We start from the raw sequence: 230686 nt of genomic DNA, 5'->3' as shown, positions 1-230686 counted from the left end.
GGTGACGGAATATCCTACGGTGGCCTACGAGTTGGCCGACAGCGGGGAACTTCAAGCCATACTGGCCAGCGGCACCTCGGTTCCGGTTACAGCGAGCGGTATTGCCGTTGAGAAGCCTATTTTGACCAATTGGGATCCGGGCGACCCCAACAAGGCAGAACTTAGCGAATTGCTTGCGGAGATTTCGGGCAGCCTGACCTCCGATATCTCGGAAATCATGCCGTCACCGACGCTATCTTTTCCGGATCGGATCAAGATGTATACACGTTCCAAATTCGAAGTCATCACTTCGGTATCCTTGCTCCGTGACAAAGTAGAATATCTGAATCAGGTTACCGAAATGGAGCGGCCGGGTGTGATTACGATGCTGGAAGCAGATTCTTACGTGCCGTTTGTAGAAGAAGTTAAAGAAGACGCGGAAGAAGGGCAATAAGCCCCCTACTCAGAGATTGGAATAAATGGTACAATTGAAAGTATTGACAACTTGTTTCGGCTCTTCTTTTTTGAATGACTTTTACGGCCTGTTATAGCAAATGTTGGCAGTAAAAAAAATGTTGAAAAAAGAGGGAAAGACCAGTGAGTGTTGAATAAGTAGAAATGTATTCTTTATAATCAAATTAATTTGCTGAAAACAGGAGGTGCCAGGGCTTGAGCAACAATGACATCATTGTTAGTTTGGACATCGGTACATCCAAAGTTCGTGCTATTATTGGGGAAGTTAATAATGGAACCTTTAATATTATTGGAGTTGGATCTGCCGACTCGGAGGGAATTCGCAAAGGTGCAATTGTAGATATCGACCAGACCGTACAATCCATTCGCAGCGCTGTTGATCATGCGGAGCGTATGGTCGGTATTCAAATATCCGAAGTATATGTCGGCATTTCCGGAAATCATATCGGACTTCAATCCAGCCATGGAGTTGTGGCAGTATCGAACGAGGATCGCGAAATTGGTGAAGAGGACATCGACCGCGTGCTGAAAGCAGCGGAAGTCGTGGCGCTTCCTCCGGACCGTGAAATTATCGATGTGGTTGCTAAACAGTTTGTAGTTGACGGTTTGGAAGGAATCTCTGATCCGCGAGGAATGATCGGCGTAAGACTAGAAGTTGAAGCGACGATTATTACTGGCGCCAAAACGGCAATACATAATCTGTTACGTTGTGTGGAGAAATCAGGTCTGAAAGTGAAGGATCTGGTGTTGATTCCGCTTGGTGCCGGACAGTTGGCCTTGTCCAAGGATGAGAAGACGATGGGGTCGGTGCTGGTTGACGTCGGGGCGGGCTCAACCACGTTGGCTGTGTTCGAGGGAGGCAGCATTGCCGCAACTTCGACGCTTCCGGTTGGTGGAGATTTCGTTACGAATGATATTGCGTATGGTCTGCGAACGCTGACGGATCAGGCAGAGAAGGTTAAACTGAAATACGGATGCGCGCTGATCGAGAGTGCCGCACATGAAGTAACGTTTAAAGTGACAAGAATTGGAAGCAATGTGGACAAGGAGTTCACTCAGGAAGATCTGGCAGCTATCATTGAACCACGCGTTCAGGAAATTTTCCAATTGGTGAGCCAAGAAATTAAACGCTTGGGTTACAGTGAGCTTCCTGGTGGTTATATACTTACTGGGGGCACTATGTCCATGCCTGGTGTGCTGCAGGTGGCACAAAATGAGCTGGCGACTTCCGTACGGATTGCGGTTCCCGATTTCATCGGTGTTCGTGATCCGGGATACTGCAGCGGAGTCGGCATCCTCCATAATGCAATCCGGAACGTACGTGTACGCAATACAGGAGGAAGCAACAACAGCAGCGGAAACAGCAAGAAACCGGTGAACCGCGCTAAACAGCAAAATCCTGTCGCAGCAACTCAGGAGACCAGCCAGAAGCCGGGATTAATTGAACGTCTGAAAAAGATGTTCAGCGAGTTTATATAGCGGATTCATTCGACTGTGGACGTGCCATCCACGCACATTGAGGGGGAGATGGATTAGATGTTGGAATTTGATTTTGAAATGGACAGCTTAGCTCAAATAAAAGTAATCGGAGTAGGTGGCGGCGGAAGCAACGCTGTTAACCGAATGATAGAAAATGGTGTGCAGGGTGTTGAATTCATTACGGTCAATACGGATGCTCAGGCACTCCACCTTGCAAAATCCGAGCATAAACTGCAAATCGGGGACAAGCTCACTCGCGGTCTTGGAGCCGGCGCCAATCCTGACGTAGGCAAGAAGGCTGCGGAAGAATCCCGCGATTTGATCATGAACACGCTGAAGGGTGCCGATATGGTATTCGTTACGGCCGGTATGGGTGGCGGAACCGGAACGGGTGCTGCTCCTGTCATTGCTGAAATCGCCAAGGAATGCGGCGCACTGACCGTAGGCGTGGTGACTCGGCCATTTACCTTTGAGGGACGCAAGCGCTCTTCTCAGGCAGAGCTGGGCATTGAAGCACTGAAAGAGAAGGTTGATACGCTGATCGTCATCCCGAATGATCGACTTCTCGAGATTGTCGACAAGAAGACACCGATGCTTGAAGCGTTCCGTGAAGCGGACAACGTTCTCCGCCAAGCGGTTCAAGGTATTTCCGACTTGATCAAGGTACCGGGTCTGATCAACCTCGACTTTGCCGACGTGAAGACAATTATGACGGAACGAGGATCGGCGCTGATGGGCATCGGTATGGCGACCGGCGAGAACCGTGCATCCGAGGCGGCCCGCAAGGCCATCATGAGCCCGCTGCTGGAAACGTCCATCGAGGGCGCGCGCGGCGTCATTATGAATATTACCGGCGGAACCAACCTCTCCTTGTACGAGGTGAATGAAGCGGCTGAGATCGTAATCTCCGCTTCGGATCCGGAAGTGAACATGATCTTCGGTGCCATCATCGATGAAAGCATGAAGGATGAAATCAAGGTTACGGTTATCGCTACCGGCTTTGAGAGCAAGCCTTCACCAATCCCGCCGGGACGTCGTCCTGCAATGCCGCAAGGGGAACAACAGCAACAACAGCAGTCGGCAGCGGACAAGAGTAATGTAAATCTGAAGCCGTTTGGCAATCAGAACAGCAATGATCAGCTTGATATTCCTACTTTCCTTCGCAATCGTTCCCGCAATAATGATTAATAGCGGTAAGCCTGTGCTTCGTCATCATGATGAAGACAGGCTTATTTTTGTGTCTCAAGCTCGCCCTCTTCCTGTTATTTCATTTACAAGGCCAACAGCTGATGCTGTCACACTTTCACGAATAAAAGCCCAATGAGCAATTAGAGTGGATATTAAGGATATTCCCCGAACTTTCCTGCCAAGTAGAGATCCCGCCGACAGCGCTAAGAGGCTGCTCTGGGTACAGGTCTCTAAAAACTGCCCTTCATCGACAAAAAAAGTCTGTAATCCGCCCACAGGTTTAGACAGACTTTGAATTCTATTCTTCTTATACTAGTAACATCTCCCGTTGCCCAGAAAACAACAGAAGGATAACCGAAGTGATACTTCGACTAGGCAGGTGAACAACCTGGTTGTTTATATTGATCTCATATTTTTGGCAAACCTCGTCATTGACGGCATGTTGCTGGCTTTGACCGCGTGGATGCGCAGGATCAAGCCAAGGTGGTGGAGACTTGTATTATCCTCTGTGGTAGGCGCACTGTATGTCGTCATGATGTTTGTCCCGCAACTCTCATTTTTGTTTACTTTTCTCATCAAATTTGGACTTTCGTTGATCATGTTATGGATTGCTTTCGGCTTTGCAAGCTTACAGAGTTATCTGCGAAATTTGGGAGCATTTTATATGGTGAATTTTGCGGCGGCCGGAGGCATTATCGGTGTTCATTACTTGGTCCAAAATTCGGGAGAACTGTTTAGCGGGATATGGTATACGACATCGGGAGGGCTATCGTTTGAACTGAAGGTGGGATTCTGGTTTGCGTGCATTACCTTTTTTGTAGTTGTATTCGCATTTAAAGCCGTTCAGACCACGAAACGTAAAACCGAGACCCGGGAGGCCTTATTAGGAGAGGTGTCTGTATGGATCGGCAGCGCCAAAATATCCTGTGTGGGGCTGCTCGATACAGGTAACCAATTGAGTGATCCCTTAACCCGCACGCCGGTTATGGTGATGGAAGCAGCACTCTGGGAAGCCCACCTGCCTCAGGGATGGAGCAATCAGTTGATGGAGGGGGAACCGGACAAATTAATCATGGGGCTGGCGGCAGAGGAATTTGAATGGCAAGACCGTCTGCGGCTTGTTCCCTATCGCGGTGTCAACCGGGGGGCTGCTTTCATGCTTGCGTTAAAGCCCGACATGGTACGGATCGAGCTGGGAGGATTTGAATATTCGGCATCCAAGGTGTTAATTGGTCTTGATGGCGGGACGCTCTCGGGTGACAGGGCATACCGGGCCATTATCCATCCGGCATTGACGGAAGGAGAAGGCACGCCGAAAACGAATGCCGATTCAAACAAGCCGGTGTCCGATGGAAGCTGCAAATCCGAGGTGGACGCTTCACCGCTCAATGGGGGAACCGGTACGGAATCGGGTGCAGCCGCAGCCAAGAACGCAGGATGATAACCATGAAGCCATTTTCATAGTGTTCGAGTTTGCCATCCTTACGGCGGACTCATGAATAAGTCTTTGAAAACCTTTATGACTTTTTCCAGAGCATGCCGGACTAGAAGAATTGAAAATTACGTTATGAAGCCAGTTATCCCTACGGGAAAACGTTTAGGAGGATAAGAGATGCCCGTTAAATGGAGATTAGCATTGCAGCTGCAGTATTATCGCGTACTTTTTTTGCTAGGCCTGAAGAGTCAGGAAATCTACTATATCGGAGGAAGCGAGGCGCTCCCGCCGCCGCTTACGAAAGAGGAAGAGGAGTTCTTGCTCAAGAAGCTGCCTACCGGGGATGCAGCCACCCGTGCCATGCTTATCGAACGTAACCTGCGTCTGGTTGTTTACATTGCCCGCAAATTCGAGAACACCGGCATTAACATCGAGGATTTGGTATCGATTGGTGCCATCGGTTTGATTAAGGCGGTGAATACGTTTGACCCGGAGAAAAAAATCAAGCTGGCTACATACGCCTCGCGCTGTATTGAGAACGAAATTTTAATGTATTTGCGCCGGAATAACAAAACCCGCAGCGAGGTTTCTTTTGACGAACCGCTGAATATCGATTGGGACGGCAATGAATTGCTCCTATCCGACGTATTAGGTACTGAGAATGACACCATTTACCGTAATATCGAGGAGCAGGTCGACCGGAAGCTGCTGCAAAAAGCACTCGATAAATTAAGCGACCGGGAACGCATGATTATGGAGCTCCGTTTTGGTCTTCAGGACGGTGAGGAAAAGACGCAAAAAGACGTGGCAGATCTGCTTGGAATCTCACAATCCTACATTTCCCGATTGGAGAAGAGAATTATAAAGAGGCTCCGCAAAGAATTCAACAAGATGGTGTAACTGGAAATCGTAAGGAATAAAATAGCCCCCCTCGGAGATAATGTACAGTAATGTTTCTCCTTGGGAGGTTAGTCATCATGACGCGAAACAAAGTTGAAATTTGTGGTGTGGATACGTCAAAACTGCCTGTTCTGACGAATGTGGAAATGAGGGAACTGTTTCATAATCTGCAGCAGAACAATGAACGATCGGCTCGAGAAAAACTGGTGAACGGCAACCTGAGACTGGTGCTCAGCGTCATCCAAAGGTTTAACAATCGGGGAGAGTTTGTTGATGATCTGTTTCAGGTGGGCTGCATCGGATTGATGAAAGCCATCGACAATTTTGATTTATCGCAAAATGTTAAATTTTCCACTTATGCCGTACCGATGATTATCGGAGAAATACGTCGATACTTAAGGGACAATAACCCGATTCGCGTCTCCCGATCCCTGCGTGATATTGCTTACAAAGCACTTCAGGTCAGGGATCAGCTGACAAATGCGAACTCGCGTGAACCGACGATTTTTGAAATTTCCGAAGCGCTGAACGTGCCCAAGGAAGACGTTGTTTTTGCATTAGATGCTATTCAAGATCCCGTTTCGCTGTTTGAGCCGATTTATCATGACGGTGGCGATCCGATTTATGTGATGGATCAAATCAGTGATGATAAGAACAAGGATGTGTCCTGGATTGAGGAAATTGCGCTCCGGGAAGCGATGCACAAGCTCGGACAACGCGAGAAAATGATTTTATCCATGCGGTTTTATGAAGGCAAGACCCAGATGGAAGTTGCCGATGAAATCGGCATCTCCCAAGCTCAAGTGTCCCGCCTGGAGAAGTCAGCGATCAAGCAGATGCAGAAGCACGTCAAAACGTAAGAAGACCCAGCAATCAATCGAACAGATAACGATCCCGTTTATGGGATCGTTTTTTTAATTTTAGATAAGCTATTTTGCCTAAGCGGCTCATATATTGAACAGAGGGATACGGATTGAAGATGGATGGACGGACGGAAAACCTTCAAATACATCTAAGGTGTGATACTCATGATACCTGATAATCAAATGGTGGGGAAAAAGATGAAAATTTCCGATTTTCAAACGAAGGACGTTATTAACATCATTGATGGCAAGCGGCTCGGACAGATCAGCGATCTGGAGCTGGACTTGCGGCAGGGCCGGATCGAAGCGATTGTGGTGCCAAGTTACGGTAAATTTATGGGGCTGTTCGGCGGCGGGAGCGATTTGATCATTCCGTGGCGGAATATCGTCAAGATTGGCTCGGATGTCGTTCTTGTCAAAATGGAGGAATTGCGAAGAACGCCCGATGATCAGGAATCGGTGGAGTACCTGGATCGGCCGGACCGGCGATCCTTCTAAACAGACGGGTCCGGTTAATGTGTCTCCGGCGTGGGTTTTCTGTTACACTGGTCATAGAGGTGGGATGCGCATGGAACCGTTTGTTAGGCAAGATCAGCAGGCACCGAGTCTGTTTGTGCTCGAAAAATGGAGTGGGGGATCAGGAAGCGCCGGACTCACGGCCGGCTTCACAGGCAGGCATGGCGGCGTAAGCCGAGCCCCCTATGATAGTTTGAATTTAGCCTTTCATGTCGGAGACGAGCCGCGTGACATTGTAGAGAACCGGAAACGTACCGCTGCGGCATTGGGCTTTTCTCTGGAAGATTGGACCTGCGGTGAACAGGTCCATGATGTTCAGATTGGCGTGGTTCATGATAAGGACAGAGGCAGAGGGAGTTTGGACCGAGCCTCGGCTTTTCAAAATACGGATGGACTTGTAACCAATGTCCCCGGCGTTTTATTGACGTCTTTCTACGCGGACTGCGTGCCGCTTTATTTTTGGGATCCGGTTACGGGTGCTGTCGGTTTGGCACACGCTGGCTGGAAGGGGACCGTGGGAAGCATCGCCGAGAAAATGGTTGACAGGATGGTTGTGGAATACGGAAGCTTGCCTCAACACATTCACGCTGCGATTGGTCCATCCATAAGCGAGTGCTGCTACGAGGTGGATGATCGGGTCATGGATCGTGTCCGCAATATCGGAATCGAGGGATTCACATCCGAGAAAGTTACAAATTCAGCTTTTTATATCGACAAGGGACATGGGAAATACATGCTGAACTTGAAAGAAATAAACAGACACATTATGATTAAAGCAGGAATATTGGCGGAACATATCGAATGTACATCATGGTGTACAAGCTGCAATCATGATCTGTTCTTCTCTTATCGTAAAGATGGGGGGACAACGGGTCGTATGGCAAGTTGGATCGGGATGAGAAAGAGGTGAGTCGTCCCTTGAATTTGAAGGAACGTATCGATCAAGTGGAACAGCGAATCACGGAGGCTTGCGCAAGAAGCGGCAGGAACCGGAATGATGTAAATATCATTGCGGTTACTAAATATGTCTCCTTGGATATGACAGCTTCGGTACTGGATCGGGGACTGCAGCATATTGGCGAGAACCGCTGGCAGGATGCCCAGGCGAAATGGAACGCTTTTGGAAACCGCGGCACATGGCATTTCATCGGCCATCTTCAGACCAATAAGGTTCGGGATGTCATTGATAAATTTCAATATATTCATTCGCTCGACCGCTTGTCTCTGGCCCATGAGCTGGAGAAGAGGGCTGCTGCGCTGAACCTGCAGGTATCCGCCTTTATGCAGGTGAATATCTCGGGCGAGGAATCCAAGTATGGTTTACCTCCTGAGAAAGCAGCCGAGTTTTTGAAGGAAATCAACAGTCTTTCACACGTAAAGGTGACCGGACTCATGACCATGGCTCCATACGAATCGTCGGCGGAGCAGACCCGTCCTGTATTTCGTGGTTTAAGACAACTAAGAGATGAGCTGAACAAGCAGGCGCTTACGGCGGAGCCATTGACTGAATTGTCCATGGGCATGTCCAATGACTTTGAAGTAGCCATCGAGGAAGGGGCGACCTGGGTCCGTCTCGGCTCGATTTTAGTAGGGAAAGAGGAGGATTGACGATGGGCGTGATGAACCGGTTTATGAATTTCTTGGGACTGCAAGAGGAAGAAGAAGTTGTGGAACGCGAGGTCCTGTCCTCGCAGGAAGAGCCGGTGGAGGCAACGCCGTTTGATCATCGGAAGAACCAAAAAAGCGGCAATATCGTTAGCATTCATTCACAGAAGAACGTGAAGGTTGTATTAGTGGAGCCTCGTTCATATGATGAAGCACAGGAGATTGCAGATCATCTGCGGTCATTCCGAACGGTTGTGGTCAATCTGCAGCGTGTGAGGAATGATCAGGCGCTGCGCATTATCGATTTTCTCAGCGGAACCGTATATGCGCTTAGCGGCGGAATCTCGAAGGTGGGCGGAAACATTTTCCTATGCACGCCGGATACCGTGGAGATCCAAGGTTCGATCTCGGAGATTCTAGCAGACGAGCATGAATATAACAGAATGAGGTGATTTAGGCTTTGACCTACGAAATTTACAGTATCGTTGGAACGCTGTTCCAAATTTATTTTTACATGATCTTGGTCTATGTTTTAATGTCATGGCTTCCGAATGTACGAGAAAGCTTTGTGGGCGAGCTGCTCGGCAAGCTGGTAGAGCCCTATCTGGCGCCTTTCCGCCGGTTCATCCCGCCGATTATGGGCATGATCGACATTTCACCAATTGTTGCATTGTTTGTGCTGCAACTGGCACAGCGTGGCGTGTACGCAATTCTCGGATATTTCCTATAGCAGGTGAATGTGCGATGAAACTGGACATCTACGATCATTTTCACAAGGATGAACGGGAGTTTGTGGACCGGGCTGGGGAGTGGGTTGTCAATGCCGGACAATATCATGAAGCGAAGCTGACGGATTTTCTGGATCCTCGCCAGCGGTTCATTCTGGAATCGCTCGTGAATCGTCATCCGGATGTGCATGCCATGTTTGATGGTGGACATGCTGATGCAGAACGCGTCCGGGCGTGGATTGCTCCGGATTACCGAGCGCTTGAAGGCGAGGATTTCAAGATGAAGGTGCTCAGCATTTCTTCCGGAGATCAGAAGTTTCTGGAGCTGGAGCATGGCGACTACATGGGTTCGATTTTGGGTCTTGGCATTAAGAGATCGAAGATTGGTGACATCCATGTGCTCGCGGACGGCTGCCATGCGGTCGTTGCCGACGATATCAGCGCTTATCTCCATCTGAATCTCAGCCAGGTCCACCGGGTGCATGTGATGACGGAACTGCTGCCGCTGGACAAGCTGGAGGTTGCCCGCACAAATTTCGAAACGATGGATATTACGGTATCCTCCATGAGACTGGACGGAATCGCCAGCGATGCATACCGAATCAGCCGTACGAAAATCGTGGTGCCGATCAAGGCTGGCCGATGCCGCGTGAACTGGAAAGTGGAAGAGGACCCCTCAACGAATTTAAAAGAAGGCGATGTCGTTTCCATCCAAGGCTTTGGACGGTTTAAAGTTTTGGAGACAGGAAGCCTGACGAAAAAAGGGCGGTACCGTATCAAGGTTGGGAAATATGCCTGACCTTTGAAGGAATTGCCGTTTTTTTGTCGAATGAGTACAAGGTGTCATTCAAAATAACAATGGATTTACCGATAAATCGTAAATGACCGCTATTGTCTTCACGGACGGTTGGTTTGGCTAACACAGCGGATGAACCGTCCTGTAAGGCCCATATATTTAGGAGGTGCACACTATGCCATTGACGCCGCTTGATATACATAACAAGGAATTTGCTCGTCGAATTCGGGGTTATGATGAGGACGAGGTCAACGAGTTTTTGGATCAGATTATTAAAGATTATGAAAGTGTGATCCGGGAGAACAAAGAGTTGGGCAACCAGCTTATTGCGATGCAAGAAAGACTGGATCATTTTTCGAATATTGAGGAAACCTTGTCTAAGACCATCATTGTCGCTCAGGAGGCGGCGGATGAGCTGAAGAACAACGCGAAGAAGGAAGCTCAGCTGATCATTAAGGAATCCGAGAAGAATGCGGACCGGATCATTAACGATGCGCTCGGTAAATCCCGCAAGATCGCGCTTGAGGTTGAAGAACTGAAGAAGCAGGCTTCCATCTACCGAACCCGTTTCCGTTCCCTGGTTGAGGCGCAGCTGGAGCTGTTGAAACAAGAAGGCTGGGAGACGCTCGAAAACCGGGAACCGAGTCTTGAACCAAAAGAGGTATACTAGGCGGGTATCCGGTTGACTTTTTCCGTGAAAGAGTCTATAACTAATAACATATTGTTGATTCATACAACCATTCGTTGATGGGAATAGTACGCGAAGGATCTGTCCCTCAGAGAGCCGGCAATTGCTGAAAGCCCGGCGTTCAGACCAAGCAGAAGATCATCCCGGAGAAGTGAAGCTGAAGCGTTTAACCGCGTGCGTAAGCTGAACCGTCAGCCGAACGTTATATCGGACCTTGCCTATTATGAACAGGCATGGACATTGAGGTGTCGCTGGGGCAGACTTCCATATTTGAAGTCGGTCGTGCGAAATTAGGGTGGTATCGCGAGAACAGGTTCTCGTCCCTTGGGGGATGAGGCCTTTTTTTATTTTCACAGAACATTTACGAAGTGAAAGGAAGATCTGTATGAACAGAGTAGACGTCAAGGAGAAGGCGCGGGCAAGAGAGCTGCGCATCTTGAACAAATGGAACGAGGAGAACACGTTCAAGAAATCAATCGAGCTGCGGGCCGGCAAGCCGAATTATGTATTCTACGAAGGTCCGCCGACCGCTAACGGTGCGCCGCACATCGGTCACGTGCTTGGCCGCGTCATCAAGGATTTTGTGGGCCGTTATCAGACGATGAAGGGCTACCATGTCGTTCGGAAAGCGGGCTGGGATACGCACGGGCTTCCGGTTGAGCTTGGCGTAGAGAAGCAGCTTGGCATCTCCGGCAAGCAGGAGATCGAGAATTATGGCGTTGAAGCTTTTATCAAAAAATGCAAAGCCAGCGTATTTGAATATGAGCACAAGTGGCGCGAGCTGACCGAGGCGATTGCTTATTGGACCGATTTGGATCACCCGTACATCACGCTTGAGAACAACTATATCGAGAGTGTATGGAACATTTTGGCGACGATTCATGATAAAGGCCTTCTGTACCGCGGTCATCGCGTGAGCCCATACTGTCCTTGCTGTCAGACCACGCTCAGCTCCCACGAGGTGGCACAAGGATATGAGGATGTTAAAGACCTTAGCGCAACGGCAAAATTTAAGCTGCATGACAGCGGAGAGTATGTACTGGCATGGACAACGACGCCTTGGACGCTTCCATCCCACGTGGCACTGGCTGTAAATCCGGATATGGATTACGCCCGCGTCGAGCAGGAGGACGGCATCTATATCGTGGCGAAGAATCTGGTAGAGGATGTCATGAAGGGCGACTTTACCGTTCTGTCCACGCTGAAAGGTTCCGAGCTGGTCGGCAAGACTTACGATCCTCCGTTCCCGTATGTAAAAGCGGAAAAAGCGAATCTCATCGTCGGCGCATCCTTTGTTACCGATGCAAGCGGTACGGGGATTGTGCATATGGCTCCTGCGCACGGTGAAGACGACTACCGCGTATGCCGCGAGAATGGCATCAGCTTCGTGAGTGTCGTGAACGGCCAAGGCCGTTATACCGATGAAGTGACGGATTTTGCCGGACGCTTCGTGAAGGATTGCGATCTGGACATCGTGAAGGCATTGTCTGAAAAAGGACTTCTGTACAGCAAGGAGAAATACGAGCACAGCTATCCATTCTGCTGGCGCTGTAAATCCCCGCTGCTCTATTATGCGATGGAGAGCTGGTTTATCGAGACGACAGCGGTTAAGGATCAGTTGATCGCGAACAACAATGAGGTCACCTGGTATCCGGGCCATGTGCGCGAAGGCCGCTTCGGCAAGTTCCTTGAAGATCTGGTCGATTGGAATATTAGCCGAAACCGTTATTGGGGAACACCGCTTAACGTATGGGTCTGCGATTCTTGTGAAGGGCAATTCTCGCCGCACAGCATTGCGGAGCTTCGGTCTAACGCGGTAGGCGAGGTAGCGGAGGATCTGGAGCTGCATAAGCCTTACGTGGATGAAGTGAAAGTGAAATGCCCTCACTGTGAAGGCGGGGTCATGGAGCGGACCTCGGAAGTCATCGACGTATGGTTTGACAGCGGATCGATGCCGTATGCGCAATACCATTATCCATTCGAAGACAAGGAGAAATTCGAACAGCAGTATCCTGCCGACATGATCTGCGAAGGGATCGACCAGACCCGCGGATGGTTCTACAGCTTGCTTGCCGTATCGACTCTCTTCACGGGTAAAGCGCCTTATAAGGCGGTTATGGCCACAGGTCATATTCTTGATGAAAACGGGCAGAAGATGTCCAAATCCAAGGGCAACGTCATCGATCCTTGGGAAATCATCGAAGAGTACGGCACGGATGCGTTCCGTTGGGCACTGCTCGCTGACAGTGCACCATGGAACAGCAAGCGCTTTTCGAAAGGAATCGTCGGCGAAGCTAAATCCAAGGTTGTCGATACGCTGGTGAACACCCATGCGTTCCTGACATTGTATGCCGGCATCGATGGTTATGATCCGAAGGAGCATCACTTCCAGGGATCGAACCACAAGCTGGACCGCTGGATCCTGTCCCGACTGAACAGCTTGATTCAAGTGGTTGACAAGGGACTGGCCGTGAATGATTTCCTGAACGCGGCCAAAGCAATCGAAGCTTATGTGGATGAGCTGAGCAACTGGTATATCCGCCGTTCGCGCGACCGTTTCTGGGGCAGCGGACTCGGGGAAGATAAGCTGGCCGCATACGGGACGCTTACGCACGTGCTGCTGACTCTCTCCAAGCTGATGGCACCATTCACGCCGATGCTGTCCGAAGATATCTTCGTCAACTTGGGCGGCGGTGAGAGCGTGCATCTGGCCGACTTCCCGCAAGCCGACGAAGCGTTGATCGACAAGGCGCTCGAGCAGGACATGGAGACGGCTAGACAGATCGTAGAGCTTGCGCGCAACGTGCGCAACGAGACCGGGATTAAAACGCGCCAGCCGCTGTCCGAGCTCATCGTATCGATGGATCGCGAGTTTGATCTCGCGGGATATGAAGACATCATCAAGGATGAGATCAACGTCAAAGCGATTGAAGTGGAGACCAGCGACAGTGGTTTCGTTGATTTCATGCTGAAAATGAACCTAAAGGTTGCAGGCAAGAAATACGGTAAAAATATCGGCTTCCTGCAAGGGTTCTTGAAAGGCATGAGCAGCGACGAGACCCGCAAGGTGGTCCAAACGGGCGGCGTGAACGTGACATCGCCGGAAGGTGAAGAATTACAGATCACGTCCGAAGAGCTGCTGGTGGAGAAGAAGGCGAAGGAAGGCTTCGCGTCTGCTTCAGGTTATGGTTTAACCGTTGCGCTTAATACGGACATCACGCGGGAGCTCGAGCAGGAAGGCTGGGTTCGCGAAGTGGTGCGTGCCGTACAGGATACGCGGAAGAAGCTGGACCTGCCGATCGAGAAGCGGGTGAACTTGATTCTCGATACGGATGAAGAGCTTAAAGTTGCCATCACCGCATTTGAAGATGTGCTGCGCGAGAATGTCCTTGTGAACGATTTGCAATTTGGACAAAGCGAAGACATGGAGCGAGTTGAGCTTGGCGGCAAAACCATTGGCATCCACATCGCCTAAATTATAAATTGGTTTATAAAACACTGCCCTTATCTACAGGGGCAGTGTTTTTTTGTATTCATAAAACATATCGAATTTTTAAGGGCGTTCTCACAAACGAATGAGATGTTTCCAAGAGATGCATAATAATCAGCGAATGGATATGTAATGTTAAGCAGATTACGAGCATACAGGGTAATGTAGCTGCTCTGGGTCTATAATTTGAAGTCGATTAGTTTAGGCAAAGGGGGCGGTAGAAATGGCGGAGAAGCCGGATGCTGGGGTGCCAACGGAACAAAAAAAATCACTCGAGGAAGAGCGGGACCAATTGAGCGCCATACACCGCATGACCACGGACATAGCACAGCAGCTGGAGAAGGCTAGAATCGCGGAGTATACCCAGCTGCTGAACCGCCCCTGGAAGTTGATTTGGACTAATTTGCTGGCAGGGTCGGCCCGCGGTGTGGGAATCGCGATTGGCTTTACCTTTTTTGCGGCGACCATTATCTATGTCCTTCAGGCGCTCGGTGCGTTGAATTTGCCTATTATCGGCGACTACATTGCAGATATTGTCCGGATCGTGCAGCGTCAGCTTGAACTGACGTGAGTTATTTATATGAATATGTAATGCCCGGCAGCCGTTGAGATTTCATAATACGCTGCCGGTCTTAAACGCTTATTTAGCTGAAGGATTCATTATCATCATCAGGATCGCCATGGGGATCAAGCAGGTAACTTCCTTCGCCCCGGTTTAGGTAATCGACATATTGCGGGCTTCGTACGATAAACACCTCGGAGCCATCGATATTGGTTGCAACGAAATTTTCATACACTTCAACAAATCCTCCTTGATCATCGCCATTCTCGATATCCATCTCGTTATAGCTGTCAATTTCGTTGCCTTCCGCCAGCGCAGGGGAGTTGGAATTCCCCCAGCTTTCCACGATCTGCCAGGCGTCCTCGCCGTCAAACCCAGCATAATCGTGCTCATCCATACTGGATTTTCCAAAAGCGGGAGCAAGGACTTCCTCCTCAATCGGACGATCGCGGGAGACCCGTTCACGAGGCGTGTCGTTTACACAATATTGCGCATCCGGTAGAACCTCCAACCGCTCGTACGGAATCGGCTGGCCGCAGGTAAGACACACGCCGTAACGGCCATGATGAATCGCTTCAAGTGAAAAAATAACCCGCTGCAGCTCCTGATCCACCCTATCCTGAAGGGCAAGATCCTTTTCTCGTTCAAACATCTCACTTGCCAAGTCCCCGGGATGATTATCAATATGAGACAGCTCGCCGGTCATATCTCGCTCTGATTCCCCCAGCCCATGCTGGTCGTTATAAACCATGCGCCGTTCAAGCTCAACCTTTCGATCCATCAGCTTCTGTTGTAAATTATTGAGTTGCTCCTGAGTTAGATGCGACATGTCAGGCTCCTTTCATGGTCCGAAGTTGACCTTCTGGTTCATGTGTATAGAGTGCACCCATTGAGATGGTTTTACTGACGGAAAATGTTCTCGCCACTGGACAGGAATGGACGATTTCTGAGCCGCTGTGCTACAATAAGACGAGTTACGGACCGATCAGCGAGATGATCGCCTGATTGGAGAAGACAAGAACGGAGTGACATAAACAAGTGGTATATTATTTGATTGCATTTGTTTTATTTCTTATCGATCAGGGAACCAAATACTTGATTGCCACGAAGCTTGAGATGTATGAACAGATTCCTGTGATTGGAAACTTCTTCCTGATTACATCCAGTCGAAACCGTGGAGCCGCGTTTGGCATACTGCAGGATCAATTATGGTTCTTCATTATTGTGACGTTAATCGTTGTAGGCGGGATTGTCTGGTACCTGCGGAAGGTAACGAAGGAAGGACGTAAGCTGCTGCCTACCGCTCTTGCGCTTGTGCTTGGCGGGGCACTCGGAAACTTCATCGATCGCTTGTTGATGGGGGAGGTTGTCGATTTCCTGCAATTTAATTTTGGCAGCTACACATTCCCGATTTTTAATATTGCCGATTCTTGTATCGTCATCGGTGTGGGATTGATCATATTGGACACGCTTCTGGAAGGAAGACGGGAGAAGATAAAGACAACAAGTGAAGTTTCTGGCACAGAAGGGAATGAATAATGTTGCAAGACGGTATGGATACAGGTTCGGAATGGACAGGTGAAACGGGGCACGAATCGGAAGCTATCGAATGGTTGGTGGATGCCGAATCTGCCAAAACCCGTATAGATAAATACATAACGGAGAGCCTCGGTGAGGATGTCTCGCGCTCCCAGGTGCAGTTATGGATTACGGAGGGGCATGTTTTTGTGAATGAAGGTCCGGTTAAGTCCAATTATAAGGTGGGTCAGGGTGATCGTATCCTGCTGAAAATTCCCGAGCCATCGGCAGTTGAGATAATTCCGGAGGATATCCCGCTTGAGATCGCTTATGAAGATGCGGATGTCATTGTTGTGAATAAACCTCGAGGGATGGTGGTCCATCCGGCTCCGGGACATTCGTCAGGGACGCTTGTGAATGCGTTGATGTTTCACTGCAAAGACTTGTCGGGCATTAATGGAGAGCTTCGCCCCGGCATCGTCCATCGGATTGACAAGGATACGACCGGTTTGATCATGGCAGCGAAGAATGATAAAGCGCATGCTTCGCTTGCCGCCCAGCTGAAGGATCACAGCGTGAACCGCCGTTACTTGGCCTTGGTGCACGGCAACATCAATCATGATCAAGGCACCATTGACGCTCCTATCGGCCGTGACGCGCAGGATCGCAAACTGTACACCGTCACGGATCGGAACAGCAAACATGCGGTGACTCATTTTACCGTTGTGGAACGGTTCGGGGATTACAGTCTTCTCGAGCTGAAGCTGGAGACGGGACGTACGCATCAAATCCGCGTGCATATGAAGTATATCGGCCATCCTCTCGTAGGTGATCCTGTGTACGGCAAGAGCAAGGGGATCAAATTAAACGGTCAGGCGCTTCACGCCGCCATTTTGGGTTTTGTCCATCCCTCTACGGGTGAGTATATGGAGTTTTCGGCACCGATGCCGGATGATATGGAAGAGCTGTTGACGATTTTAAGGGGCCGCTAGCGGTCCCTTTTCGCATCTATATGTCTAGGGGTCTTCCGCAAATATTGGCGTAAGTATCGAAGCATAGGCTCCACTTTGTGGGGCTATTTCTCTTGCCATCCAAAGCAGGGATATGTTATAGTGACGATAACTTTAATGAAGGAGGTGAGCAGGATGAATATCGAGATGGTTAACAACCGTATTAGCCAGCTGCCTATAGCTATGGCTGGCATTGTTCATGCATTTCCTTACAACGGGAGAGGTCTGTCCAATTTTAATGATACGATTTGTACCATCGCGAGAAGTCACCTGCCTGCCTACACGGATTAAGCCTATTAAGGCTTACTATTCTTAAGGGTCTGCGGAGCTTGCTCTGTGGGCCCTTTTTGCGTTTGCAGTCCGGGTCTTCTCCTTAATTTATACGTTCTTCGAACAAGTTGACTTGTTCGCAGCATACAGGAGGAAACCTAGAATGAATATGATCAATGTACAGAAACTGACACAATACCACGGTGCTCATCTGGTACTGGACCAGATATCGTTTGAAATACAGGAAGGCGAGAAAGTCGCGCTTATCGGAAGGAACGGCAGCGGAAAGTCGACGCTGATGCGCCTGCTTGCGGGTCTGGAACAACCCAACGAAGGGCTGCTGGCCATCAAGAAGGGGGCGAAAATCGGATATTTGGAGCAAATCCCGAGCCATATGAATACCTGGACGGTGCAGGACGTACTGGCACAGGGGTTGCGTCACTTGAAGGATTACCGAGCGGAAATGACGGAGCTTGAGGGAAAAATGAGTGACCCGGACATCGCCGGAAATACAGAGCTGCTCGATCGAGTGCTGCGGAAATACTCAGCGCTTCAGGAACGGTTTGAAGCAGAGGGCGGCTATGAGCTTGAAGCGAGCATCGATAAAATCGCTACCGGGCTGCAAATACCCAAGAGTGAGTACGGATTGGCTTTTGGTTCGTTGTCGGGTGGAGAACAGACACGTGTCGTGCTGGCATCACAGCTGATTGTACAGCCGGATTTGCTGCTGCTGGATGAACCAACCAACCATCTGGATTTGGCTCGCACGGAATGGCTGGAGGAATTCTTGCGCGAATATCCGGGAACTTGTGTCATTATCTCTCACGACCGATATTTTCTGGACCGGGTTGTGTCCAAAACGATAGAGATTGAAGATGGCGAGGTGTTCACTGCTCATGGCGGCTATACCGCGTTCATGAAAGATAAAGAAGAGCGGATGCTGCAGCAGTTCGCCGAATATCAAGAGCAGCAAAAAGTAATCAAGAAGATGAAGGAATCCATCAAGCAGCTTGAAGAGTTCGGCCGGATTGGCGGCAATGAGAAGTTTTTCAAGCGCGCGGCCTCCATGAGACGGGCATTGGAGCGGATGGAGCGGGTCAAGCGACCCGTGCTGGAACGAAGACAGGCTGATTTTGAACTGAATCCTCAGGATCGTTCCGGCCGCCGCGTGGCATACTTTGAGCAGGTTGAGGTTTCCTTTGGGAATCAGGCGGTGCTGAGGGGGGCATCCGGCCTAATCGAATTCGGCGAGAAAATTGCGCTCATGGGCTCGAACGGCAGCGGGAAAACCACGCTTTTTAAAGTACTGCTGGGCGAGCTGACGCCCGATTCCGGTTCGCTAGAATGGGGGTCGCGGGTCGATGTCGGTTACTTGGCCCAGCAGGAGGAACCGGACAATCCGAAGGCAGCGGTGCTCCAATATTTCCGGGAGAAAGCCGGAGTTGAAGAGGGAGAAGCTCGAGGGATATTGGCAAGGTATCTGTTCTATGGCGCGGCCGTTTTCAGATCGGTGGGGCAGCTGTCCGGAGGGGAATGGACACGATTGAGACTTGCGCTGCTTATCCATCAGAAGCCGAACCTGCTGCTGCTGGATGAACCCACGAACCATCTGGATATTGCCTCCCGTGAAGCGTTGGAGGATGCATTGCAGGGTTACACGGGGACCGTTCTTGCCATTTCCCATGACCGTTATTTCGTGAATCAAGTGTCTCGCAAAGTATGGGATTTGAATCAAGGGAAGCTGACTGTCTATCATGGGAATTATGATGATTTCCGGGATAAGAAAAAACGGCTTGAAGCTGAATTACTGGCAATGGAGCTATCCGCGGGGAGAGAGGCTGTCCCCAAACAGAAAGCGGGGCAGCAGCCCCAAGCGAAGGATAGCCCTGCTCTGCTCGCCAAGAACGTAAATGCGGGTCGTTCTTCCGCCGGAAGGGCCAAATGGTTGGAGGAGGAAATTGCCCGTATTGAGACCCGCATTCGGCAGCTTGACGGCTGGCTTGAGTGTGAAGGGGGCGATTTACACAAGGATACGGATCTGTCGCTGCTCGAGCAGCGCTGGAACGACCGTGAGCTGTTATCCGCGAGTCGTGACGAGCTGCTTGCGGAATGGCTGGAGCTGACTTGAAGTACATTTCGTATATGAACATCATATGATTTACCAGCACCGACCAGCCGAAAAAGTACAAATCATTTGATATATAATGCATGGCTCAAGTTGTGATTTTCCTGCATATTTAGGATAAGTATGAAAGCTAGAGTAGGAGATGAATACAAATCATGAGCATGGATAAATATCAGGAAACGTACATTCAACAGAGCTTTGCCAACCGGATTGGCGGTGCTAATTATGGCAAAGATACAGCCATTTATAAATTCGAGAAGATCAAAAGAGCCAAGGCAGCGGCGAAGCAGGAGCATCCTGGCACGGAGCTGATCGATATGGGGGTTGGCGAGCCGGATGAGATGGCGGATGCAGGCATCGTGGCGAAGCTGGCAGAAGAAGCAGGGAAGCGGGAAAACCGCGGCTATGCGGATAACGGAATTCCGGAGTTCAAGGAAGCAGCTGTTCGCTACTTGAAGAATGTATTTGGCGTAGAAGGCATTGATGCCTCTACAGAAGTTCTGCACTCCATCGGTTCCAAGCCTGCATTGGCGATGCTGCCGTCCTGCTTCATTAATCCTGGGGACATCACCATCATGACGGTTCCCGGATATCCTGTACTCGGTACGCATACCAAGTATTTGGGCGGCGAAGTTTACAATGTGGAACTGAAAAAAGAAAACGGATTTCTGCCGGATCTCAGCTCCATCCCTGAGGACATTGCCCGCCGTGCCAAACTGCTATACCTGAACTATCCGAACAATCCGACGGGTGCAAGCGCAACGGTCGAGTTTTTCGCCGAGGTCGTTGAGTGGGCCCGCAAGTATGGCGTTGTTGTTGTCCATGACGCTCCCTATGCGGCACTGACTTACGATGGCTTGAAGCCGCTTAGCTTTCTCTCCGTTCCCGGCGCGAAGGATGTTGGCGTAGAGCTCCATTCTCTGTCCAAATCTTACAACATGACCGGATGGCGCATTGGTTTCATCGCCGGTAACCCGCTAGTGGTTAAAGCGTTTGGCGATGTGAAGGACAACAACGATTCAGGACAATTCATCGCCATTCAAAAGGCTGCCGCATACGGTCTGGACAACCCGCAAATTACGGAGAAGATCGCGGAGAAGTATTCCCGCCGCCACAATATGCTGGTGGACGTGTTGAACGAGCTTGGTTTTACAGCCGAGAAGCCGAAGGGCTCCTTCTTCCTCTACGTTGAAGCTCCAAAAGGCGTTAAAGGCGGGCGCCGTTTTGAATCGGGTGAGGATTTCTCCCAGTATCTGATTCGCGAGAAATTGATCTCCACCGTACCTTGGGATGATGCGGGACATTTCGTACGCTTCTCCGTTACCTTCATTGCTGACGGTGAAGAAGAAGAGAAACGCGTCATTTCCGAAATTCGCAGAAGACTTAGCGATGTTGAATTTGAATTTTAGTGACATGTTATAACTCCGCTTGGTTCACGACATCATTCGACTTGATTACGGTTGACATCTCCTGTAGGGTCTGTCATAATGAATTCAATCGAATAGCACCTTTAAATCAGTCCCGTGAGGCTGGCAAGGTAACGTGAACCGAGGTTCATTAAGAGAAGGCATAGTTCTGTCTGCGGATAGAAACTGCGCTTTCCACACTATCTCTATGAGATCAACTCCTTGTCCAGCCGGGCAAGGAGTTTTTTTGTGTGTAATGAACTCACGGATCGTCTGAACTACAAAGGGCTAATCAAACGTTTAGAAGGAGGACTTAAGGATGAGCAACGAACAGCATGTGATTATGGACGAGACGGCCATCCGCCGCGCCCTAACGAGAATTGCCCATGAAATATTGGAAAAGAATAAAGGGATTGAGGACTGCGTCTTAGTCGGCATCCGCACACGAGGCGTGTTCCTGGCTCAGAGAATCGCTGAGCGAATGAATGAGATTGAAGGCACGCCGATTCCATGGGGAGAGATCGATGTGACTTCCTACCGCGATGACCGAGACAGCAAAGAAGCCGCTGCAGAACGGGGAGCAGGAGCGAAGCTCAGCCTGGAACATCTGAACATTCATGACAAGAAGGTTATTTTGTTCGATGACGTGCTGTACACCGGACGGACGATTCGGGCTGCGATGGATGCCCTGATGGACTGTGGACGGCCTAGAATGATACAGCTGGCGGTTCTGGCAGACCGCGGACATCGCGAACTGCCGATCCGGCCGGATTATATCGGCAAGAACGTTCCTACCTCCAAACATGAGGAAATTACGGTTGCACTAACCGAAATCGACGGCAAGGATGAAGTGACCATTAGCCAAAGAGAGGAACGATAACCATGACGACAGCCATTTCATTGAAAGAACGTAGCCTCTTAGGTTTGAAGGATATTAGCAGAGAAGAGATTGGATCGATCCTGAGTCGGGCGTCCTATTGGGAAGCACAGTCCGAGAAAGTGGTCCCGGTACTTAAATCGAAATTTGCGGTTAATATGTTCTTCGAGAACAGCACCAGAACGAGATTTTCGTTTGAAATGGCTGAGAAAAGACTCGGCGCCGAGGTGATGAACTTTGCAGCGGCAGCCTCCAGCGTCGAGAAGGGCGAGTCCATCTACGATACCGTGAGGACACTGGAATCCATGGGGATCGATGCGGGCGTCATCCGGCTGAAACCTTCCGGAGTGCTGCAGGAGCTTGCCGAGCGGATCTCGATCCCGCTGGTCAATGCGGGGGACGGCAACAACGAACATCCTACCCAGGCGCTGCTGGATCTGTATACGATGAAAAAATGCTTCGGAGAGCTTAAAGGATTGACGGTATCCATTATCGGGGACATCAAGCATAGTCGGGTTGCACGATCAGACCTGTGGGCACTTCAGAAGTTCGGGGCTCACGTGCAATTCTGCGCACCGGAATCGATGCAGGCACCAGAGCTAGCCCAGCATGCACCCTATGTCTCGATGGAGAAGGCACTGAAGGCAGATGTGGTAATGATGCTGAGGGTTCAGCTGGAACGCCATAACGAAGGTGTATTCAAATCCAGCGCGGAATACCGGCAGCAGTATGGTTTGACGGAAGAACGGGCGGCCAAGCTGCCCGGGCATACGATGATTATGCACCCGGCACCGGTGAACCGGAACGTTGAAATCGATGATGCGGTCGTGGAAAGTTCCAAATCGATGATATTCAAGCAGATGGCAAACGGTGTGCCGATTCGCATGGCGGTTATGGAACGGGCGATGGGCTGATTCGGAATGCGAGATATGGTGTACAGGATAATGAATATTAATAATTATACACAAATATGAATTTTTATTATACAATATACAAAGAAGCGAACGGTGCTTCTACTGCGGAGGGGACCAAGATGCAAATGCAAGTGATAAAGAATGCCAAAGTGATCAATGAACAAGGACAGCTCGAAGATAAACATATCGTCATTGCAGACGGATTGATTCAGTTGGTTACGAGCGATCTCGCAGCTTTGCCGGAACTTGGCGATAACGTTCAGGACATCGATGCCGAGGGCAAACTGGTCACACCGGGATTCATTGATATGCATGTGCACTTGAGAGAGCCGGGTTATGAGCACAAGGAAACGATCGAGAGCGGCAGCCGCTCGGCAGTGAAAGGCGGATTTACAACCATCGCCTGCATGCCGAACACAAGACCGGTGACCGATTCGCCGGAAACCGTGAAGCTTGTGCTGGATAAGGCTAGGGAAGCGGGGCTGGCCAAGGTGCTGCCTTACGCAGCCATTACGAGAAACGAGCTGGGCCGCGAACTGACGGATTTTGAGGCCTTGAAGGCAGCAGGTGCGATCGGGTTTACGGATGACGGCGTTGGTGTGCAGAACGCACAGATGATGAAAGATGCCATGAACCAAGCAAAAGCGCTGGGCATGCCGGTCATTGCACACTGTGAGGATGACTCGCTGGTCAAAGGGGCCTGCGTGACTGAAGGCAAGTTCGCTCAGAAGCACGGTCTGAAAGGCATACCCAACGAGTCGGAAGCAATCCATGTCGGACGGGACATACTGCTCACAGAAGCCACCGGCGTACATTACCATGTATGCCATGTGAGCACAGAGCAGTCCGTGCGCTTGATCCGCCAGGCAAAAGCGATTGGCATCTCGGTAACGGCCGAGGTATGTCCGCACCATCTGGTTCTCTCTGACGAGGATATTCCCGGCCTGGATGCCAACTGGAAAATGAACCCGCCGCTGCGCACCCCGCGTGATGTGGAGGCTTGTATAGAAGGTCTGCTGGATGGAACGCTCGATATGATCGTAACGGATCATGCGCCGCACAGCGCGGAAGAGAAGGCGAAAGGCATGGAGCTAGCACCATTCGGTATTGTGGGATTCGAAACAGCATTCCCGCTGCTCTATACCAAGTTTGTTGCCACAGGAAAATGGGATCTAAGCTTGCTGGTGAAGCGAATGACAAGCGATCCGGCAAGAGTATTCGGTCTTGAATCTGGCGTGCTGGAAGCCGGTAGAGCCGCGGACCTGACGATGATTGATCTCGAAGCCGAGAAAGAAGTAAACCCGGAAGAGTTCGCAACGAAAGGCCGCAACACGCCGTTTACTGGCTGGAAGCTGAAAGGCTGGCCGGTGATGACTTGGGTGGATGGCGAAGTGAAATGGTCAGAAAAGAGCGGGTTCTAAGTAACACTTAGGCAATTGACTAATAAAATAAATTACACATAGATGACAGGAGTGATCGGGATGCAGGCAAGATTGTTACTGGAGGACGGAACGCTGTTCAGCGGAAAATCCTTCGGCGCGGATGCTGAAATGACCGGAGAGGTTGTTTTCAATACAGGGATTACAGGATATCAAGAGGTGCTGAGCGACCCGTCCTATTGTGGACAGATCGTGACCATGACGTACCCTTTGATCGGGAACTACGGCATCACGCGGGATGACTTTGAATCCATTCGGCCATTTGTCCACGGATTCGTTGTTCGTCGTCATGAGCCTGTTCCTAGTAACTGGCGTGCAGAGTATAGTGTTGACAGTTTATTAAAGGAATACGGTATTCCAGGGATCAGCGAGATCGATACGCGGATGCTGACCCGGATTATTCGTCACTACGGTACGATGAAAGGGATTCTAACCACTTCAAACAAACCGGTGGAAGAGCTCAAGGAAATGCTCGGCGATACAACGATCGCTGAACTCCGCAACCAGGTGGCAAAAACCTCCACGCCGCAAATGTTTACAAGTCCGGGCTCCAAAGAGCGGATCGTTCTGGTTGACTTCGGTGCAAAAAGCGGAATCCTGCGCGAACTGACTTCCCGCGGCTGCGATGTGATGGTCGTTCCGCATGACACGACGGCTGATGAAATCCGCAGACTTCACCCGGACGGCATTCAGTTGTCCAACGGCCCTGGGGACCCAAAAGACGTTCCGTACGCGGTCGACATGGTTAAAGGACTGCTTGGCGAATATCCGATCTTCGGTATCTGCCTTGGTCACCAATTGTTTGCTCTGGCAGCGGGCGCCGATACCGAGAAGCTGAAATTCGGCCACCGCGGCGGGAATCATCCGGTAAAAGAGCTTGCCAGCGGACGCTGCTACATCACTTCCCAAAATCATGGATATACCGTAAACGAAGAATCCGTCAAAGGGACGGATCTGGAAGTTACGCATATTAACAATAACGATAAAACGATCGAAGGCTTGAAGCACTCGAAATTCCCGGCCTTCTCCGTGCAATATCATCCTGAAGCTGCCCCTGGTCCGCACGACAGCAGCTATCTGTTCGATCAATTCCTTGAGATGATAAGAGACCATAAACAGAATGAAATCCGGAAACCGCGCCAGGCGGTTCTGGCCGCAGCCGTGAAAGGAGCTCATTAATATGCCTAAAAATGATACATTGAAAAAAATTCTCGTCATCGGCTCCGGTCCGATTGTTATCGGGCAAGCAGCGGAATTCGACTACGCTGGAACACAGGCTTGCCAAGCATTGAAAGAAGAAGGTATCGAGGTTGTGCTGATCAACAGCAACCCGGCGACCATCATGACCGACACAAACATGGCGGATAAAGTATATATTGAGCCGATTACGCTCGATTTCGTTACACAGATCATCCGTCAAGAGCGTCCGGACGGATTGCTCCCGACGCTTGGAGGGCAAACGGGCCTGAACATGGCAGTTGAGCTTGCACGCGCCGGCATTCTGGAGCAGGAGAATGTGAAGCTGCTCGGAACGCAGCTGGAGTCCATCGAGAAAGCCGAAGACCGCGATCTGTTCCGTGATTTGATGCGCGAACTCAATCAGCCCGTGCCGGAAAGCACGATCGTAACGACTCTGGAAGAAGCGCTTGATTTCGCGAATGAGATTGGTTATCCGGTGATTGTACGTCCGGCATACACGCTGGGAGGCACTGGCGGCGGTATTTGCGCAACCGAAGAGGAACTGCGTGAAACGGTCAGCTCCGGACTTCGCTATAGCCCGATCACGCAATGTTTGATCGAGAAGAGTATCGCGGGAATGAAGGAAGTCGAGTACGAGGTTATGCGCGACGCGAACGATAACTGCATCGTGGTATGTAACATGGAGAACTTTGATCCGGTCGGCGTTCATACCGGCGACAGTATCGTCGTGGCACCAAGCCAAACGCTGTCCGATCGCGAGTATCAAATGCTCAGATCCGCATCGCTGAAAATCATTCGTGCCCTGAACATCGAGGGCGGATGTAACGTGCAATTCGCGCTGGATCCAAACAGCTATCAATATTATGTCATCGAGGTAAATCCTCGCGTCAGCCGCTCTTCTGCCCTTGCTTCCAAGGCAACGGGTTACCCGATCGCGAAGATGGCAGCAAAAATCGCGATGGGTTACACCTTGGACGAGATCGTCAACCCGGTAACGGGACAGACCTATGCTTGCTTTGAGCCTACGCTGGACTATATCGTCAGCAAAATTCCACGCTGGCCATTCGACAAGTTCATCCATGCAAACCGGAAGCTGGGAACCCAGATGAAGGCAACCGGCGAAGTAATGGCGATTGGCCGTACTTTCGAAGAATCGATCCATAAAGCGGTTCGCTCTCTGGAGATCGGCGTACACCGCCTCTACTTGAAAGGCGCGAACGAGCTGAGTGATGAAGTGCTCCAGCAGCGTCTGATCAAAGCCGATGATGAGCGGATGTTCCTGATCGCGGAAGCGTTCCGCCGGGGGTATGGACTTCAACAGATTCAGGATCTGACGAAGATCGACTGGTGGTTCCTGGACAAAATCGAACGTCTGATTAAGTATGAAGATCACATTCGCAGCGAAGCGGCGCTGACCTACGAAACGCTGTACGAAGCGAAGCGACTCGGTTTTACGGATCGTGCCATAGCGGAGCTGCGCACGGAAGGCAATGCGAGCACGCACACAACCGAGGAGTCGATCGGTTTCCTGCGTCGCGAGCATGGATTGCGACCGGTTTACAAAATGGTCGATACTTGCGCCGCGGAGTTTGAAGCAACGACACCGTACTATTACTCGACGTACGAAACCGAGAATGAAGTGATCGAATCCGCCAAGGAGAAGGTCATCGTTCTGGGCTCAGGACCGATCCGGATCGGTCAAGGGATCGAGTTCGACTACTCCACGGTGCACGCTGTATGGGCGATCCAGAAGGCGGGATACGAGGCAGTTATCATTAACAACAACCCGGAGACGGTCTCCACTGACTTTAATACGTCGGACCGACTCTACTTCGAACCGCTCTTCCTAGAAGATGTCATGAACGTCATCGAGCAGGAGAAACCGATCGGTGTCATCGTACAGTTTGGCGGGCAGACAGCTATTAACCTCGCTGCGCCGCTCAGCAAGGCGGGTGTGAAGATTCTGGGTACCAGCTTGGAAAGCATTGACGAAGCCGAGGACCGTAAAAAATTCGAAGCGCTTCTATCCAGACTGGAGATTGCTCAACCGAAAGGAAAAACGGTGACTTCGGTTGATGATGCTGTAGAAACCGCGCAATCGCTGGGATATCCTGTTCTGGTAAGACCATCTTATGTACTCGGTGGACGTGCGATGGAGATTGTATACTCCGACAGCGAACTGCTGAGCTACATGAAAGAGGCGGTTAAGATCAACCCGGATCATCCGGTTCTGATCGACCGTTACATGATGGGTAAAGAAGTGGAAGTAGACGCGATCTGTGATGGCGAGACGGTGCTGATACCAGGCATCATGGAGCATGTTGAACGCGCAGGCGTTCACTCCGGTGACTCAATTGCGGTATATCCTCCTCAGTACTTGTCCCAGGATCTGAAAGACAAGATTGCGGAAATTACGATCAAGATTGCCAAAGAGCTGAATACACGCGGACTTGTTAATATCCAGTTCGTTATCTATAAAAATGAAGTGTACGTAATCGAAGTGAATCCGCGTTCTTCCCGAACGGTTCCGTTCCTGAGCAAGGTTACAGGCATCCCGATGGCCAACCTGGCAACACAGGCGATCATGGGCGGCAAGCTGAAGGATCTTGGGTATCAGGAAGGCATGTGGCCGGAAAGCGAACATGTATCCGTTAAAGTACCAGTGTTCTCCTTTGCTAAACTTCGCCGCGTTGAGCCTACCCTTGGACCGGAAATGAAGTCTACCGGTGAGGTTATGGGCCGAGACGTGAAGTATGCCAAAGCGTTGTACAAAGGTCTGATCGGTGCAGGCATGAAAATTCCTTCAACGGGAGCGATCATCGCTACCATCGCGGATAAAGATAAAGCCGAGGCTGCAGCACTGCTGAAAGGCTTCCATAAGCTTGGCTATAAAATCATCGCAACAGGCGGCACGGCAGCAGCATTGAAGGAAGCGGGCCTTGATGTGACCACCATTCATAAGCTGTCCGAGGGAACGCCGAACATTCTCGATATGATCCGCACAGGTGATGCGAACTTCGTCTTTAACACATTGACCAAAGGTAAAACGCCGCAGCGTGACGGATTCCGAATTCGCCGTGAAGCGGTAGAAAACGGTGTGGTTTGTATGACCTCGCTCGATACGGTTCGTGAGCTTCTGACGATGCTGGAGACCATCAACTTCTCCTCTGAAGCAATGCCGGTTATTTAATCGAGAAGGAGGAGTATAGATGAGCGCCAGCTACAATGAGATGGCGGGCCGCCTAATGGTGGCCCTGGATTACCCGGATGCCAAGCGGGCAAAAGCATTGGTGCAGCAGCTGGAGGGGATCCCGTGTTATATGAAGGTCGGCATGCAGCTGTTCTACGCGGCCGGTCCTGATTTTGTCAAGGAATTGAAAGCGCAAGGTTATTCCGTGTTTCTGGATGTGAAGATGCATGATATTCCGAACACGGTAAAAGGCGGAGCGGACAGCGTAACGCGGCTGGGTGTGGACATGTTTAATGTCCATGCCGGCGGCGGCGCACTCATGATGCAGGCGGCAAAAGCCGGGGCGGAGGCTGCAGTGGCGGACACCCCGGGTCTTGCCATGCCTACCATCATTGCGGTAACCCAGTTGACTAGTACTAGTCAGGATGTCATGAATAACGAAATCGGTATCCCGGGTTCGGTAGAAGATGCGGTCGTACGTTATGCGAAGCTGGCTCAGCAAGCGGGGCTGCATGGCGTCGTCGCTTCATCGCTTGAAGTGGGGGCCATAACATCCGCATGCGGACAAGCGTTTAAGACCGTTATACCAGGTATTCGTCCGGCCGGTGCGGATATCGGAGACCAGGCACGGGTCCTTACACCTGGGGAAGCCATCCGCAAGGGCAGTCATTATCTGGTTGTCGGCCGCCCGATTACGGAATCCCCGAACCCGAGACAAGCAGCAGAACAGATTATTGAGGAGATGATTCAAGCATGAGTACACTCGCGAAGATTCCACATCAGATCGCATCTTATTTGCTGAAGATTGAGGCCGTTTCCCTTAGGCCCCATCAGCCGTTTACATGGACGTCGGGAATGAAGTCCCCGATCTACTGTGATAATCGCCTGACGATGTCTTTTCCCGAGATTCGCGACTACATTGCTGAATCGTTCGCAGCCGTCATCCGGGAGCAATATCCGGAGGCCGAGGCCATAGCCGGAACGGCCACAGCCGGGATTCCGCATGCGTCCTTTGTATCCCAGAAGATGAATCTGCCAATGTCCTATATTCGGGACAAGGCAAAGGGTCATGGCAAGGAAAACCTGATCGAAGGCTTGATCAAGCCCGGTCAAAAGGTGGTTGTTATCGAGGATCTGATCTCCACGGGCGGCAGCTCTCTAAAAGCGGCGCAAGCGGTCAAGGATGCTGGAGCGGAGCCGCTGGCGGTATTGGCTATCTTCAGCTACCAGCTGGATAAAGCAGTGCAAGCCTTCGCCCAAGCTGGGATTCCGCTGCAGAGCTTGTCCAACTACGGAGCGCTGATTGAAGTTGCGCTATCCGAGAATCGGATTCAGGAACAGGATGTGGAGCTTCTTCAATCCTGGAGATCGAATCCTGCTTCCTTTGGGGTGTAAATAACTTATATAAGCTAGGATAATTTGGCTGTCGCCTTTGCGAGTTATCGCAGAGCGGCAGCTTTTTTATATTCTGGCCAAAGCTAATCCGCGGAGGGTGCCGGGTTGACAGCGGATGGCTGGATCGTTACATTAGGACTTGTACGCGGCTGCAGCCAGCTATCGGTGTCCTTATGCTGATATAGAAGGGATTTAGTCTAACAGATGAATGCAAAGAAAGAAGCAGTGCTTGAAGCCGGGAAGCGGTTGTTCATGGAGCAGGGGATTTTGCAGACGAGCATGGAGCAGATTGCCGAAGCGGTCCCCGTTTCCAAGATGACGATTTATAACTACTATCAGAGCAAAGAGGGCTTACTGGACCATGTGGTGGACCGGATGGTCGAGGAGCTCATGGCGCTGTACCGTGATATTATGGATCAGGCAAAAGATCCGCTTGAGGCGTTAACGGTCTTCTACAGGGATCAGGACAAATTTTCGGCGTTGGTATCCCAGAAATTTGTGGCAGATCTGGCCAAATTCCCGGAGCAGATGGACAAGCTGCTTCAATTCAACCAGAAATTCGTTGTTCCGGAATTCGAAATGCTGATCTTTAAAGGCCAGCAGCTTGGACAGATACGGAAAGACATATCTCCCCAGGTACTGGTTGCATTCCTGACTTTCATCAAGGAATTTACGGCACGGACCGAATGGTACCATGGTTTGGGAAGCCTGAATGCGGTCAGTGAACAGCTGATGACGATTCTATATCACGGAATTATCCAGAAGGAAGATCCGTCTAATCTAATATGAGTATAAGGACATTCCAGGGTATTTTGGCCCGGGAATGTTTTTTTATGAAATTTTACTGCTAAATCGTTTGAAGATGGGCTGATTTGGGTATATGTTCCTATAAATTTAGGGCCAGGACTTGGTAGAGGGGAAGGAGACGTCTCACCTATAATAGTAATGATAACCTCAGATATAAACACAAAACAGGCGGGACTGACCGTAAGGAGGAGAGATCTTTGGAAGTTACATCCAGGATCAAACTGACCGGCAAACAATTCTTTGTACTAACCGGCATCGTCGGTGCGCGGGCTGTCATTGGGTTAGAGGACCCTTTCCGCGGAACGCTGGCCGAAGAGATGCCTGTAGAAGTGGCCAAGATTGAGCAGGAGCTGCAGGAGAAAGGCTTGATCGATACGACGGATACTGAGCCGGTTCTTGTGCAGGAACTGCTGGAATACATAGAAGTATGCAGCCGTACCCTGTTAACGATACATATGAGGGTGTCCGGTTCCGACGAGGGCCTGAAGGAATGTTTCATTTATTACAGTTCAAGCCTGGTTGTAAAGGCCAATATTGAAAGCGGGCCTGACGGTGCGAGAGTCTATGTGCTGGAAGCGCTGGGAACCCCTTCGGAGGCTTGGCTTAAAATTATCAGTCACCTGCAGTTGGAGGATAGGAAGAACCGGGATACAGCTCCATTGGCTATGCCTAAAGGCTGGTTCCAGCAATGGATGAGTGCCGAACAAGGGGAGCAGGAGCCTCGGAAGTATTTGCTTGCACAAGGCTACCCGGAATCTGTCGTTTCCGCCTTGGCCGATAGCGTCAGCCATCCGGAGAGATATGCAACCTTCACAGCGTACTATTGTCCTGATCTGAACTGCAGAATACAGGGAATCGAACTGTTGAGAGGACAGCATTCCAACTGGTTGATTCGCAATGAAGGCGAACAGGATCAAATTTGGGGCGCTACAGTAACGGAAATTATTCGGGAGCTTGGCGCGGTAATAGAGCGAATTAAATGAGATAAGGGCAGCAGCTTGCACTCTCAAGTTATTACCATCTCGATCAACGACATGGAGGATTGTTAGATATGACTAAAATACGTGTGGTACCTGACATGCTGAACCAGCAAGGCGCAGCGGTATCTGATATTGCACGGGAAGTCCAGCAGCTTCAGGAGCGCATGCAGCAGCGTATCCAGAGTTTGTCCTGGGAGTCGCGTCATCGTGCCCAGGTCGAACAGCGCCTGGCCCAATGCAGGGCCGCCTGCCAGTCGGTGGTTAGCCGTCTGGAACAAAATCGAGGGCAGCTGGTGAAAAAGGCGGGTGATTTTTCGCAGACGGATCAATCGCTTGGCAGCAATCTCAACTTCGGCAAACAATCGGTTGCCCAGGTCAGTCCGCATCTGCTGCTTCAGGCGAGTCTGGCACAGAACGGAAACAAGAACACGCAGCCGCCCGTGACAGCAGCGGGGGTTGAATTCAATGCACTTGCGCCTTTTGGCGGAACGGCGGATCAATGGAAGAGTAATCCGCTAGCGGCCGCAGGGGTATTGTTCGGAACGGCAACGGCATCGGGTACGATGTATAAATACTGGGATATGTACCGGAACGGCTTTGGCGTGTGGCTTGAGAAAGACAAGCGCGGCAATATGCGAGCCAATGTGACGAACGGGATGCTGGCCAATATTCGCAAAAAATCCTATGCCGAATACAACTGGCGGAATCACCCCCGAATCCCGAAATACGTCCTACCCGGCGCGGCTGTTAAAGACTCGCTAAGCTGGAAGGGCGGTAAGCTTGGTTACGCAGGCATCGCCATGCAAACGGTGGGAAATCTGGTGACCAATATCAACGAGAACAAGAGCGGGGCAAAAATAGCCGGAGATGCTGTGGTTGATGTGGGGGTCGGTGTGGGTACAGTCGTAGCATCCGCTGCGGCTGGCGCTAAGGCAGGCGCGCTGATCGGGACAGCAGTGGGCGGTCCGATTGGCACCCTTGCGGGTGCGGCCATCGGCTTCGGCGTATCGGTGGGTGCTTCCTATGTTATGGACGGCATTAAGTTTACGGATTTTGACGAGGACGGGAAGAAAGATACCGTAACCGAAGGATTGAAAATGGGGGCGGAGAAGATAGGTTCAACGATTGCCGGATGGTTCAAATAAAGGGAGTGTCATTGATGAGCGCAAAGATTTCAGAGGAAGAACAGTTTCATTTTCGGCTCATCCCCGCCGAGCAGATACGGGGCGGCATCGTATGCTTTTTATTCATTATGCTGATCCCTGCGCTGGTCACGCTGGCAGCGCCGATGATGTCGGTATATATGTATGTGGCTGCGGCGGTGTGGGTGGTTATGCTGCTGTGGGGAATTGGCCTGAGTGCAAATCCATACCGCTCTGAGGTTGGTTTTGTGCTGTATTTGGGAATATACGGACTGGCTCTGGCGGTCACTTGTCAGATCGCTATCCTCAAAATGATGTATGACATGGCCGGAGTTGAATCGATTCTATATGGGCTTAGCTCGGCAGCGGTGATGCTTCTGCTTCTCCTTGTGTTTTATGTGCTGCATTTTAGAGCGCTGCAGCAAGGGACCTACCAGTCTATGGAGCGCAGTGGCAGCGTCGGTAAAGCGGGCAAAACGGCCTTACTGTTTGCTGCTATAGGTTATGCGGCATATTACGTCGTAGTGGCGATAACCGGCGATCTCGGCGGATTTGTAATGGGCATGGCGGCTTTTTCCGTGTTGTTGATTCTCGGTCTCTACATGGCCGTTGTTTTCATTCATCGGTATATGTTCATCCAGAACAACATGGATAAGCTAAAAGCTCATTATCCCGTACTGGGATTGCCGAAGGAGCAGCGAAACGCAGCGTTTCTGAATAAAATGAATCAGGGCCGTACGCCTGCGGCACCGCACCGGAAGAGCAAGAAAAGGAGAGGGTAGTTATGGCGCAGCAGCTGCTGCCGAACGGATCGATTGTCATTTTGAAAGAAGGCGAGAAGAAACTTGTGATCTATGGTCGAAAGCAAATTCTGGCGCTTGATCAGCCGCAAATGTTCGACTATTTGGCGTGTCTATATCCGGAAGGTTATGTCAGCCCGGAGTTTGCCTACGTCTTTAATCATGAGGATATCCAGGAGATTATATTTACCGGTTACCAGGACGAAGAGGAAGAACAGTTTCAGGCCGTACTGGCCGAGACGAAGCCTACATAACATGCGAGAAGATATCCATAAAGGGAGGAGTGAGGTAGAACCATGCCAGGACGCATAGAGGTATCCCTCGAGGAGCTGCGCCGCGCTGCGGCAGATATTCGAAGCGGGAGTGATTATGGCGGGGAATTGGTCGCCCGATTGTCCCAGGTCATTGAAACGTTGAATGCCGAATGGGAGGGCGTTTCCCAGCAGCGGTTTCGTACGGAGGCCGAGGAGACGAAGGCACAGCTGATGAATTTCATCCAGATGATGAATTCGATGGAGCAGGAGCTTATGAGCATTGCCGCCCGGTTTGCGGAGGCTGACGGCCAATAGGCGCAATTAACAAGGTGGGAATCAGTTGTATCCGTATCACGATGTGGTAAGGGTATGGCTGATTGTTTTTTATCGGGAGATCGTGAAGAAGTTTATTGATCTGTGTTTTTTTTGTGGAAGAATGGACATAATATGACAGCATTACATTATCATTCGGGTAAGGAGTCGCATAGGATGAATTGGGTATATTACGGAAAGCTGTATACAAGCAAATTTCAGGCAGGGTGCTTTGCTAAACGTTTGGAGCAGGATGGCTGGCTGTTCGGGTACCATGATCCGCGGATGGTGGAGGTTTACCGTTCCAAAAAGGGCCGCTACGGCGTGCGGTTTATGCCTTGAGGAAAATTCCATTAAAACAGTACTTGACTTGATGCAGGGTTATGGTGTATATTTATTCTTGTCGCTGTTTGATACAGCATTGACGCGGGGTGGAGCAGTTCGGTAGCTCGTCGGGCTCATAACCCGAAGGCCGCAGGTTCAAATCCTGCCCCCGCAACCAATTTTTAAACGATGTATGTATGACGTCCTTATGTTTATGTGTACATGTATGTTCAGGGCCCTTAGCTCAGTTGGTTAGAGCGGTCGGCTCATAACCGACTGGTCGGGGGTTCGAGTCCCTCAGGGCCCACTTTATCGAAAATCCTTGCGATGCAAGGGTTTTTTGCTGTTTATAGGGCTGTTTGGTTGCATGAAAAACTATGGTGAAGAAGGTGAAAAGCGGCAAACTAAGGTGTAAAAAAAAGCCTTAGACTGCTGCTTTTTTATTATACTAACGTTCTCCGTTAGGCTGCCGCGGTGGTTTTATTCTGCTAAAGTTCCTCGTTTGTTTAATCATTCAAACTTTCGTCGAGCCTTAGATGTCGTAATTCAATTTGCTCGGTTTAACTGTATTTATTAGCTACTAACGAATGAGCTGATTCCTAATGTGGACATTTGATTAAGGTATCATAAATTGACTGTGAAATAATATTGTGGAATCATAAAGTAGGGTGATGAAATGAAGAAGCTAATAAGTATAGAAAATACGGAATGCTCAACTGCTAATAGAGGAGGTAAGCGAGTAGGGGCAGGTCGCAAGCCAATAGGCACAACTCGAAAAATTTCATTAACTTTACCACAGGAATGCTGGGAAGAAATAGACCGTTATTGTCGCAAAGGGGATTATTCTGTTTCCGAAGTACTAAGATCCATTATAGAGGATAACCTTCATAATGCCGATCTCTTATGAATAAGTAGGTTGGAGGCTCATGTTATGATAGATAGCTATATAAACTTAGTTGATGGACGGCTTTATTACACAGTTTCAGGAAAAGGCGATCCTGTTGTTCTGATACATGGGAACTTTAATGATCATCAAATCTGGAATGAACAAGTTGACTCATTTTCTGCGCAGTATAAATTAATTCGATATGATCTACGGGGATATGGTTTTTCCAGCACACCAAACTCCCCCTTTTCCAATGTAAATGATTTAAAAGCGCTGATTGATTCCTTGAAACTTCAAAACGTTACTTTAGTGGGTTCTTCCATGGGTGGCGGCGTTGCTACAGACTTTACTCTCACTTATCCTCATCTAGTCAAAGCTCTTATATTAGTTTCACCCTCCATAAACGGTAATACTTATCCTTTGAAAATGATGTGGCAAGGAACAAAAAATTATATTAACCTTCGTTTGAAAGGCCGTAAGAAAGCTATTGACTCATTCATAACGAATCGTTTCTGGCAGTACTTCTTCCCTTCCATTAGAAAAGAAGAAGCTCGAACAAAAGTGATCAATAATGTCAGGAACCCTAACAACTTCTGTAGATTCTCTCCGAGCCTCTCAGTTGCTGTTAAACCTTATGCTTTCATTCGATTACATGAGATAAACATACCGACCCTTATTGTAATTTCTGATAATGATCATTCATTTAACACAGAGACTGCGGAAACTTTACATAAAATTATAGGACTATCATCAAAAATTATCATTAAAGACGGTGGCCATCTTCCATTTATCGAGATGCCATATGAATTCAATCAAGTAGTTCTTGATTTCCTGTCAAAAAGAACATGATTTTTTAAAGATGAAGGGTTAGATCTCTACTAGAGTTGACGAATCAGAAGTGCTGCAGTTACAGTGAGCGATGAGGTAAATGTGTCATCGTAAACGGCATGTTTTTGAAAAATGTATAAATCACCATTTAGAGGCAATACTCAAAATGAGTGATGCTTCTCCCTGTTGAACATTACTCGTCTCCACTTACTTATGAGAGTTAACGTGGGAAAGAACCCTGCTGGCTTTAGGCTGAGGGGGTTCTATTTTGCGTTCTGGTTTATAGTGGGGCCTGATAGGTCCACGACAGAGCCAGCGTCATGCCTGACAGGCTTTTTATTACTTCTTTTCTAATTTCTCGAATTTCTTTTTCACCTCATCTTTTTTATCGATATCTATTAAATTAATAATTTCAAAGATATCCTCTTTGTTTTTAATCTCATAATGCTCAGCATTTAATCTTAAATTTTTGGCGAGTTTCCTTGCAGAATCAAGATCATAATCCGCCGAAATGTATTCATCAATCGATCTTGTAATGTAATCGTGCGCAGTCTCCTTCTTATCACACGCTACCGTTAGAACCGATAGTAAGACCAATATAATCAAAAATATCCTCACAATGATTGCCGCCCTTTAATGTATTATTTTCCAGTCTATCAGACCCAGATGTTTATTTCTACATTCATTTCTTTAGGTCCTCATGACAAAAAGTCATCTGATATGACATCATATCGATTCTTTCTCAATGCAGAAGTGACGTTTGATTTCGACCCAAATGGAACATTCGACAAAACTAAAATCAAATTTACATAATTATACCCAATTAAGGTTCCTGAATACTATATACTCCAATAATATCCAAGTGTTACAATTGAAACAAAGTTAATGTGAATTAACTTTATAAATATCGGGAGGTGTTAGTATGGTTAAGATGGGGAAAAAATTTGTAATATTCTCTTCGATCATTGCAGCTGTTATGACTGTAGCAACACCAATATCTGCAAGTCCTATACAGACAGAATCTAAGATAACGCCTCAATATTGTAATCCATGTAAAGTAAAAGCAGGTTATTTGTACCCAAAAAGCCAGTATAGCAGAGACTATTTTACACCATTACATTACATTACTGTGGATGGGGTTGAGTACTTTTTTTGGTACATAGATGATGATAAATCTACAGCCACACACTGGTATACTGTTTGGAAAGAAGAATAAAATCGAAAACCCTTGCGATGCAAGGGTTTTTTGCTGTTTATAGGGCTGTTTAGCTGCATGAAAAACTATGGTGAAGAGGGACCGTTTCTATAAATCTTGGCGCCCAATTGAATTCAAGACTTGCGCTAGGACTAAAGAACAAGCGCCAATTATCAGCAAAATAAGTACCATGATAATAACAAACTTCTTTCCGTTCATCATTTTCACCTCGGAAGGATTATACCAAATATTCAACTCCCAGTGAAACAAGATCCAGGACTACCACACCTTTATTTCTACAGACGGGTGCAAGATACAGCAAGCAGGAGATTTACCTCTCCACTGTATCGGACAACTGATTTATTAGTAGCTGACATGCCGTTCCTCCTCTTATTCGTTTGTCTTGATTGGCATCGGTTTTAGATTTGCTGCTTCACAATTCCGGGAGATCGATGATTCGGTCAAGCGCGATTTGTAATCGGGGGCGACTTACGGTACATTTTAATGGAGTCGTAGGGGGACGCGCTTATTCATACGGCTGCTGCTGGTTTGGATGCAGCTCATTTTAGCATATAGGATGGGGGATGAAGGTGTCAGAGTGGGTATTAGATCAGTCCTGGGGACTTCCGGTGTTGCTCGCCTTCTTGGTAATCGTATTTGTATTTGAATCAAGGAAAGCCTTCAAGGCATATAAAGAAAAAAGACGGTTTGAATTGGGTTGGTCTCTGTTGTTTGCCCTGGTGGCTTTGCTGGCGATGATTGTCCTGGTGGCCTATTAAAAATACATAATCAAAAACAAGACCCCGCCAGAAGCTTCCGGCGGGGTCTTGTTTTTGATTAGCTGTTAAAGTTGTTACCTTTCGTCACCGTTCATTCATGACGGCCTCTGTAGCGGCCCAGGCTCTGCCTGCACGCATGGCCAGGAAGAAGCAGAGGATGAGAACGATGGACGCGGAGATATAAGGAAAGTTGATGTCCAAATCAAACAGATATCCTGCCACCAGCGGTCCCGCAATGTTTCCCAGACTGGTGTACGCCGAGTTCAGGCCGGCCACGTAGCCTTGCTGATCCTTCGCCAGCTTAGACATTTGCGTACCGATAGCGGGACGCAAGATGTCGATCGACAGGAATACCAAGAAGGTTACAAAGAATATGAGCCAGTATTTATGCACAAACAGGGTTAACAGGATACAGATTCCCGCGGTAAGCAAACTGAGCGTAATGACTCTTTTCTCACCGAAGCGGTTTAGGATCCAACCGAATATCGTCGCTTGGACGACGGCACCCGCAATCGACCCAAATGTGATGATCATGGCAATATCTTTAGGGGTGAAACCGAATTTATGATCCACAAACAGGCCGAACACCGTTTCATAATTGGCAAGCCCGAACGAGAGCACAAATACAATGATCAAACTTAGGAAGTAAGGCTCCTTGAAAGAACGCACCAGCTGAACGGCCAGGCTCTCCTTCTTCCGTCCCAGCACGGTCGGTGCTTCCTGCTTGGTTGACGATTCCGGGAGCAGCAGCAGCGTTACCAGCGCGGCAATACCACCCGCAACGGCAGCGGCGTAGAAAGGAACGCGAATGCCAAACTCTGCGATAAATCCTCCGATGCCCGGTCCGATGATGAAGCCTGTCGTAATCGCCGCATTAATGAATCCCATGCCTCTGGCGCGTTCCTCATTCGAAGTCACGTCGGCCGTGTAGGCCATAACTGCGGGCATTATGAGTGCAGCGCCGATACCGCCCAGCATTCTTGAGGCAAACAGGAGCAGCGGTGTGCTGGCAGCTCCGAACAACCATTCCGATATGGCAAACACCATCATGCCGGTGATGATGATTTTTTTACGGCCCATGGTGTCGGACAATCTTCCTGCAAGTGGGGAGAATAACAGCTGTGTTAATGAAAAGGCGGCAACGAGCATGCCTACCGTGCTTCCGCTAATATGCAGTTCCGTCATATAGGTTGGCATAATAGGTATGACGAGTCCAATCCCGGTGAAGACTAGAAATATATTGAACATGAGGAGCAGAATGGCTCCATTGTTTCGCATCAGTAATGACATGATGATTCCTCCAAAATAAACAACGATTTAATAAACATGATGAAATGATTGTAATACGGTATACAATATACTGAACGTTCGGTTTGTGATAGTCTATGAAAAAAAGTTGATATTTTTCATGATTTCTTTTCAATGCCATGCAGAAATACTTTGATGGCGGCATGATAAAGGGCAAGCGCATTTTCCACCTTCGTTATACGCGACATCTGGCTTAAGCCAACAATGAGGCTCTCAAAGATAACGGACAGCTGCTCCACATTATGATTCTCAAACTCCCCGCGATCCATCCCTTGCTGCAGCAATTTCTGGTTGAATTCCAAATGGCTCCTAATAATCTGAACGATTCTTTGTTCTACTTCTTCGCTGACATCGCCATTGTTGTTTATAAATTCATCAAGCGCCTTAGAGAAGGGGTGGTTCAGATCATCAAACACCAGTTGATCGGCTATTCCGTACAGCTTGTCAACGGTGGTGGTGTAATGCTGCTCTTTGCTGTTCCATTTCTGTTCCCACTCGAGGTCCCATTCCTCAACCAGATACAGAAACAGCCCTTCCTTGCTCTTGAAATGATAATAGATATTCCCTTTACTGCTGCCCGTGGCCTCAACGATTTCCTCAATTGACGTTGATTTGTAACCCTTCTGCATAAAAAGCGCCTTGGCGGCTTCAGCTATTCGTCGCTTGGTATCTTCGGTTTGTTGTTGTTTTTTATTCACGCATGCACCCCCTTATAAACCCTTGAAAGCTGTTCAAAATTTATATACTGAACGTTCGTTCTGTATCTTATCAAATGGACTTGATATATTCAAGAGGAAATTGACTCTGTATTTTTTCGGTCCAAGCGTCTTCCAAAAAGTAACCGTTACCATCAGAAGGCAGTCGGTTATTCTAGAACACTTGAGCGTAATTCAACCCGTTAATGGTTTACTTCAATGAATTTACGCGTTTTCTCATGATAGGAGAGCAGCTCCGAAACGGTCACGAACTCGTAGCCTCTCTTTTGCAGCTCCGGTAAAATCACTTTGAGAGCCTCTACCGTCTGTGTACTGCTTGGCACAAAGTCGTGCATCAGTACGATGTCTCCATTATGAGCATTATCCAGCACTTTTTTAACGATTCGGTTAACACCGGGTTTTCGCCAGTCGAGCGTATCTTGATGCCATGACCATAATACGGTCAGCATACCGAAATCCTTGCTCGTGCGGACAATTGCTTCATTATAGCTGCCTCCCGGTGGACGAAACAGAACGGTTCGAATGCCGGTTGCCTGGAAGATCGCATCTTGCGCCTGGTTTAACTCGCTCGTTAACTTGCTGACATTAATATTGTGAAAAGGAGGATGGGAGTAAGAGTGATTGCCGATCTCATGTCCTTCCTGCAGCTCACGCGCTACGATCTCGGGGTGTTTCTCCACCCGGCTGCCAACAACGAAGAAGGTGGCTTTTGCGTCATATTGCTTCAGCAGATCCAGAATTTGAACGGTGTTCCGCGCGTCCGGACCATCGTCAAAGGTAAGAGCAATTACTCTGTTGTGAGTGGGGACTTCCCATACAATCTCGCCGCGTTCCTCATAATAGCCCCTTCCTTTGGAAGCGGATGGCGCATGGTTGGCGTTGACAACATGATGATGGCAAAGGGAGATGGAGAGAGCGATCCATATGACGGTTGAGAGTTTTTTCATGGTGAGCGGTATCCTTTTCTCTGTTGTTCTAGTCTTCGCGTATGACAGTGGTAGCATATTTATCATTTGGTGATAACGGTAAAATTATTCTTTACGGAAAACGGAAGGATTCGAACGGATGAGTTAGAGGGAGGCTCGAAGCTCTCGGGAATAAGGCTTTGGATAGGGTGATGCGAAAAATTATGAGTTTCATATATTGACATCATATGGTTGGACATGGTATTATCAATTTTGTCGCTAAGACGATATGTGCACACCTAGATATCGGAATAAGATCGCAAAATATTGCGAATTCCACGCGTACCTTCGGTTATGTAAGTGAACGTGAACGACGCTAGGAACATGCGCGGATAAATATGCCGGGGTGGCGGAATTGGCAGACGCACAGGACTTAAAATCCTGCGGTAGGTGACTACCGTACGGGTTCGACCCCCGTCCTCGGCATTATAACAGCGTCTGGTAAGATGCAAAATAAGTCGGCCCCCGTATGGGTGCCGGCTTATTTTTTAAATCGACACAAGGTCAACTCATGATGCGTGTTGTTATTTGATTCAAATTGAACGGAAGATGTTGGTGTTCCGAAAATAGAAATCGCATTCTTTTATGATTCCATGCTGGCCTGTGTGAGGAGGAGAGAGGAGACATGCGGATGTTTAACAATGATTGGGACCTTATTCTGCAGGGAGAAATGGATAAACCTTATTTTCAAGCGTTGATGGAACGGGTGGACGAGGAGTACCGGCGCTGCACGGTGTATCCCCCTAAGGAAGATATATTTCGGGCTCTTCAGCAAACATCGTACCAATCGACGAAAGTCGTAATTTTGGGACAAGACCCTTATCACGGTCGTAGGCAGGCGCAGGGGCTGAGCTTTTCCGTCTCGCCCGGGGTTGCGGTTCCTCCATCTTTACGAAATATACATAAGGAGCTTGCTTCGGATCTGGGAATCTCGATTCCCAATCACGGTTCCTTGCAATCGTGGGCGGATCAAGGGGTACTGCTGCTTAACGCAGTGCTTACGGTTCGCGAAGGCGAGCCGAACTCACACAAAGGGATCGGGTGGGAGAAATTCACCGACACGGTCATTACGAAACTGAATGAACGCGATCAACCAATGGTTTTTATATTATGGGGAAGTTACGCACAGAAGAAAGGCTCCTTCATAGACCGAAGCCGGCATAAGGTGCTTGAGTCCAGTCATCCGAGTCCGTTTGCAGCGCATAAAGGATTCCTAGGTAGTCGTCCATTTTCAACATCTAATGCTTTTTTAATGCAAAAGGGTCTGGAACCCGTGAATTGGGACATCCCGAGCACGTTAGGCGATGGAGATGAATAATCCGCGAGAGGTGACCTTCATGAAACATTGGATTGGTCGTCATGTTGTCATTCAGCGTTTAGACGGGGCAAAAAGCACGGTTGAAGGTGTGTTGAAAGGATGGGATCCCGTTCAGGAAAAAGTGATTCTTGGCCCGGGTGAGCTTGTTATACCGTTTCGCGCCATTCACAGAATTATGCCGAGAAACGCATACCCGGCCTTGAACTCCATCGGTTATGTCGTGAACCATACCATTCAATTTGATAATGCCGTCTATTTTGGATCTTCCGTCATGATATGGAGGGGCAATCGACTGGTGTCATCACAGGCCATCCTGACTTCTCACGATGAGGATACCGTTACCCTGTCAAATGGCATGGTATTGCGTAAGGACGAGCATTATTTTGTGGTTCGGTCCCTGCGCGGCAATGCGTGATTCTTTAAATAAAGGATGTCCCCAGCAGCGATCGTGAAGTTGGCGGGGACATCCTTTTTTGTGCAGATGGAAATGTATGTCTTTCAGTAAGCCGAGTTCATTATGCGTCTTCTACTTTTTCGGCAAGGAACAGTTCGTAAATCCGTACCACGATAATTTTGATGATCATGTAAGCCGGAATGGCGAGCAGGATGCCCAGCAGCCCGAAGAAATCGCCGCCTACAAGGATGAGGACTATCGTGGTCAACGGGTGAATATCAAGCTGCTTCCCGTAGATGACCGGTGTCAGAATATTATCTTGGATCTGCTGAGCGATGACAATAACGACAACGGACCATATCGCAATGGAAGGAGATTCGATAAATCCGATAATGACGGCGGGAATGGTCGCCAGCAGCGCTCCGATATACGGGATGAAATTCAAGAAGAAGGAAATCACTGTCAAGAGCAAGGAATAGGGCAGCCCGATGATCAGAAATCCGATATAAATCATAATGCTAAGGATAAGATTCAGGATCACTTTGCCGATAATAAAATTGCTGAGTGCCGTATCGATCTCACCCAGCACCTCCTGGCCATCGCGGCGATATCGTCTTGGCAGAACACTGAGCAGCCTGGGCGGAAGCTTGCCGCCTTCCTTCAGCATGTAGTACAGAATGATCGGAATCGTAGCAATAATAACGACAACGCTCGATACAACGGTAATCAGGTTGTTGATGGAGTTGCTGATCCAGGTAATGATCCGATTCATATACTCCGTCAGTGAGGTGGACAGCTCGGATTCCGTTGGTATATAGCGTGACCAGAATCGATTCTGCTGCAGCTGGTCAATCTGTTCCTGCACGCCCTCTACCAGAAATGGGGTATTGCTGATAAAGTTTTCGATCTGTTCGCGCAGAGTCGGCCACACCACAATGCCGAAGATGGCGCAGAGACCGGCAAATACGAAATACAGCATCAGGACGCCAATGGATCGTTTGATTTTGCGACGCTCCAGGTAGTCCACGATCGGCCTGAGCAAATAATAGAAGAAGCCGGCCATCGCGACGGGAACGATCAGCATATTGAACATGGAGACGATTGGCCGGAACAAAAAGCTGATTTCGGAACCGAGATAAATGATCAAGAGCAGTGCGATTATGCCAAAGCATGTCCTGAAATATTTGCTCTGCATCATGGGCAATCCCTCCATACAACGATTAGTAAATACATAGGTACTATGTAACATTTGTATTTAACCAATTGGAGGGATTTGAAATCACCAGTTTATGTTATCAGTTTCGTATGGTGACCCGGGTATGGATGGGCACGAGGGAAGCCAGCTCCGTCACATCCTCGTTGTACATCCGAATACATCCAAGGGAAACGGGGCGGCCGATGGATGAAGGGTCGTTCGTGCCATGGATGCCGTAATGGGGTTTGGACAACCCTAACCAATAGGCTCCGAACGGTCCCCCGGGATTCGGCTGCTTGTTGATGATGGTGTAATTGCCTGGCGGCGTCTGCGTAGCCATTTTGCCGATGGCAACCGGGAACGTACGTACCACGATGTTGCCATCCAGCAGGTGCAGCTGATAATCGGATAAATCGACAATAATGCGGTATTGGGGCATTGTAAACCCTCTCCTTCCTGATTCATGCTATGAACCAGGGGGAATGCAGGACCCTAAATTAACCTAAAATAGGCAAATTACACCTTCATAACTTGGTAGAAATTTCATCCAATGATGACGGTCGGCCGATGTTATATTTAATATGCTACGCAGTAACAACGTTTGCATCAGGAAGGGGAAACCGATGTCTCCTGCTAGGTTTTATCACAAATATATCAAAAATAATATGTTTACCAAGATGCTGCTGTTAATCTCCCTGATTGCGGTGGTTACCATTGTCACCTTATCTTTTCTTATGTATTATTTCTTGTTTCAATCAGCCGTTCGCAGTGAATTGGACATTCAGCGAAGCGCGGTTGAGCGGGTGGAACGGCACGTGAATCAAAAATATGAGAATGCGCAGTCTTATGTGAATGAACTGTATCGCAACACCTCTCTAGGCATTGACACTTCCTATTTCCTCATGAACTCGTTTAATGAGTACATGGCCAAGCGAATGAACCGGATTGCGGGCGGCGGGCAGTCCAATTCAGACAGCGTGGTCGCTTACTTTAAGCAGAGGCTGGACGATGATCCGGATATCGAGAATATTATGCTGTACAGTGCCGAAAAGCAGTATGTGTATGTTTACAAGCAGGGCAGCATGACGAGGCTCTATCAGGCGAATGCCACGCACTCTTACATCCCCGACGTGATGGCGCTTGAAAGCCAGAGTGTCACATTGCCGAATCTATGGGTGCGTAAGCTGGCCGGAGACGTGACCCTACCGTTATTTTCGATTCGGAGCCCGATTAATGATATGGCCACCTACAAGAATCTGGGGCAGCTGGTTATTTTATATCGAACGGAAGCACTGGATGTCGTCCTGAACAGTGGCAAAGATCATTTGAAGGGATCCGTAATGGTTTTATCCGGCGATGGCCGCGTGATGTTTGATTCCTCTGGCAAATATTACGGCGAGAAATATCCTTATGCCGACCGGCTGCTGAATTCCAAAGAAACCGTGAACCTCGACGAAGAATCGTATATTACAACGGCAGCGCACAATCAGGCAGGTTATACGGTGGTTGGCATTACGCCTAAACGTGAGATTGCTGAATCTTTCCATGGCGTGCAGAGCACCATCATGATTGCTGCCCTGCTGTGCATCGTGATTGCTGTGTCCATTCCTTCGCTGATGATCGTGAATTACTCCAAGCGGACAGATAACATTATCCGTTTTATGCGTAAGGTTGAGAAGGGAGAGTTCGTGGCGCGGATGCAGGATACCAAGGATGATCAGCTGGGGCAAATTGCGGGCAGCTTTAATGAAATGCTGGACGAGCTTTCCCGGTATATCGACAAGGTGTACAAGGCGGAAATTAACCAGAAGAACGCGGAGCTGTCTGCATTGCAAGCCAGAATTAATCCGCATTTCCTTTATAATACGCTCGAAGTGATTCGAATGAGAGCTCTCTCGCAAGGGGCGCAGGATGTTGGCGATATGATCTACAGCTTATCGATGCTGTTCAAGAATATCGTTCAGCACAAGTCCCACTATACGCTGAAGGATGAGCTGGAGGCGTGCAGGCTCTATCTGGAACTGTTTCGCATTCGCTATAAGGACAAGTATATTTACAAAATGAACTGTGAGGAACAAATCAAGCATGTGCCGATGATGAAAATGTCACTGCAGCCACTGATTGAGAATTACATCGTTCATGGGCTGCGCAGCGACCAGGATGATAACTGGCTGACGATAAACGCGGCACAGCAGGATGGTGATGTCATTATCGAGATCAAGGATAACGGGAAAGGGATCGAGCCGGAGCAGCTTGAGGAGATCAAATCCCGGCTGGAGATGGCCGAGTCGAGTGAAGAATCGTTTGGTTTGCGGAGTGTGAATGAGCGGTTAAAGCTGACGTTTGGAAGTTCGTACGGAATGGACATCCAGAGTGAGCCGGGTAACGGTACGACGGTGACAGTCAAATTTCCGGTGGCAGAAGGGAAGCTGAATAACGATGTATAAAGTGTTTATCGTGGACGATGAGCCGTTCATTATAGAGGGATTATATGACGTCGTGGATTGGTCGAAGTATGGCATCGAGGTGGTCGGTCATGCGGAGAATGGGCGCAAGGCGCTGGAGAAGATGGCGGTCATTCCGGTTGATATTCTCATTACGGATATATCGATGCCTGTCATGACGGGACTTGAATTGATTGAGGGCGCGCGTAAATTAAACCGTAATCTGAAGGTGATCATCCTGAGCGGTTTCGACGATTTTGCTTATTTGAAGGAAGGCATGCGTCTGGGGATCGAGAACTATTTGCTCAAGCCGATCAATCTGAAAGAGCTGGAAGAAACGATTGCCAGCACAACGGATAAAATGAACAAATCCAGAAGGGAAATGAGACTGGACGAGTACGACATTAACATTTTGCGGAGCAATATCCTGTATCGCTGGATCACGGACCGGATTGAGCCGGAGGAGCTGGAGGAGCGGGCGACCCTTCTGGGGCTGAATCTGAATTTGCCTTACGTCATGGCGTCTATCCTGAGAGCGGATTTCACGCCGCTGGAGAGCTGTCTGTATCAATTAATGGACCAGGAGCCGGGTGTGCTGTATTTCCGGGATAACGACGGCGATCACGTGGTGATTTTTATGATGAAAGATCCGGACACGGAAAAAGCGAGAGCCATCCGGCTCCTGCAGCAGGTGCGCGAGTATTGCTATGAAGAAGAGTTGTCCATCTCGCTTGGCAGCGTGGAAAGCCTTGGCGGTAATTATAAGGACAGTTATCTTCACGCCAAGGAGGCACAGGAATACTATCTCGTTCTGGAGCAGCCCTCCTATGTGGATTATGTGGATGTTCAAGCCAAGAAGGGAGAAGCGGCGGAATCCTATTCCGTACAGTGGCCCGAATATGCCAAAGGCATCGCCGGAAGGGACAAACAGGTGCTGTTTGACTTGATTGACAGTGATTTTGATCGGCTTCGCCATTCGCAGGGGATGATCCCAACGACTCTCAAGAGCATCGCGGTCGAGATGGTCATTCGACTGAAGCTGGAGCTGAACGATATCCAATACACGGCTGCCCCTGATTTTGTGAAAAATACAATGACCGATATTATGGATTCCGTATCGATCGACGATCTGATTACGGCCGTGAAGGAAGGGGTTGGCGGACTGGTCGATTCGCTCAACAATGACGTGAAGAGCCCTGTCATCCAGCAGATTCTGCATCATATCCAGCATCATTATAACGAGGATTTGTCACTGAAGGCGTTAGGCGCCCAATATCATATTCATCCCGTCTACCTGGGGCATCTGTTCCATAAAGAGACAGGTGAGAACTTTACGGAGTATATTAACCGATACCGGATTGAACGAGCCAAGGAACTGCTCCGAAACACTTCGACGAAAGTGCAGGATATCGCAAAAAATGTAGGTTATTGGGAAACCGGTTATTTCTATAAACAGTTCAAAAAATTCGTCGGCGTATCGCCGAGGGATTTTCGAGGAATGCTCTGATTAATTTAATCAGAGTTTTTTTCTTTATTTTCACCATAATACCTTTAATTTTTCGCCTATGTGAAACTGCTTTCATGGGATAACCTTATAAGTGTAGAGACACAAAGGATTCAAAAGGGAGGATAAACATGAGTAAATCGAAAAAGAAATGGCTCCTGCCGCTAACGCTGCTATTGTCTGCATCCATGCTGTTGTCGGCATGCGGAGGCAACAAAGAAGAGAGTGCAGGAAACGGTGGGGGAACTGCCGAGAAACCGGTTGAGCTGATCTGGTACACCATCGGAACACCTCAAAAGGATGTTGACAAGGTAGAGGAAGAAATCAATAAATACACTGCTGAGAAGATTGGTGTAACCGTTGACATGAAAATGATCGACTTCGGTGATTACAACCAGAAGATGCAAGTCATGGCAGCATCCGGCGAACCGATGGATATCCTGTTCACCAGCTCCTGGGCGTTTGACTATGTGCAAAATGCACGTAAAGGCGCATTCATGGAATTGGACGAGCTGATCGAAAGCCATGGAAAAGGCATTAAAGACGCCATTGACCCTGCGTTCCTGGAAGGTTCCAAGGTTGATGGTCACAACTATGCAATTCCGGCAAACAAAGAGCTTCCTGCTCAAGAAGCATGGCGCTTTAACAAAACGCTGCTTGATAAATACAACCTCGATATTTCGAACGTGAGATCGATGGAAAGCTTGGAGCCACTGCTGAAAACGATTAAGGAAAAAGAACCGAATGTCGTTCCTTTGGCTATCAGCAAAGACTTCGGACCATTGCTTCCGTTTGACTACATCATCGAAAAAATGCCAATGGCCGTTTACCTGGATGACAAGGAAGAGTTGAAAGTTGTGAACTTCCTCGAAATGCCGGAAACGATGGACATGCTTAAATTGATGAACAAGTACTACAAAGCGGGATACATTTCCCCGGAAGCAGCGACAACAACTTCGACGCAGGATTTGATGACATCCGGCAACTGGTTCGCGGATCGTGCGGCAACGCAGCCGTTCGCAGACAATCTGTGGAGCCAAAGCTACGGCTATCCGGTTGTATCCACTCCGGCTGGCGACGCAACGATCTTCAACTGGTCGGTAATGGGTTCGATGCAAGCAATTTCCGCTAACTCGAAATACCCTGAGAAAGCTATGGAGTTCTTGAATCTCCTGAACACTGACGTATATCTTCGCAACCTGGTTGACTCCGGTATCGAAGGCGTGCACTACAAAAAGCTTAGCGAGAACGTAATGGAAAACTTGCCAGAATCGAAAAACTACGACATGCCTACCTTCGCGCTTGGTAATGTCATGCTGACCTACTTGAACCCTGAGGATCCTGAGAACAAATGGGAAGAGTTCAAGAAGTTTAACGAGTCTGGCCAGCCTGCTCCGCTTCTCGGTTTCAACTTCGATCCAACCAAAGTATCCACAGAGCTCGCAGCAGTCAATAACGTAAAAGAAGAGTTCTGGGCGCCGCTGATGACAGGTACCGTGAATCCTGAGGAATTCCTGCCAAAAGCGAATGAAAAGCTGAAAGCTGCTGGTCTGGACAAGATCATCGCTGAAGCACAAAGCCAAATTGATGCTTGGAAAGCAAGCAAGTAATAACAATGCATGAAGCGGCCTGCCTGTCCTAAGGGACAGCAGTACCGCTGCGGCATGAACAAGGACGGGGCGGCGGATGTTCACCCGCCCTTCTTTTGTTCATTTCATGCACATCACGAGGAGGGGTAAGCGTGAGAGCGATCGGACAGTTTTTCAAAAATATTATGACGAATAAGGCCATGCTGTTCATGGTTTTGCCGGGGACCTTATGGTTTCTTTTATTCTCATATTTGCCCATGTTCGGGACCATTATTGCATTTAAGGAATACCGCTTTAGCCGTGACGGGTTCTGGGCAAGTATCGTTAATAGTGAATGGGTAGGATTCCAGAACTTTAAGTTCCTGTTCAGTACCAACGATGCTTACATCATTACGCGCAACACCGTTCTATATAATTTCGTGTTCATTATTCTAGGTCTCATTCTATCCGTAGCACTGGCTATCGTTTTGTCTGAAATCGTGAACAAGAAATTGGCGAAAGTCTATCAAACCGGTATGTTCCTGCCGTATTTCCTGTCCTGGGTTATCGTAGGTTACTTCGCATTCAGTTTCCTGAGCATGGATAAAGGGATGCTGAATCAGATTCTGGGCTGGTTCGGCATGGAGCCGGTTCAATGGTATTCCGAGGCCAAGTATTGGCCGATATTCCTGACGTTAATCAGTTTGTGGAAATCCGTTGGTTATAACAGCGTCGTTTATCTGGCGGCGATTATGGGGATCGACAAATCCTTGTATGAAGCAGCCATGATTGACGGAGCAAACAAGTGGCAGCAGATTAAAGCCATTACGCTTCCGATGCTGAAACCGCTGATGACCATTTTGACTCTTCTTGCGATCGGTAAAATCTTCTACGCTGACTTTGGTCTCTTCTATCAAGTGCCAAGGGATTCGGGAACCTTGTATTCCGTAACGAACGTCATTGATACCTATGTATACCGTGGTTTGAAGACAACGGGCGAGATCGGAATGAGTACCGCTGCGGGTCTGTACCAGTCGGTAGTCGGATTTATTCTGGTTATGGTATCGAACTATATCGTTCGTAAATATGACAAGGATAATGCATTGTTCTAATCGATCAATCTACCAAGAAGGGGGTATGTGATGTGTTCAAATCTAAAAGCAAGATGAAAGATTTCCATCAGCTTTCATCCGGGTGGAATGTCGTATTCAACCTGATTGCCGGTATTTTCTCGTTCTTATGTGTATTTCCGTTCCTGTTCGTCATGATCATTTCATTTACAGATGAAGGATCACTGGCCCGCAACGGTTACCAAATTTGGCCGGAGAAGTGGAGTCTTGAAGCTTACAAATATGTATTCCAGACAGGCGATACGCTTCTTCGGTCCTATGGCGTTACGATCTTTGTAACGGTAGTGGGGACGTTGATCAGCTTGTTCATTATCTCCTTGTATGCCTATGCAATCTCTCGCAAGGGTTTCAGATATCGGAACTTCTTCGCGTTCTTTGCATTTTTCACGATGCTGTTTAACGGGGGACTTGTACCGACTTATATCGTTGCAACGCAATTGCTCGGGCTGAAAGATTCCATCTGGGCTTTGATCCTGCCATTGGCGCTCAACGCCTTTTATATCATGATTCTTCGTACGTTCTACAGCACCAGCGTTCCGGATGCTATCATTGAATCCGGCAAAATTGACGGTGCAAGCGAGTTTAAAATCTTCTACAAGCTGGTATTGCCGCTATCCCTGCCGGGTCTGGCAACCATCGGGTTGTTCAGCACCTTGGGTTACTGGAATGACTGGTTCAACGCATTGCTCTACATTGATGATCCGAACCTCGTTCCGCTGCAATCCATGCTCATGCGGATTGAGACCAGCATGCAGTTCATCCTGCAGAACTCTCAGAATTCATCCCTAAGCATGGCCGCTCTGCAGAGCATGCCGCAGGATACGTCGCGGATGGCGATGGTCGTTCTGGCAACCGGGCCGATTATTCTGGCTTATCCGTTCTTCCAGCGCTATTTCATTCAAGGTCTGACCATCGGCGCGGTTAAAGAATAAATTCTTCATGTACCGGAGGGTATGAGATGACTTATAAAGATTCCAGTAAACCCATTACGGAAAGAGTTGAACATCTTCTTGGCCTGATGAACCTGAAGGAAAAGGTTGGGCAGCTGATCCAGCCGTTCGGCTGGAAGACCTATGAAGTAAATGAAGGCCGGATTTCATTAACGGATTCATTTAAAGAGCAAGTGAAAAATGGCGGCGTCGGATCCCTTTACGGGACCCTTCGCGCCGATCCATGGACCGGTGTAACACTTGAGACCGGTCTTTCTCCGCGTGAAGGAGCAGAAGCCGTCAACTACATCCAGCGCTACGCCATTGAGGAATCGCGTCTGGGCATTCCGATTCTGATCGGGGAGGAATGCTCGCATGGGCATATGGCCATCGGCGGCACGGTCTTTCCGGTGCCGCTGTCCATCGGGAGCACATGGAACGTGGATTTATACCGGGATATGTGCCGTGCCGTGGCGCTCGAAACGCGCAGCCAAGGCGGTGCCGTCACGTATTCCCCGGTTCTCGACGTCGTGCGCGACCCAAGATGGGGTCGTACCGAGGAATGCTTTGGCGAAGATCCATACCTGATCAGCGAATATGCGGTTGCATCGGTGGAAGGCCTTCAAGGTGATTCATTGGACAGCCCGAGCAGTGTTGCGGCGACGTTGAAGCATTTTGTGGGTTATGGCAGCTCAGAAGGCGGGAGAAATGCGGGACCCGTGCATATGGGAACACGTGAATTGATGGAAGTGGATATGCTTCCGTTCAAGAAGGCGGTGGAGGCAGGAGCTGCATCCGTTATGCCGGCTTATAACGAGATAGACGGCGTGCCGTGCACCGTCAACACCGAGCTGCTTGACGGCATTCTCCGCAAGGAGTGGGGCTTTGACGGCATGGTCATCACCGACTGCGGTGCGATTGATATGCTGGCCAGCGGCCATGACACCGCTGAAGACGGAATGGATGCCGCTGTTCAGGCACTTCGTGCCGGCATCGATATGGAGATGTCAGGCGAGATGTTTGGCAAGCATCTCCTGAACGCGATCGAGTTAAACAAGCTTGAAGTTGCCGTATTGGATGAGGCCGTGCGCCGCGTATTGACCTTGAAATTCAAGCTCGGACTATTCGAGAATCCGTACGTGGATCCTCAGGTAGCCGAGGAGGTTATTGGCAGCCAGCATCATGTGGATCTTGCCAGACAGCTTGCTGCGGAAGGCATCGTTCTGCTCAAGAATGAAAGCAAGGCGCTGCCGTTATCCAAAGAAAGCGGCGTGATTGCCGTCATTGGACCTAACGCCGATCAGGGCTACAATCAGCTTGGCGATTATACGTCTCCTCAGCCGCCTGCAAGCGTGACCACCGTCCTTGATGGAATGCGCGCGAAACTGGGTGATGAGGCGAATCGTGTATTGTATGCACCGGGCTGTCGCATTAAGGATGACTCCAGGGAAGGTTTTGAATTCGCGTTAGCTTGCGCGGATCAGGCCGATACCGTGGTCATGGTGCTGGGCGGTTCCAGTGCCCGCGATTTCGGCGAAGGCACGATCGATTTGCGGACAGGGGCTTCGAAGGTCACGGACGATGCTTTAAGCGACATGGATTGCGGCGAAGGCATTGACCGGATGACGCTGCAGCTATCCGGCGTTCAATTGGAATTGGCCCAGGAGATCTATAAGCTAGGCAAGCGGATGATCGTTGTGTATATCAACGGCCGGCCGATCGCGGAGCCGTGGATCGACGAGCATGCCGATGCGATTCTGGAAGCATGGTATCCTGGGCAGGAAGGCGGACATGCGGTAGCGGACATTTTGTTCGGGGACGTGAATCCGTCCGGCAAGCTGACGATGTCGATACCGAAGCATGTCGGTCAGCTGCCGGTTTATTATAACGGCAAGCGGTCGCGCGGTAAGCGTTACCTCGAAGAGAATTCCCAGCCGCGTTATCCGTTTGGATACGGGCTTAGCTATACCGAATTCCGTTATTCGGATATTCAAGTTACACCAGAAGTGATCGGAACAGGCGAATCCGCCGTTGTCTCTGTGAATGTTACAAATAGTGGAGACCGGGAAGGGTCCGAGGTTGTACAATTGTATGTGAGCGATGCGGCCAGCAAATATACGAGACCGGCCCGTGAGCTGAAGGGCTTCCGCAAAATCTCTCTGCAGCCCGGAGAGCGGCGGAAGGTGGAATTCACGATCGGTCCGGAACAGCTTCAATATATCGGTCAAGATTACCGGCAGGTGGTTGAATCCGGGCTGTTCCGTGTTATGCTAGGCAGGCATGTGAACGATACGCTTAGTGCAGATCTGACCGTACAGGAGGATTAATCAATGGAACGTATTCGACGCTTTATACGCGAACTGTCGGAGCGGCAGTGGCTGGAGTCGACGGAGCTTAGAGAGTGGGACATAACCCGAACGACTTACATGGTTCCGGGCGTGTATGAGGATACGGCTCCTTATACAGAGGGGCATGACTTCAACAGGTTTCCGAGCACGCAGGGAACAACCTATTTCTTTCGGAGGAACCTTGAATTGCCCACCCACTGGGTGGACGGAGCGATCGGACTTGTGTTTCACTCCGGGGGCGAGGGATTGCTGCGCATAAACGGAGTATCTTATCAGGGCTTGGACCGCAATCATACTTTCGTCAAGCTTGATCCGAAACGCACCGGCATGAACATGGAGCTTGAGATCGAGTTGTACGATCCGATTCCGGAGCCGGTAGACCCGCTGAATCAGCAGGCTGTCATTCAGCCTCCGATTACTAGGGTGCAAAGCTTGCTAGTCAACGTGAACGTGTCCGTTCAGAGTCTGATGTACACCGCGACCGTGATCCGCGATTCGCTTATCCTGTTGCCGGATAGCGATATGCGGCGAATTCGCTTAATGGAGGCGCTGTATCGGGCGATGGACCGCTTTGTCAGCTTGGATGACGCAGCCATCCGGGATGGCGCTCACGTAACCGGGATTGAGGGTGATCTGAAACAGGCGGTAACTGCCATTGGCGGCCATGCCGAAGGCACCGAGCATATGGTAGGCCAATCGCATATCGACATCGCCTGGCTGTGGCCCGTCCGGGAAACCGTGCGAAAAACAAGCCGGACCTTCTCTACCATGGATGCTCTAATGAATGAATATCCCGAATTTAAATATGCGCAAAGCCAGCCTTTGCTGTACCAGTTCCTGAAGGATCACGATCCTGAGCTGTACGAGAGAGTGAAGGCCAGAATCAAGGAAGGACGCTGGGAGCTGGTCGGCGGGATGTGGGTCGAACCGGACCTGAACATTCCGAGCGGGGAGTCCCTCATGCGTCAAATGCTGTACGGGCAGCGCTTCTATCAAGAAGAGTTTGGTCTGACGTCTCATATAGAGTGGCTGCCGGATACGTTTGGTTATTGTGCATCGCTGCCTCAGATCCTGAAGCATGGCGGCATTCGTTATTTCATGACAACAAAACTTGGCTGGAACGATACGAATGTGTTCCCTTACGATCTGTTCCATTGGGTCGGGATCGATGGAACCCCGATGTTATCCTATCTCAATCATGGCGTGAACGAGAACACGCTGCCAAAAGATGTTCACGAGCATTGGCAGTCATATCGCCAAAGATCCGTTCATCCGGAGCAGATGCTGCTGTATGGACACGGTGACGGCGGAGGCGGCGTAACCCGCGAAATGTTGGAGTATATCGACCGTGCCGGGCTTATGGTGGGGCAACCGGCCAGCAAGTACAGTACGGCTGCCGAGTTTTTCGGCGGGATCGAGGAAACACAGCCGAAGCTGCCGAAATGGCGCGGGGATTTGTATCTTGAGCTTCATCGCGGCACTTATACAACGCATGCGCGGAACAAGCGTCATAACCGGAAGGCGGAAATTCTGTACCGCGAGGCGGAGCTCTGGAATTCGATGGCCTTTTCGTCGATGAACAACGAGAAGCGGCAGGCGATTATGAGCGAGCTGCATGACGGATGGAAGTTGATTTTGCTGAATCAATTTCATGACATTATCCCGGGCTCTGCCATTACGGAGTCTTACGTCACCTCCGAGAAGGAATACGCAGAGGTATTCGAAAAAGGAAATCATAGTCTCCGTCTTGGACTTCAGGTATTGGCGGATCAGGCCGATACAGAAGGGGAAGGCATTCCGTATGTCATCTTCAACGGACTTGGATGGAGCCGAGATGCGGTCATTTCGATTGAAGGAGCGCAGGACCTCGCGCCGTATGATTCGGATGGAGTGCTGCTGCATTACGATGCTCAAACCGAAGAGAACGGTAAAACCACTCACCGTTTGAATGTTCATGTTCAAGGCATCCCAGCATTGGGATACAAGACCATTTGGTTGAAGCCGTCAGCAGGAAACCAGGCGGTGGCGGAGAATTCTACTACAATGTTCGCAGATTCCTGGGAAACGGATCATTATAAGGTCAGCTTTAATGAGCGCGGCGAAATCACGAGCCTGTGGGATAAAGAGGCTCATCGGGAAGTGGTCAAGCCGGGCGAAGCCGCGAACCGCTTCCACTTCTTCCATGACCGTCCGACGCTGTGGGACGCATGGGATATCGACACCCGTTACGAGGAGCAATTAGCCGGAGAGGCGGAGCTGATCGAGAAGAAGCTGGTGCATGCGGGTGAGGTACAGGATGTGCTGCGTTTCCGCTGGCGCATCCATAACTCGGAGATCGTGCAGGACATGATTTTTTATCATCATGACCGGCGGATCGACTTCAAGACGATTGTCAGTTGGAATGAATCACATAAACTGCTGAAAGTCGGCTTCCCGATCGGAGTCGTTGCCGATAAGGCTACTTATGAGATTCCATTCGGAACCATCGAGAGACCGACCCATCGCAATACAAGCTGGGAGCAGGCGCAATATGAAGTCTGCGGCCACCGTTTCGCCGATGTGTCGGAGCATGGATACGGCGTCAGCCTCATCAACGACTGCAAGTACGGGTATGACATTCAGGATAGCACCATCCGGTTGTCCCTGCTGCGCGCGCCGAAGTGGCCCGATGTCACGGCAGACTTGGGTGAGCATGAGTTCACGTATTCCTTGTACCCGCATGAAGGAGACTGGAGAAGTGCCGGGATCGTCCGTAAAGCTGCCGAGCTCAATCATGAGCTTCCATACGTAAGAACAAGCTCGAACAAGGGGCTTCGGGCTTCTGTTCATTCGTTTATTCCGTTTGAGAGCGATCATGTGATCCTGGATACCGTTAAACCAGCAGAAGACGGTTCAGGGTATATCCTTCGGATGTATGAATCGGCGGGGGGCCGAGACGAAGCAGTACTGAGCTGGCCTTATCCTTATGAAAGCGTCCATGTATCCAACGCCTTGGAAGAAGAACTCGAACTACTGGATCCTGCGGAAGGAAGGTTAACCCTTCAATTCTTGCCGTATGAGATCAAAACCATCAAATTGACTACACATCATACTTAATCAAAGGAGCCAGAACAACCATGGAACAATTCAGACTCCCCAAAATACCAATGCCGGAGCTTGAGCTGCCGCAATCGATTCAGGCGGTTCTGCAAGAGGCTGAAGAAAAGCTTGCGCACCGTCCAAAGCTGCTTCAGCTGTTCAAAAACACGTTCCCGAACACACTGGAGACAACAACCAAACTGATGGAGGATGGCACGACATTTGTAATTACCGGTGATATTCCGGCCATGTGGCTGCGTGATTCGGTAGAACAGGTGATCCATTACATTCCGTTTGCGAAGAATGATCCGCAGCTGCAGCGGATTTTAAGCGGATTGATCAAACGCCATTTTCAATATATTCATATCGATCCTTATGCCAACGCCTTTAATGAATCGGCGAATGACTGGCATTGGAACACAACCGACGAAACCGAGATGTCCCCATGGGTATGGGAGCGCAAGTTTGAGATTGATTCGCTATGCTTCTCCGTTCGCTTGGGCTACCTGTATTGGAAGGAAACCGGACTTACGGATGTGTTCGACGCCAACTTCAAGTCGGCTATGATCAAGATCATCGAGCTGTTCAAAACCGAGCAGCATCATTTCGAGAAATCGCCTTACCGTTTCACGCGGGATAACGGCATTCCAACGGATTCCTTGCGCAATCACGGGCTCGGCATGCCGGTGAATTATACGGGCATGATCTGGTCCGGCTTCCGTTCAAGCGATGACGCTTGCGACTTCCACTACAATATTCCGGGCAACATGTTCGCCGTTGTCGCCCTGCGTCAAATGCAGGAATTCGCGGAATGGGTATTCCGGGATATGAAGCTGCTCGATGAGCTGAAACGACTCGAAGCTGATGTGGATCACGGGATTCAGTTGTACGGCATCTACCGCCATCCGGAGTTTGGACCGATCTACGCCTATGAAACAGACGGTTACGGGAATTACTGCTTGATGGATGATGCGGGAACCCCTGGACTCATGTCCATCCCTTATCTGGGATATTGCTCAGCAGATGATCCGATCTATCAAAACACCAGACGTTTTGCGCTCAGTAAAGAGAACCCTTTCTACTACGAGGGCGCCGTTGCCAAAGGAATCGGCAGTCCGCATACACCGCCAGATTACATCTGGCATATGGCCTTGTCCATGCAGGGAATTACGGCACAGACGGCCGAAGAGAAGCTGGAGATGATTGCGCTGCTGGAAGCGACCGATGCCGATACCGGCTTTATGCATGAAGGCTTCCATGCCGACGATCCAAAAGTCTTTACTAGATCTTGGTTTGCTTGGTCCAACAGCCTCTTCTCGCAATTGGTGTATCAGGCGATGAAAGCAGGGATTCTATGAGCGGGCGTCTGATTGTATTCTACGATCCGTCCTTTCCGGCAGCAGAAGCTGCCGGTTTGCCGGCTAGCGCGGCGGCCCTGCATGCATTCGACGTCGTGTGCCGTGCTGAGGATTTGGCTGAAGCGCTGGAATCTGCAGGTGGACAGGGCTCAAGCATTGTCAATTTGCATGCGCCTTACTTCCCGAAAAGCGCCTGGAGAGCGATCCTGGACTTTCTGAGAAATGGCGGCGGTCTCGTCAGCGTAGGCGGTGCCCCCTTCAAACGCCCTGTCCGGATGGAGGATGGAGATTGGGTGGTAGAGCATGAACAAACGGCATACCACCAGCAGCTCCATATTCATGAAGTGCTGCCAGTGGACAGCGGGCGCGTCGACCATTTGACTGCAAGTGACGTTATTCCGGTTATGGAAAGCTGCCGTGAGCGGTTATCCGTCCGCGATACGTGGAACCTGGTTCCGCATGTCACCAAAAGCAGTGACCTGCCGCATCAGATGGGATCGGCCGGGCCGATGGATACACGGATATATCCGCTCCTTAAGGGGACCACGGCGAAGGGAAGAGAAGTCGCGGCTCCTGCGGTTCTGTGGGAAAACGTCGGCGGACCTTTCTTGGGCGGACGCTGGATGTTTGTGAATCAGCCTCTCACAGCCTCTTTCTGGGAACAGGATGGAGGAGATGAGGTACGGCGCTGGGCGGCATTCTGCGCAAAGGGCATCACCGAGCTGTGGATCAAGCCGAATTATGCGGCCTACGAGTCCGGCGAACGCGCGATTCTGACCCTGCAGGCACAACGTCTTGGCCGGGGCTTACCCGTACAAGAGCCGCAGAGCTGGACATTCCGCATCTCCGTCAAGCACGACCAAGATGAATCCTTATCATGGCATCATTCCGAGACGGTGGATGTGACTGGACAATTTCATGTGCAGCGTATTCCGGTTATGCTGAATATCAAGCCGGGATCCTATCGGGTCGTATGTGAAGCTGAAGGACCGGATGGAGAAATCCGCCGGCTGAGACAAGGGTTCTGGGGAACAGATTCCGAGCTTTTGCAGGCGGGAACGCCTGTAACCTGCAATCGGGATTACTTCATCAAGGATGGCCGCCCGCTGCCTGTTGTCGGGATGACTTACATGACCTCCGATGTAGCGCGTAAGTTTCTGTTCCTTCCGAACACGGATGTATGGGACCGCGATATGGCACAGATGCGTAATGCGGGCATCAACTGGATTCGTACCGGGATCTGGACCGCATACCGCAATATTATGCAGGTGGACGGTCATGCATCTGAAGAGGTTTTGCGTTCGATTGACGCCTTCCTGTTAACGGCGAAGAAGCATGATTTGCAGGTGACATTCACGTTCTTCTCCTTCACACCGGAGACTTGGGAAGGTCAAAATCCTTACCTCGATCCGCGAAGTGTGGAGGCGCAGAAGCGTTTCATACGTTCCATCATTAGCAGACATAAAAATACGAAGAATGTGGACTGGGATCTGATTAACGAGCCTTCCATGTTCGATCCGCCGCAGATTTTCTCGGACGGACCGCGTTCCGCGAGGGATCCATTCGAGAAACAAGCTTATATCGACTGGCTGAAGAAGCGCCATGGTTCGATTGAGCGTCTGCAGGAACGCTGGAATATGACAGCCGATCAGCTGCCTGGTTTTGACTCCGTGGTTCCGCCGGAGCCACAAGTCATCAATTTTGACGTTCAAGATATGCATCAAGGGAAAAAAGGCACACAATGGCTTGATTACGTACTGTTCTCCATGGACATGCATAACCGCTGGGCCAAGGAATTATATAACGATATTAAAGAAGTATGCCCAGATCATATGGTAACCGTTGGACAGGACGAGGCGCTTGGCGCACAGCGTCCATCTCCGTTCTTCTATGCCGAAGCCGTAGACTATACGACGGTCCACTCCTGGTGGTTCAACGACTATTTGATCTGGGACGGCATCTTTGCCAAAACGCCGGATAAACCGAACCTGATTCAGGAAACGGGCATCATGTACGTGGAGACACCGGATGGCCGGGCGAAGCGAACCGAAGCCGAGCTGCGGAATCTGCTGGAGCGCAAGTATGCTTACGCCTTCTCCACGGGAGGCGCCGGAGCCATTCATTGGATCTGGAACACGAATTTCTACATGGACAATGCCAATGAATCGCATATCGGAGCTGTCCGCGCTGACGGCACGGAGAAACCGGAAGCGGATGTGTCGTATGATTTCGGTGCTTTCATGGAAGGCATCCGGGATATGTTTAAAGGCCGGAAGCTGGAAGAGACTGCCGTTATCTTCCCTTATTCGAACGATTTCTCGAACCGTAAGCTCGCTTTTGAAGCAACGACCAAGGCGACGCGCGCGCTTGCTTACGAGCTGAACGTGCCATTCCGCGCTGTCGGGGAGTATGATTTAAGCTCGCTGCGCAACCATCCGGTGAAGTTCATCATTCTGCCGAGCGCGCACAATGTAGATGATCAGGCGTTTGCCGAGTTGATGGATATCGTGAAGGAAACAGGAGCTACGCTGCTTCTGACAGGTCCTATCGGTCTGGATGCATATTGGCATCAGGTCGATCGAATGACAAAGGAGCTGGGCGAGCGGAAGCTGGCGAATGTGCGCCGGGAAGAGAGCTTGCGCATTGGGGATCGTACATGGTCTGCATCGTATGGCCATCGGAAGATTGCCGAGCTGAGCAAAGAAATTCCGGCAGGCAGCGGGGCGAAACCGGCCGATGTGGCCGGCGACTCTATTGTAGACGTGAAGCTTGGAGCAGGGCGTCTTCTCTGGAGCCCGCTTCCCGTAGAATTGAATGATCGAATCGACACCATTTCGGCTTTATATCGGTATGCATTGGAGCTGTCCGCTGCCGACACTGGACTGATCTGGAATCAAGGCGGAGAACATTCCGGCGTATACGGACGCAAGGTAACGTTTGAAGAAGGAGCTCTCTTCGTATTCGGCTCGGAGCAATCGTGGGACACGAACGTTGAGGTAAAGGATCCTTCCACAGGCCTCAATTATTCATTCGTGCTGGAAGCGGATCGTTCGGTCTTGTTTGCAGTAGATGCGAGCGGTGACCTGTTATCGGTGTACCGTCCGGATGAGGTCGAAATCACGGTATCGAAGGGCTAACATAAGGGGGACTAAGCAACGATGGATCAATCCAGAAAAGCACATATAATTTCGCATACTCACTGGGACCGCGAGTGGTATTTACCGTATGAAAAGCACCATGTGCGGTTGATCGAGCTCATGGACAGCTTGCTTGAGACGATGGAGAAGGACTCGGAGTACCGCAGCTTTTTCCTTGATGGCCAGACGATTATTATCGAGGACTATTTGCAGGTGAGACCCGAGAAGAAAGAGCAGCTTGAGAAGCTGATCGCGGATGGTCGCATTATGATCGGTCCATGGTACATTCTGCAGGATGCCTACCTGACAAGCAGTGAAGCTAACGTGAGAAATATGCAGATCGGACACCAGGATGCCGAGCGATACGGTACAGTTTCCAAAATCGGATATTTCCCCGATACATTTGGACTTACAGGCCAAATACCGCAGTTGATGCTGCAGTCCGGCATCGATAATGCCTTCTTCGGCAGGGGCGTGAAGCCAACGGGCTTTAACAATACCGTCTCCGACAGCGGTTATGAGTCTTCATTCTCAGAGCTGATGTGGGAAGGTCCGGACGGCTCCAAGGTGCTGGGCATCCTGTTTGCCAACTGGTACAGTAACGGTAACGAGGTTCCCGTTGATGAAGCGGAAGCGAAGGCATTCTGGGACCGCAAGCTGGCGGATGCCGAGAAGTTTGCTTCCACGCCTGAGCTGCTTTACATGAACGGGTGTGACCATCAGCCGATACAGACTGATCTTCCGGAAGGCATCCGTACAGCGAAGAAGCTGTATCCGGATACGGAGTTTATTCATTCCAATTTTGACGATTACCTGAAAGCCGTTCGGGAGAAGCTGCCACGGGATCTTTCCTCCGTCAAAGGAGAGCTGCGCAGTCAGCGTACCGATGGATGGGGAACGCTCGTGAATACCGCTTCGGCACGCGTGTACCTGAAGCAGATGAACCAGCGCGGCCAGACCTTACTCGAAAAAGTGGCCGAACCGCTTGCTTCCTACGCCAGCCTGCTGGGCAAGGAGTATCCGCATCATCTGTTCACCTACGCATGGAAGACGCTGATGCAGAACCATCCGCATGACAGCATTTGCGGCTGCAGCGTGGACGAAGTTCACCGTGAAATGGTTACCCGCTTTGAGAAAAGCGCACATGTGGCTGAAAATATCGTGGACGACAGTGTTCGCGTCATTGCAGATGCCGTTGACACGAGCGCCTTCGAGCAGTGGGGATCCGATCCGCTGCCGCTTGTTGTATTCAATACGACGGGTTGGAGCCGCAGCGGTACGGTCAGCATCGAGCTGGACGCGAAACGGCTCTATTTCCGGGAAGGTTACTCTTTGGAGGAAACCAGCCGCCGGATGAAGGAAATCGACTTGTCCGGCCGCGTGCTGGTTAACGCTCAAGGACAAGCTGTACCTTGTACCGTTGAGGATCTGGGTCTTCAGTTCGGATACGATCTGCCGGACGACCGTTTCCGCCAGCCGTATATGTGCCGTCGTGTGAGACTCACCTTCGAGGCAAGCGCAATTCCTGCAATGGGATTGACTGCTTATGCTTGGGTGAAGAGTGAAGTGAAGCCTGCCGAGGTTGAATCCTTAATCAGCAATGCCAATGTAATGGAGAATGAGCTGATCAAGGTTGAGATCCAAGGGGACGGTTCCTTCGCCTTGACGGATAAAAAGAACGGACAAGTCTACCGCGATCTGGCCGTTTATGAAAATACCGGAGATATCGGTAACGAATATATGTACAAACAGCCGGATGGCGAAGCGGCATTGACCACGAAAGGCCAAACCGCCCAAATTTCGGTTCTGGAAGATACGCCTTACCGCGCATCCATTGAAATCGTTCATAACTGGTCCATTCCGGCTATGGCCGACAGCAAGCTGGATGAAGAGCAGCATGAACTTGTATATTATCCAAACCGCAAAGCGCAAAGATCGAGCGAGATGGTGCCCATGCGCATTCGTACCGTGGTCAGTCTGAACCGCAGCGGCAAAGGCGTGGAGATTGAAGCGACGATGGATAATCAGGCGAAGGATCATCGGGTGCGTGCATTGTTCCCAACGGATCTGCAGGCATCGTCCCATAACGTGGATTCCATGTTTGAAGTGGCAACCCGGGATAACGAACCTGCTGCCGAATGGGAGAACCCAAGCTATACGGCTCACCAACAGGCTTTCGTTGACGTTACGACGGCCACCGCAGGGTTGACGGTAGCTAACCAGGGATTGAATGAATATGAAGTCCTGCGTGACGGCCGGAATACCATCGCCGTTACATTGCTTCGTTCCGTAGGCGAGCTCGGTGATTGGGGGTACTTCCCAACACCTGAGGCTCAGTGCATCGGCGTTCATACCGTACGTATGGAGGTCATTCCGCATCAGGGAGACGGCATGAAATCAGCATACGCTGAGGCTTACCAGTTCCAAATCCCATGGACGGTTGCACAGACTGGAGTCCATGCTGGTTCCGTCGCATCGACTTCCGCACCGCTTGAATGGAGCCATGAAGAACTGGCGTTCTCTTCCCTGAAAGTGAATCCGAAGACCGGGGATCTGATGCTGCGCTGGTTCAATATGGCGGGCACGGATACAGAGCTGAAGCTGAAATCTTCTCTACCTTCCCAGGGCGTTTATAAGAGCTCTATTCTGGAAGTAGAGGGAGCGGTTCAAAGCTTTGATGATCAAGCAAGCTTCACGCTGCCGGTTAAGCCTCACGAAATCGTAACACTCGGCGTTAAAGTTTCGGTCAAGTAAGCATTTATTAGATACCGCTGGGAATATGACATCCCGGTCCGGCAAAGCCCGATCCCGAGTTACAGGGATCGGGCCTTGCTGTCTTGCATAATGAAATGAAAAAGCTGCTCTCCCTAGGCCTCAATGGACGGTTGGAGGGCAGCTCTTTATTTTACTCGGCTTGATTATTGATTCTTCTCTTGGGTTTGGTCTTTCTCGTAAGCAATCAGGGTGATATCTTTGCCAGTTAGCTCGGCAATTTTGGTCTCAGCGTCTTCAATCGCTTTCAAGGTACCTTCATTCCCGTTGAGTGAGGCAATTTTATATTCCTCCGAATGGATGTCCATGGTTAACTCCCCCTTTAGATGGTTGATTCAAATATAATGTATAAGTTATCCTATACAAGATGGTTACATACCTTTATTCAAAGAATTGGAAGGAGAGTCTTGAAATGAAATACTTTATGATGATTGTCACTGCAATGGTCGTTTCGATGACTTTGAATTCCACAGCAGCCGTGGAGAAGAGTGAGGCTCATGTAACTACTGGCTCTTCGGAACAAATACAATCTGAGGAAAAAGCAGCAAATAGTAAGCCTGTGCAATGGAGCGAGGGATTTGTTGTATGGAATGGTGGAAGCTCTTACAAAGTATTGAAGCATGCCGTGCTTCCTTCTTTTAAAGCCGGAACCAAGCTGGGAGAAGTGAGCCGCGAAATCGATCATGCGGACGTTGCGGATCATCGTGCTCCAGAGGGAGTACGGTTGGAAGATGGGGATAGCAGTTTACCTATTGGAACGGCCATCCATCAGTTGGCTGGGGCCCCTGCTGACAAGGTGATCTTGGTTGAAATGGATGGGCAATATTATAAAGCTGTCAGACAATATGAATGATGATGGATTCCGTATATGAGTGGGTGTGAATCATGATTCAATTTGAAAGACTGCACCATGTCAGCTTGGCCGTACGAAATTTGGAGACAGCGAAGGTGTTTTACTCGGAGGTGCTGAGGTTTCACGAGCTGCCGCGACCGCCGTTTGCCTCCAAGGGTGTCTGGTATGCTTCGGAGACCAGCAGCTTCATCTGCTGGAGCATCCCGTCAGTGATACGCTGCGGGAGCGCGGAATCGATACGACGGACGGGCATTTCTCCATCTGGGTGAAAAGCTACCGCGAGACGAAGGAATGGCTGGACCGAATGAACGTCGAGTATGTGGATAATCCCGACAGCGTTGCCGGCTTTGCCCAGATTTTCGTGCTGGATCCAGACCGCAATATTATTGAATTCGGAGCGGAGTATGGATCGTAAACGCCAAATTTTAAAAAAGCCAGACACATGAATGTGTTTGGCTTTTTTGCGCTTTTATTTTTGGATGAGGACGGGGGTATTCATTTTCACTTTGTCGTAGAGCCAGCGCACGTCTTTATTATGCATCCGGATACAACCTGCCGACACGTACTTTCCGATTGAGTTGGCGTTGTTGTTTCCGTGAATGGCGTACGCGTAGCTGACTCTGCCGTTTACTTTCACATTAATGCCGAGCCAGCGGTCCCCTAGCGGATTGCGCGGGTCTCCTCCCTTGATGCCTTCCTTGTAGTAAGGTCTGTTTTTCACTTTTTCGTGGATTTTGAACAGGCCTTCTGGGGTATAGGAGGGCTTCTTGCCTGTAGCGACGGGAAACGATTTAATGACCTTGCCTTTTTCATAATACGTCAGATTGTTGGTGGATTTATCAATCACGATAAACTGCACGTACTTGCTGTACTTACTGTCCAGCTTCTGTCCGGAAGCGCCATGGGATACGACGGGGAAAAAGAAAACCAGCAGTAAGGTGAAGATCAGTATGCGGCTGATGCCCTTAATGATGTCCGATCACCTCTTTTCGTTCTCCCCCATATATATGCAGCTATTCGCGAATGTTGACGGAAATGTGCATAAGCGGAAAAATAGAACAAGTTGTTTTCAAAGAGGAATATTAAGGAGAGGAGGGGATTTCTTCAAGAGGCTTATATCCGATATGGAATCAGTTGATGGACTGGGTTCAGAAACAGCAGGGCGATTTATCGCTAATTCAGCATTCGCTTGTATTGGCCAGGGCGGAATTTTTCCTGTCTTCCTCTTATGTTCATGCCAGAAAGGATTATCCTTATATAACCGAACGATATCAACTGACTGTTGAGGCCGTGGGACGGGTCATTCGGAAAGGTCAGGAGCAAGGGGAGTTTCGGCCCCGATTGGAACCGGAATCCATCGCGCGGTATATGATCTCGTTTCTGAATGGACTCATGCTGGATACCTTCCAGCTCGGACCGACGGCGACCTGCGTGCCAGAGCAGCTGGAAACGTTCATCCAATCTCTTAGCGCAATGTTAGATCCGATATCAATAGAAACATAATTATGGAAAGGGTGCTTTTTGATGCTATTTAATTCTGCTAGATTAACCTGTCGAAAAATGACGATGAATGACGCGGAGCTTTATCATACCTGGCGTAATGATCTTGAAGTGATGCAATCCACCAGTCCTTGCCTGGATTCTTACCAACTGGAGGAAACAAAGGACTTCGTCCAGCATGTGATCCTGGGATCTTCCTCCTCGAAGAGCTATCTGATCCTGTTGAAGGATACCGGCAGACCGATCGGCATCATGTCATTGATTCATATCGATCCCAAGAACCGGAATGCGGAGTGCATCATCGACATTGGCGAAAAGACTTCTTGGGGCAAAGGGTACGGCTTTGAAGCGATGACGCTTTTGCTCGATTATGCTTTTTTGGAACTGAATCTGCACAGGGTAAGCTTGCGAGTATTTTCCTTCAACCATAAAGCGATCAAGCTGTATGAACAAATCGGATTTGTCCACGAAGGCAGCTCTAGGCAGAGCTTGTACCGGAATGGCGTTTGGCATGACATTGTGCATATGGGGATATTGCAGAGCGAGTATGCGTCAAAAGGTTGATTTTCCCCTACTTCCATAATAAGGTAGGTATGTGAAGTCAATGAGGGAATGGAGAATCATATCATGTCCGAAAATGAAGTGTTATGGATTCAAGACCTGCGCATGAAATATGATAATCGTTATGTGCTGAACGGTACGACTTGGAGGTACGCCGCGGCGAGATGATTGGATATATCGGTCCGAACGGAGCGGGGAAGAGCACGACGGTCAAGATCATGCTCGGGCTGGTTGAGGGGTACACGGGGACAGTCCGCATATTCGGTCAGGATATTTCCGATGGGAATATCGATTATAAACGGAGAATCGGATATGTCCCCGAGGTGGCCGAATTGTACGATCAGTTAACGGCTGCCGAGTATTTGACTTTTATAGGCGAGTTGTACGGACTTACATATGATGCAGCGGATTATAAAGCGAAGCAATTGATGGAATGTTTTAACATGGAAAAGGCCTATCACTCCCGGATCGCTACGTTTTCAAAAGGAATGCGGCAAAAGGTGCTGCTGATCTCGAGCCTGCTGCATGACCCTGATCTATTGTTTCTGGATGAGCCCTTAAGCGGGCTGGATGCGAACAGCGTGATGGTGGTAAAGGAAGTATTGGCCCAACTCTCGGCCCAGGGCAAGACGATTTTTTATTCCTCACATATTATGGACGTCGTTGAGAAAATCAGCAGCCGGATCATCCTGCTTGCTGACAGCCGGGTAGTGGCGGACGGAACGTTCAAAGAATTACAACAGCATACTCATGAGGGTTCCCTGGAAGAAGTGTTTAATCAGCTGACGGGGTTCCATGACCATGCCCGTATTGCGGAACGGTTCGTATCGATCGTTCGGGAGGGAAGTTGATATGGGGGGATCGGAATCATCGTTTCGTATGCTGAAGATACTGGATCGATTTCAGGGAATTATTTCGAGAATGGGTGTCGACTATGCAACCCTGCGCAGGATCCTCCATGTCAAATTGCTGATGGATTCGAGGCGTGCACCTGTCATATTATCTTCAAGGAACAGGAGGAAAGAAGAAGAGCAGGACAAGAACCTGTTTGTCAGCTCCCTCTGGCTGTACGGCTTAATCGGCCTTGTCCTGACGCCGTTTGTGTTCTGGAGCAATCCGGAATATTTAATGCCGATGAGCATCCTGTCTGGGATCCTAATGTTCTTGATCATGAGCTCCATGATTTCAGATTTCTCTTCCGTGCTGCTTGATGTGCGCGACCGCAGCATTTTGATGACGAAGCCGATCGACGGTCGTACGGTCGGGTTGGCGAGATCGATTCATGCAGGAATTTACTTGCTGATGCTGACCGGGGCGCTCTCAACAGGATCACTGGTCGTGGGATTGTTTAAGCATGGCGTGCTGTTCTTTCTGATAAATATCCTGGAGTTAATTCTGATGAATATGCTCATTCTGGTGAGCACCTCCTTGGTTTATCTGTTGCTGCTTAAGTATTGGGATGGAGAGAAACTGAAGGATCTGATCAATTATGTACAGATTGGACTTTCCGCCGCGCTGGCCATCGGCTATCAGTTTGTGATCCGTTCCTTTGATCTGATTGATTTCAATTTGGTATTTACGCCGGCCTGGTGGCAGATTCTGCTTCCGCCGGTGTGGTTTGCGGCTCCGTATGAGTGGATGTTTGGCGAGGGAAGCGGTTGGCTGACCGTTCTCTCGTTGCTGGCTGTATTGGTACCGATTGTGCTTATGATCGTTTATGTCCGTTATATTCCTTCTTTTGAGCGGCATCTGGAGAAGCTGGCTCAGAGCGAAGCGGGAAAAGGGCGGGAGCGCGGGCGATTGGACAGATTCCTGTCCAAATTGGTTTGCCGGTCGCGCACGGAGCAGGCTTGTTTCCGATTATCTGCCAGCATGCTGAAGAATGAGAGAGAATTTAAGCTTAAAGTGTATCCAACACTCGGATTGTCCGTGTTACTGCCTTATTTATTTTTTGTCTCCACAATCCGCAACTCCTCATTGGCCGAAATCAGCCAGGGATCGTCGTACTATGTACTGCACACGATGCTCATTATGATTGTTACGGTCGTTATGATGCTGAGATTCTCCGGCAAGCCCAAAGCCTTCTGGTTGTTTGGCGCAGCCCCGATGCCAGGCATGAATCCATTATACCAAGGGGCGTTAAAGGCTTTTGCGGTCAAAATGTTCCTGCCGCTTTTCACTGTGAATGCGGTCATATTCCTGATTCTGTTCGGAAGCCGGATTATTCCGGATGTTCTCATCGTATTCCTTACCGGCTTGGTGCTGATTCCTTTATCAGCCAAGGCAATTCTGCGCACTCCGCCGTTCTCACAGGCGTTTAATATGGCGCAGCAGAAAGACGGCTGGTGGGTGCTGCTATTCTTTATTGTAGTTGGCGGATTATGGGGTTTGCATTTCGCAAGCAGCACGATTCCCTATGGCAGGTTAGCATATATCCTCACGCTGCTCGTTGCGAATGGTTTGGCATGGACCAAGCTGTATAAGTGAATCGGGGTATAACAGGAGGAGCAGGGGAAGATGAAGCGAATTACGCTAAGAGGATAAAATATGAACCAGCTGCCGTGTAAAGAACCATAGCGGGTGCACAGTTATGTGAATTAGGTCGGGCAGAGAGGAAGGGTCAAGGCTAATTCCCCAGTCTCCTTCGCTCCACCCGGATAGCATGGATGGAGGCCCGGGTGCTTCCAAATTATAGGTTTCCCGTAAGTCTTGTTTCGAAATGGTTATTCTCCTTATAAGGCGGTTATTCAGTTACAATATACACAAAAACATATACGGTTGAATAGGAACGTAAGTTCGTATATAATAGAAATATAGCAAGTTAACTTCCTATTTCACTCTTCACTTCATAGATCCATGATGGTTCCCCCCACTTATGTATTTAATTACCTGTTGTTATGCCTTCCAGGCCTTATATAATCAACTTAGATGATGTCAGGATGTTAATATAGTAGGAACCGAGTTTATTCTGGCTTGGTCATTTTCGTAAGTCGTGGATTCTTGATAACTAATGCTTGATTTTCGTTTGGTATATGGATTGAACGTTGCAGCGATTTAATTCGTTTTGGCGTATAAGAAGTTCTAAGCTGCTCTTTTTTTAGAATTCTTGGGCCAAGCCGGAGACATAAACGACTAATGTTTTTGCATTTTCCATCACAGTTTCCAGACATATAAGAAGTGGCAGGCGCCATCGGAATTGACCTCAAGAACATGCATCATTTAAGACGACTCGATAGAAACTGAGGGTCTGTCGGTATATCGTTTGTTTATAGACGTTATAACCATCAGTGTAATCAGGATAAATCGGGAAGTGGCGTAGTACACATTTTAACCATTTCTTATGGTGTAGGGAGGAAATCTTTGAATGGAAATTATTTGGTTTATGGTGTTTTCAACATTTGAAACACTGGCTATTTATTCACTAATCATGACATTGCTTAGATTCAAGACGACAGAGTACATATGGCAGGCGTTGATGGTCATGATCCTTGCCAACTTACAAAGTTTCATCATGCGCAACGAACTTCAATTGGATTTTCTAGCTCCTCTCATTACCGTGCTAATCTTCGTTTTCTTATTCTCAGCCATTATTAAGATCCCGGTTATCTGGTCGGCGATCTGCACCATTCTGGGGTATATGTTTTATGCGTTAATTCAAACGGCATATCTGACAACGATATTCGGATCGATCGACTCCGTTCAGACCGATCATGCCAACGGTTATATTCTTCAAATCCTCTCAGGTGCGACAGGACTATTGATATCCTGGATTATGTACAGGTTTGGTATCGGGTTTAAGTACAATCTGGAAAATCTGCGCATTAAATTTGAACATGTTCTATTGATCACTTTGATTATCGTGGTGTTGATATTAATTGCGATTCTATTTTACCTTAATCGTTTATGGCTGCACCTTCTCTTCTTTGGAATAACATTTGGAATCTTCTTGTATTATGCCATCAATACAGAGGAGCGGGAATCTTATGATCATAGAAGGATTATCAAAACGGATAGCGGAGAGGATCAAACGCCAGGTACCCGACCATAAGTCCTCAATTGCTGTTTTGAAACATGCGATTGCCATCATTTTAAATGTATTGTTGATTGTTGTCTTCACGCTGCTTATCTCTATATTTACGGGTAACATGAAGCAGGCGGTTATTGCCTTGACAGGTTTTGCGGTACTACGGCAATTTTCAGGAGGGTATCACCTTAAGACGGGGGCCGGCTGTATTGCATTCACTACAGCATTATTCACCCTGATATCTTTTGTGGATATTGATGCCATAGGTGTGCTCATTATCAATGTACTCAGCCTGTTGCTCGTGATGATGTTCGCTCCCAGCCGAATTGAGAAGCAGTCCCGTATACCGAGGAAGCATTACATAAAACTCCGCTTGCTTAGCTGTTTCATCGTTATGTTTAATTTTGGACTTCAGTCCCCAACATTGGCTGTCATATTTTTGGTCCAAGCTATCAGTTTACTACGCTGGAAAGGAGGACGAGCTCATGTTATGGATCCATAGGATTAGACATCGGTTGTTTTCGTTTATCGCATCTGCTTTGACGTTGGTAGCTGTTTTCGTAGTTAATACTGCAAGTCCCGTTTTTGTTTATAGCGGGGAGACGCCGGAAGAACTGTTAAAGTAAGTCTTGATCCTTCGTAAGGGGACTGGGTACTTAAAGATTATGGTATAAATAAAGATGAATATGTAGGTTATGGTTTTCGGTACCTTTCTGGGTACCGATTTTTTTATATGGATAAGTGGAACCAAGCCTGGAATGGTGTCGTTGATCTTCGAAACTTGTGTTTTGCGAGTTATATGAAGTGCAGCCAGGGTAAAATTGACATTGATAAAAGAACGAATGTTCGCATATAATACAAACAAACGTTCTTGTCAGAGGTGATTGCATCATGTTTGAGAAATACCTGGAGCAAATTATAGAAATCATTTATGAAGACCGGAAAGGGAACATCACCCAGCGCAAAATACAGATTCACAGTATTCGGGATCAGCGGATCCGCGCAACGTGCCTGGAGACGGGGAAACCCCGAGTATTCAATGAGAACAATATCCTGTCTTGGAGGCTCGAGAGAGGAAGGGGAACGCAAGTTTCCTGATCGGGGACGGAAATCCCAGAGAATCTCGATCAACGATCAGGCGCTTCAGGATCCATGGCCTGGCTTTGTCCCCCCAATTCGTCCCCGAAGGATGAAATTCTGAAAGCTAAACTAAAGAAGAAATTGAAAAGAGCCCTTGCTACACAAGGGCTCTCGGTTATGATCTGTAGTGGGCTCGAACCACTGACCCCTACCCTGTCAAGATAGTGCTCTCCCAGCTGAGCTAACAGATCATGAAATATTTAAAAAGGTAATTCATATATTACCAGCAGACAATGCGACTGTCAATGGTTTTCTCGTTATAAAAAATCACATTCCGGTTCAGACTAATTACAGCATGATTATGCCAGTGAGGAGCGTGAATGTCATGGCCGGTGGGAAAACCCATCATTTCAAGCAAGCCGGGCTGGTGCTCTCGTTGCTGGGGGTAACTGTACTGGGCAGCGGTTGCAGTATCCCGGAGAGAACGTCGGTGCAGCTGGGGCCGCTCCATGGATCAGCAGCGCCCGTAATGCTCGATGTTTACGGCCGTTCTGTAGATCAGGACGTGTATTCCAAGCAGGGAAGCGGGGCACTGGAGCCGGAATCGCCGATGGATTCGGTGGACACATTACGTGATCTCCAACCATAAAGGGGTCCAGCAACGATCCGTAACAGATATGTCGTAAGAATTGTCTGTATTCATTGCTCGAACAACGAGCGGAGCAAACCGTCGGCTGGCAGGCTGGCGGTTTGCTGTAAACGGCCGATGCTATTCTTCATCCCATTTGCGGGAATAACCTTTTTTAATCGCCCAAAAGATAGGGTAGATGATAACGGCTGAGATGATAACAGCCCAAAATATCGTGGCTCCCATGCCCATAAAGGCCATGCTCCTTTCAAGAAAACGTTAGCTTATACTATACAGGAAAACGATTATTTTGTATAATATCTCGATCTGCGATATCACTAGAATTGATTCTACATAAAGAGGTGTTGAAATGGCAGCAGAAATCATAAATGTATCAACCGAAGAGCAATTGCAGCAGGCGCTGGATATCCGGAAAGATGTCTTTGTGCTTGAACAGAAAGTGCCGATTGACCTGGAGATTGATGAGTACGATCGACTGGAATCCGATGCGTTTCATGTCCTGATCAAATCGGAGGGACAGTACGCGGCAACCGGACGTATCACCTATTACAATAAAGATTCAGCTAAAATGCAGCGAATTGCGGTTCGTAAGCCCTTCCGTTCCAAAGGGATTGGCCGCGTGCTGATGATGGCATTGGAAGCGCAGGCACGTGAATTGAAACTGCAGTATTCCGTGCTGGATGCGCAGGTACAAGCGGAGGCATTTTATCGCAAGCTGGGGTATGAGACGATCTCGGACGAGCCGTTTGATGATGCTGGCATTCCCCATGTTCGCATGAAAAAGGAACTGTAGTCTTCTTATCATATATGGTGCCAATGATCCGCACTGTTTAAAAAGAAAAGACCCCGAGTCGATAGTCGATACTCGAGGTCTTTTTAATCTTGAATTTAAAAGTTTGGCAAATTGTCCAGGTTGTTGCTGGGATCGCCATCCGCATTGGAGCGAAGATGTTCGTCACCGTCACGGCCGCGGAACACGTTCAGGTTTTTGATTTCTTTATTCTTGGCCATTTGTTGTGCTGTCTTGTAGTCAACGACACTGCCGTTATCCAGCTTAAGTTCGATGATGTCGCCATCTCCGTTTTTACGGACGCCTACGACTTCTTGTTGTGTATTATCCATATGAATCGCCTCCCGGCATTAGTGTTCCCGGGAAACCTCATAAACTATTCATCTATACTGAACTACAATTCGTATACCCGCTGCTGCTCCACAAATTCCATGATGCCGGTCTTGCCAATGAAAGCTTCGACCTCGTCGCTGTAATGCATGAGATAGGTGCGCTCCTGAATTTCTTGTGGCAGGCTAAGCAGCTCATCCAGCGTCGTATGAACCTCGCCGGGGCCTTGCAGCTGACACTCATGCAGAATCACTTCACAATCCCGCTCGTTCACCAATTGGTTGAGTAGTATAGGATCGAATACCATGTCAGCACTGTAAAATATCCGATCATTCAAATAAAGCGAATAGCTGTCCTTGCCGGGAATATGCTGCGTATGAATCAGTTCTACCGAGATGCCGGATGAAATACTGGTCTTCACTCCCGGTTTCAGAGGGTGTACGTCAAATACATCATGCAGGGAGGAGATATGTCCCTGTTGATATAAACCGCCTTTGAGGGTGTGCTCCCATATCGGTTCCACCAGCGTCTCGGCAATATAGAGTGGAAGCTTACGGTTGTATTTCATTTTCATAATAAAAGCCAGTTCCTCAAGCCCGCCTACATGGTCGGCATGAATGTGAGTGATAAGCACGGCATCCATATCGTTAAAGGTCTTATTCAGCTGATGAAGCGCCAGAGGAGCCGTGATGCCGCAGTCGATGAGAAGTGTGAAATTTCCGTCGTGGATCAGTGCGTTATTGTTATAGTAGTTCTTGGCAAACGCACTGCCGGTGCCAAGCATTTGCAATGTCAGTGTCAATGGATGAAACCTCCTGATGATATGATGTGTAGTCCCCGTATGCTAATGTATATTTTAACGAATTTCACGTTGATTTACACGGATTATATGATCGAATCGGGGCCGAAATGCAGTATAATTCGGGATAGGACCTAACCTTAACGCATGAGGAAAAAAATTTTACCACAAAGTGCAAAATTGTCCGCAACTTGTTTTTTGACATGTAGTATACACATATAACAACAAGATGAGCCAATGGAGGGAATTGATTATTATGAAGTGGAAAAAAGTGATGGCATGTATGCTAGTGCTCTCTTTAATGGGTGGCAGCACCCTTTTGTTCGCTGATTCCGTGAATGAGCGTGTCCGTGTCTGGCTGAACGGTCATGAATTGAAGGATGGCGGATATTTAATTGATGGCAAAACCTATGTGCCGGTTCGGGAGTTTGACGGGGCTGTGGATTGGAACCCCGCAAATGGACAAGTTCAAATCATTAAACCGAACGTGCATATTTTTCTGTTTAAAGGAGATACTGTATTCGGCAACGTGAACAAGGGGAAGCTGAAATTCAATGTTTTTAGCCAGGTTGACAGCTTAAGCAACGATATCCATTCCGTGAAAGTAGCGATTGAGGATCCTTCGGGCAATATCAAGGACATCCAATCCCAGGAAGTGAAGGACCGCAAGGATAACTTCTGGTTCCGAACCTATGATTTCACCTATGATTTCAAAACGGCGGGAAAATACTCGGTGGGCTTTTATGTAAAAGTCAAATCGGATGACGGTTTTGTGAAAGTTGCGGAGAAAGTGATTACTGCCCTAAATTGAAGGATCCTTAGGCACTTGGCAGAAATTGACCTGAAGAAGCTATCCGTGATACGATACGAAAGTATGATAATTTAACCGAAGTGAGGTTTTTTCAATGAGTGAACACAAACATGAACACGGAGATGCTTGCGGCTGCGGTCACGATCATGACCACGACCACGAACATGAAGAGTTTGTGCTGACATTGACGGATGAAGAAGGAAAAGAAGTAGAGATGGTTCTTGTGGAGACATTTGATGTCGGCGAGAAACTTTACGCGCTTTTGCTTGAACGCGAAAATCCGGAAGCGGACGGCGTCATTCTACGTATGGAAGAAGAGAACGAGGAAATGGTTCTTTACAATATTGAAGACGAAGAAGAATGGAATGAAGTAGAGGCGGTTTACAACGAACTGGTCGCTGCTGCAAACCAGGAATAAGAATCCAATACAATAAACCCGGTGCGAACCATTCGCACCGGGTTTATTGTATTTACAGCAGTCACTTTAGAATATAGGATCCGTTTCCACGATGACTTTAACATTTTGGATGCTGCGGTCCTCGGGGCCTTTAACCGGAAGGCCCACTTCGACATGATCGATAATGTAATCGATGTTTTCCTGGGAAATGACTTCGCCCGGAAGCAGGATCGGAATCCCTGGCGGGTAGACATAGATGAATTCGGCAATAATGCGTCCTGCCGATTCCTTGAAAGGCACAACCTCCGTATCTCCGTAAAACGCATCGCGGGGAATCAGCGACAACTGCGGAATTTCCGGAGTTTTCACAACCAGCTCGTTAATCTCATTTACATGCATGTATTGATTCGAAAGCTCGCGGAGCGCCGTCAGCAAAATATCGATGGTTTCCCGATTGTCCCCCGGTGTGATGAGGCACAGAATATTGTACATATCACTGAGCTCCACCTCAATATTGTAGTGATCCCGCAGCCAATTCTCGGTTTCATATCCCGTAATGCCGAGGTGGCGCACATGAATCGTCAATTTGGTTGGATCATAGGAGTACGTCGCTTCCCCGCCTAATATTTCTTTACCGAAGCTGTACAAACCTTCGATTTTATTGACTTCATGACGTGCATACTGCGCCAACTCAATCGTCCTTGCAGCCATTTCGCGTCCATGCAGCGCCAAACTGCGGCGTGAAGTATCAAGCGATGCCAGCAGGATGTAAGAGGTTGAGGTGGTGGTCAGCATGCTGATAATCGTCTGCACGCGATAAGGATTGATGTATCCATTCTTGGTATTCACGTTCAGTACGGAACTCTGCGTCATCGAGCCGCCGAGTTTGTGGACGCTGGTCGCAGCCATATCGGCTCCGGCTTCCATGGCCGACATCGGGAGCTCTTCATGAAAATGGATCAATACACCGTGCGCCTCATCCACGAGAACGGGCACATTGTAGCTGTGAGCCAAATCCACGATTTCCTTCAGATTGGCGCTTACTCCGAAGTATGTCGGATTAATGACCAGTACGGCTTTGGCGTCAGGGTGGCGTTTTAACGCTTTTCGTACCGAGCTGATGGTGATTCCGTGATCGATTCCCACGTTGGAATCCTGGGCAGGCGATACGAATACAGGCTTGGCCCCGGTGAAAATGATGGCGGAAAGCACGGATTTATGGACGTTGCGCGGTACGATGATTTTATCGCCAGGCGAACATACCGACATGATCATGGTCATGATCGCTCCGCTTGTTCCTTGAACACTGAAGTAGGTGTGATCGGCACCGAATGCGTCGGCGGCCAGCTTTTGGGCTTCCTCGATGACGCCTGTAGGCTGATGCAAATCATCCAGCGGCGCAATATTAATCAAATCTATAGAAAAGGCGTTATCCCCTATAAATTCCCGAAATTCGGCGTCGGTGCCGAGGCCCTTCTTATGTCCCGGAATGTGAAATTGCACGGGGTTTTTGGCCGCATGTTCTTTAAGTGCGGTGAAGAGCGGTGTACGACTGTGGTCCATGGACGTTGTCACAACCTTTCCTTATGTTTATTTTGTTATGATTTGTTGATTTCTGTTTTTATATAAACAAAATTGAGTATAGCAAAATAGGGGGGGAATGCAAGGAGATTAAACGGCTTTTTTTGCTTTGTCCCGCAGCGCTTCAAACTTTAGACATATTAAGAAGGAGCAACGAAGATTTTCATCGTTCCTTCATTAAAATATCATCCATAAAAAAACGTCTATCGACGTACTTTCTCAGAAGACAGACCGCGGTTAAAGGAAGTTTTTCTTGCGATTATAGAATTGTTCAGCTTCGCTGAAAATTCATAAATTCTATAATCTTAAAAAAAGAGCTGCAACAGCAGCCCTTTACATCCATATATCATGCTCATTAAAACGCCATTTTATAAAGCGGCAGCAGCGTCTCAAACGTCTCCTGCACTTTTTGCACCAGCTTGTCCCCTTCAAGCTTGACGGCTTCCTCGCGCGGGATGCGCAGTCCGCACATGACCTCAGCCTTTTTCACCTGCTTCAGCTTCTCAATCAGGCGCGTGAAATCCTCCTCGCTCATATCCTGGTGAGGGGTGCCCGACGGGTTCATGTGATCCATGGACCAGTAAAAGTTTTTAGGCAGTGCCTTCGCTGTTTTCTTCAGCTTGGCTTCCAGGTTGCCGGCAAACACGGTCTTGTTGGGACTTTCGTAAATAATCGCGAAAATGATAAACAGATGGGTTCCGAACATGCCCACCTCAAAATGAGGCAGTGCTTTGTAGCCGCGTTTGCTGGCAGCCCAAGCGACCCAGGTGTCAATGGGAGGATTGACAGTGCGTCTTGCATGCTTCGCCACATGCACAAACATTTCTTCCCCAGCCAATGCCGATACATAAGGTGCCAACTCAGCCCCTAACGCCTCCAGCTTGGGTCTTACCCGTTCAATGAGAACCTCCATACGGGCTTCAAGCCCGGGAACGGAGAATACGTCGAAATCTTGATCTGTAAATCCGGTAACCGTCATGGATGTGATGGCCTCCCTGTTGTTGATGATATCGTTACTAAACTCGGTTTTTGGATAACTTATTATACCATAAGGCGAATGGACATCACGCATTGCCCAGAAAAGCTTCACCGTATGTTCATGTGGGTTAAAAATAGTCAATAAACCAAGTTACCGTTACATAAGATGGAGTATAAGATATAGATAAGACAACATCAAAAGCAGCTATGGGGGAAATCTTCACCGCCGTTTAATGATCGGTAGTAAACCGGAGGAGGGAGTGCCGTGAATAAGAGCGAGGAAGTGGAGTATTGCAACCTGGAGCTCCGGTTTGATCGCCGGCATATCCAGGACCTAATCAAGGAATTGATCCAGGAAGGATATTCGCTTTATTGGAGCGAGAATGATACGCAGTTTGTCATTTCAATCCGAACAGGTCGCAAGCTGGTAAAGCTGCGGTTTCAACGAACAGGAAGCGGTTTTAAACTGGTAGGCGATTATATGATTCGTGATCCCAAACTCGCGGAGTGGATGGAGAAATTGATCGAGAATACCCGTGGCCATGCTGTCGTCAAACGTTTCAAGGACAGGCAAATTTTGATCGAGAATATTTTGTTCGGAGAGGTCATAAGGCTCGTGGAAATATCCGGTTACCGGCAGCGGGTGCTGTTTCAGAAGGGGACGCCGATGACGGAGCAGGAAATGCTGCGGCTGTTTGAATCGGATGTAGGGGAACAGCGATTGCTGCTGTCGAGGCTGGAAACCGATGATGAGCTTGAGAAGCTCCATGCGGCGCTGCAAGAGGGGGACGAAGACAAAATTTCGGCTTGCAAGCAAAGACTCCGTGAGCTTTCCTTGGAGCTGATGAGGCTGGAGTGGTAATGACTTCAACCCGGATACAAGTTTAAAGCACGAACAACACTCCGAAACAGAAGGGGTGTTTTCGCGCGTGTTCTGATTTTGTGACAGGGGTTCACTTGTCAAATGAAAAACGTTAATATAAGATTATTGCAAATCATCTCGGATAGGGATGGGTTGTTTAAAAATATATTGGAGCAAAGGATGGAGAACCAGATGTCAAAACAACAAATCGGTGTGATTGGCCTTGCTGTAATGGGAAAAAACCTGGCCCTGAACATCGAAAGCAAAGGCTTCACCGTTTCCGTATATAACCGCTCTCCGCAAAAAACGGAAGATATGCTGAAGGAAACCGAAGGCAAGCAAGTGAAGGGGACGTTCTCGATCGAAGAATTCGTGGATTCCCTTGAAACTCCTCGTAAAATCCTGATCATGGTACAAGCGGGACAAGCTACGGATGCTACGATTGAACAGCTGATTCCACATTTGGACAAAGGCGATATCATCATCGACGGCGGTAACGCTTATTTCCCTGATACACAGCGCCGCAGCAAAGAACTGGCTGAAAAAGGCTTTAACTTTATCGGTGCTGGGGTTTCCGGCGGCGAAGAAGGCGCATTGAAAGGTCCATCGATCATGCCTGGCGGACAAGAAAGTGCCTACAAGCTGGTTGAGCCTATTTTGACGGCTATTTCCGCTAAAGTTAACGAAGAGCCTTGCTGTACATATATCGGACCAGACGGTGCCGGCCATTATGTAAAAATGGTTCACAACGGTATCGAGTATGGCGATATGCAGCTTATTTGCGAAGCTTACCAATTGCTGAAGGACGTACTCGGCCTTGATGCGAAGGATCTGCATGGAATTTTCACAGAGTGGAACCAAGGTGAACTTGATAGCTACCTGATCGAGATTACGGCTGACATTTTCTCCAAATATGACGAAGAAACCGGCAAGCCGATGGTTGATGTAATTCTGGATACGGCGGGTCAAAAAGGAACAGGTAAATGGACAAGCCAAAGCTCCCTGGATCTGGGCGTGCCGCTGTCCATGATCACCGAATCCGTATTCTCCCGTTTCTTGTCCGCAATGAAAGAAGAGCGTGTGGCAGCAAGCAAAATCCTGAATGGTCCAAAAGCAGCTGCATTTGACGGCGACAAGGCCGAATTCATTGAAAATGTGCGCAAAGCGCTGTTTGCAAGCAAAATCGTATCTTATGCTCAAGGCTTTGCCCAGCTTCGCGTGGCATCCGATGAGTACGGCTGGAACCTGCAATACGGCAACCTCGCTAAAATTTGGCGCGGCGGCTGCATTATCCGTTCCCGTTTCCTACAGAACATCACGGATGCTTATGAGAACAATCCTGAGCTGAAGAACCTGCTGCTGGATCCATTCTTTACCGATATTATTGAATCCTATCAAGATGCATGGCGTAAGGTTGTTGCTTCCGCGGTATCCTTGGGCATCCCGGTTCCTGGGTTCTCCAGCGCACTTGCATACTACGATAGCTATCGCACCGCAAACCTGCCGGCGAACCTGCTGCAGGCTCAGCGTGACTACTTTGGGGCTCACACGTTTAAACGCGTGGACAAAGAAGGAACCTTCCACTATAACTGGATGGATTAAATCTGCTTTTTCTAGCAGTATGAATACCATCCTCCCTGGATGGATTAATTCTGCTTTCGAGAGATCAGAGATTCAACCGTGCGGGCTTGAGAAGGGGAGTGCGCCTCCGCCAGCTCAGGAAGTCCGTGCATGGCTTCTAAGAGACAGGTGCGGATGTCGTGGTTCTTTGTATGGATGTGGTTTCCGCTTCCGAGCAAGAGCAGCGCGGCTTCGCAGTAACTGTTGAAATTTTGCAGCAAACGTGGCTTTGAAAGATCCAGCAGTGCAGGATCCTTCAGAGCCACTTTTTTTTGGACAAAATGAAGCACCCAGATCACATCTTCGCGGCATAGCGGGTAGGCTGGGTCGAGAATCCGGCGGATGCGCTTGGCAGCGGATGAGAGACCGGTTGGATTAAAAGACATAACTATATTCACTCCTTCCTTCTAATCTTGTATTCTTGTAATTAGTATATGACAATAGCGAACCAGATAGACTCGATAATATTGGAGCTTTACTTTGGGGGGGCTCTAAGAACAATTTAGAGAGTCAGGTCCATTGTCGAAAGATTTGGGGCTGTGGTATGATATGAGCAACCTTTACAGTGAAGCAGCAAATGGGGTGTCAAATTGGATAAGTTAGGTAGGAACATCATTCTGATCGGGATGATGGGTACGGGCAAGTCAACCGTAGGGCGTCTCCTGGCAGACACGCTCGGCTACACCCTGATCGATCTGGATGCGGAAATTGAGAGGATGGAAGGCAGAACGATTTCCGAGATGTTTGAAGCGGATGGAGAGCCGTATTTTCGTGAGGCAGAATCTGTTGCACTGCGCAGCGTTTTACAACGGAAAGGCATAGTCGTAGCGTCCGGCGGAGGAGCCGTGCTTCGTTCCGAGAATTGTGAAGAAATGAAACGTGGTGGCTGGGTCGTTGCTCTTACAGCGGATGCTTCCAGCATTGTTGACCGGGTACGAGGGGATGCCAATCGTCCGCTGCTAGCGGGGGATGTCGAAGATCGAGTTCGGCGTATCCTGGATGAACGAAAGGACAAATACCTGTTTGCGGATGTCGTAGTGGATACGGTTGGCCGATCCGCAGGGGAAGTAGCGACTGACATTTTAACGCATTACCGCGGCTAAGATGGTCAGCGAACGGCCTTGAGGCAATGATCATAAATCAGTTTCTAAGGTGCGTCTGTAGATTGTACTTGGGTCGGATCATGCAAAAAAGGCGGGATCACGATCATCCCGCACCTTCTTCATGGCTTGTCTATTCTTCATCGTCATGCCACTGAAGCATGCCGCCCTTCATGTTGATTACATTAGTCAAGCCCTGGTGATTCAAAAATTCGCATACATGTTGACTGCGACCACCGCTGCGGCAGATGAAGACGACCTCCTGATCGCGCGGAATTTCGTCCAGACGATTCGGAATCTCGCCCATAGGAATATGCTTGGCACCGCTGATCATGCCGGCTGCAACTTCCTCGTCCTCGCGGACATCAATCATGTACACATTTTCGCCGTTTTGAAGCCGGCTTCTAAGCTCCGATGTTTCCATTTGAGGGATCGGTTTCATCATATAGACCTCTTTTCTGAAAATAAATGATTAAGATCGTAACGATCTGAATTTCAGTTCATATGCACTATGATAACCAAGCGGTTCTTTCCCTGTCAATTTATACTAAGGGAGATTTCAAGGTTGGTTTATCATAACCTAATATATACAAGGAGAGATACATACGATGGATGTAATCGTCAAGCCTACGCCTATATTAAACGGAGAGATTGGAGCTTTATCCTCCAAGAACTATACAACACGTTACTTGCTGGTAGCTGCACTTGCCGAAGGAACGAGCACGATCTATTACCCAGCTCATAGCGAGGATAGCGACGCCATGAGACGCTGTATCCGGGATCTCGGGGCCGTGATCGAGGAGGACGAGGAGAAGGCGGTAATTACGGGCTTTGGCAAATCGCCGCGGGATGTGAAGGAACTGAACGTTGGTAACGCCGGCGCCGTTTTGCGCTTCCTGATGGGCGTCACGGCGTTGTCCAAAGAGGTTACCTTCGTCAATACCTATCCGGAATCACTGGGCAAACGTCCTCATGATGATCTCATTGAGACGCTTGGTCAATTGGGCGTGGAAGTGGAGCATAACGAAGGCAAACTGCCGATCACGATTCGTGGCGGTCAGCCGAAAGGCGGAAAGCTCACCGTATCTGGGGAAGTGAGCTCGCAGTACTTAAGCGCATTGTTGTTCTTAACGCCACTGCTTGCCGAGGACAGCGAGATTACCGTTACCGGAGATTTAAAATCCAAGGTCGTTATCGGTCAGACCCTGGAAGTGCTGGAGCAAGCGGGCATTACGATTCACGCGGCGGACGATTATACATTCTTCCGGGTTCCTGGCGGTCAATCCTACGAAGCGAAGACCTATACGGTTCAAGGCGATTATCCGGGCTCAGCTGCCGTCCTGGCGGCGGCTGCGGTCACGCAGTCGGATGTAACCATCCGCAATTTGTCAGAGGACAGCAAGCAGGGCGAACGGGCTATTATTGATGTCCTTCGGATGATGGAGGTTCCCCTCACGCACAAGGACGGAAATGTCCATGTCCAGGGCAACCGAACCCTGAAGGCTTTGGAATTTGACGGAGATGCAGCGACGGATGCGGTGCTTGCGATGGTAGCGGCAGCTGTGTTTGCGGAAGGAACCTCCCGATTCTACAATGTGGAGAATCTCCGCTATAAGGAATGCGACCGGATTACAGACTATTTGAACGAATTGCGCAAAGCCGGAGCCAACGTTGAAGAACGCCAAGCCGAGATCATCGTTCACGGGCGTCCGGAAGGCGTCGAGGGCGGTGTGGAGATCAATGCCCATTATGATCATCGGGTCATTATGGCCCTGACCGTGGTCGGACTTCGCGCACATCAGCCGATCCGGATTAAGGATGCGCATCATGTGGCCAAGTCGTACCCGCAATATTTTGATCACATGAAGGCGCTTGGAGCCCATGTAGAATGGGTAAAATAAAGGAATAGCCAAGCGGCTGGTCTATTACGAATGGAAAGGTGGTCATGAAGCATGGCATTCGAGAATCCTACCCGCGAAGAAATCGCGGATATACTGCGTAACGCAGGTAATATCGCCGTTGTCGGTCTGTCCGACCGGCCGGATCGTACTTCCCATATGGTTTCTGCTGCGATGCAAATGCGCGGATATCGGATTATCCCGGTTAACCCTGGTGCAACAGAAATACTGGGGGAGAAGAGTTATCCATCCCTGAAGGACATTCCGGAGCCGATCCATATCGTCAATGTGTTCAGACGCAGTGAATATTGTGCCGATGTGGCGCGGGAAGCTGCCGAGATTGGAGCCAAGGTTCTCTGGCTTCAGCAGGGAATTATCAGTGAAGAAGCGGCGGCCATCGCGGAGAAGAGCGGCATGATTGCCATCATGGACCGATGCATTAAGGTGGAGGATTCCATCGCTTTGGGCGGGCGTTAAGATTTGAGTTGGTGAATTGGAATTAGGAGCAAGCCTTATGTTGAAACGGCTGCTGGCAGACTGGACACGATCCGGGCCTGCCGGGGCACTGCTCATGAGGCTTGCTTTTCTATGTGGCATTTACCCTGATTTCTTTTTGACAAAAACAGGCGCAGCGCTTACCATCAAGGATAGAAAGGAGGGCTCGCCTTGAATTGGTTGGGATCATTACAACAGCTGGGCAGAGCAGTTATGCTCCCTACAATGGCGCTTCCGGCGGCAGCTCTCCTGCTTAGCGTGGGGAGTCTGCCATGGTCGGCGTGGGGCTTCGGAACCTTGGGCGAGATTGCCCAGGCAGCGGGGCACGGCGTGTTTTATTACATGCCGTATTTATTTGCCATCGGTGTCGCATGGGGGCTCTCGAACCAGGGAGGACCCGCAGGGCTTGCCGCTCTGGCTGGCATGTTCATTTACGATCAGGTTATATCCCGTCTCGGGGACGGGAGTGTACAGCCTTCGACCTTGATTGGTATTATTTTTGGGGTAATGTCCGGTTATGTTTATAACCGATTCAAACATATTAAGCTTCCTGAAGCTATACAGTTTTTTGGGGGCTCCCGATTCGTGCTTTTGTTTATGGGACTGTTTTCCACGATATTTGCATGGATCATGCTGGGAACGGCTCCCATGGTACAGCGCGGCTTAGATGCATTTTATGACCTGACCGTACATATGGGGGCATTCGGATTATTTCTCTACGGAATTTTGTACAGGGTATTGACGGCATTTGGTTTGCATCACTTGTTGAATAACGTCTATTGGTTTCAGCTGGGCTCGTACGAGACGGAAGACGGTACCGTCGTTCAGGGAGATCTGCCCCGATTCTTCGCGGGTGATCCGACAGCGGGCGACTTCATGGCCGGGTTATTCCCGATTATGATGTTTGCCCTGCCGGCGATTGCATTTGCCATTATTCAAGAGGCACGGGAAGATTTGAAGCCGAAGGTGAAAAAAACGTTTATGCGGTCCGCGCTTGTCTGTTTTTTGACAGGGGTATCGGAGCAGATTGAATTCGCATTCTTATTCGCGTCTCCTTATCTGTATGTGCTCCACGCCCTGATGGCCGGGTTCGCGATGGTGCTTACCTATGCGTTTGATATCCATCACGGGTTTTCATATTCGGCCGGATTTATTGATTATGTCCTTAATTTTCACTTGTCGCAGAACGCCTGGATCATCATACCGATCGGGGCCGTATACGGCATCGTATACTATTTTCTGTTCCGCTGGGCCATTCGCACCTTCGAAATCCCTACACCCGGGCGTGAAGAAGGTTCGGCGCTGGAAGGCCGGGCAGGAGACATCCCCTATCAGGCACCGCTTATACTGGAGGCGCTTGGTGGGAAAGACAACATCGTTCAGGTCCAATCCTGCATGACGCGTCTTCGACTGACCGTATACAATGAGCGCCAGATTGATTCAGACGCACTGAAATTGCTCGGTTCTGCCGGTATCATCAAGCTGGGCGGCGGTAATGTCCAGGTGGTATTCGGGACGTATTCTGAGCTCATCCGCGAAGAGATAAATAAGCTGATGCAGCAAGATTTACCGCGCGTACTGTTCAGTGCGCCCGTACAGGGACGCATGCTTCCGATCGACGAAGTGCCGGATGATATTTTTGCCGCCAAGCTTGTCGGCAACGGCGTGGCGTTCATTCCGGAAAAAGGGGAACTTGTATCCCCGGTATACGGAACCGTGATGCATGTCTATCCGACGATGCATGCCATTGGCATTTCAACGCCGGATGGACTCGAAGTGTTGATTCATATCGGGATCGATACCTCTCAACTGAAAGGACCGTTTTCAGCTGTGGTAAGCGAAGGGGATACCGTTGAGCCGGGGCAACTGCTGGTCAAGTTCGATCTGGCGTATTTAAAGACACATGCCGCATCACTGGCCACACCGATGGTGATCACCAATCCTGATAAAGTAAGATCTTGGAGCTTTGCTCCATTCAAGTCCGTTAAGAGAGGACAGTCATCTGTCATGTCCGTCGTATTAAATGAGAGTAATGCTGGGGGTAGAGAATCATGATACAAGGCATTGGCGCAGCAACAGGCATAGCGATCGGTAAGGCTTTCGTACTGCCGCATTGGGAGCTGGACCTTCCGGATTCCGAAATGGATGCTGTCGATTTAGCCAAAGAGTTCGAGCGCTTATATGAAGGCATACGAACCTCCAAGAATGAAATTGAATATATCAAGAACGAATTCAAGGAAATGGTGGGGCACGAGGAGTCTCAGATCTTTGATGCGCATCTGGCTATACTGGAGGATCCCGTATTCATGAACGAAATTCAAGGGATCATCGAGCGCCAGTACAAGGCTGCCGAAGTGGCGGTTAAAGAGGCAATCGATCATTTCGTATCCATGTTCGATTTGCTGGACGACGAGTATATGAAGGAGCGGGCGCTGGATATTAAGGATGTTGGCAATCGGCTGCTCAAGCATCTTCTAGGTGCTCCGGAAGTCAAGCTTCCGGCTGACACGCAGCCTTATATTTTGGTTGCGAAGGAACTTTCTCCGTCTCAGCTTGTGCACCTTAACCCTTCCCACGTTCTTGGCATCGTGACGATGACGGGTGGCAAGACCTCTCACTCGGCGATTATGGCCCGCGCTCTTGGCATACCGCTTGTATCCGGGATTGAGAACAAGCTGGATCATCCGATCCAGACCGGACAGCATCTGGTTGTGGATGGGGATGAAGGCTTGCTGTATTTAGAGCCCGACACGCTGGTTGTAGAGCGTTACGAAGGGATCCGCGAGCAGCAACGGAAAAAGAAAGAGCAGCTCCAGCTCCTGGCAACCGTTGACGCGGTGACGAAGGATGGAACATATTTTAATCTGGCCGCGAATATGAACTCCGTTAAAGAAATGGAGATTGCGCTGAAGAACGGCGCGCAGGGAGTCGGATTGTTCCGGACGGAATTTTTATATATGGATCGCCACAACTTTCCTTCGGAAGAAGAGCAGTTTGAAGTGTATAAACTGGTTGCCGAGAACGCAGGTGAGTCTTCAGTGGTGATCCGTACGCTGGACATCGGCGGTGATAAACAGCTGGATTATTTCGGGCTGCCGGAAGAAGAGAACCCTTTCCTGGGTTATCGCGCCATCCGTATCAGCCTGGATCGCACAGAGCCGTTCCAGACCCAATTGTCCGCCATTCTGAGGGCCAGCGCTTTTGGCAACGTCAAAATCATGTATCCGATGATATCCTCGATAGAGGAAGTCAAGCAGGCTAATGCCGTCCTGCGGCGCGCGATGGCCGATTTGGACCAACGCGGCATCGCCTACGACCCCAACATTAAGGTCGGCATCATGATTGAGGTGCCCGCGGCAGTTACCATCTCGGATATGTTGGCAGAGGAAGCCGATTTCTTCAGCATCGGGACGAACGATCTGGTTCAGTATGTGCTGGCAGTAGATCGGATGAACGAGCAGATCGCGCATATGTACCATCCATTTCATCCTGCGGTCTTGCGCATGCTTCGGACGACGGTGGAGGCTGCGCATGCGGCAGGCATACCGGTCAGCGTGTGCGGAGAAATGGCCGGGGACGAGCGGGCGATTCCGATATGGCTGGAGCTTGGCGTTAAGGATCTAAGCATGTCGCCGCAATCCTTGCTTCGCGTGAAGCATCGCATCTTGAATACCAATGCGGCAGAAGCGAAGGGGGAGGCAGCGGCTTGCTTCAAATTGCGTACCAGCTCCGCTGTCGAAGAGCGTCTCAGCGCGTTTGCCGAACGCAGCAGTTATCTGAACGGAACTAACGGTACGGACAGCACGGCCTCTTAAAAAACCAACTCCAAGAAGAAGGATGACGCAACAATTTTCATGTTTCTTTTTTGAGTGGACAAGCTAATCTATGCCCATATCAAAAACAGCTGCCTATCTCACCAGGAGTCCTGCTTGGTGAAACGAGCAGCTGTTTTTGTGTGGTGCAGGGGAGCTTTTAGCCTTGCTGTGCCAGAGCATCGCAAAAGGCTTGGCCGTACGGCGGCAGATCCGGTGGACGGCGGGCGGAAATAATATGACCGTCGGTCACGACCGGTTCATCCTTCCAGATTGCACCGGCATTTTCCATATCGTCCCGGATTCCCGGTGTGGAGGTAACCGTAATTCCATCCAGGATTTTGGCGGAGATAAGTACCCATCCGGCGTGGCAGATTTGTCCGATCGGTTTTTTGTCCGCATTCATTTCTTGGACCAGTTGCAGCACTTTATCATAACGCCGCAGCTTGTCCGGCGCCCAGCCGCCCGGAACGAGAATTCCATCATAATCCTTGCTGTTCAGCTCTTCAAATGAATACTCGGCTTGAGCGGGAACCCCATATTTGCCCATGTAAGTTTTTCCTTTTTCCAACCCGGCAAGATGGACTTCCGCCCCTTCCTCACGGACCCGGTAAACGGGATACCAAAGTTCCAGATCCTCAAATTCTTCGTCTACAAGCGCTATTACTTTTTTTCCAGCCAATCTCATGATTGTTATAACCCCTTTCTCGCAGATTTCCTCATGTATCCGTATGACTGTACTTATTGTAACAAATATGGGGGGCAGTTTCATAGGAACGACTCAAAGAACAAACATTTGGAAACATATCTGGTAAATAAAGCATTATCACAAATTAGCAGGATTCTTTGGTATGATAGTCGAATAGAACTAGTTTAGGTGACAGATTTGTGACATAGGCTGTTGGGATTAGATTACGCGATAGGATTTGGGGTGGGCATTATGTTCAAAACCTGCAACTGTGGACAATGGATGAAGTTGGAATTAAGAAAGCTGATTCATGAAAGAAGGACTCGAATATATCATGTTCCTGTTTATGCCTGTCAGGCTTGCAAGAAGTATGAGCTTCTGCCTCTTATTAAACCGGATTTACTTCGCTATCTCGCATCGATTAGCAATGGGACCGAACGAATACACGTTTCGTTCGCAGATGTTAATGAGTCTGCATACGTACTTCGAGAAGTGTTCCGTACATACGACGATGATTCGTCGGTAGAATGGCAGACACGCTGCATGGAAGTTTTTGACGAGCGGATCAACATGCTGTTGGATCTATTTCGTTATGCCCAGAACCTGGGCGATGGTGACTGGATGAGACAAATTGAGGGACGGCTCGAGCAGTTAAGCACGATTAAATCCCTCGTTCCTGAAAATTCGGGAAATTATGCAAGATAATTTTCAGAAAATTTTCGCGGTTGTTGGATTTTTCACGCACTTTTTGTTAGGATAGAGGATAGGAACTTCAATACAATGAAGGGAATGTATATCCTATGGCGGCGTTGACGAAAATGACTACTATAGAAGAGTTGCGCAGCACCCTTGAATTTTCGGAGCAGAGGCCCTTGCTGTTGTTCAAACATAGTACCAGATGCCCAATTAGTGCCGGAGCCTATAAGGAAGTGCAAGCTTACCTGGAGGACCAGCCGAACGAGCGGATCGACTATGTATGGATCGATGTCATTGCCGACCGTCCGGTATCGAGTCAAGCTGCGGAAACTCTAAGCATAGAGCACGAATCGCCACAAGTTATTCTTGTAAAAGAAGGAGCGCCAGTCTGGCATACATCCCATTCCCATATTACGGCTGAAGCGCTGAAGGCTCAATTGGACGGCATCTAATGCCGTGTCGTTGCACAAAGCAGTAATTTGTCGTATCATAAATTCAATTGGTATTGAACGAATGAAAATCTATTGGCAATGGAGAGAAGGAATTTGACGGTAACCATTTACGATGTTGCGCGCGAAGCAGGCGTTTCCATGGCGACGGTATCACGGGTTGTAAACAATAACCCGAACGTTAAGCCTCAGACCCGGAAAAAAGTATACGAAGCGATTGAACGTTTAGGGTATCGTCCGAATGCGGTAGCCAGAGGTCTGGCCAGCAAGAAGACCACAACCGTCGGCGTTGTGATCCCTGACATTTCGAACTCGATCTTTGCGGAGATTGCCCGTGGTATTGAGGATATTGCTAACATGTACCACTATAATATAATTTTGTGTAATGCCGACAAACGTAAGGAAAAAGAAATCCGTGTCATCAACACATTGCTTGAGAAGCAAGTCGACGGTTTGTTGTTTATGGGTGGAACGGTGACGGACGAGCATATCCAGGCGTTCCAGACATCGGCTGTGCCGATTGTTCTTTGTGCGACAAGTGACGAGAGAGGTTCTTATCCTTCCGTTGACATTGATCATGAACAGGCTGCGTTTGATGCGGTAAACACGCTGATCCGGCACGGACACCGTGAAATTGCCATGATCAGCGGCACGCTTCAGGATCCGGCGAACGGTTATGCACGTTTCCAAGGATACAAGAAGGCGCTGGAAACTGCCGGCATCGAGTATCAAGAGGATCTGGTGCGTATTGGTAACTATCGCTATGAGTCCGGCGTCGAAGCGATGAAATACTTCCTGGGGCTTAAGAAGAAACCGACAGCTATTTTTGCTGCTACCGATGAGATGGCAATTGGCGCTATTCATAGCATTCAGGACGAAGGCTACAAAGTGCCGGATGATTTCTCCATTATCAGCGTAGATAATATTCGGATGGCTTCGATGGTTCGTCCACAGCTGACAACGGTAGCTCAACCAATGTATGATTTGGGAGCCGTAGCTATGCGCTTGCTTACCAAGCTGATGAAGAAGGAGAATGTGGAGAATCCTCGCGTGATTTTGCCGCATGAAACGATTCTTCGTCTTTCGGTTAGTCATGTGAACGAGTAAGAAGTGTGAATAAAAGCAATTTAGACATCGATTGATCTGAAGAAAGCTCCTGGTTTTAAGGGGCTTTTTTCTGGTGGGATTATTTGTGTTTTTGAATTCAGGAGGGATATCAGTATGACAACACAAGTTATCGGCCTAATCGGGGCCATGGACGAAGAAGTGGAAATGCTGCTCAGTCAACTGGAGAATAAAGAAACGGCAGTCCGTTCAGGGGTTACATATGCTTCAGGAACGATTCATGGCAAGAGCGTCGTTGTATGCAAGAGCGGAGTGGGTAAGGTGAATGCGGCGGTTACCACGCAAATCTTGATTGATACCTATGGCGTTTCCAAAATATTGTTTACCGGCGTGGCGGGCGCGCTGCATCCGGAGCTGAACATTGGCGATATCGTCATTTCTTCCTCCTGCATGCAGCACGATATGGACGTGACTCCGCTTGGCTTTGCGCGCGGCGTGATTCCGTATCAGGCAGTGTCTGATTTTCCTGCTGATCCCTCGTTGATCGAGCTGGCAGAGGAAGCGTGCAAAGAGCAGGCGGCGAATCATTACGTCATCGGAAAGGTTCTGTCGGGCGACCAGTTCATTGCCAACCGTGATACAGTACGGACGCTTTATGAGGATCTGAACGGGGTTTGCGCGGAAATGGAAGGTTCTGCCGTTGCCCAGGTATGTTATATGAACCGTGTGCCTTATGTGGTGATCAGATCCATGTCGGATAAGGCTGACGGTTCTGCCCATGTCAATTTTCCTGAGTTTACCGTGAAAGCTTCCAAGCGTTCACACGAAATTGTGAACTACATGCTGGGCAAACTCTAGTAAAAAAGACTTTGTGTAAGCGGTAGGCATACATTCCAGTATGCACCTCTACAGATGAACAAACTCCCCGAGGATAAGCCCTTGGGGAGCTTGTTGTTTATTTATTGGGTATCAACTTAATACATAAACCGCTGTCTGAAACGGATACGATCGAATTGTTCTTGTGATGAAAGCGGTACGTGCCGCCCGATTCTGACCATGAGACAGTTCGCAGGATGGGAGCAGATTTCCGGATCGTCGGTTGCGTACCACTCCATATCTACGATTTTCATTAACCGTTCCATCATTTTGCGGTAATCCCATACGTTAAGGCCGCTACCTTTAAGATCCCAATGCCAATAGTACTCGGTCGTAAACACGATGTAACGCTCCATCTGTTCTTCTTCAAATGCAGTCTTTATCATCTGCTGCCCAAGTCCCAGAGAACGGTAATCTTTCGCTACTTCGATGGCACCAAGTTCAATCAAATCTTCCATATTGCCCTCAGACCAGCGTTCCTGCTCATCCGGGTGATGAAACGTTACATATCCAACGATCATATCTTGGTCTCTCGTGATGATGATTCTGCCTTCGGGCAGGCCTGCAATTTCCACCAATGCCTCATGCTGCTCCGCAGGACGACGAAAAGCCTTGAGATCAGGGTGCATGGTTAGCTCGGATAGTTGCTCGGGAGGTACAGGTCCTTCGATGATCAGGCGGCGGTCTTCAGGGAACAAAACATGAGACTGGTATACCTTGCAGTGTTCCATCCGTTGCGCTCCTTTCAATTCCATACCCTACTTATAGCAAAAAAATAAAAAAATGAAAAGCAATGACAGGTAAACGAGAGCTATGATATAATCTTTTCGACATAAAATCTTCACATTTATGTCGTACTTAACGATATGTTTCCTTGCGAATTCAGGGGTTAATGACTCGATGACTGCGACAACGTGACGACCCACCGCAATGTGTAAAATGTATGTTTCATTCAATCATTTTGTAAGCGCTGTCCACTATGAGGTGACCGATTTGAGAATGAGGAGGATGTAATCATGAATCAAACGCATAGCGAAATATTGCCAAGTGAAGTTTCACATTCCAATATGAAGAGTTACGAGCAGGCACGCTCCGAGTTTTCATGGGACGAAATCGAGAGACATTTTACTTGGTATGAGACGGGCAAAGTGAATATGGCCTATGAAGCTATAGATCGTCATGTGGCAGAGGGACGCGGAGATAAGGTAGCTCTCTTGTATAGTGACGCCAATCGTGAGGAATCTATTACTTACGCGCAGTTGAAAGAAAAATCCGACAAGTTCGGTAACGTGCTCCGTAAATATGGCGTTGGCAAAGGTGATCGGGTATTTATCTTTATGCCGCGCGGCCCAGAGCTCTACGCCGGTTTGCTGGGCATTCTGAAGGTAGGCGCCGTGGTCGGCCCATTGTTCGAGGCGTTTATGGAGACGGCTGTAAAGGACCGTCTGGAGGACAGTGGAGCGGTTGCTCTGATTACGACGCCTGCACTGTTGTCACGCGTGAAGCGTGACGAGTTGCCTGAACTGAAGCATATTTTTGTCGTGGGCGAGATGGAAGAAGAGGACCCGAGACTAGTAAGCTACCACGAGGAAGTTGAAGCTGCATCAAGTGAGCTGGAGATTGAATGGCTTGAACGGGAAGATGGTTTGATCATGCACTATACGTCAGGCTCTACCGGGAAACCGAAGGGCGTGTATCACGTGCAGAATGCCATGATTCAGCATTATTATACGGGTAAGGTTGTTTTGGATTTAAGGGAAGATGATATATATTGGTGCACGGCGGACCCGGGCTGGGTTACCGGTACGTCCTACGGTATTTTTGCACCGTGGTTGAACGGGGTTACCAATGTCATTCGCGGAGGCCGGTTCAGCCCGCAGGATTGGTACAGCACTTTGGTGAACAATAAGGTAACGGTATGGTACAGCGCTCCAACCGCCTTCCGCATGTTAATGGGTGCCGGCTCCGAGCTTATCGACCAATATGATTTGAGCCATGTGCGGCATATTTTATCCGTTGGCGAGCCTCTTAATCCCGAGGTGGTGCGTTGGGGACACAAGGCTTACAAGCAGCGTATCCATGATACGTGGTGGATGACAGAGACTGGCGGACAGTTGATCTGTAATTACCCGGGCATGGCGATCAAGCCAGGATCCATGGGGCGCCCGGTGCCGGGTATTACAGCGGCTATCCTGGACGATCAGGGGAAAGAAGTGGCTCCGTACACGATGGGGAATTTGGCAATCAAGACACCTTGGCCGTCCATGATGAGAAAAATTTGGAATAACGAGGCGAAGTACGAAGAATACTTCCGAATTCCGGGCTGGTATATTTCTGGTGATTCGGCATACATGGATGAAGAAGGGTACTTCTGGTTCCAGGGCAGAATCGACGATGTGATTAATTCGTCCGGTGAGCGAATCGGACCGTTCGAAGTTGAGAGCAAGCTGGTTGAGCATCCGGCTGTTGCTGAAGCAGGCGTGATCGGTAAGCCTGATGTAACCCGTGGCGAGATTATTAAAGCCTTTATCTCCTTACGTGAGGGATATACACCTACTCAGGAGCTCAAGGATGAAATCTACCGATTTGTGAAGGAAGGACTCTCCGCTCATGCCGCGCCTCGCGAAATTGAGTTTAAGGATAAACTTCCGAAGACGCGCTCCGGTAAGATCATGCGCCGTGTACTGAAAGCGTGGGAGCTGGATCTCCCGACAGGCGATCTGTCCACGATTGAAGATTAAAGGCGTAATCAAGACAGGGCTGACAATGAAGATGGTGACCCCCATTTTCATTGTCAGTTTTTTTTGAGATAGGCGTTTTTTCTTTCTACCAAAAAGAGTGAACTAAACTAGAAGTTTCTGTTTATGCAAAAATAAAGCCAGCCCCTCCAACACATGATCTCTGTAGAGGGGCTGGCTTTTTATATAGTTCAATCTATTTTTTCTCAAAATATACGGCTGGTGAAGCAGGAGATTCACCGATTGGATTTACGGCAGTTATTCTAAAGGTACCGCCGATTGGGTTGCCGGAGGAGTAATAGAACTCCGTACTCTTACTTGAGCCAAGAATCTGGTAATTGCCGTCACTATTTGGACTGATGTAGATGTTGTAGACCATAACCTCTTCCTCTGGAGCATTGCCGCTCCAGGTGGCCTGAAAGCCCTCAGGGGTAGCTACGAGGGTCGGCTCACCAGGTGCAGACGGTACGGTAGTAGCACCTTCATTCTCAAGTTCCAGGTCGATATCGGGATCTCCCTCAGTCACGCTGTCATCAGGAATAGCGATGTCGTCATCGGGATTCGCTTCGTTGTCGTCCGGAACTTCGAATCCAGGCGCTGTGCCGCCCACAATGGCGCTTGGCTCAGACACTTTGCCGGCTACGTCCACGGCGACAACGTAATAGGAAGTAAACATTCCGTCGGCTCCAAGTCCCGAGAAGACAAGGCTCTCGTCGCCAAGCACGACCTGCCCTTGATGTGTATATGGACTTCCGTTAACGGACTTAAAGAGCCGGTACCCGACAACATCAGGAGATCCACTGGCATTAAAGCTGATTGAGCCGCTGCCCATCGAATAATGTACGTTTTTCGGTGGAGTAGGGGCTTTGCCATCATCCGTTCTAGGGTCGAGCCTGCTTGGCATCCCTTTCTTCGCGTCCTGCGGCAGATAAGATTCCAGTGATCTCTTTTCACCTTTCATGACCTTCAGGGCGTTCTGCAGCTCTATAATCAGCTCGTCAATGGGCTTCTCACGCTTGATGACGATTTGTTCTCTCAACATATCCAGAGGCGTTGCTTTCTGTGGAATGTAATTTACACCCCGATAGGTGATATATTTCGCTTTGGCGATGCCATCATCGCTTTCGGTAGGCACAAACTTCACATTAAACAGGTCTGTTACGAATCTGTCCGTTAAGGCGGTCGGCAGTTTGCCGCTGTACGCCGAAACCGTTTTGGAGGTTATGCCTTCAGGCTTCTCAAACGTTTTGGTTGGGAACAGATCCGGCTTGACTTCGGTTGCTTCGTTCATGATTCTTGCCCAAATGGCTTGGGCGTGCTTGCGTTGGTCTCCAACGAGCGTATTCTTTTGTTCTTTGTATCCGACCCATACGCCAAGCGTCACATCAGGCGAGTATCCCATGAACCAGACATCCCCGTAGTTCTGGGTAGATCCGGTTTTACCAACGACCGGAATCTCATTGAATTTCTTGTACGTGTCTCTGACCTTGCTGCCTGTTCCGTTCGTGATGACGGTACGGAGCATATCCGTCATGAGATACGCTGTCTGCTCGGAGAATACTTGCTCCGGTTTTACTTCGTGTTTATAGACAATATTACCTTTGGAATCCACGATTTTCTCAATCATGAAGGCATCCGTGAATTTGCCTTGATTTCCGATGGAACTGTATGCATTGGTGAGTTCTTCTACTGTTACTCCGTAATGAAGCCCGCCGAGTACACCTGTTGAAGCATTATAATCGTCTTCCTCCAGGGTAGTGATACCCAGCTTCTTGGAAAACTCCCAAGCCTTCTCGATTCCGACCGTGTTGTTAAACAGTTTGAGGGCCACCGTATTGGTCGAATCGTTCAATGCCTGTCGTGCCGTCATCAATCCTCTGTACCCGGTATATGAGTTTTTGGGAATATGGAACACTTTGCTGTAGTCCTTTAAGATGATCGGTGAATCGTCAACCACGCTGGCAGGTTGAATCCCTCCCGAATCGAGTGCCGGTAAATACGCGGCAATAGGTTTCATGGCAGATCCGGGTTGTCGTTTCATTTGCGTAGCATAGTTCATTTGTTCTGTGTTAAAATCCCTGCCCTCAATCATGCCGAGAATGGCGCCGGTTTTGTTGTCGATCATCATCGCGGCGGTCTGCTCCATTCCTTTTTCCTGGCTGTCAGGCAAGTAGTTGCTGTCATCCTCCGCGATGGACCGCATGGTCTTGTATAATGTCCGGTCGATCGTGGTGTAAACACGGTAACCGCCGGTGCTGAGCTGGGCCCGGGAAGCATCCATCAGATCGGAGTTCGCTTGCGTGCCTTTTGCGTTCTCTTCCGCTTCCTCGCCGAGCTGCATCAGGATATTCGATGCTTGGCGTTCTACTTCCATCATGAGATAAGGATAAGTCACATAGGCCTTCTGCGTCCGAGGAGCAAGCGATTTTTTGATATCGAATGCCTTGGCCTCTTCATATTCGGCTTGCGTTATTTTGCCTTCTTCCAGCATGCTTGCCAGCACGCGGTGCTGGCGGTTTACCGCCCGGTTGAATGCTTTCTCGTCAAATTCCCCCTTGCCGTTGAAGGCGGAGTAAGAGGACGGAAGCTGCGGAAGACCTGCCAAATATGCAGCCTGAGCTACGTTCAGGTCATTCAGATTGTTAATGTTAAATATACCTCTTGCCGCAGCCTTGATCCCGAACAATTGATATCCGCTGGAACCGTTGCCGTAAGGAACCTTGTTCAAGTAGGCTGTTAAAATTTGGTCTTTACTCAAAAAGCGTTCCATCCGCATGGCAAGCAGCATTTCTTTTACCTTGCGGTTGTCGGTTTTGTCGCGACTTAAAAAAGTGAGCCTGGCCAGCTGTTGCGTCAACGTGCTGCCGCCGGTTTGAACCGGTTCGTTCAGCACGCGTTCTTTTACGGCGCGAGCGGTACCTTTTATGTCAACACCCTTATGTGTATAAAAACGGTTATCTTCTATGGATACGACGGCATCCTTAACAAGCTGGGGAATATCCTTGAATTCCACAGGTCGTCTGTCTTCTTCGGTTCTAAGCTGCCCGATCGGTGAGCCATCCGCGAAGTAGGCGAAGCCCGTTATGGCATTGTCGTTCACCGTATTCTCGATGAGAGCTCTGGATCTTACCGGCTCATTCTCAACAATAGAGGTCACGTAGCCTGCTACGGCTCCTCCGGCGAACAAAACGCCCATCAGACCCACCACAAAGAGCCATCCGATGACGGATCCGAGCACCCGCAGAAAGGACCGTTTACGCGGTTTCTTCTGTTTTTCAGGCTCTTGTTTTTTCTCCTCAACCATGAATGTATACTCCTCCTTTTAACGCACCTATTATAGCATAAATCGAAGGTTTTGAATCATGTGTCCCTATATAGCGTGTCCTTTTTTGAGGAAGATTGACTTTTTCGGGAAGCATGTGATACAAATAATGCAAAGTTCATATCGTGAAAAGCTTTGAAGGACCCCAGTAGAAGGCGGAGCCTTTCGTTTCCAGAGAGTCGGTGGGTGGTGCAAACCGATAACGAGCCCCTTCGAATTACCGTCCGGAGCTGACCGGGGGAATAAGAACCGTACATCTGTGCGGCTGTTACAGTAGTCCGGTTCCGGGATGACACCCGTTATGGCAATGAAGTGAGAATCCGTTCCTGAGGTAACGGATTTTAATTAGGGTGGTAACGCGAGCGCTCCTACTCGTCCCTTGGGATGAGTAGGAGCTTTTTTGCGTTCATAAATAGAAGGAGGCGTGCGGCAACATGGAATGGGATGTTATTTCGAACGTTCAGCTGCAAGAGGTGGAACGGCAGATGGAGGTGATCTCCCGTGGAACGGTGGAGATCATCCCGGAAGAAGCGATGAGGCAGAAGGTCATGAAATCGGTTGTAACCGGCGAGCCGCTGCGCGTGAAGCTGGGAATGGACCCGTCAGCGCCGGATCTTCACGTCGGGCATACCGTCGTGCTGCAGAAGCTGCGTCAGTTCCAGGAACTCGGACATGAAGTACAGCTCATCATTGGGGACTTTACCGGCAGAATCGGAGATCCGACAGGCAAATCCGAAACGCGTAAGCAGCTGTCGGAAGAAGATGTTAGACGCCATGCGGAAACGTACAAAAAACAAATTTACAAGGTATTGGATCCTGAAAAAACGAAGGTGTATTTCAACGCCGAGTGGCTTGCGCCGATGACTTTTGCCGATGTGGTCAGCTTATCGGCCAAGGTAACTGTGGCACGGATGCTTGAGCGCGATGATTTTACAAAACGTTATCAGAGCGGGCTTCCGATCAGCATCCATGAATTTTTTTACCCGTTGATGCAGGGGATGGATTCTGTGGCGCTTAAGACCGATGTCGAGCTTGGAGGGACGGATCAGAAGTTCAACTTGCTGATGGGACGCACCCTGCAGAAAGAGTATGGCTCAGAGCCTCAGGTTGCAATCACGATGCCGCTGATTGAAGGGCTTGACGGCGTACAGAAGATGAGTAAGAGCTTGGGCAATTACATCGGTATCGACGAAGAGCCGAATGAGATGTACGGTAAGTCCATGTCCGTTCCGGATGAGCTCATGCTCAAATACTTCAGCTTGGCCACGGATATGGCAAGTGAGGAGGTAGCCAGATTGGAGAAGGGGCTTACGGACGGAATCGTCCATCCCCGGGATGCCAAGATGAGCTTGGGGCACAGACTCGTTCGCATGTATCATGGGCGGGAGGCTGCGGATGCTGCACAGCAGCATTTTGTGGCCGTATTCCAGCAGAAGGCATTTCCTGAAGACATTGAGGTTTACATGATACCCGAAGGAGAATTGCAGGAAGGAAAGATGAAGCTTATCCATCTGCTGACACTGCTCGGTTTTGCCGCTTCTAATGGGGAAGCCAGACGGAGCATCCAGCAGGGGGCCGTAAAATGGAACGGAGTGAAATGCAGCGACATGTACGGTGAGATCGTTCCTCGGGATGGGGATGTGGTTCAACTGGGCAGGCGTAAATTTGCCAAACTGAAGCTTTCTTAAGCTTATTGAATCTGGGGAGGATCAATTAGACAGCAAAAAACCCTGAAGGCCGAGGCCTTCAGGGTTTTGGGGTTCCGAGTTAATCTTAACGGTTGTAGAATTCGACGATTTGTTTCTCATCGATATCTTGGGAAAGTTCGGAACGTTCTGGAAGACGGATGTATTTCCCTTCCATTGCCGCTTCATCAAACTCGAGGTAAGCTGGAAGATGTACACGGTTAGCCAAAGCTTCCTTGATGGAGGAGAGGCTGCGGCTTCTTTCACGAAGACCGATTACATCGCCAGTGCTTACAGCGTAAGAAGCGATATCGACTTTCTTGCCGTTCACAGTCACGTGACCGTGAGCTACCAATTGGCGAGCACCCGCACGGGAGTTGCTGAAGCCAAGACGGTAAACCAGGTTGTCCAGACGGCTCTCAAGCAGGAACATAAAGTTCTCACCGGCAATACCTTTCATGCCAGTTGCTTTGTTGAACAGGGTTTTAAATTGCTTCTCGCCCAAGCCGTACATATGACGCAACTTTTGTTTTTCTTGAAGCTGCATACCATAGTTGCTTACTTTTCTCCGTTGGTTAGGACCATGCTGACCTGGAGGGAAAGGGCGTTTAGCCAATTCTTTACCTGTACCGCTCAGGGAGATTCCCAGACGACGGCTTAATTTAAATTTAGGACCGGTGTAACGTGCCATGTTATATAGACTCCTTTTTAATTAAAGTTTCATTAGGGCTCTATTTGCGCCGTATTTGTTTGCTCTACCGAAATCGCCGGAAGATCTGCCAGGAAAGTTCAGCCGCTGTCCTGTCAGTAACAAATAACGTGAGGGTGACACAACCCGCCCAAATTCATGGAATGCATTGCATTCTTACTCAACAATAAATATTATATGAAGTAATGATATAAAGTCAAGTTCAACCTGCAACTTACTATAACTTGGTTTTTGTCTAATTTTGTCGATAGGTCCATGGACCTAAAAATATTGTGAAAAACGCATAAATTATAATGCAAAAATGGGTAGAAAAGAGTAAGATGATATTGGATTAAGTAGTCTCATTTATCTAGTTACATTTTGTAACATCTATCTGGTGATTATCAACACCCTCCCAACATGTTGAACAGCTGGTTGCCGCCATTCATGCGGCAGCCAAATGGATCCTTACATTATGAATCGGAACGCCAGTCTTGGATAGGCCTTTTATAATGGTGCAAAGGAGCGCCCAATATGTCAGAAGATCAACGGAAAGTGTGCGAAAGCTCTCCCGGTTCTGCAGTTATGTTTCATGATACCGGGCCAATTCCTGGAAACGGGCCTTGCTTTTGGCTTCAGAGCTTGGATATTACACATCATGATTTCCCTTATATTCAGCCTCTCATAACAGACAGCTATCTGGAGTGGCTAAGAGAAAGCGCAGGCACACAGGCGATGAAGAAATTCAGCTGGGCCCTTCTTTCTCATGAGGGAGCTTGGCTGACGGGGGCTTCCGAAATAACGGAATACCTTAATGTAACTGAAGATGAGACATTATCGCTTGTTTTGAACTCCAAGAAAGCGGCCCAAGGAACGGGAAAGGGTTCGTTTGAGGGAAGCGTGCTGTGCGCTGTCCCCCTCTACACACGCATTCATGGTGATGTATTTGCGGTGATGGTCAGTGTTTCCTCCCAGGCAATGGAGCCGGAACAATCACTTATGCTGACAGAAACGTATGCCTTATTGTTTCGTTCCTGCTTCTATCGGAAGCTGGAATACGTGTTTGCTGATGATCTGGAGAAAGTCCACACCCAAGCTGAGCGTGAGGTGCACAGGCGTTCCATCATGTTTCAGTATGTCAAACGGATGCATGTCCAGATTGATGTGGACAGCGTGCTGGTGGAGGCTATCGACAGTGTCCTGGCGTTGTATCCCAAGGCCAAAGTCGAATTGTTTATGTCTCAGGACCATGAGAGCGGACATCCGCTGGTACGTCCTCTGCTGCTCCATCATTGGCAGAAAGAGGTTTATGTCCGGACATTTATGGAGGGGACCCTCACGATTCATGAACATGAGGAATCCGACTCGATCGTGGAAATCGGCATTCCCATGGGAGGGAAGCAGGGCGTATATGGCGTGCTCCATGTGGAAGTGGACAAGTCCGAGCTGCCCGATATGGATCTGGAGCTGCTTGGGATGATGGCCGACGCTGCGGGTACCGCGTTTGAGAATGCCAAATTGTACGAGCAGTCCAATCTGATGATTCATGAGCTCCGTATGATTAATGAACTGACACAGCGGTTGAACAAAAGCCTTCATTTGGCGGAAATATTTCAATTTGCCAACCATGAGCTGCTAAAGATTCTTCAAGCCGATTACTGCTGCATTTTAATTTATAACGAGGAGCTTGGCGGTCTTGAAGTGGTATCCTGCAACGCCGAGTGGCTTGCCAAGGAGGTCTTTGAGAAGGATTATGGTTTGGGCGGCCTAGTCTATCACTCGAAGGAGCCCCTCATCCTGTCAGACTATCACGAAGAGCGTCCGGCGGAATCCAGGCTGATGGAGAGCACTCATTCCAGCTCGATGATTGCTACTCCGCTAACCGTAAACGGTGAGGTACGAGGCGTTGTCCTTCTCACCCATGCGAAGCCGCATTATTTTTCCTATGACAGCTATCGGCTGCTTCAAGCTCTGACAAGCCATATAGGGCTGGCTATCGGCAATGCTTTTCTGCATGCGGAAGTGAGGAGAATGGCTAACCGGGATATGCTGACTGAACTGTATGCGAGACATTATCTTGACGAAATGATCCATGAATATCAGAACCGTGATTTTTGCGGTTCCCTCATCGTTGTGGATATTGATGAATTCAAGCAGGTCAATGATACGTTCGGTCACCAGCGGGGGGACAAAATTCTGAAGCAGGTCAGCAGCATCGTGAAGACAACGATTCGGCACAGCGATATTCCAGCCCGCTGGGGCGGTGAAGAGCTTGCCGTGTATTTGCCGGGACTCGGCATTCAACAGGCGGTTCAGGTCGCCGAACGGATTCGCATAAGGGTATCGGAAGAGACCGATCCCCGTGTAACGGTGTCCTGCGGAATTTCCGAATGGAACTGGACCAATGACAAGATCAGCGTAGAATCTCTCTTCTATCGAGCGGATATGGCCCTTTACGAAGCGAAGAATGGCGGCCGCAACCGGATTGTCGTGGAGAGGGCGGAAGCTGAAATCGGACTGGATTAAACACCCTGCAGCTATTTAGTGGCTGCAGGGTTTTTTCTGTAATCTGCATAATGTAAGGGGCCGCGGATAGCCTAAGAGCAAGATCAACGAGGGGCTGATGATTATGAGAATGAGAAGATCACCGAGCATCATCGGGATGGTTTTGTTCGTCTTTTGCTTAACCGGATGTGCCTGGCAGGAGCAGTTGTCTGCCGAAGAGTCGTTTAACCGTGCCCTGTCGGGGCTGTCGGGCGTTGATAATTTCTCTTTTCGGGGAGAAGCGGCCATTCGGACCGGAGAAAATGGACCGTTTCAGCAAAGCTTGGCATTTGAAGGCCATCTGCAGCATCATACGGATTTGACACTATCATCAAGAAACAAAGGCACAACAATACGGAAGGATAAGGTATCAGCGGATTCGGTATATAAATCGGATGGACTCACTGTGGCACTGAAGCGCAAAGAAGGCAAGTGGAGCACGCTGTCATCGGAACATGCCGAAGAAATGTGGATCACCCGCTTGAATCCGCTGGAACTGCTGGAGTATATCGGAAATTCGGAGAAGACGGTGACCCAGGAACTGGGGGCGGCTAGAGGAACTAAGGTGCTGCGCATCGAGCTGTCGCCCGAAGCGGCAGCCAATATGGTCTATGGATCGCTGGATGAGCAGATGAAGGCGCTGGCTGCGCGGATCGATCGCAAAGGGGATCCGCTGTACAGTGAAGATCCTAAGGTTCGTAAACGACTGAAGGCCGTCTGGGAGCGAGACTATAATGAAATGAAGAACATGCTCAGCAAGGCGGATGCCGTTTCGGTCTCTCATGTAACGATTAACAACAAAAAACAGCTTCCTACCAAACTGACTATGGAACGAACGTTGTTTTTTGTTGACGAGCAGGGCAGAACCCGCACGGAAACGCTGCTGTCCGATGTTACATTTACCGGTTATTGAAGGAGTAGCCATTAAAATTTTTTTAACGATGAACGCTGACTTCGTGTTGTTTGCATGCTACAATAATTTATAAATTTACCGCTGTTCAATTCATATGTAGGGGAACAGTAATCATAAGGAGGATATGACATATGCGTGATCCCAGAATTCAAAAACTGGCTCAAAGTCTCGTGAACTATTCGGTAGATATGCAGCCAGGCGAAAATGTGCTCATTGAAATGATCGGATCGGAGCGCGATCTGCTGAATGCCATCATTGAGGAGGTTTCGAATCAAGGCGGCCGCCCGTTCGTGCAATTGACAGACCGCACGGTTCAACGGGCAATGCTGAAGAACGCAAACAGGGAGCAGCTTGAGCTGTGGGCTGAGCTGGATCTTGAGCGCATGAAGAAAATGGATTGTTACATCGGTATCCGCGCAGGCGAGAACGTCAACGATATGGCTGACGTGCCTGAGGAAAACATGAAGCTGTACAATGCACTTTACTCGCATCCCGTACATAGCGAAGAGCGTGTCAAGCGTACGAAATGGGTGGTTCTCCGCTATCCGAACGCCAGCATGGCGCAGCTTGCCAACACCAGCACGGAGGCGTTTGAGGATTTCTACTTCGATGTGTGCAATCTGGACTACTCCAAAATGGACCGCGCGCAGGATCCTTTGGCCGAGCTGATGAGGAATACCGACAAGGTTCGCATCGTGGGACCGGGAACGGACCTCAGCTTCTCGATCAAGAACATTGGCGCGGAGAAATGCTCCGGCCAGAAAAACATTCCGGATGGCGAGGTATACACAGCGCCTGTTCGTGATTCGGTTAACGGAACGATCGCTTACAATACACCGACTCTTTACAATGGCGTCACCTTCGAAAATATTAAGTTCCGCTTTGAAAACGGAAAAATCGTCGAAGCAACAGGCAGCGACACCAAGCGGCTGAACGAGATCCTGGATGCGGACGAAGGTGCAAGATATATCGGCGAGTTTGCGATCGGATTCAACCCGTACATTTTGACACCGATGAAAGATATTCTGTTTGACGAGAAAATCGCCGGAAGCCTGCATTTTACGCCAGGTCAAGCATATGATGTAACAGACAACGGCAATCGTTCCTCGATTCACTGGGATCTCGTGTTGATCCAGCGTCCGGAGTACGGCGGCGGGGAAATCTACTTTGACGACCGTCTGATTCGCAAGGATGGTATATTTGTAATTCCAGAACTGGCAGCGTTAAATCCGGAAAATCTTAAATAGATTGGAAAAAATGTTGCATAAGAAAACGGATTCAATGTATCATGAAGGTGCAGTGATGAGCTTTATTCAGATCCTAAAGTTACGGAGGGATTCGTATGTCCAATAACAATCAATCGATCGTAGAAATTTCGCAAACCGCCAGCCAGTTCTCATCCTCCATCGTTTTACAGGCGGAGAACAAGTACATTGATGTTAAGAGCATCTTGGGTCTGTTCACAACGCTTGTCAACAGCCAAAGCTATGAACTGCATGTACATGGACCTGATGCTGATGCAGCTAAAAAAGCAATGATCGACGTATTCACCAAACATGGTTTGAATGTATCCGTTGTGGCTGAATAACAGTCGCCAAAAACACCCTTCCATAGAATGGAAGGGTGTTTTTTCGTAGAGAAAGGGTCTATTTTGTTCAGGTCCTTGTATTGAGAAACGATTTCGACTAATATTAAAGATAGTAACTGTGCTGTGATTTTTGACATAGGGGGGAAGATCATGACTTCATCTGATTTACAGGAACAGCTGAATCTCAAAGCGATCAGTCTTCTTCATGAAGATGCAGATAAAATCCTAAAGCTTATTGAAGTACAGATGGAGAATCTGGCGACCCGTTATTGCCCTCTCTATGAGGAAGTGCTGGATACCCAAATGTACGGTTTTTCAAAAGAGGTTGATTTCGCGGTGCGGGCCGGGCTTCTTCCGGAAAGTACGGGAAAGCAGCTGATCAGCAAGCTTGAACGCAATCTAGCGGTCCTGTACGAAGCCATGAATCAATCCAAATAGCCTGTACTCGTACAGGCGCATACATAGAGAAACGCATGTCGCACTCAGGCGGCATGCGTTTTTTTTCTTGTGGATGAGATGGCATCGCGTACGATGAATGCAGCTGTGCGGGCGGACCGTTTCCTACGCTTAGACGAGGAAGAACGAGACGCCCAGTATGACGTATACGGCGAGCAGCAGAAGGCCTTCATACCAGTTGGAAGCACCGTCCTGCGTAATGGATCTGGCAATGAATACGGCGACGCCGATGGCGACCAGCTCCAGCGTGGTGAACACGAGATCCATCGTATCTCCGAGAAAGAAGCTGATAAACACAAGCACGGGAGCAACGAACAGGGCGATCTGCAGGCTGCTGCCAACGGCAATTTCAACGGCAGCGCCGATTTTGTTCTTCATCGCCAGCATGATGGCTGCACTGTGCTCTGCGGCGTTACCGATAATCGCTACCAGGAAGGCCCCGATAAACAACTCGCTGAGGCCATACTCGTGACTGATAGGCTCAAGGACCCCGACAAGCCATTCGCTGACAAACGCGACCATGACGGTGGCGACGACAAGATACAGAATCGAGCGTTTCTTGGACCAGGTGGGGCCGTGCTCGTGCGGCAGCGCATCCTGGTCGTGATCGTCGCTGACGTCCGCCAAATAGTTTTTGTGGGTAATCATTGAGAATCCAAGCCATGCGATGTAGGACACGATAAGAATTCCCGCCACGATGAGGCTGAGCGTCTTGGTCTCGCTCTCCGTAATGGAGTGGGTATTCAGAAAGACCGCGGGGATGAACAGCGCGATAATGGCCAGCGTCATCAGGGATCCGTTCAGGCCTGCCAGCGTCACATTGTATTTTTGGATTTTAAACTTGAGGCCCCCGGCAAACAGGCTGAGCCCGAGGACAAGCAGCAAGTTGCCGATAATGGAGCCGGTGATGCTTGCCTTCACCATATCGTACAAGCCTTCCTTGATCAGCAGGATGGCGATGATCAGCTCTGCCGCGTTACCGAAGGTGGCGTTGAGGAATCCCCCGAGTCGTTGACCCGCGTAATGCGCAACGCTTTCGGTTGCTTTGCCTAGAAAACCGGCGACAAAAATAACCGCGATCGAAGACAAAATGAATTGGAGCGTGAAGTTCCAGTTCGCAAAGTGTCCCAGCGCGCTAAGTAAAAAGGTGAAGATGAGAAGCGCGGGGTTTAGCCATTTTTTCATAACCGACACCTACCTTATGGTTTATGTACTGATGAGTTCTTGCGAGTGGAAACGACGATTCCCGCGTCGCTTTCTACAATATACCCAAATTTTTCGAAAAATTATCCTTGTTTTCTGAAGGGAGCATTTGCTTTTTGGGTCCGTTACGATTTACAATAACGGATAATGAGGTGAAGGAGGATATGGCATGACGGAACAACTTCAACTGGATAACGGTTTGATTCGAATATCGGATGATGTCGTCTCGAAAATTGCCGGATTGGCTGCCTTGGAAACCCCAGGTATTGCAGCCATGTCCGGTGGACTGTCCGAGGGCTGGGCTAAGAGACTGAGCGGCAAAAATGTGCAAAAGGGTGTTACCGTGGAAGTAGGTCAGTTGGAAGCGGCGATCGATCTGCGGATTATCGTGCTCTATGAGACACCAATACATGAAGTGTGCCGCATGCTTCAACAAAATGTCCGCGAAGCCGTCGAGAGCATGACAGGGCTTCGTGTGGTTGAGGTCAACGTAAAGGTCGAAGGCGTAGCGTTTAAAGACGATGAAATCGACGATATTCAGCTTCGAGCCAAATAAGACGACCATTGGGGATCGTGCCCCGCTAATGATGAAAAAAATCGAAAAAAAAAGACTACCGGGTTGCCCGGTAGTCTTTTTTAATTACGGATTTAACCTGCTCCTCTTTCATCGGCCGGTTGCTGTCCCTGGATATGCTAAGCACGATTCCCATACTTAGCATCATGACCAGCAGCGAGGATCCGCCATAACTGATGAACGGGAGGGTAACGCCCGTTATCGGAATGGTATTGGTCACCCCGCCGATGTTGATGAAGGCCTGGATGGCAATCAGTCCCATGATGCCGACGCCGGTCAAGGTACCGAATGGATCCGAGCACCGAAGCGAAACGATGATCCCTCGCAGGATAAAATATAAGTAGAGCAGGAGGAATGTCGCGGTTCCGATAAAACCGAATTCTTCGCCGATGACCGAAAAGATAAAGTCGTTATAAGGATTCGGCAGGTAATGCAGCTTCTGCACGCTCTCCCCGTAACCGGCTCCGGTGACTCCGCCCTGGCCGATGGCGATTAGCGATTGAACCAAATTGTAGCCCGTGTCCGACTCATCGTGGAACGGGTTCATGAAAGCCTCGATCCGGCCCAACTTATAGTTCTTGGAAGCCTCTTCCTGATCTCCGCCGGAGTTAAAGAGCGATCCGACTCCCAGTGTGAGCACCAGGCCAAGCGCGACAAGCGAGATACATCCGAGGATATGCTTGAGGCTGGCGCCGCCGGCATAGATCAGCAGTCCGCTGGTAGCCACGAGGATAAAACAGGAGCCCAGGTCCGGCTGAAGCATGATCAGTCCCGCTACGATCCCTACAATAATGAGTACGGGGAAGAAACCGCCCTTCCATTGACGGATTCGTTCCCCTTTTTTGGTGATCAACGCTGCCAGATAGACAATGGTCGCTATTTTGGCCAGTTCGGTCGGCTGGATGCCGAATTTCCCCAAGTTAAACCAGCTTGTGGCTCCATTGGTTGCGGAACCGATGATCACCACAAGAATCAGCAGCATCAAGGTTAAAAAAAACACCGGTATGAATAGCTTTTTGTACTTCTTATAGTTGATGTTCATGGCAACAAACATAACCAATGTGCCAAGGACGGCAAACGCGACTTGCCGCTTCGTAAAATGCAGCGGATCGTTATTGAATTTTTCATTGAAAACGGCCAAGCTGGAGCTGGAACTGAACACCATGATCAGTCCGAATCCCACTAACAGCAAGGTAAGGATCAGCAGTTGAAAATCAGGCGTCCCTCTCTTCGGCTGAGGTTTGGTCGTATTCATAATGTTCGACCTTACGCTTCCAGAAGAGCTTTGAGCTCTTGAAGCTTCTTGGTGGCCACATTCATAACGGGCTGTGGAGCCATGGATTCATACTCGAGTCCGTGCGGGAACGTGGCTTTACCCAGGTATACCGCTTCGATTTTGAGGATGGTGTCCGGTTTTTCGAGCTTGCCTTCAACAGCGCGGGTGTTAATGCGCAGGAAGTATTCAGCCTGATTTTTTTTATCTTCGATTTTCAAGTCATATGTAGCGCGGTAGTATTCCCACTGCCAACGAATGAAGCCTACTTTCTCGGCGCATTCATCGAGGTAAGCTAAATCGCTGTGCAATCCGTCCAAGCCTGTATTTTCGAAAATCATGTGGTCGTAACCCCCTTAATAGTCCTTGCAAAGTTCTTTAATATGATAGTATGTTTCAGGAACTTGTGCAAGCCTGTACCGCCCGTCACGCTTCAATTGAGACCTTTTATCCAGATGAGTTTTTGATAACGACAGGCATTCTTCTTTTCTGCTAAAATAAAAGCAAGTGAAAACGCTGTGAAATGTACGCTTTCCATTCCGGTGGTTATATATTCATAGGACTTCAATTCAAGCGAGGGGTGGATATGGCCGATGAATCGCGTCGTTTACCGCACGGATTATTATGTAGTGGAAGAGAACGGGCAGAAGGAAATTGTCGTGATCGACCGGATTCCGGAATCGGCAGCGGTTGTGGCCGTTTATCAAGGGTGTCTGCTCTTGGTATGCCAGCACCGGGAAGCGGTGAACGAAGTCACTTGGGAGCTTCCCGGCGGAACGGTGAAACCCGGTGAGGAACGGAAGTTTGCCGTGAAGCGGGAGCTCGAGGAAGAGGCAGGCGTGCTGTGCAAGGACTTGTCCTACATGGGCAGCGCTTATCCGATGGCTTCTCTGGCCAACCGGAACGTTCATTTTTATTTCACCGACGATTTGAAGGTGTCCGGCAGCCAAGAGTCGAATCAAAATGAGGACGAAGACGTTAGAGCTATGTGGGTCCCGCTCAGGGATGTGTATCGCATGATGAAGGAAAGCGGCCGGATGGATGCCATGGTTGGGCACGGGCTGCTGCTGAGCAAGCTTCACGGATTTCTTGCGATCGATTGAGCCGCATATAGCGGGGAAGGATGATAGAACTTGATGAAGGAAGCATTTTGGGAACAATGGTATCCACGGATGGTGGAGTGGCGACGTCATTTACATATGCACCCGGAACTATCGTTCCAGGAGAAGGAAACTTCGACATTTATAGCAACCCGGCTGCAGGAGCTTGGTCTGGAGGTCAAAACAGGCGTGGGCGGTCATGGCGTGATAGGAATTCTGAGAGGGAATAAACCCGGCAAGACCGTTGTGCTCCGCTCCGACATGGATGCGCTGCCGATTGAAGACGGCAAGAGCTGCGAGTACAAATCGCGGGTGCAAGGAGTGATGCATGCTTGCGGGCATGACGGGCATGCCTCCATGCTGCTGGGGGCCGCTGCATACTACAGCACGTACCCGGAAGAAGTTCAGGGCGAGATTCGTTTCATGTTTCAGCCGGCGGAGGAAGTCTGCCCCGGCGGTGCGGTGGAGATGATCAAGGATGGAGCGCTTGACGGAGCCGACGTTGTTTATGGTCTCCACTTATGGACGCCGTTTCCAGTAGGTACCGCAGCGAGCGCGCCGGGTCCGCTGATGGCTGCTGCGGATGAGTTTTTCATTGATATTACGGGGCGCGGGGGACACGGCGGTATGCCGCATGTGACAGCCGATGCCCTGGTAGCGGGGGCAGCGCTGGTCATGCAGCTTCAAACCATTGTAAGCCGCACGGTAGATCCACTGCAGCCTGCCGTGGTTACGGTAGGAACGATGCAAGCCGGAACGGCGCAAAACGTCATTGCTTCCTCTTGCCGAATCACGGGAACGGTACGCACCTTTGACGAACCTACCCGGACGCTAATACGGGAGCGGATCGAGCATATGACCCGAACGGTTTCGGAAACCTACGGCACGAAAGCAGCCGTTCGATATCTCGTCGGTTATCCGCCCTTGGTGAATGATGAGACCGAAACCGCTCGCTTCTTCCGAACGGCCCCTAAGGTATTCGAAGCGGATCAGGTCAAGGTGTCACCCAAACTGATGCCGGCAGAGGATTTTGCATACTATTTGAAGGAAATTCCGGGCTGCTTCATTTTCGTTGGAGCCGGTAACCCGGATAAGGCGGCAATCTATCCGCATCACCATCCGATGTTCGACTTTGATGAAGATGCCATGCGTTATGGGGCGAAACTGCTGGTCGAGATGGTGTCGAGCTATCAGAACGGGGACTAGACTTTAAGAAAATCCCAATCATCTCGCATGAACGCTCGTAATTTGGAAATCCTATAGATCATAGGGGAAGTTCAGATCCATGGACATGGATGTGGGCTTCTTTTTTTTAAGATGACCAATGTTACGAGGAGGGAATAGAGTGCATAACAAGCCATGCATCGTTCAGCGGGATCGGACCATATTGCTTGAAACCGCTCATGCGGATGCTGAGGACGCACGCAAACAGCTGGCCCAGTATGCGGATTTGATCAAAAGTCCTACGTCTTTTCATACATATCGTCTCACCCCGTTATCTTTATGGAACGCCGCTGCCGTGGGAATGACGGCTGAGGCGATTTGTTCGAGCCTTCAGTCGCTCTCACGATGGGATGTGCCGGCAGCTCTGCTCGAAGAGATTCGCCGGCTCGTTGGGCGTTACGGACAGCTGTCGCTGCTCCCTCATCCGACGCTTGACCGTTCATTGCTGCTATCTAGTCATGAGGAAGCCATGATGCAGGAGCTGATGTCCCAACGCTCCCTGAAGGAAATCGGCGTTCGATTGATTTCGCCGAAGGAAGCAGAAGTGCCTTCAGACCGACGTGGCCTATTGAAGCAGGAGCTGACCCGGCTCGGCTATCCTGTGCTGGACCACGCGGGATATATGGACGGGCAATATCTGAACATTCTTTGGCGTGGAGAAAAATCGGACAGTGGAGGTCTTGAAAACTCGGCGAACGGCGGATTCAACGATCAGTGCTTTCAGCTCCGCGACTACCAGCGGAAGGCTGCCGAATCCTTCAGGGATGTCGGCGGTGAAGGCGGCAACGGGGTGCTTGTCCTGCCTTGCGGTGCCGGGAAAACGGTCATTGGCATCGCTGCGATGCGCGATCTGCAGTGCGAGACTCTGATCCTCACCTCCAACACAACGTCTGTAAGGCAGTGGATCGCCGAGCTGCTGCAGAAAACCTCGCTGTCCGCGGAGGAGATCGGTGAATACTCCGGCCAGCGCAAAGAGGTGAGGCCGGTAACGGTCGCCACCTATCACATCCTGACCCACCGTCAAGGCAAGGGGGATGAACAGCAGCATATGAAGCTGTTTAATGAACGTCGCTGGGGCTTAATCATCTATGATGAGGTCCATCTTCTTCCGGCACCGGTATTCCGTGCGACGGCTGATATTCAAGCGACCCGCAGGCTTGGACTGACCGCCACCCTGGTTCGCGAGGATGGAAGGGAGCATGACGTGTTCTCGCTGATCGGCCCCAAACGATATGAAATGCCGTGGAAAAGGCTGGAGGAGCAGGGCTGGATCGCTTCGGTGGACTGTACGGAGATTAAAGTGCCGCTGCCGGATGAGATCCGAGCAGCCTGCGAGACGGCGGGCAAAAGGGAGCAGTATCGGCTGGCTGCAGAGAATCCGTTCAAGCTCCGCGTGATTCGGCAGCTCGTGGATTTCCACAAGGAGGCACAGACGCTGATTATAGGGCAATACCTGGATCAGCTTCATGCCATTGCCGAGGAGCTGCAGGCCCCTCTCATCACGGGGCAGATGACGCAGGATCAGCGCAATGAATGGTATCAGGCTTTCCGGGAAGGAACCGTCCGTGTCCTTGTCGTTTCGAAAGTGGCTAACTTCGCCGTTGACCTGCCTGATGCCTCCGTAGCGATCGAGGTTTCGGGAAGTTACGGCTCGCGGCAGGAGGAGGCGCAGCGTCTCGGACGTTTGCTGCGGCCGAAGCAGGGGGAGAATCGGGCTTATTTCTATGCATTGGTTACGGAGGAGAGCCGGGAGGAGATGTTTGCGATCCGGCGCCAGCTGTTCCTGATTGAGCAGGGGTATGAATATCACGCGATTCAAGCGAAGCCCCCGGCCTCCCTGGACCTGGCATCGATGCGGCACACGCATCGACTGCAGATGCCTGACGGGAAGGAGGCCTCGTGGAGATGATGGAACAGCAGGGCGCGGCGGATGCCGTAAGCTTAGATCGGCTTCTACCGAAGGAGCGTTCGGTCCTTCATCATATCTGGAGCCGTTTTGCCGGGCAGCGATTTGATGACGACAAACTTCGCTCCCTGCGCGTTCGGCGCCTGAGCGGCGTGGAAGTGCAAATCGCCTTTTTATCCTTAAGGCAGCAGCGATGGGTTCAAGCGGTGAAGAAGGGCTGGGGCGAGAGGCTGTATTTCATCCCTTTTCATAAGCTTCAGATTCTCCAGGAGGCCTTTGGCGATCTCGAGGCGGGTTACGTTCCCGCTGCTGGCGTGAAGCTCCAGCAGGAGGGAAGAAGCGGGATAGCCGTCGATATGTTCAACGTTCTCGTATATGTCGCCAAGAACCGTGTGGCTGTAACCGCTAAAGGGGTTGTGCATAAAAAATGTATTCAGAAGCTGGGGAGCGTGGTGGGATTATCGCCATCCGATGTTGAGGGGCTCGCACTTCAATATGATCACGCTGATGTTTACCCAGCACATATTGCGGTTGTATTGGATTTGCTGTTTTCGTTTGATCTGGTCGCCCCGGAGCAAGGGGAGCTTAGACTGAACATGACCGCATTGCGCCATTGGCTTGCACTCACGCGCGAAGCGATGGACCGATTGGTTCTGTTGCGCATGATGGAACGCTATGTTCCGAGTTCAGCCGAATATCAGCATTTCACATGGCGGATTTGCCACTCAACACGGATCGGCGGGATGTGGTACTATGCTCCGCACACATTGGCGTACGGCGAGGAGCACCGGAGCTTGGAGCTTAGTGGCGGAAGGGAATTGTCCGCGGAGGACGCAGCTTCATGGCTCCGTTTATTGACCGGCTGCGGTTACACCGATCTTGGCATGGATCACGATGGTCAATTCCTGTTCCGGTGGCGTATGGATCCCTGGTCCTTGTTGAGTGGAAGCAGCCAGGACAACACCGGGTCTTCGGGGCTGTTTATCCAGCCGGATTTTGACATATTGATTCCGCCTGACGTGCCTTACACGGCCAAGTTTACGGCTGCCCTGTGCACGGAGCGCATCTTGGATGACGTCATGACGGTCTATCGTCTGACCAGAGATTCGGTAGCTCAGGCGGCGACGGCAGGAATGGGGCTGGAAGCGATCACGGCATTTTTTACGGAGTATGCTGCGGCGGGAATTCCGGAGAACGTGCAAGCTGCCTTATATCAGTGGGCCAAGGAGCCTGAAAGAACGGGTAAAGATGAGTTTTTACGCTTTACCGGTGCGGAACCCGGGGTAAGTGATGAAGAAGATAACCGTTACGCCATGCCGGGTTATCCTAAAAGCCCATCCTGCAGTTTGATATGCCCTGCGCGCAGCGAGCTTGTTCTTGAATTGGACCACAGCCTTCCGGATATAACGTCAATCGTTCCGGATTTGAACCGGATTCCCGTCATGTGGACACGGGATTGGCGCTCTTATCACGGTTCGACGGCCAAACAAATGATGGAGCAGGCGCTTGAATTGTCTGCCAAACTAGAGATTGCGGTCGATGGCAGCCGGATGGAGTTTATTCCATTTCAGCTGGAGCGGCAGCCATGGAAAATTTCGGGAGCGTTATACGATCCGGATTCGGAATCGGATTCCGAAATGACGGAAACCGTGGTGCAGTTAGGCGAAGGGGAATGGAAGGAAATGCGGCTTGTGATTCCGTAAAAGCGCATGAATTCCCTCTTCTTAAGATACGAGCGTTATGCTATGATGAAAGAGTCCACGAACAAAGCGTGGGCCAAACTAATAGAAAAGCGGGATGAGTTCATGAGCGTATCGGAAATAAACACGGTCGATATGGCCGAGGTGCTCACCTATGCCTATGAAATAGGCGACATGATTAATGCTTCCGTCGAAGTGGCGGATTATCTATATTGGAAGCAGGCAGTTGAGGGTGATCCTATGATTCAGGCTTTGATCAAGAAGCTTGAGTCCAAGAAAGAGCTGTTTGAAGAGACTCAGCGGTTCGGTCACTTTCACCCGAATTACCATTCGGCCAAGGATGAAGTAGCCGCAGTGGAAGCGGAGCTTGAGGCTTTCGAACCTGTAGCCCGGTTCAAGCAGGCGGAGAAGAATCTGGACGATCTGCTGCATTCGATGTCGGAGAAGATTGCTTTTTCGGTTTCGGAAAGCATCAAGGTTCCGGGCAACGATCCTCTTCCCAAGAAGGGGTGCGGCAGCGGCGGAGCTTGTTCGTGCGGATAATTGGCATAGACTAGAGATAGAGACGAAAGCGAGGCGAGGAGCTTAGGATGTTGGCTGAACGGACCGGTTTTATTATATGGGTCAGCGATGTGAAGGCAGCAAGGAATTTGGAGAAATACGGCAGTGTGCACTATATATCACGCCGCATGCATTATGTTGTCATGTACGTCAATGCTGACCGCGCCGAGGAAACAATGAAGAACATCCGGAGATTGTCCTACGTTCGTAAGATCGAGCGCTCCTACCGGAATGAGATTAAGACGGAGTACAGCAGCAAAGGGCCGGATAAAGCGAAGTTTTACGGACCTTAGCATGATGTGCCAGATCGAGAATCTAACGCAAATCGCATAAGTTAGCGAGAAGAGCGTAAAGCGGCCCCCGTAGGGCCGCTTTTTTTAAGCTATCGGAAAGCATAAATGGAAGCATAGGCATGGCCTTATAAAGTTTATTGAGGATTGATGACGATAGATTGGCATAATTCGGAATCTTGTTTGATAAAATAGTATAAGTAAGGTACAATTTACATTTTAATCAAACCCATCCTTCCATTCGGACGACACCGCCCTAACGTGCAGGATACAACTAGAGATATTTCTAAATTTTCGGTGATTGTTCACAAGAAGCGAGGTTTCAATCTTGTGAATGCCAGTGGAATGATGTAATATGTTGGGTATATATACATAGATACAAAGACCCATTTGGTGGAGAGTGATATTCCATGCGCGACAAAGGGACTGAGCGGTGGAGCACCTATGAGCCGTTTTATATTACGTTAAATGATAAGAAGGTCGCCGACATCGTCATTACCAATCATGCGAAGAGCCGTTATACGGACCGGGTTCAAGGTAACGACACGTCTCATGAGGAAATCGGGACTTGGATGTGGGAGTGCCTGAAGCAGGACCGGATCGTTCCGTATTACCGCAACGAACAGGATGTCTATCTGATTGACGACGACCTGGTTGTAGTGGCGGAGTTCTCGGAGCTGGAGCATGAACGTGATCTGATTGGCAATCCGCTGCACCGGATGATTATTGTAACTTTTTTGGGACGTATGTCAGAAACCATTGAGCTTCGAGACCTGAAGTCTTATTACTCATGGCTTCGCCATTCACGTCGCATGACACTGATTAAGAACAGCCGCAAACGTAAATAAAGAGATAGAGTTTTCATATGGCATGCGAGCGTAAGCGCGGATGTCTTTTTTGTATGCACCGCCGCGATCCGTTACAATGATAAATACAACAGCGGCAGCTAGAGGGGAGGGGAAGCGATGCTATGAACTTTCATCAGCTACATATTTTTTACACGGTAGCAGAGCGCGGGAGTTTTTCCGCTGCTGCCCAGGCGCTTCATATGAGCCAGCCGGCCGTGACGATGCAGGTACAATCGCTCGAGGAGTATTTTGGGACAAAGCTTCTCATACGTTCCACCAAGCGCATGGAATTGTCCGAGGCCGGGAGGACGCTGCTTCCTTTTGCCAGGAAGAGCCTGGAGCTGTCGCAGGAAACGGACGCGGCGATGGCGGCTTTCTCTAATAAGCTTCAGGGAAGGCTTCAGCTGGGGGCAAGCCTGACCATCGGGGAGTACGTGCTGCCCCGATTGCTGGGGCCCTTCGGCCGGGAATATCCGGATATATCCATTATGCTGAAAGTGATGAACACCACGCAGATTCTCGAAGAAATCGCTGGCCATCAACTGAATTTTGGGTTGATCGAGGCACCTGTGGAGCATCCGGATATGGTTCTGGATTCGGTCATGGAGGATGAGCTGAAACTGATCGTTCCTTCCGGCCATCCTTTGGCAATAAGGAAAGATGCGATCTATTTGGAGGATGTACTGAAGTATCCGTTTGTGCTTCGCGAGAAGGGGTCTGGCACACGGAAGGTGATGGAGGATGTGCTGCTTATGCAGGGGTATGATCCCGAAAGCATCCAAACGGTCATGGAGCTTGGGAGTACGGGAGCGGTGAAATCGGCGGTAGAGGAAGGGCTCGGCATTACGATGCTGTCGACCTCAACGGTCAAGCATGAAATCGCGCTCGGGTTGGTCAAAATGATTGATATTGCGGATGCCTCGTTTAAACGGAATTTTTATTCCATTCAATTGCGGTCCGCGCTGCTGCCGATGTCGGCGATGACGTTTTTGGCCTATTTAAAGGAACGTCAGCAAAATCAGCGATAAAGCACACCAGAACTTACAACGAAAGGGGATTGATCGTCATGGATAAATCGATGGATCGAACAGGCTGCGACCTCCATACCCATACCCTGGCTTCGGACGGGATGAACACTCCTTCGGAGAACGTGCAGCTTGCTTTCGAGCGGGGACTTGGGGCGCTAGCTATAACGGACCATGACACGGTAGCAGGTGTCGAGGAGGCGCTGCAAGCCGGAGAACGCCTGAACATGATCGTGGTCCCTGGCGTAGAAATCAGCACCATGGCAGGCGGGACGGATATTCACGTCCTGGGTTATTACATAGATTACCGGGACCCCGTATTTCTGGAGCGGCTGGCAGAGCTCCGCCGTACGAGGGAGGAGCGCAATGAGAAGATCATGGCAAAGCTGAGAGGGCTTGGCATCGAGCTTACGATGGAGGAAGTGATCGGAGCCTTGGGGCGGCCGTTGGAACCCGATGAGAGCATCGGCCGCCCGCATATTGCGGATGCCCTGGTTCTTAAGGGGCATGCCCTCGATCTAAGGGATGCCTTCGACCGGTATCTCGCACAGGGCGCAGCTGCTTATGTGCCGCAGCCGCGGATTCATCCCAAGGAAGCCTGCGAATGGATACGCGAAGCCGGGGGCGTGCCGGTGCTTGCGCACCCTGGACTCTACGCCGATGATGCATTGGTAAAAGCGGTCATGGAAGAGGCTGCTTTCAAGGGGATTGAAGTCTATCATTCGGACCATGGGGCAGCAGAGGAGATGCGGTATTTGGAGATGGCCGAGGCATACGGTTTGATTGTGACCGCTGGATCCGATTACCATGGGGAGAGGCAGGGCCAGGTGTTCCATGGGGATATCGGCAGCCGCCAGGTATCCATCCAGGTATTGGACCAGCTTCAACAGGCCCGGGCAAGGGGCTAAGATCGACAACACCGCGCGGGTTTCGAGCGGAATAAGTTTGCGCTGCTCCGGCGGATTCGTATAGGAGAACCGCGGCATGACAGTAAGAAAAAACGGGTACTCCGGCTGGTCATACGACCTTTCGGATACCCGTTTTGTGGTTAAACTAACGATATATCGAGTTCGTTGCACATCTTAATTACGATTGTTTTTTACCGAACTGGGCATCGCCTTGATCCGCTGCTCGTCCGGTGTGACGAACAGCGTTTTTTGATTGTCATAAATGACAAACCCGGGTTTGGCTCCATTCGGTTTGCGCACATGGCGAATGAGCGTGTAGTCGACAGGAACGCTGCTGGATTCTTTGGCCTGACTGTAATAAGCCGCCAGCTGTGCCGCTTCCTGCAGCGTTGCATCCCCGTACTCGCTGCTTCGGATGACCACGTGAGAGCCCGGGATATCCTTGGTGTGCAGCCATGTATCATTTGAGGAAGCGAGACGGTTGGTTACGTATTCGTTTTGGAGATTGTTTTTTCCCACATATAGCTCGATGCCTTCGGATGAAGTATAGACATGCAGCGTCGGCTTATCGTTTTTCTTTTTTTTCTTCGTTTTACGATTGCGGTCTCTTAAATATCCCTGTTGGATCAGCTCGTCCCGGATTTCATCGATATCGCTCAAGGAAGCATGCGACAGCTGCTGCAGAAGATTCTCGATATAGTTGATCTCTTCGCGGGTTTTGATTAACTGTTCGTCGATGACCGCAAGGCTGTTCTTGTATTTGTTATATTTTTTGAAATAGCGCTGCGCATTGTCCGACGGAGTCAGGAGCGGATCCAGCGGAATGGTGACGGTCGCCTGCTCTTCATCATAGAAGTTGACCAGCTGGACCTCACGGTCGCCCTTCTGAATCTGGTGGAGCGAGGCGAAGAGCAGCTCGCCAAAAATACGATACCGGTCGGCATCCCCGGCTTCTTCCAAGTCCTTGTTCAGATTATCCAGCTTCTTGATGTTCTTCGTCCGTTCATTCTGCAGGAATCGGAGGAGGTCGCTTACCTTCTGTTTTACCGTATCCCGCTGCGCCTTATCCCCGTAATAATCCTCCATGCATCGACTGACCGACTCGTAGGTTGTAGTCTCGTCCACCAGTAAGGTCAGCGGAATGACGGAGAACACCGACTTTCCTTTGGCATTGACGCCTGTAACCGGCGTATATTGATGGTTGCGTACTTGTTCCATGACCTCATCAAATGCGCTCCACAGACTTCCGCAATCTTTTTCCCCTTCAAGCCCGTCTGGACTCCCTTCCCCTGCGCGGTTGGCAATTTCCTGGGCCGCGAGCGGACTGAGGCCGCTGAACGCGCCGACCAGCCATGGAACGGTCTGCTCCTCGCTCATCAGACAGGATTCCCGGAAGGCTTCCTGCAAGGTTTCGAGTGGATTCAGCTTGTGCTGCTCCGGCGGATTCGTATAGGAGAATCCCGGCATAACCACGCGGTAGCTGCTGATGGCTGGCGTCACATGGTTGATGCCGTCCAGAATGGTGCCGCTTGCGGGATCGAGCAGAATGATGTTGCTGTGTCTGCCCATGAGCTCGACGATGATTTTCTTGGAGGAAATATCCCCGAGTTCGTCACGCTGCCGGATTGTAATATGGATAATTCGTTCCATCCCCACCTGCTGGATGTCCTCGATGATGCCGCTCTCGCAATGCTTGCGCAGAATCATGCAAAACATAGGGGCTTCGGCCGGATTCAGAAAGGTCTCCTGCGTCAGGTGCACCCTGGGATACGTGGGGTTTGCGGATAGCAGCAGCTTGGCGTTTCCCTGCTGGGAGCGTATATGAAACACGATGTCCCGATCGTTCGGTTGATATATTTTATTAATCCGTGCGCCCCGGCATGATTGAAGCTCATGCACGATCGCACGTGTGACAATGCCGTCTAATGCCATCCTTCATTCTCCTATCTGTCTGTTACCCTTCCTATCGTACTTCTCTATGATGCCATATTTCCCTCAAAAACTTAAGGCCCCTTCTGTGATAATTCAGGACCTGTCCGAATACATTTACGTAGAAAGGGTGGAAAAGCTGTCATCCGCCGGAGCAAAACAACCGGGAGGGAAAGGAAGCATGGAACAAAAGCAATGGCATCAGATGGATACGGATGAGTTGCAGCAAGTGCTGCAAATGCATTCGGAGCAGGGCCTCACGGAAGAGGAAGCCGGGGAGAGACGAAAAAAAAGCGGCTATAATGAGCTCTCCGAGGGCGTTAAAATTTCTCCATTTGTTCTGTTCTTGAATCAATTTAAGGATTTCATGGTGCTGGTCCTCCTTGGAGCCACCCTGGTATCCGGTCTGCTGGGCGAGTATCTGGATGCCGTAACGATTGTAGCCATCATCCTGATCAACGGGATCCTCGGTTTCGTCCAGGAATTCAGGGCAGAACGGTCGCTTCGGGCTTTGAAGCAGCTGTCCGCGCCGACGTCCAGGGTCATCCGGGACGGCAAAGTGGTACAAGTTGCTGCTAGAGAGCTCGTACCTGGCGATGTCGTGCTCGTGGAGAGCGGAGACCGCATTCCGGCCGATGTTCGCTGGCTCGAGATCAACAGCTGCAGCGTCGAGGAGTCGGCCTTGACCGGCGAGTCCCTGCCGGTGAACAAACATGCCGAGCCGATTCGCGATGCGGATGTTCCGCTGGGCGACCGCAAGAACATCGGCTTTATGGGCACGATGGTGGCCCGCGGTACGGGCAAAGGCGTTGTCATCCGAACCGGCATGGATACGGAGATGGGCAAGATCGCCGATTTGATCCAGAACACGGAGTCACAGGAGACGCCGCTGCAGCATCGCCTCGAACAGCTGGGTAAAATCCTGATCGCCGTTTCACTGGGGCTTACGATTCTGGTTGTCGTAGCAGGCATTCTGCATGGACAGCCTGCCGCAGGCATGTTCCTCGCTGGAGTCAGCCTTGCGGTTGCGGCCATCCCCGAAGGGCTTCCGGCCATCGTTACGATCGCGCTCGCCCTCGGCGTCCAGCGCATGATTAAGCGCAAAGCGATCGTACGCAAGCTGCCTTCCGTGGAGACGCTGGGCTGTGCATCCGTAATCTGTTCGGACAAAACCGGGACGCTCACGCAGAATAAAATGACCGTAACCCAAGTTTGGCTGGGTGGTCGCTCATTGGAAGTGACCGGGCAGGGGTATGACCCGACGGGTCAGGTCCTTCATAGGGGCAAACCCGTCGAGCTTCGGTCCGACCAGGGATTGCGCAGATTACTGCAAATCAGCGGGCTGTGCAACAATGCCGAAATTTATGAGAACGTGCAGGAAGAAACGCGCAGCAAGCGCAAGAGCAAGGAAGAACCGGCAGCCGCTGCCTGGGAATTAAAAGGGGATCCGACGGAAGGAGCGCTGCTGACGCTATCGTACAAGATGGGATTGACAAAGGGAAGCCTGAACTCTATCTATCAGAGAGACAAGGAGTTTCCGTTTGATTCGGAGCGAAAGCTGATGTCCGTCATCGTCAGCCATCAGGGCGGGCGCTTGCTCTGCACGAAAGGCGCCCCGGATGTCCTGCTGGATGCATGCACTTATATCATGTGGGACGGAAACGTTGTGCCGCTTACCGCTACGCTCCGTCAAAAGGTGCTTGCCGCCAATGAAGGCATGGCTTCTGACGCGCTGCGCGTGCTTGGTTTGGCTTATCGGGATTTGCGTTCCTATGATAAGCCGGAAACGGAGAAAGAGGCCGAGAGCCAGCTTATCTTTGTCGGGCTGGCGGGGATGATCGATCCGCCGCGCCGTGAAGTGCGCGAGGCGATTGCAACATGCCGCCGTGCGGGCATCAAGACCGTCATGATCACGGGCGACCACCGGACGACGGCGGAAGCGATCGCAGCCCAGCTGGGCATCCTGCCAAGGAACGGCCTGTCGTTATCAGGCCAGGAGTTATCCCGGATGGATGACAAGGAGCTGGATGCGAGAGTGGATCAGACCTTTGTGTATGCCCGCGTCTCCCCTGAGCATAAGCTCCGCATCGTGAAGTCGCTTCAGCGTAAGGGGCATGTGGTTGCCATGACGGGGGATGGCGTGAACGACGCCCCAGCCATTAAAGCGGCGGATATCGGAATAGCCATGGGGATTACCGGTACAGACGTAACGAAGGAAGCGTCGTCGCTGGTGCTCAGTGACGATAACTTCTCCACGATTGTTTCGGCGATTGAGGAGGGGCGGAGCATCTATGAAAACATTCGCAAGTTTATCCGCTATTTGCTGGCTTCCAACGTCGGCGAAATTCTGACGATGTTTTTTGCGATGATGATGGGTCTGCCGCTTCCGCTCGTTCCGATCCAGATTCTGTGGGTGAACCTTGTTACGGATGGTCTCCCGGCTATGGCGCTCGGGGTGGATCAGCCGGAGAAGGATCTGATGGAGCACAAGCCGCGCGGAGCCAAGGAAAATATTTTTGCCAGACGGCTTGGTTGGAAAATCATCAGCCGCGGCATATTGATCGGCCTGTGTACACTTGGCGCATTTTGGATTACGCTTCGCATCGCGCCGAATGATCCGGACCAGTTGGCCAAAGCGCAGTCCGTTGCCTTTGCCACACTCGTCATGGCGCAGCTGATCCATGTGTTTGACTGCCGCAGCTCCCGTTCGATTTTCCACCGCAATCCGCTTCAGAACAAAGCGTTGGTGCTTGCAGTGCTGTCCTCGGTATTGCTGATGCTCGGCGTCATGTACATCGAGGCGTTTCAGCCGATCTTTAAGACCGTTCCATTGGATTTGAAAGAGTGGGCGCTGACACTCGTGGCCGCCGGCATACCTACCTTCCTGATGGGAGCGGGAAGCGTGTGGGGAGGCAGACGGAACCGCAACCGGAACCGCCGCAACATGATGACGAAGAGTGCAAATATTTCGGCATAAATTGAATGGATAGCCCATCCCCTCTGCGATATGCTAAGCACGAGCATAGCAATTGCAGAGGAGATGGGTTTTATGATGGAATTTACGAAAATGCATGGACTTGGCAACGACTTCGTTGTCGTATACGGCGAACAAGAACTTCCATCCAATGCATCCGAACAGGCCGTGAAGCTGTGCAATCGCTTTTTCGGCATCGGTGCAGACGGACTTGTATATATTTTGCCTTCCACGAAGGCTGACTTTATGATGCGGATCATGAACTCAGATGGTTCTGAAGCCGAACAATGCGGCAACGCCATTCGTTGTGTCGCGAAGTATGTATATGATCACGGTCATATTGACCGAGAGGAGATTACCATTGAAACCATCGGCGCCGGAGTACAGCAAGTGCGCCTTACGGTTCAGGACGGTCAAGTAAGCAGCGTGCGGGTCGATATGGGTGAACCGGTTCTGGATGGACTGAGCGTGCCTACATTGATCGATCTCCATCCGGTGGTGAATCATCCCATTGAAGTGGACGGCCGGGAATTCCGCTTCACCGCGGTATCCATGGGGAATCCGCACTGCGTCATTTATGTGGACGATGCCATTAACTTCGATCTCGGCGTATGGGGGCCCAAGCTTGAGGTGCACCCGCTCTTCCCGAGAAAGATCAACGTGGAGTTTGCGACGGTCAACTCACGGGGGCAAGTAGATATGCGGGTATGGGAGCGCGGAGCAGGGCCGACCTTGGCCTGCGGCACCGGCGCCTGCGCAACATTGGTGTCCTCGGTGCTGAATGGATTGACAGATCGCAGCGCAACAATCTCTCTTAAAGGCGGGGACTTGGTCATCGAGTGGGAGGAGTCCGACAATCATGTGTACATGACAGGGCCTGCCGAGGTCGTGTACGCAGGAACGCTCGCCTGATAGAGGGTCCGCCAGCCATGACAATCCCCACCTGCAAAAGCAAAAAAAACGTTGTTGTAAAGTTTGTCCTGTAGGGGTGGACACGGTAGGGAGGCCTTCAGAAGGCCTCCCTTTTGTCTCTTTATCTTTAGAGAGGTTTTATGATACATTAGTTGAAAATAAACGTCGGGTGGAGGGGAAAACGCGATGAAACCGAATCTTCGGCAGGCATGGGAGAATCAGGTACTGGTCGGTGATGGCGCGATGGGTACTTATTTATATCAAAAAGGATTTCCTGTGGGCATTTCATATGAAGAACTGAATCTAACCTCCCCGGAGGTCATCGGGAACGTTCATCGCCAGTATGTTGAGGCTGGTGCGCAGGTCATTGAGACGAACACGTTCTCTGCCAATCATGACAAGCTGTCCAAATACGGCTTGGAGGCGAAGGTAGGAGAGATTAACCGCGCAGGCGTTAGAATTGCGCGTGAAGCCGCTGGCGATAACGGATATGTAGTGGGTGCGGTAGGCTCCATTCGCGCGGGCAAAAGAAGCAACATTTCCACGAGCGAGCTCAAGCGTTATTTCGAAGAGCAGCTGTCGGTACTCATATCGGAAGGCGTTGACGGCATTCTGCTCGAAACGTTCTATGACGTAGATGAAATTCAATTGGCTTTGGCGCAGGCTCGCATGTTAAGCGACTTGCCGGTGATCTGCCAGTTTGCGGTGGAGGATATTGCCCGCACACTGGACGGCTTCACGATGCCGGATGCTTACCGCATCCTGAGTCAAGAAGGCGCGGACGTGATCGGCTTTAACTGCCGGACAGGTCCAAACGGCATCATGCGCGCGCTGGAAACCTTGAACGGCATTATGAATCTTCCGGCTTCGGTCTATCCGAATGCAGGGATCGCCGACTATGTGGACGGGGAATACCGGTATGGCGCGAGTCCCGAATATTTCGGAAAGACGGCACTGGAGTTTGCGGATCGTGGCGCACGGATTGTCGGCGGGTGCTGCGGAACGACGCCGGAGCATATTGCTGAAATTTCATCGGCGTTGTCCGGTTACGTGCCTGCGCCGCTTCCGATCGTCGAGGAGGCTGAAGTCAACCGGATCGTGATTCACGAGACGGCCCAAGAGCAATTTTACGAGCGCAGCGGGGAGCCGACGATTGTCGATATCGTGAAGGAGCGGCATACCGTTATCGTGGAGCTGGACCCTCCGAGGGATTTGGATATCACCAAGTTCATGAAAGGCGCGGAAGCTTTGAAAAAAGCGGGAGCCGATGCGCTGACCCTTGCGGATAACTCATTGGCCGTAACTCGTATGAGCAACATGGCGCTCGGCCATCTTGTACAAGCACGAACCGGGCTGCGACCGCTGATTCACATCGCTTGCCGTGACCGAAACCTGATCGGCACGCAGTCGCATATGATGGGCTTTGATGCGCTCGGCATAGACCATGTGCTTGCGGTGACCGGGGATCCTGCACGCTTCGGGGATTTGCCGGACTCCAGCTCGGTTTACGACATGACCTCATTTGAAATCATCCGCATGATCAAACAGCTGAACGACGGCATTGCATTTTCCGGAAAGCCGCTGAAGCAGAAGGCCAAATTCGTTGTCGGCGCAGCGTTCAATCCCAATGTAAGGCATCTTGACAAGGCAGTTGCTCGCTTGGAGAAGAAGATTGCCTCCGGTGCGGATTATGTGATGACGCAGCCCGTGTACGATCCCGAGTTAATGGTTAGGCTGAGGGAAGCGACGGCACATCTGGACATCCCGATCTTTATCGGCATCATGCCGCTGGCAAGCGGACGGAACGCGGAGTATCTGCATAACGAGGTGCCGGGCATTCAGCTCTCGGACGAAGTCCGCAGCCGCATGGCCGGGCTTGAAGGCGAAGCGGGCCGGGCAATGGGTGTCAAGATCGGCAAGGAGCTGCTGGATGTTGCGACAGAGCACTTTAACGGCATATATTTGATGACGCCGTTTATGTTCTATGAAATGAGCGTACAATTAATGGAGTATGTCTGGGAGAAATCGGGCCGCCGATTGACCCCCTTGTTTCATTAATAATTATCAATTACAATAGTGTAATGGATGTGATTCCGATGTCATTGAGCATGACCGGATATGGGCAATCCGTTGTCGATTTTCAAGGTTACAGTATCTCTTTCGAAGTGAAGTCGGTCAATCATCGGTATTGTGAAATCGTCTTTCGTATGCCCCGTGAATGGGCCTGCTTCGAGGATTCACTTCGACGGACGGTACAGAGCCGAATCGGACGCGGACGGATTGATGTTTATATTAACAAGGAAAACAACGGCGAGTCCCAGGGTGCCGTGCTGAACCATACCATGGTTCAGGCGTATTTACAGGCAGCCGAGGATTTGAAGTCATATGGAATCAATGGAGATCTGGCGGTGCGGGATATTTTGTCGCTGCCAGATGTTCTTGTTAGTCCGAGCGGACTTCCCATGGATGAAGCGCAGCAGAAGTTATGGAATGATGCGCTTCTTCAAGGTCTTGAACAAGCGCTGGAGGGTCTGATCCAGATGCGCAGCAGGGAAGGCTCTTTTCTCGTGAAGGATATCGGGCAGAGGCTTGACCGATTACAGCAGCTTCACCGAGAAATGACCGAACTTGCTCCTGAAGTTCCGGAAGAGTACCGGAAGCGTCTGAGACAGCGCATAGAATCTCTTGATGACGGGTCGCTTGCTGTTGATGAACATATATTCGGAATGGAAGTTGCTCTGTTTGCTGAACGTTCCAATGTGGACGAGGAGTTGATTCGCCTTCACAGCCATTTGGAACAATGCAGAGAGCTGCTTCATCAGAAAAGCCCTGTAGGCCGTAAACTGGATTTTCTGATTCAGGAAATGAACAGAGAAGTCAATACGATTGGATCGAAAGCCAATCATCTGACTCTGGTAAACCGTGTTGTCGAAATGAAAGCGGAACTGGAGAAGATTCGCGAACAAGCCGCTAATGTGGAATGACCGCAGCTTCGTCGGCAAGTAAGAGTCAAATGTATAGGGGGAGCAACTGCACTATGGCAATCAAACTTATTAATATTGGCTTCGGAAACATCGTATCGGCCAATCGGATCATCTCAATCGTGAGTCCTGAATCGGCTCCGATCAAGAGGATCATTCAAGAAGCACGGGACCGTCATATGCTGATTGATGCTACATACGGCCGAAGGACACGGGCTGTTATCATTACGGATAGCGATCACGTGATTTTATCGGCTGTGCAGCCAGAAACGGTGGCTCACCGTCTGTCCAGCAAAGATGACGACAACGACGAATAAGATGAGGAGTACTATGTCTAGAGGATTATTGATTGTATTGTCCGGTCCTTCCGGAGTGGGTAAGGGAACCGTCTGTACGGCACTTCGCAGCCGGGTTCCGGAGCTGGTGTATTCGGTGTCGGCAACGACGCGTTCGCCACGGCTCGGTGAGGTACATGGTGTGAACTATTTTTTCAAAAGTCGGGAACAATTCATGGATATGATTGAGAACGACCAGCTTCTCGAATATGCGGAATACGTCGGGAACTATTATGGAACCCCGCGTGATTTTGTGGAAGAAACTTTAGCCTCCGGTAAGGATATTATACTGGAGATCGAAGTGCAGGGCGCACTGAAGGTCAAGGAGAAGTTTCCCGAGGGCATCTTTGTGTTTCTGATGCCGCCGTCGCTGGATGAACTGAAGGATCGGATCCAGGGCCGGGGAACAGAGAGTCAAGCGACCATCGACCACCGCATGTCCGTAGCGGTTGACGAAATCAATTTACTGCAGCATTATGATTATGCGGTAGTGAATGATGAAATCAATCTCGCTTGTGAGAGAATACAATCTATCATTATTGCCGAACATTGTAAGGTGAGAAAGTAAGCTGTCATTTCATAGACGGTGCTAACTTTCAAGTAAAAGAAGAAGAGGTGCTTCGACCGTGTTATATCCATCCATTGATGAAATGATGAATAAAGTAGACAGTAAATATTCTCTTGTGGTTGCGGCTTCCCGCCGTGCACGCCAACTGCGTGAAGGCGGAGTCAGCGAGTTGAAACATCCGAAATCCCATAAGTTTGTCGGTGTCGCTTTGGAAGAAATCTATGGCGATTACGTGAAAATCGAGCGGGGACAGGACTAAGGCTTTTTTTTCAATATTTGAATAACATGCGTTAGCGCGCGAAAATGTGACAACCGAAAGGTTGTTATTTTTTTGAGAAGATATGATAACGTAGCCTTTATACAATGGAAAGCGGGGGATTGTCATGTTGAACGGAAAAGTCATTGTGCTTGGCGTTACAGGTGGCATTGCCGCGTATAAAGCAGCGACTTTATGCAGCAGGCTTGTCCAGAGGGGAGCGGATGTGCATGTCATTATGACGGAATCCGCGAAGCAGTTTATTCCGGAATTAACGCTACAAACGCTGACCAAAAACCCGGTTTATAGCGATACCTTTGATGAACGGGACCCCTCGGTCGTTTCGCATATCCACTTGGCCGACCTGGCCGATTTGGTACTGATCGCTCCGGCCACAGCCAATGTTATCGGCAAGATGGCACATGGCCTGGCGGATGACATGCTGACCACGACGCTGCTCGCGACGACGGCTCCCGTCATGATCTCGCCGGCAATGAACGTGCATATGTACACGCACCCGGCCGTCATGGCCAATATGGAGACGCTGGTCTCCCGCGGGGTGTCCATGATTGAACCCGGAGAGGGGCTTCTGGCTTGCGGATATGTCGGAAAGGGACGGATGGAAGAGCCTGATACGATTGTTGACGTGGTTGAACGGTTTTTCCGAGATCGCGGGGCACAATCTGTGGCGTCGAATGAGGAGAAAGCAAGCAGCTCCACAGGCATATTGCACGGCAAAAAAGTGGTTGTCACGGCCGGAGGCACCATTGAGCGCATTGATCCGGTCCGGTATATAACGAATGATTCTTCCGGGAAAATGGGATTTGCGATCGCAAAAGCGGCCAAGCAGCTGGGAGCGGATGTTCACCTCATTGCCGCTCATACCGATGAAGCTCCACCAGAGGGAATCAAGGTGGAAAGAGTGGAATCGGCCCAAGATATGTACGACGCGGTGCAACGCGTATTCGAGCATAGTGATATCGTGGTCAAGGCGGCCGCTGTTGCCGATTATCGCCCAGCTGAGGCAGCGACATCTAAGATCAAAAAGCGCGGGGAGACCATGACGCTGGATCTTGTCAAAACAACCGACATTCTGGAGAGCCTGGGACGCCAAAAAACCTCCCAGTTCTTAATCGGATTTGCGGCCGAGACCGATACAGTGGAGCAGTTCGCCAGAGAAAAGCTGAAACGCAAAAATTGCGATCTGATCGTTGCTAACGATGTTACACAGGCAGGAGCGGGCTTTGGCACGGATACGAACAGCGTTCATATCTTTGATGCAGAAGGGCTGGTCCTGCAGCTTCCAGTGATGTCCAAGGAGGAAGTGGCCCAGAGGCTGTTGACACTGGCGGCTGATCGGTTATCCGGGAGGTCATCCTGATGGAAATGGCACGAGTGATTGTGGACGTGCCGTCCAAGGATACGGACCGGCCTTTTGATTATTTGATTCCTGAGGAACTTCGGCCCTGGGTCGAGGTAGGCAGCCGGGTCGGGGTGCCGTTCGGGCACCGTACGCTCCAGGGATTCGTGGTCTCTCTGCATCCCCGGCCCGAGATGGATACGGCCAAAATGAAGCCGATTCAGGAAGTCCTCGATGTGATGCCGCCGCTTTCGCCTGAGCTGATTGAGCTTGGCGAATGGATGAAGGAGCGTTACGCATGCCGATATATATCGGTTCTGCAATCGATGCTGCCTACGGCGCTGAAAGGGAAGGCGGAGCGGTACATCTCCATTGGCGATTCAGACACGCTGCAGACGGATCAAACCGACGGATTATTTGCGCTCCTGCCCGAAAGTGAGTCGGAGCAGGAGATCATCCGCTTTGTCAGTCAGAAAGGCGAGGTTTCGCTCCAGCAGCTAACGCGGGCATTTCCGGATGGCGCTGCTATCATTAAAGCGCTAATCAGCCGAGGACGGCTTAGCGAATTCCAGCAAATCAAGGATAAACTGCAGAAAAAAACGATAAAAGCGGTAGAGCTTGCCGTATCGAGCGAGGAAGCATATCAGGCACTGGCTTCATTTCCGGCCAAGGCTCAGCGTCAGAAGGAAGTGCTCCAATATATTTTGGAGATGGAAGCATTTCTGCCGATATCGCAGAAGGATCTGCTCCAGACGCTGGGTGTCACCGCAGGCACCGTGAAGGGCCTGGTCGATAAAGGGCTGATTACCCTTGAGGATATCGAAGTGTTCCGCGATCCGTATCGAGGGCGGCATTTTACGCCTAGCACCCCGCTGGCGCTTACACCGGAGCAGCAAGCGGTGTATCGCAGCATCGTGCACAAGCTGGATGAACGCAAGCATGGCGTATTTCTCCTGCACGGAGTGACGGGCAGCGGTAAGACCGAAATCTACCTGCAGACGATTCAGCGATGTCTCGAACAGGAGCGTCAAGCGATTGTGCTGGTGCCCGAAATATCACTGACACCGCAAATGGTGGAACGGTTCAAAGCCCGTTTCGGCGATCGTGTGGCTGTCATGCACAGCCGGCTTTCAGATGGAGAGCGTTACGATGAATGGCGGAAAATAAGAGAAGGCCGGGCGTCCGTTGTCGTGGGCGCACGATCGGCGGTATTTGCTCCGTTTAACCGTTTGGGATTGATCATTATGGATGAAGAGCATGAAGGCTCTTATAAGCAGGAAGAAACACCGAAGTACCATGCCCGGGATGTTGCGATTCACCGTGCCCAGCTGACCGGCGCAGCCGTCATACTGGGTTCGGCAACGCCTTCGCTCGAGAGTTACCATGCGGCGAGATCGCAAGCTCAGGATGATTTTGCGCCTCATCTGCTGGAGATGCCGAGCCGTGCGCTGGGCAACAAGCTGCCCGAGGTCCAGGTCGTGGACATGCGGGAGGAGCTTCGTGAAGGAAATCGCTCCATGTTCAGCCGCTCTCTGCACACCGCGATTTCGGCAAGGCTGGAACGAGGGGAACAGACGGTGCTGCTGCTGAATCGGCGGGGCTACTCCACGTTTGTCATGTGCCGGAGCTGCGGATATGTGGCAGGCTGTCCGGAATGCGACATTTCGCTGACCTATCATCAGAAATCGAATAATTTGCGCTGCCACTATTGCGGTTATGCCGCCCAAGCGCCGGAGGTTTGCCCGGATTGCGGAAGCGAGCATATACGTTATTTCGGGACTGGCACACAGCGTGTCGAGGAAGAATTGGCCAAGCTGTTTCCCGGCATCCGCGTCATTCGGATGGACGTGGATACCACGACCGAGAAGGGCTCACATGAGAAGCTGCTGAAGCAGTTTCGGGATAAAAAAGGGGACGTGCTGCTAGGCACCCAGATGGTCGCCAAGGGCCTGGATTTCCCTGATGTCACCCTGGTCGGCGTCATAACGGCCGATTCAGCGTTGAACCTGCCGGATTTTCGGGCGGCGGAAAAGACGTTTCAGCTGCTCACGCAGGTTGCCGGAAGAGCAGGCCGCCATCAGCTGCCGGGTGAAGTGGTTATCCAATCCTATACCCCGGAGCACTATTCGATTATCCATGCAAGCAGCCATGATTATTTATCCTTCGTCAAGGACGAGCTGAAACACCGCAAAGCGCTCCATTATCCGCCGTATTGCAGGCTGATCCTGGTGACGCTGTCGCATGAACAGCTGCCGCTGCTGGTAAGAATGGCGGAGAATTTTGCTGCTACCATCAAAAGCGAATCCGACCGCCGGGGATGGTTTGGAAGCCTGGACCGATTCGACGCAAGCGCGCTTGATATACTTGGTCCGGTAGCCTCCCCTATTCCGCGGCTAAAAAATAGATACAGATTTCAATGTATGATAAAATGGCGGGGAACGATGGATGCTGTCTCGCTGGTGCGCTCGGTTGCCGAGAAGCTGCAGGATTCGGCGCGGGACAGCAAGCTCCAGATCAGTATTGACGTAGATCCGCAAATGTTAATGTAATACAGCATATAATGATGAAAAGCACAAGGATGGTGTCATAGACATGGCGATTCGTATTATCGTTAAAGAGCCGGATGAGGTTCTTCATAAAAAGGCAAAGGAAGTTACCAAAATTACGCCGAACGTTCAAAAGCTTCTGGACGATATGGCGGATACCATGTACGATGCGGAAGGCGTCGGACTGGCTGCGCCGCAGGTCGGCATTCTGAAGCGTCTGATCGTGATCGACGCCGGTGACGAGCACGGCTTGATCAAAATGATCAATCCGGAGATCGTGGAGAGCGAAGGCGAGCAATTCGGGCCGGAAGGCTGCCTGAGCATTCCAGGATGGAACGGGGATGTGCGCCGTGCGGAGAAGGTGACGGTTAAGGGGCTTGACCGCGAAGGCAATGAGCTTGTCATTACAGGTACAGGGCTGCTTGCGCGAGCGTTTCAGCATGAAATCGATCATCTGAACGGAGTGCTGTTTACGGAAATCGCTGACCGGGTGTATGAGTATGTTCCGGAACAGCCGAGAAAAGAGCTGGAGAACCGATGAATATCGTATTTATGGGCACCCCGGCCTTTGCAGTACCCAGTCTTGAAATGTTGATAGCCGAAGGTTATTCCATTGTCGCCGTTGTTACGCAGCCTGACCGTCCGCAAGGGCGCAAAAAGGTGTTGACCCCAACGCCGGTTAAGGAAGCCGCTCTTCGTCACGGCATTCCTGTTCTGCAGCCGCAGCGCCTGCGGAATCCGGAAGCTGTGGCCGAGCTGGCTGAGTATAAGCCGGATTTGATTGTCACCGCCGCCTATGGTCAAATCCTGCCGAAATCGGTGCTGGATATGCCGTCACTGGGCTGTCTCAATGTCCACGGCTCGCTGCTCCCCGCTTACCGGGGAGGCGCTCCGATTCAGCGCAGTATCATCAACGGAGAATCCGTAACAGGCATCACGCTGATGTATATGGCGGAGGGGCTCGACACGGGCGACATGATCGCCCGCATCGAGGTTCCCATTGAGGATGACGATACGGCCGGGACCATGTTTGAGAAGCTGAGCCAAGCCGGCGCGGAGCTGCTGCAATCGGAGCTGCCGCGGCTTGTGAAGGGCAAGGTGGATGCCGAGCCCCAGGATGAGACGAAGGCAACGTATGCTCCGAACCTGACCCGGGATGACGAAAGAATCGACTGGACTCGCACTTCCCGCGAAATTTATAATCAAATACGCGGTCTGGTTCCTTATTCCGGCGGATTTACGCTCTGGAATGGGGATGTGTTCAAAGTATGGACGGCGGCTAAGCCGGACAGCGCACAGACCCTATCTAACGATGCACAGCCAGGAACCGTGCTAGAGCTTCACGAGAAGGGGATTGTTGTCAAAACAGGTGATGGCACGCTAACGCTGTTAACCGTTCAGCCCAGCGGCAAAAAGGCAATGGATGCAGCGCAATTCGTGCGTGGGACGAGCCTGACGGTCGGGACGGTGTTGACGTGAGCGGGAACCGCAGGCCGAAGGGACGCCTGGACTCTCCTCGGGAGTTGGCGATGGACGTATTGACTCAGGTTGAGCAGGAGGGGGCGTACAGCAACCTCCTGCTCAACTCCGCTCTGCAGAAGTCCTCGCTTGCGAAGAGCGACGCGGGACTTGCCACAGAGCTGATCTATGGCACGATCTCAAGACTTAACACGCTCGATTATTTTTTGGACAAGTTTGTCAACAAAGGGGTACAGAAGCTTCAACCGTGGGTAAGAGCACTGCTTCGCATCAGTCTGTATCAGGTCGTATATCTGGATCGGATTCCGGATCACGCGGTTGTCAGCGAAGCCGTTAATCTGGCGAAGCGCCGCGGGCATCAAGGGATCTCCGGCATGGTGAACGGGGTGCTTCGGAATATTCTGCGCCAGAAGGAAAGTTTGGCGATCCCAGAGAATATGCCCCCGGCCCAGCGCATCTCCCTGCAGCATTCCCACCCGTTGTGGCTGGTGGAGCGCTGGATATCCCAGTACGGGATCGAGACGGCAGAGGCGATCTGTGCCGCAAACAACGAACCGCCGGCCGTCAGCGTGAGAGTGAACACCACGATGATCAGCCGTGACGACATGCTGAAATTAATGAGCAGCCAGAACTATGAAGCTGCCCCGTCGCCGCTTAGTCCCTACGGGATTGTCGTAAGGGGAGCGGGCAATATGGCCTTGACGGATTGGTACCGGGATGGAATGATCTCGATCCAGGATGAAAGCTCCATGCTGGTCGCTGAAGCTGTTAAGCCTGAGCCGGGAATGCGGGTGCTGGATTGCTGCGCAGCCCCGGGTGGCAAGAGCGCCCACATGGGCGAGCTGATGAAGGATGAGGGCAGCATTGTCGCCAACGACATTCATGCTCATAAAGGCAAGCTGATATCGGATCAGGCCGGCCGCTTGGGATTGGATAGCATTTCGATCGTGACCGGGGACGCGCTGGATTTGGTTGACCGCTTCGAACCTGCGTCTTTTGACCGAATATTGCTGGATGCTCCGTGCTCGGGCCTTGGCGTCATCCGCCGCAAGCCCGATCTGAAGTGGGGCAAGTCACAGGAGGACATCCATGAAATAGCGGCGCTGCAGCTGAGGCTGCTGGAGTCGGTCTCCACGCTGCTTCGTCCCGGAGGGCTTTTGGTGTACAGCACGTGCACGATTGAGCCGCTGGAGAATGAAGGGGTTGTGTCTGCTTTTCTGGATAGCCATTCCGGGTTTGGAATCGCGGAAGATGGTCTTGGAGACTTAAGCCGGCTGGAAGGGAAATCGCTTCAGCGGGGAGGCGGGATTCAAATTCTGCCCCAGCACTACCATAGTGACGGCTTTTACATCGCAAGACTCGGCAGACGTCCCTCTTAAGGGCTCCGCCGCCATGACTATAGTCGTATCCCGCCAATGCCGGCGGGTTTTCCTCTTTTACCGTCTCTTTTATTTATGTTAGAATAGGAAGAATGAAAAAAGAGATGCATATGAATGTAATAGGGAGCGTTCGGAAGTATACGGGCTGGACATCCTCTAAATTAGACAGGTGTGGTGAGAATGAAACCTTTTATATATGATTATTCACTGGAAGAGCTTCAAGCATGGGCTCAAGAGAACGGGGAGCCCGCGTTTCGGGGAACCCAGATTTATGACTGGCTGTACGTGAAGCGGGTGAACGACTTCGCGGAAATGACGAATCTTTCCAAGGAGCTTCGGGGCAAGCTGGAGGAGGAATTCAGTTTCGTTACCTTGACGGAAATCACCAAGCTGGAATCGAAGGACGGAACGGTCAAGTTTCTGTTCGGCCTGCATGATGACCATGCGATCGAGACCGTCATCATGAGGCACAACTACGGCAACAGCATCTGTGTTACAACGCAGGTTGGCTGCCGTATCGGATGTACGTTCTGCGCATCCACACTGGGTGGCCTGAAGCGAAATCTGACCTCCGGCGAGATTGTTGCCCAAGTGGTCCAGGCGCAGAAGATTCTCGATAAAACGGGAGAACGTGTTAGCAGCATCGTCATTATGGGCTCAGGCGAACCGTTTGAGAATTATGAAGCGACCATGAAGTTCCTGCGCACGATGATTCATGAAAAAGGATTGAATATCGGCCAGCGCCACATTACCGTTTCGACGAGTGGCATTGTGCCTAACATCTATAAATTCACGGAAGAGGATACCCAGATCAATCTGGCCATCTCCATTCATGCACCGAACGATAAGCTGCGCTCCAAGCTAATGCCTGTTAACCGTCGTTTCCCGTTTGACGATGTGATTGAGTCGCTTCGTTATTATCAAGCAAAAACCGGACGCCGCATTACGTTTGAATACGCCTTGATCGGCGGCGTAAATGATCAGGTTGAGCATGCCGAAGAGCTTGCGGACGTCATTAAGGATATGAACTGCTTCGTCAATCTGATTCCGGTTAACCATGTGCCGGAACGGAAATATGTTCGCACATCGCGTAACGATATTTTCAAATTTCAACGTGCGTTAGCAGACAAGGGGGTCAATGTGACCATCCGTCGTGAACAAGGCCACGATATCGCTGCCGCTTGCGGTCAGCTGCGGGCCAAGCATATGGAGTTGAGGTGAGAAGATTTGATCAAGACGGTTCATGTAAGCCATGTGGGGCGCGTTCGTCCTGTTAATGAAGATTCGGTATTTGTTAGCACACTGGAGCATGGCTATACCTTGGGTGTGGTTGCTGACGGTATGGGAGGTCACCTTGCGGGTGACACCGCCAGCAGACTTGCGGTAGATACCGTAGCCGAGGATTTGTCCTCTTTGGAGGAGGACATGTCCATGGAAAGTATTCGGGCTGCGCTTGGTGATGCCATATTGCATGCCAATGCTGTTATCTATCGGGAAGCCTCGGCTGATGAGCGGCTTCACAATATGGGCACGACGATTGTAGCGGTGCTGCTGCGGGGTTCCGAAGGTTATATCGGACATATCGGGGACAGCAGGGCTTACAAAGTCGTTCCCGGACAAGTGATTCGACTCACAGATGATCACACATTGGTTAATGAGCTTTTTAAGAGTGGTCAGATTACGGAAGATCAACTGGAAACCCATCCCCGGAAAAACGTATTAAGCCGGGCGCTTGGAACGGATGTGGATGTGACGGTTGAGCTTACACCGGTTACGATCGGAGAAGGCGAAGTGCTGCTGCTCTGCAGCGACGGGCTCAGCAACCGGGTCAGCCGCGAGCTGATCGGACAAATTTCCGGTTCACTTGACCTTCCTCTGGAGGAAAGAGCGGATCGCCTGCTTCAACTGGCACTTCTTGCCGGCGGTGAGGACAACATCACGGTCGCAATGTTTGAACATCAAGAAGAAGTTGTCGGGCAACGTATAAAGGGGTGGGATTCATGATCGGACATGAATTGGCTGGTCGTTATAAAATTATAGAACGCATCGGTGGCGGTGGCATGGCGCTGGTCTACAAGGCTCAGGATATTTTGCTGAACCGGAATGTAGCGATCAAAGTGCTGCGCCAGCAGTTTGTGCACGACGAGGAATTTATCCGCCGTTTCCGGCGTGAGGCACAATCAGCGGCTTCGTTGTCGCATTCCAACGTGGTCAGCATCTATGATGTGGGCCAAGAGGAAGATGTGCATTACATCGTCATGGAATATATCGAAGGACAGAACTTGAATGAAATCATAAAAGAACGGGCACCGCTGCAGGTGGAAGAAGCTGTGCGGATTGCTACCCAGATTTGCGATGCGCTGGGACACGCTCATCATAACCAGATCATTCACCGGGATATTAAACCGCATAATATTCTGATTGGCCGTAATGGGAGGGTCAAAGTAACGGACTTTGGCATTGCCAGGGCGGTCACGTCGACAACCATTACGCAGACAGGCTCCGTTGTGGGCTCTGTGCATTATTTCTCGCCGGAGCACGCCAAGGGCGTCGTTACGGGCGAGAAATCGGATTTATACTCCCTTGGTATTGTGTTATATCAAATGCTTACGGCCCGTCTTCCTTTTCTGGGCGAGAGCCCGATTAGTGTTGCTCTGAAGCATCTCCAGGAGGAATTTGATGAGCCTAGAGAAGTAAACCCGCTCATTCCTCAAAGCGTGGAGAACATCATCCTGAAGTCCATGCGCAAAAACCCGGAGGAGCGTTATCAGTCCGCGGAAGAGATGATGGACGATCTTGAGACGTGCTTGATGCCGATGCGACTGAACGAACCGAAGATGGAGTTTGAGGACGATGCCGATTCTACCCTGGTCATGCCAGCGCTCAAAACGATGCAGCGCAGCAGTCAGCATCATCATGACGATGACGACGACTCGGATGACGAGGAGTTTGAGGCAAAGCCGACCGGCAAATCGAAGAAAAAATGGGTCAAGCCGACCATCATCATCGGTTCGGTGCTCCTGTTCCTCGGCCTTATGTTTGGTGTTGTCATGTATGTGAACAACATGCTGGAGGTACCGGAGGTTAAGGTGCCGCCAGTTGTAGGTATGACGGAGGAGGATGCGATCCGCGAGCTTGAGGCCAAAGGCTTGACGGTGAATGAGGAAGTCATTCGTGAATATAAACCGAATGTGGACGAAGGCATCGTGTTTGCCCAGGACAAGGAAGCTGAGACCATGCTGAAGAAGGGGTCGCCGGTTCAATTGTCGGTTGGGGATGCGAAGCCGCTCAAGAGCATGCCAAGCCTTGATGGGATGACGTTTGATGAGGCTGTTGCTGCGTTAAAAGAGATCGGAGTTAATAAAACCTCCATTAAGCAAACTTCTGAGAAAAATGATGATGTGCCTGAAGGCAAGATTTTTAAACAAAGCCCAGAAGCCGGTTCACCAATCGATCCCGATAAGGATGAAATCAACGTAACGGTAAGCGAGGGCAAGAATCTGGTCCCAATGCCGGGCGTGGTTGGCTTAGAGCAGGAGAATGCCGTCAAAATATTGGAGTCCAATGGCTTTACGGTTGAGGCAATCAAAGAGAGATCCAGTTATGAAGTGAAGAAGGGCATCGTAGTAGAGCAGTGGCCGCATGAGGCCAATGAACAGGTTGTTCCAGGCTCCAAAATCACGCTCTTCGTAAGCTCAGGCTACCCTTCGGATGCGCTTGAGTATAATTACAGCGTACCGGTCTCACCAAGCGTGGAAGGCCAAGAAAGCAAAATACGGGTCGTTTTCACCGATGCGCTGGGAGAAAACCAGGAAGCCGTGAACAAGACCATAACGACCTCGGAAATGGTACCTGTTAAGCTGCTGCTGGCTCCCGACAAGCATGCAACCGTGATGATCTTCCGTGACGGTCGCCAGGTGGATACGTACAGCGTAAGTTACAGCGATGTCAAGAACGGTACCGTGCCGCAGCCGACCTTTGAACAACCGCCCGTTGAACCTGATGTACCGGTGGACACTAATCCGGATGAAGGAAATGGCGAGGAAGGTTCGAATGAGGAAGATGATGCTGCTTATCATTGGGACTCCGGGAACAATGGAAACGGCAATGGCAATGGAAACGGCAATGGCAATGGCAAAGGTAATGACAACGATTAGAAACAAGTCGTGAGAACACTAAATTTCAACAAGAAAGGTGAGGCCTATTATATGCTAGAGGGACTGATCGTGAAGGCACTAAGCGGATATTATTATGTCAAACCCATGAAGGATGGCAACATTATATCCGGGGAGGACCCAGCGGTTCAATGCAGAGCCCGCGGCATTTTCAAAAAGAAAGGCATCTCTCCGCTCGTTGGAGATCACGTTATGTATTCATTGACTGAAAATGGGGAAGGGACCGTGGACGAAATTCTTCCACGGTCTTCCCAATTAATTCGCCCGCCTGTCGCGAACGTCGACTTGGCGGTGCTGTTGTTTTCGGTCAAAGAACCGGATCTGAGCCTGCATCTGCTGGACAAGTTTCTGGTACATATAGAGCATGAGGGCCTGGAGGCATTGATCTGTCTGACGAAGCAGGATCTTGTGGACGCCTCCGACGATGTGCTGGAGCAGGTGAAGCGCCAGTATGAAGAGATTGGTTACGAAGTGCTGATTACTAGCTCTCTGCAAGGGGTCGGGACCGAAGAGGTGAAGAAACGGCTGGCCGGCCGAATCAGTGTCTTCTCCGGTCAATCCGGTGTCGGGAAATCTTCCCTGTTGAATGCGTTAATGCCGGGTCTCTCACTGGAGACGAGTGAAATCAGCTTGCGTCTTGGCCGCGGTCGGCATACGACACGCCATGTAGAGCTGATTGAGCTTGATAACGGGGGGTATGTCGCCGATACCCCCGGTTTTAGCCAGCTGGATTTTCTGGAACTGGGTGTCGAGGAGTTATCGACCTGTTTCAGAGAATTTGCTCCTTATGCTGCCGAATGCAAATTCAGAGGCTGCAGTCATCTGCATGAGCCGGGCTGCCGGGTGCTCCAAGCCAAAGAGGATGGAATCATCCTGGCTAGCCGTTATGAGCATTATGTGGAGTTTTATACGGAGATGAAAGATAAGAAACGGAGGTACTAAATGATGATAAAAATTGCCCCATCCATATTGTCAGCCGATTTTGCGAAGCTGGGACAAGAAATTAAGGAAGCCGAGGCCGGCGGAGCCGATTGGATTCATGTGGACGTCATGGACGGACACTTTGTACCTAATATTACGCTGGGCCCGCCGATCGTCCAAGCCATCCGGCCCCATACGAGCCTGACACTTGACGTGCATCTGATGATTGAACAGCCGGAGCTGTATATTGCGGAATTCGTCAAGGCTGGAGCCGACCTGATCACCGTTCATGCCGAGACCTGCCCGCATCTTCATCGCGTCATCCATCTGATCAAAGAGTGTGGCGTGAAGGCCGGCGTCGCGATCAATCCGGCTACGCCGGCTCATGTCCTTCAGGAAGTGCTCCCTGACTTGGATTTGGTGCTGGTAATGACCGTGAACCCGGGGTTTGGCGGACAGGCTTTCATCGAGCGGACCATAAACAAGATCTCGCAGCTGCGTGAATGGATTTCAAACTCCGACAACCCGAACATCCATATTGAAGTGGATGGCGGCATTACAGCGGAGACAGCGCCGCTTGTGGTGGAAGCCGGAGCGGATGTCCTGGTTGCGGGCAGCGCCGTATTCGGGAAGCCGGATCGCGCGGCAGCCATTGCAAAAATCCGCCACAGCGTAACATCTTGACCAGAACGTGAACAACGGGATGCATAGGGCGCGGGTTTCCCGCATAAATATGGTTACATGAGCTGGGTTCTCATGTAGCCTTTTTTGTCTGTGTTCACATCTATGGGCTTGGTGCATAACATATTCTAGGAAGGCATGAGGATGATGGGGAGGGTGAGACATGAAATTCTATACGTTCAAGCTGCCGAAGTTTTTGGGAGGTTTTGTGAAGGCCATCTTAAATACGTTTCACAAGAGCTGACAGCTTGTCCCGGCGTAACAAAACCTCCGCCTGGGACTGACGCCGCCTAGCCGGTTCTGGGGCAAGAGGCAAGAACACTCCGATAGAGCGCATGGAGGACATACCGCAGCTGCATGCGGAGGTTTTTCTTGCGGTATAAGAAAGCCAAAATGCGCGGTAGTTCTCCTTCGCTTTCTTATATCAAAAGAAGAGTGTCTAGCGACGTACTTATCGAGGACAGACCGCGTTCGACCGGAAGTTTTTCTTGCGATATAAGAAAGTGGGAGTCGTGCTCTTTCATCTTTCTTATATCTAAATAAAAAAAGCACCTGCTAACTGCTCAGGGTGCTTTTTGTTTAGAAGGAGAATATGTATCTAAACGCAAGAAAAACTTCCTTGTCCCGGATCGCCCACAAATGGTGCCTGGAGATTAAGAAGTTTTTCTTCATATAACACAAGATGATTATACGCGAGTCACTTTACCGGATTTCAAAGCGCGAGTGCTGACGTATACACGTTTTGGCTTGCCATCCACCAAAATGCGAACCTTTTGAACGTTGACACCCCAAGAACGCTTGTTGTGATTGTTAGCGTGAGAAACGTGGTTACCACTGCTTGGTTTCTTGCCAGTTACATAACATTTGCGAGCCATTCATTACACCTCCTTGTTCCTAACCCTGCATGAAACAATACTTAAATATAATATCACAGTAAAAATTGCTCCGTCAACTGTCCTAAAAACATTTATTTCTCTTTGCCATTATAGTACAATGTTGATTAGTCCATAATATTTCCGAAGAAATAGTTCGTGGGCTGGTCGGCATGGCTCTCAAGAAGCTTGGGAACCGCCGTAAAGCGTAGAGGACGAGAGGATAGCCCATCATAGATTTATGATCCGTTAATCATGATAAGTCTCTTATTTACTGCTTGGGCATTTCGTCAGCTATAAGCTATGAAATAGATATGAAATTTTACGACAAGAAGTGTTATGGGTATCAAGCCAGGAAGGGGAATTCTCATTGAGTAAGCGTTCTTTGAATGGAACAGAATTTACCGCGATGGTCCTAGCCGGAGCGGAGCAGCTGCAGCAGCATGCAGAGCACGTCAATTCCCTGAATGTGTTCCCGGTGCCAGACGGCGATACGGGGACCAACATGAATTTGACGATGACTGCAGGTGTGGCAGAACTGAAGAGTAAGTACTCGGAGTCCGTCGGGCATAGTGCCGGTGTGCTATCCAAGGGGCTTCTGATGGGAGCCAGAGGGAACTCGGGGGTTATTCTGTCCCAGCTGTTCCGCGGTTTCAGCCGATATGCGGCACCTTATACAGAACTAAATTCTCATCAATTCGCCGCAGCACTGCAGACAGGCGTAGAAGCTGCGTATAAAGCTGTCGTGAAGCCTGTTGAAGGCACCATTCTTACCGTAGCTAAAGAAGCGGCCAAGCATGCGGTCTATTTCTCCCGCCGCAACAACGATATCGTGGAATTGATGGAGCAGGTGTTGGCAAAAGCCAAAGAAACACTGTCCCAGACGCCTGATATGCTCCCTGTTCTGAAGCAGGTCGGCGTCGTGGACTCGGGTGGCCAGGGCCTGGTTTACATTTATGAAGGTTTCCTGCAGGTGCTAAGAAAAGACGCCCAGTCCGGATCGTTTGCTGTTGCGGAAGGACAAGCTGAACAGAGCAGCAAAGCACCGGCCTTCCAAGCGGTTCCTGACTTCTCGGCGGTTCAAGCTCCGGCTTCTGCCCAGTCGAGACTGTCCACAGAGGACATTGAATTTTTATATGACATGGAATTCTTTATTAATAGGCAGCTTGGGGAAGGAACTGGCGCGGACTTTGATGAAGATAAGTTCCGGAAAGCGCTTGCAGTGAATGGTGATTCCATCATTGTTATCGCCGATGACGAGACCATCAAAGTCCATGTGCATTCCAAGGCTCCGGGCGAAGTGTTGAACCTGGCACTGCTGTATGGAGAAATCACCCAGATTCATATTTTGAATATGCGGGAGCAGCACCGTGATTTGCTGACAACGGGGATGGACATCGCACCGATGCCCGAGTTGTTTGCGGATATTCCGGCAGAGACCGTAACACCGGAAGCTCCGGCTGTTCCTCCGGCAGACGAGATCGCACCGTACGGTTTTATTGCGGTATCGTCAGGGGAAGGCATCTCTGACATATTCAAAAGTCTGGGCGTTGACGTCGTTCTCTCTGGAGGACAGACGATGAACCCGAGCACCGAGGATTTTGTCAATGCGATTTCTTCGATCTCGGCTCAGCAGATTTACATTCTGCCGAACAACTCCAACATCGTGCTGGCTGCCCAGCAGGCGAGAGAGCTTCTCGAAGGCGAACGCAGCGTAACGGTCATTCCGAGCAAGACGATTCCGCAGGGGATCGCGGCAGCATTTGCTTTCCAGGAAGATGAGAATGCGGATATGAATACCGACAACATGCTGGATGCGATCACTCGTGTGCAGTCGGGTCAGGTAACCTATGCCGTTCGGGACACAACGATTGATGATCTGGAGATCAAGGCCGGTCAATTCATCGGCATTCGCAATTCCAATATCGTTGCAGCGAACGAGGATTTGATTACGACCTCCCAGGATTTACTTGGTAAAATGCTGGAGTCCGGCGATGAAATCGTGACTCTGCTAACCGGGGCCGACGCAAGCGAAGAATCGACCAACGCACTCACGGAGTGGCTCGGCGAGCAGTACCCTAACGCAGAGGTTGAGGTACATTACGGCGGACAGCCGATCTATTCCTATTTGTTCTCCGTTGAATCTTGATAAACAACGCTTTGACATTATGCATGGTACATTTTTAGGAGGGGTTCCGGTGAATAAGACCGTTATTGTGACAGACAGCACAGCGGATATTCCGGCAGACCTGGCGAAGCAACATCACATTCATATTGTGCCGCTGAGACTTATGTTCGGGGAAGATACGTACTTGGACGGAGTCGAAATCACGCCGGGAGAGTTCTACAAAAAGCTGGTGCAGTCTCCCCAGCTTCCAACGACCTCCCAGCCTTCACCCGCAGATTTTGTAGCTGTGTATGAGTCCATAATGGAACAGCACCCAGGCTGTTCCATTATGTCCATTCACATCTCATCCGGCTTGAGCGGAACGTATCAGTCCGCATTGCTTGCAACCTCTCTAATCGAAGGAGAAGCGGATATCACCGTATGGGATTCCAAATCGGCGTCCTACGGTTTCGGGCTATTCGTGGTTCATGCTGCGAAGCTCGCACAAGCGGGTGCGGCTGTTCCAGATATTATTTCGTCGCTTGAGGATCTTCGCTCCAAGCGCCGTCTCTACTTCCTGGTAGACACGCTGGAGTATTTGCAGAAAGGCGGGCGGATTGGCAAGGCTTCGGCTGTGCTTGGAACCCTACTTAACATTAAGCCGATCCTGTCCATTGACGGCGAAGGGATTATCTTTCCGGTAGACAAGGTCCGCGGTCGCAAGAAAGCGACGGCCAAAATCATTGAGCTGTTTCAACAGGATCTATCCGGTGTGAAAAATATTAAAGTGGCTGTGGGTCATACAGCTGACCCTGCTCAGGTTGAGGATTTTCTGCAGCAGCTGTCCGCTGTGTTTACGATCGAGGAAACGGTGTTCTCCGAGATCGGTCCGGTTATCGGCACGCACGTTGGACCGGGAACCATTGCAGCATATATATGGCCTGCTTAAGTGAGGTAGATGATATGAGTCTTAAACTCGATCAAATATCCGTCAGACAGATCAACGGCGTGAGCGCCCTGAAAGAAGGGGAGCTTCACGCCTTTGGCGTCTCTACGGTCAAGGATCTTTTGGAGTATTACCCCTTCCGGTATGAGGATTACCGGCTCCGTTCCCTGAGTGAAGTCAAGGACGGGGACAAAATAACCATTCAAGCCAAAATCGCCAGCGTACCGGTACTGCAGCGTTACGGGCGTAAATCCCGTCTCACCTGCAAAATGCTTGCTGAAAACTGGATGTTCACCGCGACCTGGTTTAACCGGCATTTTCTGAAAGACCAGCTCACGGCGGGCCGGGAGATCGTGCTGACGGGAAAGTGGGATCAGCGCAGAATGCAGCTTACGGTGTCCGAATCCGAGTTCCCGGATAAGGGAGCCTTTCGCAGCGGAACGCTGCAGCCGGTGTATTCCATCGGCGGGAAGATCACACAATCTTGGATCCGAAAAACGATGGGACAGGCATTGGAGCAATACGGGGAGATGATTCCCGAGATTTTGCCTCAATCCCTGCTCAGGAAATATGATCTGATGCCGCGTAAAGCGGCGATCATGACGATCCATCAGCCCGTTGACTCCCGGGAAGGTCAGGAAGGGCGGCGCAGGATGGTGTACGAGGAGCTCTTCTTGTTCCAATTGAAAATGCAGGCGTTCCGCGCGCTGAACCGGAGCCGGATGGACGGTGTTGTACATACGGCTGACAATGCAACGATCCGGGAGTTCGTGCGAAGCTTCCCGTTTGAGCTTACCGATGCGCAGAAGAAGGTGGAACTGGAGATTTTGCATGATATGCGGTCCCCTTACTGCATGAACCGCTTGCTTCAAGGGGACGTCGGTTCGGGAAAAACGATCGTTGCCGCCATCGCTCTGTTCACAACGGTGCGCTCGGGCTTTCAAGGAGCCTTGATGGTGCCGACGGAGATTCTTGCCGAACAGCATATGCGTTCCCTGCAGAAGCTGTTTGAGCCCTTTGGGATTACCGTCGGCCTGCTGACGGGCAGCGTAACGGGGAAGAAACGTAAAGACCTGTTGGCTTCCTTACAGATGGGGCTGACGGACGTTGTTGTGGGCACTCATGCGCTCATCCAGGATGATGTGTACTTCCGGGAACTGGGACTCGTCGTAACGGACGAACAGCACCGTTTTGGCGTGAATCAGCGAAGCGTACTTCGCCGTAAAGGCTATAACCCGGATGTGCTCACGATGACGGCGACGCCGATTCCACGGACGCTGGCCATTACCGCTTTTGGCGATATGGATGTATCCACGCTGTCAGAGCGTCCGAAAGGTCGTATTCCCATTACGACCTATTGGGTCAAACATGAACTCATGGACCGTGTGCTCGGATTTATTTCCCGGGAAGTAAATCAAGGACGTCAGGCATATTTGATTGCTCCTTTGATTGAAGAATCGGACAAGCTGGACGTTCAGAATGCGATCGATTTGCATGTCCAGATGCAGCAGGCTTTTCCTACATATGCTGTGGGGCTGCTGCACGGCCGTATGACGCCTGCCGAGAAGGATGAGGTCATGCGCCAATTCTACAGCAATGAGGTCCAGCTGTTGATCTCCACGACGGTCGTTGAGGTTGGCGTCGATGTGCCGAACGCAACCCTGATGATCATTATGGATGCCGATCGCTTCGGACTGTCCCAGCTCCACCAGCTTCGGGGCCGCGTCGGCCGTGGGCAGCATGCATCCTACTGCGTACTTGTAGCCGATCCGAAATCGGAAGTGGGTCAGGAGCGGATGCAGGTTATGACCGAAACTGAGGACGGCTTCGAGGTATCCCGGAGGGATTTGGAGCTTCGGGGCCCTGGCGACTTTTTCGGTACGAAGCAGAGCGGACTGCCGGAGTTCCGGCTGGCCGACATGGTCGCCGACTTCAAAGTAGTGGAGGAGGCCAGGGGCGATGCAGCGGCTCTTGTCAGCGACAGTTCCTTCTGGACGTCTCCTGAATATGAGCCATTGCGCGACTTTTTGCAGCAGGAGAAGATCTTTCAGGGCGATATCATGGATTAATAACATGAATCTGTTGGCACAATGGACAGACCTTCGTCATATACTCAAAAAAGGTAGCAGCATTTATGACAGGAGGTGCTTCAACATTGAGTTATCAGCAGTACGGGATTAGTCCGCAGCTGGTAGAACGCATCAAGCTAAAAATGAAAAACCCGGCGGTCAAGGAAAGAATCAAAGGGCTGACTCAGGGTTTGACCAAGGCAGATCTTCAAAATAGCGCAAAAGTCCATCAATTGATCCGGACGGCCAGCGGCATCTTGAATGAAAAGCTGAGCTCCACGCAGGAGCAGCAAATGGTTCAATTCGTGCTTGCACAGCGCATCGATCCGAACAACACCTTCCATTTAATCAAGCTGTGGGGTATGTTTCGATAACAATTGGATGACAATTGGATGACATATGACATCAAAGATTGACTTTGCATAGAAGAAGCCCCTCTCGGGAGTGTTTTCTCCTTATGAGCAGGGGCTTTTGATTTGGGATGTGCAGGGATGAAACGTTCCTGACGGTCTTTTTGTAAATGGAGTCCTTGATCTGTGGTCCAACCGATCGCAAAGAAACCAATGAGTTGAGAAAAAGCGGAATTTGAAGAGGAACCCCGAACCTTTCCGAAGTATTTAGCTGCCCGTAATGGAGCGGATGCAATCTTCCGTGTCATTTTTAACGGAGTTCACGGTGGTGCTCACCGGTACGGCCTGCATTTCCTCCGCGGGGTAAGGTCTCAGAAGCTCTTTGAGGGATTGCAGGAAGGAAGGGCTGCTATCATTGGAATGAGAAGACGTCTGCCGTTCAAGCCATAGGGCTTCGTCTGCGGGTCTCAGAATGACAGGCATCCGGTTATGGATCGGCTCCATGAGTTGATTGGGTGCGGTGGTGATGACGGTGCAGGTGCTGAGCTTATCTCCGCTCGGGGTGATCCAGGTATCATACAGACCGGCCATGCTGAATATTTCACCGTTCCTCAAGCCGATGCGAAAGGGCTGCTTGCCATTGTCGTTTTTTTGCCATTCGTAAAAGCCGTCTGCAGGAATCAGGCATCTTTTCCGATAAAAGGGCATCCTAAAGGCAGGCTTGTCTTCCAGCGTTTCACTGCGCGCGTTGATCATTTTGGCTCCGGCCGAGGAATCCTTGGCCCAGGATGGGACAAGCCCCCATTGCAGCTGACCGATTCGGTTTGTGCTGCCGTCGTTAATAATCGCCGTGACCATCTGCGTTGGAGCGATGTTGTACCGGGGAATGTGAAAGGGAGATACCGATTCGGGATCGATCAGATACCTGGTCATCAGTTCTTCCCAAGTGACCGTGAGTGTAAAGCGTCCGCACATCGTTTCAAGCCTCCTGTCATTTGCTGTGCTTAAGATTTGAATAGATTGTCTAATTAAGATTATTTATTATCGAGTTCAGAACGAAATGGATACGTAAAGATTTTCAGTACATTTGTGTTTGAGTATATCAAATATTGCGTAACTTACCAAAAGGGTCTGACTCATAGCCAGACTGAGCATCATGAATGGAGGATTTTTCGTGTTTGATTTAAAAGCTAACGGTACCTCGGTTAAGACAGAAGTTGTTGCCGGGGCCACGACGTTTTTCACGATGGCGTATGTGACCGTTGTGAATCCGCTGATTCTATCGCAAGCGGGTGTGCCCTTTGAGCAGAGTTTCACGGCTACGATTATTGCCGCTGTGATTGGTACACTATTGATGGGGCTTGTAGCCCGCTACCCGATCGCTGTGGCGCCGGGGATGGGCTTGAATGCCTACTTCACCTATTCCGTTGTTCAGGGACATGCCGGACTTGGGTATATTGAAGCTTTCTCGGCGGTATTTATAGCCGGTATTCTGTTTTTGGTGTTATCGATGACTTCCCTGCGGCGCAGGCTGATTGAGATGATCCCGGCAAATCTGAAGCATGCGATCACGGTCGGTATTGGCCTGTTTATTGCTTTTATCGGTTTGCGGATGAGCGGTGTCATTACAGCGCATCCGGACAATCTGGTAGCGCTCGGCGATCTGCACCAACCATCGGTTGTACTGGCCTTGGTAGGACTTGCCGTTACGCTTGTGCTGCTGGCCCGCGATGTGAAAGGTGCCTTGTTTATCGGTATGATTATTACCGGGATTATTGCTTATTTTGCCGATATGCTGTCCTTTACGAGCGGGATTATGTCGGTACCTGCGCTGCCGGAAGGCATCTTGGTATGGAACCCGATTACCGCTGCCTCGGATGTGATCAGGCATGGGCTCTATGCCGTTGTGTTCTCGTTTCTCCTGGTGACGCTGTTCGATACCACAGGTACGGTAGTTGGTGTGGCGGAGCAGGCGGGGCTGATGAAGGATAACAAGCTGCCTCGTGCAGAACGTGCCATGTTCTCCGATTCGGTGGCGACCGTGGCCGGATCCATGGTCGGTACAAGCCCGACCACCGCTTATGTTGAATCTGCAGCCGGCGTTGGCGCAGGCGGTCGGACAGGATTAACGGCGGTCGTGGTTGCCGCGTTATTCGTGGCTGCCGCCTTTTTCAGTCCGCTGATCGGCGCAGTTGCCGGGTTGTCCGCCATTACGGCACCCTCGCTTATCGTAGTGGGCTGCCTGATGCTGAGCAGCGTTCAACACATCCGGTGGAATGATTTTGATGAGGCGTTCCCAGCATTTCTCGTCATCCTGACCATGCCGCTTACGTCCAGCATCGCGACCGGGATCGCGCTCGGTTTTATTTCATACCCGCTGATGAAAATCGTGAAGGGCAAGTGGAAGGCGGTTCACCCGCTGATGTATATTTTTGCGGTGCTGTTCGTACTGCAGCTTGTCTTTGTCCCGCATTGATTTATGCACATGCTAATCCCCTGCAAGGTCCAAGCAGACCCGGCAGGAGAGTTTTATAAAAAATTGCAGCCGATCACCGAATTCTCGCCGATGGATATTTTCTCCGAAAATAAGCGTGAGGCTTGCTTGTTACGGGTCGGGATGATATCTGCAACGGTTCCGTTTATTGTTTCGTCCGGTTACAGGGATCCTCCTTCTGGTGGCCATAGACGCTTCGGGATCAGCGAGCTCGGCTCCATACGTCCGCGTAGTTCGTGACGAGGCCGTGCTCGTCAACCTCCAAATTCGCCTGATAGGCCCCGTAGTTACTCTCATAACGATAGGTGTAATCGCCCGTACGCATATACTGCTGGGGAAGGGGGGCAATGGTTAGACTCGGGAACTGAATCCAAACGGCAGTCATGGACGCGCGCTCTCCAGGCTTCAGCTTCAAGCGTCGGATCGGCAAGGTGTTGGTGGAAGGGGTAATCCCGAGATCAATGTCAGTCATGCCGGCAAATGCGGTGAGCTCGGTATCGCCGTTCCACCAGCAGCCGTCATCATCCCGTTCCAGGTGAAGGGAGTGATCTTCAGTGCCGCTTGAGAGTTTGATCTTTACCTTCCGGGTCTGCCAACTGCGGGTGGTTTCAACCTCATAGGAGCAGTGGAGCGGCCGGCCTTCCAGGCTGGCTACGACCATTCCGGTGAGCGTAAATCCGTGATGATGTCGATAGAGCCGGCCATGCTCCAGAGAGGGGAGATCGTGCCTGGTCCAGAGCAGCGACTGCAGGAGCTGGCCAGAGCTTTCGTTTTTTTGTTCAAGGGGCTGCTTGTCTGCCTCAGCATGTACATTGTCGTTCAAAACGAGATCACATCCTTATCAATGAGAGTATGAATGGAGACAGGTCCTCTATATTATATAACGAACGTTTGTTTGTTATAAAGCGATAAATAAAGTTCGTGTTGCTCGTGCTCGATGACAAGTCGCAGCCTTTAACACAAAACGATTAGTCCATATATGGACGCATTAACGTTTGTGAAGTAATATGTAAAGATCGTATAATCATCCGGCAATATTTTCATCAAGAGTAGGGGTGCAGCCGCCGTGAACATACCTAAACAACGCATCAAAATCAGTCTAGCCATGGTCATGCCTGCGCTGGTTTCATTATCCATTCTGATGACGATGTCGATTATGTTCTATATCCAGTATAAAAACGAGAAACGATCCTTATACAACAACACCATGTCGCTTAATTTATCCTCCGCCCAAAAAATGGCGGTTACCATTGAAGCGCTTTTCTCTGGGATGCGCCAAAGTCTTCGCGCCTCTGCCAACAATCCGGCCATTGAGGCCAGCGCGGCATCCGATCAGAAGGAGCTGCAGGTCATTTTTGATCTGATGCTTCAGAGCAGCCCATACTTCAACTCCGTATTTTGGGCCGATCAAGCGGGTACCATTCGCGTGGTTTCTCCTGTGGGGAATAATTTGAATCAGGACCGATTAAAAACGGAGGGGACTACGGAGGCGCTACAGGAGAGAAAGTCCTATATATCTGCACCGTATAGAACTCCTGCCGGACGCTGGATTGTTCTTGCGAGCGAGCCGATTTTTGACAGCTCCGGCAAGTATCACGGTATGATTGGCGGCACAATCTACTTGGAAGAAAACAATATATTGCATCGGATCTTCGGTTCCGGTGCGGGGAATGGGAAAGAATCCTACTCCTACATCGTGGATTCCGGCGGGAGACTGCTCTATCATCTGGATAAAAGCCGGGTAGGGGAGAATGTCAGTTCTAATGTTGTGGTGAAGCGGCTCATGGGCGGCGAGAGCGGCATGCAACGTGTCATGAATACGCATGGCGACGATTATTTGGCCGGTTATGCCAGCGTTACGATGAATGGCTGGGGGATTGTCATGCAGACGTCGGTAAGCTCCATCCTGGCCGATGTCGACCGCAACTTGGAAGAACAGTTGAGAAGCATGCTTTTTCCAATCGTGCTTATGCTGGTCATAGCCGCCTATACGGCTGCAAGAATTGCCGCTCCGTTTACCCGGCTGTATAAATTAACGAAATCGGTAGCAGCGGGCCAAACGGTGTCTTCCGAGGAATTCCGGCCGCATTGGAATCGGGAAGCGGATCAATTAAACCACATTATGCGGGCTGCTGCCGAATCGTTGGCCAAGCAGACCCTTTCGTTACAGCAGGAAGCCGTCACGGATCCATTGACAGGGCTGTCCAATCGCCGTGAGCTGGAACGCTGCCTTGATTCATGGGAAGCGCTCAGGGATCCATATGCCGTGTTAATGCTGGACATTGACCATTTTAAAAGCGTAAACGACACATATGGCCATCAAACCGGCGACCAAGTCCTGAAACTGGTGGCGGCGGTCATGAGCGATGACGTTCCAAAGGGTGCTGTCTGCTCTCGTTTCGGCGGGGAGGAGTTTGTCATCCTTCTTCGGAAGCATAGTATGGATGAAGCCTATCGTTTGGCTGAGCGAATTCGCAATGCGATTCTGATTTCCAAAACGCCTTATTTGCTACCACTTACCGTATCCATCGGCGTCTCCTTGTATCCTGAACATGGCAGGAGCCGAGAGGATGTATTCCAGGCAGCGGATATGGCATTATACCGGGCGAAGAACGAAGGACGTAACCGGACGATTGCGGGAGTGAAATCAGCATAATGTACTAGCCATCGGCATGGCAGGTCCCTGTGGGATCAATTAGCTGCAGGGATGACCCCTGAGTTCATCAGGGGTCATCTTTATTTTATTAGATTTTGAGCCGAGTCCGGTATATATCTGCATACTTGTAATCAGGAACACTTTCCATTAGTATATAAGCATTAGGTTATATGGATGCGGTATGTTGAATATTATTTTTCTCATTAAAGGGGTGAAACTTAATGGAGCATATGAACGAAATGGCCGAGAAACTCAAATTGCTCGGAGATAAAACAAGGCTTACCATATTGACGCTCCTTAAGGAAAGAGAATGGTGCGTTTGCGAGTTTGTGGAAATATTTGACATGTCACAGCCCGCAATCAGCCAGCATTTAAGAAAGCTTAAGTCTCAAGGCATTGTAAGTGAAGCCAGACGAGGTCAGTGGGTTTATTATTCCTTGCATGTTGAAGATAAGCCATATATTCAAGCGGTGTTGAATGAGATGCCAAGCGCTCAAGAAATACTGTCATCGCTAAATAAGAGCATAAACTGTTCCTGCGATTAACCGTTAGTCGTCTGAAATATGAATGAGGCCAGAGGTGAGAGATAGTCGCTGTTCATTATATAAGGATATAGTTATATATTGATCAAGAAAAACATAATTGCATTCAAGTTCAACACGTAATTGGAGGGTTTATACATTGGTTTCTGTTGTTTTGGCCAGCATCATTTTTTTAATTACTTTGGTTTTTGTCATTTGGCAGCCTAAACATCTATCCATCGGATGGTCGGCTTGCGGAGGTGCGGTGCTGGCACTGCTCGCTGGCGTCGTTGACTTTCAGGACGTATGGGATGTCACCGGAATCGTATGGAACGCTACGCTCGCCTTTGTTGCGATTATTATCATCTCATTGATTCTGGATAAAATCGGTTTATTCGAATGGGCAGCCTTGCATATGGCGAATGCCGCTCGAGGGAACGGTATCCGGATGTTTGTGTATGTATCGGTTCTTGGCGCTGTTGTCTCCGCATTTTTTGCGAATGACGGCGCGGCTCTGATCTTAACGCCGATTGTGCTTGCCATGGTGCGGGCACTCCATTTCGACGAGAAGAAGGTGTTTCCCTTTATCATCGCAAGCGGCTTTATTGCGGACACAACTTCACTCCCGCTGGTGGTCAGCAATCTGGTGAATATCGTATCGGCTGATTACTTTGGCATTACGTTTACCGAATACGCCAGCCGAATGCTGGTTCCCAATTTATTCTCGTTAGCGGCGAGTGTCCTTGTGCTTTACTTGTTTTTTCGCAAAAGCATACCGCAAAAGTTTGACGGGAGCGAGCTCAAGCAGCCGGCAACGGCAATACAAGACCCTGCCATGTTCCGTTTGTCTTGGGTCGTCTTGAGCATGCTGATGGTCGGTTACTTTGTGTGTGAATTTGCGGGGATTCCGGTATCGATCGTGGCAGGAGTTATTGCGGTACTCTTTCTGCTGATGGCGAGAAAAAGTCCGGCTGTGCCGACCAAGGAAGTGCTCAAAGGCGCACCATGGGCGATTGTCTTTTTCTCGATCGGCATGTACGTCGTGGTCTATGGCTTGCGAAATGCCGGTCTTACGGATTTTCTGGCCAGTGTGATACAGCAGATCGCCGACCAAGGGATATTTGCCGCAACTATGGGCATGGGATTCATTGCTGCGATCATTTCCTCCATCATGAACAATCTGCCGACGGTGATGATTGATGCGTTGGCAATCGATGCGACTAACACTTCGGCCGCCATCCGCGAGGCGTTAATTTATGCGAATGTCATCGGTTCCGATCTGGGTCCCAAAATCACGCCGATCGGTTCGCTGGCAACCCTGCTATGGCTGCATGTCCTTTCGACCAAAGGCGTGAAGATCAGCTGGGGTACCTATTTTAAGACCGGAATTATATTGACTGTTCCGACATTGTTTATAACCCTGTTAGGTTTATATATTTGGTTAACCATACTTTGATTGAAGTGATAAGGGAGAAAGGGAGAGGACCAATATGACAAAAAAGACGATATACTTCTTGTGCACAGGCAATTCTTGCCGCAGCCAAATGGCTGAGGGTTGGGCCAAACAACATCTGGGTAATGATTGGAACGTATACAGTGCGGGGATCGAAGCTCACGGCCTAAACCCGAATGCGGTGAAAGCGATGAAAGAAGTGGGGATTGATATTACGAGTCATACCTCCGATATCATTGATCATGAGCTGTTAAATCAAGCCAACCTGGTAGTCACCTTGTGCGGCGATGCAGCCGATCGTTGTCCGATGACGCCTCCGCATGTTCTCCGAGAGCATTGGGGCTTTGACGATCCGGCCAAGGCACAGGGGACCGACGAAGAAAAATGGGCTGTTTTCCAGCGCGTTCGCGATCAAATCGGCGAGCGAATTCTACAATTTGCGAAGACCGGGGAATAGTACGAAAACCTGTGCCAGGTCCCGGACGCTAAGATAATCCTTGAGAAGATACTGACATCCTGCATCCAGGACCAAGAACGCCGCTACTCGTGGGCGTTCTTTTTTGTCAACAACTCCTTTAGTGATTCATCCAAGGTTTAGGACTGATAGCCGCCGTGGCTACCATAAAGGACAGGCTGGAGAGAACAGCCGGTTCTGCCTATTGAATCGTGGCGCGCAGAGCTTCAGCGAACCTCGTTATTCCGGATGGGATATCCTCGGCTCTGGCACGGGCATAAGTAAATCTCACATAACCGGAAGCGGAACCGTACACGCTGCCTGGCGCAAAAATTACGCCTTTTTGAATGGAAGTCTCCAGCAGCCTGCTGTCATTTACGTTCGGAACGATTTTGCACCAGAGATGCAGGCCGCCATCGGGCACATGGAAATGGACCAGCCCTTGCAGTTCTTTCTGAAGGGCCTCGATCAGCAAATCCCGCTTGTACAAGAGACTTGCTCTTAGCCTATCCAGGTGCGGAGCAAAATAGGAAGAATTGAGGAACTGTCCGGCCAAGCTTTGCGGCACCACGCTCAATCCGAAATCCATCTGCTGCCTGGCGTCCGCAAGCCGCTCCACCACGGAATTCGGGGCGACCATCCAGCCTACGCGGAGTCCGGATGCGGCTATTTTTGAGAAAGACCCGATGTACAACACCGAGCCGACGGAATCCACCGATTTTAAGGGGACAGGCGGAGAACACTGATAGGCCGTTAGACTGAAGGGATCATCCTCCACGATCGGCAGCCCCAGCTCACTAGCCGCATCAAGCAGCTGCGATCTTCTCTCATGGTCCATAATAGTGCCCGTAGGATTCTGAAAATTCGGATTGATGAATATCATCTTGATCCGGTGTTTCTTGTACAGGGAGCGGATGTCGTCCGGTTGTACCCCTCGTTCATCGACCGGGAGCCTGAACAATCGGAGCCCTGCGGATTGAAACATCGGCAGCGAATAACAATAGGATGGATCCTCGATGGCCACAGCGTCACCAGGTGAAAGCAAGCACTGTGTAATCAGATACAGCGATTGCTGGGATCCTGACGTAATCAGGATGGACGATTCGGTAGTATGAATCCCGCGATATTTTTGGAGATAGGTAACCAATGCTTGTCTGAGCGGACCATATCCTTGCGGATTGTCATAACCGAAATAGGACAGACTGGGTTTCTGGCCCATCAATGTATTCATCTCTTGAATTGGCGCCAAATCGCCGGCAAGCTCTCCGCTGGCAAAATCAATCAGAGAAGGATCGTGCGCCAACGCTTCCCGAATCCGGCGGAGAAAGGGGGGATTAGGCAGGAAATTCCCTCCCTCAGCGTAACGGCGCCAGTTCGGCGTATGCTTCGGCGTAGCTCCCCACTTGGAACTGCTGACCCGCGTGCCGCTCCCGGAACGGCTCTCTATAATTCCAAGCGCCCGAAGCTCGGAGTATGCCAGAACCACGGTGCTTCGATTAACCCCGATTTGCTCCGCCAGTTTTCGTTCGGAGGGGAGTAAACTGCCTGGCGGAAACTCACCGTATGATATTCTTTGCTCCAAAGCATCAGCAATTTGCTGATATAGAGGTTGTGTGCTGTTGCGATCCGGCTTCCACACCTTCCTCATCCTTTCATAAACATATTCAGCTGTTTCTGTCTGTAATAATAATCATATCACCATGCGTAAATGAAGGGTTTTCATAATTTCATCATTACGATGACAAATATCCGGCAATCCGCTAGAACCTAAGAGGTTGTATCGATTATATTGTCCGCGCTTGAAGCGGGTGACGCTACATCGGAAAACCAGATAGCGGAATACAACGTAAGCCGGACCTATCATCCGGTTGATTTGACTTCAAGCGAAATGGGATTACACTAAAAGAAACAGAATGCAGCGATGTGAACGAGGGGGATGGATGGGATGAACCAGGAACGACATGATTCCAGCGGAGAGCTGCTCCTGAGTACACATACCCCGGAACAGTGGAGGAGGAGGAGGCAGGAGCTTAACGAATGGATCAACAGGCCCAAGGTGCGCAAACAGCCCAAACGGACGCGGTTATTCGGCGATACTTCTGTCGATGAGCAGTTATATCCGATATTGATCCAGCTGCAGAGGGCGGGATTGGACACCGAGTTTTCCTGCGCTGGCGTAAGCCCGCTGGATGAACCCGTTGATCATTCCCTGTATGCCTACCTGACGTTTTTCGCGAGCGGTCCTGCGGAGAAGTTCGCGAACATTCTGACGGGAAACATGAGACATCGAGTGCTGATTACCTATGAGCCTGCCCGTCAACGCTATGACGTGTCATCGTTTTTTATCGGACATAACCGTTCCTTCTGTCTGCTTCTGCAGCACAGTGCGGATCAGTTACTAATATAAGGAGTCGTGATCGAATGACGAGAGGCATCATTGAATGGGGTTCGGGCGAATGGACAACCGAACCGGTATCGGTGACAAAAGAAGGGTACCATCTGAAGGTAGAGTCGAGAGAAGGCAGCGATTATTGGGAGAAAACCTTGTACGGATTTCAACGCGACAGCGGGCATTCACTGCTTACCTCGTGGGATCACGATGCGGCCATGGAGGTCACTTTTGAATTGGATTCCTTTACAGAACTTTACGACCAGGCAGGGATTATGCTAATGAACGCTCCTGGACAGTGGATCAAAGCCGGAATCGAAATCAATGACGGAATCCCCCAGCTGGCCACAGTTGTCACCCATGAATATTCGGATTGGTCACTCGCACCCGTTCCGGAGTGGGTTGGCGAGCGTGTCACGATCCGTGCCTCCAGGCTGAATGACGCAGTCATCATCAGGGCGAGAGCCGGGAAGCATCCTTGGCGAACGGTCCGCGTGGCCCCTTTCCCCGCCCGAACAGACAGTCAAGCAGGGCCTTTTGTCTGTTCGCCGACCCGTCCCGGTCTGATCGTGACCTTCACGCGTTGGGCTATCACGAAGCCGGACAGCGACATTCATGTGGATCCGTCGATTGAAGAGTAGGAATAGAGACAATCTAGACTCTCGAGATTAACCAACAGTTCTTACGGCAAAAAGACTTCACCCATCATTTCGTGATCGGTGAGGTCTCTTTTATATGACAGATTGGTCTGTATCAATTGACACAGAGGGCATGCTGCGTGTAGTGATATATTGAGGGTGGACTTACGAACCTGCGACATATATATTGATCACGTCCAGCAAAGGGGATAAAACCATATGCCAAGCAAAGAAAGTGTTGCTATTAAAGAACGGCTGACCGCAGAGGGATTTCATCATAAATGGGAACATGCCGGAACGATTCGGCAATATATCGAAACCTTGCCTCCGTATCCTGCACTTTCAGAGGAACAGGAAGGATTGGAAACCCGTTGTTTTCACAGCGGATCCGGCTTGAGTATGAATTATTATATATCGCATGGCGCGATGGAACAGGGGACTCTCGTTTATGTGCACGGCGGAGCTTATATCGAAGAGATTCTTCCACCCCATTTCGCTTTTGCCAAACAGTGGACGAAGCGAACCGGATTCACCGTCATCATACCGAATTATCCCACCGTCCCGGCTATAGATGCAAAGAAGCTGACGGGGCTGATGCGCGAATTTTACAAGTACATCTGCACCCAGACGGGGAGACCGGTATTTCTAATGGGCGATTCGGCAGGTGGGGCGCTCGCACTCGATATGGCTCAATCCGTAAAAGGAACGCCGCTTGTCCCGAAGGGAGTAATTCTGCTCTCGCCATGGACGGATGCAGCCACGGACAACCCCCAGATTGCCGCGCTCGCTATACCGCAGCGTGACGTCTTTCTGCAGCCGGCCGGGCTCGGAGAGGTCGGAAGGATGTATGCAGGAAGCCTTCCTATGGACGACCCGGTGGTCAGTCCTTTGTTCGGCGAGATGGGAGCCCTTCCCCGAACGGTCATACTCGTCGGAACCGATGACTCCTTGCTGCCGGACGCTCGTTTGCTGCGCGATAAGCTGGTCCGAGGAGGCGTTGATGCCGAGTATTGGGAATACGAGAACATGATGCATGTGTGGCCTCTGTTTCCGATGCCTGAAGCCGAAGAAGCACTGGAGCGGCTGCATCAATGGGTGGCGTGCGATGGAGGCCAGCTCTAATGGAGGGTGAATGACCATCCAATTGGATGGTCACAACTGTCGCGCAATTGGATGGTGTGCATTAGTCGATTGTTCATTATAATGAGGCAGAAATGACAAATGAATGATCATTACGGTTGATCCTGATGCCTCAGGTTCTATAATAGATTGTATATAATGAATAATCGAATGGGGTTGTTTGTGGTTGGTTATGTATATTATCGTCATCGCGCTGGCATTAATTGGGGGAGTTTCCACGCTCCTTGTAGGATTATCTCAGGAGAATAAGAAGGCAAACCCGAACTATGAGCGGAAAACAAAAACCAATATTACGAAGCTGCTCATCATTTATCTTGTTTCGTTAATTGCGTTTATTGTGATATGGATGATTTTTAGATAACTGTAGAGGCCGTAACCTGGAATGATGATCGGGGAGCGGCCTTTTTTATTCCGAGAAAGGACTTGCGGGCAAAGCCGGCGAAACATGGTGCTTGCCAGACTGTCCCGGTATTATTTTATTTATGGTGATCATTGCTTACTTTCTGATGCGGGTTGTGTTCACTTCATGATGGTTTATGAATGGATGAGAAGAAAGGGCAGCATCACTAATCGATAAGGGAGGTCTTAGGATTACATGGCATTAAACATAGGAATGATCGGCACAGGCTGGTTCAGCAAAATACATGCGGATATCCTGTCCAATATGGATGGAGTGAATGTTGCGGCTTTTGTCGGGACGAGCCAAGAGAAAGCGGAAGCAGCAGTAAAGAACTACGCCACGGCCAGGGCATATAGTGATGTTGGGCAAATGCTGGATAAAACCAAGCCGGATGCGGTTTATATCTGCGTTCCGCCGTTTGCGCATGGCGAGATCGAATCCCAGCTTGTGCAGAGGGGTATTCCATTTCTAGTAGAAAAGCCGCTTGGGACAAACCTGGCTACACCCAAACAGATTTTGCATGGGGTGAAGAAGGCTGGATTATTGACATCGGCCGGGTATCATTTTCGTTATACGGATGCAGCCATGAAGGCTGCCGAGATGCTGAATAGCCGGAAGATCGGGATGGCACTTGGGTACTGGATGGGAGACATGCCGCAGGTATACTGGTGGAGGCAGCAGGAAGGATCCGGAGGTCAATTTATCGAGCAAACCACTCATGTGGTTGACCTGCTTCGGTGCCTGCTGGGAGAAGTGGATGAAGTATATGCGGCGTTCGCTCATAGAGCCATGCAGGACATTCATGAGGGAGTAACGGTACACGACGTGGGTACCGCGACGCTGAAACTAAGGAGCGGGGCCGTGGCAACGATTTCCAATACCTGCATGCTGCCGGAATCGGATAAGGTAGGCTTGGCCATCTATACGGAGCAGGGAGTCATTGACATTCAACCCGATAAACTCATCGTCAAGGAAAAAGGAAGAATGACGGAAATCCGCAATGCAGCTAATCCTTATCTTCGAGAGAGTGAAGCTTTCATCCATGCGCTGCGCACAGGCGATGCTTCCGGAATCTTATCGACCTATGAGGATGCCGTCAAAACGATGGAAGTTACCTATGCGGCTTTGCGGTCAGCCGAAACGGGAGTACCGGTAAAGGTCGGGGAATGATCATGAACCCTTCACCGCGGTCTGTCTGAAAAAGTACGTCGATCGACGTTTTTCTTATGTATGTCAACCAGATTCATAATGATTGCCTTAGGGATGTCCCATGAGATCTTCAGGTCTTATGGGGCATTTCTTTTTTTGCTCAAAAAGCGCTCCGTGCACGAATCGTTCCTTTCGAAGGGGCTGTCCGGGCGACAAGCCATCAACAAGGGAATTCTCTTAGGAATATAGGTGTTTCCCTAATAGGAACCGGGGAAGAAGCCACCCATAATAAAGCTATACGAAGGACGGCACATTGATTCCCCAATCATTGTCATTCAAGCAGAAGGAGTTGAACTGTCCTATGAAACGAAAGTCGGGGCTGAAGTTCTTCAAGAGGATGGAAAGCTATTCTGACAATTGGTCCGTTCTGGAGGAGAAAAGCAGGGAATGGGAGGATATGTACCGCAAGCGCTGGTCGCATGACAAAGTGGTGCGGACAACGCATGGCGTGAACTGTACAGGCTCCTGCAGCTGGAAGGTTTTTGTGAAGAACGGGATCATCACTTGGGAAAACCAGCAGATTGATTATCCCTCCTGCGGGCCGGATATGCCGGAATTCGAACCGCGCGGATGCCCGCGCGGAGCTTCATTTTCCTGGTATGAATACAGTCCGCTGCGAGTGAAATACCCTTATATGCGCGGCCGGCTATGGCATATGTGGAAAGAGGCCTTAAGCCAACACAGCGATCCGATCGCCGCTTGGGCCAGCATCGTCGAAGATCCGGAGAAATCGAAGTCCTATAAACAAGCACGGGGTAAAGGCGGTCATGTCCGTGTGTCCTGGCAGGAGGCCACGAAGCTGATCTCCGCGCAGCTCATTTATACGATCCGCAAATACGGGCCGGACCGCATTGCCGGTTTCACCCCGATTCCGGCCATGTCGATGATCAGCTATGCTTCAGGTGCCAGATTCATTTCTCTGCTCGGCGGCGAAATGCTCAGCTTCTATGACTGGTATGCGGACTTGCCGCCGGCATCTCCACAAATCTGGGGAGAGCAGACCGATGTGCCGGAATCCAGCGATTGGTACAATGCCGGTTACCTGATCATGTGGGGCTCGAACGTACCGTTAACGCGGACGCCGGATGCCCACTTCATGACGGAAGTGCGATATAAAGGCACCAAGGTTGTGTCGATCGCGCCGGACTATGCCGAAAACGTCAAATTTGCCGATAACTGGCTGGCTCCGAATCCCGGAACGGATGCGGCTATTGCGCAGGCCATGACGCATGTCATTTTAAAAGAATTCTATCATGAGCGCCAGGAACCGATGTTCCTGAATTATGCGAAACAATATACGGATATGCCTTTCCTGATTCTATTGGATGAGTTTGAGGGGGGCTACAAGGCGGGACGCTTCCTGCGGGCAAGCGATCTGGGCGATGCCTCTCAGCATGCCGAGTGGAAGCCGGTGATCATCGACGAGAATACCAATGAAATCACGGTTCCGAACGGCACGATGGGACAGCGCTGGGAGCAGGACAAGAAATGGAACCTGATCCTGGAGCGCGAGGACGGCTCGGTCATTGTGCCGGCGCTGTCCGTGGAGTCTCAGGGTGGGGAGTGGCAGACGATTTCCTTCCCGTTCTTTGACAACAACGCCAACGGCACCTTCAAACGTCGAATCCCGGCGAAGACCATTCAGCTGGCGGATGGAACGGAGCGTCTGGCGGCAACGGTTTACGATCTGATGCTGAGCCAGTATGGAATAGGGCGGGCAGGCAGCGAGCTCGATGCAGACGGATATAAGGATGCAGACTCCTTTTATACCCCGGCCTGGCAGGAAAAAATCACCGGTGTGAAACCATCGGTCGTCGTCCAGATTGCCCGGGAGTTTGCGCAGAATTCGCTGGAGACCGGGGGACGCTCGATGATCATCATGGGCGCCGGGATTAACCACTGGTTTAATAGTGACACGATTTACCGTTCCATTTTGAATCTGGTCATTCTTACGGCGTCTCAAGGCGTAAACGGCGGCGGCTGGGCGCATTACGTCGGCCAGGAGAAATGCCGCCCGATCGAGGGCTGGTCCACGGTCGCCTTCGCGAAAGATTGGCAGGGACCGCCGCGTCAGCAAAATGCGACCTCGTTCTTTTATTTTGCGACCGACCAATGGAAGTACGAAGAAATGGGGGCCGATTCGCTGAAATCGCCGACGGGCGGGGAAATCCGTTACCAGCATCCGGCGGATTACAACGTGCTTGCCGCGAGACTTGGGTGGCTTCCGTCTTACCCGCAGTTCAACAAAAACAGCTTGAAGTTTGCGGAGGAGGCAGCGCAGCTGGGGAAAACCACCCATGAGGACATCGTGAAGCATACGCTTGCGCAAATCGTCTCTGGAGAGACCCGTTTTGCGGCAGAGGATCCGGATGCACCGGAAAACTATCCGCGTTCATTGTTCGTTTGGCGCTCCAATCTGATCTCTAGCTCGGCCAAGGGTCAGGAATATTTCATGAAGCATTTATTGGGCGCCTCGGACAGCCTGCTCTCAACGCCGAATGAAGAGGATAAACCGGAAGAAATGGTGTGGCGCGAAGAAGTCGAAGGCAAGCTGGACCTGCTTGTTGCGCTGGACTTCCGGATGACATCAACGCCGATGTACGCAGATGTAGTCCTTCCTGCAGCGACCTGGTATGAAAAAACGGACTTGTCTTCAACCGATATGCATCCTTTCGTGCATCCGTTTAACCCGGCAGTAGATCCGCTCTGGGAATCACGGTCGGACTGGGATATCTACAGAACGATTGCCGAGGCCTTCTCCGACATGGCAAAGACCCATCTTCCGGGAATATATAAGGACCTGGTCAGCACTCCGCTCTCTCATGACTCCATAAGCGAGATCGCCCAGCCATACGGTGAGGTGAAGGATTGGCGCAAGGGTGAAATTGAGGCCGTACCTGGCAAAACAATGCCCAATCTGACGGTGGTTGAGCGGGACTATACGAAAATTCACGACAAATATATTACGCTCGGTCCGAACCTGGCTACAGGCAAAGTCGGAGCTCACGGCGTCAGCTTCTCGGTCGCCGAGGAGTATGAAGAGCTGAAGCGTTTGAACGGAACGTATTACGACGACACCATCAAAAACGGCCTGCCCAAACTTCATACGGCAAGAAATGCGGCGGACGCCATTTTGAATCTGTCTTCGGCCACGAACGGCAAGGTATCGCAGCGAGCCTGGGAATCAGCGGAGCAGGACACCGGCGTGCAGCTGAAAGACATTTCCGCGGACCGCGCTGCAGAGCGCATTACGTTCCAGAGCATTACGGCCCAGCCGCGGGAAGTCATTCCGACGCCGGTATTCAGCGGATCGAACAAAATGGGAAGACGATACTCCCCGTTCACAACGAATATTGAACGGTTCGTACCTTTCCGCACCCTGACCGGCAGACAGCATTTTTATATCGACCACGAAATTTTCCTGCAGTTCGGCGAAGCGCTGCCGGTGTATAAACCGACGCTTCCGCCAATGGTATTCGGGCCGCGCGACAAACAGATTACCGGGGGAAAGGATACACTCGTGCTCCGATATCTGACACCGCATGGCAAATGGAACATTCACAGCACCTACCAGGATAATCTGCACATGCTGACCCTGTTCCGAGGCGGCCCGACGGTATGGATTAACAACGATGACGCAGCGGCGAACGACATTCAGGACAATGATTGGCTGGAAGTATACAACCGCAACGGCGTTGTCACCGCCCGCGCCGTCGTCAGCCACCGGATGCCGAAAGGCACGATGTACATGTATCACGCGCAGGATAAACACATCAACGTGCCGGGCTCGGAGATTACGAAGGATCGCGGCGGCAGCCACAACGCGCCGACGAGAATCCATGTGAAGCCGACCCAGATGGTCGGGGGCTACGCCCAGCTCAGCTATGGTTTTAACTACTACGGACCGATCGGCAACCAGCGGGATGTGTACGTGGCTGTCCGCAAAATGAAAGAGGTGGATTGGCTTGAAGATTAAAGCGCAGATCGCCATGGTCATGAATTTGGATAAATGCATCGGCTGCCACACGTGCAGCGTCACCTGCAAGAGCACCTGGACCAACCGTCCGGGTGCGGAATACATGTGGTTCAACAACGTGGAAACGAAGCCGGGCATAGGCTATCCGGTCCGCTGGGAAGACCAGGAGAAGTACAAGGGAGGCTGGACGCTGAAAAAAGGCAAACTGCAGCTGAAATCCGGCAGCAAGCTGTCCAAAATCGCGCTCGGCAAAATTTTCTACAATCCGGATATGCCGGAAATGAAAGATTACTATGAGCCGTGGACTTATAACTATGAGCATTTGACGAATGCCGGGGAGAAGAAGCATCAGCCGGTGGCCCGTCCGAAATCGGCCGTGACCGGCGAGACGATGAATCTGGAATGGGGTCCGAACTGGGAAGACGATCTGGCGGGAGCCCATGTCACCGGCCCGAAGGATCCGAATATCGAAAAAATCGAGGAAGAGATTAAATTCAACTTCGAGCAGGCGTTCATGATGTATTTGCCCCGCCTGTGCGAGCATTGCTTGAACCCGAGCTGCGTAGCGTCCTGTCCTTCCGGTGCGATGTACAAGCGGGATGAAGACGGCATCGTGTTGGTGGACCAGGAAGCCTGCCGCGGCTGGCGGTACTGCATGACGGGCTGTCCGTACAAAAAGGTATATTTCAATTGGAAAACGAACAAGGCCGAGAAATGTACCTTCTGTTTCCCGAGAATTGAAGCCGGGCTGCCTACCGTATGCTCCGAAACCTGTACAGGACGTATACGGTATTTGGGCGTTCTGCTGTACGATGCCGACAAGGTACAGGAGGCAGCTTCCACGCCGGATGAGAAGGATCTTTATCAGGCCCAATGCGATCTGTTCCTGGATCCGCATGATCCTGCCGTAATCGAGCAGGCCCGAAAGGACGGATTAACCGAAGAATGGATCGAAGCTGCCCAAAATTCGCCTGTCTATAAACTAGCCATTGAATACAAGCTGGCCTTTCCGCTCCACCCGGAGTACCGGACGCTGCCGATGGTTTGGTACGTACCGCCGCTCAGTCCAATCATGAACTACTTTGAAGGCAGAGACTCGATCGAGAATCCGGACATGATTTTCCCTGCAATTGAGGAGATGCGTACGCCGATTCAATATCTCGCGAATCTGCTCACGGCAGGGGACGCCGTGACGGTGAAGGATGCCCTGCAAAAAATGGCGATGATGCGTTCTTATATGCGCGCGCAATCGTCGGGGGCTGAGTTTGATGAGACACGGTTAGCGCGGGTTGGCTTGACCGCCTACCAAATGAAGCAGATGTACCGTCTGCTTGCCATCGCGAAATACGATGACCGGTTTGTTGTCCCGACTTCGCATAAGGAAAGCCATATGGATGTTTACCGTTCGCAGGGTTCCGAAGGCTTTAGCGCAAGCTGCGGCGGTTGCGGACCGGAAGGACTGCAGGGCAAAACGGGCAAAGAGCTGTACGAAGAAAACTTCTACGGGGGGATCTGGCGTGATTAATCTCGGAAAGCTGCATGATTATAAACATGTTTTCGGTTTTTTCGCTCAGCAGCTCGCGTATCCGGAAAAGCTGGATTTCCACCCGTCGGTTATGGAGGAGTCGCTTGACGCCTCTGACCCGGCCTATGAATCCGTCAGAACGTACTGGACGACCATGCATGAATACAGCATGGAAGAGATTGAAGAGCTGTACGTCCAGACCTTCGACTTTCAGGCGAAATCCACATTGTATATGACCTATTATAAATTTGAGGACGGCAGGGAACGTGGCCAGATGCTCGCCAAACTTAAAGAGACGTATGAGAGGTTTGGTCTGGGCATCGCGGGCTCGGAACTATCGGATTATCTCCCGCTGATGTGCGAGTTTCTATATGCAGCGAATTGGCAGGGGCACGAGAAGGAAGCTGGAGAGAGCCTGGATTTGATGCTGGCTGTCATGGAGGACGGCACCTATCATCTGCTGAAAGCTTTGAAGAAATATAAGAGTCCGTATCTATATCTCATTCAGGGCCTTCGTGAGACGTTCAAAGCATGTTTCAATCAGGAGGAGGCGGCTCATGAGCATGATTAATCAGTTTCTGTGGGTCATTTCCCCCTATATCTGCCTTGCCGTGTTTATTGTCGGTCATATTTACCGTTACCGTACGGACCAGTTTAACTGGACGGCAAAATCCAGCGAGTTTATCGAGAAGAAACATCTCAAGCTGGGCAGTCTCATGTTTCATTTAGGCATCATTCCTGTTATCGGAGGGCATGTTGCAGGCTTAGCTATCCCTCAATCCTGGATGGAGTCACTGGGGATCAGCGACCATATGTATCATATCGGGGCGGTGTATATTGGAAGCGCATTTGGCTTTCTAACGCTGGGAGGCATGGTATTGTTAACCGCCAGGCGGTTCACCATTCGTAATGTCCGAAAACTCAGCACCGCTTCGGATATGCTGGTTAATGTCCTTCTGCTGTTTATCGTATTTATGGGGATGTACAGCACGCTGGTCACGAACGCGGTGCAGCCGGAATTCAATTATCGGGAAACGGTCTCCGTGTGGTTCCGTGGATTGTTTATGCTCCGTCCGGATGCTTCGTTGATGGTGAACGTGCCGCTGTCGTTTAAAATTCATATTCTGGCCGGATTCGGCATTTTTGGCTTATGGCCGTTTACCCGGCTGGTGCATGTGTGGAGTGTTCCGTTGAATTATGTGGGGAGAAGATATATCCTTTATAGAAAGCACCGTAAATTTGAATCGTAGAGCGGAAGAAGGCTGTTTGGCCTTCTTTTCTACGTCAGGGGAGTAATGGAAATGAAGAATCAGCCGATCTTTAATTACCAAAGTGAAATGGATAAGCTTCGAGCCCGGTTTCAATTCGATTTCGTGTCCATGGCGTTGGTGCAGCCGGCTGAAGACCGATTTGTATTAACCTGGCAGTATGCCTCGGGAAATATAAACGAGAGGTACAAGCGTATCGTTTTACATTCCGGCAAAGGCATCGCGGGCATGGTTTTTAAGACCGGAAAACCGATGCTGATTCAAAACGTGAATGTCGATATTGAATCGAGGGACTTGTATAATTATCCGATCATCGTTGCCGAGCAGTTGAAAAGCCTTGGCGCAATACCGCTGTGGGAAGGCTCTCGCGTCAAGGGGGTTTTGCTTGTGGGATATCGTAAGGAAAACGTGCTGGATCCAAGGTCCTTTGAGTCGTTTCAGGAAGGAATGGGAACGGAATTTGGTGCTTTTTATGCCAAGGAGGTATCACAGCCTTGATTCAGATGACGGATGAGCATTTAAGCGATTTGCTTAGAAGCATGTATCAGAATAGCATGGAGGCCATTTTTTTTATCGACGAAAAGGGCAGCGTGGTGGCTATGAATCCGGCTGCGGAGAACATCCTTGACATTGATGTGATTGAGAGGATGCAATCCGGTGCGGATGGTTCCTTCTGCCAGACCTGCAAAGGCTATACCGATGAACAGGATCTCATAACCTGCTCCACATGTTATTTGGATTATCCGGATGGAGAGTTTTCATCGTTCCAGGTCTATCTTAAGACGCGCGTCGAAGGCATCGTTCCCTATGCGGCCAGTTACCATACCATCGATGAAGCTCGCGGCATCCGGGTGATGATGCTCCTTGACCTGACGAAGCAGCAGAAAACACAGGAAATGCTGCAGCGGACGAATATGCTGAAATATGTCATCAAGGCACAGGAGGACGAGCGTAAGCGGATATCCCGCGAACTCCATGATAGCGTGGCTCAAGAGCTGCTTAGCTCACTGGTCGACCTGCGTGTCGTTAAATATATGGATGTAGGCGAGGATGTGCTCAAGAAGCTGCATCAGACCGAGGTGTCTTTAACCCGGCTTCTGGATGACATCCGGCATTTATCCGTTGAACTCAGACCTGCTTCATTGGATGATTTGGGGCTTGAGGCTGCATTCCGCTCTCATTTTAAATGGATCGGGAAGAATTACGGAGTGCTTGTTGAATTCTCTGCGGAGTTAGCGGCAGCCCGCTACGGCAGCGAGATTGAAACGGTTGTGTACCGGGTATGCCAGGAAGCGGTGCTGAATGCCATGAAATATTCAGGAACGGACGAGGTGCATGTACGATTATGCGAAGTGAATGGCCACCTTCAGCTAACCGTCAAGGACCGTGGCGTTGGGTTTAATATGGTCATTGATGAAGCCAAGGGAACCGGGCTGGGACTGTACGGGATGCGGGAACGCGCGGAGCTCGTCGGGGGTCAGTTTATTTTGCTGTCCGCTCCCGGTGAGGGTACGACGATTCAGCTCAACATTCCGCTTACGAACGGTGACGACAACCCGGAGGTGATGGTTACGTGAAAATTGTGATTGCGGATGATCATGCCGTGGTCCGCAGCGGATTTTCCATGATTCTGAATTACCAGGAAGACATGGAGGTTGTCGCGACGGCGGCAGACGGTATGGAGGCATACACCATGGTGGCGAAGCATCGGCCGAATGTGCTGTTGATGGATTTAAGCATGCCCCCCGGCGAAAGCGGGCTGATTGCGACCGGCAAGATCAGCAGCGACTTTCCGGAAACGAAAATTCTGATTCTAACCATGTACGATGATGACGATTACCTGTTTCATGTTTTAAAAAACGGGGCTTCAGGCTATGTGCTCAAAAATGCGCCGGATGATGAATTAATCTCCGCCATCCGCATGGTGCATAAGGGAGGGACCTATATTCATCCCCAGATGGCGACTTCCCTGGTTCGGGAGTTTATTAAGAAAGATAGTGAGAGCGCGGAGCAGGATCCGTTTAACAGCCTGTCCAAAAGGGAGATTGAGATCCTGCCTCTGATCGCCAAGGGTTATGGCAATAAGGAGATTGCGGAAAAACTGTTCGTATCGGTCAAGACGGTAGAGGCGCACAAGGCCAAAATTATGGAAAAGCTGAATTTGAAAAGCCGTCCGGAGTTAGTGGAATATGCGCTCAAGAAAAAATTGCTGGATTTTTAGTCCTTACATATGCAATAGGGCGCAATTAAGGGTCATGGCTTTAAGGAATAGGGAAGTTCCCCGGAGAGATTCAGGGAACTTCCCTATTAGCATTGTGAATAGGTGCACGTACAATAGGAGCTGGGGATCAATATGTCATTCATTACGCTTTGGAAAAGGTGATGGAAATGATCAAAAAGGTGCAGCTTCCGCTGCAAACAATGAATCTGGTGCTTGGCTTTATGGTATGGGTCATCATCTCCGCACTCTTGCCGTTTATTCGCGAGGATATCTCCATTGCGGCCGACCGCCTCGCTATTCTGACGGCTATTCCGGTGGTGCTGGGTTCGGTCCTCCGGATTCCGCTCGGCTATTACGCCAATGTGGTGGGAGCGCGAATTGTTTTTATCGCCAGCTTTATCCTGCTGCTGTTTCCGGTCTATTTTATCAGCTCGGCTACATCCTTTACGCATTTGGTCATCGGCGGCTTGTTCCTGGGGATCGGGGGGGCCGTGTTCTCGGTCGGCGTGACTTCACTGCCTAAATATTATGCGAAAGAGAAGCTCGGACTTGTAAATGGGATATACGGGATGGGCAACATCGGCACCGCCATTACCACGTTTGCTGCACCGGTCATCGCGACTCAGATCGGATGGTCCAAAACCGTCCAGCTGTATTTGGTTCTGCTGCTAATCTTTGCCGTGCTAAATGTAATCTTAGGCGACCGTAAAGAAATCAAAGTGAAAACACCGATCATGGAACAGATCAAGGGTGTATATAAAAACGAAAAATTGTGGTTCTTCTCTCTTTTTTATTTTATTACGTTCGGTTCGTTTGTAGCCTTTACGGTGTACTTGCCGAACTTTCTGGTTACCCATTTCGAGCTAGCGAAGGTGGATGCCGGGATGCGGACGGCAGGGTTCATCTTGGTAGCAACTATATTACGTCCTGTAGGCGGCTGGCTTGCAGATAAGTTTAAACCGCTGTTCTTATTAATGGGCGTATTCATAGGGCTCACGGCTGCGGCCATCCTGTTGGCATTCTCTCCGTCCATTGGCTTGTATACGGCCGGCTGCTTAACCATTGCCGTGGGTGCCGGGCTTGGAAACGGGGTTATTTTTAAACTCGTGCCCCTTTATTTCAACAAGCAGGCCGGCATTGTGAACGGTATCGTGTCCATGATGGGCGGTCTTGGCGGATTCTTCCCGCCGCTGATGCTTTCCTTCATCCATTCGGCTACGGGGCAGTATTCCATTGGATTCATGGCTTTATCGCAGGTTGCGCTGGCCAGTTTCGTTATTGTCGTATGGATGTACTATCAGGACAAACTCTCCGTACAATCCGAGGTGTTTAACTCCACCGGCCAGGGGATATTGGTTACGGATCGGAGCGGAAAGATCAATGCCGTCAATCCGGCATTCACGAAGTTAACGGGATATTCGGAGGAGGAAGTACTCGGCAAGAATCCGAGCGTATTAAAATCCGGAAGACAAACACCGGCGTTTTATCAGGCGATGTGGTCTGAAATCATGGAACACGGAAGCTGGCAGGGGGAGATTTGGAACCGCAGGAAGAACGGGGAAGAGTACTTGGAGCTGCTAACGATTAACGCGGTAAGGGACGAATCGGGCGACATCGTTCAGTATGTGGGCACCTTCAGCGATATTACTTATCATCCGCCTGGCCGTTGTTCGAATGGCTGAAGATATGAATCGTAACGGGGATGAGTCTATGGATTGGAGAGGGAGAGACACATGAAAAAGACGAGGTTTGTCATACCTCGGGAGCATGGTGGCTGGGCCATGGTCAGCGTACCCTATATCCTAGGAATGGCGGCAGCCAAGCCGGTCTTTCTGCACCTTCCGCTATTTATGGCGTGGTTAGGTTTGTACATGGCATCCTATCCGTTTCTGCAATCCTTAAAGAAAACATCCCAACGTAAAGCATGGATATCCTGGGGAAGCGTTTATGCCCTTATCGCTATTGCGTTTCTCATTCCGGTGCTTGTCTTCAAACCGATGATGCTCTGGTTTGCGCCTGTGCAACTCATCCTGATCATGGTGAATGTTTGGCATGTCCTTCAGAAATCGGAGCGTGCGCTGTTAAATGATATTTGCGCGATTCTGCTGTTCTGTACCGGAGGCGCAGCTGCTTATATGCTGGGAGGCGGTGGTTTCGATTCGATCCTTGCCGCCGTTATCGGGTATAATTTCCTTTATTTTATGAGCACCGTCTTCTTTGTCAAGTCGGTCTTCCGTGAACGAAAAAACAGACGCTGGACCGTATACGCAAAATTGTATCATGCTGTGATGTTGTTTCTGCCGATCATCTTCGGGAATCCATGGATGTGTCTGCTATTCCTATTTCCGTTCATTAAGACGTTATTATATTCCGGAAAAGTAATGAAGCCGATGAAGGTCGGAATCATCGAGATTGTAGGCTCCGTTCAGTTTTTATTGCTGTCCATCATTTTGATGTAGTCTGCCGTTTTCATAAAAAACGATTCTATCGTCCAGTCTGTTATAATAAGTGAAGGTATACAGAAGGGAACGATGTTAATATGACATATACAGCGCAGCAGGTGGCCGAATGGATGGTGGAGGAGATCCGGTTTACGGGTAATTTGTATCAGACGGAGGCCATCCGCTATGTACGCGAGAACTTCGGAGAAGAATTTGTTTTCGTGAACGAAAACGGAAACGCCTCGCTGTCCAAGGACGTGAAGAAGGCATTCCGCAAACTGCATGGCGGACGGATTGCTTGGGATCGCGACGGATTCATGTGGGCGTGGACGTAGTCTTGGTGAAAAAAATAATAAGGACAGAGAGACCGCTTAAGGGTCATCCTGCCTTTCATAATGAGAACAGCTGCCTTGAAATCCGGGCAGCTGTTTTTTCATCATGACTTATTTAATTCGGTGAACCGTGAATTGTCCGGTTGAAGCGTGCAGAGTCTTCGCAGCCTGCTCCGGGTCCAGCTGGTGATGCCGCTCTACCGCATAACGGAACTCATAGAAACCGCCAAGCGTCGCTTTGAAGTTCGTTTCCCAGTAGTTGGTCAATATCCAGGCATACGTGGAAGGACGGCTGTCCGCCGGCTGCATGGTGTGAAGCTGACGAGGCTCGTGCTCCAGCGTTCCCAATTGTACGAGCGGCGTGTCCGTCATGGACAGGGCCAGCGCTTCCCGGTCTATAGCCGAGTGCCAGAATATTCCTTCCTGCACGCTGGTGTAATCCAGGCAGCTTCCGGGAATTTGATCCTTCCAAGGCCGGAAATGACAACCGGCTTTTTCCACGTATAACTCGGCTTCAGTGCCCATGGAGAACGGCAAAGCCACATAGACATTTTCCGGCAGCCAGACGCTGTCCTTGTGGAAGCGTACGGACACCTCGACCCGAGGCTGGTTGGCAAACATCTTGATGTGGAGGGCATAGTAGCTGAGTCCCTTTACGTCGAACACCAGCTCGACCAGGGCAAATAACGGTCCGTTGTCCAGCACGGTGACTCGGGTCAAGCGTCCGGTATCCCGCTGGACGTTCGTGCCCTTCCGGTTGCGTCCCATGCGGCGGCGGGTTGAGCATATTTCGGACGGATTATGCTCATCCTGTGCCGGGGTTACCTCATAGATGGGGGTGAAAGGCGCGTGCTCGCGTGCGCCGTCCAGCAGGTCTGCCGAGCGCGTCTTATCGATCCAGGCCGTAATGCCTTCGTTCATCTCCCATTCGATCCGGAAGGATTCGGATTCGATCGAACGCTTGCCCACCACAATCGGATAAGGAGTTGTGGGCTGAGTCTGGATGTCGGCGATTCCTTCGCACGCAATCGGTTCGGTGTTGCGCGCAGTCACCATGTTCCCGGAAGCGGAGAGTGCATCCGGTGTTTCGTGCGGATGGATATAAAAGATCCGGGACTCATCCGGTTCAAGCGAGAGCTGCGTAACAAGCGCCCCCGTGTGTGTCAATTGGTACGGTAGCGCCTGCCCGGTCGTTTCGTCGATGAGCTCGAACTTTTTCTTCAGGATCACGTGTTCCCAGCCATCCACCGGAATGGCGACCAGCAGCGTCGCCGCGGCCGGTTCCGTATTGATCACCTCGTAGCGCAGGGGACGATGGGGAGCGAGCAGCGCGCCCTGACGGGCTACGAGCGCTTTATCCAGCGCCCGGTAAGCCAGCTTGCTGGCTTCCGCCGCATAGGCCTGCTTCCGTACCTCCAGCATTTGCACCTGCGGATGCCATGGCTCATATACGGAGGAATGATAGCCCCATGTATGCTCGGCATACATGGTCAGCGCCTGTGACGTTTCCTCGATCTCGGCCAGGCTTGCCGCACCATGGACCGGATCTAGCCGCTTGACTTTGCGAAGCGTGCGCTGGGCATCCCGGTAAATCTGGGTATGCATTGCTGTTGAAGCGACCCCATCCGTCCACCAGTCCGGCCAATCCCCCCGGTATACCGGAAGCACGGACAGGTCCTCCTGTTTCAATGCCGCAAAAAATTCGGACAGCGTAGCCATCTTAATGGTGATTTGGTCGCCGTATTGTTCATTCCATTTCGTAATCCACTCCGCGATATCCGCATTAGGGGATGCATTGTCCGTGCCCAGGCCGGAGACCATGACCGGAACGAAGGAATACGGATAGGATTCTTGCTCGAGATTCCACAAATATCGGTTAATCCGTAAAGCAGCGATCTCGTTATGACGTTGCTCAGGCTCCATCTGGTTATGCTGAAGCTCGTCCTTGATGATATATTTGCCCAGTGCATCAGGGCAGAACCCGAGCTCGTTGCCAAACATATAATGTTCGCCGTTCCAGACAAGCAGCCTGCCGCCATTCGGGCTTTCCCACCAGAACGGGGTTTGTTTGCGGCCCAGCGGATACATGCCGTGATGCGTATGGATGCAGGAAAACAGATGCTCGATGTTATTTTGCAGCAAGCTTTCGGCATACCCCCAGCTGTATCCGTTAATGTCGGCGGTCATGGCGCTGTCGATCCGATGTCCGAAGGTCTCCGCGAACCTTTGCGCCTTGCCGTGATTCCGCAGAAGGAGGTTGAAATCCGGGAGCTCGGTCATATTGAGATAGGTTCCGGACAGTTCGATGTCGCCACGCTTTACCGCTTGTTGAAAAGCTGCCTTTTCTGCCGGAGTCGCGGCTTCGAGAAATTTCTCTACGGCCCAGAAGGTCTCGCAAGTCCAGCGGAACGATTCCCATTCCGGGCGCTCCCCGCGTTGTGCGGCTTCCGTGATATCTAGTGCCTGGCGGATAAAATCAACATGGTACTGCTCGATTCTCTCTTGTCGTTCCGTGTAGCCGATATCCGTGTGGGAATGATGGATGACATAGATCGTCCAGGGACGGGCGGGTCGATGACCGCCTTGGGTGGATTGGTTCATATATTAGTGACCTCCTATGGATTAAAATGAGGAGCGGATCCATGATGATCCGTATCCTCGAATAGCTTCTCAATGCCGTTAAACACAGCCGCCGTCCCGTCTGCGAGCGCGTGAACGGGAACGGCATGCTTGCCCAAAGCCAGCTGGAAATCCCTTTCCCATAAGGGCAAGCTGCCCGAAATTTGTCCGCCCAGCACTAGGCGACTCGGTTGGAACCCGGATAGATAAGGCCGTAACATTTTCCCCAGATTACTGCCGTATTCCCGGAATAAAGCCTTGGCTTGCGCATTACCGTGTTTGGCTGCTTCAGCCAGATCGGCTACATCGATCCCGTCAGCCAGGAGACCACGTTCCGAAGCCATGTTCAGAATGCCCCTTTTCCCGAAATAGCTGTCCACGATATGATCCCGGTAAGGCTCCGCAAACAGCATTCCGCTGCTTGGGATACCGTGCCTGCCGGCTACGATTTGACCATTCTCCACAAAGGCAGAGCCGAGACCTGTACCGAGCGTAAGACATAGGAGACGTTCCGATGGGAACCGAGTGGAGGCCCCAAGGCCGAACATGAAGGCATCATTGCCGAACCGGATATCGGCGGCGGTCAGACGGTTCATCGTGACGCCCGGGAATGATGATTTGAGGCTCTGAAATTCGAAACGGAGCATATCCCGTACCGACTGCTTGAACAGAGCGTCATATTTGCCTAGGCCCTGAAGGAGCGCAATGCCTTTTGCGTAATCGAAGGGCCCCGGAAATGCAAAGCCGATCCGGATTGAATCATGATAATCCAACGGCCGGAAGGCCGAAGCGTGATAGTGGATCAGATCGTGACAGGCTTGGGCGAAGCTGGCAATCGTATCCGCCGCGGCTCCTTGCGATTTCGAAGGCCGGGTTATGAACGAGCCGGGGATTGGCAGCCCGTTCACGATGAGCGCTCCCTTCAAAGCGGTGCCGCCGGCATCAAGCGCGATGGTGATGGGGGCAGGGGAGGGCACGCTTTCTGGATCGGCGCTATCCTTGCGGTTCATGCATATTCCCCGCTTTCTGTTGGCCGGAAAGGCGGAAGCAGCGGAGTATCCCAATCGGGATTGACCCTGGCTGCAATCAATGCGCAGGGAGACCCGGACAGATTCTCCAGACGGTATTCGCCTAAACATGCCGGAACGATGTAAGATTCCGCATAGCCCCATTCAACGGCCGCACTCTCGTCCCCTGCCGGCACGAGACGGACGCGTTCGCCCTCCACGAGATTGTACATGACGAATTCTCCTTGGGTGTCTGCTTTCCATGTTTCCTGCAGATTCAGCCTGCTGACCTGGAACAGAAGATCCTCCCGTTGACCCAGCAGCTCCTCCGAGCTGCCCCCTTGACGGCTTACGACGGTTGGCCGGGCGATTAGCCCGCTTTCTACCGCAGGCGTATTCATGGCGTCATTGATATTGCGGCGCGCATGCTCAGGGTTCATCGGGCGCGGTTTGCCATCCGCGTCCCGGCGCAGATAATCGTAGATCTTGAACGTGAACCACCAGGTGGTCGAAGAGATTTCCAGCACCAGATTATCCCTGCCGGAGCAGTGGACCGTGCCCGGTGGAATGAGGTAGAGATTCCCTGTTTTCGAGGCGTACTCGTTAACGTAGTCGGAGAGCTCAAGCGGCTCTTCCCGAAGCTGGGCGTCTTCCACTGCTGCAAGCAGCCGTTCGCCGCTTATTCCTTCCTTTAACCCGAGATACACCTTGGCTCCCGGGGCATTGCGCATGATGTAGTACGATTCTTGCTGCGTCATATGCTCATTGAACTGCGACTCTGCATATTCCTGCAGCGGATGCACCTGAAGCGACAGCTCGCCGCCCTGCATCGTATCCAGATAATCAAACCGGATCGGGAAGTAGTCGCCGAATAGCCGGACATTACGCCTTCCCATAATCTCTTGAGCCGCTGCCTCCATGAGCAATGTGAACGGAACCTCGAAGGTGATATCCTGCACGCACAGCAGAAGCGTGTTCTCGGGAGCGATAGGCTCAAAGCTCCAGGCGCAGTTGGGCCATTCGTCGGGAAGACCGCATAATTTCTTAAGATATTGACCGCCCCATATTCCCGGGGCAAAAAACGGCTTGACCCGAAACGGCTGCCGACTTGCTTTGCGCAGTACGTTTGCCAAGGCGGCAGCCGGCAGCCACACCGGCTCTTCCGGACGATTTAAGTCCATGTAATACGCTTGGTTGTCGGAGTGTTGGGCATGATGGGTATGATGGGCTAACCAGTCGCGACGGTAGGTCTCCCAGACGGGCCATTCGAGAAATAAACAATTCTTGTAAGTCTCAACCTTGTCGAAGGAGCTGCCCAAGCCGAAGCTGCCCATATGCTGGGCATGGCGCCGCTGCTGGTTTTCGCGGGAGTAATCGGCGTAGAAACGAAGGTCCGGGGTCCGGCCTTGAAGCAGCGAAGCGCCGGGTCCGTGCAGTACGTATATGCCGCGCATCGCGTCAAATTCAAGCGCAATTTTATTCAAGGCTGGCCGTGCGTCCTGTTGAAAATATTGAATGGGGCGGACATCGGTTGCTTTGTAGCCGAATGCCCGGTTATCCGTCAGATAAGGAGCCATCTCGGCCCGGAGCTCGGCTTCGGGTTTGACGTAATGGGACGTGGAATCGCATACGAAGGCGATGCCTTCTTGCTCACAAGCTTGCTGAAGCTTGGCCAGCAGTTTATCGAAATCGGCGCCGTGTGTTCCGTCAAGCGTAATGAAGATACTGCGTTTTTCCTGTGCTTCATGCTGGGAATTTTTTTGTTTATAGATCGACAGGATAAACGAGCACCATGCGTCGGTCCCATTTTTCATAAATTGGGGTTCGCTGCCAAAGTCCAAGTGGTTGATCGGGTGTGATTGAAAGGTCGTTGCAGGTTTCATGGATAAATGGATCCTCCCTTCCGGAATGTCGGTTACGACTTCATTGTAGAAGGCATGGGCGGATCCGTCTTTATAAAAAGAGGAAGTGTTTTTGTACGATCAGGACATCGACGTTTCTAGCCATTAAAGCTCGGAGTCGTAACGGCCTTCCGAAAACTGGGAACGCCGGAAGCGGGCCGGGGTTACGCCGAGTTTGGACGTAAACACCCGGGTGAAGTAGTGCACGGACTCAAATCCGCAGGAGACGGCAATTTCTTTGATCTGCCGGTCTGTATTCAGAAGCAGGTGTTTCGCTTGCTGCACGCGCTGCTCCTGCACATAATGAACAAAGGATTGATGTCCGTATTTACGGAACAGCCGGGTCAAATGACGGGTCGTAACGTGAAGATGGCCAGCCACCCGCTCCAGCGAGAGCGGCTCGCCCAGATTATCCTGGATAAACAATTCGGCCTGATGAAACATCGAAGATCCTTCTTCGCGTGCTCCAAGATCGGAAGGTTCTTGGTAGAAACCGGGACCGTGGGCAGCCAGAATCGATAATAAGAGTGAAGCTGCCAAGCTGTTCAGCATATGCGGCGGGTGCTGCTTACCGCCAGAGCCCGACCGAAACATCGATAACAGCGAAAGCCACAAGAGTCCGGACGCTTGCCCGGCATCTTCCTGAAGCACCGGAATGCCTTGGATGGCTAACCTTCGGAAAGCAGCCGTATGGAGATCGCTGTTTGCTGATTCATCCAGTTCAAAGGCAACATAACATAAGGCCAAGCCCTCCCTGCTCTTAATTTGGTGCTGGATGCCCGGCCTTGAGAGGAACAGGGTGCCCGGATGAAGATGGAACTCTGTCTCGTTTTCGATATACGAGCCGCAGCCTGTCAACACGTAACAAGCTTCAAAAAAAGAATGCTTATGCTCCGTATTGTCGTAGTGGCGCGGCATAAATCCCCAGTAGTGGATCCGGACGCTCAGTTCCTGCTGTTCAATGGAGTTCAGGGTTCGGTTTAATATGGAATTGGCCCGTTTGAATAACGGGATGAAAGTTTCGTCATCGATTTGCATGGGAGAGGGTGCTCCTTCTCGGAATTGGCATATATCTCTGCTAAGAATATAGGACAAAATGGGACTTCTAGTCACTCTCTATTTTATATCACAGATAGGTTTTATTGAAAAAATGGGTAAGTGATGTCATGCATAGACAGCTACACAAGTTCTTCATAAGTAGCTGCTATGCTATGAACATTCAATATAAGAGAGGAGTTCATCATATGTCAGCCAAGAAACGATGGAAGCCGCTTATTCTGGTTGCGTTGGCATCCCTCATCCTCATACTGGGTGCCTGCGGCAATACGAAGAGCGCAAACCCCGATAATAAGGAAAACACGGAAGCCACCGGGAACATGGATGGCATGGATCATGGCAGCATGAACCATTCCGGCTCGGGCGAGATCCCGGAAGGGTTGAAGGCGGCAGAGAATCCGACCTATGCGGCCCAGACCCAAGCGATCATTGAATCCGATCACATGCCCGGAATGAAGGGGGCAAAGGCAACGATTGTCGGGGCGTACGATACGACGGTGTACACGATATCGTATACGCCGACGAGCGGCGGACCCGAAGTGAAGGATCATAAATGGGTGATTCATGAGGAGCTGAAGGATGCCGGGAAGGAGCCCTTGGAACCCGGAACGGAAGCTGTCGTGAATGCGGATCATATGGAGGGCATGAAGGGAGCCACTGCCGTTATCGATTCCGCCGAACAAACGACGGTCTATATGGTGGACTTCACGACGACAACCGGCGAAGAAGTCAAGAATCATAAGTGGGTGACGGAAAGCGAGCTGGTCCCCGTACAATAGAAGTTTTATGAAAAAAAGAAAACAATCGTTCTCTATATCATGAGAGCGATTGTTTTTTTATGCATATGGCCGTACAGCTCAGCTTTCTTTGATCTGCTTCAGAGCGTCCGTCACTTCCGGATATCGAAACTGGAAGCCGTGTCGCAGTGCCTTGGCCGGAAGGATACGCTGGCCTTTTAGCAGAATGAGCGACATTTCGCCCAGGATGGATTGGAGCATGAATGCAGGCAGGGGGAGCCAATGCGGACGGCGATAGACCTTGGCGATGCTCCTGCCGAATTCATCGTTCGTGACCGCATGCGGGGAAGCCGCATTCACGGCTCCGGATATGCCCTCGTGCCGGATGCAATAATCGATCAAATCCACGATATCGTCGATATGTATCCAGGAGAGCCATTGCTTGCCGCTGCCGATCTTACCGCCAACGCCTAGTTTATAGGGCAGCAGCATTTTGGGAAGGGCTCCCCCTTTATCGCCCAGAACAACACTGATGCGCAGCTTGATTAACCGGTCAACCGGGATTCGGTCGGCCGCTTGCTCCCATTCCTGCACAACCTTGGACGGGAAATCCATAATCGTGGCAGGGCTTTCCTCATCAAAGGTTTCAAACTCGGATGTGCCGTAAATGGCCATCGCCGAAGCCTGAATGACCACCGGAGGTTTAAACGCCAGGCGGTCCATTAGCTCGGCTACGGAGGAGACGGTTCGTTGTCTAGACTGAAGGATTCTCTGCTTGCCTTCCTGCGTCCAGCGCTGACTCAGGGAAGAGCCTGCAAGGTTAACGAGGGCATCCAGACCCTCAAACCGCTCGGGATGGGACTTCATCTCATCCCAGGTCAGATAGGATATAGGCCTGCTGGGTTGGGGATTGTCCGGCTTCGATCTTGTGACGATGATCATGTCATGCCCGCCCTGCTGCCAACGCGTGCACAATGCCTCTCCAATGAAACCGGTGCCTCCGCAAATGGCTATTCTCATGGTCGAACCTCCTTGTAAAAGTTATCATCAACCCTGACAAAACAAGGCTAAGAATCGTTGCCCCTCATCCGTTGAAATGAGCGGAGAAGGATACCGGGATGCGTTTCTTACCTGATGCTAAATCCAATGTTATACAATCCATTATACTGGAAATACGGTATGATACCATTAGATGATATTTCTTTAGTTTGTTCATAATTCGAAACGGTAAGGAGTGCGGGATGGGACTTATAGAGAAATTTCAAACCTTGATCATTATGGGCGCGGTGGCGATTGGTCTGGCAGCGGGACAGCTGCCGTTCGCCGCAGAGTATGCGGAATACACGATCGTTCCTTTTTTGCTGCTGATGTTATATGGATTGTTCTTGACGATACCGCTGCGGCAGCTGCGAGAGGCGTTTAAGAACATCAGGTTTTTGGGAGCGAGCACGCTCATTAATTTTATATGGACGCCGCTGCTAGCCTGGGGACTCGGTGCTGTCTTTCTGTCGGACCACCCGGCGCTTTGGATCGGATTCATCATGCTGATGGTGACCCCCTGTACAGACTGGTATTTGGTCTTTACCTCGATTGCCAAGGGAAACGTACCCTTGGGAGCTTCGGTGCTTCCTATAAACCTGATCCTACAGGTGCTGCTGCTTCCGCTGTATTTGCTCTTGTTCTCCGGTACGATCGAAACGATTTCGATGTCAACGCTGATCGAAAGCGTGCTGCTTGTGCTCGTCGTTCCGTTCACGCTTGCGCATCTCACCCGTTTCATTCTGAGAACCAGGAAAGAGGTGCTGGAGCACAAGGTGATGCCGTTCTTCGGCAGGGCCCAGATTGTCTTTCTGAGTCTTGCCATTGTTGCGATGTTTGCGTCTCAAGGGTCATACTTATTGAATAATATGGACATGGTATATATCCTCATTGTTCCGATCCTGATTTATTTCACGATGAATTATATGCTGGGCAGTGCGGTGGGCAGCATGCTGCGTTTCACCTATGAGGATTCGGTCAGCCTCCATTTAACGATCATTGCCCGGAATTCCCCGGTAGCCCTCGCGATCGCCGTGACTGCCTTTCCGGACCAGCCGGTGATTGCCCTTGCCTTGGTCATCGGACCGCTGATCGAACTGCCTGTGCTTGCCGTTGTATCCCAGCTGCTGTTAGTAACAAGAAGAATGAAACAGAAGTCGGTTACCTGACGGTGCTCAGAGCCGCACGATCAACATTGCGCGGCGGCTCGCAGTGTCAGGATAAGCTGCAGGGCTTGGAATAGAGAAGAACCGGAAAAACATTTGTTGCACCCTCATGCTGGAGTCAGGGGTGAACAAACTGTTTTTTTGTGCACATGCCATCGGTATCGATTCGTCATGCAAACGCCTGCCTTACGATCCCGACCGCCTGGTCCAGTTCCGCTTTGGTGATGATGAGCGGAGGGGCGAAGCGGATAATGGATTCGTGGGTTTCTTTGCAGAGCAAGCCGAGATCCTTTAATTTCTCGCAGTAGGTTCTGGCTGGGACTTTAAGTTCCATGCCGATAAATAGGCCTCTGCCGCGCACTTCCTTGATATCGGGGTGCAGGATGGTTCGAAGCTGTTGAAGGAAATATTCGCCGAGCTCCTTGGAGTTCCCTTCCAGCTTTTCCTCCAGGAATACATCCATGGAGGCAATGGCCACCGCGCAGCCGAGGGGATTCCCGCCGAAGGTAGAGCCGTGGGATCCCGGCTCGAATACACCGAGGATATCGGCATCCGCCGCCACGGCCGAAACGGGAAAGACGCCGCCGCCAAGCGCTTTTCCGAGAATGTACATATCCGGCACGACATCCTCCCAGTCGCAGGCAAACCGTTTTCCCGTCCTGCCGAAGCCGGTCTGGATTTCGTCCGCGAGCAGTAGGATACGATGATGCTTACACAGCTCCATTGCGCCGCTCAGGTATCCGTCAGGAGGGATGACGATACCGGATTCTCCCTGAATCGGCTCTACAAGAAAAGCGGCCGTATTCGGTGAAATCGCCTGCTTCAGCGCTTCCAGGTCGCCGTAGGGGATGACTTTGAAGCCCGGCGTGAACGGGCCGAAGCCTTCCCGATATTCGCTGAATGAGGAGAAGGAGGTGATGGTGATCGTGCGTCCGTGAAAATTTCCTTCGCAGACGATTATTTCGGCCTGATTGGCCGGTAAACCTTTCTTCCGGTAAGCATAGCGGCGTGCTGCCTTGAGCGCCGTTTCAACAGCCTCGGCCCCCGTATTCATGGGAAGGACCATATCTTTGCGGGTGATAGCAGACAGCTTCTCGTAAAACTCGCCCAATTGGTCATGATGGAATGCGCGCGAGGTCAGAGTCACCTTATCTGCTTGTTCCTTTAAAGCCCCGATAATTCGGGGATGACAATGTCCTGCGTTCAGCGCCGAGTAGGCGCTTAACATGTCGATATACCGCTTGCCGTCCGAATCCGTCACATGGATGCCTGCCGCTTCGGCAATGACGATGGGGAGGGGATGGTAGTTTCTCGCACCGTACTTTTCGGCTTTCTCGATGTGCGGGTTTGAAGGGTCCATAGCGTTACCTCCTTGGGAGTCTGAAGAAACCTAACCGGCGGATGCCACTGTATACCGCGCCAAAAGGCCTCTCGTCATCAAGCATGTGGACGCGTCACAAGATGCTTTCGCCCAGCATGGAGCCGATTAAGCCGACAAGCAGCCGGGAGGTTGTCTGTCCGCGGTCCAGCAGCGGGTTGTTCTCCACGAATTCGGCCGAGGTCAGAATGCCGGATTCCGACAGCATCTCCATGGCCAGATGCGCTTCCCGGTAACTGAGTCCGCCTTGAACCGGCGTTCCCGTTCCGGGCGCGATCTTCGGATCGACACTATCGATATCGAAGGAGAGGTGTACGCCATCCGTGCCCGTTGACACGATGCGGATGGCTTCATTCATGACGCGGAACATGCCCATGCGGTCGATATCCTGCATCGTGAAGCAGGTAATGCCTTCCCGGCGGATGAAATCCCGTTCGCCCTGGTCGAGGGAGCGCGCGCCAATGAGCACCACATGTTCGGGCTTGATCGCTGATTTTGCGCCGCCGATCGATGTTAGCCGCGCATCGCCTCTTCCCAAGCTGACAGCCAGCGACATGCCGTGGATATTGCCGCTTGGGGTTGTATCGGGTGTATTGAGATCGGAGTGGGCATCGATCCAGATGACGCCCAGGCTTCTGTAGTGCCGGGTAAGCCCGGCCAGGGTGCCGATTGCAATGCTATGGTCACCGCCAAGGATAAGCGGGAAGACACCCGATTCTGTCAGGGCGGACACATGAGCGGCGAGCTGTTCGTTAATCGTTAGGACTTCTTTCAGATGTTTTAATTGAGGAATGTGCGTTCCATCCTTATGTTCGGGGAATGCAGCAAGCTCATCAACCTGATAGGATATTCCGAGGGCGTCAAGCTTGCGCTTCAGGCCGGCTCCGAAAATCGCATTGGGTCCCTGGCTTGCGCCGCGGCGGGTAGCACCCCGGTCAAACGGCACCGGGACGATGGTTACGGTGGACGGAAGATTGTTCATCATAGGCTCACCTCCACTTTGTATCAGTGTATTCAGGAGCCGGCTGAGTGACTTGGGCAAACCCCTATACAAGCCGATCAATATGGAAGGTTTTGGATCAAAGAGAAAACACCCTTGATGCATGATTCATGGAATGACCGCAGAGGGCCCCATGATACAGCATGAAGGGTGTGAAATAGGTGCAATTCGATTTATGATTCAGCGCCTGCTTACGCGGCATGCGCGACGTTTATTTTACCGTCTTATTATAAGTCTCGATCTTGGAGCTAATTTCCTGAGCGGCTTTGTCCAGTGCTTCCTGCGCCGTGTTTTGACCATTCAGCACTTCCTCGATGGCCGTTTCCGTCAGCTGGCGGGCTTCAGGGAATACGCCCATGACCGCCCCCTGCGTTGCCAGATTGGCCGTCGTTTGATGCAATTGATCAACGGCCGTCTGGAATTGCGGATATTTCTCCAGGTTTTCTTTAACGAGGGTCTCATCATAAGCTTTGGTCGTTACCGGGAAGTAACCGGTGTTGACATGCCAGTAAGCTTGCGTTTGCGGCTCGGCCAAGTATTTCATGAATTCCCAGGCAGCCTGCTGCTCTTCTTCCGATTTGTTGTTCATCAGCCACAGGCTTGCACCTCCGATGATCACGCCGCCTTCGCCGCCGTCAGCCGGTTTAGGGAGGAACGCCGTACCGACTTCGAATTTGCCTTCCGCTGCGCTGACGATCCCGCGGAGGGAAGCCGTCGAGTCCAGCGTCATGGCGATCTGACCCGCTGCGAATGCTTTTTTGGTATCGTCCGTTTTACGTCCCAGATTCAGCAGGACCTTATCGTCCAGCATTTGCTTCCACCATTCCAGCGTCTTCACGGCGGCGGCGTTATTGACTTGCGAAGCGGTTGCCGGGGACGTGCGTCCGTTGCCGTTGTTCAGCAGTTCAACACCTTGGTTCGCGAGGAATTGCTCCATGAACCAGCCGTAGATCGCAAAGGATGCGCCGGTTTGGCCGTCTTTCGTTAGCGTCTTGGCCGCTTCCGCTACCTCTTCGTAGGTTTTTGGAGGATTTTCCGGATCCAGTCCCGCCGCTTTAAAGGCATCTTTGTTGTAGTAAAGGATCGGGTTGGAGGAGTTAAATGGCATCGAGTACAATTTGTTGTCGAATGTATAATAATTTTTAATGTTCGGTTCCAAGGAGGAAATGTCGTAAGCTTCAGCATCCATGAAGTCCTGAACCGGGCGGATCGCCTTGGTATCCATCATGAAACGACTGCCGATCTCGTACACCTGAATCATGGTCGGGCCGCTGTTCGATCCCAAGGAGGCTTTCAGCTTGTTCAAGCTTTCATCGTACGTTCCTTGAAACACGCCCTCAACCTGAACATCCTTGTGGGCGGCATTAAAATCGGAGATCAGCTTGTCCGCGACGGTCCCGAGCTCACCGCTCATGGAATGCCACCATACGACCTTAACGGGCTCTTTGGCTGGCTCGCTGCCGGCGGCAACGGTCGTTTCTCCAGCGGCTGGCGTATTGCTGCAAGCGGCGCTGAGCAGCATGAAGCAGGAAAGCAGGAGCAGCGCGAAGGACCTTTTACCAAAACGTTTCATGATCGGTTAATCTCTCCCTTTTGAACATATAGTATGGTTTTGATCTATCAGAAATTGCGCGGCCCGTTTCTTACAGATAACCGGCACGCAAGGCTGATCCATTAAAGCCCTGGCATTTGGGTCAGTTAGCCCTTCAACGCACCTGCCGTGATGCCGCGGACTAGCGGCTTCAAACCGAGTGCAAGCAGCAGCAGGGAAGGCAGCAGCAAGAGGAGCACGCCGGACAGTATCAGATTCCATGAGTTCATCTCTTCGAACTGCAGCATCCCGATCCCGATCTGGACGGTTCGCATCTCGACGCGGTTCGTTGTCAGGAGCGGCCACAGGTACATGTTCCAGTGGTTCAGGAACGAGTACACGCCCAGCGTAGCGATTCCGGGGATGGATAACGGCAGGACCATGCTCAGGAAAATGCGGACATGTCCGCAGCCGTCCACGCGGGCCGCTTCAAACAGTTCCTTTGGCAGCTGCAGGAAGGCTTGTCTGAGCAGGAAGGTTCCGAAGGCCGTTGCCAGGAATGGAATGATAAGCCCTTGGTAGGTATCCAGCCAGTTCAGGCTTTTGACCGTCAAATAGTTCGGAATCATGATCACTTCCCACGGAATCATCATCGTGGCGAGAAAGAGACTGAACAGCAGCGTTTTTCCCGGGAACCGCAGAAAGGCGAAGGCGTATGCCGCCAGACTTGCGGTCACGATCTGACCTGCCATGATGGCAATGGAGACGACAAGGCTGTTCCCGATAAAGGTAAGGACAGGAATCGTATCGACCACCTTGGCGAAATTGGACAGATTGATGGCTTCCGGAAGAAGAGGCGGCGGATAAACAGCCGATTCAGCCTCGCTCATCAGCGATGTCGACAAGGTGTACAGGAGCGGAAAGGCAATGACCAGCGAACAGAGAAGCAGCGCGATGTAGAGGAAGCTTTTGGGCATGAGACGCATGTTCATTGGTAATGCACCTTCTTCTCCACGAATTTAAATTGAAAGATGGTCAGCAGCAGAATGATCGCAAACAGGATGAGTGCTTGCGCGCTGCCGATGCCGAAGCGGAAATTGACGAAGGCATCCTGATAAATGTTGAACACGATGACGTTGGTGCTGTTCATCGGACCTCCCTTGGTCAGGATGTTGATCTGTCCGAACGCTTGGAAGGCGCCGATGACCGACACGACGGATGTGAAGAATAACGTAGGGGAGATCAGCGGCATCGTAATCCGGAAGAAGGTTCTCAGCGGACCGGAGCCGTCGATCTTGGTGCTGTCGTAGATATCCTCGGATACGCCCTGCATGCCGCTCAGCATGAGGATGTAATTGAATCCAAGATTCATCCAGACGGTCATGATTGCGACGGAGACCATGGCCCATTTGGGATCGGTCAGCCATTGAATGGGCTGAATGCCGAGTTGCGACAGAAAGTAATTCAATACGCCCAATGTCGGATGGTACAGAATCATCCAGATCATCGAGCCGGTGCCGACGGACACGGCCATCGGCAGTGAGAATAGGAAGCGGAATATTTTCATGCCTTTCAGCTTATTGTGCGTCAGGGCTGCGAGCAGGATCGCGGCCGCCATCCCGGTCGGGACCGTCAGCCCGATAAACAGCAGCGTGTTGCCGAAGCTGGTATAAAACATCTCGGAGGTCAGTATTTCACTAAAGTTATCGAATCCCACGAATTCGGCTACCCGGCCTTGGGGATCGGTTAGGAACAAGCTCAGATAAACCGATTTGAGCAGCGGGTAGAACAGAAACAGACCGAAAATGAGCAGCGAAGGTGCCAGACATGCATAGGCGAGCATGACTTCCCTGCGTTTTGATTTCTTGATGGAGATCGTTTTCGCCGCTGTTGAAGGTTCAGCTTCGCTGACCGGCGGCGTCAGAGAGTGACCCGGAGAAGGAAACGTAAATTCTTTTTCCATCATCATGTTTACCTCACTTTCCTGCTTGGCCTTACAGGTATTGAGTATAGGAGCCGGATGTAAAATCCAGTAATGGGTTTTGTAAGAATTCCGTAATTTATTGCAGGATATGTTAGATGCTGAAGGTGCGCCCGCCAGCGGCGGTACATAAATATTCCAATCCTCAAAAGCTTGCAGGTTAAAATAAGATGTGATATGTTATAGCTGTAACCGGTTACACATGAATGAGGTGATGACGGTAATGGCGACGATCAAGGATGTGGCAAATCGGGCCGGCGTGTCCGTGGCCACGGTTTCACGGGTTTTAAATGGAAACGGTTACGTGCATGAGGACACCAGGTCCAAGGTAGAGCAAAGCATTCGCGAGCTGAATTATACGCCGAATGAAGTAGCGCGTTCTTTATATAAAAAGAAATCGAAATTAATTGGACTTTTGCTTCCGGATATTATGAACCCTTATTTCCCGCAGCTAGCCCGCGGAGTTGAGGATGAGATGCAGGAGAATGATTATCGGCTGATATTCGGGAACAGCGACGAGAGCAAGAAGAAGGAAATGGAATATATTCAAACCTTTGTCCAAAATAACGTGGTGGGTGTCATATCATCGACCAATGATCCGGATGCCGACATGTATACAGGGCTCAAGATTCCGGTAGTATTTCTGGATCGCACCTCATCGGATCGTCCTTCCGTCTATGCGGATGGCCGGCAGGGCGGAAGAATTGCGGCGCAGGAGATCATTAGGCGAGGCAGTAAAGCTATAACCGTGATTCAAGGCCCGGCGGATGTCCGTCCTGCTCAGGAGCGTTTTGAAGGAGCCGTCGAGGTTCTGGAAGGACAGGCGGCAGCGTATCAAGTGCTGAAGACGACATCGTTTTCTTTAATCGAAGCGGAAGAATTCGCCCAGCAAGTGTTCATCGAGTTTCCCGACACGGACGGCGTAATCGCCAGTAACGATATTATGGCATCCGCCGTAGTCAAGGAAGCGTTTCGGCTGGGGAAAAGGGTGCCGGAAGACGTACAGATTATTGGGTTTGACGATATTCTGCTCAGCCGGCTGCTGGCACCGCCCCTGTCTACGATTCATCAGCCGGCATATGAGATGGGCCGGGAAGCGGCCAGATTGCTTATCGGACTTATTGAAGGGCAGCACATAGAGAGAAGCAGCATCGAATTCTCGGTAGAATTTATAGAGCGGCAGACAACGAGAAAGGTGGAATCATAATGGCGAAAATCGTGGTAATCGGAAGCGCGTCGATGGACTTGGTGGTCACCTCCATCAAGCGCCCCGGCGCGGGAGAGACGGTGCTTGGCGACAGCTTTAAGACGGTACCCGGAGGGAAGGGAGCCAATCAGGCCGTCGCGGCTGCGCGTCTGGGTGCAGAAGTGAATATGATTGGCTGTGTCGGTGAAGATTCCTTCGGCGAAATGATTTTGAGCAATCTGAAGTCAAATGGCGTTATGACAGACTATGTGGAACCGGTTACAGGTATGGAAAGCGGAACCGCGCACATCATCTTGGCAGAGGGAGACAACAGCATCGTGGTGGTGAAGGCTGCCAACGACCGGATCACTCCGGAATATGTTGATCAGGCAGTGGAGGTTATCCAGGCTGCGGATATCGTGTTGATACAGCAGGAGATTCCGGAGGAAACGGTGATCCATGTCAGTGAATTATGCGCAAAATATCAGGTGCCGTTGATGCTGAACCCGGCTCCTGCCCGCCAGGTGCCAAGCAGCGTTATTGAAAGAGCGGCTTATATTACGCCGAACGAACATGAAGCGGCTATCTTGTTCGGGGATGAGCCATTAGGCGACGTGCTGCGCCGTTATCCGAACAAATTGATCGTGACGGAAGGCAAGAGGGGAGTTCGTTATTTCGACGGCCTGCAAGAGGTTGTCGTTCCCGGCTACAAGGTGGAAGCCGTGGATACGACGGGAGCCGGCGATACATTCAACGGCGCTTTCGCCGTGGCTCTGTCCGAAGGCATGAGCATAGCCGACAGCCTGAGATTTGCGAACCGCGCAGCTTCCTTGTCGGTCACGAAGTTCGGAGCGCAGGGCGGAATGCCATCGCGCCTTGAAGTGGAAGGGAGTCTTTGATCATGAAGAAGAACGGCATGCTGAACAGTCACATTGCGAAAGTGCTGGCAGATCTGGGGCACACCGATACCATCGTAGTTGGAGACGTTGGCCTTCCGATTCCCCCAGGCGTTCCGAAGATCGACCTGGCCCTCACGCTGGGGACGCCAAGCTTTGCCGAGGTGGTGGAGGCGATCGCCGACGATATGGTGATTGAAAAAATCGTGATTGCTGAAGAAATGAAGCTTGATAATAAGGAAACACTGCACTATATACAGGAGAACTTTCAGGATTGCGAGATCGAGGCTTGCTCGCACGAGTTGTTCAAAGCACGGACGCAAAACGCCAAGGCAGTTATCCGTACGGGAGAAGCCAAGCCCTACGCGAACTGCATTTTACAGGCTGGTGTTCATTTCGGTTAAAAAGGAGGAAGCACCATGAACATTGAGATGACGAATATCCATAAATCCTTTGGCACGAACCGGGTGCTGGCAGGCGTAGACTTTGATCTCCGGGAAGGGGAGGTTCACGCCCTGATGGGAGAGAACGGCGCGGGCAAATCGACGCTGATGAATATATTAACCGGTCTTCACAGCCTGGATGAAGGCAAGATTGTCATCGACGGCAAGGAAACTTATTTTGCTAATCCGAAGGAAGCGGAAGAGAGAGGCGTTGCCTTCATCCATCAAGAGCTTAATATCTGGCCGGAGATGACGGTTCTGGATAACTTGTTTATCGGCAAGGAGATGACGTCCGGCCTGGGTTTCCTCAACATGAAGCAAATGAAGGCGCTTGCGAAGGAACAGTTCGGCAAACTGGCGGTGACGATACCGCTTACGCAGGAGGCGGGGGAATGCTCCGTCGGCCAGCAGCAGATGATTGAGATCGCCAAGGCGCTCATGACCCAAGCTAAAGTCATCATTATGGACGAGCCGACGGCGGCGCTGACCGAAAGGGAAATCCAGAAGCTGTTTGACGTCATCCGTTCATTGAAAAAACAAGGCGTATCCATCGTCTACATCTCCCACCGGATGGAGGAGATCTTTACGATCTGCGACCGGATTACGGTCATGCGGGATGGTAAATCCGTTGATACTAAAGCCATTCCAGACACGGACTTTGATGAAGTCGTCAAAAAGATGGTCGGCCGGGAGCTGACCGAGCGATATCCGGCACGCCATCCCTCTCCGGGCGAGCCTGTGCTGGAAGTGAAGAATATTAGCAGCAAAGGCCGGTTCGAGAATGTGAGCTTCTCGGTTCGTGCCGGCGAGATCGTTGGCGTATCCGGCCTGATGGGGGCCGGGCGCACCGAGATGATGAGAGCGATCTTCGGATTGGACCCGCTGGATAGCGGCGAAATTTGGGTACGCGGTAAGAAGGTATCGATTAAGAAGCCGGATGATGCCGTGAAACACGGCATCGGTTTCATTACAGAGGACCGCAAGGATGAAGGGCTGGTCCTTGATTTCTCGGTCCGTGAAAATATGGCGCTGCCCAATCTGTTCAGCTTTTCTTCCAGAGGGTTCATCTCCGGTAAGAAGGAACAGGATTTCGTGGATACGTTGACGAAGCGGCTGCAGATCAAGACGCATACATCCGAGACGCTGGCAAGAAATTTGTCTGGTGGTAACCAACAGAAGGTCGTTATTGCCAAGTGGATCGGCATTGGGCCGAGCGTGCTCATCCTGGATGAGCCGACACGCGGCGTGGACGTTGGTGCCAAGCGGGAAATTTATCAGTTGATGAATGAACTGACCGAACGCGGCGTGGCGATTCTGATGGTGTCGTCCGAGCTGCCGGAGGTGCTCGGAATGAGCGACCGGATTCTCGTTGTTCACGAAGGCAGAATTTCCGGTGAACTGGATCGCGAACAAGCCACGCAGGAACACATCATGACTCTAGCTACAGGAGGTCAGTAATATGACAACTATTAACGATGCCAAGGCGGAAAAAGGGTTTAAGGTCTCAGGTTTGACGCAAAAGCTCGGTCCGCTGCTCGGACTGATCATTCTTATCGTTATCGTATCCGTTCTGAATCCAAGCTTCTTGGAACCGCTTAACATTCTGAACCTGCTGCGTCAGGTATCGATTAATGCATTGATTGCATTCGGTATGACGTTTGTTATCCTGACAGGCGGCATTGACCTGTCCGTCGGTTCGATTCTCGCGCTCTCCAGCGCATTTGTCGCCAATATGATGGTGGCAGGGTTTGACCCGATCCTATCGATTATCATCGGCGTTGCGCTTGGCGGTGTCATGGGGATGATCAATGGTCTCATGATTACCAAAGGGAAAATGGCGCCGTTTATTGCCACCTTGGCTACCATGACGATATTCCGAGGCCTTACGCTCGTCTATACGAACGGTAACCCGATTACGGGGCTTGGCGACAGCCTTGTCTTCCAATTGTTCGGCCGCGGATACCTGCTTGGTATTCCGGTGCCGGCCATTACGATGATCATCACGTTTGCTGTGCTGTGGGTTATCCTGCACAAAACGTCGTTTGGCCGCAAAACGTATGCCATCGGCGGTAACGAAAAAGCATCGCTTGTATCCGGTATTAAAGTACCGCGCGTTAAGATTATGATCTACTCCCTGGCAGGGATGCTGTCCGCTCTGGCAGGCGCGATTCTGACCTCCCGTTTGAATTCGGCACAGCCGACAGCGGGTACGTCCTATGAATTGGATGCCATCGCAGCCGTTGTTCTCGGCGGTACGAGCCTGACCGGCGGTCGCGGCCGGATCGTCGGAACGTTAATCGGGGTGCTGATCATTGGCATACTGAACAACGGGCTCAACCTGCTCGGTGTGAACTCTTTCTATCAGATGGTTGTCAAAGGCGTCGTGATTGCGATTGCCGTACTGCTCGACCGTAGAAAATCGGCTTAAGGGGGAGAATAAACGATGAAAAAAACAACTTTGCTGCTCGTATCGCTTATGCTGATCTTCATAACAGGCTGTTCTCTGGAGCCGCCGGAATGGGCGAAGCCCAAGGCTAGCGGCGATGTCAAAGACATCAAAATCGGTCTTTCCATCTCGACCTTGAATAACCCGTTCTTCGTATCCCTGAAGGATGGCGTCGTTGCCGAAGCGACCAAGCAAGGGATGGAGGTCGTTGTTGTAGACGCACAGAATGATTCGGCCAAGCAGAGCAACGACGTCGACGACCTGATTCAACAGGGTGTCAATGCACTGCTGATTAACCCGACGGATTCGTCCGCAATTTCAACCGTAGTGCAAACGGCAAACAGCTTGGGTATTCCGGTCATTACACTCGACCGTTCCGCAGATCAAGGCGAGGTTGCTGCGCTGGTTGCCTCCGATAACGTCAAAGGCGGTCAGATGGCAGCCGAGTACATCGTGGATCAGCTGGGCAAAGATACGAAGGTCATCGAGCTCGAAGGCGTTCCGGGTGCTTCCGCGACCCGCGAACGCGGCAAGGGCTTCCATGATATCGCAGATGAGCAGCTGAACGTGGTTGCGAAGCAGGCAGCGGATTTTGACCGGACGAAGGGTCTTACCGTCACGGAAAATCTACTGCAAGGTAATCCAGACGCCAAAGCGATTTTTGCCCACAATGACGAAATGGCCCTGGGCGCAATCGAAGCGATCCAAAGCTCTGGCAAAGACATCATGGTCATCGGCTTTGACGGTAACGACGATGCGCTGAAGTCCATCGAAGCCGGTAACTTGACGGCTACCGTAGCCCAGCAGCCGGAGCTGATCGGTCAGCTTGCCGTCGGTGCAGCGAAAGACGTGCTGCATGGCAAAGAGGTGGAGAAGAATATCGCCGCACCGCTGAAATTGGTAGTGAAGGAGTAATCTTAGCAAGATCAAGAAGCGTTACCTTTTGCGATCGAAGCAGGGTAACGCTTTTTTTCGGGACATATTTTGATCAATTTATCCGGGCTGCGAAGTAACTCACAGCCTTGCGATAACGGCGGGAATACAATATCGTTAAAAGAGGACAGTGATTTCGCATATGATATTATAATGGATGTGTATGCGTTTACTGCTTAGATGTGATAAAGGAGCTATGTAACTATGACGATGGAGAAAAGAAAACAGGCGATCGTGATCGTAGGTTATGGCGGAATGGGCAGCTACCACGCCAAGTTGATTAAGGACAATGCATATCTCGAGGTTACGGGAACCTTCGATATTTTAAAAGATCGCCGGGAAGTTTCCCGGCAAGACGGGTATCCTGCCTATGAGAGTTATGAGCAGGTACTAAACGATGCCGCGGTTGACGTGGTGCTTATTGCTACGCCTAATGACGTGCACAAGGAACTGGCGCTGCAGGCGTTTAAAGCCGGCAAACATGTCATCTGCGAGAAGCCGGTAACATTGTCCGTCAGTGACTTCAAAGAGATGGTGTCTGCGGCCGATGCTGCCGGCCGGGTGCTGATGGTTCACCAGAACCGCCGCTGGGACGAGGATTTCCTGACGATTAAGCAAATGTACAATGAAAAGACGATTGGGGATTTGTTCCGTATCGAATCCAGGGTACACGGGGCCAACGGCATCCCGGGCGACTGGCGTCATCTGGAAGCGCACGGCGGCGGCATGCTGCTGGACTGGGGCGTGCATCTTCTTGACCAGGTCCTGTTCATGGTGGACAGCCGGATTAAGAGCCTGAGCAGCCGCCTAAGCTTTATTCTCGGCGATGAGGTGGATGACGGCTTTGAATCGGTCATTGAATTCGAGAACGGCGTATCCGTACTGATTGAAGTGGGAACGACCAATTTCATAACGCTGCCTCGCTGGTACGTCAAAGGAACCGAGGGAACCGGCATTATAGAGGACTGGTCGTTAAACGGAAGAGTGGTTACCCGGAACCAGGATGCCGTGAAAGTGGAGCCGAAGCCCATTCAAGCCGGGGTAGGCTTGACCAAAACGATGGCGCCTCCTTCCGAAGAAGCTACCATTACGGGAGCTCTGCCTGAGCCATACCGTCAATCCAGCAGCTTCTTCGATAACTTCGCGGCCGTGATCCAAGGCGAGGCTGAGCCGATTGTGAAGAACGAGGAAGTGCTGCGCGTTCTGAACCTGATCGAAGCCGTGTTTGAATCGGCCCGGACGGGAGAAACGCTGAAGGATTTCGATATTTACCCTGCTTAAACTATATCGATTAGCACTCATTCTCATTCTAGAAAAAGTACCGCGGCTGCCAAGCAAATGAAGCTTGAGGCTGCGGTACTTTTTATGTTCAAGATGTGGTTGTTGACATCTCCATGCTCGATGCCTAAGTCGAGAGTGTAATGTTATTTCGCATGATCGATCTTTCCGCTGCTCCCGGCTTGCAGCACCCGCCTGTAGTCGCTGGGGGACAATCCCGTATCCTGCTTGAACAGTTTAGAGAAATGGGAATAGTTGGCGTATCCCACCTTAGCCGCAATCTGGTACACCGACAATGGTGTTGTCTCCAGCAAAAGCTTGGCTGCCTTGATGCGGGACTGAATAATGTAAGTGCCTAAAGACACGCCCGTTTCCTTCTTGAACACGCGGGCCAAATAATCCGGGTTGAGGTAGACGATTTCCGCCAGGCTCGTTCGCGTAAGCTCATCCCCGTAATGGCAATGAATATAATGCTTAATCTCCTCCACCACGGTATGCGAATGGTCGGCGTAGGCATGATATTCCGCTGCCGTGCTGACGAGATATTCCGTATATTTCTCCATATCCTCAATCGAGTTCAATGATTGCAGGAACAACTGGTCATTGGTTTTGCCGGTATACAGCTTATGTGCCTGGATTTCTTTGCCCTTCAGATAGGAATAGACCAGCTGCACGATATCCAAGCGGAATAAACGCAGCACCGAGGCGTTGTAGATGCCATTCCTGGCTAGGTTTTGCAAGTATTTGCGGGTTTCAACCAGAAACCCAGCCGGATCGTTCCCGCTGAGAAGCGCTTCCCAGTCTTGCAGCGGGGGAGGGGTGTACGCGACTTCTTGCAGGGAATGGTGTTCCAGAAAAATAATCTGATTCCGCTTTTTGATCATATCCTCATTCATTTGCAGCAGGATCCGAACGGACTTGTTGATTTCCTCCAAGGCCACCGAAATCGATACGCTGCATGAAGCATCGCCCCGGAGGAATTGATTGGCCTTTTCAATGAACGATGCGCAGATGTTTTCCATGACGCGGGAATCAGGAGGATGATTCCATTTCAGCATGACTATCCAATTGTAATCCTTATATTCCATAGCGGCTTCCACCGTGAACAGCGGGTCCTGGAACAATTCGGATAGCACGTTGAGAAACGCATAGTCAAACAGATCCTTGTCTTCTCTACCCAAACTTTGATCATGCGGAAAAATGGTGATGAGCACAGGAAGAAACAGATCCGACATCTTATAGGACAAATTCTGCTCCGCGATATATCCTGCGATGGCGGCCCGGTCCGAAGAGGCTTTCCTTTCTTTGATCAGCTTGCTCCAAAAATGCTCCTGGAGCTTTTTTTGATTTTTTTTCCACAGCTGCCCATCCTGAATCGCTTCCTGATCGCTTTGCTGTTCCTTTGCTTTATAGGCGGCTTTGGAAATGATGAGGCTGAGCTTATCGAATTCGATCGGCTTCAGAAAATAGTCAAAGCTTTGCAGCTCAATGGCTTTCTGCGCATAGTTGAAATCGGCGTAATTCGTCAGAAATATCGTCTGAATGCTGTATTGTTCCTCGCGAATCCAGGCGAGAAGCTCGAGTCCGCTGCCCTGCGGCATTTCGATATCGCAGATGAGGATTTGGACCGAATGCTGCTGCAAAATATCCCTTGCCTGCGCAACGCTGTAAGCGGTATAGACTTGTTCGATCGAAAGCGCCTTCCAATCGATTTTCTTCTCCAGCGCGGCCACGACAAAATAATCATCATCCACTAGCAATATGTTCATTGAATGTCTCCTTTCCGTTCCTGCACGAGTTGTGGAAGCGTTAGTGTGACGCAAGCGCCTCCCTCTTCCGGGTTGGAAAATTCCGCAAACGCCCGGCGATGATAAAGCAGCTCCAGCCGCTGAAGGGTGTTCATGATCCCGATGTGTTTTCCTTCGCTTTGATCAAGCGGTTTGCCCGCGGCCAATGTTTCCAATACTTCTGCGGGAAACCCGGGTCCGGTATCGGATATCCGAATGACCATATAAGATTTCTTCCCCTCCGTCCGCAGGCTTACGGCCAATCGAATTTGCAGCTCTTGATCTCGGGAGACGGCGTATTTTACCGCGTTTTCGATAAAGGTCTGTAACACGAGGGGCGGAATGGTGAGACCGGAAAGCTCCTCTTCAACATCAATGCGATATGAAAAGGCATCACGGTAGCGGTGCTTCTGAATCTCCAGGTAAATGCGGACATGCTCGATTTCATCTTGCAGCCGTACGACATTATCCCCGCTTTGAAAGATGTAACGAAAGTATTTGGATGTGGACAGCGACATATATTCGATTTCCTTAAACATCTGCATTTGCGCCATGCTGTAGATGTTCGTCAAGCAGTTCAGAAAAAAATGGGGGTTAATTTGCAGCTTCATATAATCCAGCTGGATTCTCTGTTTATCCAGCTGCTGCTCGTAAATATCGATTTTAAACTTCTTGATCTGTTCGATCAGATGTTTGAATTGGGAGTTGACCTGCTCAAGCTCGATGATCTCGCTGCTCATGAAATCCAGATTCTCGCTGTCCTCGTGGATGCGCCTTACATTTTCCGAGAAATTCTGAATCGGCTTTAACACCTTCTTCTTGAAATACAGCATAACCACGCTGAGCGTGCATGTCAGTACAACAAATAGCAGCATAATGAGAAGCTGGGCGATCATGATTGTCTCAAATATGCCGAATTGGATCACCAGCTGCACGCTAAAGGAAGCGTTCGAGAATCCCTCCGTAACCGTAGTCCGCGGCTGGGACAGGCTCAGCAGGGATGCGTTGGCTCCTTGAAGACGGTTGGCATCCATCACGCCTGTCCCCGGGCTCGTAAGGGCTGCCTCCTGAGCATTCACCAGAGAGACGTAACCGTCCTCGCCCAAATCCAGCTGCTGGAGCGGCCGGATCAGATCGTCGGCGGAGATGAGGCAGATCAGATACCGGTTGTGGTAAGGAACGATGTTGATGATGTAATGAGTATCCTGAACAAGGATCGGGTTCCAGTTGGAGTAGAACGTTTCGTATACGTTTTTGGAATCCGTGAGGGATACGATCTGTTTCTTAAGTTCCAGGAACTCTGTATATGACAGGGACATAGGTCCATAGTTCTGGAAGAAGTCCTGTTCCTTTAAATAGAAGAAGAAGTTGTATTCCTGGCCGTAGTTTTTCTGAAGCTCGTTAAACTGTTTATGCACTCTTTCGCTCGATTTAATATAATCCACGTAATCGGTGCCGGGGGTATCCATCATCTCAACGCTCTCATCATTCGCGAGCGTCCAGCCCATATAGTGGTTGATGTAGGAGAAGTCATGATTGATCTGCCGGATGTACAGATTCGCCGTATCCTGCAAATATCGGGTGGATTGCTGCTTTACGATGAAGATGGAGGCGAAGCTGATCACCAGATCCACTACAAGGGCAAAGATCGAGATAAAGAGCATGATTTTCACGTAGTGACGGATGGGATAAGGCTTGTTATTCAGTGCTTTAACCATACGAATGCCGTGGTTCCTTTCAGTCCGCTTCCAAATGAAAGCGTTTTTATATTGGTAAAAACATTATAAATGGAAATCACGAAAAAAGCAGGAGTGAACGCGCAGGCATCTATCATAAAGTCCGGATACCACATCGTAAAGTCCGGATCATGGCATGCTTCCCATAGGGACTCGAAGATTCCTTGAAGGGGGATAAGGCGAAGGTCCGAATAGCGCATGATGAGGTCCAAATAACGATTCCGGGCGGAAGTATAATGAAATTGCTTTCGCGACATGCCGGATTCAACGCGAACAGAAAGGGGAATCGATTTGAAAGCAGGCCAACTGAATCGAACCACGCACCCAACCCTCGGGCGGATCAGAAAGAACTGGGGCCTGTATTTGCTGCTGCTGCCTGCGGTTGTGCTGGTTCTGTTGTTTTCTTACGTACCGATGTACGGCATCCTCATCGCATTCAAGGACTACAGTCCAGCCCTTGGGATAATGGACAGTCCATGGGCGGGCCTAAAGTATTTCGAGAAATTTTTTAACTCTTATCAATTCTCGACAACGATCACCAACACGCTCGTAATCAGCTTATACAGCGTTGCGACGTTCCCGATTCCGATCATGCTTGCACTGATGGTCAATCAAATGCGCCAGAATGGGTTCAAGCGTTTCTTCCAGACGGTAACCTATATGCCGCATTTTATATCAACGGTCGTGATGGTGGGACTCATGCTGATTCTGTTCTCGCCAGGCTCGGGATTGATCGGGAATATCTTCCGGCTCTTTGGTGCCGAAGCGCCGAACCTGATGGGATCGGCCGGCTTGTTCAGCAGCGTGTACGTATGGTCGGATGTGTGGCAGCATACGGGCTGGGACAGCATTATTTATATCGCGGCGTTATCTGCCGTGAGCCCCAGCTTGTACGAAGCGGCTACGATGGACGGGGCAAGCCGGTGGCAGAAAATCCGGTTTATCGATATCCCGATGCTGATGCCTACGGTCGTGACCTTGCTTATATTGCGGATCGGCAGCTTGCTTGGCGTCGGCTTCGAGAAGGTTTACCTTATGCAAAACAGTCTCAATATTACCTCCAGCGAGGTCATCTCCACCTATGTGTACAAAATCGGGATGCTGAGCAGCCAATACAGCTTCTCGTCGGCGATTAATCTGTTTAATACAATCATTAATTTTGTTCTGTTGATTCTGGTTAACCAGATTTCGAAAAAATACAGCGGAAACAGTTTGTGGTAACACAAGAGAGGAAGGGTTCTATGGGCGTTGTGGAAATAAGAGAGAAGACAGCGCCAAGGCAGAAGAATACCCGATCTTCCGACAGGGTGCTGGAGATCGGCCTGTATGTATTCGCTGTCTTGATGCTGATCGTGTTGATTTACCCGCTGTACTTCATCATCATTGCTTCGTTCAGCGAGCCGGCCGCGGTTGCGAATGGACAGGTATGGCTGTGGCCCAAGGATTTTACGCTGGCAGGCTATCAAGAATTGCTGAAGCACTCTAATATATGGATTGGGTACCGAAATACGATTATGTATACGATTGTAGGTACCGCCATCGGCTTGGTGGTTAACATATCTGCAGCTTACGCGCTCTCGCGAAAAGACCTCGTAGGCCGCAAGTATATATCGCTGCTCTTTATTTTTACGATGTTTTTTAATGGCGGTTTGATTCCGACTTTTATGACGATCCGCGATTTTCAGCTGTACGATACGTTTCTTGTCATGGTGCTGCCGTTTTCGGTAGCCGCCTTTAACATCATTGTGGCACGGACTTTTTTCCAGAGCAGCATTCCGGAGGATTTATGGGAGGCGGCCCAGCTTGATGGCTGCGGGAATCTGAGATATTTCGCGACCATCGTGATTCCGCTTTCGAAAGCGGTCATCTCGGTCATCGCCTTGTGGACGGCCGTGGGTCATTGGAACTCCTATTTCAATGCCCTGATCTATTTAAAAGATACGAACCTGTACCCGCTGCAGCTCATTCTGCGAAATATTCTGGTCACCAACCAGATGCAGTCCGCCATGGGTACCGGAGAAGCCGCGGCCATTGCGCTGCGACTCGCCAATATTATGCGTTATGCGGTCATTATCGTCGCAACGGTGCCGATCATGTGCATCTACCCGTTTGTACAGAAGTATTTCAATCAGGGGGTGATGATCGGAGCCGTGAAGTCGTAAAGCCGGATGGATCTATTAAAAATAATAATTGGGGGAATGGTTGAATGGGAACAAACCATGTAAAGAGGAGACATCGCTTCAAACTGGCTGGCGTCATCATGCTGGCCGCAATCCTGCTGTTGAGCCTGGCGGGCTGCAGCGGCGGCAAGAAGGAGGAAGCCAAGCCGGATGCCGAAGCGGCGTTTAACAAAGAAGGTCTGCCGATTGTCAATGAGCCGATAACGCTGGACGTGCTGACCGTTCGCTGGGGCAATATGGGGGATACGTTCCTTCAGAACCAGTGGCTCAAGGATTTGGAGAAGGAGACGAATGTCAAAATCAATTGGCAAATCATGTCCTCGAATGATTGGGGCGAACAAAAGTCGATCATGCTGGCGAGCGGTACGCTGCCGGATATTATTTTCGGCGATATCGTATTCAGCGATTCCGACATCGTGAACAACCTGTCTTATTTCCGCCCGCTCGACGACTATATCGATCAATACATGCCAAACCTGAAAGCGGCACTGGAAGAAACACCCGAAATGAAGAAGATGAGCACATTCCCGGATGGTAAAATCTACTCTTTGCCGGCGCGGCTGCCGTCAAGGCCGAAAGCATCGATCCAGCCGATTATCAACAAAACATGGCTTGATCAACTCGGCCTTGATATTCCGGACAACACAGACGAACTGTACGAGGTGTTCAAGGCGTTTAAAGAACAGGATCCGAACGGCAACGGCAAGGCCGACGAAATTCCGGTCAGCGGATCGGGGAACATCAGCATCGATCTGCTGAACCCGTTCGGCATTACGGACATCAACGGAAACAGCATGATGGTCATCGATAACGAGCCCGTGTTCTATCCGGTGACGGAGAATTATAAGGAAGCGATCAAGTGGGCGCATAAGCTGTACGCCGAGGGCCTCATAGACCAAGAGATCTTCACGCAGGACAGCACCATGTCCACCGCAAAACATCAGAACCCGGATGCGGCGCTGATCGGTTTCTCCAACCAGTGGGTGCCGGACGCGGTGTTCGGAAAGTGGAAGGATCAATATATTGCGATTCCGTCCATCGCCGGACCTGACGGAAAAAGGTATCAGGGCGGGGAGCCGCAGGGCATGAGCCTCCGCAGAAACGAATTCCTTATTACCACGTCGAACAAGTACCCGGAAATTTCGGCTCGTTGGGCGGACCAATTCTACACCAATGAAGCGAGCATCCAAAATTTCTGGGGAGCCATCGGCACGGTCATTCAGAAGAACGACGACGGAACGTTTACGCTGATGAGTCCGCCGGAGGGAACGAGTGCGGATGCCTGGTATTGGGAGCAATCCGTAAGGGATTTTGGACCGAAGTACGTAAGCCCGAGCTTCGAGAAAAACATCATTCTGGATGAGACCACGGGCGACGGCTTGAAGCTGGTCATCGACAAGCTGGGCAGCGATTACGTAACAACGCCGTTCCCGAACGTCATGTACAGCGCCGGAAGAATTCCAGGAGCTGCCTACGCTGACAACGGATATCGATGGTTATGTCGGCACGACCCGCGCGAAGTGGATATCCAAAGGCAATATCGATGAGGAATGGGATACGTACGTCAAGAAGCTGAACGATATGGGTCTTGAGCGGCTGGTACAAATCCGCAAGGAGGCCTATCAGCGGTATATCAGCGTCAAATAGGGATCGACGGCAATCGTCATGAGCTGCCCCGCAGACTGATATGCTGCGGGGCAGTAACGTTTCGAACGATGACGAAACTGTGATTTTATTTATACGATCAGCTTCAACGGAGAAGGCGGAATTGTGTTGGAGAATCGAGCGTGCCCCCGAAAGCTTTCCAACGGAAAGCTCGCATCGAAAGCATATACTGTCCCCGGATTTTCACCTTATAACAAAATACAAAAAAATCTGGGGGCAACAGGGATCGTAAGTATGATCCGCATTCGAAGTGATGAATAAACTTGATTGAAACGAAATGGAAGGAGCACAGGAGGCAACCATGCGAAACATAAGTCACGGTGTGGAATGAATATCGGCATCAGAGACATAATGAACTGGTAGCCAGCATATATCCGAACGGCATATTCAACACCAGTGAGAGATAAGATATATATAAGGAGTGTATCGATGAAGAATCCATTTCGAATCGGCTTAATTGGATTGGGCGGGATGGCGCAGGAGCACATCCGCTGGATGAATGCAGAGAATGTCTATCAGTTCGTGGCCGTGAGCGACGTCAATGGGGAAGCGGTGTCCAGAGTAGGCGATCAGCTGGGAATTGAAGATGGCAAGCGATATGCGGACTTTAAGGATTTAATTGAAGATCCGGACGTCGATGCCGTCATTTCGGTTACGCCTAACAACGTGCACGCGGATATAATTAGAGCATGCCTGCAAGCGGGCAAACCTTTTTTGGCGGAAAAACCATTTACGCGGGTGTTCGAAGAGGCAATCCCCTTGCTGGAGCTCTACGAGAAACAGCCGGTTCCGGCCATGATCGGCTTTACGTATCGTTACACGCCGGCTTTTCGTTATGCCAGGGAACTTGTCCGAACAGGCAAACTCGGGGCGATCCGTCATTTCTCCATTCAGTATTTGCAAGGGTTTGGCGTGCCGAGCCAGCAGGTTCCCTACATGTGGAGATATAACAAAGCCGTTACGGGAACGGGGACGCTCGGAGATCTGGGATCGCATATGATCGATATGGCCCGATTTCTGTTTGGTGAATTTGAAGAAATCACGGCCCAACTGCATACCATCATTCCGGAACGCAGGGACCCGGTAACGGGAGCGATGGCCAAGATCGAAGTCGATGATTTTGCCAGCTTCCAGGCACGGATGACAGATGGCATGATGGGCGTGTTTCAGACGTCGCGCAATGCCTTCGGTTCAGGCAATCAGCATGAAGTATCCATTTACGGCGATCATGGCACGGTCCACGCCAGCACATTGGATCCGGAACGGGTGGTATGGATTCGCGAGGAGGAGCCCGGGCAGCTCGCCAGAACGACCATGGAGGTGCCGCAGCATTGCAAAGTCAAGCAGTATGCCGATTTTGCCGGGCTATTACGGGGGACGCCTGCCGACGGGATCCCCGGGTTTATGGACGGGTACCGGAATCAAGAGGTGCTGGATGCAGTCGTTAGGGCAAGTGAGACCAAAGCGGTTGTGGAGCTTCGGGATCATGGCCAACGGATCCAGAACAAGTCATAACGTCTTGCCCATCCAGATATACAGCGCCATCAAAATGAACAGAAAGAGGCAAAAGTTAACGCTTACAAATAACCCGCGAAGTAACGCGGAGCTGTGGAATTGAAATGGAGTTTTAAGCTCCCCCGTCCCTTCGATCAGGAACAGGATCAGTACTGTATGAATGATCGTATGGCCTATGACTTCCTTGTAACCGAATACAAGGCTTGTCATAATAAAAATGCCTGATACCAGGAGGGCGGTGAAACGGCTCATGATGCCCACGATAAATGCCCACGCCAGCCCAATTTCGATAAAAGCGGTGATCAGGACGAAGTTCTCAATGGTAAAACCGAAGGTAGGAAGCCCGTAGCTGCCCATTACGGAGCAAGCCAGTTCGGGAATGGTCAGTTTCTCCATGGCAAGCCAAGCGAGGGACATGCCCGTGCATATGTACATGACGGGGGCAGCCGTTCTTTTTATTGGAGTACCGCTCACAAACAAATAATACACAATGCCGAGATAAATCAAATAATCGATGGAATGAAACATACCGTAGGTTAATGTAGCTTGCAGATAGAGCAAGAATAGGATGGCACCACTCACCGGCAATGTGCGCTTATAGAGCAAGCAGGCTGCGGCGGCGGAAAGACCGAGGATAATCCACATGGAATTGGTTCTGAACTCGGGTGCCAGGTACGATCCGCTCAGAAGCTGCAGAATCAAGCCGATGGCCAGCCCAATGCGCAGGATGACTTCGGTATGGGGCCTTAGCCTGTGCAGCCATTGATGAACTTTCATGACCGGCCCCATCTTCCCCAGCGGATCGTGGAAGACGCATGTGAGCAATAAGATCAACAATGTAAACGCTAACCAAAACAGGAATGTCAGCGTAACGATCCGGGGAAAGGGCAGGGGGACCCATTCAAAGTTATCCGTAAACCATTTGACATGATTATAGATGTTGCTAATCTTGGAGAAATGCATTATCATTCGATCAGTTCCTCCCTTGACCAACTCTAGTCACCTATCCAAGATAATACAATATTATATAAAAAAGTATATTATTGGATGAATATATCCCTCATTATGAAAATATTATCCCTTAAGAGCATTCAAAGGCTGCGTTTGACCTTATAGTTATAGCTTCACTAAACAAGCCGATCCATCCGGATCGGCTTGTTGTTATGTCTCATGCTAGGAGTTCTTTTTACTGCTGAAAACGACTCGAAGACAGGTACAGCCCGGCTAAGGAAGCTGTGTTCCGCCAGCATAATGTTCAATGGTTTCATAAGGCAGATGATCGGTAATTAGGCGACCGTAGTGCGCGATTCGTATGATGCCGTCCTCGTCCAACACAAACTCTGCCGGAATCCGATTGAAATTTGAACCTTCTTCCGCCGTAAGCTTGAAACCTGCCGATTCAGCTTCATCCGTAAACTGATGCACATTCGGTTGAGCTAAGGTGGCTTGTGTCTTGGCTACCGAGGTCTCGACCCCATAGAGAGTGTATAGCTCCGCATTCGGATCGGCAATAAGAGGAAACGGAGTATTTTGCTGACCGACATGCTGCTGAAGGGCTGCATCCGGTGATTCAAAAACGCAAATGACATCCAGATGATGCTGCTGCCACTGAGGATATCGCTGAATCATCTGGTGCACCCTCAGATTGCACAGGGCACAGGCAGCGTTGCGGAAAAAAGCGAGAAGTAATTTACGTCCGCGATAGTTTTCCAGCGAAATCGTATTTCCATTTGGATCTACCCTTTGGAATAATGGAGCATATTCTCCGGGTTGAAGCATGTTGTTCATTTTGGATTTCCTCCTGGGTTAATGTGTATAGGCGTGAGGCCTAATACCAATGTAGCAGGGAGAACCCCATTGCTCTGTGACTAGGTCACAGAGCAGCTTCCGATAGACAGGCCCGGTTGATTATTTTCACCCAGCCTCTTCCTGTCTCCAGCCATCCTCTCTTTTGGAACTGGCCCAGCGTACGTGAGACGACCTCTCTTACGGAGCCGATGTCATCGGCAAGCTCTTGGTGGGTGGTGCGCACTAGCGGATGTTCATCCGAGCTGATGCGCAGCAGAGTCTTGGCAAGACGCTGCTCCAGCGGTAATGTCTGTCTCTCCTGCAGCATGTTTGCCATCCGCAGTGTTCCATCAAGCAGCCCGCCAAAAATAGCGCTGCGGATGGGCTCATACACCTGCAGCCACCGGAGGAAGCTGTTTTTCAACACATACAAAACCTCGACTTTGGACTCGGCAATGAGAGTGCCCGGATAGTCCTGCCCGCTTAGCCCGCTAAGTACGAGGAGCGAACAGACTTCTCCGGCTGATAATATGTTTAATACCGATTCGTTGCCATCTTCGTGGATGATCGTGATACGGGCCGATCCGCTCATGAGGAACATGCCATAGATCGCGGCATCCTCTCGTTGAAAGATTCTCGATTTGGCTTCAAAATGTTTGGTATACGGATTAGCTTGAATCCATTCTTCCGGTGGTACGACTTTCAAATAAGGAAAGATGTCGGTTATCTGCTTATCATTCAATTCAGGCTTCATGATGGATTTCCGCCTTTCGGTGATCATGCACGGACATGCGAAACTGCTATTCTATATAGTTAACATTCCGGCCTGACAAAGTTCAAGCGAAATTATCCGGACTTCATGCGGGAAGGACTCCTTTGGCGATGGTTTGCTATAATGATATGAGCAAGCGGTATAGGTCAGGGAAAAGGGTGAGGAAGATGAATGAAACAGAATACATAAGGGATACACCCATGAATATCAGGAAGAGGCAGGGAGCGGTACTCATGCTGCAGGGCACCGCTTCGGATGTAGGGAAAAGCATCGTAACAACAGCGCTATGCCGGATATTTCTACAGGATGGTTATCGCACGGCCCCATACAAATCGCAAAATATGGCTCTTAATTCCTATGTGACCCTGGATGGCAAAGAGATCGGCCGAGCACAGGGCGTACAGGCTGAAGCCTGCGGCATTGCCGCAACGACGGACATGAATCCGATCCTGATCAAGCCGATAAAGGACATGCATTCGCAAATCGTGATCCACGGCGTACCCCACATGCAGATGAGTGCGATGGATTACCGGACTCTGTTCCTGCCGAAGGCTAAAGAGATTGTGCTGGATGCGCTGGATCGACTGCGAGAGAGTTACGATATCGTTGTTATGGAGGGGGCGGGAAGTCCGGCGGAGATCAATCTTAAGGACCGGGACATTGTTAACATGAATTTGGCGGGATGGGCGGATTCACCGGTTATTCTGGTTGCGGATATCGATCGCGGAGGTGTGTTCGCTTCCATTGTAGGTACGCTCGAACTGCTTGAGGCCCATGAGGTGGTCAGGGTCAAAGGATTTATCATTAACAAATTCCGCGGGGATCTGGCGCTGCTTCAGCCGGGACTGGACTGGCTTGAAGAGCGGACAGGTATTCCCGTGCTGGGCGTACTCCCTTATATTCAGGAGATGCGGATCGAGGCTGAGGATTCGGTTGTGCTGGATGAGCTTCAGAATCACAGACTGGAAAAACGAGACCTCGATATTGTCGTGATCCGGTATCCGCGTATTTCGAACTTTACGGATGTTGATGCGCTGCGCATGGAACCGGATGTTGTCGTTCGCTTCGTCCAATCGGCGGATGAACTTGGGATGCCGGACGTCATTATTTTGCCTGGTACCAAGGATACGATCAGTGACCTCGGATTCCTCCAGGACCGGGGGCTGGCCGATGCGATCTTGAGCCAGACGCGGCAGCGGGATGTGCAGTTGGTTGGCATCTGCGGAGGATATCAAATGCTGGGCGAGCAGCTGTCGGATCCGCATGCGGTCGAAGGGAGCGTTCGGGATGCGAAGGGGCTCGGCCTGCTGCCGATTCGGACTTCCTTTTTAAAGCAGAAAAGGACCGTTCGAGTGAAGGGGAAGTTGTTACAGGAACATTCGCTGAGGTTCGCTGTCTCGGATACGGAGGCGGATTCGTCGATTACGGCCTATGAAATCCATATGGGCGTCAGCGAATGGAGCGCCTTGTCTGACGGCTCAGGACACCGCCCGCTTTTTTCGATTGAAGCGGATGGCACAGATTCTTTAAAGACGAAAGAAGATATTCAACCGCATATTGAAGGGACTGCTACTTCGGATGGACGCATATGGGGAAGTTATCTGCATGGCTTGTTTGACAATGATGTCTTTCGCAGATCCTGGCTGAACGGCATTCGGATGAAGAAGGGGCTGACTCCGATTATGGAAACGTTCAAAGCAGAAGAGCGCAAATTCGCGGAATTTGACCGTGTAGCGGACGTCGTTCGCAATCATGTGGATATGAAAAAAATATATGAAATCATCGGTTATACCTATTAAATGATAAGGAATGCATCCGATCATTCGGGTAATAATGATGAAGAGGAAGATAACACCATGCAGGAGCATGGTGTTATTTGCATGGAGCGAGCGGAAAAAGTTGATTAATTATAGGATAGGGGGGTATACTAAATATATAGACACATGATCATTGGTCTTGCAGTATATTCGATGATTGGAGTGATAGCCCATGTTGAATAGGAAGGGCACCATACTAACCTTAACGGGCATACTTGCTTTTGGATTGTTGACAGCATGCGATAACGCGAAGCTGGCCCCCGATGCGGGCAGCCATGGCGGGAATCATGAAAAGGAAAATGAAAGCCAGGAAACGAACGGGCACGGCGAACACGCTGGCGGGCATGAAACGGCCTCAGATCGTTACAACGCTGCGTTTACATGGAATGAACCGGTAAGAGCAGGCGCCGAATCCGAGCTGACGATTCGAATTACGGATCAAGACGGTGGACCTGTCCAGGATTTTGATGTCAATCATGAGAAGCTCCTGCATCTGATTATCGTGAATCGCGATTTGTCTTTCTTCCAGCATATTCATCCGGATTACAAGGAGAATGGCGTATTTACCGTGAACACGACTTTCCCGGCTGGCGGCGACTATAAATTGTTCGCAGATTTTGTGCCCAAGGGTGCTGGAGGGGCCACGCTAAGCGAATGGGTTCAGATTGAGGGAGAAGCAGGGGGATCTTCGGCGATTCAACCGGATTCCAGCCTAATCAAACAAGTAAATGGCAAGGAAATCGAACTGCGCCTAAGCAATACGTTATCGAATGAAGAGGTTGTGCTCGCCTATCATATTCAGGATGCCAAGACAAAGCAAGGAATCAACAACCTGGAGCCTTACCTGGGCGCAGTGGGGCACGTGGTCATTCTGTCCGAAGACGCCGAGCAGTACATTCATGTACATCCCCTGGACGAACGGAGCACAGGACCCAATGCGGAATTCGCCACGATCTTCCCACACGGCGGCCTCTACAAAATCTGGGGACAATTTCAGCATCAGGGTGCAGTGATGACCGTGCCTTTTGTTGTTGAGATTGAATAATCTTCGCTTAAGGAGTGATCGATATGACAGAATCATTAAAGATCTATACCATACCCACTTGCAGCGACTGCCATCACGCCAAGCGTTACTTCAAGGAGCAGGAGATACCGTATACGGAATATGATTGCACAGAGAACCCGGAATATCCGGAAGAAGTACGACGTCTGACGGGAAAGCAGATTGTACCTACGATCGTTATTGGTGACAGGGTATTTATCGGATTTGCCGATAACTTTCAGGAGATCAGGGAAATGATTAAATAATAAGGTCTCATGGAAATGGAAAAGAAGCATGGAACGTTCCCCGCGGGAGGATCCATGCTTCTTTTGCATGAGGGCCCAAAAGTATCGCCTTTAACTAGTCAGTAAGCGTAATGTAACGTTGCATGGTAGCCCAAGCCGCTAATCGCTCCTAGTGACAATGTCAAGACAGATCATCATCATGAAATATGATGCTACACCTAATAAAACGTAAATAATCAGGTACTGTACGGCCAGAATGTTCATTTTCATCAATTTTTTAATGGTAATTCACAGGTGTAAATAATCAGAAGCAGTGTTATTATATGGGTTGCGTCTTTTGGAAAAGATCGCTGCGGCAAGCGGCGATATCCCATCGTAGATTTTTTGAAACGATTCGGTATGATAACACGTATCAATACTCACTGCTTAGATGGAAGGGGTAGACACACTGTGGATAATGGGATGAACGTCATTTTGTTTGAAAAGAGGCCGGACGGTGAGCTGGTTCAGATTGAAGAACGATCATGGACGATGAACATGGTCGCTGCACTGGAGCATGTGAATTATATCGTTGTTGGCGGCCGGGAATATGAAACGATTGAAGGCAGATTAAGTGTAGACACGGGTAAACTTGAGCTTCTGCTCGTTCCGATGCGGAACGATTAATCCTGTCCGAAAGGAGAAACCATCTTGAGTAATGAAAAAGACAAAAAAGATCAGCCTGCATCCAAATGGCTGACGCCGGAAGGCAAGCCGATTCGGGTCCTGTCGAGCTCACTGGGCATCGCCTTGCTGGCGAACGCATTTCTGGTATCGGGCGCAGCAGCGAAAGACCTCGCTTCGGAAGCGGTTAACTCATCCGAAGAGCCGCAGCTGGTGTCCTGGTCAACAGAAGAAGTGAAGAAGTATTTTGACAAGAATGTCGATTGGAACATTCCGTTTCCTACCGAGAAGGAATTCCAGGAAGAGCCGGTAGAAGGAGCCGCTGCAGGATCAGGTTCGGGCGGCGGAACAACGATCGTCAACAACTATGGCGGGTACAATTCCGGCTTCGGCTGGGATGATTTGCTGCTCTATCACATGCTGTTCAACAATGGTTCGTATTATTCATCCAGCGGATGGTACAACAATCATCGCGGTTATTATGCGAATAACGGCAAGCCATATAAACCCCGCACTTATTCAAGCGGTACGTTCCAGAACAAGCCGGTGGTCAACTCCAACGTACGTCCTAAGACCTCAACGTCATCTTCGGGTACGATTACGCGTCGCTCCACATCGTCGAAGTCCGGCGGCATTGGCGGCAATTCCAGCGGGTTCAGCTCGTCGGGTTCGAAATCCAGCTCCAGATCCGGCGGTTTTGGAGGATGAGTCACGACAGCGTATTCACCGTATCGGGACAGCCTGACCCTAATCGGGAGAGGCGCGTAGCGGAACTCGCGGAGCTCGGCTTTACCTGGGCGGATTTGGAAGGGGAAGCCTACTGGATAGACCAGCTTGTCACCATACGTCAAGAAACCTATCATGAGCTGGAAGAAGCGGCTGCATTATTATGGGCCATGCTGGACAAAACCGTCCGTTATATTCATCGCAATCATCATATATACAGTTTAATCGGAATTCCGCCCGTCCTGTGGCAGATGCTGGACGAATGTCCCCTGCCGGAAGAGGGATTGATCAGCCGGTATGCCAGGTTTGATTTTGCTATTGCCCATGACGGCAGCATCAAACTGCTCGAGCTGAATGCGGACACGCCGACAGGCTATGTTGAGGCTTCCATTGCAACGCCGTGGATGTGCGCTCAGGCCGGTATCTTCTCTCCCAACGAACGGATGCAAGAGCTGGTTGCACAAGCGTGGGGAGTTGAGCGTCCGGATACGGCCGCCTGCATTGCTTACGGCGAGCATAAAGAGGACTCCGGGACGATCGAAGCATTGGTCCGGCACAGCGGGCTGGATATCCGGCTGGTGGATTGTCTTGATCTGTGGGTGGACGAAGGCATGCTGAAGGACGGGGATGGCCGGGAGATTCACCGGATGTTTGCCCTATATCCGAAGGAATGGATGTCCGTCGATGATGGCGGAGATGCGCTTGCCTATGCCATCGAGACGGGACGACTGCAGCTGTTCAACTCGCCGCACAGCATTCTGCTGCAATCCAAAGGACTGCTTGCCGCCATGTGGGGGATGTACGAGCTGGGCCTTTTGTTCGATGAGAAAGAACGTGAAGCCATCGTCAATTATATGCTGCCGACATACAACAAACCGGTATTCTCCGGCAATTTTGTATCAAAGTCGATGTTCGGCCGCGAGGGCGGTTCAGTTAAGCTGTACGACCAGGCCGGACAGCTCGAGGTAGAGGATCAGGACGGGTATGATACAAGTGTCATGTTTCCGACGGTCTATCAGCGGAGGGCAGACCTGGCCCGCGTCGAGACGGCGGAAGGCGAATTTCATTTACTGACAGGATTGTTCGTCCTTAACGGAATCCCTTGCGGTTTGCTGGGGCGGGCGGGCGGTTTGATTACGGGTAATTCCAGCCATTTTATCGCAATGGGAGTGAAATAAATGCAGTTGAAACAAGAAAGAAGGCAGCATAGTGGTGCTCCTAAGAGAAAGAGGAAACCTCCGGTTGTCCTGGCGGTATTGATCCTATCCCTCATGGTCCTGGCGCTGAGCGCATGCTCCGCCAACGGGTCGACGGTATTCCGCACCGGATCGGAGGAAGTATCCTCAACCTCTGCTCGCGTGCCTTGGGACTACCGGATCATTGAAGGAACCGTTGGCGATTTGATTGGCGGCGATATGACCGTCCTGCCGGACAACGAGCTGCTGCCGAACGACAACAACTATGCTACCGGGGACAAAATTTGGACGCTTCAATTCATGGATGCGGAGCTTACCACGGATGCGAATCAGCGAAATGATATCCGATTATCGTCTTGGCAGACGATTAAGTCGTTTAAGGACAAAAAAACGGCGGAATCGGATTTAACCAACCTGAAAGTTACGGTCAAAACCGATGTAAAGCTGGTTGGGGTTTATAAAACAACGTATAAAAAAGACGCCAGGCATTTTGCTGTCATCGAACTGCCGACGGGCAATCGGATCAAGCAGCCGATCGATGAGAAGCGTTATGCCGCAATGGAAAAGAAGGACAGGGTTGATGTTGTATTGGAGGAAGTGCATGATTTCGCCGATTACGACTTAGCCTATGCAAAATTTCGGGGGTGGGCGGATTGACGGTCGTTATTAATATTGTTGTAAGTGTAATCTGCATTATCGTGCTTCAATTGCTGGGTATGTTGATTTTCAGCTGGATGACCCGGTTTAACGACATGGAAGAGCTGAAGAAGGGTAATGTCGCAGTTGGCCTTGCTTTTGGCGGCAAGTTTATGGCAACGGCCATTATACTAGGCATATCCGCATATACGAATTCATCGATCTGGCACATGATGCTGTGGTTTGCCGTCGGGTATGTGTGTTTGATTGTTGCCTATTGGGTATTCGAGCTGGCTACGCCGGGCATTCGAATTTCCGAGCACTTGCAAAAGGGGAACGTAGCGATCGGTATTCTCCTTGCGATGGTGTTTATTGGTACGGCCTTTGCAATCAGCAGCTTGATTATTTAGGCCAAATAGCACCATTTTCGGGAGAGGAGCAGGAACGTGCACTTTTTTCTAAGATTATCTTTGAAAATGATGCGTCTGCGTAAAACAACGATCAGCGTGATTGTAGTACTGTTTGTGGTGCTGTGCTCGACCCTGGCATTTCTGCTGGAGCCGGAAACGTTTCACCATTGGTTTAACGCCTTTTATTGGGTACTTACCACGATGGCAACCGTAGGGTATGGCGATTATTATGCAGCTACCGTGCCAGGCAAGATATTAACGATATTTATCTATATCTTTGGTATCGGGCTGCTCAGTTTGGTGATCGGCAAGGTGATTGAAGCGTTTGGAAGCATGCAGCGGCAGAGAGGAGCGGGCAGGTTGAATTTTAAGGGTAGTGGTCATGTCATCATTATCAATTGGAGCAAAAAGGCACAATCCGCTATTGAAGAGATCCTGTTGTTTGCACCGGAATCAGATATTGTTCTCATTGATGAGCTCAACCGTCATCCGGTGGAGCATCTCGAACAGGTGCATTTTGTAAGCGGCGATCCGGCAGCGGATGACGTGCTGATGAAAGCCAACATCATGGAGGCCAAATCGGCCATTGTTTTTGCGGACGCCCGAATTGATGAATCGGCTCTCGTTGACGGCAAGTCACTGCTGATCGTATCCAGCATTGAACGAATTGCGCCAAATGTACATACCACGGTTGAGATTGTGCAGGAGAAGCATGTTCAGAATTTCCGCTACAATCATGTGAACGAGTTTGTGCTCTCGCATGATGCCGTGTCCCGATTGGCCGTACGCGCAGCGCTGCAGGAAGGGAACTCGGATGTGCTGATGCAGCTGCTTAGCCGCCAGCATGGCGATGATATTTACGAAGTGGCATTGGACCCTGCATGGAACACCTACGGCGATGCCTTTTTGGATCTGCTGCGGCAAGGAGCGACGCTTATCTCCGATCGCAACGACCTCAGCATTAATCGCAAGCTCGATGTGTCGATTCCGCCGGATGCCAGATTGTACGTGGTCTCGGACGAGGCGACCTATAAGCGGATTGCCGGCAAGCTTGTCTGAAGTTGGGCCTTCAATCCGAAGCCCGTGGAACGACAGGGGACCTATGGATTTAGTGATGCCGGTATCCAGAAGTTTGAAGATTTGGCACAGATAGAAGCATCCAACCCAACAACGCCCTCTGTTTATAACAGCGGGCGTTTTCGTGCGCTAAGATTCAGACCAACTCTCTCAGAATGCTCTCGCTGCTCTTCTCCAGCGTCATGGGAAACAGCTTCACTTTACCGGGGGATAAGGCTCGAACTTCTTCATACGCGGCGTTTGATGCATAGATCAGATCGGATTCCTCGATCCGCTGCAGCAGGTCCTCCCGATTATCCAGCCCAGCCAAGCTGGCACGGACCCCTTCAATACCGGCTTCTTTCATACGGCTGGCCATCCACTGTGCACCTGCCTTGCCCAAGCAGACAAAGCTGATACCGCTTCCTGGCGTAAGCCGGGCAATATCGAGCAGGACCGATGTTTCCACGCTGGCCCCAATGACTGTTACTTTTTTGTCATATTTGCTGCACAAAGCCTTTACTTCGGTATCGTGGTTTAATGTTGTGACGATGAGGTTTGAGTACTCCAGCGCTTCGAATAAGGCTTGTTTCTCCGTCAACAGGTCCTCGAGAAATACCGTTTTCACTTCGGCACCCGTTATATGCTCAATCGTTTTCTGATAAAAGGGAAAATCATGTTCCTTGCATTCGATGAACAATATACGCTGTTTCGTGTTCAGGACAGGCTCCTGCTGCAGTGTATAGGCGAGGGATGCGGTAAAGAACTCGCTCGCCGGGATGTTAACGGAGCTTAGCTCTTCCGTCGTTCGCTCTACCAGCTCATGCATTTGCTTTCTGCGAGTTCTAAGCTCTTCTACCAGTGCGTTGTTCAATACCTGCGTTCCTTTGCCTTTATGCATCGAGACGATCCCCTCATCCTTCAACTGGTTGTAGACCAGATTTACGGTGTTGCGGTTCAGTCCCAGCAGATCCGCCAGCGAACCGGCCGGGGGCAGCATATCGAGTGGTTTAATCTGTCCAATACCAATCAACCACTTTAACTGCTCTTTAACCTGGGTACTGACATTAAGGGTGGCGTGCGGGTCGACTCGAAGCATCAGTTTATGCTGCATAACGAAACATCCTTTCCTAGTCAACTAGTAATTTAACTGTACACAATCATTCGCAAATTATCAAGAAAGGTATTGACACGCAAGGAGTGATTCATTATTTTATATATAACTAAATAACTAGTTAAATATGAATGCAGGAGGATAAACAATGAAGGATCAGGCAGCAGCCTACGTACAGAAAATGAAAGGAGGGGCTAGAAGTCCATTGACCGTTCGTCCCATCAATATTGCCATTGGCTTTATCGGTGGCGCTGTTTCCATCGGATTGTTGGCTCTTCTGACATCACTCGCAGGGAGTGTTTGGATCATGGCCCCCTTTGGGGCGAGCTGCGTGCTTGCGTTTGCGGTGTGGGATGCGCCGCTGTCTCAGCCCAGGAACATCATAGGAGGTCATCTGATTTCCACAATCACGGGACTCGCAACGCTTGAGGTTCTGGGGGACGGAATCTGGGCTATGGCGATTGGCGTCGGAGCGGCGATCAGCTTGATGGGGATCACCAAAACGACCCATCCTCCGGCTGGTGCAGACCCTTTGGTTGTGATTATGGCTGGCAACGGATGGTCATTCTTGTTAACCCCTGTGCTTGCCGGGTCCGTCATGATCGTCGTTGTGGCTCTGCTTGTCAATAATGCGGTGAAGGAGCGGAGATATCCGACTTTTTGGTGGTGAAGGCAGTTTTTTCTTTGATAAATAAACGGTAATCATGGTAACTTCTTCAATCTCATATCGCCAATAACAGACTCGGACCTACAATGGACCGGGTCTGATTTATGTTGTTGTGCCGCAGATTTTAAATTTCCCAAACTGATTTATATACCACGATGCAGGGAAAGCCAAACCGAAATCATAAAAAATAGGCGATACTTACCACTTGATCCAGGGGGTCAAGGCTATAGAATATTACACAATCCCGGTACAGGACTCTGTTCTCATTTTGTATAAAAGGTTAATATTGCCAATCCTTGACAGAATGCGGTTCTCAGCCGTTTTTTTATACGACTTTGGTATCAAATTTGTAATAACTATGGATAATGATGTAAAAATAACCGGAACTTTAGCAATTTTTTTGCGTTTAACCTTATGATTCACGAAAATTTTCTGAAAATCTTCGTCATCCTGCTGCTTTCCTCAGATGGAATGAAGTCGTGCAGTTCCAGCCTTATTCGGGCAGCGATGCTTTTCACTGCACACAACTAACATCAGGCTGTTAAGTTGTCAAATGACAGGAATGAGGAGGCAGCGGTAAGTGTTATCGGGGGAAAAATGTGAAAGAGGTTTGTTTTACTTCTTTTTGACTACTATCGCTATCGGAAAAGTTGGTAAAGAAGGAATATGGTATCGGGAACGCATCGGCTATAGAATGACGAGTATGGCTCAGTCGTCATGTGTCGGTGCAGCAACAAACATGTCATAGAAAGGGCAGGTGAGCAACGAAGACGATGAGCAGGCGAAAATGGTGGGTGATCGCAGCACTTTTTACTATAGTGCTTCTCTGCGGTGCCGCTGTAATCCAAGGATATCTACAACCGTCGTTAAAGACGTATGCGGATGCGGACGGCGTGAAAATGAAATTCAAAACAGAGGGAACCTCCTTTCTGGTATATGAGGATGACGAAGTTTGGAAAGAGGTTTTTGCCAAAGGCGTGAATCTGGGGGCAACCGTGCCCGGACATTATCCCGGTGAGCTTCCGGCAACGGAGGAGGATTACCTTCGCTGGTTTAAACAAATTGATGACATGGGAGCGAACGTAATCAGGGTCTACACCGTGCATAATCCGGTCTTCTATTCCGCACTTGTGAAATATAACCGGGATAAAGGCGATGACCCCTTGTACTTCATGCAGGGCATTTGGTCACCGGAGGAGCAGTTAATCGAGCGCAAGGATGCGTACGACGAAGAAATCGTCCAGACGTTCAAAGCGGAGATATCGAAGGCTGTTGCTGCAGTCTATGGCGATATCAACGTTGAGGCTAAGCATGGACAGTCGAGTGGCAAGTATAAGGTCAATGCAGGCAAGTACCTTATGGCCTGGCACGTGGGAACCGAATGGGACCCAACCATGGTCGATAACACCAACACGGTACATAAGGATGTCCCTCGGTATGAGGGGTCCTATTTCTCGGGGACGAAGGACGCAAGTCCTTTTGAGAATTGGCTGGCATCTTTATTGGACCATACGGCTGCCGAGGAGCAGAAGTACGGATGGCAGCATCCGATGACATTTACCAATTGGGTCACAACGGACGTGCTTGAGCATCCGGGGGAACCGCTGTTTGAAGAGGACTTGGTATCTGTCGATGCAAGGCATGTAGAACCGATGAACTGGGATGCAGGTTATTTTGCCGCATACCATGTGTACCCTTACTACCCTGATTTTTTCCGGACGGACAAAACGCTACAGACCCTTCCTGATGGGAATGGGGGTTACAACACGTACAAAGCCTATCTGCGAAAATTGAAGGCAGCTTTCGAAGATATGCCGATTATGGTCACCGAGTACGGCGTACCTTCATCCATCGGTATTTCGCACCATGGTCCCGGCGGTAAGGATCAAGGGGGGCATGATGAAGCTGAGCAAGGCTTAGTCAACGTCTCGCTGACCCAGGATATTTACGACGAAGGTTATTCCGGGGCGATCCTGTTCATGTGGCAGGACGAATGGTTCAAGAAGACATGGAATACAATGCCTTTTGAAATACCGGCAGACCGCCGGGCATTCTGGTTGAATGTGCTGACGAATGAGAAGATGTTCGGCGTGCTTGCCATGCAGCCGGGCAAGGTAGAGCAGATCACGATCGACGGGGATCTCAGCGATTGGGATAAAGTTCCCGAAGGGGAAGTCAAGACCTGGTCCGGAACGGCACCGGGCGTCAAGAACATGAAGCTGACTCATGATGAAGCCTACCTGTATATCGGCATGGAACTGGAGGAAGCGTTTGATCCCGAACGTTCCAAGCTTTTCATCGGAGCAGACACGATCCCTGGCGGCGATATCCCCAAGAAAGAATTGGCGGGACGAACGCTCAAAGGTGGAGCTTTGGAAACTTTGATCCAGTTAGGCCAAGAGGATGAGTCCCAGGTCACCATTGCGCCATCCTACGATTTCCACAGCCGGTTGTACGGCAAAGAGGGGTATTGGATGCTCCCAGAAGAGGAAGCGAAGGGGACCAAGGACGATCCTGTGGTGTCCGGAGGTTCGTTTCATGCCTGGAAGCTGGCCATCAGCCTGCTGATGAATCCGCCGGATACCCGCTTCTCCCATCCGTTTGTGGATGAAAGAGTAGGGATGCTGAAACGGGGGACCAGTGATCCGCAATCTCCGGATTTTAATTCCCTTACGGCCTGGCAGTATCAAGACAGGTTTGTGGAGATGAGGATTCCATGGATGCTGCTCGGGTTCGGGGATCCGAGTTCGCTGCAGGTGGTCGATTACAGCCCGCTTCAAGACAAGCGTACATTCAGCACGATAACAGCGGATGGAATCCGGCTGGCTCCGTGGATCGCGGAACGATCTGAGAATAACGGGCAGTCAGCATCCGGATCGGCAGTGTCCATCAACCTGGAGGAGATCGAACCTTATACTTGGGAGTTATGGGAAGCAACCAAGTACAGTGAACGATTAAAACAAAGCTATTATGATATGCAAGACATATTCACCCGTCTGCCTGAAATGGAGCGGAAACCAGATGCTAAATAAAAGGAGGAGCCATCGGATATGTTTTCAAATTTAGAAATGGCATACGTCTTTGTTTATGTATGTCTCGGCCTTATTGCAGCCGGCATTATCCTGTTGTTCCAAATGAAGATCAAGCACAATGCCATACAAAGAGAAACGGAACGCTTAACAGAAAAACATCATGACTATTTTGTGTATGTCCAGAGTCATCTGCATGACGATACGAAGCTGGAGCTTCCGCCTGGCCAATTGACTTCGGCTGAGCGCCGGGTCATTCAAGCCAAGTTTATAGAGTGGATCGAGCAATTCAAAGGGGACGCCAGAGACAAGCTCTTGCGCTTATGCCGGGAAGCCGGGTTTGTGGAAGAGGAGGTTCGGGCATTATTCAGCCTGCGGAAAGACCGCCGTATTGAGGCGGTTTACCGCCTTGGGGGGATGCGTGCGGAAGAGGCTGTGCCGCAGCTTCAGCATCTGATGAACCGCACCAAATACGGCCCGATGACCATCATCATCGCGCGGGCGATTGCCAAAAGCGCCGTTCAGTCACATCAGATTCGAGAGATGTTGTCCAAACTGCTGTCCTACGAGAAAGCCATTCATCATATGGCTGCCGATATTTTGCTTGAAACCCGGCTGGATTCGGCCAGTCTCATGCGCAAGCTCTTGGATGATCCCGATCCTGGACTGGTCAAGGTATCGCTTGTAGCCATGTGGGGGCAGGCCATTCCTGCTGTCGTGCCGGCACTTGATCGACTGGTCGGATCCGAGGAGAAGGACGTGCGAGCGGAGGCGGTCAAGCTGTATCTGGGCTCCTATCCGGCACTGAAGGATGATACCATTGCGGAACTTATGAATGATCATGAGTGGGAAGTACGCGCAGCAGCGGCCAAAGCGCTGGGACGACTGCATGCCGCAGGCAGCATTCCGATTCTGGCTTCGGCCTTGAAAGACGAGAATTGGCATGTTCGCAACAACAGCGCGGAGAGTCTTGCCATGTTGGGAGAACAAGGCTTCGAGACCCTGTGCCAAGCCGCCCTGACGGGAGAAGGTCCGGCCAGGGAGACGGCCTTGTACCGGATCGAACGGATCATGTCCAACGAAGGCGAACACGAGCAAGTCGAGCAAATGGTTGCATTTAACAAAAGAAAACTGGTGTATGATCGTTATTTCGGTGTTCAAACGAACAAACGGATCAGCACGGTTGCAGGAGTAGGAGGAGATTACACTGCTTAGAGATATCCTGCTCACTTACGGGATGGTGGCGATTTATTACGTCATGATCGTTAGCGCGCTTTATTTTGTAATTCTGATGTTTTCTTTCAGAAATATTAAGGATATTTTCAGACGCGCTACGTATTCCAAATTCAATACGCTCTCGGGTTCGGAACTTGTTCCATCGGTATCTTTGCTGGTTCCGGCCTATAACGAAGAGCTGACTATCGCGGAGAATGTCCGCTGTCTGATGACGCTGAACTACCCAACCTATGAGGTCATTGTCATCAATGACGGATCCTCCGACGAAACGTTGAGGGTGCTGATTGAGGAGTATGGTTTAACGCTGCTGCCCAATCCGGAGATCCGCGGCAACATCAGCACGAACAAGATTCGCGGCATTTATTATAATCCGCAGTACCCTCAGCTGTATCTCATTGACAAAGAGAATGGCGGTAAGGCGGATTCATTGAACGCGGGCATTAACCTGTCCCGTTATCCGCTGATTTCTTCCATCGATGCCGATTCGTTGCTGGAGAAGGATGCACTGATCCGGATGGCCCGCATGTACATGGAAAATCCGGAGGAAACGGTGGCTATCGGCGGAGATGTTCGGATCGCCAATGGCTGCGTGATTGAGAACGGAGAGGTTAAGGACGTATCCTTGCCGCGCCGGATATGGCCGATGTTCCAATCGATCGAATATTTGAAAGCTTTCCTGGGAGGGCGAATCGGGTGGAGTCATTTCAACGGGCTCATCATCGTCTCGGGAGCCTTCGGCTTGTTCCGGAAAGATTACGTCATCGCGGTGGGCGGCTATCGGGGGGGCTACCCCGGCGAAGATATGAATATCATTATCAAGCTGCACCGCTATATGCTGGAAAATAAAATCAAATACCGCGTTTCCTTTTGCCCGGAAGCGGTATGCTGGACGCAGGCGCCGGACAGCTACAACATTTTGTCCAATCAGCGCAAGCGCTGGGGACGGGGAAACTTGAAGAACATGATTGAGAACCGCGATATGGTGTTCAACCCGAAATATAAAGTCATGGGCATGTTGACGATGCCCTACAACGTTATTTTTGAAGCGTTAAACCCTTACTTCAGAATTACGGGCCTTCTGGCTCTGCTTGGATATGTATTGCTGGATATGACAAATTGGCATGTGCTGGTCGTGTTTGGACTCGTCAATTTTTTAAGTGGGTACCTGCTCAGCGTGGGAGCCCTCATCCTGGAGGAGATGGCCTTCCGCCGGTATACCAAATTGTCCGATCTGGTGAAGATGCTCTTCTTCTCGGCACTCAAATTTGTGGGTTACCACCAGTTAGGTGTGCTGTGGAGAGTACAGGGGCATATTCAATATCTGCAAAACAACAATTCATGGGGAACCATGACTCGGCAGAGCTGGAAAGATAAGAACGAGGCTGCCTGACTTCAAGGCCCGGTTCATATGTAACAGCATCAAAATATAAAGAGAGGTGGGACCTACAGTTATGTCTCAATCCGCAACATTGCAACGCGTGCAGGCCGTAGATTTTTACGGCCGCCTGGAGGAGGAAGTGAGAAACCATAGCCATGGAGCAGCATTGCTGTTTCTGTACTGTGCAGGCAATCCGTCCGAGACGGAGGCTGGGCTGGCAGAGGTTCAAAGCTTTGTGGACCAGCTGTCCGGTGAGGTACTGCAAGACACCCATACCGGTGTATTGGCCGTTACCTTGCCTGGATATTCGCTGGATGCCGCCCATTATCAGGCATTGCTCCTGAAGCAGCATCTGCAAGGCCGTTTGGAGCAAGCAGATCCGCGTATTACGCTTGCCGCGCTTACGGAAATGCCGTCAGCGCTGACGTTGAAGCAAATGGCGGAAGCGGCCAAGCTCAGCACCTCTTCGGATATTCATATATTTACGCAGGAGGAAGCAGACAGCGGTCAAAACCGCATTCTCATCGTGGATCAAGATGCCACGGTCAGGGAGTTTCTACAGATCCGCTTGACCATGCAAGGTTATGAAACGCTTGAAGCCGTAGACGGTTTGGAGGCGCTGGATCTTATTCCGAAATGGGAGCCGGATCTTGTGCTGACCGAGCTCAACCTGCATGGCATCGACGGCCTGCCTTTCATCCATCATATCCAGCAGCTGGATATGAAGGAGCCGCCGAAAATCGTGGTGCTAACCGAGAAACGAGTGGAGCAAACGATCAGCCAATGTTTCCAAAACGGGGTGGATGATTATGTAACCAAACCGTTCTCGCCGGTGGAGCTGGATGCCCGCATCCGCCGCTGTCTTCATTAAACACATCGTTACTAACGCTTCTAGTTTGATGAGAATTGATGAATGATACGTGATTAGTTGAGCTGAGAGGTTCTTTAATCGCAAGGAGAGAGTTCAACAAAACGAGGTCTGTCTTTTGGCGAATAGGCAAAAGAAACAGACGAATAGACTAAACATCCGATGGAGGTTGGATACTTGTGAATGAGGAATATGAAACTTTATTGAGTGCCATTGAGAATAAGAAAGCCGTTCTGGGTGTTGTGGGACTGGGCTATGTAGGATTGCCGCTGGCTGTGGAAATGGTAAGACAGGGATTCACGGTCATCGGTATCGACCTGGATTCAGACAAGATTGACCGCATTTACCGCGGGGAGTCCTATATTAGTGACATCTCGTCCGATGAGCTTGCGGCATGCATGGAGACCGGACGCTTTAAGCCGACCACGGATTACAGCATGATTGCTGTGATCGACGCGGTCAGCATCTGCGTGCCAACACCGCTCAGCGAGAATCAGGACCCGGATACATCCTACATTACAATGGTAGTCGATCAGCTCAAACGCTTTATGAAGCCTAACCTGTTAATTACACTGGAGAGCACGACTTATCCGGGAACCACGGAGGAGCTGATTCAACAGCCGATTGAGAAGCTCGGTTATAAGGTTGGCCAAAACTTCTATCTGTGCTTCTCACCGGAACGGGTCGATCCATCCAACAGCCGGTTCAATACCCGAAATACGCCGAAGGTCATCGGAGGAACGACGGATGCCTGCCTAAAGCTGGGTGAAGCGTTGTACAAGCAGTACGTGGAGACGGTAGTGCCCGTCAGCAACCCGAAAGTGGCGGAAATGTCCAAGCTGCTGGAGAATACGTTTCGCAGCGTGAATATTGCCTTTGTCAACGAGATGGCCATGATGTGTGACCGCATGGGCATTGATGTATGGGAAGTGATCAATGCAGCGGCAACCAAGCCGTTCGGATTCATGCCATTCTATCCGGGACCGGGCATCGGCGGCCATTGCATCCCGCTGGATCCCATGTATCTGTCCTGGAAGGCCAAGGGCTTCCGCTTCTACAGCAAATTTATTGAGCTGGCACAGTCCACCAACGATAATATGCCTTACTATGTGATCAACAAAACGGCTACGATTCTGAACGAATATGCCAAATCGATCAAACGCTCCAATATCCTGCTGTTAGGGATGGCTTACAAACCGGACATCAGCGATTTGCGTGAATCCCCGGGCCTTGAAGTATACGAACAGTTCAAGGAAAATGGCGCCTATGTGGATTATTATGATCCCTATGCCCATAGCTTTGTGGATAAGCAAGGTGAGACGGTTCGCAGCGTGGAGTATGATCTGGCGAAATTCAGCCGTTACGACTGCATCGTCCTCATTACAAACCACAGCAATCTGGATTATCATTCGATCGCTTCGACCGGCGTGCCGATCTTAGATACACGAAATGCATTTAAAGCGTTCGCCGAGCCTCATATCTACAAGATCGGCCATTCCGTTCAGCATGTAGCTGAGCCGGGTGAGGCTGTCTTGATCTGATGAAAAGGACGAGAAGAATGAGGCCTATCCATGCAAAAGCGAAGTGGATCATCCTGGTTGCCGGCATCTGTCTTTTGCTGCTGCTCCTTCTTCTTCTCCCGTCAGGCAAGGTGAATGAGAACAAGGCTACATGGCTGTGGGATGCAAGCCTGATCCGGAGTGAAACGGAGGAGATTGCAGCCTTCAGCGGCAGGGAAGGCATCACAACGATCTTTTTGCAGATTCAACAAGAGGTGACGGACGAAGAATACCGCCATTTTGTAGCTGCAGCACATCAGCAGGGGATCAGCGTCCATGCCTTGAACGGTCAGCCGGATTGGGCTTACGAGGAAGGCCGGCGAAAAGGGATGGAGCTGCTGGCCTGGCTGGAAGCGTACAATCGTACGGCTGCGCCGGAGGAGAAATTCGAGGGCGTTCAGCTCGATGTTGAGCCCTATGTGCTCCGAAGATGGGGCCGTGAACAGACACAGGTGGTGGAAGAATGGAGCGCGAACATGGAGGTTTGGGTGCAGGAGGCAAAGCGTCAGGGGCTGACGTTCAGTGCCGCCGTTCCTTTCTGGCTTGATTCGATACCTGGACCCCGCAGCGCGGATGCCGATTCGTTCAGCCGCTGGATGATTGAGAATACGGACGCGATTGCCGTTATGGCGTACCGTGACAGCGGGGAGCAGATGTATGAGTTGTCCAAGGAAGAGCTGGAGCAGGCGGACGAACTCGGCAAGTCAGTCTGGATCGGCATGGAGCTTGGGGATACGAAGGAAGGCGAGCATCTCACCTTCTTTGCCAAGAGCGAACAGGAGATGGAGGATGAAGCACTGCGCGCCGCCAAACTTGGCAGCGACCATAACTCCTTTGCGGGACTGGCCGTCCATCACTACCAGGCTTGGGTTCACAAACGAACCGCGATGGTTGGGGAAGAGCCTTGATATAAATGAGGTTCAATAGCGATTTTCAGGTTAAATGGTAACCATATGAACAACATGAATCATTCACTATTCAACATACCTTCGAAGGTCATAAGAGACTTTCGGAGGTATTTTTTTGTCTGACAGGGGGGATGGCCCCTGGTTAAATCGGAATTGTTTAGAAATTGTATAGAACTGAATTCTATAATGTGAATCATCGAGCGGCAGGGAAAAAAAGCATGTTTAGAAAAAACATGGGCAACGGATTACATAAGCGGAGCGACCGGGGTTCCTTATTGTAATTCAAAGTTATGAAAATGATGAAAATCCATGAGTTTTTCCAAAATGTTATAGCAATTGTTGAATTTTAAAAGGAGTATCCAGATGAAGAGAGATTTTAGTAAAACCCGAATGTTATACATGCTTACGAGAATGACCGGACTGTTGTTAACCCTGGCTTTACTGGGCGGATGTGGTCTTTTTGGAGGTAAGCAAGCTCCCAGCGATGAAGCGGGCGGCTCGACAGCGACAGTTCAAAAAGTGGAACGGTATACGGGGGAGAAGAGCAGGGAAATCCCGTTTGTTTACACGGCGAGGAAAGAATTGGCGCTCACCTTTAACGGTATGGGCGATAAAGCGACCATGATGGCCCTGATCGATGAGCTGGATGCCTATGGAATCAAGGCGACCTTTTTTCTTCCGGGGATCCGTGTGGCGGAGGAACCGGACATTGCGGATGCCATTTTGTCCAGAGGTCATGAAATTGAGAACAATACGCTCAATCAGCTCGATATGGATCAGCTTGATTACGATCAGATCTATAAGGAAATCAAACTCGCGAACGATGTCATTAAGCGGGAAACAGGCGCGCAGCCCCGCTATGTGCGGACACGCTCGGGCGATTATCCGGAAGAAGTACCGCTGGCAGCTGCACATCTTGGAATGAAGGCCGTTGTAAGTTACAACATTAATCCCAAGGATCGCAATATGCAGAGCGCAGAAGAGATTGGAGAGTACGTGACCAGGTACATCTCCAGAGGCGGCATTATTTCCATGAATACCGATGTCAATCCGGAAGTCATTTCTTCTATTAAATACATAGCCCAGGCCGTGGACGATATCGGATATCAATTGGTTACGCTGGATGAGCTGGTGCAGAATGGCGGCGTGCGAAAACCGCTCGAGTTAATTCCGGGATACGACGCTGCTAGAATGAACCCGGATTATGAACAGGCGAAATATGAACTGGTTTATAAAGTCAATACCAACAAAAAAGAAGTTGCCCTGACCTTTGATGATTTCGGAAGTGACAAAACGGTAACCCGCATCCTTGATATTTTGGAGGAGCATGATGTGAAGGCCACCTTCTTCCTGCGGGCCAAAGGTGTGGAAAGCAACCCGAATTTGGCGCGGGCGATGGTGGAAGGCGGACACGACGTGGCCAATCATTCCTACAGCCATCCCGTCGTTACATCGCTGACGCCGGAAGAGCTGCAGAAGGATGTCGTCAAGGCCCACCAGGTTATTACGGAGGCCATACAACAGCAGCCTGTCATGCTGTTTCGCCCGCCGACCGGCGTGGTAGATGACGAACGGGCCAAAGCGCTGGCGGCTGCCGGTTACCCCGCCATTGCGATGTACGATGTGACTACGCTGGATTGGGATATTTCCAACAGTGCCGATGATATTGTCAACGGAGTTATGACCAAGACTCAAAAGGGAAGCGTCATTTTGCTCCATATGCTGGATGACATTCATACCATTGAGGCCCTGCCCAGAGTACTCGAAGGGCTGAAGAATAAAGGATATACGTTTGTAAAAATGGCGGACATGATGCAACTACAGGACAAAGCCGCAATGGAGATGGAATAAGATGGAATTATATATAAATATGTTGGACCGCGTGGACAAATTAGCGGTCGTCGGTCTTGGATATGTCGGTCTGCCGCTGGCGGTCGCATTCTCAAGAAAGCTGGATGTCATCGGATTCGATCTGAGCGAGGCCAAGGTGCAGCAGTACCGCAGCGGATTCGATGCTACCGGTGAGATCGGGGATACTTCGCTTGCGAACTGCGGGGCTTCCTTCACCTCGGATCCGGACAAGCTGAAGGAAGCGCGCTGCTTTATTGTCGCCGTTCCGACACCCGTAAAAAGCGGAAATGTCCCAGACCTGAAATTCGTGCGCAATGCCAGCCGTTTGGTCGGCCGCGCATTGACCCGGGGAGCGGTTGTTGTGTATGAGTCAACGGTTTATCCGGGCGTTACGGAGGAAGTTTGCATTCCGATTCTTGAAGAGGAGTCCGGCCTGCGCCTGGGTGAGGATTTCAAGGTGGGGTATTCCCCGGAACGAATCAACCCCGGAGACCAGGTTCACCGACTCGAGTCTATCGTGAAAATTGTGTCCGGCAATGATCCGGAGGCACTGGAGACGGTTGCCAGCCTATATGAGCTGATCATTGATGCAGGCGTTCACCGGGCTGAAAGCATCCGGGTGGCGGAAGCAGCCAAGGTCATCGAGAATGCCCAGCGCGATATCAATATCGCTTTCATGAACGAGCTCTCCATGCTGTTCAACGAGATGGATATCGATACGAATGCCGTGCTGCGGGCTGCGGAAACGAAGTGGAATTTCCTCCCGTTCCGGCCGGGGCTAGTTGGCGGACATTGCATCGGAATTGATCCTTATTATTTGACGTATAAGGCCGAGGATACGGGATATCATTCCAAAATTATTTTGGCCGGGCGGCATATTAATGACGGAATGGGGAAATACATCGCCCAGCATGTCATTAAACTCGCGGTTCGCCAAGGTATCGATCTGATGAGGGCGAAGGTGGCGGTAATGGGTCTGGCCTTTAAGGAAGACTGCCGGGATATCCGCAACTCCAAAGTAATCGATATTATTACGGAGCTGCAGGACTACGGAATTCAGCCAATGGTCGCGGACCCGCATGTGGACCCGCATCAGGCTTATGAGGAATATGGTATCGAACTGTCGGACATGAGCGAATTGAAAGACATTCAGATTGCGGTTGTCGCCGTCGCTCACCGGGAGTTCAAGCAGCTTGGGATTGCCGAATTCAAGGACATGTTTAGCTCTGAAGGGGCGAAGCTTCTGATTGATGTGAAGGGAGCTTATCCAAAAACCGAATATGAAGCAAATGGCTTTCATTATTGGAGTTTGTAACGATGGGAGAAAGCAATGAGGATTATAAAAAGAAAGCAACCGAAGAGCACTAAAGAAGTTCTTGCGGTTCCGCGTACGGATAGACGTACTCTTTCCTATGTACCTGACCCGGAGCAGATTCGTTTGAACGCGGACCGGAGAGGCAACCGGGCTGAGCAGCCCGGGGATGATTTGTCCAGCTCTGAATATTTAAATAAGATGCGTATGCTCAGCTTGCGTTATGAAGCGGAATTTGAAGTATGGATCGTCCCCAAGGGAAAAAAGAAAAAAGCCGGGATTAAGGGACAGGCAGCCGACATTTCGGCCACGGGTCTGCTGCTCAAGCTCCCGGACGCTTCTTCAGGTCTTGAAGTGGGCGACACGGTGAAGGCCCGATTCCGCATCCCGCCAGGCGCGATGCCGGAAGGTTTCGAATCCGCTGTTAGGATGGATGCAAGCGTCGTTCGTCGGGCCACGAATTCGACGGAACCCGGTGAAGAACATATGCTTGCCTTGGAATTTGAGAAGCCGCTGACTGAATACTTTCAACGCAAACGGTGGGGCTATTCCGTATATTCTGCCAGCGCGTTGATGTTCATGGCGGTGCTCTTCATTATGCTGATGCGGGCCGAGAGCATTATTTATTTCAAATACAATATGGTGCTGTATTTGTACAGCTTAATCGCAGCCCTGTTTTTGCTAACTCGCTACCTGTTCGGGGCGTTGTATCGCGATGTGCCGATCAATCCGGATTATACACCGGGGGTTTCGATTATCATCCCCTGCTTCAATGAAGCGGATTGGATTAAACGTACGATTCTCAGCTGTATTAATCAGGATTATCCGGTAGATAAGCTGGAGGTCATCGTTGTGGATGACCGATCGACAGACCAATCGGTGCAGCAGATCAAGGATATGATTGAAGTGATTCACTCCGAGGCGGAGCGTTACGCTACCCGCGAACGCTTGTCCTATACGGTGCTGCCGGAGAATGCGGGCAAGCGGGTCGCCTTGGTCAAGGGCGTGGAGATGGCGAAGCATGATTTGGTGGTGTTTGTGGACTCCGACAGCTTTCTGGACCCGACGGCGATTCGCCACCTGGTTCAGCCTTTTCAGGACCCTAAGATGGGCGGCGTGGCCGGACGGACGGACGTCGAGAATAAATATACCAATAACATGACGAAGCTGCAGACGGTCCGTTATTACATTGCTTTTCGGATCATGAAGGCGGCGGAGTCCTGGTTTGACAGCGTGACCTGCTTGTCGGGCCCGTTATCCTGCTATCGGAAAGATCTGATCCTGCAGCATGCGGACGCATGGCTGAACCAGAAGTTTCTGGGCAGACCCGCCACCTTCGGGGATGACCGAAGCATGACGAACTTTATATTGAAAACACATCGCACCGGTTACCAGGATTCGGCCATATGCTCGACAATTGTCCCTTCGCAGATGAAGGTGTTCCTGAAGCAGCAGATGCGCTGGAAGCGCTCATGGTTGCGCGAATCGCTCCGTGCCGGAAGCTTTATTTGGCGCAAAGAACCGTTTATGGCATTGTTTTTCTACATAGGCCTAATCGTGCCGATTGCCGCGCCTGTCGTGGTTGCCTATAACTTGATGTACGTGCCGATCGTTCACGGCATTTTCCCGGGGACCTTCCTGATGGGATTGCTGCTGATGGCGCTGCTGATGAGTCTTGCCCACCTGCTGTTCCGCAAGAGCAAGCTCTGGGTGTTCGGCTTCGTATTCTGTCTGTTCTATGAGTTTGTGCTGTTATGGCAGATGCCGGTGGCCTGGTTTACCTTCTGGAAGTCAACATGGGGGACCCGGGAAACACCGCAGGATATCGAAGCGAGAGAGAAGAAGGAAGCCCGCAAGCGTAAAGGCAAAAAATTCGGATTACCGTTCTGATCGTGTCAAAGCGGTTGAAGTGAGGATGACAAATGAGTAAAAAACAAAATGCAGCCCTCAATGTTCAGCGAAAAAATCGCCGCAAAATCATCAAAGTTACGGCGCAGGT

The 230686-nt window shown here is 50.5% G+C and carries 207 protein-coding genes, 4 tRNA genes, 3 pseudogenes and 1 other annotated feature (2 of these 215 running past the window's edge); of the genes and pseudogenes, 170 read left to right on the top strand and 44 right to left on the bottom strand.

Going from position 1 to position 230686, the window contains the following annotated elements:
* The 15 genes from DP091_RS04415 to DP091_RS04345 all read left to right on the top strand — a co-directional run.
* On the top strand, positions 1-433 hold the 3' portion of the coding sequence (locus DP091_RS04415) for a cell division protein FtsQ/DivIB (RefSeq protein ID WP_113057264.1). 323 nt of this gene lie to the left of the window's left edge; the window shows 433 of its 756 coding nt (coding positions 324-756); the start codon falls outside the window, past its left edge; it ends in the stop codon at positions 431-433.
* Between the two features lie 215 nt (positions 434-648).
* Positions 649-1932: a cell division protein FtsA gene (gene ftsA, locus DP091_RS04410; RefSeq protein ID WP_113057208.1), complete on the top strand. Its 1284-nt coding sequence runs from the start codon at positions 649-651 to the stop codon at positions 1930-1932.
* Between the two features lie 57 nt (positions 1933-1989).
* The gene (ftsZ, locus tag DP091_RS04405; protein ID WP_113057207.1) at positions 1990-3120 is read left to right on the top strand and encodes a cell division protein FtsZ; all 1131 of its coding nucleotides are present in this window, start codon (positions 1990-1992) and stop codon (positions 3118-3120) included.
* Between the two features lie 388 nt (positions 3121-3508).
* Positions 3509-4561, top strand: a complete 1053-nt coding sequence (gene spoIIGA / locus DP091_RS04400) for a sigma-E processing peptidase SpoIIGA (protein WP_258394404.1) — start codon at positions 3509-3511, stop codon at positions 4559-4561.
* Positions 4562-4732: 171 nt separating this feature from the next.
* On the top strand, positions 4733-5455 hold the full coding sequence (sigE, locus tag DP091_RS04395; RefSeq protein ID WP_071222992.1) for an RNA polymerase sporulation sigma factor SigE: 723 nt from the start codon (positions 4733-4735) through the stop codon (positions 5453-5455).
* A gap of 77 nt (positions 5456-5532) precedes the next feature.
* A complete protein-coding gene (gene sigG / locus DP091_RS04390) occupies positions 5533-6315 on the top strand; it encodes an RNA polymerase sporulation sigma factor SigG (RefSeq protein ID WP_006209087.1) in 783 nt (260 codons plus the stop codon).
* A 201-nt stretch (positions 6316-6516) separates the two neighbouring features.
* Complete coding sequence (locus tag DP091_RS04385; protein WP_233354800.1) at positions 6517-6816, top strand: YlmC/YmxH family sporulation protein; 300 nt, start codon at positions 6517-6519, stop codon at positions 6814-6816.
* A 70-nt stretch (positions 6817-6886) separates the two neighbouring features.
* Complete coding sequence (gene pgeF, locus DP091_RS04380; protein ID WP_113057205.1) at positions 6887-7744, top strand: peptidoglycan editing factor PgeF; 858 nt, start codon at positions 6887-6889, stop codon at positions 7742-7744.
* Positions 7745-7752: 8 nt separating this feature from the next.
* Entirely contained in the window at positions 7753-8442 is a 690-nt protein-coding gene (locus tag DP091_RS04375; protein ID WP_113057204.1) for a YggS family pyridoxal phosphate-dependent enzyme, read from the top strand.
* A 2-nt stretch (positions 8443-8444) separates the two neighbouring features.
* Complete coding sequence (locus tag DP091_RS04370) at positions 8445-8891, top strand: cell division protein SepF (RefSeq protein WP_113057203.1); 447 nt, start codon at positions 8445-8447, stop codon at positions 8889-8891.
* Positions 8892-8899: 8 nt separating this feature from the next.
* Entirely contained in the window at positions 8900-9169 is a 270-nt protein-coding gene (locus DP091_RS04365; RefSeq protein WP_071222996.1) for a YggT family protein, read from the top strand.
* Between the two features lie 14 nt (positions 9170-9183).
* On the top strand, positions 9184-9966 hold the full coding sequence (locus DP091_RS04360; protein WP_113057202.1) for a YlmH family RNA-binding protein: 783 nt from the start codon (positions 9184-9186) through the stop codon (positions 9964-9966).
* A gap of 172 nt (positions 9967-10138) precedes the next feature.
* Entirely contained in the window at positions 10139-10633 is a 495-nt protein-coding gene (locus DP091_RS04355; protein WP_071222998.1) for a DivIVA domain-containing protein, read from the top strand.
* Positions 10634-11036: 403 nt separating this feature from the next.
* Positions 11037-14126, top strand: a complete 3090-nt coding sequence (gene ileS / locus DP091_RS04350) for an isoleucine--tRNA ligase (RefSeq protein ID WP_113057201.1) — start codon at positions 11037-11039, stop codon at positions 14124-14126.
* A 238-nt stretch (positions 14127-14364) separates the two neighbouring features.
* Positions 14365-14712 (top strand): DUF5665 domain-containing protein, encoded by a 348-nt coding sequence (locus DP091_RS04345; RefSeq protein ID WP_071223000.1) that lies wholly within the window; start codon positions 14365-14367, stop codon positions 14710-14712.
* 73 nt (positions 14713-14785) lie between these two features.
* On the opposite strand, the gene DP091_RS04340 is transcribed toward DP091_RS04345, so the two are convergent.
* Positions 14786-15532 (bottom strand): TraR/DksA C4-type zinc finger protein, encoded by a 747-nt coding sequence (locus DP091_RS04340; RefSeq protein WP_113057200.1) that lies wholly within the window; start codon positions 15530-15532, stop codon positions 14786-14788.
* A gap of 209 nt (positions 15533-15741) precedes the next feature.
* On the opposite strand from DP091_RS04340, the gene lspA reads away from it, so the two are divergent.
* The 22 genes from lspA (at position 15742) to DP091_RS04235 (ending at position 36401) form a co-directional block, all read left to right on the top strand.
* On the top strand, positions 15742-16242 hold the full coding sequence (lspA, locus tag DP091_RS04335) for a signal peptidase II (RefSeq protein ID WP_113057199.1): 501 nt from the start codon (positions 15742-15744) through the stop codon (positions 16240-16242).
* Entirely contained in the window at positions 16242-17213 is a 972-nt protein-coding gene (locus DP091_RS04330; RefSeq protein WP_113057198.1) for an RluA family pseudouridine synthase, read from the top strand. Before lspA ends, DP091_RS04330 begins: the two co-directional genes overlap by 1 nt.
* 153 nt (positions 17214-17366) lie before the next feature.
* Positions 17367-17522 carry an RAxF-45 family protein gene (locus DP091_RS31225; RefSeq protein ID WP_181469722.1) on the top strand — a complete coding sequence of 52 codons (156 nt, stop codon included), beginning with the start codon at positions 17367-17369 and terminating at the stop codon, positions 17520-17522.
* A gap of 142 nt (positions 17523-17664) precedes the next feature.
* Positions 17665-19629, top strand: a complete 1965-nt coding sequence (gene abc-f / locus DP091_RS04325) for a ribosomal protection-like ABC-F family protein (protein ID WP_113057197.1) — start codon at positions 17665-17667, stop codon at positions 19627-19629.
* A gap of 152 nt (positions 19630-19781) precedes the next feature.
* A complete protein-coding gene (locus DP091_RS04320; RefSeq protein ID WP_113057196.1) occupies positions 19782-21035 on the top strand; it encodes an LL-diaminopimelate aminotransferase in 1254 nt (417 codons plus the stop codon).
* Positions 21036-21351: 316 nt separating this feature from the next.
* Positions 21352-21912: a bifunctional pyr operon transcriptional regulator/uracil phosphoribosyltransferase PyrR gene (pyrR, locus tag DP091_RS04315; RefSeq protein WP_113057195.1), complete on the top strand. Its 561-nt coding sequence runs from the start codon at positions 21352-21354 to the stop codon at positions 21910-21912.
* 2 nt (positions 21913-21914) lie between these two features.
* Positions 21915-22823 (top strand): aspartate carbamoyltransferase catalytic subunit, encoded by a 909-nt coding sequence (locus tag DP091_RS04310; protein ID WP_113057194.1) that lies wholly within the window; start codon positions 21915-21917, stop codon positions 22821-22823.
* A gap of 119 nt (positions 22824-22942) precedes the next feature.
* The gene (locus DP091_RS04305) at positions 22943-24244 is read left to right on the top strand and encodes a dihydroorotase (protein WP_113057193.1); all 1302 of its coding nucleotides are present in this window, start codon (positions 22943-22945) and stop codon (positions 24242-24244) included.
* A gap of 60 nt (positions 24245-24304) precedes the next feature.
* Complete coding sequence (locus DP091_RS04300; RefSeq protein ID WP_113057192.1) at positions 24305-25441, top strand: carbamoyl phosphate synthase small subunit; 1137 nt, start codon at positions 24305-24307, stop codon at positions 25439-25441.
* A gap of 1 nt (position 25442) precedes the next feature.
* Positions 25443-28652 carry a carbamoyl-phosphate synthase large subunit gene (carB, locus tag DP091_RS04295; protein ID WP_113057191.1) on the top strand — a complete coding sequence of 1070 codons (3210 nt, stop codon included), beginning with the start codon at positions 25443-25445 and terminating at the stop codon, positions 28650-28652.
* A gap of 19 nt (positions 28653-28671) precedes the next feature.
* Entirely contained in the window at positions 28672-29409 is a 738-nt protein-coding gene (gene pyrF / locus DP091_RS04290; RefSeq protein ID WP_113057190.1) for an orotidine-5'-phosphate decarboxylase, read from the top strand.
* A complete protein-coding gene (gene pyrE / locus DP091_RS04285) occupies positions 29406-30047 on the top strand; it encodes an orotate phosphoribosyltransferase (RefSeq protein ID WP_113057189.1) in 642 nt (213 codons plus the stop codon). The genes pyrF and pyrE overlap by 4 nt, the downstream gene beginning before the upstream one ends.
* A gap of 204 nt (positions 30048-30251) precedes the next feature.
* On the top strand, positions 30252-30836 hold the full coding sequence (locus tag DP091_RS04280; RefSeq protein ID WP_113057188.1) for a TetR/AcrR family transcriptional regulator: 585 nt from the start codon (positions 30252-30254) through the stop codon (positions 30834-30836).
* A 215-nt stretch (positions 30837-31051) separates the two neighbouring features.
* Positions 31052-31837, top strand: coding sequence for a hypothetical protein (locus tag DP091_RS04275; RefSeq protein WP_113057187.1), 786 nt, complete (start codon positions 31052-31054; stop codon positions 31835-31837).
* Positions 31838-31905: 68 nt separating this feature from the next.
* Complete coding sequence (locus tag DP091_RS04270; RefSeq protein ID WP_113057186.1) at positions 31906-32979, top strand: WXG100 family type VII secretion target; 1074 nt, start codon at positions 31906-31908, stop codon at positions 32977-32979.
* A gap of 14 nt (positions 32980-32993) precedes the next feature.
* Entirely contained in the window at positions 32994-33758 is a 765-nt protein-coding gene (locus DP091_RS04265; protein ID WP_113057185.1) for a hypothetical protein, read from the top strand.
* Positions 33759-33760: 2 nt separating this feature from the next.
* Positions 33761-34030, top strand: a complete 270-nt coding sequence (locus DP091_RS04260; protein ID WP_113057184.1) for a DUF4176 domain-containing protein — start codon at positions 33761-33763, stop codon at positions 34028-34030.
* A 42-nt stretch (positions 34031-34072) separates the two neighbouring features.
* A complete protein-coding gene (locus DP091_RS04255; RefSeq protein ID WP_113057183.1) occupies positions 34073-34345 on the top strand; it encodes a WXG100 family type VII secretion target in 273 nt (90 codons plus the stop codon).
* A gap of 174 nt (positions 34346-34519) precedes the next feature.
* Positions 34520-34684: a hypothetical protein gene (locus tag DP091_RS31220; protein ID WP_164817394.1), complete on the top strand. Its 165-nt coding sequence runs from the start codon at positions 34520-34522 to the stop codon at positions 34682-34684.
* 83 nt (positions 34685-34767) lie between these two features.
* Positions 34768-34844 (top strand) — tRNA-Met (locus tag DP091_RS04250).
* A gap of 55 nt (positions 34845-34899) precedes the next feature.
* Positions 34900-34973 (top strand) — tRNA-Ile (locus tag DP091_RS04245).
* A 624-nt stretch (positions 34974-35597) separates the two neighbouring features.
* Positions 35598-36401 carry an alpha/beta fold hydrolase gene (locus tag DP091_RS04235; protein WP_113057181.1) on the top strand — a complete coding sequence of 268 codons (804 nt, stop codon included), beginning with the start codon at positions 35598-35600 and terminating at the stop codon, positions 36399-36401.
* Between the two features lie 318 nt (positions 36402-36719).
* Here the strand turns inward: DP091_RS04235 and DP091_RS04230 are convergent, their stop codons facing one another.
* On the bottom strand, positions 36720-36998 hold the full coding sequence (locus DP091_RS04230; protein WP_113057180.1) for a hypothetical protein: 279 nt from the start codon (positions 36996-36998) through the stop codon (positions 36720-36722).
* Between the two features lie 304 nt (positions 36999-37302).
* Between DP091_RS04230 and DP091_RS04225 the strand changes: the two genes are divergently transcribed.
* On the top strand, positions 37303-37596 hold the full coding sequence (locus DP091_RS04225) for a hypothetical protein (protein WP_113057179.1): 294 nt from the start codon (positions 37303-37305) through the stop codon (positions 37594-37596).
* Between the two features lie 569 nt (positions 37597-38165).
* The gene (locus DP091_RS04220; RefSeq protein WP_258394400.1) at positions 38166-38354 is read left to right on the top strand and encodes a hypothetical protein; all 189 of its coding nucleotides are present in this window, start codon (positions 38166-38168) and stop codon (positions 38352-38354) included.
* 84 nt (positions 38355-38438) lie between these two features.
* Here the strand turns inward: DP091_RS04220 and DP091_RS04215 are convergent, their stop codons facing one another.
* From DP091_RS04215 to DP091_RS04205, 3 genes are all read right to left on the bottom strand, one after another.
* The gene (locus DP091_RS04215) at positions 38439-39644 is read right to left on the bottom strand and encodes an MFS transporter (protein WP_113057177.1); all 1206 of its coding nucleotides are present in this window, start codon (positions 39642-39644) and stop codon (positions 38439-38441) included.
* Between the two features lie 116 nt (positions 39645-39760).
* A complete protein-coding gene (locus tag DP091_RS04210; RefSeq protein ID WP_113057176.1) occupies positions 39761-40360 on the bottom strand; it encodes a TetR/AcrR family transcriptional regulator in 600 nt (199 codons plus the stop codon).
* A 200-nt stretch (positions 40361-40560) separates the two neighbouring features.
* Entirely contained in the window at positions 40561-41325 is a 765-nt protein-coding gene (locus DP091_RS04205; RefSeq protein ID WP_113057175.1) for a polysaccharide deacetylase family protein, read from the bottom strand.
* A gap of 358 nt (positions 41326-41683) precedes the next feature.
* Here DP091_RS04205 and DP091_RS04200 point away from each other — a divergent pair.
* The 3 genes from DP091_RS04200 to DP091_RS04190 all read left to right on the top strand — a co-directional run bounded on the left by DP091_RS04200 (position 41684) and on the right by DP091_RS04190 (position 43076).
* Positions 41684-41769: transfer RNA gene (locus DP091_RS04200), tRNA-Leu, on the top strand.
* A gap of 205 nt (positions 41770-41974) precedes the next feature.
* Positions 41975-42661, top strand: coding sequence for a uracil-DNA glycosylase (locus DP091_RS04195; RefSeq protein WP_113057263.1), 687 nt, complete (start codon positions 41975-41977; stop codon positions 42659-42661).
* Between the two features lie 19 nt (positions 42662-42680).
* Complete coding sequence (locus tag DP091_RS04190; RefSeq protein WP_113057262.1) at positions 42681-43076, top strand: hypothetical protein; 396 nt, start codon at positions 42681-42683, stop codon at positions 43074-43076.
* Positions 43077-43176: 100 nt separating this feature from the next.
* On the opposite strand, the gene DP091_RS04185 is transcribed toward DP091_RS04190, so the two are convergent.
* Both DP091_RS04185 and DP091_RS04180 read right to left on the bottom strand, forming a co-directional pair.
* Entirely contained in the window at positions 43177-44253 is a 1077-nt protein-coding gene (locus DP091_RS04185) for an AI-2E family transporter (protein WP_113057174.1), read from the bottom strand.
* 97 nt (positions 44254-44350) lie between these two features.
* Positions 44351-44689, bottom strand: a complete 339-nt coding sequence (locus DP091_RS04180; protein ID WP_113057173.1) for a L,D-transpeptidase — start codon at positions 44687-44689, stop codon at positions 44351-44353.
* A gap of 184 nt (positions 44690-44873) precedes the next feature.
* Between DP091_RS04180 and DP091_RS04175 the strand changes: the two genes are divergently transcribed.
* The 10 genes from DP091_RS04175 to DP091_RS04130 all read left to right on the top strand — a co-directional run bounded on the left by DP091_RS04175 (position 44874) and on the right by DP091_RS04130 (position 64500).
* Positions 44874-46697: a cache domain-containing sensor histidine kinase gene (locus DP091_RS04175; protein WP_113057172.1), complete on the top strand. Its 1824-nt coding sequence runs from the start codon at positions 44874-44876 to the stop codon at positions 46695-46697.
* Positions 46690-48201, top strand: a complete 1512-nt coding sequence (locus DP091_RS04170) for a response regulator transcription factor (protein ID WP_113057171.1) — start codon at positions 46690-46692, stop codon at positions 48199-48201. Before DP091_RS04175 ends, DP091_RS04170 begins: the two co-directional genes overlap by 8 nt.
* Before the next feature lie 128 nt (positions 48202-48329).
* Positions 48330-49808 (top strand): ABC transporter substrate-binding protein, encoded by a 1479-nt coding sequence (locus DP091_RS04165; RefSeq protein WP_113057170.1) that lies wholly within the window; start codon positions 48330-48332, stop codon positions 49806-49808.
* Positions 49809-49948: 140 nt separating this feature from the next.
* Complete coding sequence (locus DP091_RS04160) at positions 49949-50878, top strand: ABC transporter permease (protein WP_175320733.1); 930 nt, start codon at positions 49949-49951, stop codon at positions 50876-50878.
* Between the two features lie 53 nt (positions 50879-50931).
* Positions 50932-51828: a carbohydrate ABC transporter permease gene (locus tag DP091_RS04155; protein ID WP_071223071.1), complete on the top strand. Its 897-nt coding sequence runs from the start codon at positions 50932-50934 to the stop codon at positions 51826-51828.
* Positions 51829-51854: 26 nt separating this feature from the next.
* On the top strand, positions 51855-54152 hold the full coding sequence (locus DP091_RS04150; protein WP_113057169.1) for a glycoside hydrolase family 3 N-terminal domain-containing protein: 2298 nt from the start codon (positions 51855-51857) through the stop codon (positions 54150-54152).
* A gap of 3 nt (positions 54153-54155) precedes the next feature.
* Positions 54156-57269, top strand: coding sequence for an alpha-mannosidase (locus tag DP091_RS04145; protein WP_113057168.1), 3114 nt, complete (start codon positions 54156-54158; stop codon positions 57267-57269).
* Positions 57270-57289: 20 nt separating this feature from the next.
* Positions 57290-58609: a glycoside hydrolase family 125 protein gene (locus DP091_RS04140; RefSeq protein ID WP_113057167.1), complete on the top strand. Its 1320-nt coding sequence runs from the start codon at positions 57290-57292 to the stop codon at positions 58607-58609.
* Positions 58606-61746 carry a beta-galactosidase gene (locus DP091_RS04135; RefSeq protein WP_113057166.1) on the top strand — a complete coding sequence of 1047 codons (3141 nt, stop codon included), beginning with the start codon at positions 58606-58608 and terminating at the stop codon, positions 61744-61746. Before DP091_RS04140 ends, DP091_RS04135 begins: the two co-directional genes overlap by 4 nt.
* Before the next feature lie 21 nt (positions 61747-61767).
* Positions 61768-64500 carry an alpha-mannosidase gene (locus tag DP091_RS04130; protein WP_113057165.1) on the top strand — a complete coding sequence of 911 codons (2733 nt, stop codon included), beginning with the start codon at positions 61768-61770 and terminating at the stop codon, positions 64498-64500.
* 164 nt (positions 64501-64664) lie between these two features.
* Here the strand turns inward: DP091_RS04130 and DP091_RS31215 are convergent, their stop codons facing one another.
* Positions 64665-64826, bottom strand: a complete 162-nt coding sequence (locus DP091_RS31215; RefSeq protein WP_181469721.1) for a hypothetical protein — start codon at positions 64824-64826, stop codon at positions 64665-64667.
* Between the two features lie 104 nt (positions 64827-64930).
* On the opposite strand from DP091_RS31215, the gene DP091_RS04125 reads away from it, so the two are divergent.
* A complete protein-coding gene (locus DP091_RS04125) occupies positions 64931-65371 on the top strand; it encodes a hypothetical protein (RefSeq protein WP_113057164.1) in 441 nt (146 codons plus the stop codon).
* A 32-nt stretch (positions 65372-65403) separates the two neighbouring features.
* A pseudogene (locus DP091_RS04120) lies at positions 65404-65786 on the top strand (VOC family protein).
* Between the two features lie 54 nt (positions 65787-65840).
* Here DP091_RS04120 and DP091_RS04115 read toward each other — a convergent pair.
* Complete coding sequence (locus DP091_RS04115; protein WP_258394399.1) at positions 65841-66218, bottom strand: L,D-transpeptidase; 378 nt, start codon at positions 66216-66218, stop codon at positions 65841-65843.
* 290 nt (positions 66219-66508) lie between these two features.
* Between DP091_RS04115 and DP091_RS04110 the strand changes: the two genes are divergently transcribed.
* The 8 genes and pseudogenes from DP091_RS04110 (at position 66509) to DP091_RS04075 (ending at position 72554) form a co-directional block, all read left to right on the top strand.
* Positions 66509-66874, top strand: coding sequence for a hypothetical protein (locus tag DP091_RS04110; protein WP_181469720.1), 366 nt, complete (start codon positions 66509-66511; stop codon positions 66872-66874).
* Between the two features lie 21 nt (positions 66875-66895).
* Positions 66896-67435: a GNAT family N-acetyltransferase gene (locus DP091_RS04105; RefSeq protein WP_113057162.1), complete on the top strand. Its 540-nt coding sequence runs from the start codon at positions 66896-66898 to the stop codon at positions 67433-67435.
* Between the two features lie 63 nt (positions 67436-67498).
* Positions 67499-68283: pseudogene (locus DP091_RS04100) on the top strand (ABC transporter ATP-binding protein).
* Position 68284: 1 nt separating this feature from the next.
* Positions 68285-69919 carry a hypothetical protein gene (locus tag DP091_RS04095; protein ID WP_113057161.1) on the top strand — a complete coding sequence of 545 codons (1635 nt, stop codon included), beginning with the start codon at positions 68285-68287 and terminating at the stop codon, positions 69917-69919.
* A gap of 877 nt (positions 69920-70796) precedes the next feature.
* A complete protein-coding gene (locus DP091_RS04090) occupies positions 70797-71480 on the top strand; it encodes a hypothetical protein (RefSeq protein WP_113057160.1) in 684 nt (227 codons plus the stop codon).
* A complete protein-coding gene (locus tag DP091_RS04085; protein WP_113057159.1) occupies positions 71416-71958 on the top strand; it encodes an accessory gene regulator ArgB-like protein in 543 nt (180 codons plus the stop codon). Before DP091_RS04090 ends, DP091_RS04085 begins: the two co-directional genes overlap by 65 nt.
* Entirely contained in the window at positions 71942-72082 is a 141-nt protein-coding gene (locus DP091_RS04080; protein WP_074961962.1) for a cyclic lactone autoinducer peptide, read from the top strand. Before DP091_RS04085 ends, DP091_RS04080 begins: the two co-directional genes overlap by 17 nt.
* Before the next feature lie 265 nt (positions 72083-72347).
* Positions 72348-72554 carry a hypothetical protein gene (locus DP091_RS04075; RefSeq protein ID WP_113057158.1) on the top strand — a complete coding sequence of 69 codons (207 nt, stop codon included), beginning with the start codon at positions 72348-72350 and terminating at the stop codon, positions 72552-72554.
* Between the two features lie 160 nt (positions 72555-72714).
* On the opposite strand, the gene DP091_RS04070 is transcribed toward DP091_RS04075, so the two are convergent.
* Positions 72715-72787: transfer RNA gene (locus tag DP091_RS04070), tRNA-Val, on the bottom strand.
* Positions 72788-72921: 134 nt separating this feature from the next.
* Between DP091_RS04070 and DP091_RS04065 the strand changes: the two genes are divergently transcribed.
* Positions 72922-73185: a hypothetical protein gene (locus DP091_RS04065; RefSeq protein ID WP_113057157.1), complete on the top strand. Its 264-nt coding sequence runs from the start codon at positions 72922-72924 to the stop codon at positions 73183-73185.
* A gap of 349 nt (positions 73186-73534) precedes the next feature.
* Positions 73535-73978, top strand: a complete 444-nt coding sequence (locus tag DP091_RS04060; RefSeq protein WP_071223046.1) for a GNAT family N-acetyltransferase — start codon at positions 73535-73537, stop codon at positions 73976-73978.
* Positions 73979-74073: 95 nt separating this feature from the next.
* Here DP091_RS04060 and DP091_RS04055 read toward each other — a convergent pair whose 3' ends face one another.
* Complete coding sequence (locus DP091_RS04055) at positions 74074-74307, bottom strand: DUF3892 domain-containing protein (RefSeq protein WP_071223047.1); 234 nt, start codon at positions 74305-74307, stop codon at positions 74074-74076.
* 62 nt (positions 74308-74369) lie between these two features.
* Positions 74370-75107 carry an MBL fold metallo-hydrolase gene (locus tag DP091_RS04050; RefSeq protein WP_113057156.1) on the bottom strand — a complete coding sequence of 246 codons (738 nt, stop codon included), beginning with the start codon at positions 75105-75107 and terminating at the stop codon, positions 74370-74372.
* A 253-nt stretch (positions 75108-75360) separates the two neighbouring features.
* Between DP091_RS04050 and DP091_RS04045 the strand changes: the two genes are divergently transcribed.
* Both DP091_RS04045 and DP091_RS04040 read left to right on the top strand, forming a co-directional pair.
* Positions 75361-75915: a copper amine oxidase gene (locus DP091_RS04045; RefSeq protein ID WP_113057155.1), complete on the top strand. Its 555-nt coding sequence runs from the start codon at positions 75361-75363 to the stop codon at positions 75913-75915.
* Positions 75916-76009: 94 nt separating this feature from the next.
* On the top strand, positions 76010-76333 hold the full coding sequence (locus tag DP091_RS04040) for a DUF1292 domain-containing protein (RefSeq protein ID WP_071223049.1): 324 nt from the start codon (positions 76010-76012) through the stop codon (positions 76331-76333).
* 66 nt (positions 76334-76399) lie between these two features.
* Here the strand turns inward: DP091_RS04040 and DP091_RS04035 are convergent, their stop codons facing one another.
* Together DP091_RS04035 and DP091_RS04030 are read right to left on the bottom strand one after the other, a co-directional pair.
* Complete coding sequence (locus tag DP091_RS04035) at positions 76400-77875, bottom strand: aminotransferase class I/II-fold pyridoxal phosphate-dependent enzyme (RefSeq protein WP_113057154.1); 1476 nt, start codon at positions 77873-77875, stop codon at positions 76400-76402.
* Positions 77876-78248: 373 nt separating this feature from the next.
* Positions 78249-78872 (bottom strand): YktB family protein, encoded by a 624-nt coding sequence (locus DP091_RS04030; RefSeq protein WP_113057153.1) that lies wholly within the window; start codon positions 78870-78872, stop codon positions 78249-78251.
* Positions 78873-79136: 264 nt separating this feature from the next.
* On the opposite strand from DP091_RS04030, the gene DP091_RS04025 reads away from it, so the two are divergent.
* Both DP091_RS04025 and gndA read left to right on the top strand, forming a co-directional pair.
* A complete protein-coding gene (locus tag DP091_RS04025; protein WP_100536070.1) occupies positions 79137-79733 on the top strand; it encodes a hypothetical protein in 597 nt (198 codons plus the stop codon).
* A 192-nt stretch (positions 79734-79925) separates the two neighbouring features.
* Entirely contained in the window at positions 79926-81335 is a 1410-nt protein-coding gene (gndA, locus tag DP091_RS04020) for an NADP-dependent phosphogluconate dehydrogenase (protein WP_181469719.1), read from the top strand.
* A 44-nt stretch (positions 81336-81379) separates the two neighbouring features.
* Here the strand turns inward: gndA and DP091_RS04015 are convergent, their stop codons facing one another.
* Positions 81380-81739, bottom strand: coding sequence for a hypothetical protein (locus DP091_RS04015; protein ID WP_113057152.1), 360 nt, complete (start codon positions 81737-81739; stop codon positions 81380-81382).
* Positions 81740-81943: 204 nt separating this feature from the next.
* Between DP091_RS04015 and DP091_RS04010 the strand changes: the two genes are divergently transcribed.
* Positions 81944-82456: a shikimate kinase gene (locus tag DP091_RS04010; RefSeq protein WP_258394395.1), complete on the top strand. Its 513-nt coding sequence runs from the start codon at positions 81944-81946 to the stop codon at positions 82454-82456.
* Positions 82457-82586: 130 nt separating this feature from the next.
* Here DP091_RS04010 and DP091_RS04005 read toward each other — a convergent pair whose 3' ends face one another.
* Entirely contained in the window at positions 82587-82895 is a 309-nt protein-coding gene (locus DP091_RS04005; protein WP_174819205.1) for a rhodanese-like domain-containing protein, read from the bottom strand.
* 166 nt (positions 82896-83061) lie between these two features.
* Here DP091_RS04005 and aroA point away from each other — a divergent pair, with 166 nt between their 5' ends.
* Genes aroA through ptsP form a run of 5 tightly spaced genes read left to right on the top strand, consistent with a single transcriptional unit; the run spans position 83062 to position 88661 of the window.
* Complete coding sequence (aroA, locus tag DP091_RS04000; protein WP_113057151.1) at positions 83062-84354, top strand: 3-phosphoshikimate 1-carboxyvinyltransferase; 1293 nt, start codon at positions 83062-83064, stop codon at positions 84352-84354.
* A gap of 51 nt (positions 84355-84405) precedes the next feature.
* On the top strand, positions 84406-84828 hold the full coding sequence (locus tag DP091_RS03995) for a CoA-binding protein (RefSeq protein ID WP_071223669.1): 423 nt from the start codon (positions 84406-84408) through the stop codon (positions 84826-84828).
* Positions 84829-84865: 37 nt separating this feature from the next.
* Positions 84866-85021 (top strand): hypothetical protein, encoded by a 156-nt coding sequence (locus DP091_RS31210; protein WP_181469718.1) that lies wholly within the window; start codon positions 84866-84868, stop codon positions 85019-85021.
* The gene (locus DP091_RS03990; protein ID WP_113057150.1) at positions 85018-86901 is read left to right on the top strand and encodes a glucose PTS transporter subunit IIA; all 1884 of its coding nucleotides are present in this window, start codon (positions 85018-85020) and stop codon (positions 86899-86901) included. The genes DP091_RS31210 and DP091_RS03990 overlap by 4 nt, the downstream gene beginning before the upstream one ends.
* Entirely contained in the window at positions 86898-88661 is a 1764-nt protein-coding gene (gene ptsP, locus DP091_RS03985; RefSeq protein WP_113057149.1) for a phosphoenolpyruvate--protein phosphotransferase, read from the top strand. Before DP091_RS03990 ends, ptsP begins: the two co-directional genes overlap by 4 nt.
* 157 nt (positions 88662-88818) lie before the next feature.
* Here the strand turns inward: ptsP and DP091_RS03980 are convergent, their stop codons facing one another.
* On the bottom strand, positions 88819-89346 hold the full coding sequence (locus DP091_RS03980) for a type 1 glutamine amidotransferase domain-containing protein (protein WP_181469717.1): 528 nt from the start codon (positions 89344-89346) through the stop codon (positions 88819-88821).
* Between the two features lie 282 nt (positions 89347-89628).
* Here DP091_RS03980 and DP091_RS03975 point away from each other — a divergent pair, with 282 nt between their 5' ends.
* The 4 genes from DP091_RS03975 (at position 89629) to DP091_RS03960 (ending at position 92414) form a co-directional block, all read left to right on the top strand.
* Complete coding sequence (locus DP091_RS03975) at positions 89629-90051, top strand: hypothetical protein (protein ID WP_258394394.1); 423 nt, start codon at positions 89629-89631, stop codon at positions 90049-90051.
* Positions 90052-90146: 95 nt separating this feature from the next.
* A complete protein-coding gene (gene ytxJ, locus DP091_RS03970) occupies positions 90147-90494 on the top strand; it encodes a bacillithiol system redox-active protein YtxJ (protein WP_113057147.1) in 348 nt (115 codons plus the stop codon).
* Between the two features lie 93 nt (positions 90495-90587).
* Positions 90588-91598, top strand: a complete 1011-nt coding sequence (ccpA, locus tag DP091_RS03965; RefSeq protein ID WP_071223674.1) for a catabolite control protein A — start codon at positions 90588-90590, stop codon at positions 91596-91598.
* A 114-nt stretch (positions 91599-91712) separates the two neighbouring features.
* Positions 91713-92414 carry a 5'-methylthioadenosine/adenosylhomocysteine nucleosidase gene (locus tag DP091_RS03960; protein ID WP_113057146.1) on the top strand — a complete coding sequence of 234 codons (702 nt, stop codon included), beginning with the start codon at positions 91713-91715 and terminating at the stop codon, positions 92412-92414.
* A gap of 116 nt (positions 92415-92530) precedes the next feature.
* Here DP091_RS03960 and DP091_RS03955 read toward each other — a convergent pair whose 3' ends face one another.
* Positions 92531-93163 (bottom strand): GNAT family N-acetyltransferase, encoded by a 633-nt coding sequence (locus DP091_RS03955; protein ID WP_071223676.1) that lies wholly within the window; start codon positions 93161-93163, stop codon positions 92531-92533.
* 285 nt (positions 93164-93448) lie between these two features.
* On the opposite strand from DP091_RS03955, the gene acsA reads away from it, so the two are divergent.
* Positions 93449-95173 (top strand): acetate--CoA ligase, encoded by a 1725-nt coding sequence (acsA, locus tag DP091_RS03950; RefSeq protein WP_113057145.1) that lies wholly within the window; start codon positions 93449-93451, stop codon positions 95171-95173.
* 193 nt (positions 95174-95366) lie between these two features.
* Here the strand turns inward: acsA and DP091_RS03945 are convergent, their stop codons facing one another.
* A complete protein-coding gene (locus DP091_RS03945; protein WP_113057144.1) occupies positions 95367-98474 on the bottom strand; it encodes a penicillin-binding protein 1A in 3108 nt (1035 codons plus the stop codon).
* Between the two features lie 144 nt (positions 98475-98618).
* Positions 98619-98875, top strand: a binding site (T-box leader).
* A 51-nt stretch (positions 98876-98926) separates the two neighbouring features.
* Between DP091_RS03945 and tyrS the strand changes: the two genes are divergently transcribed.
* Complete coding sequence (gene tyrS, locus DP091_RS03940) at positions 98927-100180, top strand: tyrosine--tRNA ligase (protein WP_113057143.1); 1254 nt, start codon at positions 98927-98929, stop codon at positions 100178-100180.
* Positions 100181-100265: 85 nt separating this feature from the next.
* Here the strand turns inward: tyrS and rpsD are convergent, their stop codons facing one another.
* Positions 100266-100868 carry a 30S ribosomal protein S4 gene (gene rpsD / locus DP091_RS03935; RefSeq protein WP_100536080.1) on the bottom strand — a complete coding sequence of 201 codons (603 nt, stop codon included), beginning with the start codon at positions 100866-100868 and terminating at the stop codon, positions 100266-100268.
* A gap of 531 nt (positions 100869-101399) precedes the next feature.
* On the opposite strand from rpsD, the gene DP091_RS03930 reads away from it, so the two are divergent.
* The 5 genes from DP091_RS03930 (at position 101400) to DP091_RS03910 (ending at position 106348) form a co-directional block, all read left to right on the top strand.
* Positions 101400-103391: a sensor domain-containing diguanylate cyclase gene (locus DP091_RS03930; RefSeq protein WP_113057142.1), complete on the top strand. Its 1992-nt coding sequence runs from the start codon at positions 101400-101402 to the stop codon at positions 103389-103391.
* Positions 103392-103494: 103 nt separating this feature from the next.
* The gene (locus tag DP091_RS03925) at positions 103495-104322 is read left to right on the top strand and encodes a hypothetical protein (protein ID WP_113057141.1); all 828 of its coding nucleotides are present in this window, start codon (positions 103495-103497) and stop codon (positions 104320-104322) included.
* A gap of 131 nt (positions 104323-104453) precedes the next feature.
* Positions 104454-105569, top strand: a complete 1116-nt coding sequence (locus tag DP091_RS03920) for an aminopeptidase (protein WP_113057140.1) — start codon at positions 104454-104456, stop codon at positions 105567-105569.
* 95 nt (positions 105570-105664) lie between these two features.
* Positions 105665-105910 carry an HPr family phosphocarrier protein gene (locus DP091_RS03915; RefSeq protein WP_071223684.1) on the top strand — a complete coding sequence of 82 codons (246 nt, stop codon included), beginning with the start codon at positions 105665-105667 and terminating at the stop codon, positions 105908-105910.
* Positions 105911-106060: 150 nt separating this feature from the next.
* On the top strand, positions 106061-106348 hold the full coding sequence (locus tag DP091_RS03910; RefSeq protein WP_009589686.1) for an Fpa/YlaN family protein: 288 nt from the start codon (positions 106061-106063) through the stop codon (positions 106346-106348).
* A 129-nt stretch (positions 106349-106477) separates the two neighbouring features.
* On the opposite strand, the gene cax is transcribed toward DP091_RS03910, so the two are convergent.
* Positions 106478-107551: a calcium/proton exchanger gene (gene cax / locus DP091_RS03905; protein WP_113057139.1), complete on the bottom strand. Its 1074-nt coding sequence runs from the start codon at positions 107549-107551 to the stop codon at positions 106478-106480.
* Between the two features lie 187 nt (positions 107552-107738).
* On the opposite strand from cax, the gene DP091_RS03900 reads away from it, so the two are divergent.
* The gene (locus tag DP091_RS03900) at positions 107739-108125 is read left to right on the top strand and encodes an Asp23/Gls24 family envelope stress response protein (protein WP_009589611.1); all 387 of its coding nucleotides are present in this window, start codon (positions 107739-107741) and stop codon (positions 108123-108125) included.
* Between the two features lie 55 nt (positions 108126-108180).
* On the opposite strand, the gene ftsW is transcribed toward DP091_RS03900, so the two are convergent.
* Both ftsW and DP091_RS03890 read right to left on the bottom strand, forming a co-directional pair.
* Positions 108181-109398 carry a putative lipid II flippase FtsW gene (gene ftsW, locus DP091_RS03895; RefSeq protein ID WP_113057138.1) on the bottom strand — a complete coding sequence of 406 codons (1218 nt, stop codon included), beginning with the start codon at positions 109396-109398 and terminating at the stop codon, positions 108181-108183.
* Between the two features lie 11 nt (positions 109399-109409).
* On the bottom strand, positions 109410-109757 hold the full coding sequence (locus tag DP091_RS03890) for a YugN family protein (RefSeq protein ID WP_009589628.1): 348 nt from the start codon (positions 109755-109757) through the stop codon (positions 109410-109412).
* A gap of 252 nt (positions 109758-110009) precedes the next feature.
* Between DP091_RS03890 and DP091_RS03885 the strand changes: the two genes are divergently transcribed.
* From DP091_RS03885 to DP091_RS03845, 9 genes are all read left to right on the top strand, one after another.
* The gene (locus DP091_RS03885; protein WP_113057137.1) at positions 110010-110519 is read left to right on the top strand and encodes an NUDIX hydrolase; all 510 of its coding nucleotides are present in this window, start codon (positions 110010-110012) and stop codon (positions 110517-110519) included.
* Between the two features lie 33 nt (positions 110520-110552).
* Positions 110553-111722, top strand: a complete 1170-nt coding sequence (locus tag DP091_RS03880; RefSeq protein ID WP_113057136.1) for a M20 family metallopeptidase — start codon at positions 110553-110555, stop codon at positions 111720-111722.
* A gap of 139 nt (positions 111723-111861) precedes the next feature.
* Positions 111862-113649 (top strand): DNA repair helicase XPB, encoded by a 1788-nt coding sequence (locus tag DP091_RS03875; protein WP_113057135.1) that lies wholly within the window; start codon positions 111862-111864, stop codon positions 113647-113649.
* Positions 113646-115349, top strand: a complete 1704-nt coding sequence (locus DP091_RS03870) for a helicase-associated domain-containing protein (protein ID WP_113057134.1) — start codon at positions 113646-113648, stop codon at positions 115347-115349. The genes DP091_RS03875 and DP091_RS03870 overlap by 4 nt, the downstream gene beginning before the upstream one ends.
* A gap of 102 nt (positions 115350-115451) precedes the next feature.
* Positions 115452-115889 carry a YlbF/YmcA family competence regulator gene (locus DP091_RS03865; protein ID WP_071223946.1) on the top strand — a complete coding sequence of 146 codons (438 nt, stop codon included), beginning with the start codon at positions 115452-115454 and terminating at the stop codon, positions 115887-115889.
* 47 nt (positions 115890-115936) lie between these two features.
* Positions 115937-116200 (top strand): YlbG family protein, encoded by a 264-nt coding sequence (locus DP091_RS03860; protein ID WP_006209210.1) that lies wholly within the window; start codon positions 115937-115939, stop codon positions 116198-116200.
* A 407-nt stretch (positions 116201-116607) separates the two neighbouring features.
* A complete protein-coding gene (locus DP091_RS03855; protein WP_071223691.1) occupies positions 116608-117045 on the top strand; it encodes a hypothetical protein in 438 nt (145 codons plus the stop codon).
* 122 nt (positions 117046-117167) lie between these two features.
* A complete protein-coding gene (locus DP091_RS03850; RefSeq protein WP_113057133.1) occupies positions 117168-118073 on the top strand; it encodes a selenium metabolism-associated LysR family transcriptional regulator in 906 nt (301 codons plus the stop codon).
* A 38-nt stretch (positions 118074-118111) separates the two neighbouring features.
* A complete protein-coding gene (locus DP091_RS03845) occupies positions 118112-118978 on the top strand; it encodes a PHP domain-containing protein (RefSeq protein WP_113057132.1) in 867 nt (288 codons plus the stop codon).
* A 174-nt stretch (positions 118979-119152) separates the two neighbouring features.
* On the opposite strand, the gene DP091_RS03840 is transcribed toward DP091_RS03845, so the two are convergent.
* A complete protein-coding gene (locus DP091_RS03840) occupies positions 119153-120910 on the bottom strand; it encodes an Rqc2 family fibronectin-binding protein (RefSeq protein WP_113057131.1) in 1758 nt (585 codons plus the stop codon).
* Between the two features lie 178 nt (positions 120911-121088).
* On the opposite strand from DP091_RS03840, the gene DP091_RS03835 reads away from it, so the two are divergent.
* From DP091_RS03835 to spoVM, 18 genes are all read left to right on the top strand, one after another.
* A complete protein-coding gene (locus DP091_RS03835; RefSeq protein WP_113057130.1) occupies positions 121089-123884 on the top strand; it encodes a calcium-translocating P-type ATPase, SERCA-type in 2796 nt (931 codons plus the stop codon).
* Between the two features lie 75 nt (positions 123885-123959).
* Positions 123960-124793 carry a diaminopimelate epimerase gene (gene dapF / locus DP091_RS03830; RefSeq protein ID WP_113057259.1) on the top strand — a complete coding sequence of 278 codons (834 nt, stop codon included), beginning with the start codon at positions 123960-123962 and terminating at the stop codon, positions 124791-124793.
* A gap of 186 nt (positions 124794-124979) precedes the next feature.
* The gene (locus tag DP091_RS03825; protein WP_113057129.1) at positions 124980-126851 is read left to right on the top strand and encodes a bifunctional homocysteine S-methyltransferase/methylenetetrahydrofolate reductase; all 1872 of its coding nucleotides are present in this window, start codon (positions 124980-124982) and stop codon (positions 126849-126851) included.
* A gap of 38 nt (positions 126852-126889) precedes the next feature.
* Entirely contained in the window at positions 126890-127777 is an 888-nt protein-coding gene (locus DP091_RS03820; protein ID WP_113057128.1) for a YicC/YloC family endoribonuclease, read from the top strand.
* Between the two features lie 53 nt (positions 127778-127830).
* A complete protein-coding gene (gene remA, locus DP091_RS03815) occupies positions 127831-128091 on the top strand; it encodes an extracellular matrix/biofilm regulator RemA (protein ID WP_006209218.1) in 261 nt (86 codons plus the stop codon).
* Positions 128092-128104: 13 nt separating this feature from the next.
* Entirely contained in the window at positions 128105-128677 is a 573-nt protein-coding gene (gene gmk / locus DP091_RS03810) for a guanylate kinase (protein ID WP_071223696.1), read from the top strand.
* Positions 128678-128735: 58 nt separating this feature from the next.
* Positions 128736-128936, top strand: coding sequence for a DNA-directed RNA polymerase subunit omega (gene rpoZ, locus DP091_RS03805; protein WP_113057127.1), 201 nt, complete (start codon positions 128736-128738; stop codon positions 128934-128936).
* A 124-nt stretch (positions 128937-129060) separates the two neighbouring features.
* Positions 129061-130314, top strand: a complete 1254-nt coding sequence (gene coaBC / locus DP091_RS03800) for a bifunctional phosphopantothenoylcysteine decarboxylase/phosphopantothenate--cysteine ligase CoaBC (protein ID WP_113057126.1) — start codon at positions 129061-129063, stop codon at positions 130312-130314.
* Complete coding sequence (priA, locus tag DP091_RS03795) at positions 130314-132842, top strand: primosomal protein N' (RefSeq protein ID WP_113057125.1); 2529 nt, start codon at positions 130314-130316, stop codon at positions 132840-132842. Before coaBC ends, priA begins: the two co-directional genes overlap by 1 nt.
* Positions 132843-132885: 43 nt before the next feature.
* Complete coding sequence (gene def, locus DP091_RS03790; protein ID WP_071223700.1) at positions 132886-133380, top strand: peptide deformylase; 495 nt, start codon at positions 132886-132888, stop codon at positions 133378-133380.
* Positions 133377-134318 carry a methionyl-tRNA formyltransferase gene (gene fmt / locus DP091_RS03785; protein WP_113057124.1) on the top strand — a complete coding sequence of 314 codons (942 nt, stop codon included), beginning with the start codon at positions 133377-133379 and terminating at the stop codon, positions 134316-134318. Before def ends, fmt begins: the two co-directional genes overlap by 4 nt.
* A gap of 50 nt (positions 134319-134368) precedes the next feature.
* Entirely contained in the window at positions 134369-135697 is a 1329-nt protein-coding gene (gene rsmB, locus DP091_RS03780; RefSeq protein WP_373456885.1) for a 16S rRNA (cytosine(967)-C(5))-methyltransferase RsmB, read from the top strand.
* Positions 135698-135877: 180 nt separating this feature from the next.
* Complete coding sequence (rlmN, locus tag DP091_RS03775; protein WP_113057122.1) at positions 135878-136918, top strand: dual-specificity RNA methyltransferase RlmN; 1041 nt, start codon at positions 135878-135880, stop codon at positions 136916-136918.
* Positions 136919-136924: 6 nt separating this feature from the next.
* Positions 136925-137701: a Stp1/IreP family PP2C-type Ser/Thr phosphatase gene (locus DP091_RS03770; protein WP_071223703.1), complete on the top strand. Its 777-nt coding sequence runs from the start codon at positions 136925-136927 to the stop codon at positions 137699-137701.
* Positions 137698-139854 carry a Stk1 family PASTA domain-containing Ser/Thr kinase gene (gene pknB / locus DP091_RS03765; protein ID WP_113057121.1) on the top strand — a complete coding sequence of 719 codons (2157 nt, stop codon included), beginning with the start codon at positions 137698-137700 and terminating at the stop codon, positions 139852-139854. The genes DP091_RS03770 and pknB overlap by 4 nt, the downstream gene beginning before the upstream one ends.
* A gap of 51 nt (positions 139855-139905) precedes the next feature.
* The gene (gene rsgA / locus DP091_RS03760) at positions 139906-140814 is read left to right on the top strand and encodes a ribosome small subunit-dependent GTPase A (protein ID WP_113057120.1); all 909 of its coding nucleotides are present in this window, start codon (positions 139906-139908) and stop codon (positions 140812-140814) included.
* A gap of 3 nt (positions 140815-140817) precedes the next feature.
* Positions 140818-141477, top strand: coding sequence for a ribulose-phosphate 3-epimerase (gene rpe / locus DP091_RS03755; protein ID WP_113057258.1), 660 nt, complete (start codon positions 140818-140820; stop codon positions 141475-141477).
* A 160-nt stretch (positions 141478-141637) separates the two neighbouring features.
* The gene (spoVM, locus tag DP091_RS03750; RefSeq protein WP_034273235.1) at positions 141638-141718 is read left to right on the top strand and encodes a stage V sporulation protein SpoVM; all 81 of its coding nucleotides are present in this window, start codon (positions 141638-141640) and stop codon (positions 141716-141718) included.
* Positions 141719-142160: 442 nt separating this feature from the next.
* On the opposite strand, the gene rpmB is transcribed toward spoVM, so the two are convergent.
* Positions 142161-142349, bottom strand: a complete 189-nt coding sequence (rpmB, locus tag DP091_RS03745) for a 50S ribosomal protein L28 (RefSeq protein ID WP_006209230.1) — start codon at positions 142347-142349, stop codon at positions 142161-142163.
* A 367-nt stretch (positions 142350-142716) separates the two neighbouring features.
* Between rpmB and DP091_RS03740 the strand changes: the two genes are divergently transcribed.
* The 4 genes from DP091_RS03740 to DP091_RS03725 all read left to right on the top strand — a co-directional run bounded on the left by DP091_RS03740 (position 142717) and on the right by DP091_RS03725 (position 147842).
* Positions 142717-144495, top strand: coding sequence for a DAK2 domain-containing protein (locus DP091_RS03740; protein ID WP_113057119.1), 1779 nt, complete (start codon positions 142717-142719; stop codon positions 144493-144495).
* Between the two features lie 49 nt (positions 144496-144544).
* A complete protein-coding gene (locus DP091_RS03735) occupies positions 144545-145402 on the top strand; it encodes a DegV family protein (protein WP_113057118.1) in 858 nt (285 codons plus the stop codon).
* 14 nt (positions 145403-145416) lie between these two features.
* Positions 145417-147468, top strand: a complete 2052-nt coding sequence (recG, locus tag DP091_RS03730) for an ATP-dependent DNA helicase RecG (protein WP_113057117.1) — start codon at positions 145417-145419, stop codon at positions 147466-147468.
* 86 nt (positions 147469-147554) lie between these two features.
* Positions 147555-147842 (top strand): stage VI sporulation protein F, encoded by a 288-nt coding sequence (locus DP091_RS03725; RefSeq protein WP_113057116.1) that lies wholly within the window; start codon positions 147555-147557, stop codon positions 147840-147842.
* Positions 147843-148085: 243 nt separating this feature from the next.
* On the opposite strand, the gene DP091_RS03720 is transcribed toward DP091_RS03725, so the two are convergent.
* The gene (locus tag DP091_RS03720; protein WP_113057115.1) at positions 148086-148793 is read right to left on the bottom strand and encodes an SOS response-associated peptidase; all 708 of its coding nucleotides are present in this window, start codon (positions 148791-148793) and stop codon (positions 148086-148088) included.
* A 199-nt stretch (positions 148794-148992) separates the two neighbouring features.
* Between DP091_RS03720 and DP091_RS03715 the strand changes: the two genes are divergently transcribed.
* Complete coding sequence (locus DP091_RS03715; RefSeq protein WP_113057114.1) at positions 148993-150294, top strand: NCS2 family permease; 1302 nt, start codon at positions 148993-148995, stop codon at positions 150292-150294.
* Positions 150295-150514: 220 nt separating this feature from the next.
* On the opposite strand, the gene DP091_RS03710 is transcribed toward DP091_RS03715, so the two are convergent.
* Positions 150515-151135 (bottom strand): putative glycolipid-binding domain-containing protein, encoded by a 621-nt coding sequence (locus tag DP091_RS03710; RefSeq protein ID WP_113057113.1) that lies wholly within the window; start codon positions 151133-151135, stop codon positions 150515-150517.
* Positions 151136-151378: 243 nt separating this feature from the next.
* Between DP091_RS03710 and DP091_RS03705 the strand changes: the two genes are divergently transcribed.
* The 4 genes from DP091_RS03705 (at position 151379) to arsC (ending at position 155399) form a co-directional block, all read left to right on the top strand.
* Positions 151379-152968 carry a sensor domain-containing diguanylate cyclase gene (locus DP091_RS03705; protein WP_113057112.1) on the top strand — a complete coding sequence of 530 codons (1590 nt, stop codon included), beginning with the start codon at positions 151379-151381 and terminating at the stop codon, positions 152966-152968.
* A 221-nt stretch (positions 152969-153189) separates the two neighbouring features.
* Positions 153190-153513: an ArsR/SmtB family transcription factor gene (locus DP091_RS03700; RefSeq protein ID WP_113057111.1), complete on the top strand. Its 324-nt coding sequence runs from the start codon at positions 153190-153192 to the stop codon at positions 153511-153513.
* A gap of 136 nt (positions 153514-153649) precedes the next feature.
* A complete protein-coding gene (locus DP091_RS03695) occupies positions 153650-154945 on the top strand; it encodes an arsenic transporter (RefSeq protein WP_113057110.1) in 1296 nt (431 codons plus the stop codon).
* A gap of 34 nt (positions 154946-154979) precedes the next feature.
* Positions 154980-155399 (top strand): arsenate reductase (thioredoxin), encoded by a 420-nt coding sequence (arsC, locus tag DP091_RS03690; RefSeq protein WP_113057109.1) that lies wholly within the window; start codon positions 154980-154982, stop codon positions 155397-155399.
* Between the two features lie 199 nt (positions 155400-155598).
* Here the strand turns inward: arsC and pdxR are convergent, their stop codons facing one another.
* Positions 155599-157035 carry a MocR-like pyridoxine biosynthesis transcription factor PdxR gene (gene pdxR / locus DP091_RS03685; protein ID WP_113057108.1) on the bottom strand — a complete coding sequence of 479 codons (1437 nt, stop codon included), beginning with the start codon at positions 157033-157035 and terminating at the stop codon, positions 155599-155601.
* A gap of 306 nt (positions 157036-157341) precedes the next feature.
* On the opposite strand from pdxR, the gene DP091_RS03680 reads away from it, so the two are divergent.
* The 15 genes from DP091_RS03680 to DP091_RS03610 all read left to right on the top strand — a co-directional run bounded on the left by DP091_RS03680 (position 157342) and on the right by DP091_RS03610 (position 172938).
* Positions 157342-157803, top strand: coding sequence for a hypothetical protein (locus DP091_RS03680; protein WP_113057107.1), 462 nt, complete (start codon positions 157342-157344; stop codon positions 157801-157803).
* 14 nt (positions 157804-157817) lie between these two features.
* Positions 157818-158426 carry a DUF1349 domain-containing protein gene (locus DP091_RS03675; RefSeq protein ID WP_113057106.1) on the top strand — a complete coding sequence of 203 codons (609 nt, stop codon included), beginning with the start codon at positions 157818-157820 and terminating at the stop codon, positions 158424-158426.
* Positions 158427-158642: 216 nt separating this feature from the next.
* Positions 158643-159545, top strand: coding sequence for an alpha/beta hydrolase fold domain-containing protein (locus tag DP091_RS03670; RefSeq protein WP_113057105.1), 903 nt, complete (start codon positions 158643-158645; stop codon positions 159543-159545).
* Positions 159546-159735: 190 nt separating this feature from the next.
* Entirely contained in the window at positions 159736-159924 is a 189-nt protein-coding gene (locus DP091_RS03665; protein WP_113057257.1) for a hypothetical protein, read from the top strand.
* A gap of 234 nt (positions 159925-160158) precedes the next feature.
* Positions 160159-161133 (top strand): Gfo/Idh/MocA family protein, encoded by a 975-nt coding sequence (locus tag DP091_RS03660; RefSeq protein WP_113057104.1) that lies wholly within the window; start codon positions 160159-160161, stop codon positions 161131-161133.
* A gap of 340 nt (positions 161134-161473) precedes the next feature.
* Positions 161474-165148: a nitrate reductase subunit alpha gene (locus tag DP091_RS03655; RefSeq protein WP_113057103.1), complete on the top strand. Its 3675-nt coding sequence runs from the start codon at positions 161474-161476 to the stop codon at positions 165146-165148.
* Positions 165138-166673 (top strand): nitrate reductase subunit beta, encoded by a 1536-nt coding sequence (gene narH, locus DP091_RS03650; RefSeq protein ID WP_113057102.1) that lies wholly within the window; start codon positions 165138-165140, stop codon positions 166671-166673. Before DP091_RS03655 ends, narH begins: the two co-directional genes overlap by 11 nt.
* Positions 166666-167244: a nitrate reductase molybdenum cofactor assembly chaperone gene (narJ, locus tag DP091_RS03645; RefSeq protein WP_113057101.1), complete on the top strand. Its 579-nt coding sequence runs from the start codon at positions 166666-166668 to the stop codon at positions 167242-167244. Before narH ends, narJ begins: the two co-directional genes overlap by 8 nt.
* Entirely contained in the window at positions 167231-167923 is a 693-nt protein-coding gene (gene narI, locus DP091_RS03640; protein ID WP_071223731.1) for a respiratory nitrate reductase subunit gamma, read from the top strand. Before narJ ends, narI begins: the two co-directional genes overlap by 14 nt.
* A gap of 51 nt (positions 167924-167974) precedes the next feature.
* Positions 167975-168439, top strand: coding sequence for a GAF domain-containing protein (locus DP091_RS03635; RefSeq protein ID WP_113057100.1), 465 nt, complete (start codon positions 167975-167977; stop codon positions 168437-168439).
* The gene (locus DP091_RS03630; protein WP_113057099.1) at positions 168436-169518 is read left to right on the top strand and encodes a sensor histidine kinase; all 1083 of its coding nucleotides are present in this window, start codon (positions 168436-168438) and stop codon (positions 169516-169518) included. The genes DP091_RS03635 and DP091_RS03630 overlap by 4 nt, the downstream gene beginning before the upstream one ends.
* Entirely contained in the window at positions 169515-170162 is a 648-nt protein-coding gene (locus tag DP091_RS03625; protein ID WP_113057098.1) for a response regulator transcription factor, read from the top strand. The genes DP091_RS03630 and DP091_RS03625 overlap by 4 nt, the downstream gene beginning before the upstream one ends.
* Before the next feature lie 167 nt (positions 170163-170329).
* The gene (locus DP091_RS03620) at positions 170330-171844 is read left to right on the top strand and encodes a nitrate/nitrite transporter (protein ID WP_113057256.1); all 1515 of its coding nucleotides are present in this window, start codon (positions 170330-170332) and stop codon (positions 171842-171844) included.
* 51 nt (positions 171845-171895) lie between these two features.
* On the top strand, positions 171896-172621 hold the full coding sequence (locus DP091_RS03615) for a YwiC-like family protein (RefSeq protein WP_113057097.1): 726 nt from the start codon (positions 171896-171898) through the stop codon (positions 172619-172621).
* A gap of 80 nt (positions 172622-172701) precedes the next feature.
* The gene (locus tag DP091_RS03610; RefSeq protein ID WP_041621962.1) at positions 172702-172938 is read left to right on the top strand and encodes a DUF6953 family protein; all 237 of its coding nucleotides are present in this window, start codon (positions 172702-172704) and stop codon (positions 172936-172938) included.
* A 108-nt stretch (positions 172939-173046) separates the two neighbouring features.
* Here the strand turns inward: DP091_RS03610 and DP091_RS03605 are convergent, their stop codons facing one another.
* From DP091_RS03605 to DP091_RS03590, 4 genes are all read right to left on the bottom strand, one after another.
* Complete coding sequence (locus DP091_RS03605; protein ID WP_113057096.1) at positions 173047-175536, bottom strand: glycoside hydrolase family 38 N-terminal domain-containing protein; 2490 nt, start codon at positions 175534-175536, stop codon at positions 173047-173049.
* 14 nt (positions 175537-175550) lie between these two features.
* Complete coding sequence (locus DP091_RS03600) at positions 175551-176564, bottom strand: ROK family protein (RefSeq protein WP_113057095.1); 1014 nt, start codon at positions 176562-176564, stop codon at positions 175551-175553.
* Complete coding sequence (locus DP091_RS03595) at positions 176561-178444, bottom strand: class I mannose-6-phosphate isomerase (RefSeq protein WP_113057094.1); 1884 nt, start codon at positions 178442-178444, stop codon at positions 176561-176563. Before DP091_RS03595 ends, DP091_RS03600 begins: the two co-directional genes overlap by 4 nt.
* Before the next feature lie 123 nt (positions 178445-178567).
* Positions 178568-179500 (bottom strand): AraC family transcriptional regulator, encoded by a 933-nt coding sequence (locus DP091_RS03590; protein ID WP_113057093.1) that lies wholly within the window; start codon positions 179498-179500, stop codon positions 178568-178570.
* 206 nt (positions 179501-179706) lie between these two features.
* Between DP091_RS03590 and DP091_RS03585 the strand changes: the two genes are divergently transcribed.
* Positions 179707-180297, top strand: coding sequence for a YdhK family protein (locus DP091_RS03585; RefSeq protein WP_113057092.1), 591 nt, complete (start codon positions 179707-179709; stop codon positions 180295-180297).
* 78 nt (positions 180298-180375) lie between these two features.
* Here the strand turns inward: DP091_RS03585 and DP091_RS03580 are convergent, their stop codons facing one another.
* Positions 180376-181275 carry a TIGR01777 family oxidoreductase gene (locus tag DP091_RS03580; RefSeq protein WP_113057091.1) on the bottom strand — a complete coding sequence of 300 codons (900 nt, stop codon included), beginning with the start codon at positions 181273-181275 and terminating at the stop codon, positions 180376-180378.
* Positions 181276-181496: 221 nt separating this feature from the next.
* Here DP091_RS03580 and DP091_RS03575 point away from each other — a divergent pair, with 221 nt between their 5' ends.
* On the top strand, positions 181497-182462 hold the full coding sequence (locus tag DP091_RS03575; RefSeq protein WP_113057090.1) for an arsenic resistance protein: 966 nt from the start codon (positions 181497-181499) through the stop codon (positions 182460-182462).
* 166 nt (positions 182463-182628) lie between these two features.
* On the opposite strand, the gene DP091_RS03570 is transcribed toward DP091_RS03575, so the two are convergent.
* From DP091_RS03570 to DP091_RS03550, 5 genes are all read right to left on the bottom strand, one after another.
* The gene (locus DP091_RS03570) at positions 182629-183819 is read right to left on the bottom strand and encodes an ornithine--oxo-acid transaminase (protein WP_113057089.1); all 1191 of its coding nucleotides are present in this window, start codon (positions 183817-183819) and stop codon (positions 182629-182631) included.
* Positions 183820-183913: 94 nt separating this feature from the next.
* Entirely contained in the window at positions 183914-184822 is a 909-nt protein-coding gene (gene rocF, locus DP091_RS03565; RefSeq protein ID WP_181469715.1) for an arginase, read from the bottom strand.
* A gap of 226 nt (positions 184823-185048) precedes the next feature.
* The gene (locus DP091_RS03560) at positions 185049-186410 is read right to left on the bottom strand and encodes an ABC transporter substrate-binding protein (protein WP_113057088.1); all 1362 of its coding nucleotides are present in this window, start codon (positions 186408-186410) and stop codon (positions 185049-185051) included.
* Positions 186411-186535: 125 nt separating this feature from the next.
* Positions 186536-187360, bottom strand: coding sequence for a carbohydrate ABC transporter permease (locus tag DP091_RS03555; RefSeq protein WP_113057087.1), 825 nt, complete (start codon positions 187358-187360; stop codon positions 186536-186538).
* Entirely contained in the window at positions 187357-188337 is a 981-nt protein-coding gene (locus DP091_RS03550) for a carbohydrate ABC transporter permease (RefSeq protein WP_113057086.1), read from the bottom strand. Before DP091_RS03550 ends, DP091_RS03555 begins: the two co-directional genes overlap by 4 nt.
* Positions 188338-188572: 235 nt before the next feature.
* On the opposite strand from DP091_RS03550, the gene DP091_RS03545 reads away from it, so the two are divergent.
* The 7 genes from DP091_RS03545 (at position 188573) to DP091_RS03515 (ending at position 195534) form a co-directional block, all read left to right on the top strand.
* The gene (locus tag DP091_RS03545; RefSeq protein WP_113057085.1) at positions 188573-189556 is read left to right on the top strand and encodes a LacI family DNA-binding transcriptional regulator; all 984 of its coding nucleotides are present in this window, start codon (positions 188573-188575) and stop codon (positions 189554-189556) included.
* Positions 189556-190434 (top strand): ribokinase, encoded by an 879-nt coding sequence (gene rbsK / locus DP091_RS03540; protein WP_113057084.1) that lies wholly within the window; start codon positions 189556-189558, stop codon positions 190432-190434. The genes DP091_RS03545 and rbsK overlap by 1 nt, the downstream gene beginning before the upstream one ends.
* A 2-nt stretch (positions 190435-190436) precedes the next feature.
* The gene (gene rbsD / locus DP091_RS03535; protein WP_113057083.1) at positions 190437-190835 is read left to right on the top strand and encodes a D-ribose pyranase; all 399 of its coding nucleotides are present in this window, start codon (positions 190437-190439) and stop codon (positions 190833-190835) included.
* A gap of 15 nt (positions 190836-190850) precedes the next feature.
* Complete coding sequence (locus tag DP091_RS03530; protein WP_113057082.1) at positions 190851-192332, top strand: sugar ABC transporter ATP-binding protein; 1482 nt, start codon at positions 190851-190853, stop codon at positions 192330-192332.
* A 1-nt stretch (position 192333) separates the two neighbouring features.
* Positions 192334-193302: a ribose ABC transporter permease RbsC gene (gene rbsC, locus DP091_RS03525; protein WP_009592570.1), complete on the top strand. Its 969-nt coding sequence runs from the start codon at positions 192334-192336 to the stop codon at positions 193300-193302.
* A gap of 15 nt (positions 193303-193317) precedes the next feature.
* Positions 193318-194235, top strand: coding sequence for a ribose ABC transporter substrate-binding protein RbsB (rbsB, locus tag DP091_RS03520; protein ID WP_113057081.1), 918 nt, complete (start codon positions 193318-193320; stop codon positions 194233-194235).
* A 222-nt stretch (positions 194236-194457) separates the two neighbouring features.
* Positions 194458-195534 carry a Gfo/Idh/MocA family protein gene (locus tag DP091_RS03515; RefSeq protein WP_113057080.1) on the top strand — a complete coding sequence of 359 codons (1077 nt, stop codon included), beginning with the start codon at positions 194458-194460 and terminating at the stop codon, positions 195532-195534.
* A gap of 143 nt (positions 195535-195677) precedes the next feature.
* Here DP091_RS03515 and DP091_RS03510 read toward each other — a convergent pair whose 3' ends face one another.
* Together DP091_RS03510 and DP091_RS03505 are read right to left on the bottom strand one after the other, a co-directional pair.
* Positions 195678-197300 (bottom strand): response regulator, encoded by a 1623-nt coding sequence (locus tag DP091_RS03510; RefSeq protein ID WP_113057079.1) that lies wholly within the window; start codon positions 197298-197300, stop codon positions 195678-195680.
* Positions 197297-199036 (bottom strand): sensor histidine kinase, encoded by a 1740-nt coding sequence (locus tag DP091_RS03505; protein WP_113057078.1) that lies wholly within the window; start codon positions 199034-199036, stop codon positions 197297-197299. Before DP091_RS03505 ends, DP091_RS03510 begins: the two co-directional genes overlap by 4 nt.
* Before the next feature lie 309 nt (positions 199037-199345).
* On the opposite strand from DP091_RS03505, the gene DP091_RS03495 reads away from it, so the two are divergent.
* The 4 genes and pseudogenes from DP091_RS03495 (at position 199346) to DP091_RS03480 (ending at position 204414) form a co-directional block, all read left to right on the top strand.
* Complete coding sequence (locus DP091_RS03495) at positions 199346-200275, top strand: ABC transporter permease (protein WP_113057076.1); 930 nt, start codon at positions 199346-199348, stop codon at positions 200273-200275.
* 20 nt (positions 200276-200295) lie between these two features.
* Positions 200296-201216, top strand: coding sequence for a carbohydrate ABC transporter permease (locus DP091_RS03490; RefSeq protein ID WP_113057075.1), 921 nt, complete (start codon positions 200296-200298; stop codon positions 201214-201216).
* 44 nt (positions 201217-201260) lie between these two features.
* A pseudogene (locus DP091_RS03485) lies at positions 201261-202881 on the top strand (extracellular solute-binding protein).
* Positions 202882-203328: 447 nt separating this feature from the next.
* Positions 203329-204414, top strand: coding sequence for a Gfo/Idh/MocA family protein (locus DP091_RS03480; protein ID WP_113057074.1), 1086 nt, complete (start codon positions 203329-203331; stop codon positions 204412-204414).
* On the opposite strand, the gene DP091_RS03475 is transcribed toward DP091_RS03480, so the two are convergent.
* The 3 genes from DP091_RS03475 to DP091_RS03465 all read right to left on the bottom strand — a co-directional run bounded on the left by DP091_RS03475 (position 204409) and on the right by DP091_RS03465 (position 206956).
* Positions 204409-205383, bottom strand: coding sequence for a hypothetical protein (locus DP091_RS03475; RefSeq protein WP_113057073.1), 975 nt, complete (start codon positions 205381-205383; stop codon positions 204409-204411). The two genes, DP091_RS03480 and DP091_RS03475, sit on opposite strands and share 6 nt — an antisense overlap.
* Positions 205384-205638: 255 nt before the next feature.
* A complete protein-coding gene (locus DP091_RS03470) occupies positions 205639-206202 on the bottom strand; it encodes a redoxin domain-containing protein (protein ID WP_113057072.1) in 564 nt (187 codons plus the stop codon).
* Positions 206203-206287: 85 nt separating this feature from the next.
* Entirely contained in the window at positions 206288-206956 is a 669-nt protein-coding gene (locus tag DP091_RS03465) for a Crp/Fnr family transcriptional regulator (RefSeq protein ID WP_181469714.1), read from the bottom strand.
* Positions 206957-207174: 218 nt separating this feature from the next.
* On the opposite strand from DP091_RS03465, the gene DP091_RS03460 reads away from it, so the two are divergent.
* The 9 genes from DP091_RS03460 to DP091_RS03420 all read left to right on the top strand — a co-directional run bounded on the left by DP091_RS03460 (position 207175) and on the right by DP091_RS03420 (position 214768).
* A complete protein-coding gene (locus DP091_RS03460; RefSeq protein ID WP_258394390.1) occupies positions 207175-208773 on the top strand; it encodes a cobyric acid synthase in 1599 nt (532 codons plus the stop codon).
* Positions 208774-208963: 190 nt separating this feature from the next.
* On the top strand, positions 208964-209836 hold the full coding sequence (locus DP091_RS03455) for a hypothetical protein (protein WP_113057069.1): 873 nt from the start codon (positions 208964-208966) through the stop codon (positions 209834-209836).
* 23 nt (positions 209837-209859) lie between these two features.
* Complete coding sequence (locus tag DP091_RS03450) at positions 209860-210099, top strand: glutaredoxin family protein (RefSeq protein WP_113057068.1); 240 nt, start codon at positions 209860-209862, stop codon at positions 210097-210099.
* 429 nt (positions 210100-210528) lie between these two features.
* Positions 210529-210744: a hypothetical protein gene (locus DP091_RS03445; protein WP_113057067.1), complete on the top strand. Its 216-nt coding sequence runs from the start codon at positions 210529-210531 to the stop codon at positions 210742-210744.
* A 24-nt stretch (positions 210745-210768) separates the two neighbouring features.
* Positions 210769-211449: a hypothetical protein gene (locus tag DP091_RS03440; protein ID WP_113057066.1), complete on the top strand. Its 681-nt coding sequence runs from the start codon at positions 210769-210771 to the stop codon at positions 211447-211449.
* The gene (locus DP091_RS03435; protein WP_113057065.1) at positions 211446-212645 is read left to right on the top strand and encodes a glutathionylspermidine synthase family protein; all 1200 of its coding nucleotides are present in this window, start codon (positions 211446-211448) and stop codon (positions 212643-212645) included. Before DP091_RS03440 ends, DP091_RS03435 begins: the two co-directional genes overlap by 4 nt.
* Positions 212646-213320 (top strand): hypothetical protein, encoded by a 675-nt coding sequence (locus DP091_RS03430; protein WP_113057064.1) that lies wholly within the window; start codon positions 212646-212648, stop codon positions 213318-213320.
* Positions 213317-213709, top strand: coding sequence for a DUF350 domain-containing protein (locus DP091_RS03425; RefSeq protein ID WP_100536174.1), 393 nt, complete (start codon positions 213317-213319; stop codon positions 213707-213709). The genes DP091_RS03430 and DP091_RS03425 overlap by 4 nt, the downstream gene beginning before the upstream one ends.
* A gap of 36 nt (positions 213710-213745) precedes the next feature.
* The gene (locus DP091_RS03420; RefSeq protein ID WP_113057063.1) at positions 213746-214768 is read left to right on the top strand and encodes a potassium channel family protein; all 1023 of its coding nucleotides are present in this window, start codon (positions 213746-213748) and stop codon (positions 214766-214768) included.
* Positions 214769-214922: 154 nt separating this feature from the next.
* Here the strand turns inward: DP091_RS03420 and DP091_RS03415 are convergent, their stop codons facing one another.
* A complete protein-coding gene (locus DP091_RS03415) occupies positions 214923-215879 on the bottom strand; it encodes a GntR family transcriptional regulator (RefSeq protein WP_113057062.1) in 957 nt (318 codons plus the stop codon).
* A 148-nt stretch (positions 215880-216027) separates the two neighbouring features.
* On the opposite strand from DP091_RS03415, the gene DP091_RS03410 reads away from it, so the two are divergent.
* The 11 genes from DP091_RS03410 to DP091_RS03355 form a co-directional block, all read left to right on the top strand.
* Positions 216028-216549 (top strand): HPP family protein, encoded by a 522-nt coding sequence (locus DP091_RS03410; RefSeq protein WP_113057061.1) that lies wholly within the window; start codon positions 216028-216030, stop codon positions 216547-216549.
* Positions 216550-217319: 770 nt separating this feature from the next.
* On the top strand, positions 217320-219578 hold the full coding sequence (locus tag DP091_RS03400; RefSeq protein WP_113057059.1) for a hypothetical protein: 2259 nt from the start codon (positions 217320-217322) through the stop codon (positions 219576-219578).
* An 18-nt stretch (positions 219579-219596) separates the two neighbouring features.
* Entirely contained in the window at positions 219597-220790 is a 1194-nt protein-coding gene (locus DP091_RS03395; protein WP_113057058.1) for a HEAT repeat domain-containing protein, read from the top strand.
* Between the two features lie 43 nt (positions 220791-220833).
* The gene (locus tag DP091_RS03390) at positions 220834-222201 is read left to right on the top strand and encodes a glycosyltransferase family 2 protein (RefSeq protein WP_258394389.1); all 1368 of its coding nucleotides are present in this window, start codon (positions 220834-220836) and stop codon (positions 222199-222201) included.
* Positions 222202-222262: 61 nt separating this feature from the next.
* The gene (locus tag DP091_RS03385) at positions 222263-223060 is read left to right on the top strand and encodes a response regulator transcription factor (protein ID WP_113057057.1); all 798 of its coding nucleotides are present in this window, start codon (positions 222263-222265) and stop codon (positions 223058-223060) included.
* 176 nt (positions 223061-223236) lie between these two features.
* Positions 223237-224598, top strand: a complete 1362-nt coding sequence (locus DP091_RS03380) for a nucleotide sugar dehydrogenase (RefSeq protein ID WP_113057056.1) — start codon at positions 223237-223239, stop codon at positions 224596-224598.
* A gap of 17 nt (positions 224599-224615) precedes the next feature.
* Positions 224616-225524 (top strand): hypothetical protein, encoded by a 909-nt coding sequence (locus DP091_RS03375; protein ID WP_258394388.1) that lies wholly within the window; start codon positions 224616-224618, stop codon positions 225522-225524.
* A 399-nt stretch (positions 225525-225923) separates the two neighbouring features.
* Positions 225924-227375: a polysaccharide deacetylase family protein gene (locus DP091_RS03370; RefSeq protein WP_113057253.1), complete on the top strand. Its 1452-nt coding sequence runs from the start codon at positions 225924-225926 to the stop codon at positions 227373-227375.
* 1 nt (position 227376) lies between these two features.
* Entirely contained in the window at positions 227377-228690 is a 1314-nt protein-coding gene (locus DP091_RS03365) for a nucleotide sugar dehydrogenase (RefSeq protein WP_113057054.1), read from the top strand.
* A gap of 15 nt (positions 228691-228705) precedes the next feature.
* On the top strand, positions 228706-230577 hold the full coding sequence (locus DP091_RS03360) for a glycosyltransferase family 2 protein (RefSeq protein WP_113057053.1): 1872 nt from the start codon (positions 228706-228708) through the stop codon (positions 230575-230577).
* Positions 230578-230609: 32 nt separating this feature from the next.
* A protein-coding gene (locus tag DP091_RS03355) for a polysaccharide deacetylase family protein (protein WP_113057052.1) crosses the window boundary here: on the top strand, positions 230610-230686 show its 5' portion. It continues 1681 nt past the right edge of the window; the window shows 77 of its 1758 coding nt (coding positions 1-77); its start codon is at positions 230610-230612; the stop codon falls past the right edge of the window.

Source organism: Paenibacillus sp. MDMC362 (assembly GCF_003269305.1).
In the GTDB taxonomy this organism is placed as follows: Bacteria; Bacillota; Bacilli; order Paenibacillales; family Paenibacillaceae; genus Paenibacillus_AQ.
This window is presented reverse-complemented; position numbering and strand designations above follow the sequence as displayed.

Bases quoted from the DNA above. Each gene is read 5' to 3' on its own strand.
- DP091_RS04080 (WP_074961962.1), top strand. From the start codon at position 71,942: ATGTTATGGATCCATAGGATTAGACATCGGTTGTTTTCGTTTATCGCA.
- DP091_RS04085 (WP_113057159.1), top strand. From the start codon at position 71,416: ATGATCATAGAAGGATTATCAAAACGGATAGCGGAGAGGATCAAACGC.
- DP091_RS04105 (WP_113057162.1), top strand. From the start codon at position 66,896: ATGCTATTTAATTCTGCTAGATTAACCTGTCGAAAAATGACGATGAAT.
- aroA (WP_113057151.1), top strand. From the start codon at position 83,062: ATGGATGTAATCGTCAAGCCTACGCCTATATTAAACGGAGAGATTGGA.
- DP091_RS03385 (WP_113057057.1), top strand. From the start codon at position 222,263: ATGTCTCAATCCGCAACATTGCAACGCGTGCAGGCCGTAGATTTTTAC.
- arsC (WP_113057109.1), top strand. From the start codon at position 154,980: ATGACAAAAAAGACGATATACTTCTTGTGCACAGGCAATTCTTGCCGC.
- DP091_RS03995 (WP_071223669.1), top strand. From the start codon at position 84,406: ATGGCATTCGAGAATCCTACCCGCGAAGAAATCGCGGATATACTGCGT.
- DP091_RS31225 (WP_181469722.1), top strand. From the start codon at position 17,367: ATGAATATCGAGATGGTTAACAACCGTATTAGCCAGCTGCCTATAGCT.
- DP091_RS04075 (WP_113057158.1), top strand. From the start codon at position 72,348: ATGTTTGAGAAATACCTGGAGCAAATTATAGAAATCATTTATGAAGAC.
- DP091_RS03430 (WP_113057064.1), top strand. From the start codon at position 212,646: ATGCAGTTGAAACAAGAAAGAAGGCAGCATAGTGGTGCTCCTAAGAGA.
- DP091_RS04300 (WP_113057192.1), top strand. From the start codon at position 24,305: ATGCAGGCAAGATTGTTACTGGAGGACGGAACGCTGTTCAGCGGAAAA.
- priA (WP_113057125.1), top strand. From the start codon at position 130,314: ATGGAAATGGCACGAGTGATTGTGGACGTGCCGTCCAAGGATACGGAC.
- DP091_RS03920 (WP_113057140.1), top strand. From the start codon at position 104,454: ATGCGTGATCCCAGAATTCAAAAACTGGCTCAAAGTCTCGTGAACTAT.
- DP091_RS03575 (WP_113057090.1), top strand. From the start codon at position 181,497: ATGGGACTTATAGAGAAATTTCAAACCTTGATCATTATGGGCGCGGTG.
- DP091_RS03975 (WP_258394394.1), top strand. From the start codon at position 89,629: ATGAAGTTGGAATTAAGAAAGCTGATTCATGAAAGAAGGACTCGAATA.
- rpe (WP_113057258.1), top strand. From the start codon at position 140,818: ATGATAAAAATTGCCCCATCCATATTGTCAGCCGATTTTGCGAAGCTG.
- fmt (WP_113057124.1), top strand. From the start codon at position 133,377: ATGAATATCGTATTTATGGGCACCCCGGCCTTTGCAGTACCCAGTCTT.
- DP091_RS04270 (WP_113057186.1), top strand. From the start codon at position 31,906: ATGACTAAAATACGTGTGGTACCTGACATGCTGAACCAGCAAGGCGCA.
- DP091_RS03980 (WP_181469717.1), bottom strand. From the start codon at position 89,346: ATGAGATTGGCTGGAAAAAAAGTAATAGCGCTTGTAGACGAAGAATTT.
- DP091_RS03885 (WP_113057137.1), top strand. From the start codon at position 110,010: ATGAATCGCGTCGTTTACCGCACGGATTATTATGTAGTGGAAGAGAAC.
- pgeF (WP_113057205.1), top strand. From the start codon at position 6,887: ATGGAACCGTTTGTTAGGCAAGATCAGCAGGCACCGAGTCTGTTTGTG.
- DP091_RS04015 (WP_113057152.1), bottom strand. From the start codon at position 81,739: ATGTCTTTTAATCCAACCGGTCTCTCATCCGCTGCCAAGCGCATCCGC.
- DP091_RS03825 (WP_113057129.1), top strand. From the start codon at position 124,980: ATGAAACCGAATCTTCGGCAGGCATGGGAGAATCAGGTACTGGTCGGT.
- DP091_RS04045 (WP_113057155.1), top strand. From the start codon at position 75,361: ATGAAGTGGAAAAAAGTGATGGCATGTATGCTAGTGCTCTCTTTAATG.
- narI (WP_071223731.1), top strand. From the start codon at position 167,231: ATGAGCATGATTAATCAGTTTCTGTGGGTCATTTCCCCCTATATCTGC.
- pyrE (WP_113057189.1), top strand. From the start codon at position 29,406: ATGAGTACACTCGCGAAGATTCCACATCAGATCGCATCTTATTTGCTG.
- cax (WP_113057139.1), bottom strand. From the start codon at position 107,551: ATGAAAAAATGGCTAAACCCCGCGCTTCTCATCTTCACCTTTTTACTT.
- rsmB (WP_373456885.1), top strand. From the start codon at position 134,369: ATGGACGTATTGACTCAGGTTGAGCAGGAGGGGGCGTACAGCAACCTC.
- DP091_RS03955 (WP_071223676.1), bottom strand. From the start codon at position 93,163: ATGGAACACTGCAAGGTATACCAGTCTCATGTTTTGTTCCCTGAAGAC.
- DP091_RS04060 (WP_071223046.1), top strand. From the start codon at position 73,535: ATGGCAGCAGAAATCATAAATGTATCAACCGAAGAGCAATTGCAGCAG.
- DP091_RS04355 (WP_071222998.1), top strand. From the start codon at position 10,139: ATGCCATTGACGCCGCTTGATATACATAACAAGGAATTTGCTCGTCGA.
- sigG (WP_006209087.1), top strand. From the start codon at position 5,533: ATGACGCGAAACAAAGTTGAAATTTGTGGTGTGGATACGTCAAAACTG.
- DP091_RS03410 (WP_113057061.1), top strand. From the start codon at position 216,028: ATGAAGGATCAGGCAGCAGCCTACGTACAGAAAATGAAAGGAGGGGCT.
- remA (WP_006209218.1), top strand. From the start codon at position 127,831: ATGGCAATCAAACTTATTAATATTGGCTTCGGAAACATCGTATCGGCC.
- DP091_RS03595 (WP_113057094.1), bottom strand. From the start codon at position 178,444: ATGAAACCTGCAACGACCTTTCAATCACACCCGATCAACCACTTGGAC.
- sigE (WP_071222992.1), top strand. From the start codon at position 4,733: ATGCCCGTTAAATGGAGATTAGCATTGCAGCTGCAGTATTATCGCGTA.
- DP091_RS03860 (WP_006209210.1), top strand. From the start codon at position 115,937: ATGTTGGCTGAACGGACCGGTTTTATTATATGGGTCAGCGATGTGAAG.
- DP091_RS03635 (WP_113057100.1), top strand. From the start codon at position 167,975: ATGAAGAATCAGCCGATCTTTAATTACCAAAGTGAAATGGATAAGCTT.
- rlmN (WP_113057122.1), top strand. From the start codon at position 135,878: ATGAAACCTTTTATATATGATTATTCACTGGAAGAGCTTCAAGCATGG.
- abc-f (WP_113057197.1), top strand. From the start codon at position 17,665: ATGAATATGATCAATGTACAGAAACTGACACAATACCACGGTGCTCAT.
- tyrS (WP_113057143.1), top strand. From the start codon at position 98,927: ATGGAATGGGATGTTATTTCGAACGTTCAGCTGCAAGAGGTGGAACGG.
- DP091_RS04255 (WP_113057183.1), top strand. From the start codon at position 34,073: ATGCCAGGACGCATAGAGGTATCCCTCGAGGAGCTGCGCCGCGCTGCG.
- pknB (WP_113057121.1), top strand. From the start codon at position 137,698: ATGATCGGACATGAATTGGCTGGTCGTTATAAAATTATAGAACGCATC.
- DP091_RS03845 (WP_113057132.1), top strand. From the start codon at position 118,112: ATGGATAAATCGATGGATCGAACAGGCTGCGACCTCCATACCCATACC.
- recG (WP_113057117.1), top strand. From the start codon at position 145,417: ATGAGTCTTAAACTCGATCAAATATCCGTCAGACAGATCAACGGCGTG.
- DP091_RS03490 (WP_113057075.1), top strand. From the start codon at position 200,296: ATGGGCGTTGTGGAAATAAGAGAGAAGACAGCGCCAAGGCAGAAGAAT.
- rbsK (WP_113057084.1), top strand. From the start codon at position 189,556: ATGGCGAAAATCGTGGTAATCGGAAGCGCGTCGATGGACTTGGTGGTC.
- DP091_RS03615 (WP_113057097.1), top strand. From the start codon at position 171,896: ATGAAAAAGACGAGGTTTGTCATACCTCGGGAGCATGGTGGCTGGGCC.
- DP091_RS03560 (WP_113057088.1), bottom strand. From the start codon at position 186,410: ATGAAACGTTTTGGTAAAAGGTCCTTCGCGCTGCTCCTGCTTTCCTGC.
- ytxJ (WP_113057147.1), top strand. From the start codon at position 90,147: ATGGCGGCGTTGACGAAAATGACTACTATAGAAGAGTTGCGCAGCACC.
- acsA (WP_113057145.1), top strand. From the start codon at position 93,449: ATGAATCAAACGCATAGCGAAATATTGCCAAGTGAAGTTTCACATTCC.
- DP091_RS03600 (WP_113057095.1), bottom strand. From the start codon at position 176,564: ATGAACCGCAAGGATAGCGCCGATCCAGAAAGCGTGCCCTCCCCTGCC.
- DP091_RS03960 (WP_113057146.1), top strand. From the start codon at position 91,713: ATGACAACACAAGTTATCGGCCTAATCGGGGCCATGGACGAAGAAGTG.
- DP091_RS04345 (WP_071223000.1), top strand. From the start codon at position 14,365: ATGGCGGAGAAGCCGGATGCTGGGGTGCCAACGGAACAAAAAAAATCA.
- DP091_RS04065 (WP_113057157.1), top strand. From the start codon at position 72,922: ATGGCCGGTGGGAAAACCCATCATTTCAAGCAAGCCGGGCTGGTGCTC.
- DP091_RS03510 (WP_113057079.1), bottom strand. From the start codon at position 197,300: ATGAACATATTGCTAGTGGATGATGATTATTTTGTCGTGGCCGCGCTG.
- rbsD (WP_113057083.1), top strand. From the start codon at position 190,437: ATGAAGAAGAACGGCATGCTGAACAGTCACATTGCGAAAGTGCTGGCA.
- DP091_RS04155 (WP_071223071.1), top strand. From the start codon at position 50,932: ATGAAAGATTTCCATCAGCTTTCATCCGGGTGGAATGTCGTATTCAAC.
- def (WP_071223700.1), top strand. From the start codon at position 132,886: ATGGCGATTCGTATTATCGTTAAAGAGCCGGATGAGGTTCTTCATAAA.
- DP091_RS03890 (WP_009589628.1), bottom strand. From the start codon at position 109,757: ATGATTTTCGAAAATACAGGCTTGGACGGATTGCACAGCGATTTAGCT.
- DP091_RS03455 (WP_113057069.1), top strand. From the start codon at position 208,964: ATGTTGAATAGGAAGGGCACCATACTAACCTTAACGGGCATACTTGCT.
- DP091_RS04180 (WP_113057173.1), bottom strand. From the start codon at position 44,689: ATGCCCCAATACCGCATTATTGTCGATTTATCCGATTATCAGCTGCAC.
- DP091_RS04165 (WP_113057170.1), top strand. From the start codon at position 48,330: ATGAGTAAATCGAAAAAGAAATGGCTCCTGCCGCTAACGCTGCTATTG.
- DP091_RS03930 (WP_113057142.1), top strand. From the start codon at position 101,400: ATGTCAGAAGATCAACGGAAAGTGTGCGAAAGCTCTCCCGGTTCTGCA.
- pyrR (WP_113057195.1), top strand. From the start codon at position 21,352: ATGAGCAACGAACAGCATGTGATTATGGACGAGACGGCCATCCGCCGC.
- DP091_RS03680 (WP_113057107.1), top strand. From the start codon at position 157,342: ATGAACCAGGAACGACATGATTCCAGCGGAGAGCTGCTCCTGAGTACA.
- DP091_RS04150 (WP_113057169.1), top strand. From the start codon at position 51,855: ATGACTTATAAAGATTCCAGTAAACCCATTACGGAAAGAGTTGAACAT.
- DP091_RS04090 (WP_113057160.1), top strand. From the start codon at position 70,797: ATGGAAATTATTTGGTTTATGGTGTTTTCAACATTTGAAACACTGGCT.
- DP091_RS04140 (WP_113057167.1), top strand. From the start codon at position 57,290: ATGGAACAATTCAGACTCCCCAAAATACCAATGCCGGAGCTTGAGCTG.
- pyrF (WP_113057190.1), top strand. From the start codon at position 28,672: ATGAGCGCCAGCTACAATGAGATGGCGGGCCGCCTAATGGTGGCCCTG.
- DP091_RS03450 (WP_113057068.1), top strand. From the start codon at position 209,860: ATGACAGAATCATTAAAGATCTATACCATACCCACTTGCAGCGACTGC.
- DP091_RS03545 (WP_113057085.1), top strand. From the start codon at position 188,573: ATGGCGACGATCAAGGATGTGGCAAATCGGGCCGGCGTGTCCGTGGCC.
- DP091_RS03370 (WP_113057253.1), top strand. From the start codon at position 225,924: ATGCTTACGAGAATGACCGGACTGTTGTTAACCCTGGCTTTACTGGGC.
- DP091_RS03610 (WP_041621962.1), top strand. From the start codon at position 172,702: ATGACATATACAGCGCAGCAGGTGGCCGAATGGATGGTGGAGGAGATC.
- DP091_RS03655 (WP_113057103.1), top strand. From the start codon at position 161,474: ATGAAACGAAAGTCGGGGCTGAAGTTCTTCAAGAGGATGGAAAGCTAT.
- DP091_RS04040 (WP_071223049.1), top strand. From the start codon at position 76,010: ATGAGTGAACACAAACATGAACACGGAGATGCTTGCGGCTGCGGTCAC.
- DP091_RS03925 (WP_113057141.1), top strand. From the start codon at position 103,495: ATGAGAATGAGAAGATCACCGAGCATCATCGGGATGGTTTTGTTCGTC.
- DP091_RS03585 (WP_113057092.1), top strand. From the start codon at position 179,707: ATGTCAGCCAAGAAACGATGGAAGCCGCTTATTCTGGTTGCGTTGGCA.
- DP091_RS03840 (WP_113057131.1), bottom strand. From the start codon at position 120,910: ATGGCATTAGACGGCATTGTCACACGTGCGATCGTGCATGAGCTTCAA.
- rbsC (WP_009592570.1), top strand. From the start codon at position 192,334: ATGACAACTATTAACGATGCCAAGGCGGAAAAAGGGTTTAAGGTCTCA.
- DP091_RS04035 (WP_113057154.1), bottom strand. From the start codon at position 77,875: ATGGACCACAGTCGTACACCGCTCTTCACCGCACTTAAAGAACATGCG.
- DP091_RS03390 (WP_258394389.1), top strand. From the start codon at position 220,834: ATGATCGTTAGCGCGCTTTATTTTGTAATTCTGATGTTTTCTTTCAGA.
- DP091_RS03620 (WP_113057256.1), top strand. From the start codon at position 170,330: ATGATCAAAAAGGTGCAGCTTCCGCTGCAAACAATGAATCTGGTGCTT.
- DP091_RS03915 (WP_071223684.1), top strand. From the start codon at position 105,665: ATGTCCAATAACAATCAATCGATCGTAGAAATTTCGCAAACCGCCAGC.
- DP091_RS04195 (WP_113057263.1), top strand. From the start codon at position 41,975: ATGTTTAACAATGATTGGGACCTTATTCTGCAGGGAGAAATGGATAAA.
- DP091_RS03395 (WP_113057058.1), top strand. From the start codon at position 219,597: ATGTTTTCAAATTTAGAAATGGCATACGTCTTTGTTTATGTATGTCTC.
- DP091_RS03900 (WP_009589611.1), top strand. From the start codon at position 107,739: ATGACGGAACAACTTCAACTGGATAACGGTTTGATTCGAATATCGGAT.
- rpsD (WP_100536080.1), bottom strand. From the start codon at position 100,868: ATGGCACGTTACACCGGTCCTAAATTTAAATTAAGCCGTCGTCTGGGA.
- DP091_RS04185 (WP_113057174.1), bottom strand. From the start codon at position 44,253: ATGATGCAGAGCAAATATTTCAGGACATGCTTTGGCATAATCGCACTG.
- DP091_RS31210 (WP_181469718.1), top strand. From the start codon at position 84,866: ATGTTGAAACGGCTGCTGGCAGACTGGACACGATCCGGGCCTGCCGGG.
- ftsW (WP_113057138.1), bottom strand. From the start codon at position 109,398: ATGAATACGACCAAACCTCAGCCGAAGAGAGGGACGCCTGATTTTCAA.
- DP091_RS03515 (WP_113057080.1), top strand. From the start codon at position 194,458: ATGACGATGGAGAAAAGAAAACAGGCGATCGTGATCGTAGGTTATGGC.
- DP091_RS03820 (WP_113057128.1), top strand. From the start codon at position 126,890: ATGTCATTGAGCATGACCGGATATGGGCAATCCGTTGTCGATTTTCAA.
- DP091_RS04125 (WP_113057164.1), top strand. From the start codon at position 64,931: ATGAAATACTTTATGATGATTGTCACTGCAATGGTCGTTTCGATGACT.
- DP091_RS03460 (WP_258394390.1), top strand. From the start codon at position 207,175: ATGAATATCAGGAAGAGGCAGGGAGCGGTACTCATGCTGCAGGGCACC.
- DP091_RS31220 (WP_164817394.1), top strand. From the start codon at position 34,520: ATGAATTGGGTATATTACGGAAAGCTGTATACAAGCAAATTTCAGGCA.
- DP091_RS31215 (WP_181469721.1), bottom strand. From the start codon at position 64,826: ATGGACATCCATTCGGAGGAATATAAAATTGCCTCACTCAACGGGAAT.
- DP091_RS03855 (WP_071223691.1), top strand. From the start codon at position 116,608: ATGCGCGACAAAGGGACTGAGCGGTGGAGCACCTATGAGCCGTTTTAT.
- DP091_RS03570 (WP_113057089.1), bottom strand. From the start codon at position 183,819: ATGGACCCTTCAAACCCGCACATCGAGAAAGCCGAAAAGTACGGTGCG.
- DP091_RS03555 (WP_113057087.1), bottom strand. From the start codon at position 187,360: ATGAACATGCGTCTCATGCCCAAAAGCTTCCTCTACATCGCGCTGCTT.
- DP091_RS03865 (WP_071223946.1), top strand. From the start codon at position 115,452: ATGAGCGTATCGGAAATAAACACGGTCGATATGGCCGAGGTGCTCACC.
- DP091_RS03880 (WP_113057136.1), top strand. From the start codon at position 110,553: ATGAAGGAAGCATTTTGGGAACAATGGTATCCACGGATGGTGGAGTGG.
- DP091_RS03870 (WP_113057134.1), top strand. From the start codon at position 113,646: ATGATGGAACAGCAGGGCGCGGCGGATGCCGTAAGCTTAGATCGGCTT.
- ileS (WP_113057201.1), top strand. From the start codon at position 11,037: ATGAACAGAGTAGACGTCAAGGAGAAGGCGCGGGCAAGAGAGCTGCGC.
- DP091_RS03465 (WP_181469714.1), bottom strand. From the start codon at position 206,956: ATGAAGCCTGAATTGAATGATAAGCAGATAACCGACATCTTTCCTTAT.
- DP091_RS03835 (WP_113057130.1), top strand. From the start codon at position 121,089: ATGGAACAAAAGCAATGGCATCAGATGGATACGGATGAGTTGCAGCAA.
- DP091_RS03530 (WP_113057082.1), top strand. From the start codon at position 190,851: ATGAACATTGAGATGACGAATATCCATAAATCCTTTGGCACGAACCGG.
- DP091_RS04265 (WP_113057185.1), top strand. From the start codon at position 32,994: ATGAGCGCAAAGATTTCAGAGGAAGAACAGTTTCATTTTCGGCTCATC.
- coaBC (WP_113057126.1), top strand. From the start codon at position 129,061: ATGTTGAACGGAAAAGTCATTGTGCTTGGCGTTACAGGTGGCATTGCC.
- DP091_RS04340 (WP_113057200.1), bottom strand. From the start codon at position 15,532: ATGTCGCATCTAACTCAGGAGCAACTCAATAATTTACAACAGAAGCTG.
- DP091_RS04370 (WP_113057203.1), top strand. From the start codon at position 8,445: ATGGGCGTGATGAACCGGTTTATGAATTTCTTGGGACTGCAAGAGGAA.
- DP091_RS04385 (WP_233354800.1), top strand. From the start codon at position 6,517: ATGAAAATTTCCGATTTTCAAACGAAGGACGTTATTAACATCATTGAT.
- DP091_RS03720 (WP_113057115.1), bottom strand. From the start codon at position 148,793: ATGTGCGGACGCTTTACACTCACGGTCACTTGGGAAGAACTGATGACC.
- DP091_RS04305 (WP_113057193.1), top strand. From the start codon at position 22,943: ATGCAAATGCAAGTGATAAAGAATGCCAAAGTGATCAATGAACAAGGA.
- rsgA (WP_113057120.1), top strand. From the start codon at position 139,906: ATGCTAGAGGGACTGATCGTGAAGGCACTAAGCGGATATTATTATGTC.
- DP091_RS03675 (WP_113057106.1), top strand. From the start codon at position 157,818: ATGACGAGAGGCATCATTGAATGGGGTTCGGGCGAATGGACAACCGAA.
- DP091_RS04030 (WP_113057153.1), bottom strand. From the start codon at position 78,872: ATGACGGTTACCGGATTTACAGATCAAGATTTCGACGTATTCTCCGTT.
- DP091_RS03470 (WP_113057072.1), bottom strand. From the start codon at position 206,202: ATGAACAACATGCTTCAACCCGGAGAATATGCTCCATTATTCCAAAGG.
- DP091_RS04260 (WP_113057184.1), top strand. From the start codon at position 33,761: ATGGCGCAGCAGCTGCTGCCGAACGGATCGATTGTCATTTTGAAAGAA.
- DP091_RS04190 (WP_113057262.1), top strand. From the start codon at position 42,681: ATGAAACATTGGATTGGTCGTCATGTTGTCATTCAGCGTTTAGACGGG.
- DP091_RS04215 (WP_113057177.1), bottom strand. From the start codon at position 39,644: ATGTCATTACTGATGCGAAACAATGGAGCCATTCTGCTCCTCATGTTC.
- DP091_RS04145 (WP_113057168.1), top strand. From the start codon at position 54,156: ATGGAACGTATTCGACGCTTTATACGCGAACTGTCGGAGCGGCAGTGG.
- DP091_RS03850 (WP_113057133.1), top strand. From the start codon at position 117,168: ATGAACTTTCATCAGCTACATATTTTTTACACGGTAGCAGAGCGCGGG.
- DP091_RS04130 (WP_113057165.1), top strand. From the start codon at position 61,768: ATGGATCAATCCAGAAAAGCACATATAATTTCGCATACTCACTGGGAC.
- ftsZ (WP_113057207.1), top strand. From the start codon at position 1,990: ATGTTGGAATTTGATTTTGAAATGGACAGCTTAGCTCAAATAAAAGTA.
- DP091_RS04095 (WP_113057161.1), top strand. From the start codon at position 68,285: ATGGGGGGATCGGAATCATCGTTTCGTATGCTGAAGATACTGGATCGA.
- DP091_RS03435 (WP_113057065.1), top strand. From the start codon at position 211,446: ATGAGTCACGACAGCGTATTCACCGTATCGGGACAGCCTGACCCTAAT.
- DP091_RS04280 (WP_113057188.1), top strand. From the start codon at position 30,252: ATGAATGCAAAGAAAGAAGCAGTGCTTGAAGCCGGGAAGCGGTTGTTC.
- DP091_RS03580 (WP_113057091.1), bottom strand. From the start codon at position 181,275: ATGAGAATAGCCATTTGCGGAGGCACCGGTTTCATTGGAGAGGCATTG.
- DP091_RS03360 (WP_113057053.1), top strand. From the start codon at position 228,706: ATGAGGATTATAAAAAGAAAGCAACCGAAGAGCACTAAAGAAGTTCTT.
- DP091_RS03475 (WP_113057073.1), bottom strand. From the start codon at position 205,383: ATGATAATGCATTTCTCCAAGATTAGCAACATCTATAATCATGTCAAA.
- DP091_RS03700 (WP_113057111.1), top strand. From the start codon at position 153,190: ATGGAGCATATGAACGAAATGGCCGAGAAACTCAAATTGCTCGGAGAT.
- DP091_RS03590 (WP_113057093.1), bottom strand. From the start codon at position 179,500: ATGCAAATCGATGACGAAACTTTCATCCCGTTATTCAAACGGGCCAAT.
- DP091_RS03480 (WP_113057074.1), top strand. From the start codon at position 203,329: ATGAAGAATCCATTTCGAATCGGCTTAATTGGATTGGGCGGGATGGCG.
- carB (WP_113057191.1), top strand. From the start codon at position 25,443: ATGCCTAAAAATGATACATTGAAAAAAATTCTCGTCATCGGCTCCGGT.
- DP091_RS04135 (WP_113057166.1), top strand. From the start codon at position 58,606: ATGAGCGGGCGTCTGATTGTATTCTACGATCCGTCCTTTCCGGCAGCA.
- spoVM (WP_034273235.1), top strand. From the start codon at position 141,638: ATGAAATTCTATACGTTCAAGCTGCCGAAGTTTTTGGGAGGTTTTGTG.
- gndA (WP_181469719.1), top strand. From the start codon at position 79,926: ATGTCAAAACAACAAATCGGTGTGATTGGCCTTGCTGTAATGGGAAAA.
- DP091_RS04175 (WP_113057172.1), top strand. From the start codon at position 44,874: ATGTCTCCTGCTAGGTTTTATCACAAATATATCAAAAATAATATGTTT.
- DP091_RS03910 (WP_009589686.1), top strand. From the start codon at position 106,061: ATGACTTCATCTGATTTACAGGAACAGCTGAATCTCAAAGCGATCAGT.
- DP091_RS04330 (WP_113057198.1), top strand. From the start codon at position 16,242: ATGTTGCAAGACGGTATGGATACAGGTTCGGAATGGACAGGTGAAACG.
- rpmB (WP_006209230.1), bottom strand. From the start codon at position 142,349: ATGGCTCGCAAATGTTATGTAACTGGCAAGAAACCAAGCAGTGGTAAC.
- rbsB (WP_113057081.1), top strand. From the start codon at position 193,318: ATGAAAAAAACAACTTTGCTGCTCGTATCGCTTATGCTGATCTTCATA.
- dapF (WP_113057259.1), top strand. From the start codon at position 123,960: ATGGAATTTACGAAAATGCATGGACTTGGCAACGACTTCGTTGTCGTA.
- DP091_RS04170 (WP_113057171.1), top strand. From the start codon at position 46,690: ATGTATAAAGTGTTTATCGTGGACGATGAGCCGTTCATTATAGAGGGA.
- DP091_RS03605 (WP_113057096.1), bottom strand. From the start codon at position 175,536: ATGAACCAATCCACCCAAGGCGGTCATCGACCCGCCCGTCCCTGGACG.
- DP091_RS03400 (WP_113057059.1), top strand. From the start codon at position 217,320: ATGAGCAGGCGAAAATGGTGGGTGATCGCAGCACTTTTTACTATAGTG.
- DP091_RS03505 (WP_113057078.1), bottom strand. From the start codon at position 199,036: ATGGTTAAAGCACTGAATAACAAGCCTTATCCCATCCGTCACTACGTG.
- rocF (WP_181469715.1), bottom strand. From the start codon at position 184,822: ATGATGAACAATCTTCCGTCCACCGTAACCATCGTCCCGGTGCCGTTT.
- DP091_RS04055 (WP_071223047.1), bottom strand. From the start codon at position 74,307: ATGGATAATACACAACAAGAAGTCGTAGGCGTCCGTAAAAACGGAGAT.
- DP091_RS03945 (WP_113057144.1), bottom strand. From the start codon at position 98,474: ATGGTTGAGGAGAAAAAACAAGAGCCTGAAAAACAGAAGAAACCGCGT.
- DP091_RS04235 (WP_113057181.1), top strand. From the start codon at position 35,598: ATGATAGATAGCTATATAAACTTAGTTGATGGACGGCTTTATTACACA.
- DP091_RS04110 (WP_181469720.1), top strand. From the start codon at position 66,509: ATGGACTGGGTTCAGAAACAGCAGGGCGATTTATCGCTAATTCAGCAT.
- DP091_RS03665 (WP_113057257.1), top strand. From the start codon at position 159,736: ATGTATATTATCGTCATCGCGCTGGCATTAATTGGGGGAGTTTCCACG.
- DP091_RS04205 (WP_113057175.1), bottom strand. From the start codon at position 41,325: ATGAAAAAACTCTCAACCGTCATATGGATCGCTCTCTCCATCTCCCTT.
- ptsP (WP_113057149.1), top strand. From the start codon at position 86,898: ATGATACAAGGCATTGGCGCAGCAACAGGCATAGCGATCGGTAAGGCT.
- DP091_RS03415 (WP_113057062.1), bottom strand. From the start codon at position 215,879: ATGCAGCATAAACTGATGCTTCGAGTCGACCCGCACGCCACCCTTAAT.
- DP091_RS04310 (WP_113057194.1), top strand. From the start codon at position 21,915: ATGACGACAGCCATTTCATTGAAAGAACGTAGCCTCTTAGGTTTGAAG.
- DP091_RS04360 (WP_113057202.1), top strand. From the start codon at position 9,184: ATGAAACTGGACATCTACGATCATTTTCACAAGGATGAACGGGAGTTT.
- DP091_RS04005 (WP_174819205.1), bottom strand. From the start codon at position 82,895: ATGAAACCGATCCCTCAAATGGAAACATCGGAGCTTAGAAGCCGGCTT.
- DP091_RS04225 (WP_113057179.1), top strand. From the start codon at position 37,303: ATGGTTAAGATGGGGAAAAAATTTGTAATATTCTCTTCGATCATTGCA.
- gmk (WP_071223696.1), top strand. From the start codon at position 128,105: ATGTCTAGAGGATTATTGATTGTATTGTCCGGTCCTTCCGGAGTGGGT.
- DP091_RS03365 (WP_113057054.1), top strand. From the start codon at position 227,377: ATGGAATTATATATAAATATGTTGGACCGCGTGGACAAATTAGCGGTC.
- DP091_RS03550 (WP_113057086.1), bottom strand. From the start codon at position 188,337: ATGATGATGGAAAAAGAATTTACGTTTCCTTCTCCGGGTCACTCTCTG.
- DP091_RS03375 (WP_258394388.1), top strand. From the start codon at position 224,616: ATGAGGCCTATCCATGCAAAAGCGAAGTGGATCATCCTGGTTGCCGGC.
- DP091_RS03660 (WP_113057104.1), top strand. From the start codon at position 160,159: ATGGCATTAAACATAGGAATGATCGGCACAGGCTGGTTCAGCAAAATA.
- DP091_RS04320 (WP_113057196.1), top strand. From the start codon at position 19,782: ATGAGCATGGATAAATATCAGGAAACGTACATTCAACAGAGCTTTGCC.
- DP091_RS03670 (WP_113057105.1), top strand. From the start codon at position 158,643: ATGCCAAGCAAAGAAAGTGTTGCTATTAAAGAACGGCTGACCGCAGAG.